212 protein-coding genes, 3 tRNA genes, 1 other RNA gene, 1 pseudogene and 2 other annotated features (2 of these 219 only partly in view) are annotated in these 230,686 nt (G+C 45.0%); of the genes and pseudogenes, 46 read left to right on the top strand and 171 right to left on the bottom strand.

The features are described from left to right. From AC58QC_RS09770 to AC58QC_RS09760, 3 genes are all read right to left on the bottom strand, one after another. Positions 1–334: the 5' portion of a PAS domain S-box protein gene (locus tag AC58QC_RS09770; protein ID WP_497414973.1), read on the bottom strand. 1,772 nt of this gene lie to the left of the window's left edge; only the first 334 of its 2,106 coding nucleotides appear in the window; the start codon lies at positions 332–334; the stop codon falls past the left edge of the window. Positions 335–474: 140 nt separating this feature from the next. After that, entirely contained in the window at positions 475–888 is a 414-nt protein-coding gene (locus AC58QC_RS09765) for a CBS domain-containing protein (protein WP_497415169.1), read from the bottom strand. Between the two features lie 103 nt (positions 889–991). Next, on the bottom strand, positions 992–2,161 hold the full coding sequence (locus AC58QC_RS09760; RefSeq protein ID WP_497414972.1) for a M20 family metallopeptidase: 1,170 nt from the start codon (positions 2,159–2,161) through the stop codon (positions 992–994). Between the two features lie 205 nt (positions 2,162–2,366). On the opposite strand from AC58QC_RS09760, the gene AC58QC_RS09755 reads away from it, so the two are divergent. Together AC58QC_RS09755 and ftsW are read left to right on the top strand one after the other, a co-directional pair. Then, positions 2,367–2,714 (top strand): YugN family protein, encoded by a 348-nt coding sequence (locus AC58QC_RS09755; protein WP_497414971.1) that lies wholly within the window; start codon positions 2,367–2,369, stop codon positions 2,712–2,714. Between the two features lie 13 nt (positions 2,715–2,727). After that, positions 2,728–3,906, top strand: coding sequence for a putative lipid II flippase FtsW (gene ftsW / locus AC58QC_RS09750; protein WP_497414970.1), 1,179 nt, complete (start codon positions 2,728–2,730; stop codon positions 3,904–3,906). A 31-nt stretch (positions 3,907–3,937) separates the two neighbouring features. On the opposite strand, the gene AC58QC_RS09745 is transcribed toward ftsW, so the two are convergent. Next, positions 3,938–4,315: an Asp23/Gls24 family envelope stress response protein gene (locus AC58QC_RS09745; RefSeq protein ID WP_057314793.1), complete on the bottom strand. Its 378-nt coding sequence runs from the start codon at positions 4,313–4,315 to the stop codon at positions 3,938–3,940. Between the two features lie 161 nt (positions 4,316–4,476). On the opposite strand from AC58QC_RS09745, the gene cax reads away from it, so the two are divergent. Further along, entirely contained in the window at positions 4,477–5,523 is a 1,047-nt protein-coding gene (cax, locus tag AC58QC_RS09740; protein ID WP_497414969.1) for a calcium/proton exchanger, read from the top strand. Positions 5,524–5,561: 38 nt separating this feature from the next. Here cax and AC58QC_RS09735 read toward each other — a convergent pair whose 3' ends face one another. From AC58QC_RS09735 to AC58QC_RS09720, 4 genes are all read right to left on the bottom strand, one after another. Continuing rightward, positions 5,562–5,849 carry an Fpa/YlaN family protein gene (locus AC58QC_RS09735; RefSeq protein ID WP_497414968.1) on the bottom strand — a complete coding sequence of 96 codons (288 nt, stop codon included), beginning with the start codon at positions 5,847–5,849 and terminating at the stop codon, positions 5,562–5,564. Between the two features lie 123 nt (positions 5,850–5,972). Further along, complete coding sequence (locus AC58QC_RS09730) at positions 5,973–6,221, bottom strand: HPr family phosphocarrier protein (RefSeq protein WP_497255362.1); 249 nt, start codon at positions 6,219–6,221, stop codon at positions 5,973–5,975. 115 nt (positions 6,222–6,336) lie between these two features. Continuing rightward, positions 6,337–7,020: a TVP38/TMEM64 family protein gene (locus tag AC58QC_RS09725; RefSeq protein WP_497414967.1), complete on the bottom strand. Its 684-nt coding sequence runs from the start codon at positions 7,018–7,020 to the stop codon at positions 6,337–6,339. A gap of 182 nt (positions 7,021–7,202) precedes the next feature. Further along, complete coding sequence (locus AC58QC_RS09720; RefSeq protein ID WP_497414966.1) at positions 7,203–9,188, bottom strand: diguanylate cyclase; 1,986 nt, start codon at positions 9,186–9,188, stop codon at positions 7,203–7,205. Positions 9,189–9,537: 349 nt separating this feature from the next. Between AC58QC_RS09720 and rpsD the strand changes: the two genes are divergently transcribed. After that, complete coding sequence (gene rpsD / locus AC58QC_RS09715; RefSeq protein ID WP_497414965.1) at positions 9,538–10,137, top strand: 30S ribosomal protein S4; 600 nt, start codon at positions 9,538–9,540, stop codon at positions 10,135–10,137. A gap of 53 nt (positions 10,138–10,190) precedes the next feature. Here rpsD and tyrS read toward each other — a convergent pair whose 3' ends face one another. Then, on the bottom strand, positions 10,191–11,450 hold the full coding sequence (tyrS, locus tag AC58QC_RS09710) for a tyrosine--tRNA ligase (protein WP_497414964.1): 1,260 nt from the start codon (positions 11,448–11,450) through the stop codon (positions 10,191–10,193). A gap of 51 nt (positions 11,451–11,501) precedes the next feature. Further along, positions 11,502–11,778: a binding site (T-box leader), on the bottom strand. Positions 11,779–11,905: 127 nt separating this feature from the next. Between tyrS and AC58QC_RS09705 the strand changes: the two genes are divergently transcribed. Continuing rightward, positions 11,906–15,037: a transglycosylase domain-containing protein gene (locus AC58QC_RS09705; RefSeq protein ID WP_497414963.1), complete on the top strand. Its 3,132-nt coding sequence runs from the start codon at positions 11,906–11,908 to the stop codon at positions 15,035–15,037. 118 nt (positions 15,038–15,155) lie between these two features. On the opposite strand, the gene acsA is transcribed toward AC58QC_RS09705, so the two are convergent. Then, positions 15,156–16,880 (bottom strand): acetate--CoA ligase, encoded by a 1,725-nt coding sequence (gene acsA / locus AC58QC_RS09700; protein ID WP_497414962.1) that lies wholly within the window; start codon positions 16,878–16,880, stop codon positions 15,156–15,158. A 221-nt stretch (positions 16,881–17,101) separates the two neighbouring features. On the opposite strand from acsA, the gene AC58QC_RS09695 reads away from it, so the two are divergent. Beyond that, complete coding sequence (locus AC58QC_RS09695) at positions 17,102–17,740, top strand: GNAT family N-acetyltransferase (protein ID WP_497414961.1); 639 nt, start codon at positions 17,102–17,104, stop codon at positions 17,738–17,740. Between the two features lie 68 nt (positions 17,741–17,808). Next, entirely contained in the window at positions 17,809–18,996 is a 1,188-nt protein-coding gene (locus AC58QC_RS09690; RefSeq protein WP_497415168.1) for an acetoin utilization protein AcuC, read from the top strand. A 64-nt stretch (positions 18,997–19,060) separates the two neighbouring features. Here the strand turns inward: AC58QC_RS09690 and AC58QC_RS09685 are convergent, their stop codons facing one another. The 9 genes from AC58QC_RS09685 to aroA form a co-directional block, all read right to left on the bottom strand. Continuing rightward, positions 19,061–19,762, bottom strand: coding sequence for a 5'-methylthioadenosine/adenosylhomocysteine nucleosidase (locus AC58QC_RS09685; protein WP_497414960.1), 702 nt, complete (start codon positions 19,760–19,762; stop codon positions 19,061–19,063). A 97-nt stretch (positions 19,763–19,859) separates the two neighbouring features. Then, positions 19,860–20,861, bottom strand: coding sequence for a catabolite control protein A (ccpA, locus tag AC58QC_RS09680; RefSeq protein WP_497414959.1), 1,002 nt, complete (start codon positions 20,859–20,861; stop codon positions 19,860–19,862). Positions 20,862–21,082: 221 nt separating this feature from the next. After that, entirely contained in the window at positions 21,083–21,490 is a 408-nt protein-coding gene (locus tag AC58QC_RS09675) for a hypothetical protein (RefSeq protein ID WP_056612481.1), read from the bottom strand. Positions 21,491–21,614: 124 nt separating this feature from the next. After that, positions 21,615–22,157 carry a type 1 glutamine amidotransferase domain-containing protein gene (locus AC58QC_RS09670; RefSeq protein WP_497414958.1) on the bottom strand — a complete coding sequence of 181 codons (543 nt, stop codon included), beginning with the start codon at positions 22,155–22,157 and terminating at the stop codon, positions 21,615–21,617. Between the two features lies 1 nt (position 22,158). Next, positions 22,159–23,898, bottom strand: a complete 1,740-nt coding sequence (ptsP, locus tag AC58QC_RS09665) for a phosphoenolpyruvate--protein phosphotransferase (protein ID WP_497414957.1) — start codon at positions 23,896–23,898, stop codon at positions 22,159–22,161. Further along, positions 23,895–25,784: a glucose PTS transporter subunit IIA gene (locus AC58QC_RS09660; RefSeq protein ID WP_497414956.1), complete on the bottom strand. Its 1,890-nt coding sequence runs from the start codon at positions 25,782–25,784 to the stop codon at positions 23,895–23,897. The genes ptsP and AC58QC_RS09660 overlap by 4 nt, the downstream gene beginning before the upstream one ends. A gap of 308 nt (positions 25,785–26,092) precedes the next feature. Further along, positions 26,093–26,518 (bottom strand): CoA-binding protein, encoded by a 426-nt coding sequence (locus tag AC58QC_RS09655; protein ID WP_497414955.1) that lies wholly within the window; start codon positions 26,516–26,518, stop codon positions 26,093–26,095. 13 nt (positions 26,519–26,531) lie between these two features. After that, positions 26,532–27,353 (bottom strand): C39 family peptidase, encoded by an 822-nt coding sequence (locus tag AC58QC_RS09650; RefSeq protein WP_497414954.1) that lies wholly within the window; start codon positions 27,351–27,353, stop codon positions 26,532–26,534. Positions 27,354–27,384: 31 nt separating this feature from the next. Further along, complete coding sequence (gene aroA, locus AC58QC_RS09645; protein ID WP_497414953.1) at positions 27,385–28,683, bottom strand: 3-phosphoshikimate 1-carboxyvinyltransferase; 1,299 nt, start codon at positions 28,681–28,683, stop codon at positions 27,385–27,387. 263 nt (positions 28,684–28,946) lie between these two features. Between aroA and AC58QC_RS09640 the strand changes: the two genes are divergently transcribed. Next, positions 28,947–29,237 carry a rhodanese-like domain-containing protein gene (locus tag AC58QC_RS09640; protein ID WP_497414952.1) on the top strand — a complete coding sequence of 97 codons (291 nt, stop codon included), beginning with the start codon at positions 28,947–28,949 and terminating at the stop codon, positions 29,235–29,237. A gap of 23 nt (positions 29,238–29,260) precedes the next feature. On the opposite strand, the gene AC58QC_RS09635 is transcribed toward AC58QC_RS09640, so the two are convergent. Continuing rightward, positions 29,261–29,770, bottom strand: coding sequence for a shikimate kinase (locus AC58QC_RS09635; protein ID WP_497414951.1), 510 nt, complete (start codon positions 29,768–29,770; stop codon positions 29,261–29,263). Between the two features lie 168 nt (positions 29,771–29,938). Here AC58QC_RS09635 and AC58QC_RS09630 point away from each other — a divergent pair, with 168 nt between their 5' ends. Next, positions 29,939–30,253 carry a hypothetical protein gene (locus AC58QC_RS09630; RefSeq protein WP_497414950.1) on the top strand — a complete coding sequence of 105 codons (315 nt, stop codon included), beginning with the start codon at positions 29,939–29,941 and terminating at the stop codon, positions 30,251–30,253. A gap of 9 nt (positions 30,254–30,262) precedes the next feature. Here AC58QC_RS09630 and gnd read toward each other — a convergent pair whose 3' ends face one another. From gnd to AC58QC_RS09580, 10 genes are all read right to left on the bottom strand, one after another. After that, entirely contained in the window at positions 30,263–31,678 is a 1,416-nt protein-coding gene (gene gnd / locus AC58QC_RS09625) for an NADP-dependent phosphogluconate dehydrogenase (RefSeq protein ID WP_497414949.1), read from the bottom strand. Between the two features lie 32 nt (positions 31,679–31,710). Next, positions 31,711–32,478, bottom strand: a complete 768-nt coding sequence (locus tag AC58QC_RS09620; protein WP_497414948.1) for an SDR family oxidoreductase — start codon at positions 32,476–32,478, stop codon at positions 31,711–31,713. A 42-nt stretch (positions 32,479–32,520) separates the two neighbouring features. Further along, entirely contained in the window at positions 32,521–34,083 is a 1,563-nt protein-coding gene (gntK, locus tag AC58QC_RS09615; RefSeq protein ID WP_497414947.1) for a gluconokinase, read from the bottom strand. Next, on the bottom strand, positions 34,080–35,351 hold the full coding sequence (locus tag AC58QC_RS09610) for a nickel pincer cofactor-dependent isomerase, group 22 (RefSeq protein WP_497414946.1): 1,272 nt from the start codon (positions 35,349–35,351) through the stop codon (positions 34,080–34,082). The genes gntK and AC58QC_RS09610 overlap by 4 nt, the downstream gene beginning before the upstream one ends. Before the next feature lie 19 nt (positions 35,352–35,370). Further along, the gene (locus AC58QC_RS09605; RefSeq protein WP_497414945.1) at positions 35,371–36,375 is read right to left on the bottom strand and encodes a LacI family DNA-binding transcriptional regulator; all 1,005 of its coding nucleotides are present in this window, start codon (positions 36,373–36,375) and stop codon (positions 35,371–35,373) included. Between the two features lie 98 nt (positions 36,376–36,473). Further along, complete coding sequence (locus tag AC58QC_RS09600; protein WP_497415167.1) at positions 36,474–37,778, bottom strand: 6-phospho-beta-glucosidase; 1,305 nt, start codon at positions 37,776–37,778, stop codon at positions 36,474–36,476. An 18-nt stretch (positions 37,779–37,796) separates the two neighbouring features. After that, complete coding sequence (locus AC58QC_RS09595; protein WP_497414944.1) at positions 37,797–38,780, bottom strand: N-acetylglucosamine kinase; 984 nt, start codon at positions 38,778–38,780, stop codon at positions 37,797–37,799. After that, positions 38,777–39,775 carry a LacI family DNA-binding transcriptional regulator gene (locus AC58QC_RS09590; protein ID WP_497414943.1) on the bottom strand — a complete coding sequence of 333 codons (999 nt, stop codon included), beginning with the start codon at positions 39,773–39,775 and terminating at the stop codon, positions 38,777–38,779. The genes AC58QC_RS09595 and AC58QC_RS09590 overlap by 4 nt, the downstream gene beginning before the upstream one ends. Positions 39,776–39,948: 173 nt before the next feature. Then, positions 39,949–40,545 (bottom strand): YkzI domain-containing protein, encoded by a 597-nt coding sequence (locus AC58QC_RS09585; RefSeq protein WP_497414942.1) that lies wholly within the window; start codon positions 40,543–40,545, stop codon positions 39,949–39,951. A 191-nt stretch (positions 40,546–40,736) separates the two neighbouring features. Further along, a complete protein-coding gene (locus tag AC58QC_RS09580; RefSeq protein ID WP_497414941.1) occupies positions 40,737–40,967 on the bottom strand; it encodes a DUF6953 family protein in 231 nt (76 codons plus the stop codon). Between the two features lie 190 nt (positions 40,968–41,157). Here AC58QC_RS09580 and AC58QC_RS09575 point away from each other — a divergent pair, with 190 nt between their 5' ends. After that, positions 41,158–41,277, top strand: a complete 120-nt coding sequence (locus AC58QC_RS09575; RefSeq protein WP_082595333.1) for a YjcZ family sporulation protein — start codon at positions 41,158–41,160, stop codon at positions 41,275–41,277. Between the two features lie 64 nt (positions 41,278–41,341). Here AC58QC_RS09575 and AC58QC_RS09570 read toward each other — a convergent pair whose 3' ends face one another. Beyond that, positions 41,342–42,187 (bottom strand): stalk domain-containing protein, encoded by an 846-nt coding sequence (locus AC58QC_RS09570; protein ID WP_497414940.1) that lies wholly within the window; start codon positions 42,185–42,187, stop codon positions 41,342–41,344. Between the two features lie 197 nt (positions 42,188–42,384). Here AC58QC_RS09570 and AC58QC_RS09565 point away from each other — a divergent pair, with 197 nt between their 5' ends. From AC58QC_RS09565 to AC58QC_RS09545, 5 genes are all read left to right on the top strand, one after another. Beyond that, the gene (locus AC58QC_RS09565; RefSeq protein ID WP_497414939.1) at positions 42,385–43,023 is read left to right on the top strand and encodes a DUF1054 domain-containing protein; all 639 of its coding nucleotides are present in this window, start codon (positions 42,385–42,387) and stop codon (positions 43,021–43,023) included. Between the two features lie 111 nt (positions 43,024–43,134). After that, positions 43,135–43,815 (top strand): hypothetical protein, encoded by a 681-nt coding sequence (locus AC58QC_RS09560; RefSeq protein ID WP_497414938.1) that lies wholly within the window; start codon positions 43,135–43,137, stop codon positions 43,813–43,815. Between the two features lie 171 nt (positions 43,816–43,986). Then, positions 43,987–44,715: an ABC transporter ATP-binding protein gene (locus tag AC58QC_RS09555; protein WP_497414937.1), complete on the top strand. Its 729-nt coding sequence runs from the start codon at positions 43,987–43,989 to the stop codon at positions 44,713–44,715. Next, on the top strand, positions 44,712–45,743 hold the full coding sequence (locus AC58QC_RS09550; protein ID WP_497414936.1) for an ABC transporter permease: 1,032 nt from the start codon (positions 44,712–44,714) through the stop codon (positions 45,741–45,743). The genes AC58QC_RS09555 and AC58QC_RS09550 overlap by 4 nt, the downstream gene beginning before the upstream one ends. Positions 45,744–45,782: 39 nt before the next feature. Beyond that, a complete protein-coding gene (locus AC58QC_RS09545; RefSeq protein ID WP_497414935.1) occupies positions 45,783–46,439 on the top strand; it encodes a TetR/AcrR family transcriptional regulator in 657 nt (218 codons plus the stop codon). A gap of 145 nt (positions 46,440–46,584) precedes the next feature. Here AC58QC_RS09545 and AC58QC_RS09540 read toward each other — a convergent pair whose 3' ends face one another. Continuing rightward, positions 46,585–47,754, bottom strand: a complete 1,170-nt coding sequence (locus AC58QC_RS09540; protein ID WP_497414934.1) for an MFS transporter — start codon at positions 47,752–47,754, stop codon at positions 46,585–46,587. 33 nt (positions 47,755–47,787) lie between these two features. After that, positions 47,788–49,050, bottom strand: a complete 1,263-nt coding sequence (locus AC58QC_RS09535) for an MFS transporter (protein ID WP_497414933.1) — start codon at positions 49,048–49,050, stop codon at positions 47,788–47,790. A gap of 173 nt (positions 49,051–49,223) precedes the next feature. Between AC58QC_RS09535 and AC58QC_RS09530 the strand changes: the two genes are divergently transcribed. Beyond that, the gene (locus tag AC58QC_RS09530) at positions 49,224–50,693 is read left to right on the top strand and encodes an aminotransferase class I/II-fold pyridoxal phosphate-dependent enzyme (RefSeq protein ID WP_497414932.1); all 1,470 of its coding nucleotides are present in this window, start codon (positions 49,224–49,226) and stop codon (positions 50,691–50,693) included. Positions 50,694–50,872: 179 nt separating this feature from the next. Continuing rightward, positions 50,873–51,292, top strand: coding sequence for a DUF1885 family protein (locus tag AC58QC_RS09525; protein ID WP_497414931.1), 420 nt, complete (start codon positions 50,873–50,875; stop codon positions 51,290–51,292). Between the two features lie 61 nt (positions 51,293–51,353). Here the strand turns inward: AC58QC_RS09525 and AC58QC_RS09520 are convergent, their stop codons facing one another. The 3 genes from AC58QC_RS09520 to AC58QC_RS09510 form a co-directional block, all read right to left on the bottom strand. Continuing rightward, positions 51,354–51,668, bottom strand: coding sequence for a DUF1292 domain-containing protein (locus tag AC58QC_RS09520; protein WP_056612546.1), 315 nt, complete (start codon positions 51,666–51,668; stop codon positions 51,354–51,356). Positions 51,669–51,758: 90 nt separating this feature from the next. Beyond that, the gene (locus AC58QC_RS09515) at positions 51,759–52,376 is read right to left on the bottom strand and encodes a stalk domain-containing protein (protein WP_497414930.1); all 618 of its coding nucleotides are present in this window, start codon (positions 52,374–52,376) and stop codon (positions 51,759–51,761) included. A gap of 81 nt (positions 52,377–52,457) precedes the next feature. Beyond that, positions 52,458–53,354, bottom strand: coding sequence for an alpha/beta hydrolase (locus AC58QC_RS09510; RefSeq protein ID WP_497414929.1), 897 nt, complete (start codon positions 53,352–53,354; stop codon positions 52,458–52,460). A 135-nt stretch (positions 53,355–53,489) separates the two neighbouring features. Between AC58QC_RS09510 and AC58QC_RS09505 the strand changes: the two genes are divergently transcribed. Together AC58QC_RS09505 and AC58QC_RS09500 are read left to right on the top strand one after the other, a co-directional pair. Next, positions 53,490–54,242 (top strand): MBL fold metallo-hydrolase, encoded by a 753-nt coding sequence (locus AC58QC_RS09505; RefSeq protein ID WP_497414928.1) that lies wholly within the window; start codon positions 53,490–53,492, stop codon positions 54,240–54,242. 167 nt (positions 54,243–54,409) lie between these two features. After that, positions 54,410–56,023: a sensor histidine kinase gene (locus AC58QC_RS09500; protein WP_497414927.1), complete on the top strand. Its 1,614-nt coding sequence runs from the start codon at positions 54,410–54,412 to the stop codon at positions 56,021–56,023. Here the strand turns inward: AC58QC_RS09500 and AC58QC_RS09495 are convergent. Then, positions 56,020–56,457, bottom strand: a complete 438-nt coding sequence (locus tag AC58QC_RS09495) for a GNAT family N-acetyltransferase (protein WP_497414926.1) — start codon at positions 56,455–56,457, stop codon at positions 56,020–56,022. The genes AC58QC_RS09500 and AC58QC_RS09495 overlap by 4 nt on opposite strands. Before the next feature lie 80 nt (positions 56,458–56,537). Continuing rightward, entirely contained in the window at positions 56,538–56,996 is a 459-nt protein-coding gene (locus tag AC58QC_RS09490; RefSeq protein WP_497414925.1) for a divergent PAP2 family protein, read from the bottom strand. Between the two features lie 98 nt (positions 56,997–57,094). Between AC58QC_RS09490 and AC58QC_RS09485 the strand changes: the two genes are divergently transcribed. Next, the gene (locus AC58QC_RS09485) at positions 57,095–57,520 is read left to right on the top strand and encodes a CBS domain-containing protein (RefSeq protein ID WP_497414924.1); all 426 of its coding nucleotides are present in this window, start codon (positions 57,095–57,097) and stop codon (positions 57,518–57,520) included. Between the two features lie 77 nt (positions 57,521–57,597). On the opposite strand, the gene AC58QC_RS09480 is transcribed toward AC58QC_RS09485, so the two are convergent. The 3 genes from AC58QC_RS09480 to AC58QC_RS09470 form a co-directional block, all read right to left on the bottom strand. Beyond that, the gene (locus tag AC58QC_RS09480; protein WP_497414923.1) at positions 57,598–58,098 is read right to left on the bottom strand and encodes a hypothetical protein; all 501 of its coding nucleotides are present in this window, start codon (positions 58,096–58,098) and stop codon (positions 57,598–57,600) included. Between the two features lie 22 nt (positions 58,099–58,120). Next, positions 58,121–58,672, bottom strand: a complete 552-nt coding sequence (locus tag AC58QC_RS09475; RefSeq protein ID WP_497414922.1) for a superoxide dismutase family protein — start codon at positions 58,670–58,672, stop codon at positions 58,121–58,123. Positions 58,673–58,848: 176 nt separating this feature from the next. Next, positions 58,849–59,175: a hypothetical protein gene (locus AC58QC_RS09470; protein WP_497263994.1), complete on the bottom strand. Its 327-nt coding sequence runs from the start codon at positions 59,173–59,175 to the stop codon at positions 58,849–58,851. A 288-nt stretch (positions 59,176–59,463) separates the two neighbouring features. Between AC58QC_RS09470 and AC58QC_RS09465 the strand changes: the two genes are divergently transcribed. Beyond that, the gene (locus AC58QC_RS09465) at positions 59,464–59,625 is read left to right on the top strand and encodes a hypothetical protein (RefSeq protein ID WP_497414921.1); all 162 of its coding nucleotides are present in this window, start codon (positions 59,464–59,466) and stop codon (positions 59,623–59,625) included. A 150-nt stretch (positions 59,626–59,775) separates the two neighbouring features. Continuing rightward, entirely contained in the window at positions 59,776–59,985 is a 210-nt protein-coding gene (locus tag AC58QC_RS09460) for an alpha/beta-type small acid-soluble spore protein (RefSeq protein ID WP_497341348.1), read from the top strand. A 537-nt stretch (positions 59,986–60,522) separates the two neighbouring features. Here AC58QC_RS09460 and AC58QC_RS09455 read toward each other — a convergent pair. Further along, positions 60,523–60,717, bottom strand: coding sequence for a hypothetical protein (locus AC58QC_RS09455; protein WP_028558119.1), 195 nt, complete (start codon positions 60,715–60,717; stop codon positions 60,523–60,525). Positions 60,718–61,077: 360 nt separating this feature from the next. Between AC58QC_RS09455 and AC58QC_RS09450 the strand changes: the two genes are divergently transcribed. Further along, positions 61,078–61,150, top strand: a tRNA-Val gene (locus AC58QC_RS09450). A gap of 374 nt (positions 61,151–61,524) precedes the next feature. After that, positions 61,525–62,919: an endo-alpha-N-acetylgalactosaminidase family protein gene (locus tag AC58QC_RS09445; protein ID WP_497414920.1), complete on the top strand. Its 1,395-nt coding sequence runs from the start codon at positions 61,525–61,527 to the stop codon at positions 62,917–62,919. A 587-nt stretch (positions 62,920–63,506) separates the two neighbouring features. On the opposite strand, the gene AC58QC_RS09440 is transcribed toward AC58QC_RS09445, so the two are convergent. The 7 genes from AC58QC_RS09440 to AC58QC_RS09410 all read right to left on the bottom strand — a co-directional run bounded on the left by AC58QC_RS09440 (position 63,507) and on the right by AC58QC_RS09410 (position 71,438). Next, positions 63,507–64,310, bottom strand: a complete 804-nt coding sequence (locus AC58QC_RS09440) for a tyrosine-type recombinase/integrase (protein ID WP_497415166.1) — start codon at positions 64,308–64,310, stop codon at positions 63,507–63,509. Between the two features lie 85 nt (positions 64,311–64,395). After that, entirely contained in the window at positions 64,396–64,626 is a 231-nt protein-coding gene (locus tag AC58QC_RS09435) for an Arm DNA-binding domain-containing protein (RefSeq protein WP_497414919.1), read from the bottom strand. Between the two features lie 497 nt (positions 64,627–65,123). Beyond that, on the bottom strand, positions 65,124–65,264 hold the full coding sequence (locus AC58QC_RS09430) for a hypothetical protein (protein WP_497414918.1): 141 nt from the start codon (positions 65,262–65,264) through the stop codon (positions 65,124–65,126). A 341-nt stretch (positions 65,265–65,605) separates the two neighbouring features. Further along, complete coding sequence (locus tag AC58QC_RS09425; protein ID WP_497414917.1) at positions 65,606–66,829, bottom strand: Ger(x)C family spore germination protein; 1,224 nt, start codon at positions 66,827–66,829, stop codon at positions 65,606–65,608. 12 nt (positions 66,830–66,841) lie between these two features. After that, on the bottom strand, positions 66,842–68,476 hold the full coding sequence (locus AC58QC_RS09420) for a spore germination protein (protein WP_497414916.1): 1,635 nt from the start codon (positions 68,474–68,476) through the stop codon (positions 66,842–66,844). Positions 68,477–68,500: 24 nt separating this feature from the next. Further along, complete coding sequence (locus AC58QC_RS09415; RefSeq protein WP_497414915.1) at positions 68,501–69,598, bottom strand: GerAB/ArcD/ProY family transporter; 1,098 nt, start codon at positions 69,596–69,598, stop codon at positions 68,501–68,503. A 1,006-nt stretch (positions 69,599–70,604) separates the two neighbouring features. Beyond that, positions 70,605–71,438 carry an alpha/beta hydrolase family protein gene (locus tag AC58QC_RS09410; protein WP_497414914.1) on the bottom strand — a complete coding sequence of 278 codons (834 nt, stop codon included), beginning with the start codon at positions 71,436–71,438 and terminating at the stop codon, positions 70,605–70,607. Between the two features lie 185 nt (positions 71,439–71,623). Here AC58QC_RS09410 and AC58QC_RS09405 point away from each other — a divergent pair, with 185 nt between their 5' ends. Then, entirely contained in the window at positions 71,624–72,763 is a 1,140-nt protein-coding gene (locus AC58QC_RS09405; protein ID WP_497414913.1) for a hypothetical protein, read from the top strand. 48 nt (positions 72,764–72,811) lie between these two features. Here the strand turns inward: AC58QC_RS09405 and AC58QC_RS09400 are convergent, their stop codons facing one another. The 3 genes from AC58QC_RS09400 to AC58QC_RS09390 all read right to left on the bottom strand — a co-directional run bounded on the left by AC58QC_RS09400 (position 72,812) and on the right by AC58QC_RS09390 (position 74,803). Beyond that, entirely contained in the window at positions 72,812–73,558 is a 747-nt protein-coding gene (locus AC58QC_RS09400) for a stalk domain-containing protein (RefSeq protein WP_497414912.1), read from the bottom strand. Positions 73,559–73,639: 81 nt separating this feature from the next. Next, positions 73,640–74,383 (bottom strand): DUF1906 domain-containing protein, encoded by a 744-nt coding sequence (locus AC58QC_RS09395; RefSeq protein WP_497414911.1) that lies wholly within the window; start codon positions 74,381–74,383, stop codon positions 73,640–73,642. Positions 74,384–74,524: 141 nt separating this feature from the next. Further along, a complete protein-coding gene (locus tag AC58QC_RS09390) occupies positions 74,525–74,803 on the bottom strand; it encodes a DUF2277 domain-containing protein (RefSeq protein WP_497414910.1) in 279 nt (92 codons plus the stop codon). Positions 74,804–74,986: 183 nt separating this feature from the next. Here AC58QC_RS09390 and AC58QC_RS09385 point away from each other — a divergent pair, with 183 nt between their 5' ends. Further along, complete coding sequence (locus tag AC58QC_RS09385) at positions 74,987–76,618, top strand: ATP-binding protein (protein ID WP_497414909.1); 1,632 nt, start codon at positions 74,987–74,989, stop codon at positions 76,616–76,618. Between the two features lie 73 nt (positions 76,619–76,691). Here the strand turns inward: AC58QC_RS09385 and AC58QC_RS09380 are convergent, their stop codons facing one another. Genes AC58QC_RS09380 through AC58QC_RS09360 form a run of 5 tightly spaced genes read right to left on the bottom strand, consistent with a single transcriptional unit; the run spans position 76,692 to position 81,614 of the window. Beyond that, complete coding sequence (locus AC58QC_RS09380; protein ID WP_497414908.1) at positions 76,692–77,387, bottom strand: response regulator transcription factor; 696 nt, start codon at positions 77,385–77,387, stop codon at positions 76,692–76,694. Positions 77,388–77,404: 17 nt separating this feature from the next. Continuing rightward, the gene (locus tag AC58QC_RS09375; protein WP_497414907.1) at positions 77,405–78,829 is read right to left on the bottom strand and encodes a sensor histidine kinase; all 1,425 of its coding nucleotides are present in this window, start codon (positions 78,827–78,829) and stop codon (positions 77,405–77,407) included. A 12-nt stretch (positions 78,830–78,841) separates the two neighbouring features. Then, positions 78,842–79,594, bottom strand: a complete 753-nt coding sequence (locus AC58QC_RS09370; protein ID WP_497414906.1) for an ABC transporter permease — start codon at positions 79,592–79,594, stop codon at positions 78,842–78,844. After that, positions 79,581–80,306, bottom strand: a complete 726-nt coding sequence (locus tag AC58QC_RS09365) for an ABC transporter ATP-binding protein (protein WP_497414905.1) — start codon at positions 80,304–80,306, stop codon at positions 79,581–79,583. The genes AC58QC_RS09370 and AC58QC_RS09365 overlap by 14 nt, the downstream gene beginning before the upstream one ends. A gap of 60 nt (positions 80,307–80,366) precedes the next feature. Beyond that, a complete protein-coding gene (locus AC58QC_RS09360; RefSeq protein WP_497414904.1) occupies positions 80,367–81,614 on the bottom strand; it encodes a hypothetical protein in 1,248 nt (415 codons plus the stop codon). Positions 81,615–81,772: 158 nt separating this feature from the next. On the opposite strand from AC58QC_RS09360, the gene AC58QC_RS09355 reads away from it, so the two are divergent. Continuing rightward, positions 81,773–82,375 carry a hypothetical protein gene (locus AC58QC_RS09355; RefSeq protein ID WP_497414903.1) on the top strand — a complete coding sequence of 201 codons (603 nt, stop codon included), beginning with the start codon at positions 81,773–81,775 and terminating at the stop codon, positions 82,373–82,375. A gap of 126 nt (positions 82,376–82,501) precedes the next feature. On the opposite strand, the gene AC58QC_RS09350 is transcribed toward AC58QC_RS09355, so the two are convergent. The 3 genes from AC58QC_RS09350 to AC58QC_RS09340 form a co-directional block, all read right to left on the bottom strand. Then, a tRNA-Ile gene (locus AC58QC_RS09350) sits at positions 82,502–82,575 on the bottom strand. Between the two features lie 10 nt (positions 82,576–82,585). Further along, positions 82,586–82,662, bottom strand: a tRNA-Met gene (locus tag AC58QC_RS09345). A gap of 88 nt (positions 82,663–82,750) precedes the next feature. After that, a complete protein-coding gene (locus AC58QC_RS09340) occupies positions 82,751–82,960 on the bottom strand; it encodes a hypothetical protein (protein ID WP_497415175.1) in 210 nt (69 codons plus the stop codon). Between the two features lie 182 nt (positions 82,961–83,142). On the opposite strand from AC58QC_RS09340, the gene AC58QC_RS09335 reads away from it, so the two are divergent. Together AC58QC_RS09335 and AC58QC_RS09330 are read left to right on the top strand one after the other, a co-directional pair. Then, positions 83,143–84,537 (top strand): dipeptidase, encoded by a 1,395-nt coding sequence (locus tag AC58QC_RS09335; protein ID WP_497414902.1) that lies wholly within the window; start codon positions 83,143–83,145, stop codon positions 84,535–84,537. A 24-nt stretch (positions 84,538–84,561) separates the two neighbouring features. Further along, the gene (locus AC58QC_RS09330) at positions 84,562–85,065 is read left to right on the top strand and encodes a GNAT family N-acetyltransferase (protein ID WP_497414901.1); all 504 of its coding nucleotides are present in this window, start codon (positions 84,562–84,564) and stop codon (positions 85,063–85,065) included. A 361-nt stretch (positions 85,066–85,426) separates the two neighbouring features. On the opposite strand, the gene AC58QC_RS09325 is transcribed toward AC58QC_RS09330, so the two are convergent. Beyond that, a complete protein-coding gene (locus AC58QC_RS09325; protein WP_497414900.1) occupies positions 85,427–85,822 on the bottom strand; it encodes a RidA family protein in 396 nt (131 codons plus the stop codon). A 20-nt stretch (positions 85,823–85,842) separates the two neighbouring features. Continuing rightward, on the bottom strand, positions 85,843–86,727 hold the full coding sequence (dapA, locus tag AC58QC_RS09320) for a 4-hydroxy-tetrahydrodipicolinate synthase (protein WP_497414899.1): 885 nt from the start codon (positions 86,725–86,727) through the stop codon (positions 85,843–85,845). A 112-nt stretch (positions 86,728–86,839) separates the two neighbouring features. On the opposite strand from dapA, the gene AC58QC_RS09315 reads away from it, so the two are divergent. Continuing rightward, positions 86,840–87,724, top strand: a complete 885-nt coding sequence (locus tag AC58QC_RS09315; RefSeq protein ID WP_497414898.1) for a LysR family transcriptional regulator — start codon at positions 86,840–86,842, stop codon at positions 87,722–87,724. Positions 87,725–87,959: 235 nt separating this feature from the next. Here the strand turns inward: AC58QC_RS09315 and pyrE are convergent, their stop codons facing one another. From pyrE to pyrR, 7 genes are all read right to left on the bottom strand, one after another. After that, a complete protein-coding gene (pyrE, locus tag AC58QC_RS09310) occupies positions 87,960–88,601 on the bottom strand; it encodes an orotate phosphoribosyltransferase (RefSeq protein ID WP_497414897.1) in 642 nt (213 codons plus the stop codon). Between the two features lie 43 nt (positions 88,602–88,644). Beyond that, positions 88,645–89,373, bottom strand: a complete 729-nt coding sequence (gene pyrF, locus AC58QC_RS09305; RefSeq protein WP_497414896.1) for an orotidine-5'-phosphate decarboxylase — start codon at positions 89,371–89,373, stop codon at positions 88,645–88,647. Between the two features lie 15 nt (positions 89,374–89,388). Next, positions 89,389–92,598 carry a carbamoyl-phosphate synthase large subunit gene (gene carB / locus AC58QC_RS09300; RefSeq protein ID WP_497414895.1) on the bottom strand — a complete coding sequence of 1,070 codons (3,210 nt, stop codon included), beginning with the start codon at positions 92,596–92,598 and terminating at the stop codon, positions 89,389–89,391. Then, positions 92,585–93,757: a glutamine-hydrolyzing carbamoyl-phosphate synthase small subunit gene (gene carA, locus AC58QC_RS09295; protein WP_497414894.1), complete on the bottom strand. Its 1,173-nt coding sequence runs from the start codon at positions 93,755–93,757 to the stop codon at positions 92,585–92,587. Before carA ends, carB begins: the two co-directional genes overlap by 14 nt. Before the next feature lie 184 nt (positions 93,758–93,941). Then, positions 93,942–95,225: a dihydroorotase gene (pyrC, locus tag AC58QC_RS09290; protein ID WP_497414893.1), complete on the bottom strand. Its 1,284-nt coding sequence runs from the start codon at positions 95,223–95,225 to the stop codon at positions 93,942–93,944. A 20-nt stretch (positions 95,226–95,245) separates the two neighbouring features. Beyond that, complete coding sequence (locus tag AC58QC_RS09285) at positions 95,246–96,145, bottom strand: aspartate carbamoyltransferase catalytic subunit (RefSeq protein WP_497414892.1); 900 nt, start codon at positions 96,143–96,145, stop codon at positions 95,246–95,248. A 5-nt stretch (positions 96,146–96,150) separates the two neighbouring features. Next, positions 96,151–96,699 (bottom strand): bifunctional pyr operon transcriptional regulator/uracil phosphoribosyltransferase PyrR, encoded by a 549-nt coding sequence (pyrR, locus tag AC58QC_RS09280; RefSeq protein WP_497359621.1) that lies wholly within the window; start codon positions 96,697–96,699, stop codon positions 96,151–96,153. 397 nt (positions 96,700–97,096) lie between these two features. On the opposite strand from pyrR, the gene AC58QC_RS09275 reads away from it, so the two are divergent. From AC58QC_RS09275 to AC58QC_RS09260, 4 genes are all read left to right on the top strand, one after another. Beyond that, a complete protein-coding gene (locus AC58QC_RS09275; protein WP_497414891.1) occupies positions 97,097–98,821 on the top strand; it encodes an ABC transporter ATP-binding protein in 1,725 nt (574 codons plus the stop codon). Beyond that, positions 98,818–100,701 carry an ABC transporter ATP-binding protein gene (locus AC58QC_RS09270; RefSeq protein ID WP_497414890.1) on the top strand — a complete coding sequence of 628 codons (1,884 nt, stop codon included), beginning with the start codon at positions 98,818–98,820 and terminating at the stop codon, positions 100,699–100,701. The genes AC58QC_RS09275 and AC58QC_RS09270 overlap by 4 nt, the downstream gene beginning before the upstream one ends. A 72-nt stretch (positions 100,702–100,773) precedes the next feature. After that, a complete protein-coding gene (gene dapD, locus AC58QC_RS09265; protein WP_436235911.1) occupies positions 100,774–101,484 on the top strand; it encodes a 2,3,4,5-tetrahydropyridine-2,6-dicarboxylate N-acetyltransferase in 711 nt (236 codons plus the stop codon). 27 nt (positions 101,485–101,511) lie between these two features. Then, entirely contained in the window at positions 101,512–102,633 is a 1,122-nt protein-coding gene (locus AC58QC_RS09260; RefSeq protein ID WP_497414889.1) for an N-acetyldiaminopimelate deacetylase, read from the top strand. A gap of 540 nt (positions 102,634–103,173) precedes the next feature. On the opposite strand, the gene AC58QC_RS09255 is transcribed toward AC58QC_RS09260, so the two are convergent. From AC58QC_RS09255 to lspA, 3 genes are read right to left on the bottom strand one after another with little or no spacing between them, the layout of a single operon-like run. Continuing rightward, positions 103,174–104,328, bottom strand: a complete 1,155-nt coding sequence (locus AC58QC_RS09255; RefSeq protein WP_497415165.1) for an aminotransferase A — start codon at positions 104,326–104,328, stop codon at positions 103,174–103,176. A 34-nt stretch (positions 104,329–104,362) separates the two neighbouring features. Next, complete coding sequence (locus AC58QC_RS09250) at positions 104,363–105,313, bottom strand: RluA family pseudouridine synthase (RefSeq protein ID WP_497414888.1); 951 nt, start codon at positions 105,311–105,313, stop codon at positions 104,363–104,365. After that, the gene (lspA, locus tag AC58QC_RS09245; RefSeq protein ID WP_497415164.1) at positions 105,288–105,806 is read right to left on the bottom strand and encodes a signal peptidase II; all 519 of its coding nucleotides are present in this window, start codon (positions 105,804–105,806) and stop codon (positions 105,288–105,290) included. Before lspA ends, AC58QC_RS09250 begins: the two co-directional genes overlap by 26 nt. Before the next feature lie 138 nt (positions 105,807–105,944). Between lspA and AC58QC_RS09240 the strand changes: the two genes are divergently transcribed. Continuing rightward, the gene (locus tag AC58QC_RS09240; protein WP_497414887.1) at positions 105,945–106,682 is read left to right on the top strand and encodes a TraR/DksA C4-type zinc finger protein; all 738 of its coding nucleotides are present in this window, start codon (positions 105,945–105,947) and stop codon (positions 106,680–106,682) included. 60 nt (positions 106,683–106,742) lie between these two features. On the opposite strand, the gene ileS is transcribed toward AC58QC_RS09240, so the two are convergent. The 38 genes from ileS to AC58QC_RS09050 all read right to left on the bottom strand — a co-directional run bounded on the left by ileS (position 106,743) and on the right by AC58QC_RS09050 (position 150,239). Beyond that, positions 106,743–109,511 carry an isoleucine--tRNA ligase gene (ileS, locus tag AC58QC_RS09235; RefSeq protein WP_497414886.1) on the bottom strand — a complete coding sequence of 923 codons (2,769 nt, stop codon included), beginning with the start codon at positions 109,509–109,511 and terminating at the stop codon, positions 106,743–106,745. A gap of 65 nt (positions 109,512–109,576) precedes the next feature. Beyond that, positions 109,577–109,824, bottom strand: a binding site (T-box leader). Positions 109,825–109,896: 72 nt separating this feature from the next. Further along, positions 109,897–110,373: a DivIVA domain-containing protein gene (locus tag AC58QC_RS09230; RefSeq protein WP_497414885.1), complete on the bottom strand. Its 477-nt coding sequence runs from the start codon at positions 110,371–110,373 to the stop codon at positions 109,897–109,899. A gap of 151 nt (positions 110,374–110,524) precedes the next feature. Next, entirely contained in the window at positions 110,525–111,307 is a 783-nt protein-coding gene (locus AC58QC_RS09225) for a YlmH family RNA-binding protein (protein ID WP_497414884.1), read from the bottom strand. 2 nt (positions 111,308–111,309) lie between these two features. Continuing rightward, the gene (locus AC58QC_RS09220) at positions 111,310–111,582 is read right to left on the bottom strand and encodes a YggT family protein (RefSeq protein ID WP_497414883.1); all 273 of its coding nucleotides are present in this window, start codon (positions 111,580–111,582) and stop codon (positions 111,310–111,312) included. Between the two features lie 40 nt (positions 111,583–111,622). Continuing rightward, positions 111,623–112,045, bottom strand: a complete 423-nt coding sequence (locus tag AC58QC_RS09215; RefSeq protein WP_056612633.1) for a cell division protein SepF — start codon at positions 112,043–112,045, stop codon at positions 111,623–111,625. Between the two features lie 50 nt (positions 112,046–112,095). Continuing rightward, entirely contained in the window at positions 112,096–112,782 is a 687-nt protein-coding gene (locus tag AC58QC_RS09210) for a YggS family pyridoxal phosphate-dependent enzyme (RefSeq protein ID WP_497414882.1), read from the bottom strand. A gap of 39 nt (positions 112,783–112,821) precedes the next feature. Next, on the bottom strand, positions 112,822–113,685 hold the full coding sequence (gene pgeF / locus AC58QC_RS09205; protein ID WP_497414881.1) for a peptidoglycan editing factor PgeF: 864 nt from the start codon (positions 113,683–113,685) through the stop codon (positions 112,822–112,824). 109 nt (positions 113,686–113,794) lie between these two features. Then, complete coding sequence (locus AC58QC_RS09200) at positions 113,795–114,094, bottom strand: YlmC/YmxH family sporulation protein (RefSeq protein ID WP_497263952.1); 300 nt, start codon at positions 114,092–114,094, stop codon at positions 113,795–113,797. A 142-nt stretch (positions 114,095–114,236) separates the two neighbouring features. Beyond that, positions 114,237–115,019, bottom strand: a complete 783-nt coding sequence (sigG, locus tag AC58QC_RS09195; protein WP_056612640.1) for an RNA polymerase sporulation sigma factor SigG — start codon at positions 115,017–115,019, stop codon at positions 114,237–114,239. 160 nt (positions 115,020–115,179) lie between these two features. Further along, complete coding sequence (sigE, locus tag AC58QC_RS09190; protein ID WP_497241794.1) at positions 115,180–115,902, bottom strand: RNA polymerase sporulation sigma factor SigE; 723 nt, start codon at positions 115,900–115,902, stop codon at positions 115,180–115,182. A 99-nt stretch (positions 115,903–116,001) separates the two neighbouring features. Continuing rightward, positions 116,002–116,925, bottom strand: a complete 924-nt coding sequence (gene spoIIGA / locus AC58QC_RS09185) for a sigma-E processing peptidase SpoIIGA (RefSeq protein ID WP_497414880.1) — start codon at positions 116,923–116,925, stop codon at positions 116,002–116,004. A gap of 233 nt (positions 116,926–117,158) precedes the next feature. After that, positions 117,159–118,283, bottom strand: coding sequence for a cell division protein FtsZ (gene ftsZ, locus AC58QC_RS09180; RefSeq protein WP_497414879.1), 1,125 nt, complete (start codon positions 118,281–118,283; stop codon positions 117,159–117,161). Positions 118,284–118,313: 30 nt separating this feature from the next. Then, the gene (ftsA, locus tag AC58QC_RS09175; RefSeq protein WP_497414878.1) at positions 118,314–119,558 is read right to left on the bottom strand and encodes a cell division protein FtsA; all 1,245 of its coding nucleotides are present in this window, start codon (positions 119,556–119,558) and stop codon (positions 118,314–118,316) included. Between the two features lie 299 nt (positions 119,559–119,857). Continuing rightward, entirely contained in the window at positions 119,858–120,673 is an 816-nt protein-coding gene (locus tag AC58QC_RS09170) for a cell division protein FtsQ/DivIB (RefSeq protein WP_497414877.1), read from the bottom strand. A 94-nt stretch (positions 120,674–120,767) separates the two neighbouring features. Next, positions 120,768–122,036: a UDP-N-acetylglucosamine 1-carboxyvinyltransferase gene (gene murA / locus AC58QC_RS09165; protein ID WP_497414876.1), complete on the bottom strand. Its 1,269-nt coding sequence runs from the start codon at positions 122,034–122,036 to the stop codon at positions 120,768–120,770. Positions 122,037–122,051: 15 nt separating this feature from the next. Next, positions 122,052–122,957 (bottom strand): UDP-N-acetylmuramate dehydrogenase, encoded by a 906-nt coding sequence (gene murB, locus AC58QC_RS09160; RefSeq protein WP_497263946.1) that lies wholly within the window; start codon positions 122,955–122,957, stop codon positions 122,052–122,054. A gap of 204 nt (positions 122,958–123,161) precedes the next feature. Next, positions 123,162–124,232: an undecaprenyldiphospho-muramoylpentapeptide beta-N-acetylglucosaminyltransferase gene (gene murG, locus AC58QC_RS09155; RefSeq protein WP_497414875.1), complete on the bottom strand. Its 1,071-nt coding sequence runs from the start codon at positions 124,230–124,232 to the stop codon at positions 123,162–123,164. 7 nt (positions 124,233–124,239) lie between these two features. Beyond that, the gene (spoVE, locus tag AC58QC_RS09150) at positions 124,240–125,337 is read right to left on the bottom strand and encodes a stage V sporulation protein E (protein WP_497414874.1); all 1,098 of its coding nucleotides are present in this window, start codon (positions 125,335–125,337) and stop codon (positions 124,240–124,242) included. Between the two features lie 99 nt (positions 125,338–125,436). Then, positions 125,437–126,831, bottom strand: coding sequence for a UDP-N-acetylmuramoyl-L-alanine--D-glutamate ligase (gene murD / locus AC58QC_RS09145; protein WP_497414873.1), 1,395 nt, complete (start codon positions 126,829–126,831; stop codon positions 125,437–125,439). Between the two features lie 3 nt (positions 126,832–126,834). Next, positions 126,835–127,770: a phospho-N-acetylmuramoyl-pentapeptide-transferase gene (gene mraY / locus AC58QC_RS09140; protein ID WP_497415163.1), complete on the bottom strand. Its 936-nt coding sequence runs from the start codon at positions 127,768–127,770 to the stop codon at positions 126,835–126,837. Positions 127,771–127,854: 84 nt separating this feature from the next. Continuing rightward, on the bottom strand, positions 127,855–129,237 hold the full coding sequence (locus AC58QC_RS09135) for a UDP-N-acetylmuramoyl-tripeptide--D-alanyl-D-alanine ligase (protein ID WP_497414872.1): 1,383 nt from the start codon (positions 129,235–129,237) through the stop codon (positions 127,855–127,857). Next, on the bottom strand, positions 129,234–130,724 hold the full coding sequence (locus tag AC58QC_RS09130; protein ID WP_497414871.1) for a UDP-N-acetylmuramoyl-L-alanyl-D-glutamate--2,6-diaminopimelate ligase: 1,491 nt from the start codon (positions 130,722–130,724) through the stop codon (positions 129,234–129,236). Before AC58QC_RS09130 ends, AC58QC_RS09135 begins: the two co-directional genes overlap by 4 nt. 205 nt (positions 130,725–130,929) lie before the next feature. Further along, a complete protein-coding gene (locus AC58QC_RS09125; protein ID WP_497414870.1) occupies positions 130,930–132,858 on the bottom strand; it encodes a stage V sporulation protein D in 1,929 nt (642 codons plus the stop codon). A gap of 89 nt (positions 132,859–132,947) precedes the next feature. After that, the gene (locus AC58QC_RS09120; protein ID WP_497414869.1) at positions 132,948–135,266 is read right to left on the bottom strand and encodes a penicillin-binding transpeptidase domain-containing protein; all 2,319 of its coding nucleotides are present in this window, start codon (positions 135,264–135,266) and stop codon (positions 132,948–132,950) included. A gap of 15 nt (positions 135,267–135,281) precedes the next feature. Beyond that, entirely contained in the window at positions 135,282–135,743 is a 462-nt protein-coding gene (ftsL2, locus tag AC58QC_RS09115; protein WP_497414868.1) for a cell division protein FtsL, read from the bottom strand. 19 nt (positions 135,744–135,762) lie between these two features. Then, positions 135,763–136,713: a 16S rRNA (cytosine(1402)-N(4))-methyltransferase RsmH gene (gene rsmH / locus AC58QC_RS09110; protein ID WP_497414867.1), complete on the bottom strand. Its 951-nt coding sequence runs from the start codon at positions 136,711–136,713 to the stop codon at positions 135,763–135,765. 27 nt (positions 136,714–136,740) lie between these two features. After that, positions 136,741–137,178 carry a division/cell wall cluster transcriptional repressor MraZ gene (mraZ, locus tag AC58QC_RS09105; RefSeq protein ID WP_497414866.1) on the bottom strand — a complete coding sequence of 146 codons (438 nt, stop codon included), beginning with the start codon at positions 137,176–137,178 and terminating at the stop codon, positions 136,741–136,743. 125 nt (positions 137,179–137,303) lie between these two features. Continuing rightward, positions 137,304–138,386 carry a DUF4349 domain-containing protein gene (locus AC58QC_RS09100; RefSeq protein WP_497414865.1) on the bottom strand — a complete coding sequence of 361 codons (1,083 nt, stop codon included), beginning with the start codon at positions 138,384–138,386 and terminating at the stop codon, positions 137,304–137,306. A 590-nt stretch (positions 138,387–138,976) separates the two neighbouring features. Beyond that, positions 138,977–140,239 carry an adenosylhomocysteinase gene (locus tag AC58QC_RS09095; protein ID WP_497414864.1) on the bottom strand — a complete coding sequence of 421 codons (1,263 nt, stop codon included), beginning with the start codon at positions 140,237–140,239 and terminating at the stop codon, positions 138,977–138,979. An 11-nt stretch (positions 140,240–140,250) separates the two neighbouring features. Then, positions 140,251–141,885, bottom strand: coding sequence for a bacillithiol biosynthesis cysteine-adding enzyme BshC (gene bshC, locus AC58QC_RS09090; protein ID WP_497414863.1), 1,635 nt, complete (start codon positions 141,883–141,885; stop codon positions 140,251–140,253). A 157-nt stretch (positions 141,886–142,042) separates the two neighbouring features. Further along, positions 142,043–143,017: an ABC transporter ATP-binding protein gene (locus AC58QC_RS09085; RefSeq protein ID WP_497414862.1), complete on the bottom strand. Its 975-nt coding sequence runs from the start codon at positions 143,015–143,017 to the stop codon at positions 142,043–142,045. After that, positions 143,010–144,047, bottom strand: a complete 1,038-nt coding sequence (locus AC58QC_RS09080; protein ID WP_497414861.1) for an ABC transporter ATP-binding protein — start codon at positions 144,045–144,047, stop codon at positions 143,010–143,012. Before AC58QC_RS09080 ends, AC58QC_RS09085 begins: the two co-directional genes overlap by 8 nt. A gap of 13 nt (positions 144,048–144,060) precedes the next feature. Further along, complete coding sequence (locus tag AC58QC_RS09075) at positions 144,061–144,993, bottom strand: ABC transporter permease (RefSeq protein WP_497414860.1); 933 nt, start codon at positions 144,991–144,993, stop codon at positions 144,061–144,063. A 3-nt stretch (positions 144,994–144,996) separates the two neighbouring features. Beyond that, a complete protein-coding gene (locus AC58QC_RS09070; RefSeq protein ID WP_497414859.1) occupies positions 144,997–145,929 on the bottom strand; it encodes an ABC transporter permease in 933 nt (310 codons plus the stop codon). Between the two features lie 109 nt (positions 145,930–146,038). Beyond that, positions 146,039–147,724, bottom strand: coding sequence for a peptide ABC transporter substrate-binding protein (locus AC58QC_RS09065; RefSeq protein WP_497414858.1), 1,686 nt, complete (start codon positions 147,722–147,724; stop codon positions 146,039–146,041). Between the two features lie 388 nt (positions 147,725–148,112). Next, entirely contained in the window at positions 148,113–148,514 is a 402-nt protein-coding gene (locus AC58QC_RS09060) for a DUF3397 domain-containing protein (RefSeq protein ID WP_497414857.1), read from the bottom strand. Positions 148,515–148,527: 13 nt separating this feature from the next. Beyond that, positions 148,528–149,481: a ketopantoate reductase family protein gene (locus tag AC58QC_RS09055; protein ID WP_497414856.1), complete on the bottom strand. Its 954-nt coding sequence runs from the start codon at positions 149,479–149,481 to the stop codon at positions 148,528–148,530. A 104-nt stretch (positions 149,482–149,585) separates the two neighbouring features. Continuing rightward, complete coding sequence (locus AC58QC_RS09050) at positions 149,586–150,239, bottom strand: RsfA family transcriptional regulator (RefSeq protein WP_497414855.1); 654 nt, start codon at positions 150,237–150,239, stop codon at positions 149,586–149,588. Positions 150,240–150,627: 388 nt separating this feature from the next. On the opposite strand from AC58QC_RS09050, the gene AC58QC_RS09045 reads away from it, so the two are divergent. Further along, positions 150,628–150,858, top strand: coding sequence for a DUF2626 domain-containing protein (locus AC58QC_RS09045; RefSeq protein WP_029196536.1), 231 nt, complete (start codon positions 150,628–150,630; stop codon positions 150,856–150,858). Between the two features lie 34 nt (positions 150,859–150,892). Here AC58QC_RS09045 and AC58QC_RS09040 read toward each other — a convergent pair whose 3' ends face one another. Continuing rightward, on the bottom strand, positions 150,893–152,023 hold the full coding sequence (locus tag AC58QC_RS09040) for a class I SAM-dependent methyltransferase (protein WP_497414854.1): 1,131 nt from the start codon (positions 152,021–152,023) through the stop codon (positions 150,893–150,895). 90 nt (positions 152,024–152,113) lie between these two features. On the opposite strand from AC58QC_RS09040, the gene AC58QC_RS09035 reads away from it, so the two are divergent. The 3 genes from AC58QC_RS09035 (at position 152,114) to AC58QC_RS09025 (ending at position 154,812) form a co-directional block, all read left to right on the top strand. Next, positions 152,114–153,082: a hypothetical protein gene (locus tag AC58QC_RS09035; RefSeq protein WP_497414853.1), complete on the top strand. Its 969-nt coding sequence runs from the start codon at positions 152,114–152,116 to the stop codon at positions 153,080–153,082. Between the two features lie 100 nt (positions 153,083–153,182). Further along, positions 153,183–154,280 (top strand): coiled-coil domain-containing protein, encoded by a 1,098-nt coding sequence (locus tag AC58QC_RS09030; RefSeq protein WP_497414852.1) that lies wholly within the window; start codon positions 153,183–153,185, stop codon positions 154,278–154,280. 40 nt (positions 154,281–154,320) lie between these two features. Then, positions 154,321–154,812, top strand: a complete 492-nt coding sequence (locus AC58QC_RS09025) for a hypothetical protein (protein WP_497414851.1) — start codon at positions 154,321–154,323, stop codon at positions 154,810–154,812. Positions 154,813–154,856: 44 nt separating this feature from the next. Here AC58QC_RS09025 and AC58QC_RS09020 read toward each other — a convergent pair whose 3' ends face one another. Then, positions 154,857–156,188 carry a PhoH family protein gene (locus tag AC58QC_RS09020; RefSeq protein ID WP_497414850.1) on the bottom strand — a complete coding sequence of 444 codons (1,332 nt, stop codon included), beginning with the start codon at positions 156,186–156,188 and terminating at the stop codon, positions 154,857–154,859. 113 nt (positions 156,189–156,301) lie between these two features. On the opposite strand from AC58QC_RS09020, the gene AC58QC_RS09015 reads away from it, so the two are divergent. Further along, positions 156,302–156,850 (top strand): YhcN/YlaJ family sporulation lipoprotein, encoded by a 549-nt coding sequence (locus AC58QC_RS09015; protein ID WP_497414849.1) that lies wholly within the window; start codon positions 156,302–156,304, stop codon positions 156,848–156,850. A gap of 362 nt (positions 156,851–157,212) precedes the next feature. Here AC58QC_RS09015 and AC58QC_RS09010 read toward each other — a convergent pair whose 3' ends face one another. From AC58QC_RS09010 to AC58QC_RS08990, 5 genes are all read right to left on the bottom strand, one after another. Beyond that, on the bottom strand, positions 157,213–157,494 hold the full coding sequence (locus AC58QC_RS09010) for a hypothetical protein (RefSeq protein WP_497414848.1): 282 nt from the start codon (positions 157,492–157,494) through the stop codon (positions 157,213–157,215). A 1-nt stretch (position 157,495) separates the two neighbouring features. Beyond that, the gene (locus AC58QC_RS09005) at positions 157,496–157,945 is read right to left on the bottom strand and encodes a hypothetical protein (protein ID WP_497414847.1); all 450 of its coding nucleotides are present in this window, start codon (positions 157,943–157,945) and stop codon (positions 157,496–157,498) included. Positions 157,946–157,966: 21 nt separating this feature from the next. Beyond that, positions 157,967–158,242, bottom strand: a complete 276-nt coding sequence (locus tag AC58QC_RS09000) for a YlaH-like family protein (RefSeq protein WP_497415162.1) — start codon at positions 158,240–158,242, stop codon at positions 157,967–157,969. Between the two features lie 146 nt (positions 158,243–158,388). After that, positions 158,389–160,230 (bottom strand): translational GTPase TypA, encoded by a 1,842-nt coding sequence (typA, locus tag AC58QC_RS08995; RefSeq protein WP_497414846.1) that lies wholly within the window; start codon positions 160,228–160,230, stop codon positions 158,389–158,391. Positions 160,231–160,394: 164 nt separating this feature from the next. Then, a complete protein-coding gene (locus AC58QC_RS08990) occupies positions 160,395–160,829 on the bottom strand; it encodes a hypothetical protein (protein WP_497415161.1) in 435 nt (144 codons plus the stop codon). Positions 160,830–161,094: 265 nt separating this feature from the next. Here AC58QC_RS08990 and AC58QC_RS08985 point away from each other — a divergent pair, with 265 nt between their 5' ends. After that, the gene (locus AC58QC_RS08985) at positions 161,095–162,300 is read left to right on the top strand and encodes an MFS transporter (RefSeq protein ID WP_497414845.1); all 1,206 of its coding nucleotides are present in this window, start codon (positions 161,095–161,097) and stop codon (positions 162,298–162,300) included. Positions 162,301–162,324: 24 nt separating this feature from the next. Here the strand turns inward: AC58QC_RS08985 and AC58QC_RS08980 are convergent, their stop codons facing one another. The 9 genes from AC58QC_RS08980 to AC58QC_RS08940 form a co-directional block, all read right to left on the bottom strand. Beyond that, complete coding sequence (locus AC58QC_RS08980) at positions 162,325–163,005, bottom strand: TerC family protein (RefSeq protein WP_497414844.1); 681 nt, start codon at positions 163,003–163,005, stop codon at positions 162,325–162,327. 71 nt (positions 163,006–163,076) lie between these two features. Beyond that, a complete protein-coding gene (gene thiI, locus AC58QC_RS08975; protein ID WP_497414843.1) occupies positions 163,077–164,285 on the bottom strand; it encodes a tRNA uracil 4-sulfurtransferase ThiI in 1,209 nt (402 codons plus the stop codon). Beyond that, complete coding sequence (locus AC58QC_RS08970) at positions 164,282–165,460, bottom strand: cysteine desulfurase family protein (RefSeq protein ID WP_497415160.1); 1,179 nt, start codon at positions 165,458–165,460, stop codon at positions 164,282–164,284. The genes thiI and AC58QC_RS08970 overlap by 4 nt, the downstream gene beginning before the upstream one ends. 161 nt (positions 165,461–165,621) lie before the next feature. Continuing rightward, entirely contained in the window at positions 165,622–166,344 is a 723-nt protein-coding gene (locus AC58QC_RS08965) for a lytic transglycosylase domain-containing protein (protein WP_497414842.1), read from the bottom strand. 120 nt (positions 166,345–166,464) lie between these two features. Beyond that, on the bottom strand, positions 166,465–167,757 hold the full coding sequence (locus AC58QC_RS08960) for a hemolysin family protein (protein ID WP_497415159.1): 1,293 nt from the start codon (positions 167,755–167,757) through the stop codon (positions 166,465–166,467). 331 nt (positions 167,758–168,088) lie between these two features. Then, positions 168,089–168,487 (bottom strand): hypothetical protein, encoded by a 399-nt coding sequence (locus AC58QC_RS08955; protein ID WP_497414841.1) that lies wholly within the window; start codon positions 168,485–168,487, stop codon positions 168,089–168,091. 22 nt (positions 168,488–168,509) lie between these two features. Next, positions 168,510–168,728, bottom strand: coding sequence for a DUF1540 domain-containing protein (locus AC58QC_RS08950; protein ID WP_497263908.1), 219 nt, complete (start codon positions 168,726–168,728; stop codon positions 168,510–168,512). 48 nt (positions 168,729–168,776) lie between these two features. After that, complete coding sequence (locus tag AC58QC_RS08945; RefSeq protein ID WP_497414840.1) at positions 168,777–169,871, bottom strand: glycoside hydrolase family 15 protein; 1,095 nt, start codon at positions 169,869–169,871, stop codon at positions 168,777–168,779. Between the two features lie 77 nt (positions 169,872–169,948). After that, the gene (locus tag AC58QC_RS08940) at positions 169,949–170,449 is read right to left on the bottom strand and encodes a YpuI family protein (RefSeq protein ID WP_090816021.1); all 501 of its coding nucleotides are present in this window, start codon (positions 170,447–170,449) and stop codon (positions 169,949–169,951) included. Between the two features lie 181 nt (positions 170,450–170,630). On the opposite strand from AC58QC_RS08940, the gene AC58QC_RS08935 reads away from it, so the two are divergent. After that, positions 170,631–172,550 carry a S8 family peptidase gene (locus tag AC58QC_RS08935; protein ID WP_497414839.1) on the top strand — a complete coding sequence of 640 codons (1,920 nt, stop codon included), beginning with the start codon at positions 170,631–170,633 and terminating at the stop codon, positions 172,548–172,550. A 178-nt stretch (positions 172,551–172,728) separates the two neighbouring features. On the opposite strand, the gene rnpB is transcribed toward AC58QC_RS08935, so the two are convergent. The 25 genes from rnpB to rsgA all read right to left on the bottom strand — a co-directional run bounded on the left by rnpB (position 172,729) and on the right by rsgA (position 193,749). Continuing rightward, an RNA gene (gene rnpB / locus AC58QC_RS08930) (RNase P RNA component class A) lies at positions 172,729–173,143 on the bottom strand. Between the two features lie 85 nt (positions 173,144–173,228). Next, a complete protein-coding gene (locus AC58QC_RS08925; protein ID WP_497414838.1) occupies positions 173,229–174,338 on the bottom strand; it encodes a Nif3-like dinuclear metal center hexameric protein in 1,110 nt (369 codons plus the stop codon). Beyond that, positions 174,314–175,078: a tRNA (adenine(22)-N(1))-methyltransferase gene (locus tag AC58QC_RS08920; protein ID WP_497414837.1), complete on the bottom strand. Its 765-nt coding sequence runs from the start codon at positions 175,076–175,078 to the stop codon at positions 174,314–174,316. The genes AC58QC_RS08925 and AC58QC_RS08920 overlap by 25 nt, the downstream gene beginning before the upstream one ends. A gap of 3 nt (positions 175,079–175,081) precedes the next feature. Beyond that, the gene (locus AC58QC_RS08915; protein ID WP_497414836.1) at positions 175,082–175,912 is read right to left on the bottom strand and encodes a hypothetical protein; all 831 of its coding nucleotides are present in this window, start codon (positions 175,910–175,912) and stop codon (positions 175,082–175,084) included. 121 nt (positions 175,913–176,033) lie between these two features. Then, positions 176,034–177,149 (bottom strand): RNA polymerase sigma factor RpoD, encoded by a 1,116-nt coding sequence (gene rpoD, locus AC58QC_RS08910; RefSeq protein WP_090816012.1) that lies wholly within the window; start codon positions 177,147–177,149, stop codon positions 176,034–176,036. Positions 177,150–177,186: 37 nt separating this feature from the next. Next, entirely contained in the window at positions 177,187–179,034 is a 1,848-nt protein-coding gene (gene dnaG / locus AC58QC_RS08905; protein WP_497414835.1) for a DNA primase, read from the bottom strand. 48 nt (positions 179,035–179,082) lie between these two features. After that, the gene (locus AC58QC_RS08900; RefSeq protein WP_497414834.1) at positions 179,083–179,547 is read right to left on the bottom strand and encodes a YaiI/YqxD family protein; all 465 of its coding nucleotides are present in this window, start codon (positions 179,545–179,547) and stop codon (positions 179,083–179,085) included. A 91-nt stretch (positions 179,548–179,638) separates the two neighbouring features. Next, on the bottom strand, positions 179,639–180,451 hold the full coding sequence (locus tag AC58QC_RS08895) for a pyruvate, water dikinase regulatory protein (RefSeq protein ID WP_497414833.1): 813 nt from the start codon (positions 180,449–180,451) through the stop codon (positions 179,639–179,641). 178 nt (positions 180,452–180,629) lie between these two features. Continuing rightward, entirely contained in the window at positions 180,630–181,379 is a 750-nt protein-coding gene (gene recO, locus AC58QC_RS08890) for a DNA repair protein RecO (RefSeq protein ID WP_497414832.1), read from the bottom strand. Between the two features lie 46 nt (positions 181,380–181,425). After that, entirely contained in the window at positions 181,426–181,578 is a 153-nt protein-coding gene (locus AC58QC_RS08885) for a YqzL family protein (protein WP_082593664.1), read from the bottom strand. Positions 181,579–181,674: 96 nt separating this feature from the next. Further along, positions 181,675–182,574 carry a GTPase Era gene (era, locus tag AC58QC_RS08880; protein WP_497263897.1) on the bottom strand — a complete coding sequence of 300 codons (900 nt, stop codon included), beginning with the start codon at positions 182,572–182,574 and terminating at the stop codon, positions 181,675–181,677. A 6-nt stretch (positions 182,575–182,580) separates the two neighbouring features. After that, positions 182,581–182,994 (bottom strand): cytidine deaminase, encoded by a 414-nt coding sequence (cdd, locus tag AC58QC_RS08875; RefSeq protein WP_497414831.1) that lies wholly within the window; start codon positions 182,992–182,994, stop codon positions 182,581–182,583. A gap of 32 nt (positions 182,995–183,026) precedes the next feature. Continuing rightward, entirely contained in the window at positions 183,027–183,731 is a 705-nt protein-coding gene (locus AC58QC_RS08870; RefSeq protein ID WP_497414830.1) for a diacylglycerol kinase, read from the bottom strand. Next, complete coding sequence (ybeY, locus tag AC58QC_RS08865) at positions 183,731–184,267, bottom strand: rRNA maturation RNase YbeY (protein WP_497414829.1); 537 nt, start codon at positions 184,265–184,267, stop codon at positions 183,731–183,733. The genes AC58QC_RS08870 and ybeY overlap by 1 nt, the downstream gene beginning before the upstream one ends. 18 nt (positions 184,268–184,285) lie before the next feature. Beyond that, positions 184,286–186,514 carry an HD family phosphohydrolase gene (locus AC58QC_RS08860; protein ID WP_497414828.1) on the bottom strand — a complete coding sequence of 743 codons (2,229 nt, stop codon included), beginning with the start codon at positions 186,512–186,514 and terminating at the stop codon, positions 184,286–184,288. Positions 186,515–186,554: 40 nt separating this feature from the next. Then, the gene (locus AC58QC_RS08855; protein ID WP_497414827.1) at positions 186,555–187,520 is read right to left on the bottom strand and encodes a PhoH family protein; all 966 of its coding nucleotides are present in this window, start codon (positions 187,518–187,520) and stop codon (positions 186,555–186,557) included. A gap of 6 nt (positions 187,521–187,526) precedes the next feature. Beyond that, entirely contained in the window at positions 187,527–188,720 is a 1,194-nt protein-coding gene (yqfD, locus tag AC58QC_RS08850; protein ID WP_497414826.1) for a sporulation protein YqfD, read from the bottom strand. A 34-nt stretch (positions 188,721–188,754) separates the two neighbouring features. After that, complete coding sequence (gene yqfC, locus AC58QC_RS08845) at positions 188,755–189,033, bottom strand: sporulation protein YqfC (RefSeq protein ID WP_497414825.1); 279 nt, start codon at positions 189,031–189,033, stop codon at positions 188,755–188,757. A 152-nt stretch (positions 189,034–189,185) separates the two neighbouring features. Continuing rightward, entirely contained in the window at positions 189,186–189,656 is a 471-nt protein-coding gene (locus tag AC58QC_RS08840; protein ID WP_497414824.1) for a YqfB family membrane protein, read from the bottom strand. Between the two features lie 17 nt (positions 189,657–189,673). After that, positions 189,674–190,663: a flotillin-like protein FloA gene (gene floA, locus AC58QC_RS08835; protein ID WP_497414823.1), complete on the bottom strand. Its 990-nt coding sequence runs from the start codon at positions 190,661–190,663 to the stop codon at positions 189,674–189,676. A 14-nt stretch (positions 190,664–190,677) separates the two neighbouring features. After that, entirely contained in the window at positions 190,678–191,343 is a 666-nt protein-coding gene (locus AC58QC_RS08830; RefSeq protein ID WP_497414822.1) for an NfeD family protein, read from the bottom strand. Positions 191,344–191,502: 159 nt separating this feature from the next. Then, entirely contained in the window at positions 191,503–191,946 is a 444-nt protein-coding gene (locus AC58QC_RS08825) for a GatB/YqeY domain-containing protein (protein ID WP_497414821.1), read from the bottom strand. 8 nt (positions 191,947–191,954) lie between these two features. Then, positions 191,955–192,128: a 30S ribosomal protein S21 gene (rpsU, locus tag AC58QC_RS08820; RefSeq protein ID WP_028558020.1), complete on the bottom strand. Its 174-nt coding sequence runs from the start codon at positions 192,126–192,128 to the stop codon at positions 191,955–191,957. Positions 192,129–192,243: 115 nt separating this feature from the next. Next, a complete protein-coding gene (locus tag AC58QC_RS08815; RefSeq protein ID WP_497414820.1) occupies positions 192,244–192,594 on the bottom strand; it encodes a histidine triad nucleotide-binding protein in 351 nt (116 codons plus the stop codon). Positions 192,595–192,684: 90 nt separating this feature from the next. Continuing rightward, entirely contained in the window at positions 192,685–193,749 is a 1,065-nt protein-coding gene (rsgA, locus tag AC58QC_RS08810; protein WP_497414819.1) for a ribosome small subunit-dependent GTPase A, read from the bottom strand. A 189-nt stretch (positions 193,750–193,938) separates the two neighbouring features. On the opposite strand from rsgA, the gene AC58QC_RS08805 reads away from it, so the two are divergent. Continuing rightward, positions 193,939–195,861, top strand: coding sequence for an FAD-dependent oxidoreductase (locus AC58QC_RS08805; protein ID WP_497414818.1), 1,923 nt, complete (start codon positions 193,939–193,941; stop codon positions 195,859–195,861). 72 nt (positions 195,862–195,933) lie between these two features. On the opposite strand, the gene AC58QC_RS08800 is transcribed toward AC58QC_RS08805, so the two are convergent. After that, positions 195,934–197,871 carry a stalk domain-containing protein gene (locus AC58QC_RS08800; RefSeq protein WP_497415158.1) on the bottom strand — a complete coding sequence of 646 codons (1,938 nt, stop codon included), beginning with the start codon at positions 197,869–197,871 and terminating at the stop codon, positions 195,934–195,936. A 231-nt stretch (positions 197,872–198,102) separates the two neighbouring features. Between AC58QC_RS08800 and AC58QC_RS08795 the strand changes: the two genes are divergently transcribed. After that, on the top strand, positions 198,103–199,350 hold the full coding sequence (locus AC58QC_RS08795) for a CapA family protein (RefSeq protein ID WP_497414817.1): 1,248 nt from the start codon (positions 198,103–198,105) through the stop codon (positions 199,348–199,350). A 230-nt stretch (positions 199,351–199,580) separates the two neighbouring features. On the opposite strand, the gene AC58QC_RS08790 is transcribed toward AC58QC_RS08795, so the two are convergent. The 6 genes from AC58QC_RS08790 to AC58QC_RS08765 form a co-directional block, all read right to left on the bottom strand. Beyond that, positions 199,581–200,684: a chymotrypsin family serine protease gene (locus AC58QC_RS08790; RefSeq protein WP_497414816.1), complete on the bottom strand. Its 1,104-nt coding sequence runs from the start codon at positions 200,682–200,684 to the stop codon at positions 199,581–199,583. A gap of 162 nt (positions 200,685–200,846) precedes the next feature. Beyond that, complete coding sequence (locus tag AC58QC_RS08785; RefSeq protein ID WP_497414815.1) at positions 200,847–204,320, bottom strand: AAA family ATPase; 3,474 nt, start codon at positions 204,318–204,320, stop codon at positions 200,847–200,849. Positions 204,321–204,428: 108 nt separating this feature from the next. Then, positions 204,429–205,610, bottom strand: coding sequence for an exonuclease SbcCD subunit D (locus tag AC58QC_RS08780; RefSeq protein WP_497414814.1), 1,182 nt, complete (start codon positions 205,608–205,610; stop codon positions 204,429–204,431). A gap of 52 nt (positions 205,611–205,662) precedes the next feature. Further along, positions 205,663–209,628: a helicase-exonuclease AddAB subunit AddA gene (gene addA / locus AC58QC_RS08775; protein ID WP_497414813.1), complete on the bottom strand. Its 3,966-nt coding sequence runs from the start codon at positions 209,626–209,628 to the stop codon at positions 205,663–205,665. 21 nt (positions 209,629–209,649) lie between these two features. Then, the gene (addB, locus tag AC58QC_RS08770; protein ID WP_497414812.1) at positions 209,650–213,180 is read right to left on the bottom strand and encodes a helicase-exonuclease AddAB subunit AddB; all 3,531 of its coding nucleotides are present in this window, start codon (positions 213,178–213,180) and stop codon (positions 209,650–209,652) included. Positions 213,181–213,793: 613 nt separating this feature from the next. Then, a complete protein-coding gene (locus tag AC58QC_RS08765) occupies positions 213,794–215,167 on the bottom strand; it encodes a class I SAM-dependent rRNA methyltransferase (RefSeq protein ID WP_497414811.1) in 1,374 nt (457 codons plus the stop codon). 119 nt (positions 215,168–215,286) lie between these two features. Between AC58QC_RS08765 and AC58QC_RS08760 the strand changes: the two genes are divergently transcribed. Continuing rightward, on the top strand, positions 215,287–216,318 hold the full coding sequence (locus AC58QC_RS08760; protein WP_497414810.1) for a Na/Pi cotransporter family protein: 1,032 nt from the start codon (positions 215,287–215,289) through the stop codon (positions 216,316–216,318). Here the strand turns inward: AC58QC_RS08760 and deoC are convergent. From deoC to prmA, 5 genes are all read right to left on the bottom strand, one after another. Next, entirely contained in the window at positions 216,281–216,961 is a 681-nt protein-coding gene (gene deoC, locus AC58QC_RS08755) for a deoxyribose-phosphate aldolase (RefSeq protein ID WP_236287448.1), read from the bottom strand. The two genes, AC58QC_RS08760 and deoC, sit on opposite strands and share 38 nt — an antisense overlap. A gap of 136 nt (positions 216,962–217,097) precedes the next feature. Further along, on the bottom strand, positions 217,098–218,432 hold the full coding sequence (gene mtaB, locus AC58QC_RS08750; protein ID WP_497414809.1) for a tRNA (N(6)-L-threonylcarbamoyladenosine(37)-C(2))-methylthiotransferase MtaB: 1,335 nt from the start codon (positions 218,430–218,432) through the stop codon (positions 217,098–217,100). Between the two features lie 6 nt (positions 218,433–218,438). After that, entirely contained in the window at positions 218,439–219,206 is a 768-nt protein-coding gene (locus AC58QC_RS08745; protein ID WP_497414808.1) for a 16S rRNA (uracil(1498)-N(3))-methyltransferase, read from the bottom strand. Between the two features lie 135 nt (positions 219,207–219,341). Next, entirely contained in the window at positions 219,342–220,013 is a 672-nt protein-coding gene (locus AC58QC_RS08740; protein WP_497414807.1) for a site-2 protease family protein, read from the bottom strand. A 10-nt stretch (positions 220,014–220,023) separates the two neighbouring features. Beyond that, entirely contained in the window at positions 220,024–220,998 is a 975-nt protein-coding gene (prmA, locus tag AC58QC_RS08735) for a 50S ribosomal protein L11 methyltransferase (protein WP_497414806.1), read from the bottom strand. A gap of 208 nt (positions 220,999–221,206) precedes the next feature. Between prmA and AC58QC_RS08730 the strand changes: the two genes are divergently transcribed. Beyond that, a complete protein-coding gene (locus AC58QC_RS08730; protein WP_497414805.1) occupies positions 221,207–222,013 on the top strand; it encodes a glycerophosphodiester phosphodiesterase in 807 nt (268 codons plus the stop codon). Positions 222,014–222,084: 71 nt separating this feature from the next. Here AC58QC_RS08730 and AC58QC_RS08725 read toward each other — a convergent pair whose 3' ends face one another. The 8 genes and pseudogenes from AC58QC_RS08725 to dnaK all read right to left on the bottom strand — a co-directional run. Next, entirely contained in the window at positions 222,085–222,360 is a 276-nt protein-coding gene (locus tag AC58QC_RS08725) for a hypothetical protein (RefSeq protein ID WP_497414804.1), read from the bottom strand. Further along, positions 222,360–222,515 (bottom strand): annotated as a pseudogene (locus AC58QC_RS08720) (YfhD family protein); the annotation flags it as partial. The pseudogene AC58QC_RS08720 and the gene AC58QC_RS08725, both read right to left, overlap by 1 nt. An 88-nt stretch (positions 222,516–222,603) precedes the next feature. Beyond that, positions 222,604–223,392 (bottom strand): hypothetical protein, encoded by a 789-nt coding sequence (locus tag AC58QC_RS08715; protein ID WP_497414803.1) that lies wholly within the window; start codon positions 223,390–223,392, stop codon positions 222,604–222,606. Positions 223,393–223,404: 12 nt separating this feature from the next. Next, complete coding sequence (locus tag AC58QC_RS08710) at positions 223,405–224,607, bottom strand: ABC transporter permease (RefSeq protein ID WP_497414802.1); 1,203 nt, start codon at positions 224,605–224,607, stop codon at positions 223,405–223,407. Then, on the bottom strand, positions 224,604–225,281 hold the full coding sequence (locus tag AC58QC_RS08705) for an ABC transporter ATP-binding protein (protein ID WP_497414801.1): 678 nt from the start codon (positions 225,279–225,281) through the stop codon (positions 224,604–224,606). Before AC58QC_RS08705 ends, AC58QC_RS08710 begins: the two co-directional genes overlap by 4 nt. Positions 225,282–225,364: 83 nt before the next feature. Beyond that, positions 225,365–227,092 (bottom strand): alkaline phosphatase, encoded by a 1,728-nt coding sequence (locus tag AC58QC_RS08700; protein ID WP_497414800.1) that lies wholly within the window; start codon positions 227,090–227,092, stop codon positions 225,365–225,367. Between the two features lie 526 nt (positions 227,093–227,618). Next, positions 227,619–228,749 (bottom strand): molecular chaperone DnaJ, encoded by a 1,131-nt coding sequence (dnaJ, locus tag AC58QC_RS08695; protein ID WP_497414799.1) that lies wholly within the window; start codon positions 228,747–228,749, stop codon positions 227,619–227,621. A 125-nt stretch (positions 228,750–228,874) separates the two neighbouring features. Then, positions 228,875–230,686: the 3' portion of a molecular chaperone DnaK gene (gene dnaK, locus AC58QC_RS08690; RefSeq protein ID WP_497414798.1), read on the bottom strand. Its footprint extends 27 nt past the window's final position; only the last 1,812 of its 1,839 coding nucleotides appear in the window; the start codon falls outside the window, past its right edge; the stop codon is at positions 228,875–228,877.

Here is a 230,686-nt window from a genome sequence, read left to right as displayed (position 1 = left end):
TTTCAATGGCGGAATGATTCGTAATCATCTCTGTTTTACGGATAATAACATGTAAGTTGTCACCAACAGGATAGGCATTTACATGAATCCATTGGTTTGAAGGCTTCACATATTCCTTAAAAGCAATTTCTTTCCCATTTCTCCGAGCTTCATGAAAATGACTATAAGTTGCATGTCTAATCGTAGCGGGAAACTCGGTCCAAGCCATTTTACCAAGAAGTTCTTCAGGTGATCGATTTAATACACTTGCGCCATAATCGTTTGCGTATATAAAATGCCAGTTTGAATCTAGAATGATAAAACCAATGGAAGCGTTGTCTTCAAACTTGTTCATCTTTTCTATACGGACCCCCTTCACCCAATTCGTTTCTTATTATCGCTTACTTGGATACACCTCGTAAAGAGAAATTAGCGAAAAAAAAGCAGCTTCCCTCAGAATTGGGAAAAGCTGCTATAGAACCAAGATAAGCTTGCTTAATGACTACCTACTGGTGTGCGTTCTTGCGAAATTCGGCTTAGCGCTTCGCCAGCCTCGTCTTCAAAACTGCCTCTAACAGCCAAATCACCAATAGCTACAATACCAACAAGCTCACCATTTTCGATAACCGGCAACCGCCTGATTTGATTTTGTGCCATGATTTTTGCGGCTTCTTCAACAGATGTATTGGGATCAACTGTGATCATATTTTTCGTCATAACGGTTTCCACAGCCGTTGACCCTGAATGTTTTTCCGCATAGCCTCGAACAACTAGATCCCGGTCTGTTACTCCGCCTATGAACTTATTCCCATCGAGTACCCCAACAAACCCAATATCGTGCTGCTTCATCTTCAAGGCAATCTCGAACACATTATCCAGCAGGGTAACCGTCACGCAATCTTTACTCATGATTTCCTTTACTTTCTTGTCTGGCAATTTCATCATCCTCCTTGATGTCATGTATTGCAACAAATTACTGCTACATTAGCATTCACCAAAGTTCCGAGGGCATTCATGCCATATAATCCAAGGCCATAGACAGCAGCAAATTCGCCGCGTTTAGCATGGATTTTTCATCAATGTCGAACTTCGGATGATGATGAGGATATATAATGCCAGCTTCAACATTACCAGCACCTACAAACATGAAGCATCCTGGCTTCTCTTGCAAATAATAGGAAAAGTCTTCTCCGGCCATAATAAGTGGAGATTCATGTACGTTCTCTTCACCAAACATGGCTGCACCTACTTGAAAGAAACGAGCTGCTTCATTGGGATCATTGATAACCGTTGGATAACCGAGCTTATAATCCAGCTCATACGTTGCTTGAGACATCTCACAAGTTGCCTGCACAATTCTCTCAATCCGCGATCTCACATCTTGTCTTAACTCAGGATTGAAGGTACGTACGGTACCATTGAGTACACTTGTTTCAGCAATCACATTAAAGCTAGTGCCGCCATGGAAGGAGCCAATGCTAACGACACAAGGTTCTACAGGGTCTACTTGTCGGCTTACAATGGATTGCATGTTAACGACTAATTGTGAAGCAACATATACACTATCGATCGTTTGGTGAGGTAAACCGCCATGGCCACCTTTCCCTTGTACCCGGATGGTAAATTCATCTGGCGCGGCCATGAAAGCCCCTGATCGCGTGTAGACATGTCCAACAGGGAACGGCGTCCATAAATGAACGCCGAACACTGCGTCTACGCCATCCAGGGCTCCAGCTTTAATCATCGAGTCAGCGCCGCCAGGAGAAATCTCTTCTGCATGCTGGAACAGAAAGACCAAATTCCCTTTAAGTTCTGCCCGATGCATGCTAGCTACCTTAGCAATTCCGAGCAAAGTTGATGTATGTGCATCATGTCCACAGGCATGCATAATCCCGTTCTTCGTTGATGTATAGTCACAGTTCTTCTCATCCTGAATCGGAAGTGCGTCCATGTCAGCACGAAGAGCAACTGTCGGTCCCTCGCCGCTGCCGCGAAGCAAACCGACAACACCGTTCCCGCCTACGCCTGTACGCACTTCAATGTCCCAGCTAAGCAGATGTTTAGTTACAAACTCTGCCGTCTGATACTCATGGTAGGAGAGCTCAGGATTCCGATGCAAATAACGTCTCCAGCCCACCATTTCTTCATATATCGCTTGGAGATCTTCGTGAAATTGATTCATAAGATACATCCACCTCCCGTTCTTGATCACTTACTTTTATCTAAAAATGATCTCTTGAAACCTATTCTATCAAATATCAATCCTGGTTTCATCTTTAAAGTGCCATCAAATATTAGAATTTACACACGCCAATCGACTTGCAGAACCCTTAGAAACATACTATCATGAGAAAAGAATGCATACGTACAATATGGAGGCGTTAAAATTGATTATTGAAGCAACTGGCTTAAAAGGCCTAAAAAGCGATTTGGCTCACTTGGACGAAGTAACAACTAAACTTGGTTTCGTTCGCTGGCAATGGGAATACACTCGTGCTACTTACGATTTCAAAATGGAAGATAAAGCAAGCAAAGCTGTCTACTTCTTGCGCGTAAACGCACGTGTAGAAACTGGCAAGCTAGAATCTCCTTATGCCGTATTATATCTAGAAGAAGCTTACATAGGCAAAGAAACGTTCCCTCATGGCTTGGATTACAATTCAGCAATCCCTGAGAACGTGCTCAAAATCTCCAAACAAAAATTAGACCAACTGCAACAATTATTAGCAGACTAGGCGAGGAATCAGCATGAATCCCCCTCGAAGAGGAACACCGGATTTTCTGCTGCTCTTACTAACCTTTGTATTGGTCTGTTTTGGTTTAGTTATGGTGTTCAGCGCAAGCTCAATGACAAGTGCCTATCGATGGGATGACCCTTGGTTCTTCACAAGAAAGCAAATAGTTGCTGTCGGCATCGGTACGATTGGTATGTTATTTTGCATGAATGTCCATTACACGAAATTAAAAAAACTCGTCATCCCTGCTTTTTTCTTCATTGTGATCGGGTTAGTTTTTGTCGTATTCACGAGTAAAGCGAATGGCGCGAGCAGTTGGTACTCACTGGGAAGATACGGGATACAACCAACCGAGTTTGCCAAGTTGATTGTCATTCTTTATCTAGCCTCTTTGATCAGCAATAAAGAAGAGAAATTCAGGAGCTTTAGTAAGGGATTATTCCCTGCCATCGTGATCGTTGGATTTGTGTGCGGCTTGATCCTCTTACAGCCTGATTTCGGTTCCTGTATGATTCTCTTGACGTGTTCAGCCATTGTTATTGTGGTTGGTGGCTCCAACCTCAAACATATTTTTTATCTAGGTACTATTCTGACGGTAGTCCTTGGAATAGCTGTTCTATTGTACTTGGTATTAGGCAATACCGACTCTAACTTTAGGATTGATCGAATAACTTCGTTTATGGATCCTTTCGCTGATCCACAAGGATCAGGCTTGCAAGTTGTGCAATCCTTGTATGCCTTCGGACACGGCGGATTAACAGGCGCCGGATTCGGACAAGGTATTCAGAAGCTTCATTATTTACCGGAAGCACATAACGATTTCATCTTTGCTATTATCGGTGAGGAGCTCGGATTTATTGGCAGCTCTTTATTCCTTCTCGTCTATCTCGTTTTCATTTGGCGCGGTATCCTAATTGCAGTCCGCTGTCCAGACTTGTTTGGGATGTTAGCCGGTGTTGGCATTATGGTTATGTTCGCCATTCAAGCCTTTATTAATATCGGCGGTGTTACAAATACCATACCACTGACAGGTGTAACACTCCCCTTCATCTCAGCGGGTGGCTCCTCTATGATGGTTTCCCTGATCAGTATGGGGGTCATCCTTGGGATTTCTCGGGAACAATCGTTCAAAGAAATTCCAGCTGCGCAAAAATCGCAGAAAACACATAAAAAAAGACCCTTATCGACATGATATCGTCGATCGGGTCTTTTTTTTGTGGCACTCATTTGACACGGAGCTGATCTTCCGTTTCTTCTTCCGTAAATGCGACACCTTCCACTTTCACATTCACTTCAACAACATTTAAACCTGTCATATTTTCAACAGCTTCCCGAACGTTCTCTTGGAGATCCCTGCATACATCTTGGATTCGGGAACCATATTTAACGATCACTCGTAAATCGATCGCAGCTTCAACTTGTCCTACCTCAACAGAGACGCCGCGTTGCACATTTTTACCGCTTAGACGCTTCGCTAAGCCTTCAGAGATACCACCTGACATGCCCGCTATGCCTGCTGTTTCCAAGGCTGCAAGCCCTGCAATTGTCGATACTACGTCATCAGAAATTCGAATTAAGCCAGTTTGATTGTCTTCGGACATACGGATCACTCCCTAAACTTGGTATAAATCTATTGTAATAAGAACAAAAGCTTAAAGCAAGAACTGCCTGCTCGTTTCCATTTTAATTTACTTTGGTAAACAAAGTAGGTATATTATAAGAAGTTAAAAAGTTCCAATATTTTAGATTCGGAGGGTTCCCATTGAAAGGTAAATTGTTCTACATAGGGTTGCTCGTTTCTTTCATAGCAGCCGGTATCGCACATTACATGCACCTTGATACAACGTTGCAATTCGTAATCGCTTGTGTCGCCATCGTTTTCGTGGCTGGGTTCTTAGGAAAAGCTACCGAAAGCGTAGCACATTATGCGGGAGATCGCATGGGTGGCTTCCTCAATGCGACATTTGGTAACGCAGCCGAGCTCATCATTGCTTTCTTCTTAGTCCGAGACGGACTGTTTGAAGTAGTCAAAGCCAGTCTTACTGGTGCGATCATCGGGAATTTGTTACTCGTTCTTGGTCTGAGCCTATTCGCAGGCGGTTTAAAGTTCAAAGAACAATCCTTTAATGTTAAAATGGCATCGCACAATTCTTCGTTAATGATTCTTGGTGTAGTCGCACTATTTATTCCAGCGATCTTTGCAGGTGGTTTGACAACCAAAGAAACATCGTCCATGAGTATGATCGTGGCTATTATCCTGATTGTTGCTTATCTACTTTGGCTGATATTCTCGATGATTACCCACAAAAGTGTACTTTCCGATGAAGCAATAGAACACGGTGAGGCTGCTTGGTCCAAAAGCATTTCGATTCTCTTCCTCATCGTGGCAACGGTTATGGTAGCCTTTACGAGTGAATGGTTAGTGGGAACACTGGAGGAAGTCAAGGACAAATTTGGGTTATCCGATCTATTTGTTGGAGCTTTTCTCATAGCGATTATTGGTAATGCGGCTGAGCATAGTGCCGCGGTCATGATGGCCATGAAAAATAAAATGGGCGCAGCGGTTGAAATTGCAATCGGAAGTTCATTACAAATCGCTCTATTTGTCGCCCCAGTGCTTATCCTGCTAAGTTTCTTCATAAGTGGTACGCCAATGAACATTGTCTTTACCACCTATGAAATCGCGGCAATTGGTGTCGCCGTGTTCATAACGAAGTCCATCACACAGGATGGATCAACGAACTGGTATGAAGGGCTCCTTCTCCTGTTCGTATACATCATCCTCGGTGTCGTATTCTTCCTCGTTTAATTGAATGCACTCAAAACAAAAAAAGTAACCCCTCGGGGTTACTTTTTATTGTTCAACGCTTCATACAGCTGCGCAAGATTACGTTCAAGCTTATTTAGAATTTGTTTGCCTGGCAATTCGGAGATCAGTCCCGCTCGAATGGCAAAATCAATTTCCCGCGATAGTCCGTACATTTGCGTATCTAATACCTCTTCGTATAGTGGACATTGACGTGTCGTCAAATTGCCCATCTGTACTTCGATCAGCTTTTCGATTTTATCTGCATCTTCTTGAAGAAGATTAAGCGCCTTTTGATTCATATCCAGCAATAAATCAGATGAAGACATTCCCAACTTCCCCCTATACGCAAAGTCATCCGTTCTTATATGATCTATATTAAGCGAAATTGCCGTAATATACAAGAGAAGGTACCCTCAGAGATTCTGAGAATACCTTCTCTTGTTACAAATTTAATCTTGTACGACGTTTACGCCCAAATTGTGCTTAGCGAATACTTCAGCCATAGCTGCTTTCGCTTCTTCAGCATCCGGACCATGAACATGCAAATCATAGTTGCTGGAGCTAAGTAGTGTAGTAAACAAACCAAGAATACTTTTTACATCGATATACTTATTGTCGTATTGAAGAACGATAGATGATCTGAATTTATTCGCTGTTTGGGAAATCTCAACAATTGCTGCATTATTAGCACTTGGCATATTTCATTCCTCCATTATAGTCCCATATGAGTTGGTCAACTTACTTCCTCTATGATAACTTGGAACAGGAAGGGAAAGCAACTATAAAATTTCCTACATTCTCCATGTAAGCCCTTTATTTCGTCTTCGGCGCAAGCGCTCTCTTCACACTATTTCCAAGAATCAATAGTAATACTAATATTCCAAGCAATAAGAGCAATCTGCCCTTATATTTCTGAAAATGAAATAGATCATGAGCGATCATCGATTCCAGGAAAACGATTGGAAACTTACCAAGCAACGTGCCCCATAGGAAATGACGAAATTTCATGCGTGTTAGACCCGCAGAGAAGTTGATTCCAGAAGACGGAAGAATAGGTATCAAACGTCCGATTAATACGTAGAAGAAGCCGTGCCTCTCCATCCGCTTACTAAATTGCGTAACCAAAGGAAACCGCTCGAGTTTCTTTTCTACCCAAGCATGTCCATAATAACGTGCAAAATAAAAGGAAGCAATGGCTCCTAAACACGACATTACATAGTTCACAAGAAACCCCATTTTAATCCCAAATATTGCAACGTTAGTACCTGCTACAAGAACGAACGGTATAAACGGAAAGAACGTTTGGAAGAAAATCAAACTCATTCCAATTATTTTACCAGGCCAGCCAATGTCCCTTAAATGTCCAGACAATTGCCGCATGTTACTATGTGCAAGTTTAATACCTACAGGATTATAGAAGAAGAAATAAAGCAAGCCAAGGATCACTATAATAATACAAATGAGCAGTACTGTACGTTTACTTTTAAATGCCGACAAAATTCGACCATCCTCCCTCAGACCAAATCATTGTAACATGTTACAACAGGTTCAGGAAGAGCAAACAGGTGATCGTTATTCTCCCCTATTTCTCATTGATCTATGAAATAAGTTCAACATCCCCCGGCTTCACCCTATTGCATGAAAAAAAGTACTTGTCCGGAGACAAGCACATATATGCGTCAACCGATTTGAATTTGATTACGGCCATTATGTTTGGCCTGGTAAAGGGCCATATCTGCTCGGTAGAAAAGGGATTCTACGCTGATTTTATCCTCTTCCCAATTCCAATCCGATACACCACAGGATACCGTAACTTGTGGATGCGTCTCTTCCATCACACGCCTGCGAATACGCTCAGCAATCCGAATCGCTTGATCCTTGGACACTTGTGGCAAATAGACAGCAAGCTCTTCTCCGCCCCATCTGGCCGCGATATCCATGTCCCTGATGCTGGACTTAATGATCTGGCTCACGTGTATAAGAATCTTATCTCCAATTTGGTGGCCAAACGTGTCATTTACCCTCTTGAAATTATCAATATCTACTACAATTAGAGAACCACAGAAATCTTTCTTCTGCATCAAATTCGCTTGTTCATCCAAATAATGCCGAGCATATAGCCCCGTTAAATTATCCGTAACAACCATTCGCTTCACTTCTGCATGTAAAGAGGCGTTCGTCATCGCCAGTCCAATATGGCTTGAAAGCACTTGTAAAAGCTTGTAATTGTCATAGGAGAAAAAGTTTGGCAATCGGTGGACAATGAGGATGACGCCCTCTACGTTACCATTCACTAGGATAGGTGAACCAATCAATGATCGGGAATTCGTTCTTTGCATCAAACTAGAGCTTACTTTATCATTACTCCAATAATCAGAGATAATGATCGGTTCCTTAGACGAATAGATCAAACCTGAAAATCCTTGGTCTAGTGTACATGTCTCATGAAACATGGCAGGTAAGTTGGTCGCCTGAACAATTAATTGATCACTATCTTTAGAGTTTTGAAGGATGCAGCTATAATCAGCACCAAAAATGCTTAAAATTTCACTAGTAGCTGAATTGAAAATTTCATTTAGACGTAAACTTTGATTAAGCTGCTTTGTAATATCATTAATAAGCCGCAGTTCATTAATCATGAGATTGGATTGTTCGTAAAGTTTCGCATTTTCAAATGCCGTGCCCGCTGAATCAGCCAACAGCGAGATGAATTGCAAATCCGAAGCGTCGATCATTTCATCTGTAAACTCCATGTACAGAACGCCGTACACGCCCTGCTTCCCTGATAAAGGGGCCGCGATGTTTCCTGAACTTGAAACGCTACCACTTGTGGTTGGCTCAAAGATCACTTGACCTTCCATAAAAGCTCGTGTTCGAATATCCGACTCTGTTCGTTGGAAATTCAAAGGCTTCACGGATAGATTCGTAGAATCATTATCTTGAGAAAGCAATAAATCAACTCGCGTGTTGGGGTATACACGCCCCAAACAGTCAATAACTTCTGTCAAAACAGAATGCACATCAATCTTCGCAAGCAGTTTCTTGGAAGCTTCGAATAGAATAACGTGCTTCTTAGATTCTATTTCCTTCAGATGATGAAGGTTATTAAGGCGATCATATTTCCTTTGTTCCTCGACATGGAGAATAGAACTTTGAAAGGAAAGTGCAAGACTATATAGCAATTGTGCTAAATCTTCCATATTTATGCGTGATTGGGTAAAAAGCCCTAGATAAAATTGAATCTTGCCTTGCGTATCCACAACTGGCGAAACCGCAATATGATACGAATTAAACTCTCGTACCTGCCATTCAGCACCATTCATCATCAGTAAATGACCTGCATTTTCACAGCGGGCAAGCGGATTATCTCCACGATCTGCGGCTTTCCAAGAGCTACCTGGTTGCATGAAATTATCAATTGAAGGCGTGTTATTCGAACACGAGTCGATCACGCACAGATGCTCATTTACGCACAACAGGGCGGTTTGTGAAGGCAGCATGTAAGCGCCGAATTGTTGATTCCAGTTCTCAAAGGCATGGTGTAAAATTGGGTTTACCTGCAAACCCTCGTAAGAAAAGTTGCCAGAAAGTATAAAGCCTTGCCGAAGAAACACGTCATAGTGCTCTTTACGACTATGCTTTTGTATACTGCGAAGTTCACTCATAGGCTCTCCTTCACTCACTAACAATAGTCCTTAAGCACCAATTCAAACTACTTTCTTCTATCATACTATTTTTTTTCATCTAATGCACGATATTTTCCTCTCATTGGGGCCGAGAGAGACTTGACACTTTCCCCTGTTTTTAATAAAATTAGAAGTCGAGTAACACCATGATTTCGGTGAATGCCATTTGTGATCACCCTCACTGCTTTTGCTCCTGACAAGACAGCGGCTGAACTACTCTTGACAGGGAATCACTTTATGATTCGCAGCAAAATCGGGCACTTGTCTTCACCCTGACATCTAGATGCTATTTACTAAACTAATTGTCATGAGAAGGAGTTTTCCCTAAATGTCACGTTATACAGGACCTAAATTCAAATTAAGCCGCCGAGTTGGTATTTCCTTGAGTGGTAACGGTAAAGACTTGAAACGCCCATTCCCTCCAGGTCAACATGGCCCAGGACAACGCAAAAAAATGAGCGGTTACGGTGTACAATTGAATGAGAAGCAAAAGCTTCGTCATATGTACGGTTTGAACGAAAAACAATTCCGCAACTTGTTCGACAAAGCTTCCAAGCTTAAAGGTATTGCCGGTGAAAACTTCATGGTATTGCTTGAAAGCCGCCTAGACAACTTGGTATACCGTCTTGGTCTTTCCAACTCCCGTGCAGGTGCACGTCAACTCGTTGCTCATGGTCATGTAACTGTGAACGGCAAAAAAGTTGATATCGCTTCTTACACCGTTTCCACTGGTGATGTGATTTCACTTCGTGAAAGAAGCAAAGGCCTTTCCACTGTGAAAGAAGCTCTTGCTAACCGTAACTACCTTCCAACTTACCTTGAGTTTAACGACGCAAGCGTTGAAGGTAAATACATCCGTTTACCAGAACGTTCCGAGCTTCCACAAGAAATTGACGAGAAACAAATCGTCGAGTTCTACAGCCGTTAATAAAAGCAACCCCCTTAGGGATTTCCCTAAGGGGGTTATTTTTTTACTCATTCTTATTGAAATTTGACAAGGAAGTAATTCTTTTTGCCGCGGCGAATAATGAGGTACGCCTCTCCAAGACGGCCTAATTGATTCGTCGTCGCTTCAAGATCCGTCACCTTAACGCCATTCACTGTCACAGCTCCGCTTTCAATGTCTTGACGCGCCTGACGTTTGGACGGGGCTGCACCTACAGAGATAAGCAGATCAATTAAAGCAACGTCATCTAGCTCCAATGTAGTTGAAGGTACATCTTTGAATGCTTCTTCAATTTCAGTGCGTGACAATGATTGAATATCTCCACTGAATAAGGCAGCAGTTATGTTAAGGGCACTTTCTAACGCTTCTCCTCCATGAACAAGCTTCGTCACTTCCCGAGCTAGAACTTTTTGCGCCTCTCTCTTCTCTGGCTGAGCTTGTACTTCAGCCTCCAGTCGTTCGATTTCCTCATGGGCTTCAAACGTGAAATATTTCAAGAATCGAATAACATCATTGTCAGCTGTTCCTAACCAGAATTGGTAGAACTGGTACGGAGATGTTTTGTTTGCGTCCAGCCAAATAGCTCCGCCTTCTGTTTTACCGAACTTCTGACCATCACTCTTCGTAACAAGCGGCAACGTTACACCAAAAGCGCGTCGGTCCGTTGATTTACCAATCAACTCTAGTCCTGCGGTAATATTTCCCCATTGATCGCTGCCACCAATTTGTACGGAACAGTTCTTCGTTTCATTTAGCTTCAAGAAATCATACGATTGAAGAATCATGTAGCTGAATTCTGTGAACGAAATCCCTTTCGTAATACGAGAATCCACGGAATCTTTAGCCAGCATGTAGTTCACAGTAAAGTTTTTGCCCACATCACGTAAGAACTCAATCACATTCAAGGAGCCTAACCAATCGTAATTGTTCACAAGCTCGGCACTGTTTTCAATTTCTGTGGAGAAATCAAGGAAACGTGAAAGCTGATTTTTTATACTTTGTGACCATGCTTCAACAACCTCTGGTCCGTTCAATGTGCGTTCGTTCGCCTTACCGCTCGGATCGCCAATAAGCCCCGTTCCACCGCCAACTAATGCTAATGGAATATGACCAGCAAGCTGGAATCGTCTCAAGGTTAAAATCGGAAGCAGACTGCCGATATGCAAGCTATCCGCCGTCGGATCAAAGCCACAGTAGAGAACAACGCGTTCTTCGCTCAACTTTTTGTCCAAACCTTCTCTATCCGTAATTTGATGCAGCAATCCACGAAACTCTAAATCCTTCAGAATACTCATGTTAAACCATCCTTTATTATAAAATGAGAAACAAAAAAAGCCTTCTTATCCCAAAGGGACGAGAAGACTTGACTCGCGGTACCACCCTAATTAAAACAGCAGTTACGTACATCTATAACGAAAGTCGTAGGCACGGCGTGCTATTTTCACTCAAGAACCGATAACGGGGTTTAATCGGTAAATACTACTTGTGCAGGCACATTCCTGCAGGTTCCCATTTACTGCTCAAGACCGTAATTCACTAACCTGCAGGTACCGGTTCGCACCCTCCACCGGCTCTCTGAAAGCATCCACAAGCTACCTACTGCTGATCCATCAACGCATTTGTTCTTGTTATAACACAGGATTCCGATGCTTGTCAAACCATAAACTGCACCATTCTCTCATCAGCATTACCGCAAAAGATGCAATTATGGTATACTATTAGGGTTCATGTAAGGAGGATATTGGAACTTATGCGCAATTTTTTCGCGAAATGGAATCGCCCCTGGGTTAGAACTACACTTAAAGTAACTGGGATTACCTTAAAATGGGCCATCATCTGCGTCTTTTTGGCCGGCCTGCTTGGTGGATCCGCCGCTTTCGGATATGTCAGTGCACTTGTTAAGAAAGATCCGATCCGCAGCGAAGAAGCGATTCGCCAGCAAATGCAAGAGAATGCGATCACGGGCTTTGCCTATTTCAATGATGATGCGGTCATTGGACAATTACGTACAGAAGAAGATCGACGTCTTGCACAGCTTGAAGACATCCCGCAGAACCTGTTAGACGCAGTCCTTTCCATTGAGGATAAGGATTTCTACAATCATCGCGGTATCGATTTTCGCGGACTCTACCGTGCGGTTACACAGAAGCTTCTTAATGAAGATGTGCAAACCGGCGGCAGTACAATCACACAGCAGCTAGCTAGGCGCGTTTTCCTAACGCTAGATCGTGATGACGGCCGAAAAGCGAGAGAACTGCTGCTTGCACTTCGAATGGAACGTATCATGTCGAAGGATGAAATTTTGCTTGCCTACTTAAACAAAATCCCTTATGGTAACGGGGCAACTGGCTATAATCTATATGGCATTAAAGCCGCTGCCAAAGGCTTGTTCAACATTGACGACTTGGACAAGTTGAACATCGCGCAAGCTGCTTATTTAGCTGGATTGCCACAATCCCCTTCGCAATACTCGGCATTTACAAGTAAGCCCGCATTCGATGAGGATGGCTACAAAAAAGCGGTAATACGACAGCAATTAGTATTGAAGCGAATGATGGAAGAGAATAAAATCACCAATGATCAATATCAAGATGCTCTGAAATTCGATCTAAAGGCATCGATGCCTGCAGCGGCTCAAAAAGCGTATACAACGTACCCTTATCTGATGATCGAAACCGAACAGGAAGCTGCAGAAATCTTATTGAAGGTCCAGAATCCTACGCTGGATCCGAAAACGAACCCAACCGCTTATAATGATGCACTCAAAAACATACATACACAGTTATTACGCGGCGGGTATCAAATTTACACGACCATTGATAAAACAATCTATGATTCGATGCATGAGATTTCGAGCAACGACAAGAATTTCGCACCAACGGATGAGAAAAAAGGCGGTATTGAGCAAGTAGGCGCCATCATGATTGATTCCAAAACGGGAGCGATCAAGGGCATGATTGAAGGCCGTGACTTCTTCGACGAACAGCTCAATCACGCGACTCAAGCGTACAGACAGCCAGGATCAACGATGAAGCCAATAGCTGCTTACATCCCCGCACTCGAAAAAGGGGTCTTGCAACCTGCCAGTATTGTAGATGATATTCCAATCATTCTCAAAGACGGCGTTAAAGGCTTCCATCTTCCTGAGAACTGGGATCATAAGTTCCATGGCTTGATGACAGCGCGTAGAGCTTTAAATCAGTCCTATAACATCCCTGCTATCGATGTGTTTCTCAATAAAGTCGGCATCACGCAAGCGTGGGATTTTGCAAAGAAACTGGGCATTACGTCACTTACCAAAGAAGATAATGCTGCACAGACAGGTGTTATTGGCGGTTTAAGCCGCGGAACCTCCGTCAAGGAATTAGCAGGCGCTTATGCTTCCATTCCGAATAAAGGCGTATTTAATGCACCGTACTTAATACGTGAGATTAAAGATTCGAATGGCAAAACCATTTATGCCCATGAGCAGAAGCCGCAAACGGTGTACTCACCGCAAAGTGCTTACCTTATTACGGATATGATGAAAACCGTCATTAGTAACGCTAGCCAAGGTACGGCTGCTGATCTCATGAAGAAGTTCAAATCATACGGCAAAATCGAAATCTCTGGAAAAACAGGCTCTACACAAGATGATGCTGATGCTTGGTTCATGGGCTTTACCCCTGATGTAACGGTAGGCGTGTGGATCGGTTACGACCAGCCGATTAATAAATTGTCATCCAAAACTGGCCAAACCAACCATGCCAAAGATATCTGGGCACTCATCATGAACAAAACGATCGAGCAAAAACCGAATCTTTTCCCGAACAAGACATTTGCTAAACCAGACGGTATTGTTTCAGCAACAGTTTCCAGCTTGTCAGGCATGCTGCCGAGTGAATTGACGACAAGCTCGGATCATATGGTAACCGATATTTTCAACAAAAAGTATTTGCCTACTCAAACAGATAATGTCATGGTTAAGATGAAAATCAGCTCACTCAATGGGCTCAATTATGTAGCTCAAGAAAGTACGCCTGCTGACTTCGTGCAAGAGAAGGTCGTTATTAAACGACAAAAATCAATCACCCAATTGTTAAAGGAAATCGATGAAGCGATGCAGAAGCTTCCTGAAAAAAGCAGAAAGCCAATCGATTTCTATAAGCCAGAGGATTACGATGTAGATGCACCAGCCGAGATGGATCCAAGGGCTGATGATGGCAAAGTACCACCAGCGCCAGCAAACGTCGTGACAGTCAAATCTGGTGATACAGCGACAATTACTTTCCAACCGAACACAGATGCGGATATTGTTGGTTATCGCATTTATCGTTCGGACAATCAAGGCAAGTTCCAGCTCATGGGAGGTAAAGTCGTGCTTGCAGGCGCCGAAGCGAAGTTTGTTGATCAACTTCAAACCGCTGCAATAACAGGTTACTTCGTTACCGCAGTTGATGTTGCGGGCAAAGAATCTGTCCCAAGTCGATCCTCTTATACGGACGGAAGCAGCTTAGATTCCTTAATCATTCCAGGTGTCGACAGCCATGGTAACCCACTGCCAGATCTTACACTACCTTCACCAGGAACACCGAATGGTGGAACAACTAGTGGAAAACCGATCTCGAAGGATGCGCCAGCTGCCCCAACCGGCATTAAAGCGAAGGCCGAAGTAGCTTCTCTCGTACTGACCTGGAAACCCAATGATGCCAAAGACAAGGTCAAACAGTATGTGGTGTACTTTAGTGACAAAGAAAAAGGTACGTATACGAAGTTAGGTACCGTTGAGAATGGTACGGAGTTCCACTACTTTGCCGCAGCTTACAATGGTTATTACAAAATTACAGCCATTAATGATGCCGGTGAGTCTAAATTCTCTGCCACAATTGCTTATAATAAATAGTAAAGTTGAGGAAGAACCTGGCCGCTGCCAGGTTCTTTTGTTTTACCACTTATGTATCACACAAAAAAGCTTTCTCTGCACCACGCAGGGTGCGGAGAAAGCTTTATATTGGAGTTAATTAATCTTCAATAGTTGACAAGTCACCGGTCGGCAGGTTTAGCTCCCACGCTTTAAGTACACGGCGCATGATCTTCCCGCTGCGTGTCTTAGGCAGTTTGTCTTTGAATTCAATTTCACGTGGTGCGGCATGGGCAGAAAGCCCTTCCTTCACGAACTTCGAAATTTCTGCTTTCAGTTCGTCCGAAGCCACATAACCTTCACGCAACGCGATAAATGCTTTGATGATTTCTCCACGCATAGGGTCTGGTTTCCCAATCACTCCTGCTTCTGCAACAGCAGGATGCTCAACAAGCTTGCTCTCTACTTCGAATGGGCCAACTCGCTCGCCTGCTGTGTTAATAACGTCATCAACACGACCTTGGAACCAGAAGTAGCCATCCTCGTCTTGATAAGCGGAATCCCCAGAAACGTACCAGCCAGTCAGACGGAAGTACTCTTCATATTTGGACGGGTTGTTCCAAATTTTACGCATCATAGATGGCCAAGGCGTTTTGATCGCAAGGTTCCCCATCCGATTCGGAGGCAGAACGTTTCCAGCATCATCAATAATAGCAGCATCAACACCCGGAATTGGGCGACCCATTGAGCCTGGTTTAATCGTCATGGATGGATAGTTGCAAATCAATTGTCCGCCTGTCTCAGTCATCCACCACGTATCGTGAATACGTTGGTTATATACCTTCATTCCCCATCTAACAACTTCTGGGTTCAACGGCTCTCCCACACTCAATACGTGGCGAAGCGCTGACAAATCGTACCCAGCTGAAACATCGTCGCCAGCACCCATCAACATGCGGAAAGCAGTTGGCGCACTGTACCATACGGTAACTTTATATTTCTGAAGTGTATTGTACCAGTCTTGTGGACTGAAACGACCTCCGCGGATCACATTCGTCGCGCCATTCAACCATGGAGCGAAGATCCCATAGGAAGTTCCTGTTACCCATCCTGGATCGGCAGTACACCAATAGATGTCATCTTCTTTTAGATCAAGTACAATTTGTCCCGTATAATAGTGCTGCAGCATCGCATTCTGAACGTGGAATACACCTTTCGGCTTCCCAGTTGATCCCGATGTGTAATGAATAATTAATCCATCCTCACGATCCAACCATTCGATATCAAGTTCTGTGGAAGCGCTCGCCATTTCTTTATGGTAATCAACTTGTCCTTCACCTAATTCGATATTCTCCCCAACGAGGATCACATGCTTCAAGTGTGGAAGTTCATTGTAAGGTACACGCGATAGCTGACTAGGTGTCGTGATAATCGCAACAGCTTCACTATCCGCCAAACGATCTCTAACCGCTGTTTCCATAAAAGCTTCAAAAAGAGGGCCAACAACCGCGCCTACTTTAAGTGATCCAAGTAAAGAATAATACAGCTCAGGTGTCCGCGGCATGAAAATAAAAACTCTCTCGCCTTTGCCAATGCCTAGACCTCTAAGCACATTCCCGAACTGATTGGATCTTTCTTTCATTTGTCCAAATGTAATCGCTTCATCACGTGTGCTGTCGCTGTAATATAAAGCAATTTTATCCTTCTTTGCGCCTTCCGCATGGCGGTCAATGGCTTCATACGCCATGTTCACTTTGCCTGTTTCGTGCCAGGAAAAGCTTTTCTCGATCTCTGTCCAATCAAATGTCGCATGTGTTTGTTCGTAATTTTCCATGTTAGGATTAAGGGATACTGATTTAATGAGTTCATCTTTGAATTGATCCATAAACGTAAAACCCTCCTCACGAGATAAACCGCTTTCACTTTACTGATGAATTCGAGCAAAATGTGATCGATTTTTGACATGTTCTATTATAACACACTCAGAATATTTCGCCTATGTTTAAGTTTTGCTATGATTTCGCACGAAATTTTGGTATATAAATACTATGAATCTTCGTAAAGGAAATGCCTATCATGCTGTTTTTTAGAAGGAGAGCCAAGGTTATGCAGCATATCAAAATCTATCACTCACAAAGCTTGCGCACTGCTCCCGACCAGCCCGAAATTATTATTGAGGGTCCCGTTTCACCTGAAAAACTGCAAGATCTCACGATGCACACGAAGCTCGACGCCTTTCGTCGACCTAAGGAACAACTCGAAGCACTCATTGAGATTTCGCAATTACCTGAAGGCCGGATCATTCTAGCTCGAGATGGCTCTACGATTGTCGGCTACGTCACTTTTCATTATGCTGATGAAATTGAGCGATGGTCACAGGGCAATATGAAGGATTTGATTGAGCTCGGCGCCATTGAGGTGGCTGATGATTACAGATCGATTGGTTTAGGCAAAAAGATGATCCAGCTCGCCTTTGAAAGCGATCAAATGGAAAATGTGATTTGCTTCACAACAGAATATTATTGGCATTGGGATTTGGAAACCAGTAAATTAACCGTTTGGGAATATCGTCAGATGATGGAGAAGCTTATGAAAAGCGTCGATATGATCTGGTTTGCGACTGACGATCCTGAAATATGCTCACATCCCGCCAACTGTCTCATGGTGAGAATCGGGAAGCAAGTCCCCATCTCGTCGATCGAGCAGTTCGATCGGGTACGTTTTCAACAGCGCTTTATGTATTAGCTCCAGGTGATGAAGATAATCGCAGATCTTCAAACGAAATTGTTAGCCAATTCGGGGGAATTTGGAATATGAACAAGAAGTTAACGCAACCTGTGTTTATATATGATGATCAAGAAATTCAATATAAATTTAATGATAACCATCCCTTCAATCAGGATCGTCTTATCATGACGGTAGATCTGCTGCGCAAGTCTGGCGCACTCCCTGACAGCGCTCTGCTCACTGCTAACTCAGCGACAGAGGCGGATCTGCTCCGCGTGCATACAGCTCCTTATATCGAGGCTGTGAAAGCACTAAGTGCGCCTGTGCCTGATGAACGTTGGGTGCGTGAGGCCAACCGATTCGGGCTAGATACGGACGACACCCCCTACTTCCCTGGAATGCATGACATCACAGCGAAGGTTGTAGGCGGCTCTATCCTTGCCGTAGACCTCGTTATGTCGGGCCAAGCTCCGCACGCCTTGCATTTAGGCGGCGGGCTCCACCACGCCCTTCAGAGCAAGGGTGCGGGCTTCTGCGTCTATAATGACGCATCCGCAGCCATCGCCTATGCTAAAGAAAAGTATAACGCTAAGGTGCTGTACATCGACACAGATGTGCATCACGGCGATGGCGTGCAGTGGAGTTTCTATACTGACCCGCAGGTCGGCACGCTCTCCATTCACGAGACGGGGAAATATTTATTCCCTGGCACTGGCGCTGTGAATGAACGCGGAGAAGGCGACGCGTTCGGTACTTGCGTGAACATTCCGGTGGAGCCATACACCGAGGATGATTCCTGGCTGGAATGCTTCAGCGAGGTGCTTACCGAGCTGATCGCCCGCTTCCAGCCGGACGTCATTATCTCGCAGCATGGGTGCGACGCGCATGCCTTCGACCCGCTCGCGCATGTGCATTGCTCCATGCGCGTGTACAAGGCCATGCCCGAGCTTATCCATCGACTTGCGCACCAATGGTGCGAAGGTCGGTGGGTCGCGCTCGGGGGCGGCGGGTACGACATCTGGCGTGTCGTACCGCGGGCTTGGAGCTTGCTCTGGCTCGTGATGAGCGAGCAGGCGATATTGAGTCAGCTGGAGGCGGAGCCCCAGCTGAGGCTGCCCCAGGCGTGGCTGGACGACTGGCAGAGCAAGAGCCCCGTCCCACTCGTGGAGACATGGCTCGACCCGGTTGAAGCATGGGCGCCGATTCCAAGGCGCCAAGCGATTACCGAGAAGAATCGGCAGACGAAAGAACTCGCCATGATGTATTTGAAGTAATACTCTCGATGAAAAAAAAGCTCAGAACCCGCCAGTTTGGCGATGCTCTGAGCTTTTATCTTTTTTACAGCGATTTAACCATCTCTTCAACCATTTTATACGAATTCTCCGAAGCAATCACCGTAAACTCCGCGAAATTAACATGCGCAGAGCCATCCGCTTTATCGGACATGGAGCGTAGAACCACGTATGGAATTCCGTTCATCGCACAAACCTGTGCAACCGAAGACCCTTCCATCTCAACACATACGCCGTTTAACTCTTGATGGAGGCTAGCCACCACTTCCCTACTTGCAATAAACTGGTCTCCTGACAATACTCTGCCCTTCTTCACTTTACCCGCGAACAATTTCTCACCAGAAGCTACGGCTAAATCAACAAGCTTGCTGTCAGCAACATACACGGAACTATCCGCGTAAGGGATCACGCCACGAGGAAATCCAAGTGCAGTCACATCCATATCATGTTGTACGCACTCTGTAGAAATAACAAGATCGCCAATCTGCAACTCAGGATCCAATGCTCCTGCTACGCCAGTGAAAATAACTGCTTCAACACCGAACTGATCAATTAAAATCTGCGTAGTAACCGCAGCATTCACTTTCCCCACGCCTGTTCGGCAAACTACGACATTTTTTCCAAAGTAAATTCCTTCTCGGAACGTAATCCCCGCTTTCACAGACTCGCGTACATCTGTCATATGAGCTACGAGCAGCTCGATTTCTTCATTCATCGCACCGATAAGGGCTAGTTTATTCCACGTCATCTTTATGTCCTCTCTCTCTCTTCCTACATGAGAAAACCTCCACCGCGCCTCTTCCATAATGGAATGACACGATTAGAGGTTTATTTTTCACTTAAGCTTAAGCTTTAACCGAATTACGGTTAATGATTTCATGCGGTAAAATAACTTGCATATTATCCGTTGATTCTTTATTCATCAGCTTGGTCAGAAGTCGCATCGACACAGCGCCGATATCATACATCGGTTGAGCCACAGTTGTCAAAGTCGGTCTTACCATGGATGCCATGCGGATATTGTCCACACTGATCACGGCAATATCTTCCGGAACGCGAAGACCATTATCTTGAATGGTATGGATAGCGCCAATCGCCATTTCATCTGTTGCTGAGAAAATCGCAGATGGTTTTGGTGAAAGCTCCAAGAAATAATTTACAGCATCCACACTTGATTCGTATCGGTAGTTACCAATTCGCACATACTCATCACGTAATGGAATACCAGCCGTTTCAAGTGCACGTTTGTAACCTTGATATCTTGCAAAACCATTTGCTGGATCCTGAAGCGTTCCCGAGATCATAGCAATGTCACGATGACCTGCTTCGATAAGCACATTCACAGCATCAAAGGCAGCCATCTCATGATCGATATCAACGGAAGCCATCGCTTGGTTCTCATCCTTCGTACCGCACAATACGACTGGAACGGAGGAAGTACGGAAAGCTTGGATATGTTCTTCCGTTACAACACCACCCATGAAGAGCAGCCCGTCCACTTGTTTCTCAAGCAACGTGTTTATTACGCGAATTTCTTTCTCTTTCTTCTTGTCCGCATTACACAAAATAATATTGTAATGATACATATTCGCAATATCTTCAATCCCACGTGCTACTTCAGCAAAAATGGAATTGGATATATCGGGAATGACAACACCAACTGTCGTCGTCTTCTTACTTGCCAAGCCTCTTGCTACCGCATTTGGACGGTAACCCAATCGTTCAATGGCTTCAAAAACCTTCTTACGGGTTTGCGGCTTCACGTTCGGGTTATTGTTGACCACCCGAGATACGGTTGCCATGGATACGCCTGCTTCTCTCGCTACATCATAAATGGTTACGGTCACGGTTACTCTCTCCATTTTCACAAGTATTCTGCGAACCTAGTATATTATCGTTATGATACGACAAATTAATCCATCTTGCAATGCAAAATGAAAATGCTTTGAAAATAATTTTCATTTTATTTTCAAAAGGTTCACAAAACCTCCTATCGAAGCCATTATACTTTCCAATATGGACTCAAAAGAATAAAAGCCAACCTCTTAACGAGATTGGCCGTCCATATTTAAGTTGAGATTGCGCTTTGAGTGATTTGTGATAACCGTTTGCGAATTTCCTCAGCCCAAGGCTCATCCCCTAGCGATTGTGCTAGCAATAAGATGTCCAGCAGCTCATTAATTCGTTCTTCCACAATTTTCTCCATGGAATCATTCATACGCTCTTTTTCTGTTACTTTCAATAGGAGAAAGGCAACCTCGGAAACTTCATGGAAGAAAAATTGCTGTTTCTCTGGTTTACTTCCCAGCCTACCGATCAGACCGGTAAGTTCAGGCTTAACATGAGGAACGACCTCACTTCGTCCACAGGCCTCACATGAATAAATAGGAACATTCTCGATATCTACTTTGCTTTGATAAATAACCGTGCGCAGACGAAGGTTCATCGTGCGTCCGCACTTACAATACTTTTGCATTCTAACACTCCTTCACTGACAGGCGGCATGTACATGAGTTGCTTGTACTATGTTATTCTACGATATCGTCAGATTTCCTTCTGAAATATGCATAGTAGTTTTTGCCACCTTTGGAAGTGAAATGTTACTTTTCCTGTTGTTTGCTAAACAATATGACCTCATCCACAAAACGTTTGGAAAACGCAGGTAGATCTGGCGGTCTACGCCCAGAAATAATGTTGCGATCAACGACCACTTCTTCATCGACCCAAGTTGCCCCAGCATTTTCGATATCATCACGAATACCTGGCGTGGACGTCATCGTGTAGCCATCTACGATTTTAGCTGAAATCAACACCCAGCCTGCGTGACAAATTTGCGCGATCGGCTTAACATCCGCATGAAACTCCTGCGTTAGTCTAAGAACGTCGGCATAGCGGCGAAGCTTGTCAGGTGCCCAACCTCCAGGTACATATAGGCCAATATAGTCCGAAGACTTAACCTCATCGAAAGCATAATCTGTCGTGATTGGAACGCCATATTTCCCGTGGTAAACCGTTTTGGCTTTAGGTCCTACGATATCTACAACAGCACCTGCTTCACGCAAGCGGTAAACCGGGTACCACATTTCTAAATCTTCAAACTCCTCATCAACAAAGGCGAGTACCTTCAATCCCGCTAATTCCATATTAATTACCTCCTACAATGGATTCCGTTTGTTCAGTTTGAGCAAGCAGCTCCAAGATTTCATCACTGGTTCTGCATACTAAAATGCGATCTACTAATGCTTTGCATGTCGCGGCATCACTGGTAAGCAAGCGGTGCTTAACCTGCAAGAGCGTCTGAACGGATATGCTCAGCTCTTCTATGCCTAGTCCTAGCCAGATTGGCAGAGCTCGGATATCTCCCGCCATTTCCCCGCATACGCCGACTGGAATGCCGACACGCTTACCTGCGTCAATCACTAGCTTGAGCAATCGAATAACGGCCGGATGATAGGGATTATATAAGTGCGCGATATTCTCGTTCATTCGATCCACAGCTAATACGTATTGGACGAGATCATTCGTACCAATACTCATGAAATTCACTTCGCTTGCAAGTACATCAGCAATTATGGCCGCAGCTGGAACCTCAATCGTAAGTCCAACCTCAATATTGGCATTAAAAGGGACACCAAGACTGCTTAGCTCCAGCTTCGCTCTTTCTAAATGTGCTTTCGCTTGACGTACCTCATCAACAGACGTCACCATTGGATACATAATCTTTACATTACCATAATGACTAGCTCTTAAGATTGCTCTTAGCTGCGTCATAAATAGATCCGTACGATCCAAAGAAATACGAATCGCCCGATATCCCAGAAATGGATTATCTTCTTTGGCAAGCGGCATGTAATCGAGCTTCTTATCACCGCCAATATCCAATGTGCGGATGACAATGGGGCGCCCTTTAAGCTGCATCGCCGCGTGTCGATAGACCTCGAATTGCTCATCTTCACTAGGTAAGGAATCTCGATCCATGTACAGGTATTCCGTACGGAACAGCCCCACACCTGAGGCACCATTTCGTAGCACTTGATCAATTTCCATGACAGAATTAATATTCGCATGCAGATTCACAAAGCTCTTATCTAATGTCAATGGAGCTACATCAGCAATTTCTTGCAGACTTTCTTTGAACTCCAACCAATTTTTCTTACGTGCCTGGTATCGCTCAATTGTCGTCTTGTCTGGGTTAATATACAAGGTACCTTCTTGTCCATCAATAATCAGGAAATCGCCATTTTGAATAGGACGCAGAAGCTTCCCTTCTAGACCAAGCACATAAGGAACAGACATCGCTCTGGCCATGATCGAAACGTGCGAGTGCGTGCCTCCCAGAATTGTCAAAAGTCCCAGCACATTCGTAGGGTCCAAATGAGCAAGCTGTGATGGAGTAAGCTCCTTAGCAACAAGAATGTAAGGATGGTCAATGGGAGGCACTGTTGTGCTTGTATCCCCTAATAAATGCTTCAAGAGGCGATTACCGACATCTTTAATGTCCAGCGCACGTTCTTTCATGTATTCATCATCAATTAAATTAAACATGCCTACAAATTTATCAATGACTTCTTTTACCGCTACTTCTGCGGCTTTGTATTGCAACTCAATAATACCTTGAATTTCATTCATGAAAATGGGATCTTCCAAAATCGCCAAATGCGCATCGAAAATATAAGCTTGTTCTTGCCCAACCACTTCTTTGATCTCTTGCTTGATTAGCTCTAGCTCATCTTTAGAATGCCGAATGCCATCATATAATCGTTCGAATTCATAAGCTAAATCCGTCACATCAATCATTTTCTCTGGAAAATCCCATTCCCAAGTGGGGATAACAAAAGCCTGCCCCATGGCGATACCCGCTGATGCACCAACACCTCTTATCATCCGTTCGTCCCCCCCTCGGATTTAGTTGGCTTAAGGACTACGGACATAACAGAGCCTTGGCCTTTCTTTACTGGTTTAAACGGAGCAAAGCTCCATGATTTCACAACATCAGGATTCGTAATAATCATTGGTGTTGCTAAGGAAGAAGCGAATTTCTTCACTTTGTTATAATTAAACTTCACTAGCAGCTGGCCTGCTTCCACGCGATCGCCTTCCTTCACCACCGCATTAAAGCACTTCCCTGGTAAGCTGGACGTATCGATTCCGATGTGCAGCAGAACTTCAAGGCCTTCATCCGTCAAAATTCCTAGCGCATGCATAGTTGGGTAAATGTGCATGATTGTACCTGCAACGGGTGAAACCAACTCTCCCTTATCAGGAATAAAAGCAACACCATTACCGACTAGACGCGAAGCAAAGATACGATCGGGCACTTCCTCGATCGGAATCATTCGCCCCTGCATAGGTGAAGTAAACAAAACAACATGAATATCTTTGCGTAAAACTTTCATGATTTCTTCACGTATAAGCTCTGAAAATGTTCCAAACACGACTTGAACATTGCCTCCTCCAAGACGTATGACGCCTGCTGCTCCTAAGTGTCGTAATGCCGTGATGTCCATCAAACGATCATTGACAAGTGTAAGTCGCAATCGGGTAATACAGGCCTCAATCTTCTTAATATTGTCTTTCCCACCAAGTGCCTGCAAAATTAACGGAGAACGATACGGAATGTCTCCAGCCCATTCTTCTAAGGATGAGCCTTCTTCCCTACCAGGTGTAGGAATTCGAAACTTCTGAATTGCCCATCGGAATAAGAAATAATAAAGTAAACCATAGACAAGCCCAATTGGAATCAACAATAAGCCATTGTGTGACAAGTGCAAATTAATAATATAGTCAATTGCCCCAGCTGAATAGGAGAATCCATGGTGGATATTCAACTCATAGGAAATCCACATAGCTACGCCCGATAGGAGCGCATGGATAACAAACAAATAGGGAGCCACAAATAGAAATGCAAATTCAATCGGCTCTGTCACACCAGTTAAAAATGAAGCCAATGCAGCTGTTAAGAATGTAGCCTTGATTTTCGGCTTTAAATCTTCCCTTGCTTCTCCGATGATCGCGAAAGCAATGGCTGGCAAAGCAAACATCATAATTGGGTACAAGCCTGACATATACATGCCTGCTGTAGGATCACCTGCGAAAAATCGGGGTAAATCGCCGTAGGCGTATTGTCCAGATGGTGTCTCGTAAGCCCCAACTTGAAACCAAAAGAAATTATTTAAAATATGATGCAAACCAGAAGGAACCAACAGGCGATGCGCAATGCCATAGATGAATGCACCGAAGCCTCCTAAACCCAGTAAGCCACTTGAAATTTTACCCATTACCGTCTCTAAATAAGGACCAATCGCGATCATGATATACGACACGATGAGCGTTGAAAGTCCCATGACAAGCGGCACCATACGGGGGCCACCGAAAAATTGTATGTACTCCGGGAGCTTAATCTCCTTACACCGGTGATAGATGATCGCGGCTAGTAAGCCAATCAAGATCCCGCCAGATACGCCTAATTGAAATTGCGGGCCTAGCCCATGCTCAATAAGTCGGGTAAACATAAAATACCCTAGCATCGCAGATAAACCAGCTATGCCAGCACTTTCTGTTAAGCCCAATGCCACACCGACAGCGAAGATAATTGGTATGTAATCAAAGATTGTATTTCCAGCCAATGACAGCATATCTCCAAAACTTGAAGCATGTATGCCATCCCAAGGTAAATCCCCTAGACAAAGCAGCACAGCAGCAATAGGAAGCGCAATGGTAGGCAGCATTAAGGAGCGGCCAAGCTGTTGTAAGTTCCCCATCCAGTTCAAACGAATGCTACCTCCTTAGCAAATTCGATGAGTATCTCCCTCTTAATCATTAGATTCTCTTATTAAATCGTAAAGCTTGTTCGTACTTTTGTCAAAAAAAATACGCAAAATGCCTATCCTATTTGGGTATTACTACACAGTAAACGTAAAAGTTGACTAAGTTACAAAGCAACAGTCATACTTTACTTGTACCCCATTTCATAATGATGTGCTGAAAGTTTATATTCCAACTTATGAGAAAACCGCTAATCGATCTCCTGCAAAGGCTATCGACTAGCGGTTTTATTTGATTTATGCGTCATCCAAGATTAGTTGTTTCGAGGATTCAGAATGGCATCTTCCACTTTGATGCAACGGTCCATAATAACCTCTAAGCCTGCTTCACTTGCAATTCGTCCAGCTTCTTCATTCACAATGTCTAATTGCAGCCAGAATACCTTTGCACCAATCTTAACAGCTTCTTCGGCCACAGGCACAACTGTCTCAGCACGACGAAACACGTTTACGATATCAACAGGCTCAGGGATATCAGATAAAGAGGCATAGCATTTCTCGCCTAGAATTTCATCGGCATTCGGATTAACAGGAATTATGCGGTAACCTCTACTTTGCATGGCTGCTGAAACCATATAAGATGTACGATCTGGTTTATCCGATAAGCCGACTACTGCAATATTCCCCGCATTAGCAAGCAGTTCCTTGATGTGTTCTCTGGACGGATTTTCAAATGTCATATGGATCGCTCTCCTATTTATTCAAGTAGGTTAGACCTTGTTTGCCCATAGCTGTCCAACTGTCAACAAACTGGGCTTTGTTGACTTGCACTTGCTTTTTCCCACTCAACGGGTCGTTTAGGTACACATTGGTTTCATCAAAGCCAACAAGTACAACGGCATGCTCTGAATACGTCGTTTTTAGTGGACCGATGGGTGTATCCCAGGTTACCCATTTGTAAGGTTGATTATAATCAATCGTCGTCCAAACAATAACAGGTATACCATACGCGACTTGCTGCTCATACAGTTCAAAAGCTTCGCCTGTAATATCAATCGCTTGCGGGATATAGTTCTTCAGCAGTGGAAACAATCCAGCCGAGTAGATACCGAATCCTCTTTGCTTCCGGAAAACATCCCCCACAAATCCCGTATTCGGATTGCCCCAATACCCGATAGATCCGTCTGCGTTAAGCGATGCAGGTGTACGATCTCTTGGCATTTCTGCGACGAGCTCCATCTTCGTTTTGTTCACCCCGTAGAAATGCAGCAGCATCGTGAGACTTGTAATCTCACAGCCTGCGGGCAATTCAGGCAGCTGTTCGAAGATGGGGACATCCAGAATCGCAGATTTTATTGGTGCATGCGTGGGCGAAGGTGTCGGCTTCACAGTGACCTTCGTCGTTGCGGCGGGTTTATCAACTGCTAAGACTACTGGACTAGACACGAATAAAGCTGGCTCTTTCCCCGTCGCCTTTGCATAAAGCAAGACAGCAAATATGCTGCTAGCAAATGTAAGACCTGCTACGAGAAATAATCCAAACGTCACCTTCAATCCTTGCCAAATAATCCTCATGCTGACTCACCCATTCATTGTAATTGAGATTCTAAGACTCGCTCACAAGCTCAACCTGTGCGCCGATCGAGCGCAAGTGGTCGAAATATTGTGGATAAGACTTGGCCACATGATGGGCATCTCGAATCGTTAAACCTTTCTCAGAGCGTAATCCAACCACAGTCAATGCCATAATAACGCGATGATCGAAGTGCGCATTAATTTCAACGCCGCCTTCAACACCTTGTGGCTTCCCATGAACGATAATTTCACTCTGACGCTCTTCTACATCAGCTCCAGCTTTACGAAGCTCATTCAAATAATCTGTGATACGATCACACTCTTTATACCGCAGGTTTTCAACATTGTAGAAACGTGAAGTCCCTTCCGCAAACACAGCCGCTGCAACCATCGCAAGTACTGCATCTGTAAAATGATCACCATCAAATTCTCCAGCAACAAGACGTTGATTCCCACGAACATGAACAACACCATTGTCATGCGTAAGATGAACACCCATGGCTTTCAGAACATCCACACAAGCCTTCTCACCCTGCTTGCTGTTCTCTTCTAAACGAAGCACACGCACATCCGAGTTTGTAACCGCAGCGGCAGCTAGAATAGCTGCCGAGCCTGGGTAGTCGCCTTGGATCACATATTCCTTGGCTTCGTATGATTGTCTGCCTGGAATACGGTAGTGCATTAAATCTTCACTGGCGTGAACGACGATTCCTGCCTGCGCCAATACTTCCAAGGTTTGACCAACAATAATTTTGGATTTCAAATCATGCAGAACTTCAATTTCACTGTCTTCTTCAAGTAAAGGAGTCATAAACAACAGGGAACTCAAGAACTGGGAGCTCACATTACCCGAAACGGTAATTTTACCGCCACGAGGTTGTCCTCCTTTAATCGTTATCGGCAAACGGCCATTATTATGTTGTACCTCCACACCCATTTGCTGCAAAGTATCGATTAAATCATCATGAGGACGTTTACCCAAGGATTCTGGATACGTATTAACGAATGTCACATCCGGGCAAAAAGCAGCCGTGGACATCAAAAAGCGAAGAACAGCTCCGGCATTGCCAACGTTCAGTTCAGACACATGCTTAGGGTTCTTACCAAAGCCTGTAATCACAATTTTCTCATCATCTTCTTCTATAATGGCGCCAAGATCTCGCACACAGCGTCTCATGGCATCACTATCTTCACTATGAGCTGGATAATAGATTGTGCTTGTCCCATTCGCTAGAGCACCGATTAGCAAGTAGCGAGTTGTGTAATTCTTAGAGGATAACGCATTAATTTCTCCTTGTAGATGGGAGGTTGGTTTTACGATGGCTTTCATGTCGATTGATAACTCCTTCGCAAGTAGTTTATATGTATATCCGGCATGATGAACGTCAGAAAACAAACATCATTAGGATGATAGAGATCCAAAGATTTATTGACAGTGTACCATACGAAATCTAACTTGGAAACCTACTTCCATTGCAGGTTAATCGAGAAAAAGCTAGATAAAGCAACGCTTCGTTTGACATCCATGCGTTATATTTCTATCATACTAAGTAAGGAGACTTCTTCCGATATCACAACCATGGAGGCCTAAGTATGGATACAATTCTACCATCCGAGATCAAAGCAAGACTTGCCCAAGGTGAGAAATTGACGCTTATCGACGTTCGCGAAGATGATGAAGTAGCTGAAGGCATGATTCAAGGCGCAATGCATATTCCATTAGGCCAATTGCCTGACCGTCTAAGTGAGATCCCTCAAGTCGACGAGGTCATTCTGGTTTGTCGCAGTGGAAATCGCAGCGGACGTGCACTAGGCTATTTAGAAGCTAATGGCTATAAAGGGCTCAAAAACATGATCGGCGGCATGCTCGAGTGGGAGGACTAAGCTGCAAAGCTTGTCTTCCCGCCCTAGTGGAGACCAGCTTGCTGAATGATGCGATCTGCAATGTGATCCTCAGATAGTTCCGTCGTATCTATGGTTAGATGCGCGAAATCATAGGCATGCTTCCGTTGTTCCATAAGGGTATGTACGCGTTCTTCCAAATTACCTTGCAGCAAAGGCCGATTGGTATCTGCACTTACACGCTGGATTATCGTCTCTGCTGTTGCACTCAAAGCGACGACAAAGCCATGCTGCAGCATGCACGCTCGATTAAACGCAGCGAGTACTGCACCGCCTCCTGTTGCAACTACTTGTCCTTCACTCTCTAATATACGTGTCAATGTCTCTGTTTCCAGCGCGCGAAAGTGAGCTTCACCATGATTCCGAAATAACTCGGAAATACTTGTCTGTTGAACTTCTTCCAGCACGGCGTCAGAGTCACAAAAATGCCATCCTAAACGCTCTGCAAGCTTCCTGCCTACAGTTGATTTCCCAGTTCCCATGAATCCTACAAGCACTATATTTCTTACTGTCACACAAATCCCCTTTTCTCATATGCTAGTCATACAAACTTTCCCAACATCATACCATAGCACTTCCAACATGAATACAATCCACCGAAAAATCATATAGTAGTGTGAATAAATTCTAGCACAAACAGTTAAGATTTTAGAGAGACCATGCCGACAAGGAGAGATGGAGCTTTGAACCCTACTGTTTTGAACCAAACTGTCGCCTTTACGAATCGCACACAACGCAAATTGGAGCAGATTTTGCACCCAAGCTATACGCTATGCAAAGAGGATGTCGTCTGGATTCTAGAATTTATTAAGAAAAAAGTGGCTGAAGAAGACCCGCTGATGCAAGGTCTCACTCAACCACGATTATTGAGAAACTTCCGTTATTTTGCCGAGGTCTCCCTCATGCTCATCCATAGGCGGAATGGCTTCGATCAAGAGGCTGACCGACTGAAAATGTGGCTTCGAGAAGCCGCCTACGGCTTACAAGAAGAGGCTTAACACCTGTTCCTACTCGTTCCCCATCCAGTTGTAGTGGAAGGATCCTTCTTTGTCCACACGTTTGAACGTATGAGCACCGAAGTAATCACGTTGCGCCTGCAACAGGTTAGCCGGCAATCTTTCTGTGCGGTAGCTGTCATAGTAAGCAAGTGCAGATGCGAAGGAAGGTACCGCGATACCGCGAGTAACTGCTTCTGCGATCACTTGTCTCCATGATTGTTGGTAGTTATCAACTACACCTGTGAAGTAGGAATCAAGCAACAGGTTTTTCAATTCTGGATTGCGATCGTACGCATCCTTGATATTTTGAAGGAAGCGAGCACGGATGATACAGCCGCCGCGGAAAATCATCGCGATGCTGCCGTATTTCAAATCCCAATTATATTCCTCAGAAGCTGCTCTCATTTGAGCAAAGCCTTGTGCATACGAACAAATTTTGCTTGCATAAAGAGCTTGACGAACAGCCTCGATAAATGCTTTGCGATCCCCTGTAAATGCTGGAGCATCAGGTCCTTTGAGTACTTTGCTCGCCGCTACGCGTTCTTCCTTCATCGCAGAGATGAAACGGGAGAATACGGATTCTGTGATGATGGAAAGCGGCACGCCAAGGTCCAGAGCACTTTGACTGGTCCATTTTCCTGTTCCCTTTTGTCCTGCGGAATCCAGAATCACGTCAACCATTGGTTTGCCTGTTTCTGCGTCATATTTCGTGAAGATATCGCGCGTGATTTCGATTAGGTAGCTGTCCAGCTCACCATTATTCCACTCTGTGAAGATCTCATGAAGTTCTTCTGTGCTTACATTCAATACATCCTTCAGCAATTGGTAAGCTTCGCAAATCAACTGCATATCTCCGTACTCAATGCCGTTATGCACCATTTTTACATAGTGGCCCGCACCATCTGGTCCGATATACGTACAACAAGCATCTTCGCCAACTTTGGCAGAAATAGCTGTAAGAATAGGCTCTACCAATTTATAAGCGTCTTCTTGGCCGCCTGGCATGATAGCAGGTCCTTTAAGCGCGCCTTCTTCACCGCCGGAAACACCTGTTCCAACGAAACGAATACCGTGTGCTTCTAACTCTTTGTTTCGGCGTTGTGTGTCAGGGAAGAATGCATTTCCTCCATCGATCAAAATATCACCTTTATCCAAATGCGGAAGCAATTGGTTGATTGTATCGTCAGTAGGTCCGCCTGCTTTGACCATGATCAAAATTTTGCGCGGCACTTCAAGGGATTGAACGAATTCTTCAACAGTGTATGTACCAACAAGTTGTTTACCAGGTGCTTCTTGAAGAAGCTCCTTCGTTTTCTCAGCAGAACGGTTGAATACGGATACCGTAAAGCCTCTGCTTTCAATGTTTAATGCTAAGTTTTTCCCCATTACTGCTAAACCTACAACACCTATTTGTTGCTTAGACATGTCTCTCATACACCCTTCCGATATATAAATAGTTAAATCGTCATCGCGCCAAAACCGCCATCTACTCTCAAAACTGTGCCTGTCACAAAGCTCGAAGCTTTCTCTGAAGCCAGGTACACCGCAGCACCTTGAAGCTCGGCAGCTTCACCAAATCGATTCATTGGCGTATGACGCATAATGGATTCGATTCGTTCAGGCGACAAAATCTTACGATTCTGCTCTGCTGGGAAAAAGCCAGGAATAATTGCGTTCACACGCACGCGACTCGGAGCGAACTCACGAGCTAGGTTCTGTGTGATATTATTCACAGCTGCTTTGGAAGCGGAGTAAGTGAATACACGAGAAAGTGGTGGGTCAGAGGAAACGGATGAAATATTAATAATGCTTCCGCCTTCACCGCGTTCAACCATGTATTTCCCGAACACTTGGCAAGCTAACACGACACTCTTCAAATTTACCTCCATAATAGAATCCCATTCTTCCATGGAAATGTCAAAGAAAGGTGTCGCACTATTTTTACCTGGACAATTCATAAGAATATCCGCACTGCCCGACCAAGCAATAACATCCTGCAAAACTTGCTCTAAATCTTCACGTTTGGTTGCATCCGCTTGGAAGGTCTGTGCTTCGCCGCCGATTGCAGCAATGCTCTCGCGAACCTGATCGCTTTTCTCTTGATTACGTCCAACGATGGCTACTTTAGCGCCATGTCCAGCCAAGGCTAATGCCATGGAACCACCAAGTGTACTATTACCGCCAATAATAACTGCTGTTTTCCCAGTAAGATCGAATAAATTCATTGTCGTCATCCTCTCGATTAATGTTGCTTGGCAAGCATTGAATTATGATTGAGGACTCCGTAGGTGCTGATTTTGAAAAGCAGTGATCGCGTCGAATTGATCTTTTAACTGATGATATACGCTCGTATAAATAGATGTCAATTGTTGATAAACGCGATAATTGTTTTCATTCACCTCGTGAGCCTTGCCTACTTGAATCCATTTATGTGCATGTGATAAGTCTTCGATCTCTCCCATAGCGAGTAAACCAAGCAATGCTGCGCCAATTCCCGAGCTCTCAATGGAGTCTGGAACGGTAACTGCCGTACCGAGCATATCGGTCATCATTTGACGCCAGAACTCGGAACGAGCGAAGCCGCCGGATGCGCGAATGACCGTTGCAGGTCCCATCATCCGTTCCAACGATGTGGCAACGGCTTGAATGGAAAACATGACACCTTCTAAGGCAGCACGAATCATATGCTTTTTCTGATGGCTGAGCGAGAGCCCGAAGTACACACCACGCGCATTAGCATTCCAATACGGAGCTCGTTCACCGGATAGCAAAGGCAGGAAGAGCAATCCATCGGAGCCTGCTCCCACTTCAGCCGCAAGTGCCGTCAGGTGATCATAAGGATCCAAGCCCATGCGGCGTGCTTCCTCAGCTTCTGCAGTCGCAATCTGATCTCGCACCCAACGGAATACGATGCCGCCGTTGTTGATCGGTCCACCAACGACCCAGAAGTTTTCTGTTAACGCGTAACAGAATAATTTCCCTTCGGGGTCCGTTTGCGGCTTGTCCACGACGCTGCGAACAGCACCGCTCGTGCCGATAGTGACCGCGACGACGCCTGGCTCGAAGGCACCTACGCCGAGATTGGCAAGGACACCATCGGAAGCGCCGACAATAAACGGCGTGTCCGAGGACAAGCCCATCGCAGCAGCATAGGCAGAGCTTAGACCTTCTACACGATGCGTTGTTGGTACAAGCGTCGATAACTGCTTCGGTGTTACGCCGGCATAGTCGAGTGCACCTGCGTCCCAATCCAATTGCTCCAGATTGAATAAGCCTGTCGCGCTCGCCAGTGAATGGTCAATCAGATACTGACCAAATAACTTGGCAAATACATATTCTTTTATCCCAATAAATTTATGGGTATTTCGTACAAGCTCTGGTTCGTGTTCCCCGAACCACTTCAGCTTCAGAAGTGGCGACATGGGATGAATCGGCGTGCCTGTTCTCGCATAAATCTGTTGTCCAAGTCCGCTGCGCTTCAAATCCTCCGCATACTGGCTGCTACGATTATCCGCCCATGTAATACATTGCGTTAGCGGCTTATTGTGCTCATCTACGGCAATTAGGCTGTGCATCGCGGAGCTGAAGGACACGCATAGCACTTGTTCAGACGTAATGCCTTGCTTGCGAACGACTGCGCCAATTCCCTGCACGACAGCATCAAATATTTGTTCCGGATCTTGCTCTGCACGATCTGCGGCAGGTGTGAATAACGGATACTCAATGGAATGGGAAGCAAGCACGCGTCCGTCGCGATCAATGACTAGCGTTTTGGTGCTCGTTGTACCAATATCGGCTGCTATGATATATGGCTTCTGACTTTCCGTCATTTGCAAATATTCCCCTCTGCATCGAATGATAACTCAAATGGCTCTGATAAAATCTCAATATCCGGATGCTGACGAGCAGCTTCGAGAAGGTTCACCGAAATTTCAATTTCACCAAGGTGAAGTGTGTCTTGGATGCGCACAAGCTTACAAGTCGTATAATCTAAGATATTACAAGTCTTCACTGCTGCTTTGATCGCATAGAAATCATTCTCTAAGGTCGTAGCAATTTTCGTAGGTGCACACACCGTTGACGTTAATCCGTTGGCATAAGTGAATTCTAGGTTTGTCTTATCAACAAGTCGTTGTGTCGTGAAATCAGCCGTACCCACACCATTAGCGTTACCTTTGGTTTCATGTGTCAAATCGAGGACAACCATCTTCGACACTTCTGGCCCGCCATGTGCATACGGAGTAGGGTAACGTCCCGTTACGTTGGGATCCATGCCGTCACCGCTAATATTTTTACCGATATAATCAATTACAAGCACATCGATTTCATCGAATAAAATTTTCGGCAACCGTGACTTTGCTTCAACGAGTAGAAGCTCCTCACGCGCTTCAATTTCGGCTGCAGGCAGTACCTCGACCTGACAGGTCTCGTCATATGCATTCTCAACAAGTGCTACTCCGAAAACGATTGGCAGCTTCTCAATCATCAAATTCGCCATTGCAGGGACATTCTCTGCCATGTATTTAAAGCCAAGTTGATGACATGCTTCTGCACCTTTTTGCTTGCCAAGACCGATCGCGATCATCTTCATGATGCCGCTCTCTATGCGCCCGCGGAATGCAGTATGCGGCTTAACGCGGTTGATCACGACAATAGCATCCGCTTCCGACGCGATGCGATCCACATAAACTGGCAATCCATTCGGCAGTTGATCAATTTTAACCACGTCCATCGAAGAACGAATCGGTGCTCCCATGGTTTCTTCTGTAATGCCAAAGTGCTGAAGTACCTCAGTTTGTCCTTCCGCTGTTGCCCCGCCATGGCTGCCCATACAAGGTACGATAAAAGGATGTGCACCTCTTGCCTTGATCGCATCTAAGGTTGTCTTCGTGAAGCCTGCGATATTCGCAATCCCTCTGCTTCCTACAGCAACAGCTACTTGCTGTCCTGGAAGGATGCTTGGCATAACGCCGCTGCTTTCGAGCTTATCTGCGAGCTCCTTCAAGGGATTTTCCAAGATCGTACGGTCAAACTTCTGGCGAATTTTGACCATTTGCGGAATCGGAATATCATTTAACAATTCTCTTAGAATACTCATTCGACTTCTCCCACTTTCCTTACGCTTGTAATGGTTGCACAGATTCCCGAACTATGAGCTCTGTTCGCAAGAGCAATTGCTCCGTTGCATTTAATTTGTTTTCTATATTACCTAAGAGACGCAGAGCGCCTTCTTTGCTAATTTGTTCAATCGGCCGTCGTACGGTCGTTAATGCTGGAGTTACATACGCTGCGAAAACGGTATCATCGAAGCCAACGACAGAAATGTCTTTAGGAACTTGTAAACCAGCTTCAAACACAGCTTTAATGGCTCCCAATGCCATCTCATCGTTGCAGCAAAAAACAGCTGTTGGTCTCTCCGAGAGCTTCAGGAAGCTCTGCATCGCCTTATGGCCGCTTTCTAAATCATACAATCCTGGCATGCGATAGGCAGGTGGAACTGTGATTCCATAATGCCCCATGGCTCGTTCGAAGCCATCCTTCCGATTTTGTGCGGATTTGAAGCCTTTGCGACCTTCGATTAGAGCAATTTTCTTATGCCCTTGATTCACCAGGAAGGTGCCTGCATGAAAAGCACCTTGCTCTTCATCAGAAAGCACATTCAGAACACCAGCGGTATCCACAGGTCGATTCAATACGACGAGCGGAATCCCTTTGTTCGCAATGTGCTCAATGATCGGTTGGTCGTCGTCACTTTGGCTGACAATGATAATGCCATCAAAGCTTTTCTTTGTAATGGAATGAAAGCTAGTGTAATCATCAATGCCTTTGACAATCAACTGGTAACGATCTCGAATCACTGAGTTGACTCCACGAATAGCTTCGTAAAAGAAGCCCGCAGAAGTTCCATTGCTTAGTGTGGTAAAGAATAGCCCCAAGTTATACGAACGATCCAGTACTAAACTCTTCGCATTATAATTCGGCGTGTAATCCAATTCTTCAGCGATGATGCGAATGCGCTCCTTGGTCTCCTCTTGGATGAGCGGACTGTTATTCAGCGCTCTGGAAACTGTCGTGTGGGATACACCCGCGAGCTTCGCAATATCCTTAATGGTTGCGCTCATACCTTCACCTCTATCTGAAGCATATCACATCTATGCACACGTTAACAATAGTCTTTTTACAGCACAAAAAACCTCCCTTCTCAGGGAGTCTTCACGTATTATTCTTTGAAAAAAGCAGGTAAATATGGACGATTCTGTTCCAGCATCTCATTCATCAACGTTTTGGCAACGGAAACAGACGGTACTAGCGGATGATGAACAAGTGCCTGAAGAACAAGGTCACGACTCCCCTTGACAGCCGCTTCAATCGTCAAACGCTCGTAGGTTTTGACCGCATGGATAAGCCCCTTCACATGCTCTGGCACCTTGGTTAATCCCATAGGTACAGGACCCTGACCTGTTACGACGCAGTTGACCTCGATGCAAGCATCGTTTGGCAGGAAATCAAGGATCCCATTGTTACTAACATTCAGCGTTTGGATATCGCGGCGATCATTATATAGTGAGATCATCAAATTCACAGCTGCTTCCGAATAATAAGCGCCGCCGCGCTTCTCTAATTGCTTCGGCTTCTCTTGTAAATCTGGGTCCTGATAAAGTTTGAATAGCTCGTCTTCGACGCGTTTAACCACTTCAGCTCGTGTTCCGTTTTCTTTCATCGAAGCTAGCTGTTCCTCGAGCATGACATCCGTCATATAAAAGTACTTTAAATAGTAGGAAGGTAGCGCTTCAAGTGAGCGCAGGAAATCGGCATCCCACTCGCTAGCGGGAACATTTTTACCGCTGTATTCTTCTCTTTTATCCAATAGTTCACTTAATTTATCCTCACCGTCAATCTCAGCTCGAGTAACCCAATGAAGATGATTTAATCCCACGAACTCGGTATAAATCTGTTTCTGATCAACGTTATATTTGTTCATCAACCATTTGTGCAAACCGATTGGTGCATTACATAGTCCGATGCTTTTCACATGCGAATGCTTATGAATCGCCTCAGTTACCATGCCGGCTGGATTCGTAAAATTTAAAAGCCATGCATTTGGACTTAATTCTTCAATGTCCTTGCAAATATCCAATAGCACAGGAATCGTCCTGAGCGCTTTCATCATGCCGCCTGGCCCCGTCGTTTCTTGACCAATCACACCATATTTATTCGGGATATGCTCATCCCATTTGCGAGCCTCTAGTAAGCCCACACGCATTTGTGTACTTACGAAGTCTGCATCTTTAATCGCTTCTCGGCGATCTAAGGTTAAGTATACCTCGATTGGCAAGCCTGATTTTTCGATCATTCTTTTCGCAAGATTACCGACGATTTCCAGTTTATGTTTACCCGCTTCAACGTCAACAAACCAAAGCTCTTTGACAGGAAGCTGCTCGTAACTCTTAATAAAACCTTCCACGATTTCTGGTGTATAGGATGAACCTCCACCAATAATGGCAATTTTCAAGGCACCTTTCATTCCACTCACGTCCTAACTCTAGTTTGTAGGTATGTCCTCATAATTCGAAGCTGTTTTAAGATTATCGTAGGCTTCCTGACTTAGGGCATGTCCCTCCGCTTCCATCGCAAGCCAAACAGCACCTACGACTGGTTCTACACCTAATTTGACAACAGTAGCCTTTGGCGCAATCTGATGGACAGCTTGTTCAATGAATTTGTGTACATAGGAGCCTTCACCTCTAGTAACCACACTCCCCGCAAGGACAACATCAAATTGTTCATCCTGCATGCCAAGTCGGCAAATAACCGCGACAGCAGACTTGCCAAGCTCTTCCCCTTGGACTTGCAGAATACGGCATGCCACTTCATCCTCTTGCTTTGCGGCTTCAAACAGTAGCTTCGTCAAATGAAGCGGAATGGGCATTTCGTGATCCATAAAGTCATTAAACATATCATCTACGCTTGAATAGCCAAGTTCCCTCAGCACCAAATCTGTCAATAACGTGTGACGCTCCCTGCCATCCCATGCTCGAATCACAGAACGGAACGCCTCGACAGCTAATGTTCCACCACCGCCAAAATCACCGAATTGATAAGTAAAACCCCCGCATTGATAAAAGCTTCCTTGTCGATTCTTCCCTGCACTATTCGTTCCGCTTCCGCAAATGAGAACCACACCGAACGGCTGTGAGGTCCCTGCACGAAGCGCGATCATCGTATCGCAATCAATCTCGTACTTACTAAACCCAAGCTCCTTAATAAGCGGACGAAGTATTTCATAATCGATCGGTCGATCCGCGCCGGCTAATCCAAAAAAGGCAAACGTAATATCCTCGCGCGTTAAGTTCGCAGCTTCTAAAGCCATTTCTACAGAGCTTGTAATATTACTCCGTGCAAGATCAACACCTAACTGGTGATTGCCATTCCCACTGTGTCCCTTGCCAATAACACGGCCTGTGGCATCGGTAACAAGGGTATATGTTTTACTGCCGCCGGCGTCTACGCCTAAATAGTACGTCATCTCTGCTGTCTCCTTGCTGTGGATTGTCTAACGACTAGCTCTGGCGTCAACTTTATCGTTTGATGTGTTTCTGTTTCGCCGTCAATCCAACGTAGTAATTCTTCAACGGCGGAACGTCCAAGCTCGGTAGCTGGTTGACGTACCGTTGTTAAATGCGGGCGGAATTCCGAAGCGAAAATTTGATCATCGAATCCCACGATCGATATATCTTTAGGTATTTGGTATCCTACAGTTTTACAAGCATCCATCAAGCCAAGTGCAATGAAATCGTCTGCCGCGAACACAGCAGTGGGCAGCTTCTCTTCACGAATCCAGCTATCTGCAATCTCATAACCCGAGGCTATGCTAAATTCACCTTGTTGAATCCACAATTTGTTTAAGCCCGCTTCCTGCATCGCGTGAATGTATCCACGTTCCCGTTCAGCACTACTTAAAAACGGTTTAGATCCTCGAATATGGGCAATTTCCGTATGTCCAAGTTCAATTAAATGCTTGGTCGCCTCGTAACCTCCCTTGAAATTATCTACAATGACGGAGGATACGGATTCATGAGTTTGTTGATTATCCAGGAGAACAAAAGGGATTTTCTTTTTACGCAACTCAGAAACATAAGCCTCTTCATTCGTTGGAGATACTACAATAAGTCCATCCACACGATCCTCTTGAAACAATGAATTCTCGAAGGATGTGAATACATCTGCCGAGATCGATAAGGCTAAAAAGTAGCCTCGCTCTGCCAAGCGGTCGTTCATTTCCTTGACTACGGCATCAAAGAATGAGTCATTAAGATTTGAGATCGCCACACCGATAATGCCGGTCTTTCCTCTTGCTAAGCTGCGTGCCGCTGCATTGGGCTGATAATCAAGCTCCTTCATAGCTTGCAGCACCTTCTGCCGATTCCCTTCGCGCACCGTACCAGCTTGATTAATAACCCGGGAGACCGTGACCACAGAAAGTCCACTCTTCTTCGCTACATCAAAAATACTGACTTTCATGGCTTCAGCTCCTGTAAAAATTCGAAAGTTTAAGCGCTTTAACTTTTATAAAATAATTATAAACGAAGCGTCATGAATACACAAGCCTCGATTCCTCGCCCCTAAAAACACACAAAAGAGAGTCCCGTATACGTTCATACAGGCTCTCTTTCATCCCAGCACACTATTCATTCTCACATCTCCAATAGAAGCATTTCTTGTCTCAACTCAATCAATTTAACTTTACTTTCCATCACAGCTTTGGTATCCCCGGATGAGAGTGCATCTTGCAGCGTCGCTAGTTCATAATCAAGCTCCATACGCAAAATAGGGATGCGTTCATCCGTCCGTTTCGATCTTAGTGCTTGCATGACTTCTTCTACGGTCACAGCAGGCTCCTTCTGATACAGCACTTTATGCTCGATTCCGCTAATTTCCACCATGCGGATGATTTCCCCGAACATAATATTCTCAATGAGAATTTGCCGATCCTTGAATCTTTTAACCACAGCATGACCGCGTGTATCCCCGATCAGTTTCTCCATCATTTCAGCGAGCTTCTCATCCTTAAATGAATAATTGCCAACGATCTTATACTTCTCGCCAATTCGTTCGAATTTCAGCTTAATCAGCTTGCGTCCAGTCCGAATAGAAATGATAAACTGAAGTTCACTTTCATTCCAGTACAGCGAATAGCCTTCTTGAATGAGTGCTTTAATGAAGTTCCGGATTAGCCGGCGATCAAATCGTAACTCTAGGTTGCAATACTCCACTTCATGACTCTTACTCACGGCAATCCCCTCCATAATTGGCGCATAACCATTTATTTAAATATTCAGACAACTTGTGTTCTTACAGTTATCTTATTATGAATTCTATGTTTTAGCAACTTGGTTTATGGATATTTTTTTAAAAGAAAACGCACAAAAAAGCCGATGCCTGTTTGCCATCAGCTACAGCCCATGTTCAATCAAAACTATGATTAATGCCAGCCCCAGAAAAATCCATCGCGTTCCCATGCGGCTTTACCGCCATGCAATTTCTTGAAGATTTTCTTAACTTCTTTGGAAATAGCTTGATTTCCATTGTCATTGACATAAATAAATGATTCCCCAAAATGCTTAAGAATATAGTCAACGGCATCCTTTTGATACAAAATTCCCGCCGATTTCAATTCAGTAAGCATCCACTCTGCCACATCGTTCGCTGTCATGCTTTAACCATTCTCCCTTCACTGTCCATTCGAGCATTATATCACATATCCTTGCAAAATCCGCACCTGACTAGGGACACCAGCACAATCACTTATGATGTCGTGAATAGCCCATTCCATCCCGTATATTAATCCATATGCTATTTCGAAAGTCATTGAACAGGTCTTAAGAAAGAGAGGGTGAATCAAAATGGGTTATGGTGTAGCAGGTGTTGGCGGTGTTGGCTGTGGCGGCGGTTATGGGTCTTCTGCAGCAATCTTGGTTCTTTTCATCTTGTTAGTTATTATCACTAGCGCTTTTGTCATTTAATCCTCATCAGATATGAAAGGGCAGCCCCTTGTTTCAGGAGCTGCCCTTTTAGTTGATTCAAGCGTTACTTCCCAGCCTCGATATCTTCTTTGGAAGAACTTCCAATTAAATAATTAATTTCATTATTCCACCCCGTTGTTTGAGTCAAGGTAAGTTTAGTTCGATAAAAATGACCATTATCATTTGTCAAATAGCTGTATGTATTTTCTTCCGGTAATTTATCTATGATGATCGGATTAGAAGCAATGACAACGCCATTAATCGGCAAATATTGAAAATCAGTTACATATTCTCTTAATTTTTTTAACTTTAACGGATCTTTCTCTTCGGATATGACGATGGTTTCGTAATTCGTATACGATATTTGTGGGGGCTCGTTACCCCATACATTTTTCAATTCAGTCTCACTTACGTACAGTTGGCCTGTAAACTTATCTTTCGCCTTACGCAAGCCATCTATGCGAATACCCATTCTCTCTACATCGATTACACGGTAATACGCTTGATCCGTATTATTCATTAACACTGGATAGGTAGCCCCACGGTAATCCATATAATGCGCATACGGGAATTGCAGCTTAATTTCCAAGTAATTCGTTGCCGTTCCCTCCGTAGGTTGATTTGGATTCACTCGCGGATTAATAAAGATTGTTTTCGTGCTTTCCTCCCAATTAACAATAGCACCCAAATAACCGCCTAACTCTTTAACTGGCAAATAACTCGAATTATTATAAATTAATGGCGGGTTCGCTAACTGAACGGATTGACCATTCACAACAACCTTATAATCACTTCTCAGATAAGCATCGACACGTTGAATCACATCTTGTGCGTATACACCTGCCCCAAAGCAAGTTCCCATTAAGGTTCCTATAATTGCAACTTTTGACCATTTCGGCATCTTCTTCATTCGTATTCCTCCTGTACCTTTCCATCGCTCGTTATCAGTAAGGTTCGACAAATTCCTGAATTTTCCTGCTTGATTCGACAATATCGATCTAACGGCCTATACGATGGTGTCGACGAAGCTTATGATTCATTGCGAGATGTAGGAAATTGCTTTAGAATAGTTTGAAAAACATGATTGTGAAATGAGGACCATACATAATGAGTTTTACTGGATTTACCCAACACGATTTCGACACCTTCGCCATTGAAGGCTTAGATGGCCGTATGGCTGCCATTCGCGAGCGAATTCAACCTAAATTTAAAGCGCTTGGCGATGTGCTAGCTGCAGAATTATCCGTGCAATCTGGCACAGAAATGTTTCTTCATATAGCGAAGCATTTACGCCGTAAAATCAATCCACCTGTCGATACTTGGATGGCCATATGTCCTAACAAACGTGGCTACAAGCAGGTGCCTCACTTCCAAGTAGGTCTATTTGATGATCGCGTTTTTATCTGGCTGGCACTCATTTATGAACTTCCAAACAAAGGCAATATCGCGAAGACGTACATGGACCATCTTAAACAGATTCAAAAAGAAATTCCTGCCGATTTCCTTCTATCTTTCGATCATATGAAAAAAGATACAACACCTGTGTCCAAGCTTGACACAAAGGGGTGGAACGAAGCCCTAACTCGTTTCCGCGATGTCAAAAAAGCCGAGCTGCTCATCGGTAGAAACATCAGTTTCGATGACCCTGTTTTAGCTAAACCCGCAGAATTAGAGCGCTTGATCGAACAAACCTTTGTGAATCTTCTTCCTTTGTACAAGCTTGCCGTAGATACGCCATCACTCTAAATTCATCAAAAATTTATGTTATATTAAGGTTACATTCAACTAAAACGAGGCTTTCCTGCACAGACTATATCCTGTAATTCCCAAAAAACAGGAAAGGAGGCCTCGCATACATTGGAAAACATAAAAATAAGAAAGCTGCTTATCAGCTCGATCGCACTCACCTGTATCTTGGGTGGGAGCCTTACGGCTGTCGCACAAAACCCTGATTCTGACGAGCAGCCAACCGTGCAATGGCAACAAGCTGACGAGAAAGGACAAGGTGGACATCATAAGCGGAAATGGCCGATTATTGAAGAATCCGCCACAGTTATCGGTGTCGACAAAGAAATCCTCTTCAAATCACTGAAGAGCGGTAAGAGCATTGTTGAAGTCGCTGCCGAAAAAGGAATTTCAGAAGCTGATTTAACTGCCAAGCTCCAACAGATGCGGACGACCAAGATTGATGCAGCCGTGAAAGATGGCAAGCTAACAGCCGATCAAGGCGATCACATGAAGCAAAAGCTAGGCGAGCATCTTAAGTTCATTCTCAACGAGAAGAACCTATTAGCTCACCATCCTGGGCACGGCAAGATCAAGTTCGGGTTAAAGCCTGACACAGAGAAGCTCGCAAAATCGCTTGGCATGACGAAAGACGAACTCCGTTCGCAGCTGCATGCGGGCAGGTCTTTAACAGAGATTGCGCAAGCGAAGGGTATTTCCAAAGACAAGCTAGTGGTATCCATTAAAGATCAATTAACACCCTCCATCGAGAAATGGGTTGATCACAAAATGGAACCAAAGGCGAAAAAGTAACTGTTGATCATATGACATAAGGGGCATTCTACGGAATGCCTCTTTGTTTGCATTTCATTTTAGAAAAATGAGTGATTACTCACTTCTCAACTGCATAAATTTGAAGTATGATTAGTTTAGTTTTATAAGTGAGTGATTACTCACTTTACTATTCCGAAAGAGGTGCAGGCCATGACAGCAGCCACATCGATCCAAGTGCACGGGGTCAGCAAGCAATTTGGTGAGAAATTGGTACTGAAGGACATTACACTTGCTGTACCGGGTGCGCAGATTTTTGGACTCCTAGGCCCTTCTGGATCGGGTAAAACAACACTCGTGCGCATGATCGCAGGCATTGACGCCCCTACATCCGGTCAGGTGCACGTGCTCGGCCAGAAGATGCCACAGCTTGCAATGCTCTCACAGATCGGCTATATGGCACAATCAGATGCCTTATACACCGAATTAACTGCACAGGAGAACCTGGCGTTTTTTGCAGCCTTGTATGGACTCAAAGGAGCCAAATGTAAGCAGCGCATTCAAGCGGTTATGGAGCTCGTTGATTTAAGTGATCATTTGAAGAAGCAAGTCAGCAACTATTCAGGGGGAATGAAGCGACGATTATCACTCGCTATTTCCTTACTTCATGAGCCTAGCATCCTCATTCTCGACGAGCCAACTGTAGGGATTGATCCTGTCTTGCGTAAATCGATTTGGCAGGAGTTGACGAATCTAAGTCTTAATGGAACTACTATTCTTTTGACCACACATGTCATGGATGAAGCAGACAAATGTCATCAGCTTGGCATGATTCGTGACGGCAGTCTCACCGCTATAGGTACACCAGATGAGTTAAAAAGAGCTACCTCCTCCGCCTCGATTGAAGAAGCATTCTTAGTATATGGAGGTGCTCACGCATGAGAATTCGAGCCATTGTCATTCGCATTCTTCGCCAATTTTTCCATGATAAACGAACACTCATGATGATGCTTGTTGCCCCTATGCTGATCTTATTCATGATGTCATTAGTGTTTAATGGCAACACATACGTTCCTAAGTTCGGAGCCGTGAATGTCCCCGCTCCACTCATTCAGAAGCTGCAGGATTTGAATGCGGAGGTCACGGTATTCACCGCTGAGGAAGCCCAAACGGAACTGGATCATGTTAAATTAGATGCTGTAATTGCCATGAATGGCAATACGCCTCAACTGACTCTGGAAGGCAGTGATCCAAGCAAGAATAAAGCAGTACTCTTCCTACTTCAAAAGGCTTTACAAAGCGCTGCTCCCGCTGGCACCGCTGCAGCTCTCGCGCCTACAATAACGTATTTACATGGCGCAGCCGATATGGCCGCTTTTGATAATTTCGGACCAGTACTCATTGGGTTCTTCGTTTTCTTTTTCGTTTTCCTGCTTTCCGGTGTGTCCTTCCTGAGAGAACGTACGGGGGGAACCTTGGAACGATTGCTCGCTACACCATTGCGCAGATGGGAAATTGTCGTCGGGTACATCCTCGGCTTCGGTATCTTCACTACCTTGCAAGCTACACTGATTGCTTGGTTTGCTACCAGTGTACTCGGCCTAATGTTGGTAGGCTCCTTCTGGTATGTCCTGCTCATTACCCTTCTGCTTGCTCTGGCTGCGCTCTCACTGGGAACATTGATTTCTGCATTTGCCAATAATGAATTCCAAATGATTCAGTTCATACCGCTGATCATTGTGCCACAGGTATTTTTCTCCGGCTTGTTCAGCTTGGATACGATGTCGGTTTACCTTCGCTGGATCGGTCATTTGATGCCGTTATACTACGGAGCTGACGCCCTGCGGAATATTATGATTCGCGGCGCCGGCTGGGATCGCATCTGGCTTGATGTGCTCGTGCTAGCATTATTTACTCTCGTATTTATGGTCTTGAACATTGTGGCATTGAAGAAGCATCGTAAGATATAATGAATGGATGTCTAGGAACTGAGAAAAGAGGTGAATGCAATGTCCGATATCGAGCCATGGTTAACTGAACTGCTGCGTCTGAACGACGAAGAAGAGAAAATGACCGAGAAACAGATTAAGATTGTTCAAGCGGCCGTGGAGATTTTCTCTGAGAAAGGTTTTGCAGGCTCCTCGACGAGCGAGATTGCTCAGAAGGCTGGTGTAGCGGAAGGTACGATCTTTCGTCACTACAAAACGAAAAAAGAGCTGCTTCTCTCGATCGTAGCGCCTATGATGACCAAGCTCATTGCACCATTTGCGGTGAAGGATTTCACGAAGGTACTCGAGGCTGACTATCCGAGTGTTGAGCATTTCTTACGCGCGATTATCGTGAATCGGCTAGAATTTGCTCGCAAGCATTTTCCTGTGATCAAAATTTTCATGCATGAAATCCCCTTCCACAATGAGCTTCGTGAACAATTTAAAGTTATGGTGGCCGATCTAGTTCTGGAGAAGGCCTATAAAGCGATACGACATTTCCAGAGGCAGGGTCAAATCATAGAACTTCCCACGCCAACGACGATGCGACTAATCGTTTCCACCATTGTCGGCTTTCTCATTGCCCGTTTTCTTCTTGTTCCCGATGCGGATTGGGATGAAGAAAAAGAAATCGACTATACCATTAAGTTCATTATGTACGGATTGTCACCTCGATAAAATGCTGAAAAGGTCAGTTCGCAAGATCTGTTCAACGCTGTAGCGGTGTTTTTCACGCTTACAGCGCAGAAAATGAGCTTGAAAACAAAAAGCTGCACATCCCTCTCCTTCTGGAGAAATGGATGTGCAGCTTTTCTACGTTATGTTAGACCGCTCGCTGCGCGGTAGTCTGGCGATCAACCAAAATGAAGCGCTGCAGCAGCAAGATTGCAGCTAAGCAGAGCACGCCGCCGATGATGAACGGCAGCGAATGGGCGATCGCGAACACCGCTCCGCCAAGGAGTGGTCCTGCGATGCGGCCCAGGCTGTCCATGGAGGAGCTGAGACCTGTCGCGACGCCTTGTCCAACCTTCGTCCGCTGCGTAATCAGCGACGTCACACACGGTCTGATCAGCGCGTTCCCGGCGCCAAAGACCGATAAGTAAATCGCAGCGGTCACGACGCTGCTGGAGTACAGCAGCAAGAAGAACCCTGCTGCAGAGAGCAGTAAACCGATGCCGATGACGAATTGCTCGGCACCCTGCTTCACTAGGCGGCGTACGACGCCGCCTTGGATCAATGCACCGACGATGCCGCTCGCAAGGAACATCATCCCAATGTCAAACGGCGTTGCGCCGATTTTGTCCATTTGATAATACTGAAGCGTTGCTTCAAGTCCTGCCAGAGTGAACGAAACGAAAAACGATAGCACATACAGATACTTGGAAGCACCATCGAATGCGGTCCAGCGCGAAGGCGCTTTTTCCTTCGACGATCTACGCTTGTCCACCGTCAAGGATTCTTTTAGAATCGCAGCTGCAAATAAGAATGAAGCAAAAGAGAGGACAGCAGCTACGAAGAATGGTGTGTAAGTTCCCCATTTGCTGACAATCCCGCCAACCGCAGGTCCGAAGATAAAGCCTAAGCCGATCGACATCCCCACCATACCCATACCCTTCGTTCGATTCTCTACCGTAGTTATATCCGCTACATAGGCTACAGCACAAGCCGTTGCCGCGCCTGAGAATAAGCCTCCTAGAATACGAGATACATACATGATCCAAAGTTGATCATTGGCAAAGCCGAAAATTAAGAAGCTTAAACTAAAGCCTAGCAATCCGATTAAGATAATAGGTCTACGGCCGATCCGATCCGATAAGCCTCCCCATATAGGAGACATTAAGAATGATGCTGCCGAATACACCGATAAGAGTAATGCGTTATGAAACTTCGCTCCTGCGCCATTCACAACCTCTGGAAGTACAGGAATGATAATTCCGAATCCGATAAAGATCGTCATCAGCAACAACATGATGATTCCAATCTGTTTATTCATGATGCGTTAAGCCTCCAAACCAATTCTTTTCCCTTATCGTACCATACCTTTTTTGGGGATGGAAATGAACATTTGAAGAACAAGCAGCCCGATAAGTACAAATCCACTTGTCAAGAATGGCGCGTGATACCCATAGACGTCCCAGAGCTTCCCAGAAACAATAGGGCCTATGATCATCCCGAGCCCTTCGATCGTGAGGAAAAACCCCCAGACTGCTCCTCTTTTCTCAGGTGGAATTGCGGAAGCAATCAGTGCATTCCAAGATGGAATGATGAAAGCATAGCCCACACCCAGTACAGCAACCAAGACGTACAGCACGCTCATCGATTTCACGTAAGTGAAAAGCAGGAGTGCCGTCGCACTTAGCGTAAACCCGATTAGTAAAAAAGGCCGAATCCCCAATCGATCAACCATTTTGCCCATTGGTATTAGAAAAATGACGGTTACCGCACCTCCAGCAATCAAAAACATACTGTATTGAAAAGAAGAAAGCTGCAGAACTTCTTTGGCGTACAGCGTTAGTATTGGTGTTAGAATCCCTAGAGCGAACGTCTGAGCAAACATGGCGGGAAACATCAGCGGGCTAACTGACATGGATTTTCGAACCTCGCTTAAATAGGAAGACACGTTATGCATCCAGCTATGCCCTTTTTCTTGCAGCGATTTTGTAACGACCTTCTCCTCAACTCGACCATTCAGTGTGCTTACTGTTTGCTTTTGCGGGAGCATGAGAGCGACAAGGACGACCAGCGTCATACAGCCAATTAGCAGCTTAAATGCAAAGGCATAGTTATTTTCTCCGACGAAAAAATTAATCGCCACGGGACCTAACCCTACACCCGACAGCCACGCCATATAAACCACGCTCATGATCGTTGCTTTACCTTCATCTCCTGCAACCTCCGTTGTTCCCGTAATCACACAGGGCCATAAAGGTGCCGTCCCGAACCCAAGCAGCGCACAGCCGATAATCATCCATATATATTGGGTTGTGATTGCCATCAGGATAACCGATAGGAAAGTCAACAAAACTCCTGTTAACATCGTAAACCGGTATCCAAGGCGATCAATGATCCAACCAACGGGCGTACGTAATACATTATCACCAATATACTGGGCGGCAAGCGTCCATCCAATAATAAAAGCAGAAGCACCGAGTGACGTTTTCATATAGACTGGTAATATCGTTAAAAGCAATGCGCCCTTTACAAATTCGACAACAAACATAATAATTAACAGTTCCATCACAAATGGGGAAAACAACCGATTTTTCCGCCATTTTTGCAACCAAATCATCCGATTTCTCCTTTAATTTGCCTATTTATACATCTTGCTGTTAGTTTGACCCCTTTTTGTGCAAACTATTTTGAAAAAATTAACTTGCATCAAATCTCTAGTTTGATATACTCATTTTGTTTGTTGCGTTCTTGAGGACAAGCAATCCACGATAGAAGGGAAGCGATAATCAGGTGGATCATACCCGTACACCCCTGTTCTCTGCATTGCTTGCGCATGCGGAAAGAAATCCTATTCAGTTTCACATTCCTGGCCATAAAAAAGGAGTCGGCATGGACCCGGAGTTTCGTGCTTTCATAGGCGACAACGCCTTGTCCATCGACCTCATCAATATAGCACCGCTAGATGATCTCCACCAACCGATGGGCGTCATTGAAGAAGCTCAGAAGCTGGCTGCGCATGCGTTTGGCGCGGATCACACGTTCTTCTCCGTTCAAGGCACGAGTGGCGCGATCATGACCATGATTATGACCGTTTGTTCGGAAGGCGATAAAATTATCGTGCCGCGGAATGTCCATAAATCCGTACTAGCCGCGATCATTTTCGTTGGAGCTAAGCCCGTCTTTATTCAACCTGCTCGCGATAAAAATCTAGGAATTGATCACGGCATTCCGACCCGCTCCGTACGTCGTGCACTCGAGAAGCATCCGGATGCGAAAGCCGTGCTTGTCATCAATCCAACTTATTATGGCGTATGTACGAACCTCAAAGAGATTGTTGATCTTGTACACAGCTATAACATGCCAGTTCTTGTTGATGAAGCTCATGGTGTACTTATTCATTTCCACGACAAGCTGCCGATGTCCGCAATGGAAGCTGGAGCTGATATGGCTGCTACGAGTGTACATAAGCTTGGCGGCTCCATGACACAAAGTTCGGTACTCAATGTCAAAGGAAATCGCGTGAATCCGAAACGAATTCAAACGATTATCTCGATGTTAACGACGACGTCAACGTCGTATATTTTGCTCGCTTCATTAGACACGTCTCGTCGGCACCTGGCTCTCAATGGGCGCGAAATGGCAGAGCGCACCATTGAGCTTGCTCACTATGCGAGAAAGCAAATCAACGAAATTCCTAACCTCTATTGCTTTGGCGAAGAGATTCTTGGTGAGGAAGCCACGTACGCCTACGATCCTACCAAAATCTGTGTCCACGTTCGAAAGCTTGGTGTCACGGGCTTTGAAGTAGAGAACTGGCTGCGCGAGCACTACAATATCGAGGTTGAGATGAGTGACATGTACAACATCCTCTGTCTCTTCACACCAGGGGATACACAAGAGAATGTCGACATTCTCTTAACGGCTTTGCGTGAGCTATCCCACATCAATGATGATGTAGTTGAGGTCAAAGAAGTTGTGATCAAGGTGCCAGCGATCCCTCAATTGACGTTAACACCGCGAGATGCTTTCTATGGTGAAACCGAAATTCTGCCATTCAAAGATTCGGCTGATCGTATCATCGCTGAGTTCATTTATGTATACCCGCCTGGTATTCCGATATTGCTGCCTGGAGAAGTCATTACGCAAGAGTTGATCGACTATATTGTTGAGCATGTGGAAGTCGGCTTGCCGGTCAAAGGGCCTGAGGATCGCAGTGTGCAACAGGTGAAAGTTATCGTGGAAACGCAAGCCATCTTCTAAAAATGTAAGATATTATATGTTTCACTTGATTTTTCGGCTTAATTTCAAGATAAACGCACTCGTCCTGTACAGGACGGTGCAACCGTTTATTGTGTCTCTCTATCACGAGGGATATATTGTAAAACCGTTTACATGATGCTATGATATGGGTGATGTTTTGCGAATGAGGTGATCAAGGAATGGCTCAAAGCGCTTATATTAAATTCGTAACAGGATCCGCTGTCGCTGCACTTACCTTGGAAGAAATAAAGGACAAGCTGCTGCATTATCGGGATCAACTCAGCCAGACAGCCAAACAGCTCGGTTGGGAGTATGACGAAGCCGGATTCCCTTATACGATTGAGACGAAACCGGAAGGCGAAGGCAAATGGTTTTATCTGAAAGGCATCAATCCCTTATATCATACGATTGTGGTTGGGGTCGGTTCTGAACAAAACCAGGAGCAAGAGCGCCAGTTCGTGCAATTCGTATTACCTGACAATGCCACACATGGTGATAAGAGCAAGGGTAATGAATTCTGCAAATATCTGGGTAAACTTCTGAAAGCTGAACTTCATCTTTTTAACGGTAGAATCATGTATTTCAATCCTAGAAAATGAGTAACTACAAACAGAAACCCCCTAACAGATCACTCTGCTAGGGGGTTCTTATGTATAGCTCTTATTCTTCGCCTTCTTGAGCCACGATTTCATTGTAAATCGTTACTACACGTTCCCACTCTTCTTCATCTTCAATGTTGACGAGGAAAGCATCTTCGTCCTCTTCTTCAACACGGAAAATCACGCCATCTGCTTCAGGATCATTACGATCGAGTAAAACAGCATACGCTTGCTCCTGAGATTGGAAGGTATATACCATGACCATTTCATGTTCTACACCGTTCTCGTCCGTTACGATAAAAACATCTTCCCCTTGCTCGTCGTGATCGTGGTCACAGTCCGGGCCGTGCACATGATCATGCTTCTCATCGCTCACAGGCAGAACCTCATTTCATTAAATAATAAGTTACTTAAATATCCTAACATTTTCATATTAAGAGGTCAAACCAGTTATGAGTGACCTCGCTTACTCGGATTGAATTTGCTTTTCCGAAACGACGGAATAATCACTGCTTCCGCTTTGCTGCATAGCAAATTTAACAACATACGTGCCCGCTTCATCAAATGAAACGCCATATAACGGAACCTTCAACCAAAACGACTCTTTGGAGTCCGAAATTGATTTCTCAACAGGAGTAATCACATTCCTGCCACTAGGAGAAACAATGGATACGCGAACGGAATTAATGCTCGTTTTCAAATTATCAACCTGTGCGAAAACGATAAAGTCCGCTTGTTTACCGCGTTCAACAACGCCGAAAGGGACAATAGCCGAATCTTTACGAACTTCTGTTGTAAAGAACATATGTACATTCGGTTTGAACAAGTAAGCCGTTTTACTTGAATCCTCCCACTTTAACAATGCTTGTAAAGCATCGCTCATTGCGCGTAATGGCAGCACCGTCTTGCCATCCACAATAAGAGGTGGAACTTCAGAATCTGCAAATTCCTGCGTTTGATTGTTTACGACTAATCTAGCGATATTGTATCCTTTATATTCCCCCCATATCGATGAGGCTACCACTGCAGCTGTACTCAAAACAAAGAACACAACCATCAACGTAAAAATGCGCTGAACTTTCATCTCATTTTAACCTCCAACCTCGTTAGTCATCTGTCTGTCTGCATCTTTATACTCCGAAGGTTATGAAGAGTTGCGATGAATTTATAATTTTGCAATAAAATTCAAAACACGCCCAATATACGCTTCTGATTCCAGTTGAAAGGAGCCTACGTGCCCCGCTTTTTCTGTGATCCAGAGCTCAAACTCAGCAGGATGTCGAGTGTACATCTCAACACTATTCGCAAAAGGAATAGCCGGATCGTCCTTGCTATGTATGAACAATATTGGCCTTGGTGCAATACGATCGACGGCAGCTAAGGCATCAACCGCATGTGGGTTTACTCCGATTAGTTTAGGAAGAATAAATAGAATCAGCGGTGTAAATGGATAACGCGGCAGCTTCGACCATACAGGCAGATTCTCCTTCAGATAAGGACTCAATTGACTAAAAGCGCTGTCTGTGATAACACCTGATACGGCTTTCTCGTCCGCTGCAGCCATTATGGACGAGGTACCTCCCATAGAAAAACCGAGTAAAGTGATTTTTGTTGGCTGGCTGGCGTGCGTTTTCACCCAATCGATGGCTCCGAGGATATCTTCCTTTTCTAGCAAGCCTATCGTTGTTGTATTCCCTTCAGAAAGTCCTGAATTTCGAAAATCAAACATGAGAACATGATGGCCAGCACGTACGAGCGCTTGAGCTAACGACAAAGCGGGTAGCCCCTTCTCTAGTCGTGTTCCTGCATAGCCATGAGACATGATGACCGTCATGGGATTAGGAGCAGATGGCGCATTGGGAGACTCCAAGTACCAGCCATCTAACATATCACCTGTTCGACTTGGAAATTTGACATCAATTCGATTCAATCCATAATTTTCGGGAGCATCATCCACCAGCTTCCGCGTTGGATGTGTTAACTGCCAACCAACGTAAGTTGAAAGTCCAACTAAACAAAGCAGGATGAGTACTAAAATAAGGAAAATAAGAGTCCAATTCATTATGAAATCAACACCTTCTATTCGAATACTTTAACCTAACGGTTTCTCAAATCCACATATATAGGTTGAAACTCAGCAACTTCCCATGTTACATTAGAAAAAGATGGATTTTTGTCGAAAAATGGAGGCGGCTGAATGAGTTTGCAAATTCAAATGTTGGGAACCGGCAGTGCCTTTTCCAAAAAGTACTACAATACCAGTGCATTAATCCGATCAATGAATTCCAATATTCTCATAGATTGTGGAGCAACTACACCTAAATCACTTTACGAAATTGGTCTAGAGCTAGACCAATTAGACGGAATTCTTATTTCACATATTCACGCCGATCATATTGGCGGCCTTGAAGAAGTGGCCTTTCGTTTATTCTATCAATATAACCGTAAACGGGTGAAGCTTTACTTAACTGAGGCTTTAGCAGATATACTTTGGGAGAATTCCCTCAAAGGCGGTCTCTATAATCCGGATGAAAGCTTCAACCAACTCCAAGATTATTTCGAACTTGTTTTTCTGCAAGAGAACGTCCCCTTTGAAATCTCGCCTGAGCTAACCATTGAAATCATACCTACGCTTCATATTGCCCAGAAGCTTAATTATTCGATCTTTATCAATCATCGGACTTTCTATAGCGCGGATATGAAATTTAATAAGGATTTGCTTATCAAAGAGGTCATACACACTAGAAATTGTCACACCATTTTTCACGATTGTCAATTAAGGGGAGCAGGAATTGTTCACACAACGTTAGACGAACTTCTTACCCTCCCAGAAGACATACAGAAACTCGTCTATCTAATGCATTATGACGATCACATGCCAGAATTCATCGGCCAAACGGGTCACATGACCTTTATTCATAAACATGAGATCATCAACATCGTCGATTAATCACCACTTTCATCCTATACCCTGAGAATATGTGCTCTCAGGGCTTTTTCGATAAATCCCCCTTTCTTTCTCATTTTTTTTCGAAAATAGCAGGGATTTTATGACAAGTATAGAATTTGTCACAAGAGTGTGTGAACGGTGGAAATTTCCAATCGGGAGATGATACGGTGATTATCAATGGGGTTTATTATGCTTATGTCATTCTATACGGCCTATATTCTATCTATCTGCATTCAGTACTGAACATCCCCTTGTTTATTCTAGCTGTTGTTCTCTATATCTTGTCTGTTCGTTTTCGATCTTCCCATCCTAACATGTCATGGATTCAAATGCTTATCATCGGGTCAATTCATGTGATTGGTCAATCTGATCTCATTTATCCCTTATATTTATTAACGCTGTCACGTCATATCTACAAAGAAGAAAGCCAATCGAAAGCATGGTTTCTCTCTGTAGGTTTTACAATTATTTATTTAACAACCGTTAATTTCATTACGCATACTGCAACTAGAGAATCCATGTTTGGACTTACTAGTATCATAGACTTCTCAGCGATAACTTTACTAACAAGAATCGTTTTTTTACGAAGTGGAAAAATGGATCGTATACGAAATGAGAGCCAATTAATAACGCAAAAAGACTCCTTAACCGGTCTTTATAACTATGAAGAGTGCCACAGGAGACTTGAACAGCAAATTAAACATCATCAACCACTCGTGCTGTTTCTTATCGATTGTACAGATTTGAAAGCAATGAATACCTCTGGAGGCTTTCAAGCAGGCAATTTTGTGCTCAAACAAATGGCTGATCTCCTGCAAATATTATATAAAGATGCACTCTTTATTGCACGATATGGCGGAGATGAGTTCGCAGTCGTCATGCCGCTCCAAAAGGATTTTCTCACTACAGCTTCCTTTCAACAGAAGTTGGATTCAGAGCTTCCTAAGCTTACGGGCATTCAAAATACGTATGGGATTGCCATCTTTCCGCAGGATGCCTTAACGAAAGATGATCTTATTTTGCATGCTGAGCATAATCTATTTATGAAGAAACGTGAATCTTGGTTAAAACGTGAAGAACAAATGCAACGGTCGGAAAAACTGCGTGTCGTCGGAGAACTTGCTTCCGGTATGGCTCACGAGATTCGGAACCCCCTGACTACAGTCAAAGGTTTTTTGCAATTATCAAAAGCAAGCGATTACAATATTGAAAATTGGTACGGATTAATCATGGATGAGATCGATCGGATGAGTGATTTGACAGGTGAGTTCCTGCAATTTTCCAAGCCGCACCAAACCGTCTTTCAAACCCATTCGTTGAATGAATGTGTCCTCAAGGTTATTTCACTCATTGAATCCGAAGCCACCAGTTCTGGACATGAAATACATTTTCAAGAAGCGACCTATTCTGTTCTCATGCTAATGGATCAAGATAAAATGTTACAGCTATTACTAAACATGATGAAGAATGCTTGTGAAGCCATGGAAGCAAATGGCTCAATCCACATGAAATTAAGCCGCGATCATAAGAACGCGACTTTAATTATTGCGGATAATGGTCCTGGAATTCCGAGTGATCAGCTAGAGAAAATTTTCCATCCCTTCTTCACTACCAAAGAAACGGGTACTGGACTTGGATTATCCATTTGCTATAAAATCGTACAGGATCATCATGGCACATTGGAAGTGGAAAGCGAACTGGGGATTGGCACACGATTTATTCTTACCTTTCCACTTGCCGTTAGCATGTCTTCTGGAAATGAAAGTGCAGCTGTAAGTTAAAGTGTTTTCTTCATTCTAACATGTAGTATGCCAGCATCATAAAAAGGCTCTTCGGAAATCACTTTGTAACCCAACTGGCTATAGAAACCTTCTGCTTGGCATTGCGCATCAAGAATCGCGTATTTGCAACCTAGCTCGAGAGCCTGCTGTTCCATATCAAGTATGAGTTGTTTCCCAAGCGATCGGCCTCTATAGTCCTTTAAGACGGCAACACGCTGTAATTTGGCTGTTGCTTCTTGATATTCGTACCATCTGGAAGTGGCTATTGGAACTTCTCCATCTTGAATGAGAAAATGATGACAGGCTTCCGGCGACTCATCCTTCTCATCCATCTCGAGGTGAGCGGGTACTTGTTGTTCATCAACAAATACATTAAAACGAACAGCAAAACAAGCTTTCAGTTGATCCATTGTAGTAACACGAATTGTTTCCATATGGGCTTCTTCCTCTCTCTAAGATCGTTTCTTGATCTTATCCCATTCCGGAAATGTTGTCCATATGCGAACAATCGCTTTTATTTTTTTTCCAATAAATAGCTGCAAGCCCCAATGGCAAACCCAAACAGGGCACCAGCAGCTACCTCCCGCGGTAAATGACCTAATCGTTCCTTCAAGGCTTTGCGTCTTCTGGCATGATACAACCCGGGGTGCTGGCGAGCAATTCGTTCGACCTGCTCATCTAGATCATTCACTTCTACAGCAATCTCACCAGCCGATCTGCGGATGCCCATTGCATCGTACATGACAACTGCTCCGAATACGGAGCACACCGCAAAATCAATGGCAGAGAAGCCTCTTTTCAGCCCAATATATGTGGCCAATGCCGTGACACCTGATGAATGAGAGCTTGGCATTCCACCTGTTTGTACTAATTGTGACCAATCCCATTTTTTACTGAACACATACGTTAAAGGTAATTTGATGGCTTGAGCGGCACCAATACCGATCAGAGCCGTAGTCAATGCTCGATTCATTTCCGTTCACCTCACTACTAGCATCCATCACAGGTTTAGATTCTATGCGCAAAGTTTGTTATACTAGACACATTGATTCTTTGTAAGGAGTGTGACTGATGAATATCGCCTTTTTCCTTTTACCTAAATCCGAAGTCATTACCGCGACTCCACAAGCAACCCTTCGACAAACGTTGGAGCGTATGGAGTATCATCGATATACCGCTGTCCCGATTCTTTCCGATGAGGGTCATTATGTAGGAACCGTTACCGAAGGGGATTTACTTTGGTTTCTCAAAAATTCTGAGCATATCGGCTTTGAGAATGCCCACCGACATGTACTTGAAGAAGTTCCTCTGCGAGTTAAAAATAAACCCGTTCATATTCATGCAGACATGGTGGATCTGATTGATTTGGCTAAAGTACAAAACTTTGTACCTGTCGTCGATGATTCGGATAAATTCATCGGGATCGTTCGACGGAGTGAAATTATTGAGTATTGCGCGAAGCAAATGAACTTTAGAACCAAAGCTGTACAGCCCTAATTTATCGTTTATTAGTTATGAAAAAAAGGAAAAAGGCTGATATATTCAGCCTTTTTCCTTTTTTTCTAACCATATTATTATTGTAACTGGCCATTTGAGGATGCTTTGGAAGATACAAATTCACTTGCCCAGTCTACCATCCCATTCATTAGAGTAAGAATGAGATTAACCGCATCTTTCTCGGTTAGCGATCCATTGGATTGACTACTGACGTACTGTGATGTTTTTTGTTCCAGCTTAACAACTAAATCTTTAATTTTCAAAAGCTCATTGGCTAAATCAGTTACTTGCTGATTATTCGAGTCACCCTGGCTTGATTTCATATTTTGGCTTTGACCTTGGCTTTGATCTTTACTCTGATCTTGGCTTTGGTTTTGACTTTGAGAGGCACTTGTAGTTGCTGCTTCGTCTTGCGCGGTTACACTGTTATCAGTGGAAGCCTTTTGACCTTGGCTGTCTTGAGAGCTTTGAGCGCTTGAGATCAACATCTTTTTGACCTGCTCTAATTCGATCAATACCATATCATTTTGTTTTGTTAATTCATCCATTTGCAACTTGAGATCCTGTGTTTTGATCATGTTGTCGAAACCCTTCCTTCCCTTATTTCACAGCACCGCAAGCAATCCGCTTACCCGAGTTGCCGGATGGATCCGTTTTCAGATCATCTGCCTTCTCATGAATAACCAAACTAGAGCCTCCCGGTTTAAAAAGCGAGTTCGTTTGGTCCTTTTCTAACACGACCGCCTTCGTTACAGCGCTGAACTTCCCATTGCCTTGTGCATCCACAATGAGATTTGGAAGATCTCCCGCATGCGCCCCTTTGGGATTCAAGAAGCCATGTTCCTTTTTATGAGGATTCAAATGCGCTCCAGCCGAATCAAACGTTGGTGCTTCGCATATAGCTTTCTCATGAATGTGCAAGCCATGTACACCAGGAGGTAGCCCGCTAACTTGTACATCCAGCTGTACACCCTCCTTCACGGCCGTTAATTGCGCTGACCCTACCGATTGGTTATTTGCTCCGATAAGTGCAACACTGATTGTTTCTGGAGGCGGAGTTGCCTCTGATACCAAGGTGCTTCTAGCTGCTTGACAACCTGTCAACATAAAGAGACCCAAGCTGGCCGTCACCATAAATTGAACTGATTTCATTGTGTACAATCCTCCTGTAAAACCACACATTGGTATATTCTACCCTTAGGATGCACAACTGCCTCTCACGGTAACCATATTTCAACTAACAAATTTTCTAATTCTTCCGTTGGCACAACAAAAAACCTGCCATCTTTCGATCGCAGGCCCTTCTTATTTGTGTCTCTTGGATATGATTATAAAATGGTCATGAGCTTGGCAATGATTTGAAGATTTTCTAATTTCCTTTTATAGAAGTGGAACTCAACCTTCGTATGTTCAACTGCATCTTCCATTTGTAAAACCTGCTTCTGTAAGTCTTTCGTGTACGGCCATAATTCTGCTTGTCGTTGAAGCTCATTTTTCCCGGTAACGAGACCTTCACCAATCACTTCATACTCTTTGGATAGAAGCATATGCTTCGCCCAATTCAATTCAGATACGGCATCGACATAAATGGCTTCTGCTTGTTTTAATAATTCTGGTACAAGTTGTAGCTCTAAAATAACATCCGACCGGTTCATTCGGATTCCTCCTAAAGAGTTTTCATAGAAACTCAGCATAGTAAATCATGAAAAATTGGTACTTAGCCTCATTTATATTCATAGAAAAACAAAACATGCACAATCGCTGAAAGCCGCGAAAATAGCGGATTTTCTCTTCTTTTTCGACTTGTTCCGCAACAGCTTATCCCTAAAAAGTGACAGAACAATCAAGATTACATTAAATCTATTCAATAGGCTTCCAACCTACTTGTATAACCTAGTAGAACTGATACAATGTTACTATACGTATCAGAGGAGGTGACAAAAATGAGCCAAGAGGAAGAAGTAGTACAACAAAATGAGCAAGAAGAAATCTCTGCTGAATCCACTGAAGAAGTGGTAAGTCAAGAGGCTGAAGTAGAAATCGCTGAAGCGATTGAAGAAGCAGCTGCTGCAGAGGAAGAAAGCGAACAATCCGAAGAAGAATAATGAAACCGCTATCATAATAGTTAAAATATCCCCCTCAACTTAACCGTTGGGGGTTTATTGATTTTATAAAAATTTTTTTTGATTTCCGCGAATAAATATTCTGAACATTCAAATAATACTGGTGTACCAAAAAAAAGGAGATGATTTTGAATGGCTAGATCAAACACTTTGGTCGTACAACAAGCTAAAGCAGCACTGGATCAAATGAAGTATGAAGTCGCTCAGGAAATTGGTGTCCCTCTCTCCCCTTCTGGTTACAACGGTAATTTGGCAACACGTGATGCTGGCTCAATCGGTGGCAACATCACAAAAAGATTAGTGCAAATGGCTGAACAATCTCTCGGCGGCTACAAACGCTAATCCTTTGATGTAGGAGCAAGCTCAAAAAAGACTGAATCACTCGATCCTCCTTAGAGTGACCTTCAGTCTTTTTTCTATTTCCTTCGAATTCCTCCGATTTTCCTTCAATTTCCTCACCAGTTTTCCCAAATGTCTATAATTGATCTCCTAGTTTTAGTATGATTACCTTGCCCCTATACCCGGAAAAGGAGTGTTGAACCGATGACCATGCAATACGAAATCTTTCGTGACCCCTTCCGAATGTTAATTTTATTGGCCACCTTAGTAAGCGAGAAGCAAAACGAACCTGCCCTCCAATTTGACAACGTACCTTTTTTCGAAAATGATACCTTTCTTATTCAGCACGACAAGTTTGTGTACAAAAAAAACCTTACAGAAATCACCTGGTTTCAATTTTTAGGAAGAGACATTGCATGTAGTAAAGACCTGTCCCGCGAAGATTATAATAAAATGTTTGTTGATTGCCTCGCGTCCTTATATCACATTACATAAAAAACGAAGGAGCAGATCACTGAGATCTGCTCCTTCATTTTATTATTACTTCTTCTTTACTTCCTCAACAAAAACATCACTTGCATCACGTGTGCTTCCAAGCTCAAGAATCGTATATTTTTTCTCGCCGATCATGATCACATCTTCCACTTCAGGTAGAGGATCGCCCAGATACACAGTACCTAAATACACATTACTACTCTTCAACCGTAAATTCCAACGATGTTGTTGTTTCGTCATATCCTTTTTCCTCCCAAACTCTAATGATCTCAAGTTACCATAAATTCACGCAAGATGAAAGCTATACTAGGAAACATCGCATGGATATGGTACATTTGATTCACAATCATTACCAGAGAGGCTGACAACTTGCTATGACATCAACAGGCGTTACAGAAGAGGAGCTTTCCCTTTTACTTGCAAAAGACACAGATTCTCCAATTGAAGAAGCTTTACATACCCCCTTTATTCCGCGATCCAAAAAGAAGAGAAAGCCTTATTCTATCCTGCATAAGCTGATCTTTTTCTGGCAAAAGTGAGCCTGCCCATCAATTGACAATCTCTCGAATTCTTGGTATATTACTAAATGTATCCATAAACGACTTGTTAGCTCAGCTGGGAGAGCACTATCTTGACAGGGTAGGGGTCAGTGGTTCGAGCCCACTACAGGTCATACTAGAAAGTCCTTACATTGTAAGGGCTTTTTGTTTTTAAGGCAGTCATAAATACCTCGTAAAACTGAATTTATTCCCATTGGTCACATACTGGTCACCGATGACGCTTATTTAGCTAGAAAACACTGTTCTCGTTGAGGTAATAACTTGTCATCAGGACATGAAAGTGTGGATTGGATTAAACTAATGGGTAGCATAGTTGAATTAGAATTTAAGTATCTTGCATTTTTATGAAATCGTATAAAAGAGTCAAAATAGTATAGGTATTAAAGAAAATCGTGCATTTCTCAAAATTATGCTCTCGATTAAGCTTAGAAGAAATCGCTTCGTTTGGAATGCTTAGCGATTACAGAAGAACGAAGGAGGGGATTGGATGTCTCAGACAACAGCTTTCCAAGAAGCATGGCGCTCCATTTCAGGGGATTACTACGACTGGAGGCTGACGCTGCAGCCGGAAACTCTGTACAATTACGATTACAGCCAGATGCTGACGATGAAGTTGATGTTGGCTACGCCTGACGGAAAAGGCGGTTCGAACGTGCATTGCACATTCGAGCAGGCGCTTCGATATATCAAAGAGACGGACAGGATGACCAGAGGCATTCCGAAAATCATATACCTTATCGGATGGCAGTACAACGGTCATGATGACAAGTATCCTGCCTGGGACGAAGTGAATCCGCACTTAAAAAGACCGCAGGACGAAAGTGCTAGAGACAGTTATCTGTGGCTGGTAAAGGAAGCTCGACGTTACAACACGACGATAAGCGTTCATGTCAACATGACGGACGCTTACGATGACAGCCCGCTTTGGAAGCAGTACCTGGAGCGCGATCTGATCTCGCGCAACGAAGACGGCTCTTTGCTGCAAATCGGCTGCTGGAACGATAGATCAGCCTATCAAATTTGCTACAAGCACGAGTGGGAGAGCGGAACGACGGTGCAGCGCATCGAAAAGCTCATATCGCTGCTGAAGCTGGAAGATGCGCGAACGGTGCATTTGGATGCGTATTTCCCGAGGGCGAATACTTACAGCGGTATATCGCAAGACGAGGAGTCGTCATATATGCGCCGTACGATCCGCTATTTCCGTCAGCGCGGCATCGACGTGACGAGCGAAAACTTTGCCCTTTTGCGCACCGATCCGTTCATCGGCTTGCAGCCATGGTGCTGGTGGTTCGATCAAAATCAAGAGCAGCATTTTCTGGAACGTCCTGCCCGATTGATCAGCGGAGCTTCTTTACGTAATTACAGCATTCCTTTTCCACATATGAGCTCCGACTTGGAATTTCTGTTCGGTACGGGGGTGCAAGGAGAGGATATTTTTCCGCTTGAGAACTGGCACCAGCTATTCCTGGAGCAGTTCTGTCTGAACATGCTTCAATATCAATATTTGAATTCGTTGGATCGGTTGCGTTTGGAAAACAAGGGCGAAAACCGAATCATGCATTATTCCGGGGGACATGTAGTCTCTTTGGCGGATCGTTCGGTCACCTGCAACGGAAGAGTGCTGCGGGAACACAACGACGTGCTTTTCCCTGCGCTATGGCAAGCTAAACCGGAGTTGATCGCCTACAGTAAAGGGGGATATGCGAACAAACTGTGGACTCTTCCGCCGGATTGGAGCTATGTGGGCGAAGTCGATATTTACCGGATTACGCCCGATGGCTTAGCCGCGGAGCAGCTTGCTCAGAAGCTCGTCGAAGGGACGCTCGAGTTGTCTTTAGCACCGGGATCGGCTTTTTCGATTTTCCCGACAAGTAGGTGACAACGTATTGATTACGTGTAAAATGCCATTAAAACAACACGATCAACTGTTCGATAAGCCGATTGATCGCTGGAACCCTGCTCGATCCAGGCGCTATTAACAAACTTGGAACGATAGCTCAAAAACAAACTAATCTAAATTCTCTGGAGGAAAAAATGGGTTACATTTGTCCAGTTTGTGGTTTTGACGAATTAGAAAAGCAACCATATGATGAAAAGGGGAATGAATCATTCGAGATTTGCGTATGTTGCAGTTTTGAGTTTGGCGTTGATGATATGCTTTATACGTTTGAAACTTACCGAGTGGAATGATTATCTAATGGTGCGAAATGGATGTTCCATACTCGACGCAGTGATAACTGGAACGCAAATGAACAACTAAAGAATATTGACAGGTTCAAACCAATGTACATCCCATACCATCGGCCACCAAAGCCCTAAGCTAACGGAGAACGATAGTTCAACCAGGACGAGGCTAACATGCAGGATAGTTGAGCACAGAGGTTTCCTAAATGGTTCAAATATATCAATAGTAATACAAGCATAAAAGCACAAAAACCGCGGCAATTACATGCTGCGGTTTATCTTTTAGGTATTAAAAAGTAATTCACCAAATTTAGTCGCTGATTCTAACTGCATACTAGGGAGCAAATGACTGTAGGTATCCAGTGTAAGTCTTATATCCACGTGCCCTAGTCTGTCTGCAACAATTTTAGGGTTAACCCCCTGCATAAGTAAGAGCGTTGCATGGGTATGTCTAATATCATGAAACAGAATTTTTTTCAGATCAGCAGTTTTAATTAGACGATAAAAGGTACGCATTAAATTCCTTGGGATTACAGGCGTGCCTATTGAGATACATACTATAAGGTCATTGTCGGCGTATAAAGGACTGTTCTGCTTCTTCTCAATCTCGGTAATCCTTTTATGCTTTTCAAGGTACTTAAGCGTCTCTGAGGGCAAATGGATCTTTCTTGTGCCTGCCTTTGTTTTCGATCCGGCTTTAAGTGTTTTTCCATCGTGGCTTAGTGTTTGTTCGATGTAAAGCACTTTTTTGTCCATGTCTATGTCAGACCAACGCAGTCCTAATATCTCGCCCTGTCTCATGCCTGTAGTCAACGCAATTACGATTGCGATTTGGAGATCCTCTTCTTTAGTACACTTCAAGAATGTACGTATCTTGTCAGATTCCCAAATCGTAATAGCATTTTCGTTTGTGCTTGGAGGATCAACATATTTGGCGGGATTCCGGGATATCATCCCCCATTGTTCCGCCTTCTTAAGAGTCTCATTTACAAGCGAGTATATTTTTCGCATATATCCTCCTGAGAGCCCTTTACCCTGTAGATGATTTAGGAATTGTTGTACATCAAACGTGGTGAGTTTACTCAAGTGAATGTCGCCTAGTGAAGGAATTATGTGAGTGACGATCATAGTCTCATAAAAACTCAGCGTCTGCTTCTTTACTTTCAGCTTCTTACCCTCGACCCATTGAATCAATTAAATCCTTGTACAGCATTTTTGTTGGTTGGACAAATGTCCCATTCAATACTTCACTAAGCGCCTTTGTACGTGCTTCCACTGCCTCTTTCTTGGTGCTAAACCCCCGCTTCTTCTGCTGTTTTTGCTTACCGTTCTCATCGTAACCTACAGTGATCACATAGTACCATTTGTTTCCCGTCTTACCCACGCCAATTGCCTTGCTCATATTCGCCACACTACAAGATGAATTTTGTCTTCTGTCCCCATATACGCCTTCTTGTTAACTCAATTCAGATCGTTCAATTGGTAAATCCCGCCGCCGCGTTATCTACTCTGAGAAAAGCTTACTAATTAACTTCCTGAACTGGTCTCGCTTTTCAAGTCTCAAATGCAGTAATTCAATACGCAGGTCGATCTTAATCCTATGTATAGCCATCAGAACGTCCTCAACAGTGTGCGTAGTCAGCTCGACTACTCTTCCGCTGAACGCACATCTAGCTAGTCTGAATGCCCTGCTTGAATCAGTTCCTCTGCGGCTAGTTGTCCGAGACGTTTGTTGGAATGCTCCATTCAATGCCCTCCTTTGGTGTATGTTTTGCGAGCGCTTAAACATTAAAGCACGATCTTAGCAGCAACTTATCCAAAACATTTATCATTCGACAGCTTAAAGTGGTGATTTTATTAGGTTCTTCCTGCTTATTAGGACCCCACTCTGCGATTAATTCAGCATAAGCAGCCCTCGTATAAGTCAACTAGAGCGATGATCATCACCTCACGTACTTTGTCACCGACCTGCTCCGCTGGAATCTCATAAACCAGAAAACCTTCGATCCCATCGGAATTCCCCCCATTCATACGTTTCATGTTCGAGATGCACTTGAATTGGATCACCTTTCCTCAACATGCCTTTGACCATTTCTAATCCCTCCATTTGCACACAAAAAAAGCACCTGAAGACAACGGCCTATTACCGTTATCTCCGGATGCTTTCCGATGCGATTCGTATTAACATCATAATAACATACCGCCCATGAAGTTATGCACCTATTCGGCACCTGTTCGGCACCGAAAAAAGTCGTTTTGAATCACGGCGTTCTCATTGTAAAACTGACGCTTTCTCAAGTGATGCGGCTAAATTTCGACTAAGACTTGGCAAATTAGAGTCGGTATAATACGCTGGCATACAACCCCTCCATCTGAAATTATTAGTCCTTCTTGGACTGCAGCTTGAACGACTTCTCGGTTAGACCCACCCGCTTAATCGTAATCTCGGCTTTAGGCCGGATCTCGGTTTGCAGGAATTCCGTCTGCCATTTGGGCCCGAGCCGCTTCCATTCGGTCGGATACTTGCGATGAATGATATCGGCAAAACCTACGACATCCGTCTTCAGCTTCTTGACCGCCTCCCAGCTGTTCTTTATACTTTCCACGATCTCCTTCTCCAGCTGTTCCTCCAACATACGTATGGTATTAGGATCATAAAGGTCAACGGGGCAATTCGTCTCCAAAAGCTCCCCTTTACCTTTAACCTCGATCTCGATCATGAAATGTTCGCCCTTCTTATGCGGAGTGAGACGGGTTTTGGTCTGATTGATCTGAAATAAGGAGTCAATCTCGCGCGATCTCTCTTCGCATTTGAACGGAAGGACTGCCCGATTCACCTTATTGCGTATGAAGCTTACTCCTAATGCATCCTGTTGAGACACCCAGCCTGCCAGCTTATCTTGATTCAGTACCGCCAATCTCCCTAATTTAAGCTTAGAGCTAATCTTTGTCCTGCTCAGCTCGCCCGGATTCGTCACGCCAGGAGATCCGGAGATGACAATTTCCGGCAGCACCGCACTTTTGGCGGTCCCCAGCAATTCCAAAGCAAGATCGTACATCTTGACATTAGGAAGACTCGACAAAACTTTCGCTTCTTCGCTGATCATTTCCTCAATTCCGTCACCGGGTATAATCTGGATCTGCATGAGTTGATCCAAGATTTGGCGCGCTTCGCCATCCGTCATGAGTACGCTTACTGTCTCCCGGGAATCCGTATTGCGAAGGTAAACGTCGAGGAGCGTCGAAAGCCCTTGCTGCGCTGCCGCTGAGCTGATAATGATCGCCCGATTATGTGAAAAATAGGGACGCCGCGAATTTTCAAACGCGCTTCGCCATGTGGCTTCGCGAATCGTTCTTCCTTGCGTCGAATAGACGGTGACCGGCAGCTTCGAAGCCCCGCTCACGCTGATGGGGGAGATTGCCGAAGGAACGACCACTTGGTAGGAGACATTCCACCGGCCGTCTTTATAATCGATCGCCGTCGCGGCGATAAAAGCCAGTTGATTGAGTTCTCTACGGTCCCAGCAGCCCGTAAGCAGAAGACTTGAGACGGCCATGATCGAGACTAGCCGCGATACGAATAACAGACGTGTGCGAACGCCCACTTCATCTTCCCCCTAGCTATTTAACTCCGGCGTCGGATCCTGCTCGTGACCCGGTTTCGCCGGCGGTTCCGGCTTCTTTCCTCTGCCTTCTCTGGTCTGATTATTCGAAGACATCATGATGGGGCGTTTCTTCATCGCCCATCGCGGCATACGAACAAATACGTCCTTCCAATTCGAGCGCAGGAACGGCGAGAGCGGCGTAAGATAAGCGATTCCGAACGAGCGCAAACTTGCCAGATGAATGAGCATCACCATAACGCCGGCCATGATGCCGAACAGCCCGAGCGTACCGCCTAATAGCATCATGACGAACCGAATAAGTCTTGCGGCAGTCCCCATACTGATCGACGGGATGACGAAGTTCGTAATTGCCGTGAAAGAGACGACAATGACTATTCCCGCGGATACGATGCCCGCTTGAACTGCTGCCTGCCCCAATACAAGCGCACCGACAATCGAGATTGCAGGACCGATGGCCCGCGGCATCCGAACGCCGGCTTCCCGAAGCACCTCGAACGTAATTTCCATTAAGAAAGCTTCGACGAGCGCGGGGAATGGCACGCCTTCGCGCTGCGAAGCCAAACTGATTACAAGAGGTGTAGGCAGCATCTCCTGGTGGAATGTCGTGATGGCAATGTACAGCGCGGGTAGCAGAATAGCGACGAAAAAACCGCCATAACGGATGAATCTTAGGAAGGTTGAGATATCGTAACGCTGATAATAATCTTCGCTCGACTGGAAGAACTGGATGAATGTAACCGGCGCGAGCAGTACGAACGGCGATCCGTCCACGATAATCGCGACCTGCCCTTCAAGAAGACCCGCTGAAGCCGCATCCGGACGCTCCGTGCTCTGAACCGTAGGGAACGGCGTAAAAGCAGCGTCTTGAATAAATTCCTCTATATAACCGCTATCCAGTATACTGTCTGTATCAATTCGATCAAGCCGAGCTATTACTTCTGATACGATGCCGTCTTTCGCGACGCCTTTCAAATAGACGACGGTAATTTTCGTCTTCGTCTGATTGCCGATCTGTCGACTATCGATTCTTAGTTGCGGGGATTTAATTCGGCGGCGAATTAAAGACAGGTTAGTATGAATATCTTCCGTGAAGCCATCTTTGGGTCCGCGAATGACCGTCTGGGAGGACGGCTCCTCCACGGGCCGCTTCTCGCCTCCGGCCGAACTTGCAGACATCGCCGAATGACAGCCCTGCAGTAAAATCAGCGTATGACCTTCCAGAAGCTGCGCGAGCGCTTCGTCCAGCGTTCGCACTTCTTTTAGTTGTCCAACGGATAGAACCTTATACTTCAGCAGCTCCATTTGATCCGAAGGCGATCTTGCGTCCGGATTTTGTCCGATGATTCCCAGAATCGGCTGTACAATCATCTGATTGACAATCTGTTGGTCGACCAGATACTCAATGTAGATAAGTACTCCGTCCATTCCGGTTGCAGCGTCGAGAAACGTGCGCGCTACGATATCGGAACTGTCGCCGAGCTCGTTATAAAGCCACTTCACATTGGACGATAACTCCGCGGAGAGCGGCTGCTTTATTCCGGTTGAAGACGCTGCGGCTCCGGACTGTTTGTTCGAACCGTTACCGGCCTTGTTCGAATTCTTCTTTCGTCCCCACAATAGTCTCACCGCTGTATCCCCCCTAGCATATCGTTAGGAATTCTTTCTCTCTTTCACACGTAAATGGCTTCTAACCAGCATTATCAGCAACAGCAGAGCAGGTAAATATATTTGAAAGATTGGAAAATGGTATTTCAAGTTATACTCGAAGCCGACCCAAATGTGCTGCATGAAGCTACGGAACAAAAGCGAGCCGATCAACAAGACGACGCCGACACCGACGACAATGTAACGCTGATCTCCCTTGACCAGATGTCTGGCGATGAAACACGCGCCTAAGAAGTACGCCGTCAATTTCATAAAGACACCCGTGAAAAGCAAGGCGGCTACGAACGGATCCAGCCGTTCGACGAAAGAAGCGAACTGAATCTGGCTCACAAGCTGAATGAACGGAGCAACGCTTAGTTGCGAGATCGGACCTAAGCTGGCGGCAATAATTAGATTGGTCAGCGTAATGAAACATCCTGTGCCTATATAACAGCCTACCGTATTTAGAAATGTATGCTTCTTCGGATCGGCGAACTTCCAGAACATTAAGAACAATACCATTTCCCCGAATGGGAATGACAACACCTCGGGCAATGCAGCGTCTATCACCTTCATGACCCCATTGTCGAGAACAGGCTCTATCCGGTGCAGGTCGAATAATCTCGTTGCATAGATCGCGATGAAGAATGCAATGTAAGTCGCGCATACAAAGGGGAGGATGATTTGCGCAATTCTGCCGAACACTTCGATGCCATGCCATACCGCGTAACCCGCGACGAGCAGCAGGCAGCAAATCAATACCGGCAGCGGAGTTTTAGGAAGCAAATACATGTTCGTCAGATCCCCGAATTCCCTCAAGTTCCTAACCGATTGGTAGGAGAAATATATGAAATACGCAATACCAAACACATAGCCGATGTACTTACCGAAATAAGTGTTGATAATCTCCATGAGTTCCTTGCCGGGTTCTAGGCGGTGAATACATAACGTCAGCAAAAGCAGCAATAACCCGACCGCCATAGCGATGATTACCGCAATCCATGCATCCGCTCCGGCGTCCTTACCAAGCAGGAACAAGGGTGTACTGCCGATCTGAAACATGATGATAAGCGCTGCAAGCTGCGACTGGCTGATCCGCTCCATTGTTCACCTCCAATGGCAATGAATGACACTTGTTTATTATGGCTGCTTCGTCCGTTTTTATGTGTGATCTCATTCTGAGCCAAATTCAACACAACCGTGCGTTTTGTACTCGACTCGGGCTCCATAAAAAAAAGCCCCCTCACGGGTAGCTTAGAATGGTTAAAATCAACGTATTTCATTTTTGGTATCAAATTTACATCAAGGTTTTTATCTTAATCTTGAATCGAAATAATGTCCTTAGTTTGATATCTGTCTTAGCTGATCTTCACATGCCTGGTTTGAGGAGATCAGTCTTAAAAAATTGTCGGCGGCGGGAACAAACAACTCTGAAATGAAATACTGCCATAACAGTTTCTTTAATAGGAGTACAATAGCACATTAGAGCTATAAACTCACTATCTTGACAGGGTAGGGGTCAGTGGTTCGAGCCCACTACAGGTCATACTGCGAAAGCCTTGTAAATCAAGGCTTTTTTTGTTTTTAGAGATCAAATAATTACCACAAAATAATGGATTTTTCCCACCTGGTCATGTACTGGTCACCGACTTCTTTATTGAAGTCACAAATTGTAGATTATTAAGGCCGGTTTTTTGGAATTTTTTTATTTCTTCCATGACTTATGTCCAAGCAATCACTATGAACAGTGCGTATGATTATACCGTAAAGAAAATTCACTGAGGGGAATGAATAAATATGAGCGGAGTAGGTACTAGCGCAGCAGCTGTTTTGGTTCTTTTTATTCTTTTGGTAATCATCTTATCAGCAGCTTGTGTATTCTAATCGAATACTAATATCGAGAAAAACAAAAACGGTTCCTATCGCGAAATAAACGCGCGAGAACGGATCGTTTTTTCTCGTTGTTGGAAACTAAAAAACACCTTCTCGTAAAGCAACCTAACAAATAGGCTAGATGCTAATTTCAATTACTTTTTACTAGCTAAAAAAAGAAATACTCCCCACAAGTAGGTTCATCTCCTTCTCCTCGTGGGAAGTTTAACGGTTAACCCTATTTCAGCTTCAACATGTCAAGTATCGCTCGTTTCGTTTCAACAATTGCCTCTCGCAAAGGCTGTGTCTCGCCCTGAAAAGGATGAACACTGCCGAAGGTATGGTTCCCGTCTGGAATCCTCACCCATTGAATAGCTGAATTGGTAGCAACCAACTTCTCTGAGCCTCGAATGCCCCGTTCTCCATCATCTGTCCCTTGTATAAGTGTTATCGGAAAAGTAGCCTCACTGACTCGACTGATAATATCAAATCTCTCTTGATTTCGCTCCATGTCTTCTAGAATCTCTAGATCGAGCGGCATCATCTGCTTCGTTCGTCCATTCAAGGTGTAGGAGCGGCCCACGGCCCTCATCTCAGCTTTATTCTCAGGTGTGAGCAAATCCACATTGGCGATACCATTCCAGCTGATAACGCCGGCTATCTCCTCAGGATGATCTAACGCGTAAATCAAGCTCACACCAGCCCCTCTGCTATGCCCTAGCAATAAGATCGGTTTCACGCTTGTACCTTTCGTGTGAACATCAGCAATGACAGCCTGTAAGTCCTCCAGATCCCTTGAATAGGTAGCACGAGCGAACTTTTCAAGTTCCGTAAAATCCATTAAGTTTTCGCCAACACCATTATGGGAAAAATTCAACGCAACGACATCCACAACTTCCGCTAATTCACTAGCCACATGCGGAAACATCCCCCAGTTTTTGAAGCCTTTGTAACCGTGACATAGGAGCAATGTACCTTTACTTGGTTCGGTTTTGGCTTTGTGCATATCGCCTCGCACAACGAGCTGGTCAGAAATATGTAATTCAAAAGGGTTTCCCTTAAATTCTTCCATCTGAAATTCCTCCCTTTCGTTCCCATTTCGATCGTCCCTTCGTATACTTTTGTTATTTTATCACAATCTAACTGAAGCATGGAACACTGCACGATCCACATTCAGCTTTTATAAAATCATGCAAATTAGTAAACACTTAGCTATGGCAATTTACCTAGAAGAATAAGGAGGAAGCCCTCACTCACATGTTTTCAAACCGATCTCAGAACAAGCAGCGACAATTACTTATCACATTCCTTCTTGTCCTCTTTTGGAGTCAATGGATAGGTGCTAGTACTAAGGCCGAGAACATCATTCCATTACATCAGGAAGTATCCACGGATTCCGACACGATCCAATTGCTAGTTAAATCATCTCCTCGAGCTATCTATCAGACCGAGGCGACTTTCGTAGATAAAACGTTACATCGAGCGCTGGAGGCCGGCACAGCTGGAAATCCTTATTTAGAACCTCTCCTGCCGGACACCACACTCCGCTATTTCAAAAATGGTGAATCCGTACTGTTGGGTGTGACGCCAACTGCTGAGATTATCGATTTGGCTGGGAAGCAATTGATCCAGCTATCAAGCAAAGCGCAGGAGACGCTTCAGACACATGTTCAAGCTCTCCGCACTAAGCATTATGGCGAGCTACTCACCTGGGAGGAAGCAAGTCTAGTGCTTCCCAAATTTAGTTCCTTTACCGTCCTCGATGTAGAGAGCGGCCTTAGCTTCGAAGGACAGCGTCGCGCGGGCTCCCATCATGCGGATGTGCAGCCGCTCACCAAGACCGACTCCGCGACGCTCAAAAGCATTTATGGCGGCAAGTGGAGCTGGGACCGCCGAGCGGTCCTAGTGAAGCTCAATGGCCGCACACTCGCCGCCTCCATGCACGGCATGCCGCATGGCGGTGATGGTATACCCGGAAATGACTTCAACGGTCATTTCTGTATTCACTTCCTCGGGAGCGTTACACACGGCTCCCGCTCCATGGATCCGGCGCACCAGGTCATGGTGCACCGAGCGGCAGGCTTGCTGCTGGACTACGTCAGCAAGCTCTCTCCCTGGGCGCTGATCGACGTATGGATCAGCGCCGCACACCAAGGTGACCTGCAGCTGCTGCAGGTCACCACAGGGCAAGAACAGGCGATGCACGTGCGAAGTATGCGCCGCCTGTCCAAATTCAAGGAGCAGGACGTGTCCCAGCTCCTACAGCTCGATACAGCTGTCGACGTGTCGATGACAGCCGCTAGAGCTTCCGCGGTGTCGAGTCGCCGCGTGCTTTTCCATCTTGAACGAGCCTCTCTGCAGGATCGGTGGTACATACGCAGCGCGGATATCCAATAATGAAAGCCCGGCCACTTTGGATTCATCCAGAGCAGCCGGGCTTTATTTTTATTTGACCGTGATTTTACCTTGCATGAAATCCTTATGGGGTTCACAGAAATACGAATACACACCAGGGGTTGTTAGTGTAATACTCTCAGATTCGCCTGTACCGAGCAGCGAAGTTCGGAAGCTGCCATCGTCAGCCACAGCATTATGCTTAACCTTGTCTTTATTCGTAAATACAATCGAGGATCCTGCTTCAACCGTCAAATCACTATCGCTATATGCGAATCCTTCGATATTTATGTAGTAGGTTTTCCCGATTTTTTGTCCGGAATCTCCCGTAATTAAGTTAACAGATCTGGTGGCAGGATCATATTGAACGACAACTCCGAATACTTCAGCCAGAAACCGAGAATGAACGAAAGATGAGCTGTTAATTAACTGTGCTGGACCAACCATCGTAACTTTAGAGCCATCTACATCTGCTTCTGAAGATCCAATCATGAGCTTGACTGTTTTGGTGCCTTTTTTCACTGTAACCATTTGGTTATTCGGATCATAACCGACTTCCCCGCCAATCCCTTCTGCAAAAGCTCGATAAGGAACAAACAATGAATTATCAATCAAATATGATTCATCAAGTGCCATCGTTTTACCATCCAAAGTGATCTTCATATCCGATTTCGTCGGTTGCTCATAGGCCACTTTCCCCATCGGCATGACCATCCCATGATCCTGTGCAGAAGCTGGAACAATTCCGGTTAGGAGCAAACCCAAACTGACCACTGCAGCAACTATACTTTTTTTCATAACCCAAATCCTCCTTCAATCTAGTTCATTACCAATAGAGTATACGTACTGAAGGAGGATTTGGTTTACTTTGATTCACAATTATTGCAAGGATTGACCAGATGCCTTTCGTAATTCATTGGCAAGTCGATGAAATTCGTCTTGCGCAAGCTTGGAGGAAGTCGCCATATAACCAGCTGACAGGAAAGGGATAATCGCATTAGCATCATTTACACTAAGTGAATAGCTTGGCGGTTCTGGCGTCACCAGTGTATTCCACCAGCCTTCATTCCCATACGATTCATCATGGTCAATCGCAATACCATTCACCATCACATCATTTAAATATTGATAAATTTGGATAAACGTTGATTTCTTCCCTGCACTCCAAGCATAGGTTTGCCAGAAATGAGAGCAAGCGCCTGCAGCTTTTACTGCCTCCATCACGGCAAACGAACCATACACACCCGTTGTGAACGCTGGTATAACTTCACTTGCAGCTTTAATATAAGCTATAACCGTTGGCATTTGCGCAGATGAAACATCAAAATCAACAGCAAAATAAATACAGCTGCCTTCCGGCTGACCTACTTTTGATGCAACTTGTAAGGCAGTGGCCCCGTCTGCCAATCCGGCACTTCTTCCCCCAAGCGCACGACTCGCAGTTGTCTCAAAAACAGAAACCAACTGTAACCCAGCTCCACTAACCGCGTCAGCCTCTGATTTCGTTAATGCTTTTGCACCACTTGGCACCAAGTATCTGGCGACAAATGTATAACCTTGTCCGACGAAAGCAGCCGCTCCTTGTGCCGTAAGCGGTGTTGAACAATCAAACCCTTTCGTCACTAGCAATCACCTACTTTCCATTTAGTATATTCATAGCTTATGCAAAAAGAGAATCACCCGACACCACCTGGAAACTAGGGGCTTGTTTCGGGCACGAAAAAAGGCTTCTCTCCGGAGAGAAAAGCCCATTCCTTCTATTTTTCAAATCTCTTTCGTACTAAATCGGATCGCATTTCGTTCTTTGGCGCGCTGCGCTTCGACCTCACGATTACGAGGCTCAGCATGGGTAACCAAGGAATCCAATAGCTTTTGCGCTGCCACTGCAACATCTTGAACAGCCTGCTGGAATGCAGCTTCATTCGCTTTGGAAGGATCCGTAAACCCAGAGATCTTACGCACAAATTGCAGCGACGCCGCTCTAATTTCATCTTCCGTCACTGTCGGTTCATAGTTGAAAAGCGGTTTGATATTTCGGCACATAACGTACTCCCTCTAACAAGCTGATTTCATTTTCAATATAATAGATGTAAGGTGTTTTTACAAGATTGCGCACATTTACAATTTATTCATTTTCCAAAAGCATTAATAGTAAGAATTATATGGAAATCGTGATCTCTCAGGTTTATGATAGAATGGAATAATAATGATAATAACTAGATACGGGTGAGTATATTGTTTCTTTATGACTACATTGTTAATCTCTCCATTTTTTCACTCTTGGTCAGTACGCCCTTAGTAATCCGTTCATACATAAACTATCAGCCACTTAAGCCGTTGCGTCTTTGGGTAGGAATTTACGGGGGGCTTGTTTCTATTATCCTCGTGATTTTATCGGTCAAGCAGCAAGGCTTTTCTTACGACATCCGATATGCCCCTGTCATTCTAGTTTTTGCCTATCTTGGTCCGGTGGCGGGATTGATTACTGGTTTTTTATCCTTACTTGCAAGGCTGTATTCAGGTGGAAATTGGCCACCAGCCATTGTTGGTTGGGCATTAATCATGTTCGCATTCTCAGTCTTACATGCCTATATCTCCTATCTCACACCATTTAAAAAAAGCGCTGCCCTTTTTGGAGCATATATTGCTCTCTACATGTTCACCGTATATTCTTTTCATATTTTAAATGATCAGCCACTCTTTCACCTGCAGTATTTATTGTTTGTCATGTTAGGTGTAATCCTAGGGGCCTTACTCATTGAATCCAATGAGAGACTCCGTAGAATCATCACTGAAAAAAAGCACTTCGAGAAGACACTGGAAGCAAGTGAATCCAAATATCGACTCATTGCTGAGAATACTTCTGACCTGATCATGGTTATGGATAAAGATCATTCAATCAGTTACTTTTCTCCTTCCCATGAGGTCGTTCTGGGGTATCAAGGTTTCATACTGGAAGGCACTGAGTTATGTAAGTTCGTTCATCCAGATGATGTGGGAATGTTTAAGGATACAATAAATAGCATGTTTGAGAATATGGAATCGCACTCCATGGAATTTCGGTTTAAACACAAAGAAGGCCGTTGGATAGAATTTGAATCCCGTTGTATGCCGGTTAAGAGGGATGGAGGTCATATTGCTCATATCGTTATTATCAGCCGAGATATCTCCGAACGTAAAAAAGCAGAAGAGTTCCTTTTACAGTCTGAGAAGCTCTCCATTGTCGGGGAGATGGCAGCAGGAGTGGCACATGAAATTCGAAATCCCCTCACAACCATCAAAGGATTTCTTCAGATTTACAAAAGGGAGGACCCTTCGACAAAGTATAATGATCTGCTCCTTAGTGAGCTGGAGCGTATTGAAAACATTACTAGTGAACTTCTTTCTTTGGCAAAACCCCAAGCTGTTCAACTTATCCGTACGGATATAAAAGAATTGATTGTTTATACGATCGAGTTTCTCTCTCCTCAGGCACTTTTGCGCAATATTGAATTTAAACTGTTTTGCGAGGAACCCACTTTACCAATTACATGCGAAAAGAATCAATTAAAACAGGTCTTTCTCAATATTTTGAAGAACGCCATAGAGTCCATGCCTAACGGCGGGGAGATTCACATCAGCTTGCGAAAAGAAACGGAAGATGAGTGTGTAATTTTTGTGAAAGATCAAGGTTGTGGGATACCTGAGGAGCTGCTTCCTCGTTTGGGTCAGCCTTTTTATAGCTTGAAAGAAAAGGGGACAGGGCTCGGGCTTATGATCAGTCACAAGATTATTAAACAACACCATGGCAGTATTACATATCGAAGTAAAGTAAATGAAGGGACCTTAATTGAAATTAGGATACCGTTGATAAGATGAGGGATTTGGCACACTTGTTCGAATCCAAATGAAGCCCGAGGGATAGCATCCCCGGGCTTTTTCGTTTTACACCTTAAACCATAAACCTGTACCCCGATCCCCAAACCGTTCCTATGTACTGGGGCTTAGATGGGATTTCCTCGATCTTCTCTCTGATTCTGGCAATATGAACCGTTACCGTAGAAGCGTCGCTCATCGCATCCATCCCCCAGATCCGCTCAAATAGTTCTTCCTTGCCAAATACCCGATTGGGATGCTGTAAAAGGAACAGGAGCAAATCATATTCCTTCTGGGCCAGAACAACTTCATTCCCGTTCATAAAAACTCTTCTGGCATCCTTTTGAATCTCAAGGCCCCTAATCTGGATCGTGCTACCCTCATTCCCCTTCCCAAACCGTTCTTTCATCCTCTCGAACTTTTTCAGATGAGCACCAACCCGTGCTACCAGCTCACCCGAGCTGAAAGGCTTGGTAATATAATCGTCCGCACCGAGGCCTAAACCGTTAATTTTATAAATTTCCTCTGCTCTCGCTGATACCAAAAGCACAGGAATATCATCCTGCTCACGTACTATTCTCAACACTTCAAACCCATCCATATCTGGCAGCATGATATCTAAGATAACAAGCTGAAACCCTTCCTCTTTCATAGCTCTCAAACCCTCTGTGCCGCTGTTCACGATCTTAACCGAGTAACCGCTCAACTCAAGATAATCTTTTTGCAGATTGGCAATACTTTGGTCATCTTCAACAATCAAAATTCTACTCATCATAACCTCCAGACATGTTAGAACTTCTTAAGAGATATCATGATCCCTGTTCCCTCACCTACAGCGCTTTTAGCCCATATTTTCCCGTCGTGACCTTCGATAATTTGCTTTGCTATAGCTAGACCCAGTCCGCTTCCGCTTTTTCTTGAAGGATCTACCTGATAAAATCGTTCAAATATGAAAGGAAGCTTGTCCTCGGGTATTCCGTTTCCATTGTCTTTAATTTCAATAATTGCAGATGATCTAGTTTCCCTTAGTATGATGTCAATCTTTCCATTTGCTTTTCCGACATACGTCATCGCATTGTCAATAATGTTTTGCACGACCCTCTTTAATCTTTCGCCATCAATTAACACTTTGACTGGCTCTTTTAATTCATTTATTAATGATATGGATATATTAGCTTTTTCACATTCATATTTATGATCTGCGACGCAATCCTCGAAATAACTCGCCAAATCACTCTTTTCAAAATGGTAAGGAAGCTGGTTCAAATCGAGCTTTGAATATAAAAGAAGATCATCAATCATCGCATTTACCAAAATAGCCTTGGATCGGGCTGTTTCCAGATACTCCTCCATTTTCTCAGGCGTCTTGGCAACCCCATCAATAATGCCTTCGATATATCCTTTAATGGAAGTCACAGGCGTCTTTAAGTCATGAGAAATACTTGAAACAAGAAACTTCCGATTATCATCATATTTCTGCTGTAAATAGACAGACTCCTTCAACTTAATCCGCATTAACTCCAAGGTTTTGCCTAATTCCCGTATTTCACCCTCGCCATCTTCTGAAATTTCGCCGCTGAGATCGCCTTCCCTAATTTTGATCGCAGCATCCTTTAATCTGGAGATTGGTATAATAATATCTCGCGAGAACTTATAGGAAATCCAAAAATTCATCAGCAAAAAAACAACCGTGAAAAAACTGATCGTAAATATGCCCAGCAGCCAATATAAGTTTGTATTTACCTTGATTGGCGCAAGCAACAGCAGAATCCCAGAATCGCCAGACGGGAGTTTGTAATCCGCGCGGTTAAACATATACGTTTTGCCATCAAGCTCGATCTCATCTCGATTAGCCTCGCTGGACAGCATTAAGCTTTTCTCGATATCTATCTTATTAAAATTGTGAGTGGCGAACAAAACCTCTCTATTGACAATAAGGACGGCACTGGCATCCAAAACGTTCACACGGTCAGAGAGCTCTTGTTGATATTTCTTATCCAACAGCTGCTCGAACCCCAAGGTCTGCGCCTCCCTTTTGATCTCACTGATCGCTGCCCTGACCTCGAATGCCTTTTGAAACTCCTTCATACTGGCTTCGCGTCCAAAAACTTTTGTATAAGCAGCAACAAAAATAATAACGGCCAGGATTGTCAAACCAATGGAAAGCAGCACAGCTAGCGTATTCATTGTGAAAAAACGTTTCGTTAAGTGCATGTATATTCCTTTCTATATGTCCTTCCTGTCAAACAAGTAATACCCCGTTGTAAATAACATGATACCACAACCGGCCATGATTAGAATCTGGCGGCCTATTTTGAAGATATTGATCGATTCAGAAATCCAGAGGGTATACCAATCAAACATCGAAGTGATAAAAAAGCTCGAATAAGATGAGAATACAATGCCTAGAAAATTAAATCCAATAAACACAAGAATGGAGAGGAAAAATACGGCTAGTCCTCCCTGAATTAGATTGGATAACAGCACGACAATAAGCGCAAACACAAACACAGGAAAAAAAGTTAAGCCATATGACACGATTACCTTTACGATCCCAACCAAACTAGCGGACGAAGGATTGAATATAAACCCAGCCAGTAGCGAAAGAACCATAATAAACAAAAGGTTACCTGCAATAAATAGAGCTAAATTCAAAACCTTTGCGCTAAAAACACCGAATCTGGAGACCGGTCTTAAAAGAGTTATTTTCATCGTATTCGATGAGGACTCACCGTTGAACATATCGATCGCTACAAAAACTGCAAACAAAGGTAAAAGCGTATAAGCAATAAACGTCAGTACCGCTATTGGAAATTCAACACTACCTACAACTCTTAATCCAAGGCCATGTTTAATCGTCGTTACAGCAATTTGACCGATCATGACGGCAAGAATGGATAATATCGCGGCTGCCATTATTTTTTTCTTTTTAAGCAGCTTCACCGCTTCATTCATAAACGCAGCTTTAAACCCTACCATTCCTGTCCACCTCACTAACAAAATAATTCTCAAGCGACGAATAAAAAGAGAGAATATTTTGGGTATATTCTACGTTAACTAGCTTGCCTCCGTAAATAATCCCGATTCTCGTGCACGTCAATTCCACATCGTGAATCAAGTGGCTGGAAATAAAAAAAGTTGTACCTTCCTGGGAAAGGTGTTTGATCAACTTCCTCATCTCCAGCATCCCTTCTACATCCAGTCCGTTTAAAGGCTCGTCCAAAATCAACAGTTTCGGTCTAGATAGAATCGCCGCCGCTATCCCCAGTCTTTGTTTCATCCCGAGCGAAAATTTTTGTGATTTCTCATTTTTATATTTCAGCATCCCCGTGATTTCAAGACATTCATCAATTCTTCGCTGATCGATTTCAGGATAGAATCTTGCAAACAGTCTCAAGTTTTCATTTGCCGTCAAATACGGATACGATTCCGCTGTTTCAATGATACAGCCCACATGTTTCATTGCATTGACATAGTCTTCTGCAACGCTCGCTCCAAAGATCTTCACATCGCCTCGATCCGGCTTCATAAGTCCTGTTATCATCTTCATAGCTGTCGTCTTCCCTGCACCATTGGGTCCTAGAAAACCGAATATATCACCTTGATTTACTTCTAAGTTCAACTCGCTGATTCCCCGACCATTCGTAAATGACTTGGTTAAGTCCGTTATTTCAATCGCCTTGACTGTCAATTCATCATCTCCCTAAAAATGCTCAGGAAGCAGCTATCCGCCGCCTCCTGAGAATCATTTCTATTCAAATACGCGTCTAAATTCTCCGTCATAATAAGGCTTCATACTAGATTTGTACGAGTTTTTATCTATAACACCTATATTCATTTCAAAATAAATCTTGCCAGCAGAGTTTGGATGAATCATGCCATTTTTCTGCTCACCCTTCACATCTGTGTAAGTAAACGTTGGAGATGTCCCTGGATTGTATTCAAAGTTAAATGCATCCTTGTTTGGATACTCGCTCTCAAAACCAGGATAAACAGTTTCTGAATACTTGCCTGTCACTTTATCTCCGTCTACACTTGTAACTTCAACCGTTCTCTCACCAATCTTCACGAATTTACCGTCTTTGTCCATAATGATATCATTTTTATAGGTACCCACATATTTGCTGCTGAATCCGCCGGAACGATTGATCTTTTCTACCTTTGCAGTAGCTAGATCAGGCATAGTAATCTTCGTGCTGCCGATCTCAGAAAGCTTGACCATGACATTGAGTTTTAAGTCATGCTGAACGCCATTTTTATCTTTTCCTGAAAGTGTTATATCACCTGTCACACTTTCCAGATAACCAGCTTTATTTTCAATCGCCGTACCTACAACCTTTTTCACAAAAACATCGCTCTCTATCGCTGGTAAATCTCTCTCATTATCCAGCATCTGTTTGAAACCGAATGAGGAGACTGCATTCACGATGGCCGGCACTTGTGCCTCGGACAAACTTCCCGAATACACTTTTCCGCCATCCGTGCCTTCCTCTACTTGTACATAATCTTTCAAAGAGCCAACCACAGCGTCAACTATTTTCTCTACCTCGGATGCACCATTTTCTTTAAAAGGGTTTCTGAATTCCGCTGGACCTTTACGGTCACGGATCACATCAGCCGGATATTCCATTATGTAATACGTATTATCCGGACCGTTTTTAGAAATGGATTGCTTCTTGTCGGCATACGTATATCTGGAGGTCGTTTCACCCTTGGCGTTTTTCGTTACCTCGTTATCCTCTTTCACTTGATTTACCGTATCCATTTTCATGAAACTGGACGATTGAAGCAAAATTTGATCATTATCTTTCAGTGTATACATCGTCTCGACCGTATAGTTGTTTAGACCATTTTCCATCACAGACGCCGTATTTTTCACTGAATCCTTCAACCGGTCATACCCGGATCCAAGCAACGCATCAGCGAATGCGGTAGATACAAATAGACAGGCTCCAAGCGTAAATGAAAGTACAGTAACTGATTTTTTGCTAAGTTTCATCTCTCTTCTCCTTTAAAAAATAATTTGCGGGAAACGTTTCCTTACTAGTTATTTTATTATACGCTTATTGAATCCATCTAAATGGATTATTAACAAAGTATTAACTCTTTCCTTGACTGCGTAGATTCAAAATTTAAATGTTAGGAGTCTGATTAAAGATGAGTAATTTTGTGAAACTGCCTAAAGCTGCTGTCCTTGGGGCTGCAAATGGTGTAATGTTCATGACTTTTTTTGGAGCGCTTTGGGCTTCCATTGGTATTATTGGTTCAAATGAGCTTGGAGCTCCATGGCCACTTGTTCTTTCTGCTATTGTGACATTCATACTATTGATCGGAGCCATTTCGCTTTTTGGTAAATCTCGAAACATGAACAATGCTATAACACCGAAAGAAAGGGAACATTGGAAACAAACAAATCGAAAATTTGGCTTGATCTTTGGTCTAGAAGGTCTTGCGATCTTCATTGCAAGTGTGATTTGTAATAAACTCGATCATTTTGAAGTCTTTTTTCCTATCATGGCGATCATTGTTGGTATTCACTTCTTTCCGTTAGCTCAATTGTTTCGAGAAAAATTTTATTATGGTACAGGTATAGTGCTCTGTATGTTAGGCATTATTTCTTTATTTTTACCAATCAACGCCACGATCGGCAATGTATCTCTGGTTGCAATGTCTACTTTTATCGGTTTTGGCTCATCTATAACGCTATGGGTGACAGGTTTGAGAATCTGGATAACCATACTTAAACAATTGAAAAAATAATAAATCATGCACTGTGCACAAACGTACACAAGCCCCTCATTTCCATCACTACCATGATGAGAACGAGGGGCTTGTTGTGTCCCTAAAATAAATAAAAACCCTTATATATAAAGGGTTTACGTACTATGGGCCCAGAGGGACTCGAACCCCCGACCAATCGGTTATGAGCCGACCGCTCTAACCAACTGAGCTATAGGCCCTAATGAAATTTGGTTGCGGGGGCAGGATTTGAACCTGCGGCCTTCGGGTTATGAGCCCGACGAGCTACCGAGCTGCTCCACCCCGCGTCATGAGTGCCGCTTAACAGCGACAAAAATAAATATACACTAACGGCGCAGGCTTAGTCAAGCGTTAATTTATACATATTCAGTTCAATTACGTGTTATACCTGACGCCAAAGCGCCCTTTTTTCGACTTATAAACCTCAACTTCCTGCGGGCACTCATACCCATAGATCCACCAATCTTCTTCCATTCGTTTCGCTAAACAGCCTGCTTGAAACTTCGAATCGTATAATTTCGCCCAATATATCCAGTTCATATTCATCACTCCAATATAGTTGATCGTTACCTCTAGCTTATCCATAATTAGGTTCTCTTATTAGCAACCGTAGTTCCTCCATGTCCGACTTCCCAAAAGGGCAAATCTTTTTTGACCATATGACAAATAAAATGTGACGGTTTGCAGGAATAGCAGGAATTTACCTGCTTTTGGGGAAGTTAAGTGATGTAGACTATTTGGCAGTAGAAAAAAAGGAGAGTACAACCATGATTGAAACAATCAAAAGCTATCTACAAACGCATAGGGATGAACATATAGAGGAACTCTTGGCGTTTTTACGAATTCCAAGCATTAGTGCCGTAGCCCAGCACCAACCGGATATGCTCCGATGCGCCGAGTGGACTGCTCAGTCATTGAAACAGGCAGGTCTTGAAAATATTGAAATCTTGCCAACGAAAGGTCATCCCGTGGTTTACGCGGATTGGTTACATGCCCCAGGCAAGCCGACGGTTCTGATTTATGGCCATTATGATGTGCAACCTGCTGAGCCCTTAGAGCTGTGGGAAACGCCCCCTTTTGAGCCGATCATTCGTGATAATAAGTTGTTCGGACGTGGCAGTACGGATGATAAAGGCCAACTACTGCTGTATGTAAAGGTTGTTGAAGCATTCCTCCAAACACTCGGGACGCTTCCCGTTAATGTGAAATTCTGCATCGAAGGTGAAGAAGAAATTGCGAGTAAGAACCTCCCTGCTTTTGTTGAAGCTCATGCAGCTAAATTGCAGGCCGATTCCATCGTATTATCCGACACGCAAATGCATGGACCTGGTAAGCCAGCACTTATGTATGGGCTGCGTGGCTTAGCTGGATTCGAAATCACCATCGATGGTGCCAATAGCGATCTGCATTCGGGACTTTTCGGGGGTGCGGTACAGAACCCGATACACGCTTTGTCCAAGCTGCTAAGCTCCTTCCATGATGAAGAGGGTCGGGTAGCGGTAAAAGGCTTTTATGACCGTGTCATTGCTCTTTCGGACAAAGAGCGCGAAGCGTTTAAGCAAGTTGAACCTGATGAGAACAAGGTTCGCACGAATTTAAACGTAACGGATCTGTACGGAGAGAAAGGCTTCTCCTTCTATGAGCAAACGACTTCCCGACCTACACTCGAAATCACATCAGTTAGCGGCGGTTTCCAAGGTGAAGGGATCAAACCGATCATTCCGAATCGAGCTACAGCTAAAATCGCCTGTCGCCTAGTCGCTGCGCAGGTGCCTGAGGAGATCATGGATTTGGTCGAAGCCCATATTCATGCACAGTCACTTCCAGGCGTCTCCATTAAGTTGGACCGACAATTGCGAGGTAATCCTTTTATCACGCCGATTGATGAGCCTGTTATGGTTGCGGCAGCGGAAGCTTACGAGGAAACCTTCGGTGAATGGCCGGTATATACGCGCAGCGGTGGGTCAATTCCGATTGTTGAGGTATTAGGTCGTGTATTGGATGCACCTGTGGTGCTGATGGGCTTTGGATTGCCTGGGGAGAACCTGCATGCACCGAATGAGCATTTCCATTTGATGAATTGGGACAATGGAACAGAGACGATCAGCCGATATTGGTTGAAGCTTGCTGCACTTACTGAGAGTTCAACTGAATCTAACTAACCTAGAGCAAAAGGAGTCATTTCTATGGGGAAGCAATTACATATCCGCGATGCGCAATTGGAAGATTTAGCTGAAATCGTACGCATCTACAATTCAACGATCGCAGGACGCATGGTCACTGCAGATACGGAACCTGTCACAACAGAATCACGTGAGCGCTGGTTTCATGAACACTCTTCCGATTTCCGCCCACTATGGGTGCTGGAAAATGAGAGCAGTATCTGTGGCTGGCTGAGCTTCCAGTCCTTCTATGGACGTCCTGCCTATAACGCAACTGCGGAAGTCAGTATTTATGTGGATGAAGCTTATCGCGGCCAAGGCATTGGACGCTACTTGATGGAACATGCACTTGATGTGAGTCCCAAACTTGGACTAAAATCACTGCTAGGCTTTATTTTCGGCCACAACGAGCCGAGTCTGCAGCTTTTCCGCAAATTTGGCTTCACCAATTGGGCGCATCTGCCTGGCGTAGCCGAGTTGGACGGCGTAGAGCGTGATTTGATCATTTTGGGCAAACGCGTAGGCTAATGGTCATTAGCTAAATCAAAATGAAAAAGCGTTACTTCTCTCAAGATTGCGATATCGACATCGCGATGCTTGAGGATGTAGCGCTTTTTTTGTTGATTGCCTAGAGTAACCATAGGTTACTTGTGTGATCCCAACTTAGCTGTAAAAACTAGAGTTATTTCAAGCAATTTCCTTCTCATATTAGAAATAAATGGAATTGGCACAGCTAATTCGGTGCAATAAGCTCTATCTGCTCTAATGAACTAAAATTAACTGTACTATTTCCATTTATTTGTTAAAAACAGATGTAATGGCTGAATTTAGATGGAGAAAATCCATTTAGATATATGTAGCGACTGGATGCTCAACCACCACTTACAACTCACAACTCCCGCTGCGCCACAACAGCCTCCACCTCGATCTCAATCAACAATTGCGGGTCAATCAGCGCCTTCACTTCAACCATCGTCGCCACAGGCTGCACATCTCGGAAATACTCCCCATGTGCCCGACCGAACTCTTCCCACAATGAAATATCAGTCACATACATGCGGGTTCGAATTACATCACTTAACTGTGAACCGAGATCTTGAAGCGCATGCTCAATCGTTTGAAGAATGAACCGCGCTTGCTCGTAGGCATCGCCTACACCAACAACCTCCCCATCCTTCATCGCAGTTGTCCCTGCCACCTCGATCCGATCGCCAACACGAATGGCTCGGCAATAACCGACCACTGGCTCCCAAGGTGAGCCTGTAAACACTCTAGTTCGATTCATTACATGATCGCTCCTTGCTTTTATATATAGGCTGCTAATTTCGCTTGTAAGCCTTCCGTCACTGGTAAAAGTGGCAAACGTAATGCACCTGAGCCAATGACGCCTTGTTGATGAAGCAGCCATTTGATCGGAGCTGGATTCGGCTCTTCAAAAAGCAAACGAACAAGCGGTAGCAGCTCCTCAAATTCTTCTCGGCTTTGCTCATGTGCCCCGCCAACGAAACTCCGCATAAACGATACAAAACGCTCAGTCTCCACATTCGCTGAAGCACTCATCACACCTTTCGCTCCTGCTTGCAGCGCAGCATACAACAACGTGTCTTCGCCGCAGAGAACAGGCTTTGTGCCAAGTCGCGTCAACTCCGTAACTAGCCTCGTGTTAGGTGTACTATCTTTCATGCCGATGACACCGTCGATGTCGAGAATCCTTCGCACGGTATCGAGCTCCAACGTCACCCCTGTACGATGCGGTACATCATACAAAATCACTGGCACCCCCACTCGCGCAACACGTCGGAAATGCTCTATTATCCCTTGCTGGCTAGGCCGGTTGTAATAAGGAACTACAACTAACGCAGCCTCTGCTCCTAGCTCTCCAGCTTGCTCTGTTTTTCTAACCGTCGATAACGTATCATTGGTGCCTGTTCCTACAATCAGCGGTACCTGTACATGTGCTGCGTCTCGAGCGGCTTGTGCGGTAGCGAACAAGACCCCAAGCTCGTCTTTCGTAATGGTTGGCGATTCCCCAGTTGTCCCATTAACAACCAACCCGTCTATTTCATCTTGAAACAAGTTATATGCCTGATTATAAAAGGATGCAGCATCCACTTCAAATTCCTCATCAAAAGGGGTGATGATCGGTACATAAATCCCCTGTAGGTCTTGTTCTTTTAGCAAAATAACCATCTCCCTGCCTCGTTTGTTTGTACATTTACTTTAGCATGGAACTATCCATCACAGTTAGCTATAATAAATGATAGGACTCATCAAAAATATTGATATTAAAGCGAGGCTATACATGGATCTGACGTATTTCCGTACCTTTCGAGAGGTTGCCCGCAGGAAAAGCTTCACACGTGCAGCAGAGGAATTGGGCTATGCCCAATCCAGCATTACGATGCAAATTCAAAAGCTGGAACGTGAGTACGGTGTTCCCCTATTTGAACGGTATGGACGACAGTTACGTCTTACGCCACCTGGAGAAAGCTTGCTCGTGCTAACGCAGCAAATGCTGGAGCTCTATGATCAATCCAAGGAAATGATAGCCCATCAAGTTAGCGGAACTTTGACAATCGGTACAATTAACTCCCTGGCAGCCTACTTTTTACCTCCTTTTCTCCATGAATTAAAGCAACTTTATCCTGGGCTTAATATCCAGCTTTTCCCTGACAGTGAGGCCTCCATCCTTACCAAGGTTAAAGAAGGCGATTATGATATTGGACTTCTGTTAGATCAATATCCAGCAGATCCCACACTCGCATGTACAAGTGTTAGAGAAGAACAGCTTGTCTTCATTGCTCCACTGGAGCACCCATTAGCTCAGCAAAGCCATATTCAGCTTGCCGACCTAGGGAACACGGAATTCATCGTCACGGAGGAAGGCTGTATCTATCGAGGGAAGTTCGAAAGGCTTCTGAAAGAGAATGCTGTCGCCCTACAAATCGGTTTCGAATTGGGCAATGTAGAAACGATTAAACATTGTGTTATGAGCGGGTTAGGGGTAGCCCTGTTGCCACGGATCACGGTAGCTAGTGAACTCGCACAAGGCAAGCTCGTACAGCTCCCATTTACGCATACACAGCTGTCTATGGACTTACAGCTGGTACTTCACCCGAAAAAGTGGATGTCACAACCCCTGCAAGCGTTCATTCAATTGCTCACTAAGCAACAACCGATGAATTGAACAAAAAAAAAAGCTCACCTTTGTGAAAAGGTAGAGCTTCTTCTTATTTTAGACGCGAATATCAAGATTAGCACCCAAATGCGGCGCCGCTGGAGCGGTAACCTGCGCTTGGTTCTTCGCGAAATCTTGTATCAATGTGGTAGCTAAGCTTGCCTGCTTGCAGGATTAACCAAGCACTCTTTTAGTAAAGAAGAATCCTTCGCATTTCGTCAATTCTCGTCACTGTGGTAACAAGTTATACGCCGTACGCAGCAGGATTTACTCTCCATGAACGCAGAAGTTCCATATCAGCCTGCTGGATCTTTCCTTTTTCCAACGCAACCTCAAGCAAGGTCGAGTAGTTAGACAGGGTGTGAAGTGGCATTTCTGCCGCCGCGAATGCATCGGTTGCTTTATCCAGCTGATAGGAGAAAATCGCTAGTACGCCAAGTGCTTCAGCTCCCGCATCTTTCACGGCAACCGCCGCTTTCAGCGAGCTTCCACCTGTGGAAATCAAGTCTTCGATGACGATGACTTTTTGACCTGGTTTCACAGAACCTTCAATCAGGTTCTCTTTGCCATGCCCCTTTGCTTTATCGCGAATGTAGATCATTGGAAGACCTAGCTTTTGAGCTACCCAAGCTGCATGAGGAATCCCAGCAGTAGCTGTTCCTGCAACAACCTCAGCTTCAGGGAATTTCTCCTTGATCAATTCGACGAAGCCATCGGCAATCGCTTCACGAATTGCGGGGTGTGACATGGTCAAACGATTATCACAATAAATGGGAGACTTGAGTCCCGATGTCCATGTAAAAGGCTGTTGCGGACGAAGTGCCACCGCTTCAATATCTAATAATGACGCTGCAATATGCTGCGCGATTGTTTCGAGCTTACTCATACCTCACCGTTCCTTTCAAAGTTAGATCGAACAGCCCATAAATCTACACGATTGATTCGATAATCGTTTCAATCGCTGCTCTTGGGTCCGCTGCGCCCGTGATCGGTCGCCCGATCACGACGTAGTCCGTCCCCTGAGCGAACGCCTCAGCCGGCGTCATGATGCGCGACTGGTCGCCCACGTCAGCCCCCGCCGGGCGGATGCCTGGCGTCACCGTGACGAAGCCGTCACCGCACGCCGCCTTTATCGCCGTCACCTCAAGCGGTGACGCGACAACCCCTTGAAGCCCCGCGGCTTGCGCCAAGCGGGCATACCGAATGACGGCCTGCTCGGTCGTACCGGCAAGGCCGATCTCGTCATTCAGCACCTGCTGTGAGGTGCTGGTTAATTGCGTTACGCCGATCACGATCGGGCGTGCTGCTCCTAAGGCTAGCCCCTTGTCGACACCCTCCAAGGCGGCTTCCATCATGATCTTGCCTCCAGCTGCATGCACATTGAACACATCAACCCCTAGTCGCGTCACGCTCTCCGCGCCGCCCTTCACCGTGTTCGGAATGTCATGCATCTTCACGTCGAGGAACACCTTATAGCCGCGATCCTTCAGACTCGCGACAAAGGTAGGACCTGCAGCATAAAACAGCTGCATTCCTACCTTTACATAACAGGGAATGCCTTCGAGCTGCTTAAGCAGCCCTTCAGCACTTTCTGCATTCGCGTAGTCCAAGGCGACCATGATGCGTCCGGTAACATCGTTTCGAGTTAACGTACTCATGTGTGGCACCATCCTTTAGACATGTATTGGCATTGCACGTGAGGAGAAGTTAATTGCTTCAAGCATATTCACAAGCGCTCTTACTGTATCGAGGGATGTCATACAAACAACACCGTTCTCTACAGCTTCACGACGAATACGGAATCCGTCACGCTCAGGCGTTTTGCCCTTAGTCAGTGTGTTCACAACAAACTGAGCATCACCGCTGCGGATGAGGTCAAGAATGTTCGGTGAACCTTCGCTTAGCTTGTTCACAGTCGTTACTGGAAGACCTGCTTGTGCAATCGCGTCGGCAGTTCCACCTGTTGCAATGATTTTGTAGCCTAGACGATAGAAGCCTTTCAAGATTTCAATCGCTTCTTCTTTATCTTTATCCGCTACGGTTACCACGACGGAACCAGCAGCAGGAATCTTCATACCAGCACCGATAAGACCTTTGTAAAGGGCTTTTGCAAAATTAACATCACGACCCATTACCTCACCTGTGGACTTCATTTCAGGTCCGAGTGTAGTATCTACACGGCGCAGCTTCGCGAAGGAGAAGACCGGAACTTTAACCGAAACGTATTTATCTTCTGGCCATAGTCCGCCTTGGTAGCCCATATCGGCAAGTGATTGCCCCATGATCACGCGTGTTGCCACATTCGCCATTGGAATGTTCGTCACTTTGCTTAAGAAAGGAACCGTTCTGGAGGAACGTGGGTTAACCTCGATGACATACACTTGATCATTTGAGATAACGAACTGGATGTTCACAAGACCAACAACATTGAGTTCTAGACCAATTTTCGTCGTGATATCGATAATTTGTTGCTTGATCTCATCTGAGATCGATTGTGGCGGATAGACTGCGATCGAGTCACCGGAGTGAACCCCTGCGCGTTCCACGTGTTCCATAATCCCTGGGATCAGAACCGTTTCTCTATCGCAAATTGCGTCAACCTCTACCTCTTTACCCAGCATGTAACGGTCGATAAGGACTGGATGCTCTGGGTTAATTTTCACGGCATATTCCATGTAGCTCAAGAGCTCTTCATCGGAGTATACAATTTCCATAGCGCGTCCACCTAGAACATAGGAAGGGCGAACGATAACCGGATATCCGAACTTCGCTGCTGTACCAACCGCTTGATCGACAGATGTTACGGTGCCGCCTGGAGGTTGTGCAACCGAAATTTTGCTTAGTAGAGCTTCGAATTTCTTACGATCTTCTGCTGTATCAATACTTTCTAGGTCTGAACCTAGAATGCGTACGCCAGCTTTATGCAAAGGTGCAGCCAAGTTAATCGCTGTTTGTCCACCGAATTGAACGATAACGCCGATCGGATTCTCACGCTCAATTACATTCATAACATCTTCGAAGAACAAAGGCTCGAAGTACAAGCGATCCGACGTATTGAAATCTGTTGAAACTGTTTCTGGATTGTTATTGATGATTACTGCTTCATAGCCAGCAGCTTGAATCGCCCATACCGCATGAACCGTAGAGTAATCGAACTCGATTCCTTGACCGATACGAATTGGACCCGATCCTAGAACAACAACTTTCTCTTTCGTTGTTTCCGTTACTTCATCTTCTTGCTCATAAGTAGAGTAGTAGTAAGGCGTAGAAGCTTCGAACTCCGCTGCACACGTATCTACCATTTTGTAAACTGGCTTGATGTTTTGTTGCAAACGGAATGTTCTTACGTCCGCTTCTTTCGTGAAGGTCGAGCAGCCTGCCAATGTACGAATTTCCGCAACAGCACGGTCTGTGAAGCCTTTACGCTTGATTTCGAAGATAAGCTCAGCCGTTAAATCATTCGCTGCAATTTCCTTTTCATACGTGATCAATGCACTTAATTTATTCAGGAACCACCAGTCAATTTTCGTCAAATTTTGCAGTTGCTCCACGGTATATCCTCTGCGGAACGCTTCTGCTAATAAGAACAGTCGCTCATCATCTGGTTTTACTAAACGTAGTTCTAATGTTTCTTTATCTAGTAAATCCGTTTCTTTCAAGAAAAAGCGGTGAACACCGATTTCAAGTGAACGAATCGCTTTGTGAATGGACTCTTCGAACGTACGGCCAATCGCCATAACTTCGCCAGTCGCTTTCATTTGTGTTCCTAGCTTACGGTTAGCTGCTGTAAATTTATCGAACGGCCAGCGTGGAATTTTGGAAACGATGTAATCCAGTGCCGGCTCGAAGCATGCATAGGTCTGACCCGTAACTGGGTTAACTAGCTCATCAAGCGTGTAGCCAATCGCAATTTTCGCTGCCATTTTCGCAATTGGATAGCCAGTTGCTTTGGAAGCAAGCGCAGAAGAGCGACTTACACGCGGGTTAACTTCGATGACGTAATATTGGAAGCTATGTGGATCTAGTGCGTATTGAACGTTACATCCGCCTTCGATGTTCAGGGCACGAATGATTTTCAGAGATGCGGAACGCAGCATTTGATACTCACGGTCCGACAATGTTTGGCTAGGTGCTACAACGATACTGTCGCCAGTATGTACGCCTACTGGATCAAAGTTCTCCATGTTACATACCACAATACAGTTGTCGTTCGCATCACGCATTACTTCGTACTCGACTTCTTTCATACCCGCGATACTGCGCTCTACGAGACACTGACCGATTGGGCTGTAACGAATTCCCGAAGCTACGATTTCTGTTAGCTCTTCCATCGTGTTACAAATACCGCCGCCTGTTCCACCTAGTGTGTAGGCAGGACGGATGATAATTGGGAAGCCGATTTCATTTGCAAAATCAACTGCTTGAGCTACTGTCGTTACGATAACGCTATCTGGAACTGGTTGTTCTAGTTCTCTCATCAAGTCTCTGAAAAGGTCACGATCTTCCGCTTTCTCAATCGCAGTAAGCTGTGTTCCTAGAAGCTTAACGTTCTCACTCTCTAGAACGCCTGCACGTGCAAGTTCAACAGCCATGTTAAGACCCGTTTGTCCACCTAGGGTTGGAAGCAAACCATCTGGACGTTCTTGACGAATGATTTGCGTAACGAACTCAAGCGTGATCGGCTCGATGTATACTTTATCAGCCATGTTTGTATCTGTCATGATCGTAGCTGGGTTGCTGTTGATCAGGATTACTTCCATGCCTTCTTCTTTCAATGCTTGACAAGCTTGTGTACCGGCATAATCGAACTCCGCCGCTTGACCAATTACGATCGGACCGGAACCGATAACGAGAATCTTTTTGAGTGTATTATTTTTTGGCATATTGCAGTTCCTCCTTCACAGATGTCGATGCCGTGGAAGCATTCCACTGAGCAAGCATTTGCGCTTGGCGCGGCTGCTGTGGGTTATCTAGCTTGTGCTGACGAATCAGCGAGATGAAATCATCGAACAGGTAGCTGGAGTCAAAAGGTCCAGGTGCTGCCTCTGGGTGGTATTGCACTGAGAATGCTGGGTATTGCTTATGGCGTAAGCCTTCGATCGTGCGATCGTTATTGTTAATGTGCGTCACTTCAAGGTTTGTTCCTTGGATGGATTCTTCCTTAACTGTGTAGCCATGGTTTTGCGATGTAATGTAGCAGCGTCCGGAGATCAGATCCTTAACCGGGTGGTTACCGCCGCGATGACCGAACTTCAATTTATCTGTATCCGCGCCGCAAGCAAGTGCGAACAATTGGTGACCCAAGCAAATTCCGAACAATGGAATGTCGCCAAGCAGGCCTTTGATCATTTCAACCGCGTAAGGAACATCCTTCGGATCCCCAGGGCCATTGGAAAGCAATACGCCATCTGGTGCAAGGCGGCGAATTTGTTCAGCAGTTGCATTATGAGGAACTACAACTACATCACAATCACGCTTGCTAAGATCGCGGATAATTCCGCTTTTAGCTCCGAAATCGACTAGAACGACACGCTCTTTGTGTCCAGGAGCACCGAACACACTTTTCGTAGAAACGCGGGAAACTTGATCTGTCATGAGCGGCGTGTTTTTAAGAGTTGCCATCAATTCTTCAACGGATTTATTGGAAGTTGTAAGGATACTTTTCATTACGCCATAATGACGAAGTTTACGAGTCAACATGCGTGTATCAATACCGCTGATGCCCACGATGCCGTATTCTTTCAGAAGGCTGCCAAGTGTGTATTGCGCTCTCCAGTTACTTGGAATTTCTTCATGCTCACGCACAACAAAGCCATGGATAAAAGGACGTACGGACTCGAAATCATCACGAATCACGCCGTAATTCCCTATCAATGGATAGGTCATCGTTACGATTTGTCCACAGTAGGAAGGATCCGATAGCACCTCTTGATAACCTGTAATCCCTGTATTGAATACAACCTCGCCGACGGATTCACCTTCACTACCGAACGATTTTCCTGTAAAAAGAGTGCCGTCTTCCAGCAACAATCTTGCCTGCATGTTCTTTCAACTCCTTCGCTATTGTCAGGCGGCTCTCACGAACCGCAGATGTCATGCTTACGATGTAACGCTTCACGGACTTGCATAAAAATAAATCTTCTTGTATAAATATACACGATTTTTCATTCATCGTATAGATGCTTCTCGTGATTTAGGCTTTAAATCGTAGCCTTTTCCGAACATTTTATGACCAAACGACTCTTCCTGAAGCGATCGTTACAACCGGCCAGCCTTGCAGCTCCCAACCGATGAACGGTGTGTTCTTGCTGCGTGATACGATCTCTTCTTTCGCAACTGCTTTCGTTGTGTCTAGATCAACGATCGTAATGTCTGCCGCGCTTCCTACTTCCAACGTTCCGTATGGAAGACCGAATATGTCGGCTGGCTTTTTGGTCATGCGATCTACTAGGAAGCCAAGTGTCCATTTCCCTGTAAGTACAAATTTCGTATACAGCAAGGAGAATGCTGTTTCGAAGCCGAGGATTCCGAATGGCGCGAGCATCATGCCCTTTGCTTTCTCTTCTTCCGTATGCGGTGCATGGTCAGTTACGATGATGTCGATTGTGCCATCTTCAAGTCCTTCGATGACAGCCTGTACATCACGTGGCGTACGAAGTGGCGGGTTCATCTTCCAGTTCGCGTCCATTCCTGGAATATCTTCTTCGGATAGCACCAGATGATGCGGGCAAACCTCTGCAGTAACTTTGATGCCGAACTGCTTCGCATGACGAATCAAGCGAACCGATTGCTCCGTGCTGACGTGGCATACGTGGTAGTGAACACCCGTCGCTTCAGCTAGCAGCACATCGCGGCCCACATGAATCGCTTCGGATTCGTTCGGGATCCCCTTCAAGCCGTGCTTTTTCGCAAAAGTCCCTTCACTCACCGGCGCTCCAACAACCAACGTGTCGTCCTCACAATGAGCGATGATTGGCATGCCTAGCGATGCTGCAAGTGCCATTGCATCCTTCATCATTTGCGCGCTTTGTACGCCAACACCATCGTCTGTATACCCGATAACGCCAGCTTCTTTCAATGCTGCGAAATCTGTTAACTCACGGCCTAGCTCATTCTTCGTAATCGTTCCGTAAGGAATGACACGTACAACACCTTCTGTTGCTGCTTTATCTAATATGTAATTTACCGTATCAACGGTATCAATAACCGGTCTTGTGTTTGGCATACAAGCAATCGTTGTAAATCCGCCTCTTGCTGCGGAACGAGTTCCAGTTGCGATGTTCTCTTTATGTTCAAAGCCTGGCTCTCTCAAATGCACGTGCATATCAATGAAGCCAGGTGATACAAGCTTGCCAGCAGCGTCAATGACTTCATGACCTGCTGTTTGCGGTGTCTCACCGTTCTCAGCATTTACAACCTGTGCGATCTTATCATTCTCTACCAAAATGTGTTTCTTCGTTTGAACATTATTTACATCAACGGTTAGTCCGTTTAGAATCCAAATTCCCATGCTGTGAAATCCTCCTCAATTTATGATAAAGCTCGTTCGATGACCGCCATACGAATCGGCACGCCGTGAGCGATTTGCGTGAAAATCTTAGATTTCTCATGTTCGACCAGTTCGTCATCGAGCTCAACGTTGCGATTGACTGGAGCTGGATGCATGATGATTGCATGAGGCGCCATGCGGCTTGCGCGCTCTACTGTTAATCCGTATTGCTCGCGGTAGTCTTCAGCAGATTTGATAAGCCCTGTGTCGTGGCGCTCCAACTGTACGCGCAGCATCATAACCACATCGGCCTTCAAAGCTTCCTCGAAGGACACATAGGGTGCGAACTGTGCTAACTCCGGTGCCTGCATGCTAGGGGGAGCACAGAACTGCACTTTCGCTCCTAGGGCGATCAGGCCCCAGAGGTTGGAGCGCGCAACGCGGCTGTGCAGAATGTCTCCGATGATGGAGACGGTCAAACCTTTGATAGCGCCGAACTGCTTGCGCATTGTATAGAAATCAAGCAGAGCTTGCGTTGGATGCTCGTTATTGCCGTCTCCTGCGTTGATGAGCGGGATTTTGATTTTCTCAGCCAGCTCTTGCAGCACACCATTGGGCTTCAGTCGAATCACACCTGCATCAATCCCCATGGATTCAAGCGTGCGAACCGTATCGTAGATGGACTCCCCTTTTTGAACGCTGGACTCCGCTGACGAGAAATTCAGCACATCTGCTCCAAGACGCTTTTGCGCTAGTTCAAAAGAGAACCGAGTTCTTGTACTATTTTCAAAAAATAAGTTCGATACGAATTTTCCTTGGAATTGGTTATTTACTTTGGTAGGGCTCTGTTCCCAATAGGCTGCACGATCAAGAATGCTTGTGATCTCTTCTGCACTAACGCCTTTCAGTCCCAAGAAATGTCTAGTTGTACATGTACTCACGCTACTCACTCCTGTTTCCCCCTCAAAATAATGACTTCATCTTTATCATCAATTTCCGTTAACATCACTTTAATACTTTCACTCTTGGAAGTTGGAACATTTTTCCCCACATAATCAGGCCGAATGGGCAGTTCACGATGCCCTCGATCCACAAGTACAGCCAACTGAATCATTTGCGGTCTCCCCAAATCAATCAGCGCATCCATCGCGGCCCTCACGGTTCTTCCCGTATAGAGCACATCATCGAAGAGGATGATCTTGCGATCCTGGATTTGCAGCTTGCCGCCTTCTTGTACATCCTCAACCGATTTTACTTTTACGCGATCATCGCGATAAGACGTGATGTCAATCTCTCCAACTGGAATCGGTACGCCTTCGATTTCTAGAATCCGTTCTGCTACTCGCTTCGCTAAGTAAATGCCTCGGGTCCGAATACCAATCAAGGTACAATTCTCTACCCCTTTATTCTTTTCCAGTATCTCGTGTGCAATCCGCGTAAGTGCTCTACGAATTCCCATTTCATCAATAATGGTGTGTTCGGCGGTCTCATTCATTGTTTTCGCCTCCTGGCAAAACTATCTTAGTCAGCATTCACATACGCTTTCTGGCAGAAAAACCAAAAAACTCCTTGCCCAATTCATGGCAAGGAGTTACGAGTGCATAAAGAGATAGAGCGGGGCTGCAGGATGCGCACATCCTTAAGCTTACTGAATGCTCGATTCAGTATTACCCGACTTTTCTTATCGTTTTACCTTGCCAGCCTCTCTGGACTGTTTTTAAAGGCACATATGTAATTAAAAGAATTATGCCACTTTCGACATGATAAGTCAATATTTTTTCGTTTCTTTTTTTGAGCAAGTTCGAGACCATGTGTTATAATTTACATATAAACTCTCTTTCTCTACCTATTTATTCCCAATTCTATGCAGGCAAAATGTTAAGGAGGAAACTATGTTCAAATTGTTTCGATTTTTGAAGCCTTACCGAGTTTCAGTGGTTGTCATCATTACGTTAATGCTTCTGCAATCACTAGCTCAACTTTATCTGCCAACTCTTCTTTCTGACATTGTCGATGTCGGTGTTGTGAAAGGGGACGTAAGTTACATTCTCCGATTTGGCGCTTATATGCTCTTAGTCGCTATGGGAGGCATGGCTTGTGTCATGGTAGCGAGTTACTTGCTCGCTAAGACTGCAACCGGTTTCGGGCGAGATTTACGCCGAAAGCTATTCTCGCATGTCGAGAGCTTTTCCTTGAATGAATTTGATAAGCTCGGAACGTCTTCCCTCATCACTAGAACAACGAATGATATCGCACAGGTACAACAATTAGTTGTGATGACACGTATGTTCATCGGCGCTCCAACGATGCTGATCGGCGGAGTCATTATGGCTTCTTATAAGGATGCACATTTGGCAATCGTACTCATCGCGGTTATCCCTATTCTCATTCTCGTTATTGCAGTCATTATGCGTAAAGGACTCCCTTTATTCAAAACCTTGCAAATTAAAATCGATGGTATCAATCTTGTCCTGCGGGAACATTTAACCGGTATTCGTGTCATCCGTGCTTTTAACCGTTCTGGTCATGAGAAGACGAAATTCGAACGTGCGAATCAAGAATTCACGCAAACAGCGATCAAAGTCAATACGATGATGGCTACAATGATGCCCGTCATGATGCTCGTATTCAACCTTGGGATTGTCGTCATTCTTTGGTATGGCGGAATTCGAATTGACGGCAACCAAATGCAAATCGGAGATTTGATGGCTTTCATCCAATATGCCATGCAAATTATGTTTAGCATGTTTATGATGACCATGATTTTCATGATGATTCCACGAGCATCTGCTTCTGCTGTACGTATTAATGAGGTCCTTGCCATTCAATCCAACATACATAGTGCAGACAACGCACAAACACTTCAAGACGACGAAACCGTCGTTGAATTTAATCACGTGACCTTCAGTTATCCAGGTGCAGAGCAGCCAGCTATTCAAGATATTTCTTTCCGTGCTAAACCCGGAGAGGTTACAGCCATTATAGGAGGAACGGGTTCAGGCAAAACGACACTTATAAATTTGTTGCTTCGCTTTTATGATGTTGAGTCCGGCTCCATCACGTTGAATGGTCAGCCTCTACCTTCTCTCTCCCTAGAAAGTGTGCGGAATCAAATCGGGTATGTGCCACAGAAAGCCGTACTTTTCTCAGGTACGGTAGCGGATAATCTTCGATTCGGCAATGATCTAGCGACAGATGCGGAGCTTGCTTCTGCTGCATCTACAGCCCAGGCAGCTGACTTCATCGACGGTATGAAAGATAACTTCCAAGCTACACTCGCCCAAGGCGGAACCAATCTATCTGGTGGTCAGAAGCAACGTCTTGCGATTGGACGGGCACTCGCTCGCAAACCAAGCATTTATGTTTTCGACGACAGCTTCTCCGCTCTTGATTTCAAAACAGATGCCAAGCTTCGCGCTGCACTTAAATCAGAAACATCGCGTACCACCATGATAATCGTCGCACAGCGTGTCAGCACCATTATGGATGCGAACCAAATTATCGTTTTAGATGAAGGACGAATCGCAGGGATCGGTACCCATAGTGAGCTGATGACAACCTGTGAGGTCTATCAAGAAATTGTTGCTTCTCAGCTATCAGAGGAGGAAAGTGCATGAGTGAGAAACCAAAAGAACCGCAACGTCCGTCATCAGTTGGCATAAATCCAGGTCATTTTGGTCGAGGTGGAATGGCCGGCATGGGTATGCCTGTTCAGAAGGCCAAAGACTTCAAAGGCACACTCAAACGTCTGCTAGCGTATATGCAGCCATTTCGCGTATCCATCTTCATCGTCCTGCTAGCCTCCGTCTTGAGCACACTATTCAGCATTGTTAGTCCAAAGCTAATGGGGAATGCCACAACGAAGCTTTATGAAGGCTCCATAGCTAAAATAAAGGGCATCGCAGGTGCCAAAATTGATTTTGATGCCATTTTTCAAATTATTCTTATATTGGCCTTGTTATATATTTTTAGTTCCGTCTTAATGTACATCCAGCAATGGATTATGGTCGGTGTTACACAGCGCATTGTCTTCAATTTACGCCGAGATATCAGTGAGAAGCTTACGCGTGTCCCGCTCTCCTTCTTTGATGCAAGAAGCCATGGCGATACCATGAGCCGTGCAACGAATGATGTGGATACGATCAGTTCGACGTTGCAGCAAAGTTTAACGCAGCTCATAACATCGGTTGTTACTTTAATCGGAATCGTCATCATGATGCTGACCATCTCGCCATTATTAACACTTGCTACCATCGTCACCTTGCCTCTCAGTATTTTAGGAACGAAAATGATCGCTTCCCGCTCCCAGAAATATTTTAAAGGGCAACAACGAACCTTGGGGGAGCTCAACGGACATGTAGAAGAAATGTATACAGGTCATACGATCGTGAAAGCATTTGGCCGGGAACGACAATCTGTCGATAAATTCAATGAGATTAATGATCGTTTGTACCACTCTGGCTGGAAAGCACAATTTATCTCTGGTCTCATCTTTCCATTGATGTCTTTTATCGGGAATATCGGCTATGTGCTTGTCAGTGTCATCGGCGGTATCATGGTTACCCATAATGCGATTAAAATAGGTGACATCCTCGCCTTCATTCAGTACTCAGGTCAATTTGGCATGCCGATCACGCAAGTAGCCAATATTGCGAATGTGATACAGTCAACGATAGCAGCTGCTGAGCGCATTTTCGAATTATTGGATGAGCCTGAAGAGGTTTTGGAAAAGAGCGTGACCGATTCCGTTCCTCAGGTTAAGGGGCATGTTCAGTTTGAAGATGTTTCCTTCGCTTACAAAACAGATACACCTCTTATCGACAATATGAACATCGATGTTAAGCCAGGACAGACCGTAGCGATTGTTGGGCCAACGGGTGCAGGCAAAACAACCATCGTCAATCTGCTCATGCGCTTCTATGAATTACAGCGCGGCCGAATTTCCATCGATGGGGTAGATTCACGCGATATGTCGCGAAGTCATCTTCGTGGACTCTTCGGCATGGTATTGCAGGATACATGGCTTTTCAATGGCACGATCCGCGACAATATTGCTTACGGACGTCAAGGTGCCACAGAGGAAGATATTGTTGAAGCCGCGCGCGCGGCTTACGCAGATCATTTCATACGAACGCTGCCGGATGGGTATGATACGATTTTGAATGAAGAAGCGTCCAATCTATCCCATGGTCAAAAGCAACTGCTAACCATTGCACGTGCGATTCTAGCCGATCCGGCTATCTTAATTCTCGATGAAGCAACGAGCAGTGTAGATACGCGAACGGAAGTTTCAATCCAGCGCGCAATGAATAATTTGATGACGAATCGCACAAGTTTCGTAATTGCTCATCGTTTATCCACGATCCGAGAAGCGGATTTAATTCTTGTGATGAATCAAGGAACCGTCATTGAACAAGGTACGCATGGAGAGTTGCTCGAGCAAGGTGGATTCTATGCGGAATTGTATAATAGTCAATTTGCACAAAAAGCTGTGTGAAACAGGTTGGCTCAAACGCCCCCTTTCTGCTAATATAGGAGAGTCAATCATAAATTTGAAGGAGATGTCACCATGACCGAAATGAATACCCTAGAAATTATCCAGTTTATTAAAGAAAGCAAAAAGAAAACTCCGGTGAAAGTATATGTAAAAGGAAACCTTGAAGGCCTTGAGTTCGGCGAAGGCAGCCAAGCCTTCATCACTGGCGGCAGCGGTGTCGTTTTCGGTGAGTGGAGCGTGCTTCAACCGATTCTAGAAGCTAACAAAGATAAAGTTGTTGATTTCGTAGTTGAAAATGATCGTCGTAACTCCGCTATTCCTATGCTGGATTTGAAACACATCAACGCTCGTATCGAGCCAGGTGCGGTAATTCGCGATAAAGTACATATTGGCGATAACGCGATTATCATGATGGGCGCACTAATCAACATCGGAGCTTCCGTTGGCGATGGTACGATGATCGACATGAACGCTGTTCTTGGCGGACGTGCACAAGTAGGCAAAATGTGTCACATCGGCGCAGGCGCAGTTGTCGCTGGCGTTATCGAGCCACCTTCCGCACAACCTTGTGTGATCGAAGATGACGTTCTTGTTGGGGCTAACGCAGTTATCCTAGAAGGCGTACGCATCGGTAAAGGTTCCGTTGTTGCAGCTGGAGCTATCGTAACGCAAGATGTTGAAGAGTACACAGTTGTAGCAGGTGCACCTGCACGCGTAATCAAAAAAGTAGACGATAAAACAAAGTCCAAAACCGAAATTCTAGCAGACCTACGTACCCTATAAGGTGATCTAGATCTGGAGGATATCGTTATGCTTAGCCCTTTCGTTGAGCTGCGACGTCAGCTTCATCAAATCCCGGAACCGGGGTTCCAAGAGTTCAAAACGCAGCAGCTTCTGCTTGACCAGTTGGCCAAGCTGCCGCAGGATCGTCTCACGATCCGCACATGGCGTACGGGCATTCTGGTCTATATCAAAGGCTTAAACCCAAGCAAGCGCTTCGGCTATCGCGCAGATATGGACGGGCTTCCGATCTCGGAAGAGACCACTCTCCCTTTCCCTTCTCAGCATCCAGGCTATATGCATGCATGCGGGCATGATTTTCACATGTCCATCGGGATCGGGGTTGTGACGCACTTCACAGAAAATCCTATGCAGGATGATCTCGTCGTGCTATTCCAACCGGCTGAAGAAGGTCCTGGAGGCGCATTACCGATGCTAGCTGCAGAGGAATTACAGGATTGGATGCCTGACCAGATGGTCGCGCTCCATATAGCGCCGGAGTATCCGGTCGGTACAATCGCCGTCAGACCTGAAATCTTGTTCGCCAACACATCCGAGCTGTTCATTGATCTGCTTGGTAAAGGCGGTCATGCGGCCTACCCGCATCAAGCCAACGATATGATCATCGCCGCAACGCAGATGGTTGGGCAGCTTCAAACCATCGTATCTCGAAACGTGAATCCGCTGGATTCCGCCGTGATTACGATTGGCAAAATGGAAGCTGGAACGAAGCAGAATATCATCGCGGAGAAGGCCCGCTTAGAAGGCACGATCCGCACGCTTTCTGCTGCTTCTATGGACAAGATCAAAGGACGTATTGAAGCAGTTGCCGCGGGCATTGAAGCTTCCTTCGAATGCCAAGTCACGATTGACTGGGGCTCGAATTATCGCCAAGTGTATAATGATCCAGCATTAACCGTGGAATTCATGGACTGGCTTCGTGGACGTGATAACGTTACGTTGTTCGAGTGCACGGAAGCCATGACTGGCGAAGACTTTGGTTACTTCTTAGAGAAAATCCCCGGTTTTATGTTCTGGTTAGGTGTGGATACACCTCACGGCCTGCATAATGCCAAGCTTGATCCGGATGAGCGTGCCATCGATTTAGCCATCGATACGATTACGGCTTATCTGCGATATAAGTCTAGCTAGATTGAGTAAACCTCCCGATCAACCCCATTTAATGGTGGTTGATCGGGAGGTTTTTGTTTGTTGGATATATGATTATACTCATGTTAATTTCACGCCGCTACACCTCGAAACGATTCAACGATTCAAGTAAACCATTACCTCACCATTCCAACTTTCCTCCATCGATAGTAGCTAGGGTAAATAACTGGATTTTATGTAGCTAATTACGGCAAGATACCATCCAAAACACAAATAACTGGATTTAGTGTAGCTAAATTTGTTCATTTTGTTTGAAACCAGCATTTTCTTTGAAATTAACTGTAGGTTTTCCATCTAGTCTTTAAACTCGGTCTAATTCAAGGAAATTAACTGTATTTTTTCCATTTATTGCTGATACGATTGGCGGTGTAACGGCAAATTCAGAGGTGGAACAGTTGTTTCTGGTTGGGGTTGGGGTTGGGGTTGGCAATAGCTGTTGACGGTTGACTAGTTCATTGTCCTCAAATATCCAAAAAAAAGGAACCAACGCTGATCCAGCAATGGTTCCTTTTGCTTCTGCTTTTATAATTTCCCTACAAACCGCTGAAGTCGATCCAGCGATTGCTCTAGTACATCCTGAGCATAAGCGTATGAAATGCGGATGTACCCTTCTCCATAGGAAGTAAAGGCATCACCTGGCACGACCGCGACATGCTCTTCATGCAGCAGTCTCATCGCAAACTCTTGCGAGGATAAGCCGAACTTCGCAATGGAAGGGAACAAATAGAATGCGCCATCTGGCTTTTCAAGCTCGATGCCCATCGCGATCAATCGATCGTAGACGTAGTCCCTGCGTGCTGAATAAGCCTCACGCATAGGAAGCGCATCGTCAATACCAACCGTTAGCGCTTCTAAGGCGGCATATTGGCTTACCGAGCTAGCGCAGGTCACATTATACTGGTGAACCTTCACCATGTGCTCTGTGAGATACGCAGGAGCCATTGTAAAGCCAACACGCCAGCCTGTCATTGCATGGGATTTGGACAAACCGTTAATCACGATTGTTTTTTCCCGCAGCTTGCCGACTGTTGCAATAGAATGGTGACGAACCCCATAAACCAGCTCGCTGTAAATTTCATCGGATAAAATAAATAGCTCCCGATCCGCCAATAATTCAGCCAAATCAGCAATTTCCTTCTCCGTGAGCACTTGACCAGTCGGATTAGACGGGTAACAGAGTATTACACAACGTGTCTTCTCGGTTAGGTATGGCTCCAAAAGCTCAGCTGTTAATTTCAAGCCATTTTCTCTCGTATCCACATAGACAGGCACACCACCAGCTAACCGAATTAACGGTTCATATCCAGGATAAATCGGAGCTGGAATGATAACCTCAGCCCCTGGCGTCAGAATCGTTCGCAGCGTGATATCCACAGCCTGGCTAGCGCCTGCCGTTACGATAATTTCATCCGCCGCGCGATAAGTCTGTCTATACTTGACCTTTACGAAGTTAGACACAGCTTCACGCAGCTCTAAGAGTCCAGGGTTCTGGGTGTAGACTGTTTTGTTCTGATCCAAAGCCCGTTGACCCGCCTCGATAATATGCCGCGGCGTCGGAAAATCAGGCTGGCCAATAGTTAATGTCAAAGCACCAGGAATCGCGCTGACTAGATTTGAAATTTTGCGAATACCGGAAATTTGAATATCTTTCACTTGCGGGTTAATCAGATGCTCCAACACATGTAGCTCTCCTCTCTCCATTGAACAAGAACTATGTTGTCCGTATCGTTGATATCAGGTTCTCCATATCAGGTGGAATCGGCGCTTCAAACTGCAGCCATTCTCCAGTCCTCGGATGTTTAAATCCTAGAATCGCAGCATGCAGCGCTTGACCGTCCATCAACATGCCTTTGCTCTTACCATACATCGGATCTCCTACTAATGGATGGCCGATGAACTTCATGTGTACGCGAATTTGATGCGTTCTGCCGGTTTCCAGCTTCAACTCGACCAATGTGAAGTCACCGAAACGTTCCATGACAACAAAGTGTGTCACTGCGGTTTTACTGTTTTTCTCCGTAACGGTATACATCTTGCGATCATGAGAATCGCGTCCGATCGGCGCATCGATGGTACCTTGATCATGCTGAATATGTCCGTGTACCAAGGCAATATACTTACGGTTTACGGTATGCGCCTTCAATTGCTCCGCTAGGCTCGCATGAGCCTTATCATTTTTGGCTGACATAATTAAGCCTGACGTATCCTTGTCAATCCGATGCACAATACCTGGGCGCAGTTCGCCATTAATGCCGGATAAGTCTTGGCAGTGGTACATTAACGCATTCACTAAGGTGCCCGAATAATGCCCTGGCGCCGGATGAACAACGAGACCTCTCTGCTTATTAATCACGATGACATCGCTATCCTCATATACCACATTCAATGGAATGTTCTCTGCCGCAAGCTCTACACCTTGTGGTTCGGGGATTTGCAAAGCGATCACATCTTGCACGGATAATTTATAATTGGGCTTTACCGCTTTCCCATTCACCTTAACGTGGCCATCCTTAACCCATTGTTGGACAAGTGTTCGAGAAATATCTTCTTCCAACGCTTCTGTAATAAATTTATCGATCCGTTCGTCCTCAAATTGATTTTCAACTGTCCATTCAATAGGTTCTTGGGACATGGACTCAGGTGAGGTCTGGTTTGTGTTCATGTGTTGCTCCTTTTTTCTCTTTTCGTGACGCTAGCAGCGAATCGATAAATATCAGGATAACCCCGACCACAATGCAAGAATCAGCTACATTGAAAATCGGAAAAATATAATCGACCTCTTTGCCGAAAAAGTTAAAATCGAATGTAAACTGAAAGAAATCTACAACTTCTGCGAATAAGGCGCGGTCTACGAAATTGCCGAGTGCTCCTCCAAAAAGTAAACACAATGCAAAGGGTAACAACACCTTGCCTTCACGAATGGTTCGCTGCATGTACCAAATAATTCCGCACAGAACGACAATGGTTACGATGATGAAAAACCAACGTTGATTTTGTAAAATGCCGAAAGCCGCGCCACGGTTACGATGGGATGTGATCATGAAAAAATCCCCAATGACAGGGCGTTCCTCGCCGAGCGGAACCTTTTTCACAATGATCCATTTCGTAACTTGATCTAGAATGAATGCAAGAAGTGCATACAAGTAATATTTCAAATATTTCATCTAAGTGTACCTCCTACAATGTAAAAGCTTGTACATTCCTATTTTTCAAGGAATTACCTCACTAAAAAAAGCGGTCTATCGGCATCATAAACGGTATGAATGAGCTGTTAGAAGGGAGCTGTATGACCTATGAGCCATTTAACCGATGAGCAATTAAAAACGTTATATGTACAACTGTTGGAGGAAAAGGTTGCACTTGAGAAGCATTTTGCCAGTAATGATCACTTTGGACTCGCTAATTCTTTCTCTGATTCCATAGGCGAGCTCTCCATGTATGATAATCATCCCGGCGATGTCGGGTCCGAAGTTTTTGAACGAGCCAAAGATATATCGCTCAATGAACACGCGGAGATGCATTTACAGCAAGTTAATGAGGCTTTAGCTCGTATGGAAAGTGGCCAATACGGTGTTTGTGTATTTAGCCACCAACCTATACCATATGAACGCCTACAAGCCATTCCCACAACGTTATACAGCATAGAACATGTACCAGATCCCGACCAATCCTTCCGGCGTCCAGTTGAAGAGCAGGTTCTTTACCCGCCTTTCGGTCGAACAAGCTTCGATGAACGAAACGATGAAACAGAATTTGATGGTGAAGATGCATGGCAAATTGTAGAAAGCTGGGGAACCTCAAACTCACCTGCTTTCGCTGAAAGCAATCAAGTCGAAAGCTACAACGACATGTACATCGAAGCCGATGAGCTGGAAGGCTATGTAGAATCTTTCGAAAGCTTTGTAGCCACAGATCTATATGGTGAGCATGTTACAATCGTACGTAGTAAAGCCTATAACGAGTATATGCATAGCGATGAAGGCGATCCATTCCTTGAACCCGAAAGATCTGCCGATTTGGATGACGAGTAAATAGCCTTATTAAAAACAGGACAAACGAGCTTCGCAATTGCGCAAGCTCGTTTGGTTCCTCTACTCGTGATAATGAGCAGTCACAACATCGTTACATCTGACACAGAGTGTTGGATGCTCTTTACTGTGCCCAACCTCAGGCGTCACTATCCAGCAACGTTCACATTTTTCACCGTCTGCAACAGCGATTGCAATGGCTACATCTTTGGACTGAAGAGCACCTTCTGGTACGGTAATACCTAATGGGTGTAGGTTAACAGCGGACACGATGAACAACTGATCCAATTGCTCGAATTGCGTCAACAAAGCAAACATCGCTTCATTTGGATACAAATTCACTGCTGCCCCTAAGGAATTACCAATGACTTTCTCCTTACGCGCTTCTTCTAACGCCTTAAGAACGTCATCCCGCACTTCCAAGAACGAATTCCATTTATTTTCCAATTCCTCGTTATATACATTTGTATCTACTTCTGGCAGCTCCGCAAGCTGAACACTACTCAGTTCAACTCCAGGAATGTACTTCCAAACCTCGTCCGCAGTATGTGGAAGAATCGGTGCGATCAGTTTCGTAATTGCGGTTAACGCCGCATATAATACGGTTTGTGAAGCTTTACGTGCTTGATCCTCAGCCGCATTCGCATAGAGACGATCCTTGATGATATCCAAATAGAAGGAGCTCATTTCAACAGCACAGAAATGGTGGATCGTTTGATACACAACATGGAACTCATAAGCTTCATAAGCTTTGATAACTTTCTCAACCATACGGTTCAGACGAATCAATGCATAGCGATCAAGCTCGGATAAACTTGTATAAGCAACACGATCAGTCGCTGGATTGAATTGACTTAAATTCCCTAATAGGAATCGCATGGTGTTACGAATTTTACGATAAACCTCAGTCGTTTGGTTCAAAATATTGTCCGAAATCCGGTGATCGGATTGATAATCCACGGATGAAACCCATAGACGAAGAATATCAGCGCCTAATTTGCCGCAAACCACATTCGGATCAATCGTGTTGCCAATGGATTTGGACATTTTTCTGCCTTCGCCATCCAGGGTAAAGCCATGACTCAGAATGCCTTTATACGGTGATTTCTCTCTCGTTGCCACACCTGTAATCAGAGATGAGTTGAACCAACCGCGGTACTGGTCAGAACCTTCCAGGTACAAATCCGCAGGCCATTGAAGCTCTGGACGGGACTCAAGAACAGCCACATGACTGGAGCCTGAGTCAAACCATACGTCCATGATGTCTGTTTCTTTACGGAACTCACCATGACCACATTTGGTACAAGTTGTACCATGAGGCAGAAGATCCTTCTCTTCCTTGATAAACCAGGCATTGGAGCCTTCTTGCTCAAATAACTGGGCAACATGCTCAATCGTATGCTCATTTACAAGCGGCTCATTACAGCTGCGGCAATAGAAAATCGGGATCGGAACACCCCATGCCCGCTGTCTGGAAATACACCAGTCTCCACGATCAGCGATCATGTTGTGTAGACGAACTTCGCCCCACTCTGGTGTCCATTTCACTTGCTTGATTTCATCCAACATCTCCTGTCTGAACTTATCGATCGAAGCAAACCATTGCTCCGTTGCACGATAAATTACAGGCTTCTTCGTACGCCAATCGTGCGCGTATTGATGCTGGATATCAGCAGCTTTAAGCAAAAGACCGGACTCTTGCAACTTCTCAATGATCAGCTTGCCGCCTTTTTCATAGAACAAGCCTTCGTAGCCAGGCGCTTCAGCTGTAAAATGACCTTGGTCGTCCACAGGACAAAGTACGCCGATGTTATATCGCTGACCAATCGCAAAGTCATCTTCCCCATGTCCTGGTGCTGTATGAACGCAGCCAGTACCCGCTTCTAGCGTCACGTGCTCGCCAACCATCACGAGGGATTCACGATCATAGAAAGGATGTTGGCATGTTACAAACTCCAACTCACTGCCTTTTACTGTCGATAGTACTTCGTATTCGCTCCAGCCGATTTCTTTGGCAGCCGTTGCGAGAAGTCCTTGTGCCAGCACATATTTCTTCCCATTCGCTTGAACAACTGCATACTCGAACTCAGGGTGAAGTGAAATTCCTAAGTTCGCAGGTAATGTCCATGCTGTCGTTGTCCAAATGACGATGGCTGCATCTTGTGGAAGCTTGCCTTTGCCATCTTTCACAGGGAACGCCACGTAGATGGACGTTGATGTTTTCTCTTTGTACTCAATTTCCGCTTCAGCTAATGCGCTCTCTGAAGAAGGAGACCAGTAAACAGGCTTCAACCCTTTGTACACGAAGCCCTTTTGCACCATCGTACCGAATACACGAATTTGCTGTGCTTCATAGCCCGGCTGCAGCGTGATGTACGGGTTCTTCCAATCACCGCGAATACCTAGACGTTGGAATTGACTCTTCTGCTTCTCAACAGATTGCAACGCGTACTCTTTGCAATATTCACGGAACTCTGGAACCGTCATTTTCTTGCGGTCGACTTTACCACTGTTCGTGATCACCTGCTCGATCGGTAAGCCGTGCGTATCCCAGCCTGGTACGTAAGGCGCGTCGAAGCCTTGAAGTGTTTTGAATCGAACGATAATATCCTTCAGCACTTTATTTAATGCGTGACCGATATGAATATCTCCATTCGCGTAAGGAGGCCCATCGTGTAAAATGAACTTCGTTCTTCCCTTACGACTTTCTTGTACTTTGGCATAAATGTCTTCAGCTTCCCAATGCTCCTGCATTTTGGGTTCGGCTTGAGGCAAATTACCTCTCATCGGAAATTCGGTTTGTAATAGATTTAATGTTTTGCCATAATCCATGTTTACCACTCCATCCCTGCTTCAATCTATAATTGCCTAGAAAAACAAAAAAAGCCTCTCATCCCAAAAGGGACGAGAAACTTAACTCGCGGTACCACCCTCGTTAAAAAGCATCATGAACACACGCCTTATGGCGAATCGAACAGAGCTTCTTCACTCGATCATGTGTAACGGCATGACCCGTTTCTCCCTACTCATTTCAAGAGACGCTCCTGGGGGATATTCGGTACGCTGCAGAGATTAGGCTCACACCAAAACCCTAATTCGCTGACACTGCTCATAACGTCCTACTCGTTCCAGTCATAGCTTTATTGCGATACATTTAACAGGAGTATAACCAATCTGGCAGGCATAGTCAATATGAGAACTGCCTATTGTCCTATACCTACTCTTCCTTATGTTCAAACTGCATACTTTGCCAGCCTTCTGTGTTCAATAATTCAAGTTGAGCTTCAAGCAACGTCCGGAAGCGTGTGCGATAAATGGAAGCTTGTTTCTTGAGTTCTTCAATCTCAAGTGCCACTTTACGAGAGCGCGTCAATGATTCGTTAATAATGCGATCCGCATTTTTCTCCGCTTCCTTCAGGATTAACTGAGCTTCCTTCTTCGAATTGCTTCGGACTTCATCCGCAGCTTCTTGAGCGACGATGATCGTCTTACTCAGCGATTCCTCAATGTGCGTGAAATGATCCAAACGCTCTTGCAAGGCCAAAGTTTGATTCTGCAAATCCTTATTTTCACGAATGAGTGCTTCATAATCCTTGATGACTTGATCTAGGAATTCATTCACTTGATCTTCATCATAACCACGAAACGAACGTGAAAACTCCTTATTATGTATATCTAGCGGTGTTAATGGCATCAGTGCCCCTCCTTAGCGTTTTGCGTAGCAAAACTGACTTCGTAAGCATAAGCTGAACTTGTCTGAAAGCTAGCCTACACCCATGTCTATACAGTTCAGTTCGACAGAAAAATAGCAATTCCTGCAAAGTTCGTGGATAAATTATCCACGATCATGCAAACTTGCCAATCCTCACACGAATTCGACCTTTTTTCGATACGCCTTCCACTTCAAGCACTTTAAATCTACCAAAGCCCTGCAAGGAGATCATATCTCCTTCTTTCAAAGGCTTACTCGGATCTTCTTCCAGCTTCCAGTTCACGCGGCAACGGCCTGCTTGGATGGGTTGCAGCACCTTGGCTCGGCTAAGCCGGAATACATCGCTTACAATACCGTCCATCCGCATGGAGGCAACGGATAAATGCAGCTCATCCAACTGAACTTGCGCTAGCTCAAGCTTATCTAAAGAGAGCAATTCCGTTTGAACATGCACTCTATGTACTTGGGACAAATTCAAATGCAAATAATCGGCCGCATCCTGGGTCACCAGACAATGGCAGCCACCCTCTATAACATGAATATCGCCAATCTTGTCTCGCTTCATGCCGAGTCCAAGAATGGCGCCCATGTAATCTCCGTGTTCTAAGGTTAGAAATTTGCCATCCCCTGAAGAAACCGCTAACACAGCCATCGCCATGTCTTCACCTTCCAAAGTCCGATAATCAGGGGCAATCAAGGCTCGTCTACGCTCTGCTGCCTCATAACCGCCATCGAAACGGCAATGCACATCCGGGTGTCGGTTAACGAGTGAGTTCAAGATAAACGCTTGTCTGGGATCGAGGAAATCGGTTAATTTCACAGCATGCTGTTCAGCAGCTCTCTGGGCCCAATCCCAGGCCTTGTCGACAAAATGATGCTCGTCCGGGTGAAAATGTCCATAGATATCCTTCGTCAAGACTAGAAAATCCCCACGATGAAATCAAGGACCGCGAAGATTCCCATGACTACGAATTTCAATGCGATCAATGCCACGATTGGCGAAAGGTCTATGAAACCGATGCTTGGGATGATTTTGCGGAATGGAGCCAAATACGGTTCAACCAACTTAGAGAGCAGTCCACCGACAAAACTGCCACGTGCATTTGGAAACCAGGATAAGATCAAATAACCAATAATCATGAAATAATAAATTTCTGTTACAACGCTTAAAAAAGAGTAAACGTTATCCACGTAGTTTTCCACCTCTGTCTATGTGTTTGGGGATATGCGTCTATTCCTCGCCCATCATCTCGGAGATGTGGCCATGAATATCTACTGAATCTGGTGTACAGAGAAAGATATTCGGTCCGAGCTTAGAAATAGACCCATTCAATGCGTAAACCGTACCACTCAAGAAATCTACGATTCGGATGGCTTGATCGCCACGAACTCGCTGTAAATTAACCACAACGGCTCTACGAGCACGTAGATGGTCCGCAATGTCCTGTGTTTCCTCATAGGTGCGAGGTTCGCTGAGGACAACGCGAGAATTTTTCTGGGAATGTATACTAACGACATTCGCCTTATTTTTATTACGTAATTCGTAAGGATTGGTTTCAGGTTCTTCCGTTGCTTCTACAATCCGTTCACGCTCCACAATTTCTTCCTCTTCCTGGAGACCCAGAAAATTCATAAATCGGTTATATACACCCATCGTGGTTCCCTCCTGACAACATCATAACTCGGAATAAAGTTTCTAACGCCCTAGCCCTCTTTGCCTACCAAAACTGTACCTAGTCGCACCCAAGTTGCACCTTCTTCGATCGCCACATCAAAGTCGCCTGACATGCCCATCGATAATTCTTTCACTTCATAAGGAAACAAATTTCGCTCATTCAATTGATCTCGCAGCGCACGTAACCCGCGAAAAACAGGTCTCGTTTCTTCGGACTCCAGCTCATAGGGAGCCATGGTCATCAATCCACAAACACGAATATGTACTAGCTTACTTACTTCTTCAGCAAATTGGAAGAACTCTTGGGGCGCTACACCATACTTCGTGGCTTCACCGGATATATTCACTTGCAAGAAACAATTGACCTCTATTCCTAATGCGGCAGCATGCTTGTCCAACTCCCTCGCAAGCGACATCCGATCTAGGGAATGAATGTAGGCAAATTTCCCAATGACATCCTTCACCTTGTTCGTCTGCAGATGACCTAGAAAGTGCCATGTTCCACGCTCGTGCAAGGCTTCCCACTTCGGCTTCACATCTTGCCAACGATTTTCACCAATATGTAGTAGACCCGTGTTTAATACTTGTTCAGTCGTTTCTAAAGATACATATTTGGTAACGGCAATGATCTTAATTTCATTTTCTTCTCGGCCTGACTGCCGACATACAGCTGCAATCCGAGCTTCAACCTCTTGTTTGCGTTCCAATACGCTCATTTTACCCTACACCTCAATTCAACACACCTTACCGGTTCCTTACGGGCGCAGACCGATCCAAGCAATCATCCGACCTGTGGAACCCCCTTCTTTTCGATGTGAAAAGAAGAGATCTGTTCGGCAACTCGTACATAACTGAGTTACTTCGATATGGGACGACAAAATTCCTGCTTGCTCGATCAAATTTCGATTCAATTGTTGCAAATTCAACAAATACTTATCATTGCCTTTATCGGTAATTACAGGTTTGTGTTCATCATGTGACATCTGTGATTCATCAATTACTTGCCTAACGCGCGATGCTACCGTCTCATCAACCTCATAGCAACAGGCTCCGATCGAGGGACCGATAGCTGCACGGATATCAGAGGGCTGACTACCAAAAGTATGTGTCATTAAGGATATTGTAGCCATGGAAATGTTTAACACAGTACCTTTCCAACCCGCATGCGCAAGCCCAACCACTTGCTGAACTGGATCATAGAAATACAGCGGAACACAATCCGCAAATTGCGCGCAGAGTACGATACCCTTCTCTTTTGTAATAAAACCATCCTTCGATTGAAGAGCTGATTCCCTGCTATCTCGCCCCATACCTTGCTCCTTTAGACTGACGATAGCGATGTCATTCCCATGTACCTGCTCTGCATACGTAAAAGACGTAAATGGCTGCCCTAAGGCATCAGCAATGCGCTCACGATTGCGTATAACATCTGCTCGGTTATCGTTCACATGAAGACCGCAATTTAGAGAACCAAACGGGGCCTGGCTTACGCCTCCTAAACGAGAGGTGAAGCCCGCCGTTAATTCAGGGAATGAAGCTAGCCATGGAGCTATGTTTAAAAGGACCGGCTGATCCTCGGTAGATTCTTGTGATTGTACGACAAATGGTTCCAATGCCATTCTCCTCCATTCTGTCTTGTATATCTCTACTTTAGCACAAAATAAAAAAACACACGACGGCTGATAAGCTGCTCGTGCTGCTGAGCTGCTTCACCACGTGTGTCGACCGTCAATTTCGAAACTGACGATTAAACTCATATACTCCTTCGGTGTCATCCGTTTGACGATACGGCCGAACGTCTTCCAGCTTCACGAGCACAACATCAGCACCAATTTTCACGATATGCTTCCAAGGAATAATAACATCGGTCCCTGTTCCGAACAATCCGAAGAATCGGGTTTGATTCGGCACAACTATAGACTCGATTCGTCCTTGGCGCAGGTCAAGCTCCAAATCACTGATTTGTCCAAGCTTTTTACCGTCCACAATATTAATTACATCCTTCGTCTGGAAATCAGATATTTTCATGAGGCCTATCACCACATATCTCATTAGAATTTGTACCGATTTTTTATTAGTATATGTGTGTACTGGGCAAAATGTCCTGATACACGAAAAAAGACCTTCACGGCTTGTCTACCAAGGCCGTTCCAGTCTTTGTTAATTACACTTAGGATTTCACATGCTTCTGCATCTGACAAATTGCTGATTTCTCTAACCTCGAGACCTGTGCTTGAGAGATGCCGATTTCATCTGCCACTTCCATCTGGGTTTTCCCTTCAAAGAAACGCATGGAAAGGATCATTTTCTCTCTGGCGTTCAGCTTATGCATGGCTTCGCGCAAGGCGATACCCTCGATCCATGACATGTCCTTATTGCGCTCATCGCTTATTTGATCCATCACATAGATGGGATCTCCCCCATCATGATAAATGGGCTCAAATAAGGATACCGGATCTTGAATAGCATCAAGTGCGAACACGACATCTTCTTTGGGTACATTCAGAGCTTCAGAGATTTCGTAAATGGAAGGCTCGCGTGAGTTTTGATTCGTCAGACTGTCTCTAACTTGTAAAGCTTTGTAAGCAATATCTCTCAAGGAACGAGAAACGCGAATCGGGTTATTATCTCGTAAGTAGCGGCGTATCTCACCTATAATCATCGGTACAGCATAGGTCGAGAATTTGACATTTTGACTTAAATCAAAGTTATCAATGGCTTTCATCAAACCAATACAGCCAACTTGGAAGAGATCGTCCACATACTCTCCACGATTGTTGAACCGTTGAATCACACTCAGTACCAACCTTAAGTTGCCATTGACCAATTTCTCTCTTGCAGTTCGTTCCTGTTTAGTTTGCAGGTCAGTGAACAACTCACGCATCTCTGCATTGGTCAGCACAGGCAGTTTGGCGGTGTCAACTCCACATATCTCAACTTTATTTCGGGTCACCGTGATTACCTCCCAAGGAGAAACATTACTGTTAATTATCCCCGTGAGCGGTCGATTTATTCCTGCACTATCCCCTATCCAGCCACTTGACAAAAGGGTACTGATTCGCTCCCTCCCGTGACTGCTGAACAATTTCGACATTTCCCGCCAAAAAAAATTTTTAGACCATCTTGTTAAATTCTTTTCGCAGCCTCTTTATGATCCGTTTTTCCAATCTAGAGATATAGGATTGCGAAATACCCAACAGGTCTGCAACGTCTTTTTGCGTCTTTTCTTCCCCATCTTGCAGCCCAAAACGGAGCTCCATAATAATACGCTCACGTTCACTCAGCTTATCCAGCGCTTTATGTAAAAGCTTCCGGTCAACTTGCTCCTCGATATTCCGATAAATCGTATCATTCTCAGTTCCTAATACATCGGATAAGAGTAGCTCATTGCCGTCCCAGTCAATATTCAACGGCTCATCGAATGAAACTTCCGTTCGAATTTTACTATTTCTACGCAAGTACATTAGAATTTCGTTCTCAATACAACGAGAAGCGTAGGTAGCCAGCTTAATCTTCTTCTCAGGATCGAATGTATTAACAGCTTTGATCAGACCGATGGCTCCAATCGAAACCAAATCCTCTATGTTAATGCCCGTATTCTCGAATTTCCTCGCTATATAGACAACCAATCTTAGGTTTCGTTCAATTAGCATAGCTCGAATAGCCGCATCCCCAGATGGTAACTTTTCCAATAAGTATTCTTCTTCTTCACGAGTAAGCGGTGGTGGCAAAGCTTCACTACCACCTATGTAATAGATTTCCTCACCTTTGAGACCAAGTAACATCAAAATACGATAATACGCTAGTTGAAAAAGCAGTTTCCACTTCAAGAACATGTTAGTTTCCTCCTAAGAGTTTTGCTGTGGCAAAACTTTCTTCGTAAGCGTAAACTGAGTTTTGCCTTGGCAAAACTTTCATCGTAAGCATAAGCTGCGTTATCCAGCTGATATCAATGCTGGATGGATAATTGCTTGATAGGAACCATCGCTGCACAGCTTTCCTCCGTCAAGTCCGATAAGTACCTTCGTTGCCTCCATTTGCGAATCATTATGCGTGATCACCACCTTATCGGGTTTAATAGCCAGCATGAATTGGGTATTTCGATTAACACCACGATAGGGAACTAGACGCAAACGATCTTGCCAAATAAACTCCTCTACACCAATGCCACTAATGATTTGATCCACATCGGCTGATCGTATCCTTTGCAGCCACTGTGCAGGAAGTACATCTCCCCACTCGGCAACCTCCATAACCATAACCGGGGTACGCGTTAATGGGTCATACAATTGATTTCCAGTATCAATAAGACCCTTGCAGGTGGCAATGTAGTCCCCCACATAAATTGTGACTTCTGCCAAATAGGTTGTCATAACCTCGCGCTGCTTTGTACTTTGGAACACCGTTCGAAACCACCAAGTGAGGGGAAGGAGCAGGAGGAGCACAAACAAGATACTTCCAATTTGAAATTGAAAGACGGCCACGCCAGATTGGGTGAATACAATTCCCTTCATCACTTCCGAGGAAGACGCGAGCACATAATGAATACCAAACAGCCCACCGGCAACAGCGAAATTGATGAGTAGAAACGTCCCCATATTCCGCAATAAATTTTGTAAGGAGCCGTAACCAAAAGCGGTCATAATCATACCTGTACAAAACATACATTTCACAGAAAATGTAAAAAATAAAGTTGGAACTGGTAAAAACATCATGACAACATATGAAGCTCCTAAAGCTGCTGAAAGCGTGATTCTCCACCATTTGAACGCTATTTTTCGCGTTTTTGCCGTGACAATAAGTAAGGCTGCATCCACCAGAAAGTTGAGCAGGAAAATGAGATCCGCATAGACGACCATACCATGCCTCACCTCCAAGACGGACACTATCTAGCAAATTCATGACGAAACTTTAAGGTTCTAAATCAGTATATTGGATTCCAAGTTCAAAGTCTGTCTAAACTTGCTAGTAGGAACCTACTTTTTTTGTCAGTTGGCGCGGGCTCTTCCACCTGAGAAAAGCTTATAGAACAACAAAAAACCGAAGCTTCTACATCATGTAGGGCTTCGGTCTCTAGACAGATATTGTGTAATTATTTGTCAGTATTCCGTCCGCGGTTACGCAGAAACGTCGGAATATCTAATTGATCATTGGATGGCTGTGCACCAAATGGTTTGAGGTTGTTCAGTCGATTGTCAGGCGCTGCCGTTTCTGGCTGGCTTGATGTAACTGGACGTTTGATAGACTGATGAATGGGAGCCGCTTTATGTTCGAAACCCGTTGCAATAACAGTAACTAGGATCTCATCTTTCAGCTTATCGTCGATAACAGCACCGAAAATCATATTAACCTCGATGTCCGAAGCAGATGCCACAATATCAGCGGCCTCATTCACTTCGTACAAGCTTAGGTTCATACCGCCTGTGATGTTCATCAGAACACCGCGTGCGCCTTCGATTGAAGTCTCCAGCAATGGACTCGATATCGCTTTTTTCGCTGCTTCCGCCGCACGATTCTCACCCGTAGCTACGCCGATCCCCATAAGGGCCGAACCACGTTCTGTCATAATCGTTTTGACATCTGCAAAGTCCAAATTGATAAGTCCTGGTACTGCGATCAAATCTGAAATCCCTTGTACACCTTGGCGAAGAACATTATCCGCTTCGCGGAACGCTTCTAGCATCGGAGTCTTTTTATCGACGATCTCAAGAAGACGGTCGTTCGGGATAATAATAAGCGTATCTACTTTCTCTTTCAATGCCGCAATGCCTTGCTCTGCTTGCAATGAACGCTTGCGTCCTTCGAAAGTAAACGGACGAGTCACAACACCAACGGTAAGTGCGCCAACCTCTTTCGCGATTTCTGCAATGACCGGAGCAGCGCCTGTACCTGTACCGCCGCCCATTCCCGCCGTTACGAAAACCATATCAGCGCCGCGAAGCGTATTCAGAATCGTCTCCCTTGACTCTTCTGCTGCTTTCTTCCCGACTTCAGGATTCGCTCCTGCGCCTAGACCGCGGGTCAATTTATCGCCAATTTGCAATTTATGTACGGACTTGGCCAAATGAAGCGCCTGTGCATCCGTATTCACGGTAATAAATTCTACACCTTTAACACCGTTTTCAATCATGCGATTAACTGCATTACTACCGCCGCCACCAACACCAATGACTTTAATCTGAGCCAATTGGTCTAAATCCATATCAAATTCAAACATATGAGCCATATCCCCCTAACTTAACGTTCACTAAATGAATTCACTGAAGAAATTTTTAACTCGTTCAACCCAACCTGGCTTTTGACTATCGGAGGATTTTTTGGTAGTCTTGGTTGCCAGTTTCTTGGCGAAACCTGAATTACGATTCTTCATGTATTTGGAGACGAATTGAATAATACCAACACCACTCGTGTAGGATGGATCACGTACCCCGATGAAATCAGGCACTGCTATACGAACGGATGTTGCCAGTTCGGATTGTGCAATCGCCAGAATACCTGGCATACAAACGGTACCGCCTGTGAGTACATAGCCACCTGCAAGATTACCATATCCTAAACGATGAACTTCGGCACGAATTAATTGGAAAATCTCTTCGACACGAGGCTCAACGATATTCGCAAGATCCACTTGAGAGAACTCTTTTTCAACATTGCTGCCCATTCTCGTCACTTTAAACACTTGATCAGGTGCAGAATCTTCTACAGAAGCACAGCCATATTTCAGCTTGATTTTCTCCGCAATTTCCAGCTGTGTATGCAGTCCAATAGAGATATCATTGCTGATAAATTCTCCACCGATTTGAATCGTGGATGTAGCTACTAAATTACCTTCATCAAACACGGCAATTGTCGTTGCACCGGCACCGATATCAACCAACACGGTTCCTACAGCCTTCTCATCTTTGGACAGAGCCAAATTACCAGATGCTAGGGACATTAAAATTAGTCCCGAAACCTTCAGTTCGGATTTTTCCACAACACGGATTAAATTATGTATGCCCGTTTTGGCTCCAGTAATAATCGTCGCTTCTACTTCCAGACGAACACCGATCATACCGCGTGGATCATTAATACCTTCTTGTCCATCAACCAAATATTGCTTAGGTACAACTCCAACAATTTCACGTTCGGGAGGTAATGCGATGACTCTTGCCGCTTGAATGACGCGATCAATATCTTCTTCTCCGATTTCCCGGTCTTCATTAGATACAGCAACAACACCGTGACTCGATTGAAGAGAAATATGATTTCCTGAAATTCCAACGTAAACCTCGGAAATTTGTATACCGACCATTCGTTCTGCATGATCAATGGCACTGCGAATAGAATGCACAGTTTGATCAATATCTACGATTGCGCCTTTACGAATACCCTCTGACTCGGCAGATCCCACTCCTATTATATTAATGGTTCCGTTAACAACTTCCCCAATAATAGCTCGAACTTTGGATGTACCGATGTCTAAACTAACAATGATATCATTGTTGCTCAAGCCCCTGGCACCTCCTGTAACTTAGGTAAAATTGCAAAATCTTCACAAATACTTTTATACGTATTCCACACAACCGCCATATTCCCTCTTTTTTCTACATTTTTTTTGCATTTAAAACCCAGTTTCAATTTCTCATCTTATTGTTGTGAAATGCAAACGTTCTCGTCTAGTAAATACAAGAAAAAATAGAGTAAGCAGATAGAGCCTATTTAACCATAAAACTAATTTTAACATTTTTTTCAGAGATTGAGTAGTCTCATCTGTGTTTTTTTGTTAGCAACCCCAATCTCGTACAGTTGTTACGGTTTTGGCGTTGATTTTGGCGTATTCTTGGGATCTGATTTGGAATCGGCTGCTTTGGTCTCTCCACTAGTTGTAAATGGTGTGTGATATTCAGCTTCCAGCATAGTGATGACCCCATTCGTAATGTGGTCCTCTACTAAACCAGCAATATAACCAGGCAAATTATCAATCTTATCTGGCAGGTAGGCAATCGTTGTGTGGATCTCGAATTGTGACCGCGTGTAGATTTTAATCTTGTCAGGGTAAGATTCGGAAGGATCCGGCTTAATCTCAGAAACATCGGACAACGCACTTTGCGGGATTTGGCCAAGCACTTTGCATAGAGCCGCTTTGTTAGGATCCTTATCGTCCCACCCCGTTAGAATCGGCATATCTAGCGGAATACCGCTTCCAGCCGGCAATTGAATCACACCGCCATCTGCGAGCACCGCTTGCTTTTTCCCGTCAGGCGCGATTTGGAAAGCCACTTTAGGGAATTCTTCTACCTGGATGTGAATCACACCTGGAAAAATCTTCTTCACCGTGGCACTCTTGATCATAGGAACCTTAGATATACGCTGCTCAATCGTCTTGGAGCTGACCGCAAAAAAACGGTCCCCCACTGCAACTTGACTAGCTTGTCCAATAATATCCGAGGCTAATAACACATTCCCCTCTACCTCAACACGACTAATGCGACTTAGTGATGATTGGAAAAACAAAATAATGAGTACGGTTATGAAAAAAATGATCAAAAATGAGAGCAGCTTCCGATTCGTACGCGTTCGCGGCTTAGGTACAGGCAGCGTTGGTACTTTGTTATCTTCGGACAAGAGGGGCACCACCTATTTAAAAGTTACTGTAAGAGTGAAAACCGTGAATCCCCTCCTGCTCGCAGGAAGGGATACGCGATTGCCACGCAAGATATTACTCACTTGGAACCGGAGCTTGACGAAGTACAGAGGCCCCGAGTCTGACTAGCATATGTTCTATCCTATCATAGCCTCTATCAATATGATGAATTTGTTCAACGATCGTTGTGCCATGCGCAGCTAGACCGGCGATAACAAGAGCAGCACCAGCCCGCAAATCAGTTGCTTCAACCGTAGCCCCATATAACCTTGGCACCCCACGGATAAAGGCTGAATTCAAATCTACGCGAATATCCGCACCCATCCGTGACAGTTCATCCACGTGCTTAAATCTACCTTCAAATATCGTTTCTTTCATAACACTAAGTCCATCTGCTAGAGATAAAAGCACCATGACTTGTGATTGTAAATCCGTCGGGAAAGATGGATGAGGCGAAGTCACGATACGTTCAACTGCCTTAGGCCTTGCCTTGCAGCTTACATGTATTATATCACCGTCTGCGATGATTTGAACACCTGCACGCTTAAGCACATGGATGACCGAGGTTAAATGAGCAGGGTTCACTTTTTCCAACGTAATATTCCCTCTTGTTGCCGCAGCAGCGACTAGAAATGTGCCCGCTACAATGCGATCGGGAATAATTCGATACGTGCAAGGAGTAAGTGTTGTTACGCCGCGAATGGTAATAGTGTCCGTTCCTGCCCCAATAATGTCCGCGCCCATTGCATTCAAGAAATTTTGCAAATCCTGTATCTCAGGTTCACGAGCAGCATTGTAAATCGTTGTGATACCCTCCGCTTTCACGGCAGCCATCATAATATTCTCGGTCGCCCCTACACTAGGAAAGTCCAGGAAGATTTCATTACCCTGCAGTGTTTCTGCGGTACAAACGATTTTATTGGCGAATTCTTCAATATCGGCTCCAAGAGCCTGTAAGCCTTTGAGGTGCAAATCGATTTTTCGTTCGCCGATCGCACAGCCACCCGGTTGGTACACGGTGACACTGCCGAATCTAGCGATTAGCGGACCCATGAGAAAGATGGAAGAGCGCATCTGACCCATCAATTCTTCGGGGATGTGGGAGGAATGAACTGTGGATGTTGTGACGGTTACCGTATCTCCTTGCTGCTCGGCACGACAACCCAGTGCACGAAGAATGCTCAGCATGGTGTCGATATCGAGCAGATTAGGAACATTGTGTAAAGTATGCGTGCCACTAGCAAGTAGGCAGGCAGCTAATATTGGTAATGCGGCGTTTTTCGCGCCGTGTATCTGGATGGCTCCCGTAAGAGGTCTTCCACCTTCGATAACGAGCTTCTCCAAAATTCCACCTCCGATTTACCTCTCACCCATTACCAGAACCTCAGGTACTAGCTTGATTCCGTAGGTTTGCTCTACGATCAGCTGTACTTCGTTGATAAGAGTGAGAACGTCCTCGGCTGTAGCTTCTCCGGTGTTAACAATGAAATTGGCGTGAAGCATTGAGATTTCTGCTCCACCGACACGTTTGCCTTTCAGGCCTGCTTCTTCGATGAGCTTCGCTGCGAATCCCCCTTCGGGGTTGCGGAATACACTTCCTGCGCAAGCTAATTGGAGCGGTTGCGTGCGGAGTCGCCGATCTCGGTAAGCGGCCATGGCCCCTGCGATTTCGTTGCGGTCTCCAGCCTGTAATTCAAAGACAGCCTCTGTTACAATGCCAGGCAATGTGTGCAAAATAGAATGTCGATAAGCATATTTTAAATCATCTGCCTGCATGACGACCAATTCCCCTGTATCCAGGATGACTTCAGCCTGCTTGAGTATGCGTGACACATCGGACCCGTGAGCCCCTGCATTCATGTAGACGGCGCCTCCCACAGAACCGGGAATCCCTGAAGCAAACTCCAGTCCGGTTAAACCTTCTCTGGCTGCGAGTACGGACAATTTAATGAACGAATAGGAGCCACCAGCGTAGACCATCGCACCCTCAAAGCGAAGTGTATCTAGCGCCTGACCTAGCTTAATAACGACGCCTCGAATTCCTTTATCTCGAATAAGCAAGTTAGAGCCCCGGCCAATAATGGTCCAAGGTTCGCCACGCTCATGGAGAAACTTGATGGCAGCAGCAACCTGCTCTTTGGAGTGAGGAATAATCAAGCAATCAGCCGGACCGCCGATTTTCCACGTTGTGTAGGGAGCCAGTCGTTCATTCGTTCTTATCTCGCCAATATTTGATGCCTGTAAGTCGGCTATTAACTTCTGCATGGGAAAACCTCCTTCACAGAACGTAGGGCGAAATGCATGGAACTAACAGCAAAGAGTTCCATCATTTCATTCATATGGAGCTGGACGAAGTTGGCCGGTCTTCGTCCTTGCTCATTTATGAAGCCTTAGGTGTCTGTCACGGTTATAGTGTAGTTTATGTAAAATCGGAAAGAGTGTGACAATCGCCTATATGCTTTAACAAAATCAAAACGATTTGCTATGCGCTTCAATCAATTTCACGATGGCCGCAACAGCATCGCTTTCATTCCGTGATTTCATCGCTGCCTTATACGTTTCACGGTTCGCATATAGCGCTTCTACATGTTCGGCAAGTCCATTGGCGGTTAAATCCTCTTCTTGAATCACATCCGCATAGCCAGCCTTCTGGAAGGAAGCTGCGTTCAGAATCTGGTCGCCTCGACTTGCTTGACGGGAAAGCGGGATTAACAGCATTGGCTTTTCCAAGCCTAGAAATTCAAAAATAGACGTTGCACCAGCACGGGAAATGACGAGATCCGTCATCGCCAACACATCTGGCAGCTCCTCGTTCAAGTACTCAAATTGCTTATAGCCACGGGTTTGAAGATGCTCCGTAGACACATTTCCCTTGCCGCAAAGGTGCACAATCTGAAATTGCTGGAGCAATCGAACAAGGTTAGTACGCACGGCCTGATTAAGCACTTGCGACCCCAAGCTCCCCCCCATGACTAGTATCACTGGCTTCTGCGAATGAAAATCACATAGCTGCAGGGCGCGTGATGCTTTCCCACTGCCCATATGTTCACGGATCGGCAAGCCAGTTAGAACGGACTTGCCACCTTTAATATGCGAAAGTGATTCTGGAAACGTAACACAGACCTTTGTCGCAAATGGGATGGAAATTTTATTCGCCAATCCTGGCGTCATATCGGATTCATGAATAATAACTGGAATGTTATTCATCCGACTCCCGAGAACGACTGGAACGGAAACGAACCCGCCTTTCGAAAAGACAATGGCGGGTTTCAAACGTTTAAGTAACCGATACGATTCATAAACACCTTTCATCACTTTGAATGGATCTTTTATATTTTTAAGGTCAAAATAGCGTCGCAATTTCCCTGATGAGATCGGATAAAAGGGAACCCCTTCTCGATCAATAATGTCTTTTTCAATTCCTGTAGCCGAGCCTATGTATGTGATCTCCCAACCTTGCTGCTTGAGCTTATGCATAAGCGCTAAATTAGGGGTAACATGGCCTGCGGAGCCACCTCCGGTAAAAACAATTGTCTTCATTCCCCTGTCACCTCGAATAGCGGGATATATTAAGCAGGATGCCGACAGATGTCAGCATAAGCGTCAATGAAGACCCTCCTGCACTTATGAATGGCAGCGTAATGCCGGTTACTGGAAACATCCCAATAACGACGCCAATATTAATAATGACTTGCACGGCGATCATACCGATAATACCTACAGCAATTAAGCTGGCAAATGTATCAGGTGCTGTGATGGCTGCGCGCATTCCCCGCCATACTAAGATGGTGAAGAGCAGCAGTACCAACGTGCCACCAATAAAACCAAGTTCTTCTGCAATGATCGAAAAAATAAAATCAGTTTGCGGTTCTGGTAAGTAACTATACTTCTGGCGACTCATCCCTAATCCAAGGCCCACAAGACCACCAGGCCCGATTGCATATAAGGATTGAATAGATTGATAGCCTGCGCCAAGCGGATCCTGCCACGGGTCTAGAAAGGCTGTAATCCGTTTAAGGCGATAGGGCGCGGCGATAACAAGCCCTATAAAACCAGCAACCCCTATCATACCTAGATAAGAGAGATGAAGCAATCTCGCACCTGCCGTATAAATGATCAAAAGGGCAGCTCCCACGAGAACAACCCCAGTTCCCAGGTCAGGCTGCAGCATAATAAAGCCGAACGCCAATCCCATAATGCCTAAAGGCGGCATTAACCCTTTAGTCAGGAGTGTGATCTTGGATTGATTTTCAGATAGCATCTTGGAAAGAAAGAGAATCATCCCGATTTTCATAAATTCAGAAGGTTGAATCCCGAAAGCCCCGATACCTAGCCAGCTTCTGGCACCGCCTCGAATGACCCCGATACCAGGAATCAATACAATAATCAGCATGCCAAAGCAAATTAACAGCGCTAGTTTAGCAAATCGCTTCCACACCAAATAATCTACATTCATTGTGAAGAACATCGCAAGAATTCCCAGAACAGCGAAAATCAGTTGCCTTTTTAAATAATAAAAGGAATCGCCAAATTCACGAAACGCAAGTACACTACTAGCGCTGTAGACCATAATAACGCCGATTGTCAAAAGCATCAAGGTCGGAATAATAATCCAAATGTCAGGAGCGGAGCGTGCTTTACCCATTACAGACACCTCTTTGTCAGTTGTGGGCCCCCTTCTACTGACTAGTTAACAGACAGTTGTCAGTTAAACTACTAGTCCTTTGGAGTGGATAAGCCCTACTTAAAGGTTATGCACGGACTCCTTAAACATGCGTCCCCTGTCCTCAAAGGATGGAAACATATCCCAACTTGCACAAGCAGGTGATAGAAGAACGATGTCCCCTTGCTCACTCATTTGCCAGGCAAGCTGCACGGCTTGTGAAACCGCGTCCGCTGCATCCTTAGCAGTATCGACGGTTTGAACCCTGCTAATCCCTGCCAATTCGGCAATATGCATGATTTTTTCTCTTGTTTGCCCTAAAGTTACAATTCCTTTGATTCGCTCACGGAAAGTTGGCAATAGTTCCATGTAATCCGAACCGCGATCCAAGCCGCCAGCAATTAAGACAACAGGTTGATCGAAAGCCTCAATTGACTTCACAGAAGCAGCTGAATTCGTTGCTTTAGAGTTATTATAGAAGGTTACGCCATCCAGTACTCTCACAAGCTCCAGTCGGTGCTCTACGCCATGGAAGCTTCTCAACACATCAGCAATCGTAGTCAGAGCTACGCCAGCTGTAATGGCCGCTGCAGCGGCTGCTAACGCATTCTCCACGTTAAAGCTGCCGGGTATGCCCACTTCCGTCGCAGGAAGAATCGTTTGAATCATTCCTTGACCGTTTGCATAGACAAGGCAGTCCGTTTCCGCATCCAAATAAACACCAAGTGCCAGCTTTTCCTTCCTCGAAAAAGGGAACTGCTTTGCCTTCAGACTTGGCATGAGACCTCGGCATACTTCATCATCCCAATTCAAAATCGCTGTGTCGGCTTCCGTTTGATTCTCGAATAGTTTGGCTTTAGAGGCGATATAATCCGCCATGGAGCCATGATAATCCAAATGCGTTTCGTATAAATTTAACAGCATGCCGATTGTAGGTCGGAACGATGTGGTCCCTTTTAGTTGAAAAGAACTTAATTCCACAACCATCCAATTCTCGGCTGTCACTTCTGGTGTGGCTTCCGTTAACGCACGACCTATATTACCCGCTACAACAGGCTGCAAGCCAGCCGCATCCAGCATTAAGCCGATTAGCGTAGTAGTTGTCGTTTTCCCATTGGAGCCTGTTATCCCGATGATTGGCGCTTCACAAAATTGATACGCTACCTCAACCTCTGTCACAACCTCAATGCCCAGCTCTTCTGCTTTACGAATAGGCTCGACAGAGTAAGGAATCCCTGGATTCTTGACAACCAGCGCTACCCCTTCATGAACGAGGGACTCCGGATGAAACCCGCATACAACAGAAATACCCAGAGCCTCCAATTCGTCGGCTTCAGGGCACGCACTTCGTTCCTTTTTGTCATTGACAGTGACGAGAGCTCCTTTTTGATGAAAAAGCTTAGCTGCAGCGACACCGCTGCGAGCCAAGCCGAGTACGATCACTTCAAGTCCACGATAATCCCGCGGATGCTTCATGTTCTACAACACCTCATTCATATATAATCCGAGCACGGCAAGCACGAGACCTACGACCCAGAAAGTAATGACAACTCGCCATTCGGACCATCCAACCAACTCAAAGTGATGATGAATCGGACTCATTTTGAATACGCGCTTCTTTCTTGTTTTGAAGGAAACTACTTGGATGACAACAGAAAGGATTTCGATTAAGAAAACACCGCCAATAATGGCAAGCAACAGTTCTGCTTTAGTCAAAATAGCTACGGCAACAAGTCCACCACCAATTCCGAGTGAACCTGTGTCTCCCATGAAGACTTTGGCAGGGTGAGCATTGAAGACAAGGAAACCGAGTACCGCGCCAACCATAGCCGCTGAGAATATCGCCGCTTCCGGCTGCGTATTATTCATCGCAATGATCGTGTAAGCACCAAAAGCAATTGCACTTGTCCCCGCTAACAAGCCGTCCAAGCCGTCTGTAAAGTTAACCGCATTCGAAGCACCTAACATCAGGATTGCCATAAGTGGGAAATACAACCATCCTGCATTAATGTGATAAGATACGAACGGTACATAAATATCTGTGCTGTGACCTTGCATAATAAGTAAATAACAGACAATGGCTGAAATCAATAATTGACCAAAAAGCTTTTGCTTTGCTGTAAGTCCCAAAGAGCGTTTAAAAATGATTTTAATATAATCATCTAAAAATCCGACAAGTCCGTAGCCCAAGGAGGCTAGTAAAAGAATAAGCAAATCTATATTTCTGTCCGCAAAACGAAGCGCAGCCAAGGAGAGCGCAAGTAAGATAATGACGCCGCCCATCGTTGGTGTGCCCTGTTTTTTGAGATGTCCCTGGGGGCCATCCTCGCGAATTTGCTGCCCAAATTTCATACGTCGTAAAATAGGTATACATAACGGCCCCATGATTAGCGCAAGCACAAATGCCACACCCATTGTTAATAAAACTGCGTTTTCCACGTTGGTTCCCCCTGCTCGTTTCCTTCACTCTATTTCATATATTTAATTCTATCACGCTTATTAGGTTAATAAGCTTTGCACAACCTGCTCAAGCCGCATACCGCGCGAACCCTTCACGAGCACGAGATCCTCGGCGCGTGCGAGCGCAGCCAGCTCCTCCGCGAGCTGCGCCTTGTCGTCGTAGGCGCGCACCTGCGCCTGCGGGAAGTTCTGAGTCGCTTCATCCGCGATGAAGCGGCCAAGGCGGCCGAACGTGAAGACGAAGTCTACACGTTCCGGAGACAGCATCGCGCCAATGCCGCGATGGAACTGCTCTTCGTGCTCGCCAAGCTCCAGCATGTCGCCGAGCACGAGGAACTTCCGACCGAAGCCGCTCAGCTGCTCGGTCAAGGCGATCGCCGCCCGCATCGAGGCGGGGCTGGCGTTATACGCATCGTTAAGCACGGTCAGCCCAGAGGCTGCCGTGAGCTTCTCGATGCGCATGCTTGTCATCTGCAGCGCGCGAAGCCCCGCTGCAACGGCACTTGGCGAGGCGCCGAAGGCCTCGCCGACGGCAATGGCCGCCAATGCATTCACGACGTTATGCGTGCCAAGCAAGGGAATAAACAATTCCGGATATTCCGGTGAATTGATGGTGAAGTAAGCCCCTTCCGCATCCATACGGATATCCGTTGGGTAACGATCATTGTCTAGACCATGACCGAAACGAATACGACGCAAGCCCGCGGGCAGGTCCAGCTCTCCAAGTGCTTGTTCAATTAACGGCTCATCCCCGTTATAGATGATCAAACTGCCACTCGGCATCCCTGTTACAATCTCCGCTTTTGCCCGGGCAATCTCATCCCGTGAACCCAACTGAAGCATATGCGACTCACCAATCATGGTGATAATGGCAGCTTCTGGCTCAGCAAGCTCGGACAATAACGCAATTTCGCCTCGTCCACTCATACCCATTTCCACTACGGCAAATTGCGTCGTTTCTTCAAGCAGCAGTAACGTAAGCGGTAATCCGATATGATTATTCAGGTTTCCCTTTGTTTTATGAACCTCATAAGTGCTTCCGAGCACAGCTGCAACCAAATCTTTGGTTGTTGTCTTTCCATTACTTCCTGTAATGCCAATGATACGTACAGGAAGCTCTTTACGATAGGCCTTTGCCAAGCCCTGAAGCGCCGTGAGCGTATCCTCGACTAGGATGTAGGGAATGCCGCTTGGCACCGCACCGTGATCCTCTTGCCAGAGAACGGCCACAGCCCCCTTCTGATACGCATCTTCCACATACTGGTGACCATCGAAATTTTCACCGATAAGCGGGATAAACAGACTACCAGCCTGAATCGATCGTGTATCCGTAGAAACCCCTTTAATCGAAATATCGCCATGAACACCCGACACCTCGCTGCGGAGCATCGCTGCTATTTGACCTAATGTACGCTGAATCACTGTGTTCTCCCCCTAATCGCAGCCTTAGCCACCAAACGATCATCGAAATCATGCTTAACCCCCATGATATCCTGATACGTTTCGTGGCCTTTTCCCGCTATCAATATTACATCTTTAGGGCCTGCCCCTTCAATAGCCTTTTGTATCGCTTTTTTACGATCAGCCATTAAAATGTACTGATTTTCTGGGTAATTAACCTCATTTAGTCCCGGTTCAATATCCGCAAGAATGGCTTCGGGATCTTCTGTACGTGGATTATCAGAAGTCACATAAACAAAGTCGCTGTAATGCGCAGCCACTTTCCCCATAATAGGACGCTTCGTTTTGTCCCGATCACCGCCGCAGCCAAACACGGTTATGATCTTACCCTCGGCAAATTCACTAACCGTGGAGAGGGCATTCTCTAAACCATCAGGCGTATGCGCGTAGTCAACCAAAACCAAATAATTCTGCCCCTCGTTGACAACTTCCATTCTGCCTTCTACGAGTGCAATACGCTCCAGACTATCCCGAATAGCTTCCAGTTCGAAGCCTTCTGCCAAAGCAGCCGCAATGGCTCCGAGTGCATTATAAACATTAAATTTACCAACTAACTGCATTCGAAAGAACGCTTCTCCAGCAAAGGATTTCAAATGAAATTCCGTTCCTTTTGCCGACATTCGAATGTCTGTAGCCCTTACATCGCATTCACTTTCAATGCCGTAGGTAATGACTTGTGCAGCAGTTAACTTATTCAACATGCGTGATGCCTCATCATCCACATTGAGAATCGCATATTGCTTGCTAGCCGGGTCAGCAGAAAAACCATTTCCAAGTCTGGAAAATAACAATCCTTTCGCTGCAGCATAGGCTTCCATTGTTTTATGTTCATTCAAATGATCTTGCGTAAGATTCGTGAAAATACTTGAACGGAAATGAATTCCCTTCACCCGTCCCATATCTAAGCCACTTGAAGTAACCTCCATGACGCAATAATCCACACCACGATCCGCCATTTTTCGGAGTATCCGTTGAAGCTCTATTGATTCCTGCGTATTCGTCGCTTTATTTTCTATATATTCATCACCAATTTTGATATGGATATTGCCCATTAAACCCGTCACATAGCCTTGATCCGCGATGATTTTTTCCAGTAAGTACGTGGAAGTCGTTTTACCGTTTGTCCCTGTAATCCCGATGATTTTCATCTCTTTGCTAGGATACCCGAAGAAATGGGCGGAAAGCGCCGCCATCGCATATCTCGCATCTTTCACAACGATTTGTGGGACTGGTACATCCAGCACTCTTTCCGTGACAAGCGCAGAAGCCCCGAGCGCAATCGCTTTGGGGGCATAGTCGTGACCATCAAGTGTCAGTCCAGGGATACAAAAAAACAAATCACCCTGGTTTACTTTACGAGAGTCTGCCTCAATTCCCGTGATCTCCGTGTCTTTATCGCCATGTATATGGGTAATGAGCAGTGCGGAAGCAAGCTCATGCAGTTTCATAAGCAACCCTCTCTTCCTTGAAATATAAGAAAATATATGTTTCACTTGATAGTTCGGCTTAATTTTTAGATAAACGCTCTAGTCCCTTTCAGGACGGCGTAGTCGTTTATTTCAAATTCCCTAACTATTATGGACAATTTTATGCCAGTAGAAAAGCTAAACATGTCTTATTCGTAAATCTTTTTTTTAATTGTGTAAATGGCAGCTACTTCTCAGGATCAACATCCGATAAGAAAATACGAATTGTTGAGCCTTGATCCACGCGCGATCCCGCTTTTGGCGCTTGTGAAATGACATACTTCCCATTCCCTGACTTTGCTAGCCTAAAATTCATGTTCAGGTCTTCTAATATATCATCAACTGACGCTCCAACCAAGTCTGGAACTTCTACAACGGGAATTTCACCGTACCGGTACTCTTTATCAAGTTGATTTTTGTCAGGCTCTACCTTCATGTAACGCAGGGCATCAGCCATGATATCTCTTACTAACGGTGCTGCAATTAGACCCCCGAATTGAATCCCTTTCGGATCATCGACTGCGGCATAGACAACAATTTTGGGATTATCCGCTGGCGCGAAGCCAATGAATGAAACGATATGCTCATCCGGCGAATAGCGGCCATTTATGACCTTCTGTGCAGTCCCTGTTTTCCCGCCAACACGGTAGCCATCAATAAACGCATTGCGACCCGTTCCTTTGGCTACGACGCTCTCCAGCGCTTCACGAACTTGTCGCGAGGTATCTTCTGAGATCACATTCCGCACCAGTTCAGGCTCGACAACATCGACAACTTCACCTGTGTCCGGATTAGAAAATGATTTTGCCACATAAGGCTTAAACAGCTTGCCCCCATTGATCGCAGCGGAAACAGCGGTAATTTGTTGAATCGGAGTAACCGAGACCCCTTGACCAAAAGCAGTTGTTGCAAGTTCTACAGGACCTACTTGTGATGGTTTGAACATAATCCCGTTCTCTTCCCCGCCAAGATCAATACCTGTCTTCTTACCAAAACCAAATCTGGAGATATAGTCAAATAATTTCTCTTTGCCTAATCGTTGTCCCATGACGACAAAGCCCGGGTTACACGAGTTTTGAACAACCTGGAGCATCGTTTCGCTGCCATGCCCGCCGCGTTTCCAACAACGCAGCCTAGCGCCGCCAACCTCGATGGAGCCTGGATCATAGAACTGCTCATTCTTTAGATCTACTTTCTTTTCTTCCAGCGCTGCGGCTAATGTAATAATCTTAAACGTAGACCCTGGCTCATACGTTTTCCAAATCGGTAAATTCCGGTTATAGATTTCGGCAGGTGACTCCAAATATTTAGCAGGATCATAGGTCGGACGACTACCCATTGACAAGATCTCACCGGTATTCGGATCCATCATGATAGCAATGACGTTCTGTGCTTGATATTGCACCATTGCCTGATCTAACGCACGTTCCATCACCGATTGTAAATGGCTGTCAATAGTCAACTTCACATTCAGCCCATCTTTTGGCGGTGTATAGGTATCCGTTGTGCCAGCTAATTTCCGGCCAGCTGCATCTGTCATATAGGCAATATTCCCTGCGATGCCTGTTAGTTGTGAGTTATATTTCGACTCAATCCCCGTTAGCCCTTTATCAATCCCTGCGAAGCCAAGAATATGCGCAGCAAGCGAACCATAAGGATAGTAGCGCTTATTATCCTCGGCTACCACGATGCCAGGCAGTTGCAGCTCACGCACTTCCTGCGCCTTTTCTATCGTAATTTTACGACCCGAAGGCTTTATATAGTTTTGCATTGCTTTCTTCGTAATTTGTTTGTAAATGTCATCTTCATTCCCATCCAACACTTCTGCCAGCTTAGCAGCTGTGGCGTGGGCATCTTTAATTTGTACAGGAATCGCCACAAGTGTGGGGGTACTCATACTATACGTAAGTGTCATGCCATTACGGTCTTGAATTTCGCCTCGCTTGGGTGCAAAACCAATCTCTCTTCGCCAACTGTTCTCAGCCAACTTAGCAAGGTCTTGTCCAATCCAAAGCTGGACATAAGCTAAGCGGATGATAAGTGCTGCAAAGATGACAGTTCCAATGATTAACGCAGTAAACAATCTGCGACGAACGGTAACGTTAGAAGCCCGCATGAACGTTCAGTCTCCCTTCCCACTATGGACATGTTCATTCCTAACATGACTATTCGGGACAAACAGGGGTTAGAACAAGCTGTTCACTATCACTGTTTATTTGAAGCTGTTCGTTGTGTCTCCGTTTTGGAATTTGGTGTAGGCGTCGCTTTCGGCGTTGACTTTGGTGTCGGTGATGGCGAACCCAATGGCGTCGTAATAGGCGTTGATCCGGCTGACACTGATGACGTCTTATCACCTAACGGTTTAAGTTGCAGGGTAACCTCTCGGCCTTCACCAGCAGCAGATTGTTCTGACACATAGCCTTCGCCGGTGGTTTGACATTCGACCTTGAAGAAGGAGCACGTCTCAACCGCATCTCGAAGCGATCTGCCAACTAGATTCGGTAATGGCATTTCTTCGACAGGCTGCATGGCAACATAGATGCGCTGCGTTGATAATATTTGAGTGCCTGCCTTTGGGAATTGATCAACCACTTTATCGCCTTTGCCAAATACTTCGAGAGACAATCCGATATCTTTGGCCGTCCCTTTGGCGTTGGTTGCAGAAACATCGGCAAAATTCGGTACATTAAGCCTATTCGCTTCCTTGGTTACCGTTTTGGGCTTCTTACTGGAAGCCACACCCATGTACTGCAAAGACTCGCCTACAATTTCTTTGAAAGCAGGTGCCAGGACTTGTCCACCTAGATGATAGTTTCCGCCCAGATCTGGCTGATCTGCAATCAGCGTAATTAGGATTCGCGGATCTTCCACAGGCGCATAGCCAATAAACGAAATTACCCACGTATCGGATGAATATGTTTTTTCTCCAGGAAGTACGATATTTGCCGTTCCCGTTTTCCCAGCAATACGATAATCCTCCATAAAGGCAAGCTTACCTGTCCCAACTTCTTGGTCGGACACGACTTGCTCTAAATAGCTGCTCACTTGCGCTGCCGTTTGCGGGCTGACAACTTGTCTAATCACTTGGGGTTCAACAGCGGAAATGACTTTACCTGTTTTGGGATCGACAATATCCTTCACAATGTGCGGCCACATCAATTTACCGCCATTGGCGATCGCTGCATAAGCTGCCGTTTGCTGAATTGCCGTAACAACGACCTTCCCTTGTCCATAGGTTGCTGTTGCGAACTCAGAAGGATATTTCATATCAATAAGGCCCGAAACTTCACCTGGCATATCAATGTTTGTTTTCTGTTCAAAGCCAAATTTCTCAATATACTCGCTAAGTTTAGGTGGTGTAAGTTTCTCAATACCTAGCTTCACAAAGGCAACGTTACTAGACCGTTTAAGTCCTTCTAAGAACGTTATTTTCCCCCACCCGACAAGATTATGGTCATGAAGTATGCGGTCAGAGACTTTAATTGCACCTGATTGATAGGTTTCCGTCGGATTAAATAAACCCTCTTCTACAGCTCCTGCAAGGGTAACTAACTTAAAGGTAGAACCCGGCTCATATCGAGAGGAAACAGCGCCATTCTTGAAATCACTTTGATCCTTGATCGTCCAATACGAGTTAGGGTTGAAAGTCGGCGTATTTGCCATACCTAAAATTTCCATCGTTTTGGGATCAACCGCGATGGCAGTTAAGCTTTTCGGGTGCCATTTATCATTCACCTTTGCTAAAGCGCTCTCTAAATAAAATTGAATATTTTTGTCGATGGTGAGTCTGACATTATTTCCGTCTTCTGCAGGCTTAAAATTGACTTTGGCATCAGGAAGCTCAACCCCCTTGCCATCTTTCTCATAACTTAGCATACCGGGAACACCCTTCAGCGTATCGTTTAATTTGAGCTCAAGCCCTAGTGCTGCTTCGCCTTCTTTATTCGTATACCCCAAAATATGGGATGCCAAGGTTTCACCAGGATAGTATCTTTTCTTATCTTCAAGAATCGAAATGCCTACATTTGCTTTGGCGCTTAACTTCAGCTTCGTCTGCAGATTGGTTATGAGTGTACGGACCTGATCCGCCTTCTCCTTCTCAATCTTCCAACCTTCGTTCCTCACTTCTACGTTCGCAGCGAAGTCAGTGCCATCTAGATTCTTCTTTGTTGCTCTTTCCCGAATCTTATTCACTAGCTCCGCACGGGACGCCTCGGATTCCTTCAAAATATCCGCCAACCCTTGGGTCACATCCTCGGCAATGTGCAAAGCATCGATTACTTTTGGATTTAAAGCTATCGTATACGCGGTAGCCTCTACAGCAAGCACCTTATCGTTCCGATCTAAAATTGAGCCACGCACAGGGTTTAAGACCTTATCTGTTTCCCATCTTTTCTCGGCCTTTTCTAGCAACCAGGAAGCTTCTACGACTTGGATCCAATAGACTTTAACCATGAGGACAACAAAAAGAAGGGTGAAAAACCCTCCGATTAGCAAAGAACGCAGCTTAATTTTTTTAGTCATATGAGTACCTGCCTATTACGGTTTAGAAGCTGATTTCGTACTTTTGCCACTCGTAGTAGCAGTTGTTGTACTAGTTTTCGATTTCGTAGTTGTCGTCGTTTGAGCTACGACACTACCTTGCTTCTCATCTTCTAAATTAAACCCGAGGCGCACGGCTTCCTCTTTTAAACGATCAGGACTTTGCAACTTCTCTACTTCTTGCTTGAGCGCGCTGTTCTGTGCCTGAACTTCACGAATCTCACCTTGCATTTTCAAAATATTCGCATTCATCTGATAAATGGCAGCAAACCGCCAAATGATAACTCCGGCAACAATGACACAAAGAACGACCGTAAATAAGTAAAGCATTTTTTCTTGGGCAGGTAAAGAGGAATTACGATATACCACTTTGGTTGTTTCTTTTATCTTTACACGTTGCTGTGGATTCGGTTTACGCTTCGGATCAAGTGCCAAATTGCCTTGAATATATGATGACATCGCTTATTCCTCCCTTGGTTCAAAGCTTCTCTGCTATTCGCAGCTTCGCGGATCTGGCTCGTTGATTCACTTCCAGCTCATGTTCACTTGGCAAAATAGGTTTGCGAGTAACCAGCTTCAAATCTCCTGATTTGGTGCAAACGCACATTGGAAAAGCCGGCGGGCAGGTACATTTCTCCACATTTTTCACGAAAAATTGCTTACAGATGCGATCTTCCAAAGAGTGGAACGTGATGACTGCAATACGTCCTTGAGGTGCTAGACTGTTAAGTGACTGCTGAAGCGCTTCTTCAAACGCGCCTAGCTCGTCATTCACAGCGATCCGTAATGCTTGGAAGCTGCGCTTAGCCGGGTGACCACCTGTCCGCCTAGCGGCTGCAGGAATCCCCTCTTTGATCAACTCAACGAGTTCACCTGTAGTTTCAATCTGTTTCTTGGCTCGCGCCTCAACAATGACACCTGCAATACGTCTTGAAAACTTTTCTTCGCCATATTCAAACAATATTCGCGCAATTTGGTCAGCAGGCCACTCGTTTACGATTGTTTTGGCGGTTAATGTCGTATCCCGATCCATTCTCATATCGAGCTCTGCATCATGATTGTAGCTAAAACCACGATCACCATCATCCAACTGAGGTGAAGATACTCCGAGATCGAACAAAATGCCATCGACCTGAGGTTTACCCTCTCTCATAGCTCTGGGTACGCCCCGTAGAACAAGCTCTATATCTCTGAAGTTGCTCTTGATAATCGCTACACGATCTAGATAGGGTGCAAGTACGGTTTGAGCATTTGCTAAAGCCACATCATCTTGGTCTAAAGCGATAAGTAAGCCTTCTGGACCTAACTTAGAAGCGATAAGCGCGCTATGACCCGCACCTCCCATCGTACAATCCACGTAAACGCCATCTGGTTTTATATGTAAACCTTCTACAGATTCTTCCTTAAGTACTGTCACATGATGAAACACTTGTTGTCCTCCTAAAAACGCTAATTTCTATAAATCAAAATTAAAATCGACCAGCTTCTCTGCTATTTCATTGAATGACTGTTCAGACTCATTGGCATAGCTTTCCCAAACTTGCTTGCTCCAAATCTCCACACGATTAGAAACACCGATAACGACACAATCTTTCTCCAATTTGGCATGATCGACGAGATTGCTGGGAATGTTAGCTCTCCCTTGCTTATCAAGCTCACACTCTGTTGCACCTGAGAAGAAAAACCGGGTAAAGGCACGTGCATCTGACTTCATTAATGGCAATGCCTTCAGCTTCTGTTCGAGAATTAACCATTCTGATTGCGGGTATACGAATAAACACTGATCCAATCCACGGGTGATGACAAATGCTTCGCCAAGGGCTTCACGAAATTTAGCCGGAATAATCATTCGGCCTTTATCGTCGATGCTATGTTGATATTCGCCCATAAACATAGCATCTTGCCCCCTTTCCCTCCACTTTGTACCACTTTCCACCACATTTGAATCAATATTCGCTAAAAATAAAAGAAATCCTGCTTAGTTAGCAGGATTAATTAAATTTATTTCATTTTGTAGGTCTATTTTGTGCCTTCCATGCCTTGTTCGGACTCTTCAAGTGCATTTTCAGACGCATTTTGCTCTTTCAACTGTAATCGTAATTCCTTCAGCTGCGAGTTTCGCTTGCGTCTGTATACCCAGAATGGGACGGCTATGACGAGTAAAAGCACCAAAACCGGTACCGCGGCTGCCAGAAAAACAAGAACTCCTTGCAGAACTGCAGCCAATACATTCAGGCTTGAGCCCCATGCTTTTTCAACACGCTCCGCTAAAGTTAGTTCATTCGGGTCAGAAAGCAGTGGCTTTTTACCCGTTTGCTGGTACAGGCGCAGCTCGATTGTGGAAAACGAGACATTTTGATCCAAGTATCGCATTCTGCCTTTTATTTGTTCAATGGCCTCTTGCACCTTAGCCAGCTCGTTCGAAAATGCAAGGAGATCGTCGGTCTTGGACGCCTTCTCCATAAAGCTAAGCAGTCTGGTTTCAACGAGTTGTTTGGCAGTTAATCGTGAGCTTAAATCTACATACTCTTCAGTCACATCCTGCCCCTGTACATTGCGTTGTAAGGAAGGACTGATCTTCTCTAAGCCGTCTAACATCGAAACAAAGCCGTTTGCAGCTACTTTAATTGTATAGGTTCCGCCCTTTTCACCCGTACTGGCATTCTCGGAGAACTGTAAAATGTATGCGCCGCTTAGTGCAACCAGATCCCGCAGCGCGGTTTGGGCTTTCGTGTAGTCTTCGACAGGCATAACCAGATTAGCTCGATAAATGAGCTTGCGGTTAAAGCCGGCCTCCTGATCGTTCCCGCTTGCAGTGATTGCGACGTTAGGCAAGGTTTTACCAACGGAAGTGGCAGGAGATATAGCCGCAACTTCATTTTTTGCCGCGGGAGCAGCATTACTCGAATTCATATCTTTGGCAGTTGCAAATTGATCCGAAGTCGCGCCCGACGACTGCACTTGCAGCATTTCGCCTTTCGAGGCTGATGTGGATGAGTCTTGTTTGCTCTCCGAGGACGAACCACACCCCGCAAGAACACCGAACACCAAAAGACACAACACAATCAACATTGTTAAGCTAACTTTTGTCTTACCCCCCATTTTTACCATGCCTCCAATTTCCATTTTTAGGTTATACACCCTCCAAACGGAATGAAGATCATGAAAGTTGCATGGGCACAGCGAAGAACTTAAATAAGGTAAATAACTGGTTCTCACTAGTTGTAATACTGAGGGGCTGAGCGGGCGGCTAAAGGTTCCCAGATAGCTGGGGTTACTGATGGCGCTGAGGGGGGCTGGAGTGCATGGCTTGTTGGGGCCGTTGGGGCTGTTGGAGGCGAAGGTTCAGAGGCCGCTAAAGCACTCCCAGGGATTAACGGGAAAAAGTACAGTTATTTCAGTGCAATCTCTCCGAATAATCGATTTAGATGGAAATTATGATGTTAATTCTCGCCAGAAGGTTTAAATTAACGAAAATATCTGAAATTAACTGTAGGAAATCCAGTTACATCAGAATACGTGTCTTTTTCAGCTGAATTAGCTGTACAAAATCCATCTATTCAATTCAGAAACAAGACTAGACACAAACTACCTCCCCTAATGAACAAAGAGCAAGCTTCGCTCTCCCAAAAAACTCAAATAAAAAAACACCCTCCTGTCCTCATTACGGACCGAAGGGCATCATTTATTTTCTAGTGCTCATCCCAGCTATCGAGGTAAGCCTTTTGCTCGTCTGACAAAGCATCAACACTCGTACCTAGTGACTCAAGCTTAAAGCGAGCAACTTGCTCATCAAGAACATAAGGAACATTCACAACTGTTTTGCCTAAGGATTGATAGGAGTCATTCACATGCTTCAACGACATTGCTTGAAGCGCAAACGTCATGTCCATGATTTCAGCCGGGTGACCATCACCAGCAGCTAGGTTAACCAAGCGGCCTTCAGCAAGGATGTACACTTTGCGACCATCGTTCAATTGGTATTCTTCGATATTACGTCGTACCGTACGCTTGGAGGAAGACAAAGCTTCAAGCTCAGGTTTATTCACTTCAACGTCAAAGTGACCTGCGTTAGAAAGAATGGCGCCATCTTTCATGACTTTGTAGTGTTCACCGCGGATAACATCACGGTTACCTGTAACTGTTACGAAGAAATCACCCAATTTCGCCGCTTCGATCATCGGCATAACTGCGAATCCGTCCATATACGCCTCTACGCCTTTAATCGCATCGATTTCAGTAACAATGACGTTGGCACCTAAGCCTTTAGCACGCATCGCCACACCTTTACCACACCAGCCGTAACCTACAACAACAACTGTTTTACCTGCAACAACTAGGTTAGTCGTACGATTAATGCCATCCCACACGGATTGACCTGTTCCGTAACGGTTGTCAAACAAGTATTTACAGAAAGCATCATTAACGGCAACCATTGGGAATGCGAGCTTGCCTTCTTTTTCCATCGCTTTCAAACGAAGAATACCTGTTGTCGTTTCTTCCGCGCCACCGCGTACATTGACAGCCAAATCTTTACGTTCCGAATGAAGCAGTGAGACCAAGTCTCCACCGTCATCAATGATTAGGTCTGGTTTGGACTCCAAGGATTTGATAAGTAGCTCTTTGTACTCTTCAGGACTTGGGTTGTATTTCGCAAATACGGTAATACCATCTTCAACAAGCGCAGCACATACATCATCTTGTGTAGAAAGCGGGTTGCTTCCTGTGATTGTAACTTCCGCGCCACCAGCTTTAACAACTTTAGCTAGGTATGCCGTTTTCGCTTCCAAATGCAAGGAAATCGTTACTTTCAAACCTTTGAAAGGTTGCTCTTTCTCAAATTGCTCACGAATACGATTCAAAACAGGCATATGCGCCTGAACCCAATCAATTTTCAAATGACCATCCGGCGCTAGCGCCATATCAGTTACAATACTGTTTGATGCAGTTGTCATTATCGTTCCTCCTACAAATAATAGATACGGTGCAAGCCATCTACGGGTATCGGCGTCTCAATTAACGTATGTAGCCAAGCATTCCCATATCGATTCAGATAAGCACACCCATTATACACTCTTTCTTGTGGCTTGGCTAACGGAAATATCGTGAGTCGAACACGGTCCAACTGGCGGATCGCCGCATCGAATTGCGTATGGGACGCTTCACTTGCCTTATGATGCAAATAATCGATCTGTTCAACTATTTTAGCTAGATTCGTATCTCCTAGCTTTTTGACGCCAGGATTAATCATATGAAGAGATTCGACAAGCGGTGCATAGCTGCTGAGGAATAATTCCTTCACAGCCTCAAATCGTTCATTAAGTTGTAAAGTATCTTGCGCATCCAACCATGCTTGCTTCTTCTCATCAAAATGCTCCAGTACGTCGGTGAAGGTAAGCTCGTATTTATCCATTTGCTTCTTGATCGTGCCTTCAATTAAGGTAAACTCCATCCGAGGCACCACGATCGGCATACGCATATGGAAATGTTCAAAGGCTTGCTTCGTTAACGCCCAGTAAGCAATTTCTCCAGGGCCTAACACGGTCGCTAGGACCGGAAACAGGAATTCCTGCATGAGCGGCCGAGACATTACGTTGTTACTCAGCTGGTCTGGTGACGTCATCGCTTTATCTCGAAGCTCTGCCTTCGTAAAGCTAATCGTATTTTTCTTATCTGTAAAATGTTCACCTTCACGGTGCAGCAGCAATCGCTGCCCTTCCGCAAATACAAACAGATTAGCAGCGTCTTCATGCACCTCTGCTTGTATTCCGTAGCCAGCTTCGCTGACTTCAACTTGACTTCGCATTAGAGCTGCTGCAAAAGAAGCATTCTGCTCAATGATCCCCTCGAACATGGAGGATTCCAAAGCTCGCAGATCAGGCTCATCAGCATCCACAAGCACGAGACCATACTCGCCGAACAGCATCGCCATCCAACGTGCAAAAGCTTCCGAAAGTGTCGCACCATGATTCGTAGCTGACCTCATTTTATCAAGTAAAGAAGCTTTAAATTCTGTGTCCATCAACGATTGGTCCAGTTTGTTCAAGGCCTCTTCCCACGCTTCAGGAGACAAAGGGAGTCTGCTTACTGATGTGCGTTGACCTGTAGGATGATCCACCTTCAGCTTCTCAATCTGTTGCGCATTGGTGAGGACATGCATGTGATTAACTTCATCGAAATCATGATCCTCGCCCGCAATCCAGAAAATAGGGACGACTTCACGCTGCAATTTCGCACGCCATTCACGCGCCAATTGAATAATTGTTATTGCTTTATAGAGAATCATCAATTGACCACCAAACAACCCTGCTTGTTGACCACCTACGACTGCAAGTGTTTGTTTACTGCCTAAAGCAGCAATATACTCCAAAGCAGCCCCAGTATTCCCTATACGCTTATTATAGGCCTCCAACACTCCTACTAGGCTCTCACGTTGGACATGAGGAGCGCTACTCGCTTCATCCAACCAACGGACTCGAGATTGCCAATCTGACTCGTATCCAAAATGGGTTGGAAATAACGATTTCGCATTACCTGATCTTGCTATGTAATCTTCCGCCAGTTTCTGATTTTTCTTCCAATGAAAAGTTTCCATTTGCATATGCGACTAGTGTCTCCTCTTCATAACAAATAAAACAACTATCCTTTGATTGTACACGTAAGGTCTGAAATCGTCAAAACTGTATTTTTTCTAATTACAATTATGTAAAGAATCGCATAATGAGGAAAAGCCGCCCCTCTCGGGGCGGCTAAGCTAATTAGTATAGATGACAAGCAACAAAGTGGTTAGGTTCCACTTCTATGCTAGGCGGCATGGAATCAGCACACTTCGCCATTGCTTGCGGACAACGCGTACGGAACGGGCAACCGCTAGGCGGGTTGAGCGGACTTGGTACATCGCCTTGAAGAATGATACGTTCACGAGTACGTTCGATCTCTGGATCCGGAATTGGAATCGCAGAAAGAAGTGATTGTGTGTATGGGTGCAACGGCTTCGCGTAAAGTGCGTCGGATGTCGTTACTTCTACGAGGTTCCCCAAATACATAACCCCGATACGATCGGAGATGTGCTTAACCATCGCCAAATCATGTGCGATAAACAAGTAAGTTAAGCCCATTTCTTTTTGTAATCTTTTGAAAAGGTTAACGACTTGAGCTTGTACGGAAACGTCCAATGCAGAGATTGGCTCATCGGCGATGATGAATTTCGGTTCAATCGCAAGCGCACGAGCAATCCCGATACGTTGACGTTGACCACCGGAGAATTCATGCGGGAAACGGCTAGCATGCTCATCGTTCAAGCCAACAGCACGAAGCAGCTCCATGATACGCTCTTTCCGTTTAGCCCCTTTGTATAGACCGTGAATATCAATACCTTCACCAATGATATTCCCAACTGTCATACGCGGATTAAGGGATGCGTAAGGATCTTGGAATACCATTTGCATATTCCGGTTAAATTCCTTCAGCTTTTTCCCAGTTAGCTTATGAACATCTTCACCGTCGAAAATAACTTCGCCTTCTGTTGCGTCATAAAGCTTAATAATGGTTCTACCTGCTGTGGATTTCCCACATCCAGATTCCCCAACGAGACCAAACGTTTCACCACGTTTAATTTCTATAGAAAAATTGTCTACGGCCTTCAAGATCTTGCCGTTTCCAAGATTAAAATGTTTCTTCATATTACGAATTTGCAAAATTGGTTGATCAGACTTAGCTAATGTCTTAGACATGCCCTTTACCTCCCACTCCTACAGGACGTTCAACCTTCGGTGCATCTGGGTGAAGCAACCAGCATGCTGCTGAATGTGTTTCAGACAGCACATAATGCGCTGGATCTTCTTCCAGACAGTGATTCATCGCATACGGACATCTAGCTGCGAAGGCACACCCTTTCGGTGGAGCGAACAAATCTGGCGGCGTACCTGGAATCGGTACAAGCTCTTCATTGCTGTTCGTATCCAACCGCGGCACTGAACGAAGCAAGCCCCATGTATATGGATGCTGTGGCTCATAGAAAATTTCATCTACTGTGCCTTGTTCAATAATTTTCCCTGCGTACATAACGACAACACGATTAGCCATATCAGCTACAACACCAAGATCATGTGTAATTAAGATAATGGATGAGTCCGTTTTTACTGAGATTGTCTTCATCAAATCAATAATTTGTGCTTGGATCGTTACGTCTAGCGCTGTAGTCGGCTCATCAGCAATAAGGAGCTTTGGCGAACAGGCTAGCGCGATTGCGATCATAACACGTTGACGCATACCACCAGAAAGCTCGTGTGGATATTGATGAATACGTCCCTCAGGTGAGTTGATGCCAACAAGCTTGAGAATTTCGATAGCTTTTGCCGTTGCTGCTTTCTTGCTTAAACCTTCGTGTTTGATCAAACCTTCCGTAATTTGATCGCCGACTTTCATCGTAGGATTCAATGATGTCATTGGATCCTGGAAAATCATCCCCATTTCGGAGCCACGAATTTTCTCCATCTGTCTGTTGGAAAGTTTCGTAATGTCCACTTTTCCGTCAAACATGATAGAACCGCTTTTTATATAACTAGGCGGAGTAGGAATTAAACGCATGAGCGTTTGTGCCGTTACGGATTTACCGCAGCCGGATTCACCTACAATCGCCAACACTTCACCTTTTTTCAAAGAAAAAGATACGCCGCGAACAGCTTGAACTTCACCCGCATACGTTTGGAATGAAACTCGCAGATCTTTCACTTCAAGTAAATTGTTATTGGTGCTCATCATTATTCACCCCTTCTTACTTGCGCATTTTTGGATCTAGCGCATCACGAAGCCCATCGCCGAGAAGATTGAAGCTCAACAAGATCAAGCTGAAAATAATCGTCGGGAAAATTAAGCGATGCGGATATAACCGGATATAGTTAGCTCCGTCTGACAGCAAGTTACCTAACGAGGCCAGAGGAGGCTTTACACCAAGACCAATAAAGCTCAAAAATGCTTCAGTAAAGATCGCAGATGGTACAACAAATGTAATCTGCACAATTATTATACCAAGCGCATTCGGGATCAAGCTACGCATAATTATTCTCATGGGAGAAGCTCCCAATGTACGTGAAGCCAGAACGAATTCTTGCTCTTTGAGCGTAAGCATTTGCCCACGAACAAGCCGCGCCATCGGCACCCATCCTGTTATACTATAGGCGATAATAATCGATGATATCCCTGAGCCGATTACCATGATCAAAAGAATGGCAATCAACAAGAAAGGAATAGCATACACGATCTCGATGGAACGTTGCATGACTTCATCTACTCTTCCGCCGTAATAAGCAGAGATACCACCATAGATAACACCGATGACCAAATCAATTAAAGCTGCGGTAATACCGATAAACAGGGAAATTCGCGTTCCCATCCATACCCGTGTCCATACGTCACGACCGAAGTCATCTGTACCGAAAAAGTGATCGGCACTCGGAACAGCATTTTTAAGCTTTAAATTTTGTGTCTGATAATCGTAGCTTGAAACAAATGGTACGATAATCGATAGTACGATTAAAGTAACCAATATAATTAAGCCAGCCATAGCCAGTCTATTTTTCTTAAGTCGTCTCCATGCGTCCTGCCAATAATTGAGCGAAGGTCTAACAATGACTTCACCAGTTAGAGATTTATTTGAAACGGGAGCAAACTTGAAGTTAGTCTCAGTTGATTCATTTGGAGTTTGCATGAATTATTTGCCGCCTTTCCCAAGACGAATTCTAGGATCTACAAAGCCATAAACAACGTCAGTAATAAAGATAACGACAATCAATATACTTGAGTAAAAAATGGTTAATCCAGATATCATTGTATAGTCATTTGAATATACCGATGATACGAAATGTTTACCCAAACCTGGCACACTAAAAATTTGTTCAACTACTAACGTACCCGTGATGACGTTTACAAATATTGGACCGATAACGGTGATAACCGGTAATATCGCATTACGAATTGTATGCTTTACGACAACTGTCAAATTAGACAAACCTTTAGATTTCGCTGTTTTAATATAATCTTGATTGAGTACATCCAGCATGGAAGTACGCATTAAACGGGCCAAAATAGCAATCGTCCCAAAGGATAAAGCAATCGCTGGCAATACTTTGTATTCTGGACCTTTCCATAAACCAGCAGGAAGAATTCCCCACTTAACACCAACATAATAAGAAAGCATTGGACCGAGAACGAAGGATGGGATGGAAACACCAACAATCGCAATGAACATAGCTGTATAGTCACCAGCTTTATTATGTTTCAAGGCTGCAACAATCCCTAAGATCAAACCAACTACAATCGCAATCGCAATTGAAATTAATCCTAATTCTAAGGATGAAGGGAAAGCTTGTTTAATAATATCAGTTACTTTGTGAGCAGGGAATTGAAAGGAAGCTCCTAGATCGCCATGGATGATATTGTTCATGAATGTCAAGTACTGTTGCCACAACGGCTTATCCAGACCGTATTGCTTCATTAACATATCTCTCGTAGCTTTCGGAATCTTCTCAGCGCCTTCTCCTAGTGGATTACCTGGCAAGTTTTTCATCAAGACGAAAGTAAATGTTGCAATTAGCCATAACGTAATAAGCGCATATAGGAACCGGCGAAGAATGAACTTAACCATATTGCTCCTCCTTTATTAAAATATACAGACAAGAAAGTTAGAAGAGGCCGCTCCCACGAGGTGCGAACGGCCCCTTCTGCTAATACACTACTTTAAAGAAATACTTGAATTACTTAACTGTAACCCATTTCAATTCCCACTCTTGACCAAACGACGGAAGAATCAAACCGTTGATTGTTGGTTTTTTCAAGTATGCACGAGTACGGAAGTACAATGGAGCAACACCTTGATCATCCATAAGGATTTTCTCAGCTTCAACCAATGATTTCGCACGTTTCGTAACATCTGTTTCTGTTTGAGCGGACTTCACAAGCTTATCGTATTCCGGATTGCTGTAGTCGCCTTCGTCAAACTCGCCGCCAGTTACCCACATATCCAAGAACGTCATTGGATCGTTGTAATCTGCGCCCCATAGGGAAAGTACGATTTCGAAATCTTTTTTGGAGGATAACTCGATACGCAATGCATGCGGAACTGGGTTCGCTTCAGCTACGTAGCCAAGATTCGTTTTCCATTGTGCAAGGATAAACTCAAGTGATTTTTTAGCAGTTTCAGTATCATCTGCATTCACTTTCATTTTTGGAAGAGCTGTTAGTCCTAGCTCTTTCAAACCTTCTGCAAGCAATGTTTTAGCTTTAGCAGCATCGAATTTCGGTTGTGTTTCGCCAGCTGTTTTACGGAATTCGCCGCCTGCACCATCAGAAGTACCACCCGGTACTAGACCTGTGGAAGCTACGGAACCGTTAGCAAGAACTGTATCTACATAAGCTTGACGGTCGATTGCCATACCAAGTGCTTGACGGATTTTCTTGTTAGCCAAGGCAGGAACTTTTTTCGTTTGGTACATCAGGTATGAATTCGTCAACTCTGGTTTAGGCAGGTTGTCCGGCTTACCTTTGTACAATGTCAATTGATCACGGTTGATCTCAGTTAAATCAGAAGCATTAGTTTCATATAGGTTAAGTCCAGTATTTGTGTCTTTAACGATATTGATTGTTGCTTTTGTCAATTTCACATTAGCAGCATCCCAATATTTTTCGTTTTTAACAAGTTCAAGTGTTTGACCGTGATCCCATTTGCTCAATACGAATGGACCAGCACCGATAACTTTGTCAGCTTCTGCGCCGTATTTGTCGCCAGCTTTAGTTACGAAATCTTCACGTTGTGGCAAGAAAGTTCCGAAAGCAAGCATTTGTGTAAAGAACGCAATTGGTTTTTCAAGTGTAATTTGAAGTTGCTTGTCGCTAAGAACTTTAACACCTAGAGCGTCTTGAGCTTTTTTCACATCTTCAGGAGTTTTAGCTTTAGTTACAGCTTCTCCACCTTTAATCCATGCTACTACGAAGCTATATTGACCTTTTGTAGCTGGATCCAAAGTACGTTTGAAGGAATAAGCAAAGTCTTGAGCTTTAACTGGTGTACCATCTGACCAGTTCGCGTTGTCACGAATATCAATTGTGTACGTTAGACCATCAGCGGAAATTTTAGGGAAATCTTTTGCAAGACCAGGAGTTGCTTTGCCATCTTTATCTGTACGATATAGACCTTCGTTAAATGCGCTAATAAAAGTAAAAGCAGCATTTGCTGTTGCTTTGGAGCTATCCATAACAGGTGGCTCTGCTGAGAAATTGATTTTAATTTCTTGCGGTTTGTTGGAAGCTGGAGCTGCAGTACCTGTTGCTCCACCAGTTGGTGATGTTGTCGGTGTTGTTTCCTCTTTCTTACCACAACCAACTGCTACGCTACCCATGAGCGTTAGTGCTACTGCTGTAGAAACCCATTTTGTCGTTTTCATAAAACTCCTCCTTTAAAATATGTATGTCTAGACATCTATGGCTAGGTGTTTTGTCAGCTTTATTTACATAAACCTTACACCTTTAACCCGGAGATCAATGAAACCGCTTCTTTAATGTCATTTTACATTACTTAGATCTCTAGTAAAAAAAATTACTATAGTCTACGCAAGGAATTATAACATATACAATGAGTTTGTCCACAAATAATTTACCTACGCCTAATTCACTGGTAAAAAAATTTACTCTCACGGTTTTTAATTATACAACCAACGGTCAATAAAATCTAGACGATTTTGTTTGTTATTTTCTACAAATCTCAAATAAATATTACAAACAATCACTAAATTATTGACCAAATCACCCAAAATTAGGTAATGCCATTTATGTTTATGTTGAAAAAAGGTAGTTTTTCCCGATATGAATGAAAAATAATAGTATATATAGAGCAGATAAGCCCACAAAGCTAAGACGCCATACAAGCCTGCCTACTTTAATTAAATTAGTTTGCCCTTTCAAATGGTTTTGATAACCCCCAATAATACCAAATGCGATTAATAACATCAGTACAATCAGCCAGAAACCAAATTGGGTATGAAATAGTTTGTTCCACATCAAAGATACAGATCCTAATAGAAACAATGTTGTGACATCCATAGTAAACCTTGTAGTCATCTTCTTATCCTTCATAAACAGATAGATGAGGAACCATAATACAACAAACGTAATAAATGGCGCAACGGCCAGCATGGCATATAAAGTAGATAATAGACTAACTAAACCACTCAGCAAGAAGAGTCACCTCTTATTTTTCTATCGCTTTAATCATTCTATACACCATACCATGCGCGGGAAGATCTAGACCAATTTCACTACCCATTTCAACCAAGCGGCCATTCAAATAATCAACTTCTGTTTGTCGCGATGCTTCTACATCCTGCAGCATGGAGGAATGATTCGTTCTCGTCGCCTGACACACTTCAATAATGGTAGACCACAATTCATCCGAAAGCTTGATCCCTTTGGCCACAGCCAGGCTGAGCACTTCTCGATAGAGATCTTGCATGATTGAACGTGTCCACTCTGAACGAAGCAATTCACCATTTTGCACACGTAAAATCGCTGTTAGCGGGTTAATGACCGCATTGATCACTAACTTACTCCAGATTCTGACCTCCATATTTTTCGACAAAACCGCTTGAAATCCTGCTAATTCCAACAACTGCACGAAAAAAATATGTTGGTTATCTTCCGTAAGCTTCTTATTAGTTTCGATAACCCCAAAATATGTGATTCCATGCCCTGTATGGCTGACTGATGTAGGACTGTTTCGCTTCGCCCCCTCCGTCGTAACCGCGAATAAAAGCTTAGCACTTCCAATAGCTTGGCTTAATTTCAATTCATGACCTACCCCGTTTTGGAAGCAGACTAGATAGGTACGATCCGTCATTTGACTTTTAAGATAATCGATAAGCTCTGGGGAAATCGCTGTCTGCTTCACCATCAGGAGAATATAGTCAACTTGGTGCGCTCGCGCAACGACGTCCTCCCTAGTTTCCTCGGCATAGCTATAGAAAACGATTGGCTTCCCATGCTTAGTCTCTTGCGAGGTCATCCCATCTAGCATTATTCCTTGCCGAGCTAATGCCTTAGCTTGTTCTTCCAACCTTGTAACTACTGTTAATTGCGTACAAAAAGGAGCAAGCTTCGAGGCAAAAAGCAGCCCTAAAGAGCCTGCTCCAATGATCATGATATGCATGCCATACAACCCCTTATTTCATTTAACCACTATTATACAGCAAAAAAGTCACAGACCAAGGTTCCCCCTTGATCTGTGACTCCTGCTTGCATCCTGACTCTCGCTTAATCTACTCTTTCCAAATTACCGTTGGCATCCATTTTGAAACGAGGTTTCTCTTCTTCCTCTTCTTCAACTAGGAACGCCATCTTCCTAGCACGATCCATAATTTGAATGAGCGCTTTATAATCATCATTTACAACGCGATAATCGGTTTCAACTTCATTCACTTGCTTATTCAGCTTGTTATTTTCTCTGCCAAGTCTATCGAGTTCGTCCTCTTTATCCTGCAGTTCTTTTTCCAACGTTTTGATATGACGATTCATATCCTGATAGGTGCTGCGCCATTGCCTTAAGAAACGAATAACAGCATCTATCGAAAGCGTCTCTTCTGTAAACACTTCATTTTTGCCTGCAGGCACCTCTGGACTATCAAGTAAACCAATCGATGATGAGCCAGAAATCGAAACTGGTGCATGCTTTTTCAATTGCGTCCGTTTCTGACGCTGTGCTTTGGCAATTTGAATCGCCGCCTCATATTTCTTCCGAACAAAACTGTTCCAACGAAACCCACACGCGGCCGCTGTACGTCCAATGCGCTCTCCAACTTCTTCAAACGCTGATAATTGTGTGCTTCCTTCTCGGATATGACGCAATGTCAACTCCGCTAAAATTAAGTCGTCTTCATCGCTCCAAGCATCTTGTCTAATTGCTGACATAAGGCCAAACCTCCTAACAAATTATAGGGATCTTTGGTCGGAGAGCAAAGTCTCTCCTTTTCGGGAGCTTCGATTCCTGATCAAATTCTCTCCTATTGCGGATGCATCATAAAGAAGAATCAATTAGTCAGACAGGTATCAATTGATTCGGTGCCATTATTACTATTTCTATGCCCGTACTAGAGTTCATAGAATCTATTTGATACTAAATGGTATTGCCAAATTTTTTGACACTCATACATGGGATTCGTATAAAAAGACATACTACGTCTATATGATGAAATGTTTTCAATTTCGTCACCGTTTGACGGTTTACACCACTTGGATCAAACGGTATAATGTGTTGTAGTTAAAGTGCAACGTGGTACGAGAGGGGGATGTAACGAGAATGGATCGCATGTTTCGGGTTCTAGGTTTTTGGACACTTGTTATCGCACTGATGAGCTTAGCTGGCGATATGATACCTATGTCTCTGATTTTCTTTTTTCAAACTGCCGTATTCGTCATTCTAGGCTATATGCGCTTGTCAGAACGTACTTACATATTGTTGTTCTGGGGATATATGATTATCTCCTTCAGCGGATTTACGTATTGGTCATTTTTCAAAATGTCCGTCTAACGCAGATGACAAACACAAAAAGGTGAATCGGCAATTATGCCGGTTCACTTTTTTTCATGGCAACGAACACCTTAAACAATTCACTCATCCCGTCACTTAGCAGTAATTGCCGGATGGAACGATTCCTTTTGGATACTTCACTAAAGGGATTCGGATCGAAATGGTTTTGTAGTTTCTCCAAAATGCCCTGCTCCACTAAGAACTGACGCTGCGTTTGCAGCTGACAAGCCTCAAAGCCACTGGCTGCCGCGGCCAGCTGACACAGACTAAAATTGACGTGCGCGGTTATGTCTTGATCTCCTTGATCGATAAAGGGATTATCATGCGCTTCATGCCTACGGTAGCACATTAATGTCCCTTGCTGTCGATGCGATGCAAAAATCTCAGCTTCTACATCACCATAATCAATAGCGATAACACATCCGCTAAGGATCCGCTGTGAAAGTCGTTCATACCAAGCGCTTGCCTCTAAATTAATTTCCATCATCTGACCATCCAACCATTGAACTTCAATTGAGGTTAGATAGTCTTCTATACGTTGAGATTGCAGGGGTAACCAGATCTCTTGGAAATGAGGATCCCGTTCCTGCCAAATTACAAAAGACTCTTGGAACGCTCGATCCTGATAGCGAATGCGATGAATCGGGAAAGCATCCAACAGTTCATTCGCTAGTACATATACATGTTCTCGAGGAGCCTCATTCAACCAAGCTGTTTCATCCAAGAAACGAGTATGTGCCTCATGTTCAACAAGCAAAGCTTTTTGGAGCTGACGATGATAGGGACTAGATTCAATAAGCGTATACGTCAAACGAATATAGATGTCAGGAGCAGCCCGCTTCATTTCATCAAGCAGCTGAAGGGCCAATCGCCCGTTCCCTCCCCCCCATTCAACCAGTTCAATGTATGTCGGCAGGTTGGATTGACTTTGAAGTTGTTTACAAATGAATACAGCCACCATCTCACCCATAACGGTCCCAATGGAAGAGCTCGTGTAGAAATCCCCTTGCTTACCTATCTTGATTTGATCCTTGCGATAATAACCACCTGGATCGTGATACAAGCACATTTCCATATAATCACGAAAAGAAATCCTTTGCTTTTCAGCAGAAAGAATTCTATCTTTCAAAGCTTGTATAACACTATTGTTTCCTAGTTGATTCACGATTGTAAAACCCCCAGTTCTTTACTTACAGACAAATGAATATGAAACCCTTATAATGATAAAGGATTATGGAAGGAGAGACAGCCCAGCATGACAAAGAAGTGGATTACCCTATCAGCGATAACGGCGATTAGCCTAGTCTCGCTGACAGCTTGTACAGACAATACCAAAGTAAAAGAAGCATTTCAACAATCCGTAAACAAACAATCAGAAATGAAGTCGTACACCTTCGATGGTAGCACGACTCTCGCGATCAGTGATGGTTTAATGAAATCAGCTAACCCTCTTACGAATGGGTTGTTATCTTTGATCAGAGAAAGCACGATTACCTGGAAGGGTGTTAGCAATATGGAACCCCTTCAGTTCCAAACAGACTTGCGAATAACGCCTAAGGGATCTACATCCCCCATCGATTTACCAATTCTCATTAAAGATAGCAAATTGTATTTTAATATGCCAGCCTTAAATAAGACCGCAGATGAGTATTACGCGATTGATTTACAAAAAATGAGCGGGACAACTACAAGTCTTTTAACCGCTGACACCTTGAAGAATACCCCTCAAGTTTCTACGGCGCTTAGTAAAGTGATTTTTGAAGGTATCGATGCCAAATGGTTCAAGGAAGCCAAGGATCCGGTTAAGCTGACTGACGGAACAACAGCGAAATCGATTCAGGTTGATCTGACTACTAAAAACGTGAAAGAAATCAATTCACAATTCCAGGCTAAATTGCCAGAGTTCATTGGATCCTTACAAACGAACGGCTTGTTGACAGCTGACAAAGCTGAAGCATTTAAGAAAAACGACCTTTCTTCCCTTACGCTGAAAGCACCTGGTAATATGAAAATTGCCATTGACGACAAAGGCTTTATTAGAGACCAATCACTTGAAATCACGTTCACTGTGACGATGGATGGCAAAGCCTTTGACAATCATATCGTACTGCATCAGAGCTACGATGCTATTAATCAAGGCACCCCTTTGACGAAGGAAGTTCCTGCGAAGGTGAAGAGTTTTGATGACATTCTTAAGCTGTTAACACCAGCGGTAAAAAAATAGGATCAAGTTCAAATACTTACCTTTCCCCAAAGGTAAGTATTTTTTTGTGCTTCATTTAATAGAAATATGATAATCTATTCATAGGGGGAGAATACCATCAATGAATTCTAAAAAACTCACAGCGCTGCTGTTATCCATTGTTTTGTTAACGCAACTCACATTGCCTTACGGAGGCGTTTGGGCCGAAGAAACGAAGACAGCGCAAGACGAAGCCAAAGAGCTGGTCCAAAAAGGGCTTACTATTTTCGAAATCGATAAAGAGGTTGCTCGTTTAAACGAACAGGATGCCAAAATCGGTGAACAAATCAAACAGAATGAACAAGATATTGAGAAGCAAAATGGCAATGTTGAAGCAACTCGCAAGCATGCTGGTAAAGTATTGAGAGCCTATTATACAGGAGATCGCGATTCGATCTGGATGCTGCTATTTGCGGCTAACTCCTTCACTGATGTCTTGCGAATGTTTGAATACTTACAGATGATCATCACCAATGACCATCGATCACTAGCTGCTTTCACCGACTCTTATCAAAAGCTTAAAAACTTACAAATCGAGTTAGCCAATTCTCGGAATGAGCTGCAGAAAACCAAAACTAATTTCCTTGAGCAGCGTGAGCGACTTGTTAAGCTTCAAGAAGAGCTGGACAAACAGCTGGCAATCAGCGCCCAAGCGCAGGTCATTGCAGCCCAAATCAAAAGCTTAAATGATCAATGGAAGCAAGAAGGCTTACCCTTGGCGAGGGAATACTTAGATAATTTATCCATGGCTTTCCGGGAGCTGCCTCAATTCCTTATGTCGGACAGTAAGTATATTAGCATCACATCCACAACACCAGTTGTGAATCTTACGGACACAGATTTCAATACGTATCTTCACTCAAAGAGCGAGCTTCTGAAAACGTTGAATTTTGAATTTAAAGATGGAGCTATGGTCGCCACAGGCAAAAAAGGCGAGTTGCAAATAGCCATTCAAGGGAACTTCGTCCTTCTTACGAACGCAGATAAATTGAATGAAGTCCGCTTTGTTGTTGATAATCTTGAATTTAACAGCTTCAAACTGCCAGATACGACCATCGCAGATTTTACGAAGGAATTTTCATTAGGTTTTGTACCGAAAAAAGTAGTGAGTTACCTCGATGTGATCAGTGTCGAGACGAAAAAAGGCGTCGCAGTTGTGAAACTCAAATTATCTCTGTAAACTAGTAGGGATAATGAATGAAAAGTGAGGACGAACTACGATGGAATTCAAAATTGGTCTAATGATGGATCTGCCCGACGGGAAAATACCTGGCTTCTATGCCCAAATCGTTAAAGCACTCGCCGGCAAAGTCGAGTTATTCGATCGCGATAAAGAAATGCTGATTGTCAGTAATGAAGTGCAGCAACGCGCAGCTCTTGAGATCATGGCACACTTTAACATTGAGACTACGATCATGGATCTTCGTTTGCTGCGCAATGAGGCTGAGTTGACGGATTTGTTCACTGATTACGGATTCACAAGCCGCGCCGAGCATAACTATTTGTATGATAAAATCGTCATCCCATTCCGTTTCACAGCGAGCAGTCCAGCAGTCGAGGTCGATCAAGCGGCCCTCCAGGTCGAAGAGCACCTCATTGCACAATACAAGGACGATGAGAATCATGACGTGTATGTCGTCGATCGGCAGCTCGAGGAGCTCATGCACGGGATTGCCAAAGCGTATCGCTGCAGCATCGAAATATTACACTAAATACAGCAAAAAGCCCACATCGGCTGATGTGGGCTTTTCTCTTTTTAGAGCAAATCTGCTGCCAATTGAGCCAGATGTGAGCGTTCGCCGCGCTCTAATGTGATATGTCCGCTAATGCCTTCCTGTTTAAAGCGCTCTACCACATACGTAAGCCCATTACTAGATGCATCCAGGTATGGATGGTCGATTTGATCCGGATCACCCAGGAGAACGATTTTACTACCCTCTCCAACGCGAGATACAATCGTTTTCACTTCGTGCTTCGATAGGTTTTGTGCTTCATCAATAATAATAAATTGACCAGGAATGGACCGTCCACGGATATACGTTAACGCCTCTACTTGAATACTACCTAGTCCGGCAAGTATTTTTTCAATATCACCTGGTTTTTTGGTATCGAATAAATATTCCAAATTATCATAGATCGGCTGCATCCAGGGACGCAGCTTTTCATCTTTTTCACCAGGCAGGTAACCAATATCCTTGCCCATCGGGACGACCGGACGAGCAATTAGCAGTTTCTTGTACTTACGATCATCCTCAATTTTCATGAGCCCCGCAGCTAACGTAAGCAGCGTTTTACCTGTACCCGCTTTCCCAGTCAGGGTGACGAGCGGGATTTCGTCATTGAGCAGAAGCTCAAGAGCCATTCGCTGCTGCGCATTGCGCGCGGCAATTCCCCAGATGGGATCGTTACTCATATAAAGCGGCTCAAGCTTTTTGGCATCCGGTGTAACTTTGAGCAGTGCGGATTTGGAAGAGCCGAGCTCATCGCGCAAGATCACGAATTCGTGAGGATGCAGCATGTAGCTCAAATTCAGTGACGTAACGGTCAAGAAGCGATAAGAGTAAAACTCATCAATGATGGATGGATGAACGAAAAGCGTGAGATAGCCGGTATACATATCGGTTTGAGCTACGATTCGATCGGTTAAATAATCCTGTGCTGGAATCCCCAATACATCCGCTTTGATTCGGACCAATGTATCTTTACTGACGATTATAACAGGCCTAGCCACATCATTTTCTTGCTCTTCTAGGTGGTAATTTAGAGCAACCGCGAGAATGCGATTGTCATTCGTTAATTCAGCAAAGGTATCTTGCAGCTTCGCAAAGCTGCGGTGGTTAAGCTCCACTTTAATGCTGCCACCATGCCCAAGGGTAATCCCATCGGATAAATTGCCTTTGGCTCTTAAACCGTCTAGCAATCTTGAGACATGTCTGGCATTGCGACCGATTTCATCCGCATTTCGTTTCTTAGAATCGATTTCCTCCAACACCACGGCGGGTATGACCACTTCATTATCTTCAAATGCAAATAAAGCATTAGGATCCTGAAGCAGTACATTGGTATCTAACACGTAAATTTTTTTCATTGGTGTGTCCCCTCCCAGATTTGGCGTTAGATCATTGGTTATATTCATACATACAACCTAACCGTGCAGGACAAACTAAACGCGAGATTCAAGGAAAGAAGGGAACGATTCTGGTGAGACTAATATACGTATGCGGACTGATTCTGATCCTCGCGGTAGGCTGCAGTCAAGCGCCGAAAAGTGGTGCCCCCTCTCAAGATACGAATAATAAACAAGTAAAAGTTCAACAAATCGCTCCGCAAAAGCTTGAAATTAAAGATTCTAAGGCGGTTGCAGCGCATTTGGAAAACCTAGCATTGAGTATCCCTCAAGTTGAGAGCGCACATTGCGTTGTCTTCGGCAATACAGCTGTGGTCGGCATTAACATTAAGAAGGAGCTTGATCGTGCCAGAGTAGGTACCGTGAAGTATTCGGTAGCTGAGGCACTCAAGAAGGATCCTTACGGCGTTAATGCGATCGTGACGGCTGATATGGATCTTGATCAACGCTTACGCAACATTCGGGATAACATACAAGCTGGAAGACCTATCACAGGCTTTGCTGAACAAATGGCTGATATCGTAGGTCGTGTTATGCCACAATTGCCCCGTGATATTCGCAATGACCCTGATATCGATAACGCAGGCCCTGATGGGACGAGCCCACAGGTTCCAGCCCGATAAATCGCTGAAGATGACAAAAAGCCTGACTGCATACGCAGATCTAGGCTTTTTTATCGCATCAAAAACTTGGCCGAGTGAAATAATCGCGTCTCGGCTCTCACAAGCTTTCGCATATTCAGCTTTAATGATCATGTGGGCGCTATCTATCCATTGCATCGGTGCAGCTGTTAGGTGTTCAGCCATATCGTTTGCGCCTCCTACTAGGTGGTTGAAAACGCTCCTTACACTTACAGTATAGCATAGCGGGTGTCAAGCGTTCCACCATTATGTATCTATTTTCAAATCAACTCAGCACTCCTTTTTTGGGGGATATACTTTAGTGTACGTTGATTTGGTAAAGTTATGTCCACAGCGTTAAACCGCTATTGATTGTTGTATATGGGGTTTGAGTTAATATCATCCAGCAGCTTCTCTGCACTCTCACGATCGAAACAATGCTTATGATACTCTCCTTCATGATCATAGCCGATCCAAATTTTCATTGGATCCTCTACTGGTAGAACTTCAAGGTTACTGACTTTGTGATCTTCAACTAAAATAAGTGCGAAAAAGTCCAACGTCTCTTTAGCCGCTTCATCCTCTGGTCGAGCCTGTGATACAATATGCATCTGCAGCCAATTGAAAAAGGCATCACCTAACTTCATTTCAGCGTCCATCCTCTCTTAGTAGAACAATGTCATAACCAGCCGCTAACCATCGCAACCATTGTTTCATCCAAAGGTCTAACTTCCCATCTCTTGCTCCCCTTCGTTCCTCCAACGCTAACGCCAATGCCATTACCATATCCTTTGCGTCCTGACGATTCAGTAAACGGTCCAGAAAGGCTTCTGCGCAATGCGAAAGATGAAAAGGGCTGCCATCGAACACGATATCTCCTTCAACCGTTAAATTTAATTCTACGAGGTCTGATCCACACACATCTTCCTCATCACTCAGCAGCAGACTCGATTTAAACATCGAAAGCAAACGAGGATGCTGATTAGCAGCCAGTTGGCGGAAAGCTTCAAAATCGGCATCAGGCAGGCAGCTCATACGCTCTGCACCAAGCACGAGGGGGGAATAACCAAGGATCGGCGTCAACCAGTATCGGGTCATAAGGCATGGGCTCCTTACTAATTAAGTCGGCCTTTTGCCGCTTCTTTTTTCAATAAAATAGCGAATTCTCACCATAAACATGAGGGAGATCGCAACAGCCAAGCAAAGTACAATAGGCAAGCCTACAATTTGAAATACGAGCAGCATCACGGAACCGATTCCGAGCAGCACATAGATTATCGCTGTTTTGAGCACAGGCAATTTGCGCGTACGAAAAACTTTATTGTACACATAAGACATGAAAACGAAGATTAATAGATACGTGATGAAGAGGTGATTGGCAAACCATTCATTCAAGGCAGTCAACAAACATACACTCCATTTCATTAATAAGTTAAGTCTTAACGGTGAGTCATTCCTCATTATCCCTTAAATCTACAAATAAATAAAGGGAAATGCGGCTGGATAGCCGACATTCCCCTAAATTCGTACATAATTGTGAATTAAGCGTTAGCTTCCGCCATTTTGCGGTTTTTCTCAGCACGCTCGCGCTCGCTCTTGTTCAAAATCTTTTTACGGATACGAACCGATTTCGGTGTAATTTCACAATACTCATCATCGTTCAAATACTCAAGTGCTTGCTCCAAAGAGTACATACGAGGAGTTTTCATTTTAACAGTTTCTTCTTTGTTCGCGGAACGAATGTTGTTTACCGCTTTTTCTTTACAGATGTTAACGATGATATCATTGTCACGTGTATGCTCACCAACAACCATACCTTCGTAAACTTCTGTTTGAGGATGAACGAACAAGATACCGCGATCTTCTACAGAAAGAATTCCGTAAAGCGTGGATACGCCGGATTCACTGGAAACCAGTACGCCTTCGTGACGACCACCAACGCCTGCGCCTTGGTATGGACCATAGCTGTCAAACGCATGGTTCATAATTCCGTAACCGCGAGTTAATGTCAAGAAGTTCGTTCTGTAACCGATCAATCCACGTGCTGGGATCAAGAACTCAAGACGAACGTTACCGCTGCCGTTGTTGATCATGTTAACCATCTCAGCTTTACGTGAACCAAGGCTCTCCATAACGGAACCCATGCTATCTTCTGGAACGTCGATGATCAAACGCTCAATCGGCTCCATTTTTTGTCCGTCGATTTGACGAATGATAACTTCTGGTTTGGAAACTTGTAATTCAAAGCCTTCACGACGCATGTTCTCGATCAAAATACCTAAGTGAAGCTCACCGCGGCCAGATACGATGAATGCATCCGGGCTATCTGTATCTTCTACGCGCAAGCTAACGTCTGTTTCAAGCTCTTTGTATAGACGCTCACGGATTTTACGGGAAGTAACCCATTTACCTTCACGACCAGCGAATGGCGAGTTGTTTACGATAAATGTCATTTGAAGCGTTGGCTCATCGATTTTCAATACTGGCAATGCTTCTGGATTCGCTGGATCAGCAACCGTTTCACCAATGTTGATATCTTTGATACCTGCAATGGCAATGATGTCCCCTGCAGCTGCTTCTTCAATCTCAATACGTTTCAAGCCTGTAAAACCGAAAAGCTTCTCGATTCTAGCTTGCTTTTGTCCGCCTTCACGTGTCATAACCGTAACGGTTTGACCTTGACGGATTTTACCACGGTTCACACGGCCTACACCGATACGACCCAAGTACTCATTGTAATCCATCAATGTAACAAGGAATTGCAGTGGTTGTTCAACATCTTCAGTAGGAGCTGGAATGTGTTGAACGACTGTTTCATAAATTGCTTCCATGTTATCATCTTGTTTCTCTGGATCAAGACTTGAAGTTCCTTGCAATGCGGATGCATATACAACGTGGAAATCAAGCTGCTCGTCAGTCGCACCAAGTTCAATGAACAAGTCAAGAACTTCGTCTACAACTTCTTGTGGACGAGCGTTCGGACGGTCAATTTTGTTAACAACAACTACCGGAGATAGGTTGCTCTCAAGTGCTTTACGTAGTACGAATTTCGTTTGTGGCATTGTACCTTCGAAAGCATCAACAACCAACAATACGCCGTCTACCATCTTCATGATCCGTTCAACTTCTCCGCCGAAGTCAGCATGTCCAGGTGTATCTACAATGTTAATCAAGTAGTCTTTATAGTTAATCGCCGTATTTTTGGCAAGGATGGTAATACCGCGCTCTCTCTCTAGATCATTGGAGTCCATCGCTCTTTCTTGAATAGCCTCGTTATCGCGGAATGTTCCGGATTGTTGAAGCAATTTATCTACGAGTGTTGTTTTACCGTGGTCAACGTGTGCGATAATGGCAATATTGCGAATCTTGTCTCTTGCATGCATGAATGTCAAACCCTCTCTACCCTATAATTTTCGTCTCTGTTCATAAAACAAGCGTCGGACATAAGCGCCGACGCTTGACATTTACCCTTAGTATACGCAGTTTCTCGACATTATGCAAGACAAAAGGCACACTTAACAAAACTTTTAACTGGAAAGAAGCAAGTTCACCACAATCTTCGCTTTCGGAAAATCATGGAAAGTCCAACTACCACAAGGATCAAAGCGATTACATAAATCCCTAATTTGAAGAGTATCGTTAAGCCAAAAAGAGCCGCTGAAATGATTCCCAACACGATGGCTGCGATCCAAATGCCGCGATCACTCCCACGTTCAAACAAATGAAGCTCATATAAACCAATCGCTATACCTAAAATGAAACCCGGCCAAATATAGCTCATTGAACCCCAGCCGAATAAATTGCAAAAGAAAAACATGAGGGCATAAGTGGTCAAAATACCACCAGGAACGAGTACGCCAGCTGGTAATCTGCGGTTGAAATAAAGGAAGTGCAGAAGCAGTCCAGGCACTAGTAAAAGAAGCGGCCAAAAAAAGGAAAGAAGCAGCTGGAAAACCCCTAATTTGCCTAGCAACAATACCACAGCCAAGCCAATAAATAAAATTCCAATGGAGTAGCTATTTCTAGCGATATGAATCCCTCCTAAAATGTGCAAATGTTGAACGGGCGTAACACGTTATAAAATCGACACCCTTCTACAAATATTTTATCTCACATGACAGGAAATTGCTAGGTGTTTATCGCGGTTCTGCTTTGCGTTCAATTCCATTTGTCTGGGTATACTAAGGCACACGCAGAACCCTTTTGCCTTGGCTAAAGGTCGCCTGCTGTTCAAATGGGGAGGTAGCATGGAACAATCAATAAGAAGTAACAAGCAACAACGAAAACCACTATGGACCAAAGCCTTTTTAATTACAGCACTGGCAAATTTACTGCTTTTTTTCAGCTTTCAAATGCTCATTCCAACGATTCCTACTCATCTATCTCAATTAGGCGGAGACAACATGCAAGTCGGACTAGTCATTGGGATATTCACTATTTCCTCACTTTTTACGCGACCATTCGCCGGCAGAGCACTAGACTCGCTAGGTAGAAAACATGTCCTTCTAGTTGGATTAGCGATATGCGCATTTACGATTGCCGGCTATTCGTATATCGCTGCAGTTACTCTTATTTTAGCAGCTCGCTTTGTTCATGGCATTGGCTGGGGGTTGTCAACGACCTCCCTAGGTACGGTGATCGCCGATATTATCCCACCAGAACGCCGCGGAGAGGGGATGGGCTACTACGGATTATCGAACACCTTCGCTATGGCAGTCGGTCCACTCACAGGACTTTGGGTCATGCAAACATTCGGATTTTCGTACGTCCTTTTGATATCAACCATTCTTGCGATATTGTCTTTGTTTAGCTCCCTATTCATTACCTATCCAAAGCCGATTCTACCCACTAAACCAGCACAACAACTTCGATTTGCGGATCGTTTATGGGAACGAACAGCACTACTTCCCTCTGCTCTTCTGCTATGCAGCGCCATCTGTTACGGAGGGATCGTGACCTTTATCACTTTATTCGGCATCGAAGCCGGTATTGCAAATGTCGGCCTATTCTTCCTATGCAACGCCAGCATGGTTCTACTAGTACGGCCCATTACTGGAGTTCTCTTTGATCGCAAAGGTCCCGAGTGGGTGCTCCTTCCTGGTGCGATCTTCACGATTGCAGGGCTTTGGCTGCTGTCCTATGCTCATTCCAATATTAGCTTGGCGATTGCAGCCCTATGTTACGGCGTAGGCTTCGGCTCCATTCAACCTGCCCTTCAGGCATGGACGATAGCCCGTTCTTCTCCTGAGCGGCGCGGTGCGGCCAATGGAACTTTCTTCTCAGCCAATGACCTCGGCATTGGATTAGGCGCAATGGTATTAGGGGCTCTAGCCAACTGGAGCGGCAGCTACGCCATGATGTACCGGTACTCAACCACACTCATCTTCGTATTTCTTCTGATCTATGGATGGTCTTTCTGGGCATTAACTTTGCATAAAAAAATAGCACACTGACCTAAGCGTCAGCGTGCTTATTTCTTATTCATTTCTTGTTTTGAATTGAAACAAACGCACCCATTTGGCAATTCCACCTGTCGCAATGACGATAGCCATGGTCATAACAGGAATCCAAACATGCAAAAATTCATAATCATGCAACAGCCAATCGATCATCTTCTCATCTTTAACAAACATTTCACCAGCCGTGTATCCGAGTATTCCCGCGCCTATATAGACTAGAATCGGATACTTCTGCAATAAATTCATCACCAGTGTGCTTCCCCAAATAATTATCGGAATACTCAGCCCGATACCTAGAATAATGACCGTATTATTTCCATTTCCTTTGGCCGCAATAGCTAAGACATTGTCCAAGCTCATGACGAAATCTGCGACAATGATCGTCCATATCGCTTTGCCAAGTGTGGCAGCTTCCTTAATATTCGAATGTCCGTCTTCATCCGTAAGCAGCTTAATAGCAATCCATAATAGCAAAATCGAGCCGCCTGCTTGAATAAAAGGGATCGTAAGCAGACTGACTGCAACGAGAGTTAAAATCAATCGCAAAGCAATAGCTCCAAAGGCTCCCCACCAGATAGCAAGCTTTCTCTGCTCTAAGGGGAGATTTTTGCTAGCTAATGCAATTACAACCGCATTATCACCGCTGAGCACAATATTAATCAACATAATTTGTAAGAATAAAAAGAGCGCATCAACCATGCTTCACGACCTCCTGGCGAACATGGAGAGCAAGTGATTGGAAAGGTTACGATCACAGCTGCAGCGAGTAGTTAGAATAGATGGGCGTTAGATTCCTTTTTCAATTGTCCATGCACGATTTCAATGGTTTCTGTTTCTAAGACCGCTTTTTCAATGAGCTCATTTAGAAATGCCATACTATCTTCCAGCTTCTCCACCAAGCGTAAGTTAGGATTCGTACTTGGGGATGGCGGAAGAAATAAGGAACAGCAGTCCTCATAGGGTAAAATCGAGATAGGAAATGTTCCTATCGATTCGGCAAGGCCAATAATCTCTTGCTTGTCCATCATCATCAACGGTTGTAAAAGCGGCAACGTGACAACACGCCCAATGGCATGTAGACTTGGCAGGGTTTGACTGGCAACTTGACCCAAGCTCTCGCCTGTTACTAAGGCTCCAAGACCTTCACGCTCTGCAATCCTTTCTGCAATTCGGTACATCGCCCTTCGTATGAGGGTGACGAGCAGATTGTCTTGATAAGCACGGTGAATGGAGGTTTGAATCTCCGTGAAGGACACCATATGAAGCTTTAAGGAGTCTGTGTAGCCAGCCAATTGATGAGCAAGCTCAATGACTTTATCCTTCGCACGTTCACTGGTGTAAGGGTAACTATGGAAATGAATAGCCTCCATCGTCAATCCTTTTCGCATCGCCAACCAGCCTGCAACCGGACTATCAATGCCTCCTGAGAGCATTAGCAGCGCTTTACCGCTCGTTCCTGAGGGGAATCCGCCAGCACCTTCAATAACTTCGACATACAAGAGTACCTGATCCTCGCGAATTTCTACACGCAGCTCAACCTCAGGCTTGCGAACATCTACTTGTAACCCTGGGATCGCTTGAAGTACATAGCCCCCAACCAAATAATTCATCTGCTGAGAGTCATGAGGAAATGATTTATTGACCCTGCGAACAGTAACCTTAAAGGTCGCTGGTTGTGTCGGAAGTGCCTTCATCATCCGCAGCGCCGTTTCTTGAATCGACTCAAGCTCTAGCGGAGCATGATAAGCCGGACTGAAAGATGCAAGTCCAAATACACGCTGCAAAGCGGCAGAAGCCTGTTCATAAGCGGCACCCCCTAGCTCCACATATACGCGTCCAAACTCCGGAATATACCTAACGTCAGGAAAAGAACTTAAAACTTTACGAATTTGTATCATGACACTTCGCTCAAAACGCTTGCGATTTTTACCTTTCAGCATCATTTCGCCAAATCGCAATATTAAACAATCCGGTTTCATCTTCGCTTCCCCCTTTGAATGACAGATGGGTTTCTCATGGGAGCAAGCTCCTTGACCACCTCTTGTAATGAGCTTAGCAACTGCTCGATATCCTGCTCTTGGTGTTCATCAGCAAAGCTCACTCTTAAGCCGCTAACGGCCAGATCTCGATGACAGCCCAAAGCCAGCATGACCTCACTAGGCTCTGACTCCCCAGATGTACAAGCGGATCTTGTTGAGATGTACACCCCCTTCTGTTCCAGGGCATGCACGACGACCTCAGCTTTCATCCCCGCAAAAGCAAAGTGAACGATATGCGGAGCCATTTGCTGCTCCTCCTCAGCGCCAGTAATCACTAGTTCTGGTATTGCAGTGATGCCTGCCAACAATTGCCTTCTAAGCAGATATTTATGAGCCATTTTCACAGCTTGATTGTCCATACTTATGCGCAATGCTTTTGCCATTCCCACGATTAAGGGGACGTTTTCGGTTCCTGATCGGACGCCAAATTCTTGGCCTCCCCCAGCAAGCAAAGGTTTGAGCTGTATGCCTGCTCTTCGATAGAGAAAGCCAACCCCTTTCGGCCCTCGAAATTTATGCGCTGAAGCACTGCAGAGATCGATTCCCCATGACTTGGGCAGTAAAGGCAGCTTAACAATTCCTTGAACGGCGTCCACATGAAAAATAATTTTAGGATACCCAGCGAGATATTTGCCTATTTCTTCAATGGGCTGAATCGTACCAATTTCATTATTTACATACATGACGCTAACCAGGATCGTATCCTCACAAATGGCAGCTTGAAGATCCTCAAGCCTTACGCTACCCGCATGAGTAACAGGTAAATAAGTGACTCGAAAGCCTTCCTGCTCCAATTGAGCGAATACTTCTTTGACGGAAGCATGCTCGATTTGCGTGGTAATGAGATGCTTCCCACGCTGTTGATAGCTGTAGGCTGCGCCTTTAATCGCTAAGTTATTACTTTCAGTACCGCCAGATGTGCAAATGATGTCACTCGGCGATACATCAATTGCAGAAGCAATGACTCCCTTCGCACTTTGCAAAAGCTTCTCAGCTTCTACACCCAATCGATGGATGGAGGATGGATTCCCATAGTGAGATTTCATCACCTCTGCGATTGTTTCAATGACTTCCTCATAAAGCGGCGACGTAGCCGCGTAATCCATATAAAGCATGATCAGTTTCTTCCCTTTCATAACCAATAACTCTTCCCTGACTCTTTGGATACCTTCCACTATTAAAGCCTATTACCATCGAGAACTCAAGTAAGCTGACCACAATGCGAAAAGCCGATCTCCGCATAGCACATGCGAAAATCAGCCCATTGTTTAACGATTTATTGAGCAAAATTCTGACGATGATCGAGCACTTTCGAAACGTAGGCTTGTGTCTCTTTCGGCAAAAATTGAAGCCTATTCGCCAGATCCTGATCTGTCTTAATACCTAAGCGATCGACACGTCCAGGACCAGCATTATAAGCTGCTAGAGCGACACCTTCGTTCCCCTTATATTTCTTTAGCAAGCCGCCTAGGAACTGTGTACCTGCATCAATATTCTGCTTTGGATCAAAAGGGTTCGTTACCCCATAACCGCTGCTCGTCCCGTCCATGAGCTGCATCAACCCTTTGGCACCGGCTGAGGATACGGCCTGATGGTTAAAAGATGATTCTTGTTGGATAACTGCTTTAACCAAAGAAGAGTCCACGCCGTATTTCTGACTAGCTTGCCCAATCAGTCCTTCAAACTGTGCTTCGGAGGTTACGTGAGAGATAGACTGCACAGGCGTATATGATTTATTCAAAGCGCCTAATGCGCTTGGTAGATTGCCTAACGATTGTTGAAGTGTTGACGTGTCCAGAATGTCAGTCCCAGTCCCCATACCTACACCTTGTCCCATTAGCGCATTCAAAAGCTCATTAAAATCACTCGAGTTATCTGAAGTTGATGCTGAGGCGTCATTCGAGAACAGACTTAATTTACTCATCGTCTGAAGCTGCAGCAGCTCCTTTAACACTCTAGGATCAATACTATTAGTATTTGTATTCGTGATACTGCTCATCGCCCAGACCTCGCTTTATCATGTTCAATGTACTTATTGTACACGGTTTGAGCCCTAACGACTATACTTTTATTCCAAAAGAAACAAAAAAGACAGTCGTTAGACTGTCCCTCTTGCCTTTCAAGAAATATTCTGTTGAAGCATTTCATTGTCATTCAATGATCTTCTCACCGTGACACGTGATATCCGTAAATGATCGGTTTCCTCAACGATGAACAAAAATTCATCATTGTAGCTTACTTGTTGATTACGGCTAGGCGGAATTTCGGTCTGGGAATAAATCCAACCTCCGATTGTATCGTAGTCATCCGATTCGATCTCAAGTCCGAAGTACTCGTTTACTTCGTCAATTAATAGCAGTCCATCAATCGAGAATGTATTCTCATCCTTCATTTCAATTGTTGGGCGTTCCTCGTCGAACTCATCTTGGATTTCACCAACAATCTCTTCCATAATGTCTTCCAACGTTACTAAGCCTGAAGTACCGCCGTATTCATCAATCAGCAAAGCCATTTGGCTCTTGCGTTTCTGCATCATTTTCAACAGATCACTGATATGAATGGAATCTGGCACCGTTGTGATTGGACGAATGATTTTCTTAATGCCTTTCAGGTTGGCATCTGGCTTCAGTAAATCCTTGATGTGAACGAAACCAATGATGTTATCCTTATCTGGATCACATACTGGGTATCTCGTTCTCATCTCTTTGATGGCGATAGCTAAATTCTCGGCGTAAGAAAGTCCTGCATATAAGCATTCCATTTCCGTACGTGGAATCATAATTTCTCGTGCTGTCGTCTCTGCGAATCCGAATATATTATCAACAAGCGTGAGCTCTGTATTATCAATTAGTCCGTTTTTGTGACTTTCCTGCATCAGGACTCGAATTTCATCCTGGGTGTGAGACGATTCGTGCTCCGTTGTTGGCTCAATCCCTGCGCGGCGAAGCATCCAATTGGAGATCCCATTAAGTGTCCAAATGAATGGATACATAAGTTTATAGAATAATACCATTGGGCCTGCAGAAAGCAACGTAACCTGCTCTGCTTTACGAATTGCATACGTCTTAGGAAACTGTTCACCTAATGTAATATGAAGAGTAGTCATTAATGAGAAAGCAATAATAAATGTTATCGTGTGAAAAACACTGTCCGGCAATCCTAGTGGAGCGAATAAAGGCTCTAGAATTTTGGCAAACGTCGGTTCACCCACATAACCTAGTCCTAATGAGGTGAGCGTAATCCCTAATTGACAAGCTCCCAAATAAGCATCGAGATTATTCATAATCCCTTGAGCAAACTTCGCATTTCGGCGACCTTCACCGACAAGCGATTCAATTCGACTTCCGCGTACTTTCACCATAGCAAATTCTGCTGCGACAAAAAAACCGTTTAACAACACTAGTCCAAACATTAACAGAAAACTGATTAACGTTTCGGGCAAAGGATCTTCCAATACCTTACCTATCCCCTAACAAGTGCAAAAGCCGCACCCAGGAGAGTAGGTACACCTCCCTTAATTTTCGATTTTAATTTTTTTAAATATCACTACTCATTATATAATAATACTGTAATCATTCAAAGGTGCGAATATGACACTTGAAGCCAAATAGTACGAGCAAATGGGCGTAAACACATTATAATGAGCCTTTCTTGCGTTATTACACATGAATAATGGCTTTCTTACGCTCTTTTTCACGTTTTTTTATAAAAAAATAAAAGCAAGCCGATTGCTCGGCTTGCTTTTAAAAGTAAGGAACCAATAAAAAATAGGCGGCTACGGCAATAAAACCAAGTGCAACGGACCAAGAGCCAATGCTCTTATTTCCCATTACAAAAGCAATAACACCGAGAATAATGCCCGAAATCCCAAGTAATACTGGCCAAACAAATAAAGAGGCCAGTGCAACGAACAGCGCTACATAACCCACTGCTTTATTGCGAGTTACAGCTTCTACTAGCTCAGCGACATCCTCATCTGAAACGTTCGAGGTAGACTCATAGCCTCGATTCATTCTTGACTGAGGTACAGCAATCTCAGCTGCATATTCTTCTTGGGCATGGAGTCCGCTTTCGATTCTAAGCTGACTCTTCTGGAATCGCTCCTTGGTGGCATTGTCTAAAGAACTGTCCTCTTTATTCATGCTACCTCCGCGTTACACATACCTAATGTTTGGTCGCGGCCTTAAACGTGTGGCAACACGTATTAGCCGCTTTGGTTGCAGTATCATGATGAGTGGTATCAAAAGATTCCTCTGAAGCAAATTCTTCATTGTAGCTAGCATTTGCGTGCTGATCAATTTCAATCATAATCGTGTCTGCATGACAGTTGTTACCTTGTGTCCAATATTCACAATTGGAAACTGCGCATTTGACTGCTGGCATCATCATCACCCCCAGTAACAATTTGCCCGCCTCAGGAGTGATCTATCCTTATTGGAGTCTGTCAGATAAGACCAAGAACATGGCATGTGACCAAAGAAGCGGGAGTGCAGGATCCCCGTGTCTCGCTATCCACTCTGCATATACAGCGGGCTCGCGAAGGTCATCATCTACTTGCTCTGGGAACCGTCCGAGCTCATCCGCCTTACTCGCAATCCATGCTAAACAACGCTTCGCCTCATCCCTATTCCCGAGTTCTAGCTGCGTCCAACCATACCATGCAGTCAATAATAACCACTCACCACCGCCATAATAGCGATCTTCAATGTACCGTTGAATCCCTCCATGTTTAAGATCAGCCTCGATCGCTTGCACGGTTTGGAGCATGAGAGGATCACCAGGCTCACATACACCAAATGGTAAGGCCAGCCAAAGTAAGCTTGCATCCACGCCGCTCAGAGCAGGTTGCCAGACTTCATTCACGCAATGTATGGACTTCACGAATCGTCCATCATGAACAGCATTTGTATGTATAAAATGTTGGATCAGTTCAGCTTTCTCTATCAGGTCTGAGCGTGATTCTAGCTCACCTAGCGCCTTAAGTCCCCCATATAAGCAAGCCAATGTAGCTGGATGGACATAATCTGGATATTCTTCCCAACAATCAAAATTCGGATAATGCCAGAACGTCATCACATAGTCTATCGTCATTTCAATACTCTCTCTGAACTCTTCCAAGAGTGATGTGTGACCCGTTATCCGAATATGCTCCACAAGCCCCCATAACCATGCACCGTAGCCATCCAGCTGGAAATGGCCCCATTCCGAATGGTCATCACGACCATCCAAATGATATCGTGTGCCAAGAAACTCTGAACGATCAATCCACTCCCTATTCTCGTGCTTTCGAAGCAGCTCAGTCAGCCGCGGACGCTTGTCTTTCAGAACCCGATGTACCCAGCGGTAAAATTGTTCGCTACTTGCCGTTTCTCCTACTCGATCCATGGCATTTGCAATAAAAGTACCGTCACGTAACCAGCTATAGCTATAAGGCGGGAAAAGAGGAGAAGCCACATAGCCTCCGCTAGGATGTTGATTCAGCTTAATAATTGCCTTACTAGTGCTGACTAATTGTTCTATCTCCATCAATATTCTCCCCTTGTAATAATAAAATGTTATAAGAAAAGGGATGCGCTGGTCGCATCCCTTTTTTTCGATTGATATTAAACTTTTTCGCCTTGCATACGGCGTTGTGTAATGTAGTCTGTTTCATAATAAGCAAGGTCTTCTCTAAGCTCTTCAAATACTTTGGACAATTCGATCGTTAAGTCACGTACTTCACGTGAAGGTTTCTTGCGGAAACGAATCGCATCTTGTCCTGTATAAGCGTAACGGCCGTCCTCGGAATAGCACTCATTCTTAGGATAGAAAAAGGTATTAACACATGTATGATATACCTCATAGAGCACTTTTTCCGAAAAATCAACATTAAAAGTAGGACGTCTCAAGCTAACGCCCAATTTCTCATAAGCCACTTCACAAAAAACTAGAAGATGACGAGTGTCCTGTAGATACCCGCGATAAAATTCATCCATTGCCGGATCATTTTCCACATTTAACAGTGAGAGCGAATGTTGATTAAGAAACAGTTCCATTTTGGCCGTCGTTTCTTTGAGCTTAGTACGCGTGGAATCACAAATATTTTTCACATTAAAAACAGCCATGTAAGAAGACCTCCTATAATTGCGCTACTTCTATCCTACCATAAATGTTCCCGAAGTGGTATATGTAAAACACCACATAACATGCATAAAACGTTCCCGCTCTCCTAACCCTATATCCTAGTTGATTTGTTTTCCATTGACGAGTTGACCTTTTTCAATCGTAGAAAAGGAGTGCTTGCTTATGTGGCGTTATCTTACAACCCTTGCTTTAGCATTAGGATTAGGACTCCTACTCTTCACTAATTCACCAAGCCAACACAATAAGCCTGGCCCCGAGGTCTATAGTGCCAAGTATGAAACTACGTCCAAATTAGCCCTTTTGGAACAAGATGTCAAACTTACGGATGAACTCTGTAGAGATCAATGTGCCCTTGATTACAAAACAATGCTCAATCAAATCGAAGGCGGCGAGCCTGTTACGAAAGTTCTGACTGACATGCGAAATCATCATGAGAAAATGGAAATGCTCGTCTGGTCCAAGCGAGGTCAAACATGGGAGCAAGGTATCAAATCAGGTGATTTGCCCTCCTCGTACAAAGACCAAGCTGCCACCTACTTGAAAGAAGCCAAATCTGCCGTCGATGGGGGCAAGCATTACCAATCACCTAAATTCGGTGCAGGACATCAGGTGTTTTTCATCCAGGGCACCCCTTCAACTCATGGAGAAGATTCACTAATTGGCGTTGTCCATCAAGATGTGCTTGCGCAAGTGACTGATCATCAAATGAAAAATTTGAGACTTGAACCTTATCCAAACGAAAATCGTTGGAAAGTAAAAGCCGTCGAGACCAATACGTTAAAAGAAAAAATCGTGGATCATCCAGAGGATAATCAAGGGACTAGCCATTATCAACAGAATGAAGTCGTCGTGCGCTTCAAAACGGATCCTACAGAATCTCAACTTAATCAGATAAAGGCTGAGATCAAAGCTATTTCAGCACAAAAGCTAGGTTATACCTACGTTTTCCGTACGGAAGGCATGGACGCTAAAGCATTAATAGCTTATTTTAGCAAGTGGAATGTCGCTTACGTTGAACCGCATTTCCTTTATATGACTAATGATTACTATGATCATCAAGATCAAGAGGATTCAAACACATCTAGCACCAATTCAGATACCAACCAAACACCAGTCACATCGAATTTCATGCCAAATGACAATTTATATCAGAAATATCAATGGAACCTGCCGCTTATTGAGACTGTACAAGGCTGGCAGTTGAACCGCGGAGCCAACGATATTATTGTTGCCGTTGTTGATACGGGTGTAGATATGAAACATCCCGATTTAAAAGGACAATTATTGCCTGGCTACAACGTCATTAGCGGGAATGATAATCCTCAAGATGATGTTGGACATGGTACTCATGTAACAGGTGTGATCTCAGCCCTTGTAAACAATAATTTAGGCGTAGCGGGAATGACTTGGTTTAATAAAGTATTGCCTGTTAAAGTTCTAGATCAAACGGGTGCAGGAAGCACGTATTCCGTTGCTCAGGGGATCATTTGGGCTACAGACCACGGGGCAAAAGTCATGAATTTAAGTCTTGGTAATTACGCCGATTCTGGCTTTCTCCATGATGCCATTCAATATGCCTATGATAAGGACGTTGCACTCATCGCGGCAAGCGGGAACGATAATACAGAGCAACCTGGATTTCCTGCCGCTTACCCTGAGGTATTTGCTGTAGCTGCCAGTGATTCGCAAAATGAGAAAGCGCCATTCTCGAATTACGGTGATTATATTGATGTCACTGCACCTGGTGTCACCATCGCAAGTACGTATCCGAATAACCAGTATGCCGCATTATCCGGCACTTCAATGGCAAGCCCGCATGTGACAGCACTTGCCGCATTGATTCGATCTGCTAATCCTAATCTGAAAAATACAGACGTCTACGAGATCATGCGCAAATCTGCTCAGGATCTAGGGGACAAAGGCCATGATAAATACTTTGGCTATGGTTTAATTGATGTTGTCAAAGCCATCGAGCTGGCGAAGCAAGAGACGTCCCCACTATCCTATTGGCCGCAAGATTTGGCGCGTCAATTGCATTTGGTACCGAAGAAATATGCGGGTAGTTTGGGGCTCGAGAAATAGACTGGACGTAGAGAATTGCAAAATGAATCATTCAAAACAAAAACCTTCAATCCCGCGTTTGTTTGGGGTTGAAGGTTTTTATTGATTTTCCTATTAATATGGAACCATGTATACATTCATGTTTTTCAAACAAAAATGAAATACCCGCACAGCCGAAGCCATGCGGGTAACCGACAGTATGGAAAGTTTGCCGTAAGCCGGGTTCTGTACTTCCAGTGGTCATAACGGGCGTCTGCTCCCCTGCCACTATTGAAGCGACAATCATCTATCTAGGCCATGCATTGCTACATGGCTCAAGCGACCAACCCGAACGCGTCTCAGGCGAAGACTGCTGCCTCGAAAGCAACTAGCGTTCCATTAGGTCTTGCTCCAAGTGGGGTTTACCAGGATCTATGTCACCATAGAACCTCGTGGTCTCTTACACCACGGTTCCACCCTTGCCTGTGCTATATTTCAAGCCATCGGCGGTCCATTTCTGTGGCCCTATCCTTCAACTCGCGTTGACTGGACGTTATCCAGCACCCTGCCTTGTGGAGCCCGGACTTTCCTCTCGCTATGGCTTACCCATAGCCAGCGATTGTCTGTCAAACTTCCCTTTGCATAGGCTAGTATACTAGGAATGCCTTAGAATTACAACACATGATCGTTTCCTCGATTACCAGACTTCCACTAAGCATCCTAGACAAATTGGAACGGCTCTGTGTTAATCGCGGATGCGATGACCCGCGTATCCGTCTTCGCGAGCTGCGCGGCAAGGTAATCCGCGACGCCGCGCTTCATGATCTTCTCGACGTTGTGCCCAACGTCGAGAAGAGCTAACCCCGCCGCAAGCGCATCGTGCGCGGTGTGGTAGTCAATGTCGCCGGTGACCAACACATCGGCGCCAGCAAACATGGCGTGCCGCATGTAGCGGCCGCCGGAGCCACCCAGCACGGCCACCTTGCGGATGGGCCGTGCCAGATCGCCGACGACGCGCACCGTCGGCACGTCGAATACTGCCTTCGCGTGCTCCGTGAGCTCGCGAAGCGTCATGACCGCGGGCAGCTTGCCCACGCGTCCCAAACCGAACACTCTACCCTTAAGATCCATCGGGTAGAGGTCATAGGCCACCTCATCGTAGGGGTGGGCCTTCAACATCGCTGTAACCGCTTTGCGCTGTACGCTAGCGGGTACAATCGTCTCTACGCGAACCTCTTGTACGCGTTCTAGCTTGCCCACTTCCCCGATAAACGGAGTCGCACCTTCCTGCGGCAGGAACGTCCCCGTCCCGGGGATATTGAAACTGCAGGAGCTGTACTGCCCTATGCCGCCTGCTCCGGCTTTGAACAGGGCATCCAGCACTACTTGATGATGCGTCTCAGGTACGAAGACTACGAGCTTCTGGAGCTTCTCCGTATGCACATCTTCCAAGTGAGTCATATCCGTTAAGCCAAGCTGCTCCGACAGCAAATCATTAACGCCGCCTTCTGCCACATCCAGGTTCGTATGGGCAATATACACAGCTATATCATTTTTGATTAATTTTTCATATAAACGCCCCGCTGGTGATTCTGTCTGAAGATGAGCCAGCGGTCTGAAAATAATCGCATGATGGGCAATAATTAGGTTCGCACCAGCTTCGATAGCTTCGTTAACAACGGCATCCGTCACATCAAGAGCAACAAGCACTTTAGTAATGTCTTTCTGAAGTGTGCCGAGTTGAAGGCCTATCTTATCATCTGCCATCGCGTAATGCTTAGGGGCCAGCTGTTCGAAAAGCTGGATTACGGTTTGACCTTTTGCAAGCACGCGAGTACCTCCTTTATTTCACGCATTTCTTGGCTAACCTGCTCCGCTTTCGCAATGGATGCTTCAGCTGTTGATAGCTTCAATTGATCAACGATCATCGCCAGCTTTTTCAGTTCGCTTTCCCACTTCACAAACCACACTTCAGGAGCTTCGTTTATCAGATAAGGTCCCATTTGTTGCAGGCGTTCCCTCGAAACAGTAACACCGCCGGGAAGCAGACGCTCCTCATAAAGCGCTTCTAAAGCTCCGCGCTCCTCTGTATCCGTGGTCACCGCCGTTAAGATCTCATAGATCTTGCCATCTTCTTCGAGAATGGCTTCTGATTCCAGTTTCCAACCATTGTCCAGCAACCAACGCCGCACATGATCTTCACCAACATTCGGCTGCAAAATCAAATGCTGAACACCAGGAAGCTTCGACTTTCCAGCCTCTAAAATGCTCGCCATCAAGCTGCCACCCATACCAGCGATTGTAATGACATTGACTTCTCCGGCCTCGATAACGGCAAGCCCATCTCCGGATCTTACTTGAATGATTTTAGATAAACCACTTTCGAGTACCTGTCTTTGCGCTGCCTCAAATGGCCCAGGATTTACTTCTCCTGCCACTGCAGCAACAATGATTCCCTGCTGTGCCAAATACGTTGGTAATAAGGCATGATCGGATCCAATATCTGCGACCTTGGAACCCATAGGTACGCGATCAGCAATCATTTGAAGTCTTTTCGATAATTTAACCATATGCTACATTACCCACTCTACCCATTTTTTTCGCAGCAGATATAACGCCACGCCTACTGAAACTAATTTTGCTGTAAACGAAATTTGAATGATTCGCGAGCTTATTTCAATATCCACAAGAAAGGTCATGGCTTCAGGAATAAACCAAACCAGGCCTCCTACTAGCATGAGCACGCTAGCCGCTTGTTTATTCGTATGATGTGCAAGCCAAGCCATCCATATGAGGACAACACTCACAGGAATCCAGCTTAATTCAAGTGAAAACCATGATGGATGATCAAATTTTTGCATTAATAACCAGCTATAGGTACCTACCAGACCAAGCCATCCGCATATTTGGAAAATAGCCATTCGACCAATCAAACCATTTAATAACCAAACACAGCTGCAAAACGCTAAATAACCAATATACGTGGTTGAGGCGTGAATGCCCGATAAATCCATAATGTGCATGCCTAAAAGCAACATCGCTACAGAAGCTAAGCCGCACAAGGCATATGAAATGAGAGGCGTCCGACTAAATTGTCTATATGCGACCGCATAACAAAAGATGACAAAAAGTGTGGAAATACCAATTTGCATTGGTAATCCAAAAGAGTTAAAATTAATAGCAGATAAGGCAAGAGCGGCAATAACCGCTATTGCGGCCAACCATATTTTCCAGTTACTGTTTGTTACAGCCGTTGCCGAAACACCTAAAAGTGAAGCTGGCTTAGGCGTCATATCATCCACATACAAATTCATTAGAAAATCGCAATAATGCTCAGGAAGCAATTTATTCCGGCGCCAATGATCTATTTCTCTTACTATCACTTTTCTTCTCTCAGCATCCATCTATTCGCTCACCTTCCTAGCTACTTTATCGGTGATTCAATGCTCAGATTTTAGTTTTTCTTATGAAAAAACTACAAAAAAAAAACCCCGCCGAATCTGGCAGGGCCCACTCATAGCGATTTTATTCCAAAAAGTCCTTCAAACGTTTACTACGGCTTGGATGTCTTAGCTTGCGCAAAGCTTTTGCTTCAATTTGACGAATCCGTTCCCGCGTAACACCGAATACTTTTCCTACTTCTTCTAATGTTCTTGTACGTCCATCATCAAGTCCAAAACGCAACCGAAGTACATTTTCTTCTCTTTCTGTTAACGTATCAAGCACGTCTTCAAGCTGTTCCTTCAGAAGCTCGTATGCAGCAGCATCTGCAGGTGCCAGTGCCTCTTGATCCTCGATAAAATCCCCTAAATGCGAATCATCCTCTTCACCGATCGGCGTTTCTAAGGAAACAGGCTCTTGTGCGATTTTCATGATTTCACGAACTTTATCCGTGCTTAAATCCATCTCTTTGGCAATTTCTTCTGGCGTAGGTTCGCGCCCCAATTCTTGCAGCAATTGACGAGAAACACGAATCAATTTGTTAATGGTTTCAACCATATGTACCGGAATACGAATCGTTCTTGCTTGGTCGGCAATCGCACGAGTAATCGCTTGACGAATCCACCAAGTCGCATAGGTACTGAATTTATAGCCTTTGGTATGGTCAAACTTCTCAACAGCCTTAATAAGACCCATATTACCCTCTTGAATCAAATCAAGGAAAAGCATGCCGCGACCTACATAGCGTTTGGCAATACTTACAACGAGTCGAAGGTTAGCTTCAGCAAGACGACGCTTCGCTTCCTCATCCCCATTTTCAATCCGTTTGGCAAGCCCCACTTCGTCTTCCGCAGAAAGAAGCGGTACACGACCAATTTCTTTCAAATACATCCGAACTGGATCATTAATTTTAATCCCCGGCGGTAAAGCCAGATCATCATCGAAGTTAAATTCATCGCGCTCATTTTCTTCAGGATTCAACGAATCTTCATCCGATTCATTCCCCACATCAATACCTTGCTCGGAAAGCTGTTCAAAGAACTCATCGATTTGCTCAGGATCCTGATCGAAGGGAGCTAATTTCTCCATGATATCCTTGTAAGTTAGTGAGGACCGTTTTTTCCCCTGCTCTATAAGTTGGTCTTTCACCTGGTCCAGGGTCAATTCTGTCTCTAATTCTGTACGCTGATCATTCGCCATGGTACGGACTCCCTCCTCCCTAGTCATGTCAGTCTAGCTAAGATGACTTCAACCGTTTTTCTAGGGCAATAATTTCAATTGCAATTTGCGCAGCTCTAAGATGGTCGCCCTCGCGTACTGCGCGAGCTTGTTCTTCTTTCTTACGTTCAACTTCTTCTTGCATTGGAACTTTGCGAATTTGGCGAATATAGTCGTCAATCACTTGTTCGTTCATTCCATGACCTGCTCCCATCATAACGATGGAGCTAGCCAAGCTCTCCAGCTGTTCGTCTTGCAGCATGGCAATGTATCGGCTTGCATCGGGCTCTAAATACTGAGCGTAGTAAGCATATAAATAAGCAGCTAAGACTGCGTGAGCTTCAACATTAAACTGGTCACCCAATTGCGCTTCAACATGTTCGCATACGTCTCGATCATGCATCATAACTGCTAAAATCAAACGTTCCGCATTATGATACGCAGGTAGTAACGAAGGTGATTTTTTCTTTGTTCGTTCCGCTGGTCTCCCATTATTCATAACATTATTCCACAGAATTGGTTTATTATCCCCATCTGGTCGGTTTTTTTCCGATTGCAATAAGATTTCATGGAGATCTAACTTCATGGCTTCGTAGGACGAATCCGGAAACTCTGAAGCTAACTGTTTGAGATAATGTTCGCGTTCCATAGGAGATTGCAGTTGACTTATTAATTTCACAGCAGATTGCAGATAACGTAGTCGGTCACCGTCTTCATGCAATTTAAAATTTTTGCGAATAAATAAAAGCTTATATTTCATCGATGGCACGGCAGCTCCAATGATCTCCCGGGCGAATCGGTCAAACCCATATTGACGAATATAATCGTCAGGATCCTTACCATCTGGCAGCATCGCAACCGTAACGCGGCTTCCTGTGTCTTCCAACAACGGAATGCTCTTGAATGCAGCAGATTGTCCTGCATTGTCACCATCATAACAAATGACGATTTCATCCGCATTGCGGTTCAGTAAGGCAGCATGCTCTTTCGTTAAGGCCGTCCCCATCGTCGCTACACCATTCGTGATGCCAGCTTCCCAAGCTTTGATCAAATCCACATAGCCTTCAAAAATAACGGCTTGCTGCAACTTACGCATATTCGGCCGAGCTAGATGAAGATTATACAAAGTCCTGCTTTTATTAAAAAGAATGGATTCGGGACTATTTAAATATTTGGGTTGTGCATCTCCCATGGCTCTTCCAGCGAATGCAATGACTTTGCCAGTAGAGTCGCAAATAGGGAACATGATACGTTCACGGAATTTGTCCACGTAGCCATGACCTTCATGTTTAGCGGAAATTAGTCCGCCTTTCTCCATTAGAGCTAAATCAAACCCTCGTTTTTCCAATTGCTGAACGAGCGTGTCCCACATTAACGGAGCATAACCAATTTGAAAAGTGTCAATCAGCTTATCGGAGATTCCTCTAGAAGTCAGATATCCTTTGGCTGCTTTGCCTTGATCAGTATTACCTACAATATAATGATAGAACTTCGCGGCAAATTCATACGCCTTTAATAACGTGGCTTTTTCTTGTTGCTGTTCATTCTGCTCCTCTGATACTTCCTCCCACGTTATGGGGATGTCTGCATCTTCAGCAAGCTTCGTGATGGCTTCCGCAAAGCTCAAGCCTTCGATCTCCATGATAAAACGAATTAAGTTCCCACCTGCCTGGCAACCAAAGCAACGATAAATCTGTTTCTCCGGTGTAACAGTAAACGATGGACTTTTCTCCGAATGAAATGGACATAGGCCCTTCATATAATGCCCTTGTTTGCTCAAATGTACGTGCCTGCCGATGACATCGACGATATCATGGCGCTTCAGTACAGCCTCAATTACCTCTTCAGGTATGCGTCCGTACCTCATTTCAATCCACCTACAATTCAGGTCGCTTTTCCGACTAATTACTATTCGCTACTTATTTTCGATTTCCTGCAATTTTTCTAAAAGATTTGTCAAACCATGTAGAAAATTTTTACGATCAGTCTCTGTAAAGGGTTTTGGCCCTTTGGTATGCTTACCATTTCTTCGCATTTTTGCGGAGGCATGGCGGCGTTCCAACAGATAATCAATCGAACTATCGGTATATTCCTGCCCCCGATTCGTCAAACAGATCGAACCCTTCGCAAGACCTAATGCGGCGAGTCCAAAGTCTTGTGTTACCAAAATATCACCTGACCGAATCTGATTGGCAATATATAAATCGACAGATTGATCGGAACGATCTACTTGAACAACCTTCACACCAGGATTTTCCTTCATCTTATGATCGAAAGAAGCAACTAGAACAACTTGTACGCCAAACTGTCTACCTGCCTGCTCGATTTCCGACTTTACAGGACAAGCATCGGCATCAACAATAATACTTCGTGCACTCAAGTGTCAGCCCCTGCCTTTTATTGAAATCTCACCGTACTATTATATACGATGGACTTACAAAAAATCCTGCAAGCCCGAACATAAAAGCTTACTAGATATGTTCAATATGATCCATGATTAAACTGGCAGTTTCTTCTACAGCTCGATTGGATACATCAAAGATAACGCATCCGATCTTACTCATAATTTTATCTGCAAAATCCAGTTCTATTTTAATACGTTCAACATTCGCATAGGTTGCATTTTCTGCAAGTCCGAGTGTACGAAGTCGTTCTTGACGTATCACGTTTAACTTAGCCGGGTCAATGCGCAAGCCAATAATCTTATCCTTAGGAACGGTATAAATGGCAGCAGGAGGCTGCATTTCCGGCACTAACGGAACATTAGCCACTTTCAATCTTTTGTGTGCCAAATACATCGATAATGGTGTTTTGGACGTGCGAGATACACCCAATAGGATAATATCAGCTTTTTGAATACCGCTAAAATCACGACCATCATCATATTTGACAGCAAATTCGACTGCTTCGACCTTTTTAAAATAATCCTCATCCAGCGGATGAATCATCCCCGGTTGTCTGCGCGGCTCTTGGCGGAGTGCGTTCCCTAATGTCGTCACAACAGGCCCTAGTAAATCAATATAGGGAATATCATATTGTTTCGCCTTGGCAATCAGGTCATCCCGCAATTCCGGAATAACTAGGGTGAATACCACAATTCCTCCATGCGTACGAATCCCATTGATCACTTTATCTATACCCTCGAAATCATGAATAAACGGAGCTCGTAATATTTCAACAGGCACAGGATGAAACTGCATCGCGGCTGCCCGAACAACAGATTCTCCTGTTTCCCCGACAGAATCCGAAACAACATAAACACGAGTAGGTTGTGGATGTTCCATTTTCCTAACCCCTTTCAGCAGGGACAAGACCCTACACTAGCATTTGTATGTAATTAACTTCAGAACAGAACGATAGCATGAGAAAAACCTCACCGATATGCGGAGAGCACAAGGGCGAGGTGATTTCAACCACATCATATCAAAGGGAGAAACACATGTCAAATGAGGCCGATAGAGTTTAAATATTGTATTTTTCCATCTGTTCAATGAACCCTCTTGATTTCCATTGCACACCAATATGTACGTCCATATATGCACGCATACATTGCTTCAGCTGCTCTTTCGTTTCCTCTTTCACTTGAATGGAGCCCAACCTGCGTATATCCATTCTCGGGAAAAGTCTAAGCAGTTTATAAGCACCTTCACCAATCGCAATTGCAGAAGTGTCCTTAAAGCGACAGCGCCCACATAACGTTCCGCCCATGTTTGGACTGAAAGTTGTGATTCCAGATGTTTCACCACATGCAACACAGGCATCCGTAACCGGTAAATAGCCGGCTAAATCAAACATTTTCATTTCATAAAGGTGAGTGACAATTTGCATATCTTTGTTCTCTTCGATCGCCATTAAGCCGGCCTTGAGCTGTTCGAATATGTAGTTATTGCCTTCTTCATCACCCAGCATGCGATCCGTCATCTCCGCTAAATAAGAGGCATAAGCCGACTTATGCAAGTCTTCGCGCAGTGCGTGATGGGCTTCAATAATTTCCGCACCATTTAGAGATCCCATTTGACCTCTTTGTTTGTAAAAAACAAAATCGCCGTACGTAAACAGCTGCGTAACGGCGCCATGCTTGCTCTTAAGTTTCTTTGCACCGCGAGCCATTACACCGACTTTCCCCAGCTCGGGGGTGAATAATCGAATGATTTTGTTGCCTTCTCCGTAGTCCATGCTACGAATGACAATACCTTGAACGCTATGCAGCAAATAGCTTCCCCCATGAAGGCCGCTCTGAACACATGATTCCTTGCTGTCACATATTCAGACCATCGAGCGGCTCTTCGTTACTTTGATCTTCTTCTTGCACTTCCGAATCCATGCCAGGTTCTCCCGTTACTTGTTTGTACAGTAGATAGGCGTCCACATCACCGGTCTTTGAAAAATACGTCCACGAAAAATCTTTCATGTTCAGCATCCTCCCCATCGAACGTGATGTTCATAGGATGTGCAGTAGACGCTTCACTATACGATGTAAAAACTGGTACTCTCAGGGAATTATGATTTATTCGTGACGAAATCCAAGATCACGAAGGACTCTGTCTTGATTTCTCCAGTCTTTCTTGACCTTCACCCATAATTCTAAGAAGGTTTTGGAGCCTAAAAGTGTTTCAATATCTCGACGTGCTTGTCTGCCAATTTCTTTGAGCAGCGCACCTTGTTTACCAATCACAATCCCTTTTTGCGATTCACGCTCGACGAAAATGACAGCCGAAATATGAACGACCCCATTCGGTTCGACACGCATATCTTCAATTTGTACCGCAATCGAGTGAGGAATTTCTTCCCGCGTCATATGCAAAATTTTCTCGCGTACGAGCTCCGCGCATACGAATTGCTCGGGGTGATCCGTAATTTGATCCGCGGGGTAATATTGAGGACCTTCTGGCAAATAGCGAATAATTTGCTCCAGAAGCGTCGTTACGTTATTCCCTTTCAACGCGGACACCGGTACGATTTCAGCAAAATTATACAAATCTTTATAATTCGTAATAATCGCTAGCAGCGCTTCTGGTTGGACGAGGTCAATTTTGTTTAAAACCAAAATTACGGGCGTCTCAATATGCTTCAGCTGCTCGATAATATAGCGGTCTCCTCCGCCAATACCATCTGCTACATCGACCAAGAATAACACAGCGTCTACCTCGCCAAGTGTGCCATGAGCAACTTTACTCATGTAATCACCTAGCTTTGACGTCGGTTTATGGATACCTGGTGTATCGAGAAAAACAATCTGCCCATTATCGGACGTATATACGCCATGGATCTTATTTCTAGTCGTTTGCGGCTTATCGGACATGATCGCAATCTTTTGTCCAATAATTTGGTTCATTAGCGTTGATTTACCGACATTCGGTCGTCCGATAATCGCGACAAACCCTGATTTAAATTCTTTTTTGGCCACTTCTACTTATCCTCCATTTATGTGCAAATCTTTCGTTGTAAAAGCGCCTGGCAATAAAGCAGCCACCGTTGTTTGAACGAAAGCTCCTTTGATATTACTCAAATATACAGGCATTTCCGGATCGCACAATTCTATTAATACTTGTCGACATACACCGCATGGCGAAATCGGCCCTTCCGTATCTCCAGTTACCGCGATTGCTTGGAAAGATCCGCGCGAATGTCCATCTGCAATTGCACGGAATAACGCAGTTCTCTCGGCACAGTTTGTCGGTCCATAGGCAGCATTTTCGACATTGCATCCTAAATGTACTTGTCCATTAGCGTCCAACAGCGCGGCACCGACTTGAAAGTGGGAATAAGGCGTATAGGCTCGTTTCATCGCTTCCTTTGCGAATTCAATGAGTTCTTGCGGATTCATAGCCATCCACCCTTTTATAAGTAATAGTTAAGTTATAGCATGTTTAAGCAGGAAAAAGCGAGGAGCGTCACGACAATGCCAATCATTGCTCCCAAAAAGAGTGCTGGGAACGGTCTTGTTTTTTTGTCATATAAGACAATTAGGATAATAATAGAGAGCGTGTACGCGAGCAATGCGGCAATCGTATCAGTGACAATTACCAAAATAACGGTAGCGATAGCAAAAGCGATCGCTGTTAATAAACTCGGTCGTACTAACTTTCCTTTGTCCGAGAACCGTGTTTCAATCACAATCACTGTTAGCATGACAAGTGCAATTAAAATCCATATCGTACCTGCAGACAATGGTGCTTCTTGCAGTCTAGCGTGCCTTAACAGTTGATCGATCGGTTCGTAGAAAACCACCAACCCAACTATGACAGCAAACATAGCAGACACCAATACGGACGCCGCGGCGACGTCCTTCGCAATTTTGGCTAACGGATGACGGTCTGGCATAGCCAAATCCACCGTTTTCTCGACAGCCGTATTAATTAACTCCGTCACAATCATAAGTGTTACCGCTAACAAGATAAACAAAATATCTGTTTTGGATAAATGAATGAAAAGTGCTGCTAATAACACAAGAAACGCAACGAAAAAATGAAATTTCATATTACGCTGCGTATCTAGTGCATATTTGATTCCTTCATAGGCGTACCGAAAACTACTGCGCCATTTACGGAAGCCGCCCGACATTATCGCGTCAAGCCTGCTTTCTGTAGAATGTCCTCCTGTTTAGCGAACATCACTTTCTCTTCCTCTTCACTCTGGTGGTCATAACCAATCAAGTGAAGAAAACCATGGACAAATAAGAAGCCAAGCTCACGTTCTACGGAATGACCATACTCTTCGGCTTGCGCAATCGCCCGCGGCACCGAAATGATAATATCGCCAAGCGGTTCAATGAACGCTTCAGAAACGGTTTCCCCTTCTTCAGGATCTCCCTCTGAATCGTCGCCATCATCCTCGTAATTGATCTGTATCTCGTCATCACCAAATTCGCTCATCGCAAAGGAAAGAACATCAGTTGGTTTGTCTAAATTGCGATAATGCTTATTTAAGTCCTGGATTGTCTCATCGTCTACGAATGTGAGTGCAACCTCACCTTCCGTAACGCCTTCAAGCTCACCTGCAAGCTTTAAAAGCTCTTCAAGTTTTTCAATAAAGGCAGGTGAGATTTCTTTCTCTTCCTGCTCACTGCTCCATGCTAACGTCAAATCTACACTTGCCATATTCAATAGTCCTCCTTCTTATGCTCCTGGCTTCTTAGCCGTTAATTCACTTGGATATTCAATACGAGAATGGAAGATACCTAACAAGGTTTCATTCAGTGTCTTAGCTATCTTATCCAGTTCCTTGAGGGTGAGGTCACATTCGTTGAATTGACCATCATCCAAGCGTGATTTGATAATTTTGGTCACCATGGAGTCGATTTGTTCGAGAGTTGGGTTACGCAATGAGCGTACCGCTGCCTCTACACTATCTGCAATCCCCACAATAGCCGCTTCCTTGGATTGCGCTTTAGGGCCTGGATAACGGAAGTCTTCTTCACGTATCCCTTTGTCACTGTTCTCATCTTCAGCTTGCTTCTTCGCTTTATGATAGAAAAAGTGCAGTAGCGTTGTCCCGTGATGCTGTTCAGCGATATCTCGAATCGGCTTAGGCATTTTATAATCCTTTAACATATCAACACCATCACGCGTGTGCGCGATAATGATCGACTTGCTTAAGTTCGGATCGATGCGATCATGCGGATTCTCAATATTGGTTTGATTTTCGATAAAGTAGCTAGGTCGCTTGGTTTTGCCAATATCATGATAATACGAACCTACGCGGCACAAGAGCCCGTCTGCGCCAATGGATTCTGCAGCTGCTTCAGAAAGGTTACCTACCATCACGCTATGATGATACGTACCTGGTGTTTCCGTAAGCAGCTTACGCAGCAATGGATGATTCGGATTGGATAACTCCACAAGCTTAAGGGGTGACAGGATCCCGAAGGAAGCTTCAAAAAATGGGAGTAATCCGATGACAAAGACAACCGTTACTAAACCACCTGCCGTCGCAAAAGACAACGACATCAGGGCTTCTCTTTGTTGAAAATGATCTTCCATCAATAGCATCGCCGTTATCGTCAACATAGAGAAAAAGGCGATCATAAGACCCGCTTTCAAAATGGTTGCACGTTGACTCGCTCGTTGAATTGTAAAGACGCCGCTAAAACAAATAACTAAGCTAACTAATCCAAACCGGAAATCGAATAGCGCATCGTGCTCTGTATTAAAAATAATACTTGCCATAATGGAGAACAAAACCGATGAAATAAAGGCAAGTGGTGCGTCCAGCAAGATCGCGATCAGGATACTCCCAAGAGCTGTAGGAGCCAGATAGCCGATAAAGGGATAATCGAAATTCTGGAGTAGTGAAATAATTTTCATTCCAGCAATATTCATCAAGAAGATCAAAACAAACATGACGAGCTGTGAATTATTGTACTTGACCTGTATGTTGCTCTGTCTAACAAACATAAAAATCACGAATGACAGCAGCGCACAAAGAATACCAAGACCCAGCTGGGGCAAATGATTCGCTTTATCCTTTAATAGCTTCAGCTTTTCCAACCGCGTATATATTTCTTCTGTAATGACATCGCCAGCCTTCACTAGGACATCATTCTTGTTAATATAAACCGTCTTCATGTTGCTCCTAGCTTGTCCTTTTGCATCATCTGTACCCTTCTGATCAAAAAATTTATTCGGGGTAATTAATGCTCTGGCAATTTCAGTAACCATCTCACGAGAAGTATTCTTTGCTAAGTTAGACGTATTCACAACTTCTGCTACCTTAGCTCGCGCAGTCTGTGCATCTAGGATTTGGTCATTCATCAATTTTGTGACGATTTCTTTTGTCACAGGACGCATTTCTGCAAGGTCTTCCTTGGTCAGACGAGGCAGTTTAAAATAAACTTCCTCTGGGAGCGGATATTTCTGATCCGATAGACCGAGTTGAATTTGTTCTAGTAACAAATCGTTATATTGCCCACTATTCCGCAGTGTTTTGATGGCATCATTCGTCAGGTCACTAATGAGCTGTGGGATGACGCGACGATATATGCTAACCTTATCATCGAATTTGACTTCTTCATCGGCATTGATCTGAGATAATTTATCAAAAATAGCATCACTGATGACTTCATTCTTGAGATTAACGATCCGGTAAACAGGCGGGACACGCTTCGCGGCATCTTCCTTGGCTTGCTCTGTCGCGACAGCGTTCTCAATCTGCTCTGGCGCATATATCGTCTTCTCACTCTTCATTCCTAGCGTAATATCAAAAACTTGTGGAACTAACTTAGAATACAAAGTGGCGTAGAATATCAATCCCAATATGAGAAACAAGAGTATTCTTAAGCCTGTATTGTATTTCCATCCGCTCAGCCGGTAATGAAATTTGCCTTTCATTTGCACTTCATTTTTCATTACGGAGGTCATTCCTCTCTATCTATCCAACCTAGCTTCTTTACTTATTCATTTCAGCGTTGTAAGCAACAATTATTTTCTGTACGAGTGAATGACGTACAACGTCACCTTCATCAAAGTAAATAAAGCCGAGTTCTTCAATACCACTCAGAATGCGTGAAGCTTCAACCAGACCAGAGGACTTTCCTCGTGGTAAATCTATCTGAGTCACATCGCCTGTAATAACCATTTTAGAGCCAAAACCTAATCTCGTTAGAAACATCTTCATTTGTTCAGGAGTCGTGTTCTGTGCTTCATCCAAGATGATAAATGAATCGTCCAAGGTACGCCCTCTCATATAGGCTAATGGAGCAATTTCGATGAGTCCGCGTTCCAGTGACTTAGCAACTTGTTCAGGCCCAAGGACATCATTAAGAGCATCATACAATGGGCGTAAATAAGGGTCAACTTTTTCCTGCAAGTCCCCTGGAAGGAACCCTAAGCTTTCACCAGCTTCTACGGCAGGACGTGTCAATACGATACGTTTTACTGCCCCTTCTTTCAATCGAGTTACAGCAAGAACGACAGCTAAATACGTCTTCCCAGTCCCTGCAGGACCAATTCCAAAGACAATATCCTTCTTCTTGATCGTCTCGACATATTTCTTCTGACCAATGGTTTTGACACGTATAGGCTTACCTTTGTGTGTAGATGTGATTTCACCTTTGAACAGATCCAGCAATTGCTCGGCCTTCATCTGTTTCGCCAGCTCAACCGCATACAGCACATCCCGCTCAGTTACCGTGTAGTTATTGCGGATAAGCTGTAAAAGAACTTCAAAGAGCTGCTGAAGTGAGTTCACTTCCGCAGCTCTGCCTTGTATCGTTATTTCGGCTTCGCGCGTAAAGATTTGAGCATCAATTTCCCGTTCAATGATATGTAAGAATTTATCCTGCGGCCCAAATAAAGCAAGTCCTTCAGCCGGGTTTTTCAACGTAATTTTTACAGATTGCGCATTTTCAATCAACAGGCCTCATTCTCCTTGTGTCACAATTGGTTGTTCTTCTGCAATATTTTCTTCGACCTCAAAATGAACGTCTATATAAATTTTACCATTCTCTGTTTTTTCATGCAAAATTTTTTCTCCGACTATCCTCGCATCCTCGCCTGCAGCAGCTAATAATTTGGCTTTTGCCTGCTCAATACCCACCTTTTTCGCATTCGCTGCTTCAACCGGCTCCTCCACAAGATGAACCTCCATCACTTTCTCATGAAGCCACCCAAGCCCAAGTGAAAACGAACGCCAAGCAAGTGTTTTACGATCAGGAATTGTTTCAAAATGTTCGAATTCAGTCTTACCGTAGCCGGTAAGCTGCAGAGCTCTTGTCCCAAATACGAGGTAGCTTCGATGTACAGTTTCACCTGTATATACTTTATACTGTTTCGTAAGCGGCGCTTCAATTCGAGAGGTATACCAGACAACTCCTCTTATCTTACCATCTGCAACGACCACCTGACTATTTTGCTCATCACCAATAGTACCTGAGATCAAAACTGTCCCTTTGCGAACATACGTATTCGGTTTGACCATCGGCTTTCCTTTTATCGATTGAATTTCGGTCACGAGCGCACTTTTGGAAGCCACAATATTTCGAGGATTTTTCAATGGATCTTTTTTGGGAATGGTCGCCTCTACAACCTTAATTGTGATGTGAGTCCCGCGAATTTCTACACCAACCCACGCCGCATTCGGCAGTTCTTGCTGAATGGCACGAGAAAGCTCCTCCGTCTTGTCCAGCTTAAATTTCCACTGAAACTTATGTATGCCTTGTTTGGAGGCTGCTTGCAGAATTTCCGATGCTTCTATGCGGTCATTGCCATCCACCGAAACTTGCCAAACCAGTGAGGTCAGCACGTATAGACTGATGATGAAAGCCGCCAAGCCGCCAAACAACACTTTTCTTCGCCCAATTTTATCCATAAAAAAAGGAAGACCGAATCGCTCTATCACGTGCATTCTACAGCCTGTCCGTTTCAAGAGCGGACGAAGTCGAAAGAAATCCTTGATGAGGATATACAACTCCAACTTCCCATCTTTGCCAGCTTGAATATCCCATATGGAGAAGCCGCCCTCCACCATGGGATGAATCAACCTTTCGCAGTCCTTGCCTCTAATTTGTATGCGTACATAGCCACGCAAACGGGCTATGAATAGGGATTGTTTCATGAATCAGCCTCCAGTTCTCATTACACTACCCAAATTAAGGCATATATTTTACATGATCAATGATGCCTTCAATGAACACTTCTTCGGAAAGGATAGCTCGAATGACCAAGTTTTGGCCGCAAACCTCAAGCGTTCCTTTCGCTAACTCCAGTTTCAGAATTTCACTGGAAAAATACAGTACGCCCCGGTGATTCTCTACATATAGCTGTACGTTGCCGATCATCGTGATTCGCGGCAAATCCTGTACAACATCTTGGGGAAGATCAAGGATCTTGGCCGTGAACTGGTTCCATTTGCGGGTCAAGCGACGCATAGCTGGGCAGTACCCCCTCTAACTAGAAGATCAAGGATGCAGAAAAGGCGCATAGACTTTCTTCCAAATTATGCGACTGAAGCCGCTTTTATGAAAAAGAAGCAAAAAAAACGCCCCCTCGCATAGGCAAGAGGGCGTTCCTGAAATGATCGTCATCGGCGGTAAGGTTTCTTGGCGCGCGGTGGGCCTAATATCTCTGCCCAAACAACACCTTGCAGTACTTGATCACGATTCGGTTGATCTGGAAATAGACTTGAAGATGTAATCTCTTCTGAATAAATGGGTGAACTCACCGTTGTTCCACTTTTCGTCGTCTGTGAGGTGAAAGGTGATGTCTTCTGCTTCGGAGCAGTTGGCGTTGATCTGCCAAGACCAGACTGATTAAACTCGTCACGTACGCGTTCTGGGCGACCCGAGGCACCAGGATGGCCTGGCTGAACTCTCTTCGCTTCCACAGGCCTTCTAGCTTCTCCTGAACCATTCCCAAAGGTCGGCATCCCCGATCTGGGTGTGCCTGTGTCTCGCTCAGCTCGTTGTCGCCTGCCTTGCAATTTATAAAAGAAGGCCAACGCTATTATGACCAGATACCAGTTCTTAAATAAGAATACGATAAGCTGTTCCATCCGATCACCTCGTACCCTTATTCTTTCTCATTTTTTCCGTCGTTTACTTTACCTAAGGAAGAACGCATTTGCGTATCAGATTCGATATTTTTGAGATTCATATAATCCATTACACCTAACTGACCATTTCGGAGTGCCTCAGCCATGGCAAGCGGCACCTGCGACTCGGACTCAACAACCTTGGCCCTCATCTCAACAACTCGCGCCTTCATCTCCTGTTCAGCTGCAACAGCCATCGCGCGGCGTTCTTCTGCTTTCGCTTGTGCAATTCGTTTGTCTGCTTCGGCTTGCTCCGTTTGCAAATGTGCGCCAATATTTTTACCTACATCGACATCCGCAATATCAATAGACAGAATTTCAAATGCTGTCCCCGCATCCAAGCCTTTACCTAGAACTGTCCGAGAGATCATATCCGGATTCTCTAAGACGTCCTTATGAGATTCGCTGGAACCTACGGTTGTAACGATTCCTTCTCCGACGCGGGCAATAATCGTTTCTTCACCCGCTCCACCTACGAGTCGATCTATGTTCGCACGAACCGTTACCCTCGCGATGACCTTTACCTCAATGCCGTTCTTTGCTACAGCAGATACATTAGGCGTTTCGATCACACGTGGATTTACACTCATTTGAACGGCTAACAACACATCACGACCCGCCAAATCAATGGCCGCCGCGCGCTCGAACTCCAAATGAATTTTAGCACGATGTGCCGCAATTAACGCGTTCACAACGCGGTCAACATTGCCTCCTGCTAGGTAGTGACTTTCCAATTGATTGACACTAAGATCAATACCGGCTTTCGTTGCTTTAATCATCGGATTCACAATCCGACTAGGTGTAACCCGACGGAGTCTCATTGCAATCAAGGTAATAATACTAATTCTTACACCGGAAGCCAGCGCAGATATCCATAGCATAACAGGAACAACACTTAGTAAAACCGATAACACGATAATAATGATGGCTGCAAGCAGCACCAAGTATAAGCCTGGTTCAATCGTCATTTTTTTGTTTCCTCCTAAATGTTATGTTGATTATCCACTTCTTTTACAACGACACGAACTCCTTCAACATCCACGACGACTATTGATTGATTTACGGAAATAAAACTGCCATGCGTTACAACATCGACACGTTCTCCTTGAATCATCGCCGTACCTGCAGGACGCAGAGGTGTGATGGCTTCACCAATCTTGCCAACTAAATAGGATCGGTCTGGATTCGATGTAAAGCCCTTACTTGTCGTTAGCTGTTCCTTCAGAATAAAACGATTCCATACACCTCGATGTTTAAACGTTCTAATCGCTGCAATGACAGCCACAATCGCGACTAACAGAGCAATAATCAACATAAACGCAGCTTCTTTGGGATCGGAAGACGCCATCAGCACGCCGCCAAAAAGGCAAATGGCTCCTAGAACACTGAGAATACCAAAGCTAGGCACAACCAATTCTAAAATAAGTAGAACAACGCCTAGTCCCAAGACAGCTAAGTCACCGAAGCTTGCAAAGCCTGCCAAAAAGAAACCCAGAAAATATAAACCAAAGCCAGCAACCCCTGCCAAGGCCAATAGTCCACTACTGAAAAAAAGCAGTTCAAGCGCAATGCCTATGATGCCAACCATTAATAAAACCGTAGCTGTTACTGGGTGAGTCAGAAACGCGGATAAGTTATCAAGAAACATCGTCGTTCACTCCTTCCCCTTAAACTTCTTGTCATTAGGTATGTACGTATTAATGTATGAACTGTTTCGGAATTTATTAGAAAAAAAGAGAAAGCTCCCTGAAATGGAAAAAAGACCAAGTGGAACGATCCACTCAGTCTTAACAAAACATATTTGGTATTAACCTAATAATTGTTGAACTAACTGATTGATAAGCTTACCATCAGCGCGTCCTTTAACCTGAGGCATCAATGCCGTCATCACTTTGCCCATATCCGCTTTGGAAGAAGCACCAATTTGCTGGATGGTCTGCTGTACAATGGCTTTCACTTCTTCCTCAGAAAGCTGTTGCGGCATGTACTCAGCTAGAATAACAAGTTCTGCCTTCAGGCTATCGGCTAGATCGTCACGACCTGCCTTGGTAAATTCTTGGAGGGAATCCTTACGCTGTTTGATCTCACGAGTTAGAACATCAAGCACTTCATTGTCGTCTAAGGGTCTTTTCAGATCAATCTCAGAATTCTTAATCGTAGAACGCACCATTCGAATTACAGAGAGCTTAAACTTGTCCTGACTCTTCATCGCTTGTTTCATATCTTCGTTCAATCTATTGCTTAAGCTCATGTTGCCTCCTAGAACTTTCTTTTACGAGCAGCCTCTGATTTAAGCTTACGCTTAACGCTAGGCTTGTCATAATGCTTACGTTTCTTAACTTCTGCAAGAACGCCATCCTTAGCGATGGAACGCTTAAAGCGACGAAGTGCAGCATCTATAGTTTCGTTCTTACGAACTCGAGTTTCTGACAACAGTTTTCCCTCCCTCCGAACAGACCATCTAAGACAAAACGGTTCATCAAATCTCATTATAGGTGATAGTAATTAGGGTGTCAATCGCTAAACTGATGTTTCCTGCTAGGAAAGATTAGTTATGGACCCCAAGTGGTGCCAATCTAGCACCTGCCATCAGATGATAATGCAGATGATGAACAATTTGACCCGCGTTTGCACCAATGTTCGTAATCACACGATAACCGGATTCTTCTACCTCTAGCTCTCTAGCAATTTGTGCAGCTACACGCTGCATTTGCCCCACGACGGCCCAATCTTCCGTCTCTCCAGCAGCTAAAGAGGCAAAGTGTTTCTTCGGAATGATAAGGACATGAATCGGCGCAGCTGGCTGAATATCATGAAAAGCTAGAATCTGATCATCTTCATAGACTTTCTTAGAGGGAAGCTCCCCTGCAATGATTTTACAAAAAATACAATCACTCATTGATCCATTCGTCCTCCCGACATTGTTATCCTACTTAGATATAAGTTTATCGGAAAGCCTTCAAAAAATCCAATCCAAATAATATCGGAATTAGCGATGAGGTTGGCTTTTGAGTGATTGATGGATCTTCTTCCATTTCGCTTTTTCCGCTGCTTGAAGACCTTTGTCCTCTTTGCGAGCTAAATAGGCAAGCTCCTTTTGCAATTTCACATAACTTTGGAAGCGATCCCCGGCTAAGGCTCCCGAATTTAACGCCGCTTTAACTGCACACTTCGGTTCATTATCGTGCTTGCAATCTTGGAAGAAGCATTGCTCTGCTAATTCCTCAACATCCTGAAACGACGTACTTAGCCCCTCTGAGGCGCTCCAAAGCTGAAGCTCTCTCATACCCGGCGTATCGATTAAAATGCCGCCATCAGGCAGCAGAATCATTTCACGATGCGTGGTTGTATGCTTCCCTTTATCATCACCAGATCGGATATCTCCAGTGCTCAAAATATCTCGCCCGTAAATGCGATTTACTAAGGTTGATTTACCAACACCTGACGATCCTAGCAACGCAACGGTTTGTCCGTGAGACATGTAGGCAGCAAGATCTTCTAATCCACGATTTTCTGCTGAGCTAATAATGTGAATGGGAACCCCTATAGCAATAGCCGCGACTTCGTCGGCAAGCTCCTCTGGATTTTCGCACAGATCAGACTTGCTCAATACAATGACGGGATTCGCTCCACTCTCCCATGCTAAGACCAAATATCTCTCGATTCGGCGAACATTGAAATCTTGATTCAAGGCATTTACCAGAAAAACGGTATCTACATTAGTTGCAACAATTTGCTCTTCCGTGACTTGACCAGCCACTTTACGGGAAAACTTACTTCGACGAGGAAGCACCGCATGGATTACAGCACGCTGCTCCCCTTCCCGAAGGGATAAGACTACCCAATCCCCTACGGCAGGGTAATCTTCGCGACGAAGAGCTTGGTGACGCATTTTGCCAGAAACCTCAGCCAGCATTTCGCCAGCTTCCGTCTGAACGCGATACATATGCTTATGTTCTAAGGAGACGCGGCCTGCGACAAATCCTTCTTCGTTTAGAAACGGTTCAAATGCTTTTTCAAAAAATACATGCCATCCTAAATCTGCTTTATTCAAGTCAATGACTCATCCTCTCAAGGTGTTCTAATGTGAAGTATATACCTTACTTATGAGACTCACACGGGAAAGAATGATTTAGATTGTTTAATCCTAAGCCCGTATTTGACACCGGTCAATTCACTTGTAGACTATGAGTCTACTTTTGCATATAATAAGGGTAAACTGATCGCCTGAAGGAGTGAGCGGATGAGTCAATTCATGAGAGCCTCGACCCGCAAAAAGCGCGATGTGATGATGGAAGTCGCCTTAACGATGTTCATGGAGAAAGGCTACGAGAATGTCTCTGTCGATGATATTATCGCAGCTACCAGCACATCCAAAGGAACCTTTTATCATTATTTCAAAAGTAAGGATGCTATCATTTCAGCGTTATACAGCAAACAAATTCAATTGATTCAAGACTGGGTCAAACAACCTCCTTCAAAGGTGCAATCGTTAGAGGGACATATCAACCGCCTATTTTTAGACTTAGCGTCCAATATTCAGTTTTCACCTAGACTGATTCGCAGCTTGCAGGCACTTTCTTTGCAAAATGATACAGTTAAATTGGAAGAAAACCAGCAATTGAACGTTTTAACAGAAAGCTTGCTGCACTGGCTCCCGGAGCCAAAAAAGATTGAACTGCTTGTGTGCATGTATGCAGGCACAATCCGAACATGGTGCAATCAAGATGATGCCGACCTGCTCTCCATGATGAAAAACAACTTAGCCTGGCTTTGGGTAGGTCTTCGTTCCGTAGAACCTAACGCATCCCTGCAGGTAGAACCAGTCCCCAAGGAGGAAAAACGAATGAAAGTAGCCATTATCGGCGGAGGTCTTGCTGGATTAACAGCGGCCGCATATTTATCTGAAAACCCACATGTGGAAGGGATTCTATTTGAGCGTAGTCCACAGCTCGGAGGCCGAGCGTTTACGTATGAGAAAGCCGGTTTCACGCTCAACTATGGCGCACACGCGATCTATGGGATCGATCGTCATACTTTGACTACGATGGAACGTGAGCTTGGACTATCTTTCTCCTCTAAGCAAGTAGATAAGCGCAAAGTCGTCTACGCGAAGCATAATCAGCTTACAACTGCACCACTCGATGCCATTAACCTGTTGAAAACGGATCTTCTGAACACGATTCAAAAAGTTCGCTTTGTTGGCGAAATTGCAGCTATTATTGCTAATATTCACAATATTAAAAACTACGCGACTTTAGCCGACTATCTCGCTGAGTCAAACGCCGATGAAGATGTGAAAGAGTTATGGGAGCATTTGGTTTGCTCTAACTTCTTCATTACACCAGAGGATGCTCGAAATGTATCCGGCGCTGTTATTAGCGAGTATTACCATAACTTGTTCCTTTCTAGTAAACCTGTCAATTATGTCTTGGGCAGCTGGGCGGTTATTACGAATCAATTGAAACAGAAAATGTCCGCCTCCGGCAGATGGGATCTCGCCCTTCAGGAAGGCGTTGACGGACTTCGTTATGAGGATCGTAAATTTATTTTAAAAACGAAAACACGTGAAATGGCGTTTGATAAAGTGATCTTCGCTATGCCAGTGCAACAAGTCGTCAAGCTTTTGAAAGGTACGGCATGGGAGCCATTCCTCGCACCGTATGAGTCCAATACTGCAACTGAGGTTATGGTTTACGACATTGGTTTAAGCCGCGTCGTCGCTAGACCGTTTAGTTACATCAGCGATATGGACAATAAGCTCTTCATTAGCGATGTTTCCGCAACAGACCATACGCTAGTGCCAGAAGGCGGGCAATTGCTTCAAGGTATCGCGTACTTAAGCGACAACTTCGAAAGCGATGAGGAACGAAAAGCCTATTTGGACAATAAAACCTCACAAATGGAAGCCCTTTTCGATAGACATTATCCAGGCTGGCGCGATGTCACTGCAGTTAAACGCGTTTCTAAGAAAGCTATGGTTTCTAGCGTGAAGAACATTGCGACTAACCGACTTTTACCAACTCGCGTGGAAAATATTCCGTTCTACTTCTGCGGAGACGGCTGTACAGGTAAAGGTGAGCTTGCTGAACGTGCATTTTCTAGTGCACGCAGCGCGGCCTTATCTATTGTGCAAGAGGTTCAACAAGCACTGCAAAATGTATAATGGGTTAATAATAAAAGCTGCTCAATATCTGACTTTTCGTCAGAAATTGAGCAGCTTTTGTTGTTTGGAGCTTTATTTCGTTGAAATGGTTACAGTGCGGCTAGCTCCATCCCAGTTGACGATGCCGCCAAAGGTTTCTCCTACGAATCTAGCAGGTGCAAGTGTATACCCATTTACGAGTCTGGCTGGCTCTTCCAGTTGAATAGCCTTTCCATTTACATATACCGTACTCTGGTCAAGTGTCAGCTTTACGGTTGTGCTTCCTTTCGATGCCGTGACAGATCTAGTAGCGGCTTCATAATCTACTTTAGCTCCCATAGCTTCGAAAATGGCACGAAGCGGTGTAAATGTCGAGCCATTTACGATGACAGGGGCTTGTTCAAATTTCTGTTCGATCCCGTTGATATTCACAGAAACTTGTGATGAAATACCGAAGGTTCGTAATGCAACTTGTTGTCCGGTTTTGTTCAGTATACGAAGTTGTAATACAGAGCCTTCTGGCACATCTCCAGCTTTGAGATCCAATCCGTAAGGTAAACTCGTTTGGGAGGCTATTACTCGTCCATTCAACAAATATTCAACCTTGCCAATGTAAACTTCAGGTATTTTGATAAAAGGAATGACCCGGGTTTGCTTGGTGAAGGCTTGATGATCCGCATTAATGGGTACATAACCAACTCGGTCAGCAGGTTTAGCTGCGTCCTTAACTTCGGAAAGCAGATATGGATTTGCAATCAACTTGCTGTAGTAGCTTTGGATTTCAGAAGAAGTCGAAAGTGAATAATCGTTCTTCGCGTTACTCATTTGCTGATCCACATTAAAATACGTGATCGCTTTCAGTCTTGGATATTTGTATGGCATAATTTCATACAACCGCTGTAGATTAAGTTTAGCCCACTCCGTGTAATCTTCGCTTGCAGAGTGTGAGTAATGCGGAACACCTGTCTCACTAAGCATCAAGGGCTTGCGATCTGCATAGGTGTTGTACAATCTTGTCAATCTTTCTACGTTGCTTGTCGCAAGCATAGAAGGAAGTGACGGGTCCCCATTTTCATAAGGCTCAATATACAAACTTACGCCAACCCAGTCTACATACGCATCACCTGGATAGTAAGGATCGATATCATTCGCAGGTACATCCCCTGGACTCCAAACCATGGCCACGTTCTGCGCTTCAGCAGCAAATACATCATGGAGCATTCTAAACTTTGCAATATACTGCGCAGGATTCCCGTGCCACTTTACCCAAGCGCCATTCATTTCGCCTGCAAAACGTAAGAAAATTGGAACTCCTGAGGCTTTCGCTTCCTTTGCCCAACTCCGCAAATAAGCGCCATCCGTGACAGGATCTAGTCCATTGTCCGGTTCCCAAGCAATTTGCAAGGCACCACCAGCCTCTTTGGCTCGCTTCGCATAGGATGACGGAAAGCCCTGTCCCCAATGTGCATATGCTAAATAAATCGCATGCTTTTTGCCATAAACGGATTGCATTTTCGTGAAAACATTACCGACTTTCGGGTCTTGCTCGGAATAAATCCCTAAATATGCACCATAAGCAGGTTCAAACTTAGCAAGTTGTGAGCCGTTAGGTTTCGAAAGTTGCTGGACAATATCCTCATTATTTTCTTTCCGATACAATTCAACGGTGGTCCGAATTTGATCAGCACGCTGCAATTTCACAGCTCCCCAATCCTTGCCCGCATTCACCCAGTACTGATTTTCTTGCTCATAATAATGAATCGCTTGGTCATAATCACCAATCTCGTCAAAATACGCATCTAATTTTCCACTGAAAAGTGCCGCATTCTCCCAATCCCCACTACTTGCGTAATGATCAGTGAGATATTGCCAATGAGGAACGGCAGCTTTGGAATTTCCAGACGCTTGCAACGACTCCGCTTGTGTCCAATGATCCCAGACGACGTCAGCACGTGCAGGTGCTGGTGATTGTGCGATTCCCGCCGCAAGAATAACAACTGCCAGTGATAAAATACCTATTCGTTTATTCATTTTCAATACAAACAGACTCCCTTTCATGGTGTGTTTTCAAATATTCGCCTGTACTAGATACGTTATGAGTCGCGGAAAAGTAGCACAAAATTCAAAGAATCTACAAAATACCCCAACTACGTTGACAAAATCGAGCAAAATTTCATGATTTCAACCCGACATTTCGATGCCTTCTGCAAATTACAATTGTTAAAATATAGAAAAATGTGTTTGCGGAAGGGTTTGCTCCATATGAAAAATACAGGCTCCGTTTTCCTCGTTGCAGCTTGTCTGAGTTTATTAATCGTCGGTTGCGAGACAAAACTTGATCCATCATCCATTGATAAATTGAATATTTCCGTAGAAACAAGCACGACACAATCGAATCAACAGATAAGCAATACGCAAGGTTTAGCCCCCCTTCCATCGATGACGGTTACAGAATCAAATGAAGATCATCAAAAACCTGTGATAAGTACAATAGCAGAAGATAAGTCTCCCGGTGTCGTATATGTACAACCATCTCCTGCCAAGCAAGACTTGCAAGAGCCCCTACATATACTTTATGCCGGTGACGCCATGTTCGATTGGTCAGTTAAAGAGGCGATCAGCCGGTATGGACCTGATTATCCATTTAAACATATTCAATCCGAAATCGAACGGGCTGATTTCTCTTTCGTCAATCTCGAAACTGCTGTTACCCTCGAAAACGAAAAGGATACCAATCAGATTTACAATTTCAAATCCAATCCCGAGTCTCTTATTGGCCTTAAACATGCCGGTTTCGATATGGTATCCATCGCAAATAATCATTCTATGGATTTCTTACAGAAAGGGTTTCTCGACACACTTACCCATTTAGATAAGTCGGGCCTACTTTATGTAGGTGGTGGTCTGAATGCGCAAGAAGCCTATCGAGCGAAGAGCGTTACCTTAAAGGGGAAAAAGGTGAAATTCCTCGCCTTCTCTCGGTTTATCCCTACAGGCGACTGGTTTGCAGGACCGAACAAACCCGGCATAGCACAGGCTTATGACCGCAAGCCCGTACTCGATGCCATTGCTCGGGAACGTGTGGATGCAGACTATGTCCTCGTTTACTTACACTGGGGAGTTGAGATGAACAATCGCCCTGAACCCTGGCAGCGAGAATTTGCAAAGCAAATGATAGATGCAGGCGCAGATGCCATCATTGGCAGCCACGTGCATGTACTTCAAGGCTTTGAGTATTACAAGGGGAAGCCCATCGCCTACTCGATCGGTAATTTTCTCTTTCCTGACTATGTAACGGGTCCAAAAGCTGATACAGGTCTACTCCATTTAAACCTTTCAGAGGACCAGATCGAGATGTCTTTCCAACCTTTTTATATAGAAAAAAATCAAATCATCTCCAAAGGTGAAGCGTATGTAGATAAGCAATTGGCTTATTTGCAATCTATTTCTTATGGCGTGGCACTCGACGGTCAGGTCATTCGGTCAAATGTTGAAATTGCTAGTCGATGAGGGAGATAGGAGGAAACATGAAGGGAAATGATAGAAGGGGAAGTGATGAGGAGAACAGAAAGAAAATGTCGAGGAAATCAGGAAGAAATGAAACGATCTCAGTATGTAAGGGAATTACGTGTGCCCCTAAAAACAAGTCAATTATCTCATTTTTTAGTGTAGCCCCCATGTAATTCCGCATTTCTAACATTATTAGCTGTAAAAGGTATTAGGATGTTATTTCCACATGTTTACTTATGCGGTTTCACTAAAATCGCTCTCGTGCGTTTCCTTTGCTGCTCTGTCAATGGCTGCACATAAGAAGCATCGCCACGTGGTGCCGTACCTTTTATCTTGCCCGCCGTAAATGTACCGCCTGCTGCTGGAATTGCCGTACGCACACCATAGGTAGTCATAACCACACCGATCGGGTTACATATGGAGCGAGATCCGTCCGCTGGACCTGCAAAATTGAGTGCCACTGCATAGCGGTCACTTGAACGGAGCCAAACCGAACCAGAATCACCTGGGAGTGAAACAGGGCCGGAATTCCCAACGATCACCGTCTGATTTCGGAATAGTAATGTCCCAAGGCTTCCCCCATACGATACACGCACATCTACATTATTAGACTCCACGGTTCCTCTAACAAAACCCGAGGTACGTCCAGATTTAAACACTTGAAGACCGACAGGATAGCTTAATAGATGTCCTGGGACTGTAATTAGTTGGCCTGATGCACTGCGCAAATACCGTGGATTTAATAGGCTGTTAGAGGTCGGAAGGGCTATTGACGAATCTTGGAAATTAACTTCACCCGGACGTAATGGTACAAATTGATAAGCTCTTCCTACACGATCCGTCCCTGGCACCCCGCCATCAGCGGGCCCTGGTTGTACCGTTTCCGAGAATGCAGATGAGTTATTTCTGATCAGCACATGGTTATTACTGAGGATGTAAAGTTGATTATTTTTGATCACAACCAAACCGCCTGTCCCCGTAGAGAAGGGATTGGTTTTGCCAATACTTACGCCGCCAGGAACTGGACGCTGTCTGCTTTGAAAAGTGACTGCCTTATAAGCTTTGGGTTTGGCAGCAGTCAGCACATGCGCTTTGAAGGAATTAGATGAGAGAAAGCGCACCGGCACGGATGAACCTAATTTTGCGGCAACACTTTTGAGATTATTCAATCCGGAAGGCACTATTTTTTGATGGGTGTAAACGATGACACTTGCCCCCGAAGTTGGCTTAAGGGGATCTGCATATCCTACCCCGACCGCCATAACCTCCGCCCTTTTCAATAATACAGGCGAGAGTCGATTCTTATGTTTCAGTGCTTCATGAAATGTTGCCATGCACATTCCCCTTTTCTTCATGTTGGTGCAGTGTATGCCAACTTGTACGAAACGGCTTGATACCTTTACCTAGAGGGCATATAGGAAATAAAAAAAGGCTAATGACGAACAGTGCGTCATTAGCCTTACTTATTGGAGAAAAAGCTTACCTACGAAGCTTACTCATAGTTCTTCAACTGAAATACGACTCCCACGACCTGAAGGCTCTGCGGGATGTACAATTAATTTGCGAACGAGTCGAGCGCGCAGCTCGGGTACGTGAGAGATGACGCCTACAGCTAGACGATCTGTATGAAGCTTCTCTAACGCACCTATTACCATGTCCAGCAACTCTTGGTCAAGTGTACCGAAGCCCTCATCAAGGAAGAAAAACTCTAACGGATATTCGCCTTTCAACTGAATCTGAGCGGACAATGCTAAAGCCAGTGCTAACGAGGTAAGGAAGGTTTCCCCACCGGATAGCGTTCCAACTGGACGCTTCACCCCGCCATTCGCGTCGTCACGAATGACGAAGCCACCGCCAGAGTCGACTTCAATGCCGTAACGACGGCGCGTCAACTCACCAAGTCGCTCGGATGCCGCGCGACTTACCTGCATTAACTGCTCTTCGGCCAGGTATTCGACGAAGGCATTCGCTTTGAGCACGGCTTGCAGCTTGCCAAGCCGCTCCAGCTGCGTCGCCTGCTCCACACGCTGCGCCTCGAGCTCGCACCAGCGCAAGTGCCGCGCAGCGAGCTCGCTTGCACCCTGCGCCGCCTTGGCCCGCGCCTCCAGCGCGGCCTCGGCGCCGGCCTTCGCGTCGCTCAGCTGCACCTGCGACTGCGCCCACTCAGCCGCGCTCAGCACGCGGCCCTGCAGCTTCGCTGCCAGCTGCGCCAGCTGGGCGCGCAGCGCCTGCTCCCGCTCGCGGTGCTCCGCCGCGAGCTGCGCCCAACCGCGGCGCTGCTCAGGCGCCAGCGCCGCTGCCTCTGCGGCTTCGCGCGACGCGAAGCCGTTGCTCTCGAGCGCGCTTTGCAGCGCGCGCTCGGTCTGCGCCTGCTGCCGCGCGGCAGCGGCAGCGGCTTCGGCGGCGGCGCTGTAGCGCTGCGCCGCCAGGGACTGCTCGCGCTGCGCCGCTGCGTGCGCGAGCTTGGTCGTCTGCGCGAGCTGCCGCAGCTGCGCTAGCGCGGAGGTCGCCTCCGCGATGAGCTGCGGCACCGCCGCGCCAGGCGCGCGCAGAGCGAGCTGCCGCGACTTGTCGGCGGCGAGCTGCGCAAGCCCTTGCAGCCGCTCATGCAGCTGCAAGGCTGTGCGATCTTGCTCTTGCGCAGCGAGCTGCAGGCTCTCGAGATTGACGAGAAGCTCCTCGAGAAACGGAATGCTTTTCTCAATGCGTCCGCGCAGTTCATCGGCTAAACGCTCATGCTCAAGGAGCTGATGGAGTTGATCATCCACCAGATCCCAAGTCAGCGTTTCAAAATCCGCATGCCACTGACGAATCTGATCTTCAACAGATTTGCTTAGGCTTGTTAATTTGCTTTCTGCTTCCACAAGCAAACTAGCAGCAGTCTGTAATTGTGCATGTAAGACAAGACCTTGTTGTGTTAGCTGGGCATGTTCTTTGTAGAAATCTTGAAAAAATCTCTCACACTCTTCTACTTGAGAAATACGAGATTGGAAGTCTGACTCCAATAGCTGCCATTGCTTCTGCCAATCCTCCAGACTCATTTCTGACTGAAAACTTCTCAGCTCTACATGCGTTCCCTCTTCTTGAGCTACAGCAGCTTCCTGTAGGGCATGTTCTATGCCCCCATCACCCTCCTGCTGTTTCCCCTTAACTTCAGCTGGGAAATCCAATTCAGCAGCCTGCTTATGCAGATCCGCCATTCTTCGAACGACTTGCGAGCCTTGAAACTGACGTTCTTTCACTTGCTGCAACAATGGCTCGACTTGCTGCAACATACCTTCGGATGTGCTTGTCTCACCTGCATCTATCGAGGTCTCTTGAGGAGCCGGATGCTCCGTCGCACCGCAGACAGGACACGGTTCTCCCATCTCCAGTTCTGCAGCTAATAAAGCAGCCAATGCATGTCGCTCCTGATGCTTTAACTGCTTACGTCGCTCATCCATCCACCCTTGCAAGCCTGCAAAGAATTTTGTAAAAAAACCATCATGTCTCTGTAAGTGCCCTTTACACGCAGCATAAGCTGTAAACCAACCGCTAAGCTTAGCCTGCAGAACTCCCTGTTTCTCTACAATCAAGCTTTGCGAATGTTCAACTGCAGCATAAGCACTTGCTTTGTCAGCTTTACTATTCATCGCTTCCTGCTCTTGAGACTGAAGAAGGAGAATCCCTTTTTTCGCTTGCACGGCGTTTTGAAGCAATTGTCTCTGTGTGGCATCCGTTTCAACCAGCTTTAATTGCGATTTCAGTTCTGTTTGTTTGGCCACTGCCTTTTGCTTCGTTTCATTCGATTTAGAAATGTCCGCTTGCAGACGCAATAACGCTGATTTCACTTCAACTTCTTGCGTTTGTGTCGTTTGAATTTGAGAATGTACCTGTTCAAGCTCCTGCCCAATGACAAGCGCTTGCTCCAACTGATCCAAGCGCAGCAGTAACGGTCCTTCCTGCAAGACCAGTTCCTGTTGCGCCTTGTCAAACGCTAGTGTTGCTTGCTGATGAGCAGTTTCCGCGATCGCTTGCGCAGTTACAGCTGCATCAAGTTGAGATTTGCTAGATACCACATCACTAGCAGCCAACTTATGCTGCTCCAAGTAAGGAATAACTCGCTCCGCTTGTTCCCCAAGCTTCAGCAGCTGTTCTTTTTCAGCAATACGTCCATCTTGCTCTTGATGCTTTTGCTGCTCTTGTTCAAGTCCCTCTGATTCCTTAATCCAATGGAAAACTTGTTTATGCTCTTCATAGAGCTTCTCCTGCCGTTCCAAATGGTCTCGGCTACGAACCGCTTCTTGTTCCGCCTCATGAAGCTTTTTATTCGCTTCTTCCAAAGCCGTTGAGGACGCATCCCCTAATCCTTGCTGCTCGGCAGCAAGCTGTTTAACAGAGCTGTCCGTTTCCTTTACTTTAGAGCTGACCTTTGCACTTAAATGGTCCCCGTAGGTTTCAAGATGGAAAAGCCGCTGCAGCATTTGTCTACGGTCCTTACCTGTCAAGGTCAGAAACTCAGCAAACTTCCCTTGCGGCAGAACGACCGCTCTCGTAAAGTCCTGCATCGATAGCCCCAGAATGCTCTGAACTTGTTGATTGACTTCTCCTGCCTTATCCGCCAGAACAATCGTTTCGTTATCACGAATATGTAAGAACCGAGAAATGGTTCCATTGATGGACATCTCAGCACCACGCTTGAATTGCCGCTCTACCCGGTATCGTTCTGTACTTGTTGCATTGGTCAGTTCAAATGTAAAAGAAACGAACAGCGTCTGCTCTGCATGATTCATAATCGCTTGCGTACCGCCGCTTGCTCGTTCTACTTTGCCATACAAAGAGAGGGTGATCGCATCTAAAATCGATGATTTCCCACTTCCCGTTGGCCCAAATATACCAAACACACCCGCATCTATGAGCTGGCTGAAATCAATTGTCTGCAGCTCCCGATAGCTTTGCAAGCCCGACATTTGTAACTGTATTGGACGCATCTTACTTTCCTCCTTTCATTCACATAACAAAGTTATCCACAAGCACTAGTTGGGGAAAACAAACAATCCTTATCCCACACTCACGCATCTCAATTCTTTCAATTGCGCTTATTCGCCGCCAGAGGTATCGCCAAGCTCTTTCTCTTGCAGCAACTCCAAAAATAACTGAACTAACGCAGGCTCTGGTTGTGCGCCTCCCGTTTGACGCGCATAGAAGCGTGTAAAATGCTCCTCCATCGAAAAAGCTGCTCTCGGCATCGATGTACGAACAGCTTCCATTTCTGGATAGATTGGACGAATATGAATGAAGCCTTCGTAGGCTTTACGCAGCGATTGTATTTGTTCAATGGACATGGCGGAAGTCATCGTGATCTCCAAATCAATCCATGCCGTGCTATCCCTTTGTTCATCTAACCATTGGTGCACCTGTCCAATACCTTCCTTCGCCTTCCAGCTTACCAGCGGGCGTCCTGAGGACAAGAAAATTTCCTGAGGCTCAGCCACCTGCCCTGGCGCAAGATCAAGAATTGTCACGGATTTGGCTTGACCCGCTTCCGAGAAGCTATACGCTATTGGTGAACCGCTATATCGAATAGGGGATGCAGCCTTCACATTTTGTGGGCGGTGCAAGTGACCAAGCGCTACATATTGCGCTCCAGCGGTCAAGGCTGTTGTGTCAACGGTATACGCACCCCCGACTTGAATTGGTCGTTCCGATTCCGTTTCATGTCCGCCTAGTACATATAAGTGACTCATGATCAAATTCACTGTACTTGGTTCGAAAGATGTAGCCTGTTTACGAATCAAAGCTCCAACCCGCTCCGAATATTTGCTGCGCAGCACTTCTTCCTCTGCAACTTCGGAAAGCAATTCCTTTAAGCGAGATTCCGAAGGATACGGCAAAGCGATTAAACGAGCAAGTTCTCCTGTTCGTGCGATTCCGATAGATTGAATTTCCTGAATCGGCAATCCAATTAGGGTTATGCCTTGTGTCGCTGCCAGCGGCCCCGAAGCCGCAAGCCGATCCGGATGATCATGGTTACCCGAAATAATCGCCACTTGCCTTTTACCGCCATCAGCAAGCCTGGATATGCCTTCATAAAATAACTGCTCCGCTGCAGCAGGAGGGTTCACGCTGTCATAAATATCTCCAGCAATCAACACCAGATCGATCGCTTGATCCTCCACAATGCGCACGAGCTCATCCATGAAAGCTATCTGCTCCTCCATCCGGCTGCGCCCCTCCAAGGCTCGTCCAAAATGCCAATCGGCTGTGTGTAAAATTCGCATGTCTCATCTCCTTTCTGACCACTGCATGTCGTCGCTCGTTTCTATTGTCTCCCTACATTTCTACTAGTTTGGCACCATCAAAGAAATAGAGGAACTTGCCGTGTACCGGGCGTTTCCAAATGTGTTCCACAGCGCGAGCATATAAGCTTATTTGCTTCTCATAGCGAAGCTGAAGCTCTGCATCCGTGCTTCCTCTAACTGCATCTGTCTTATAATCTACGAGAACGAGTCCCAGCTCATCTTCAAATAGACAATCAATAACCCCTTGAATGAGCACAGTCTCACCAAGTGTGGATGGATCCGCCTCGGAATAAACCTCACCTGCAGTCAGTCCATAACTAAATGGAACCTCTCGCTGCACATTACGCGATTGGATCATTCGTTTCCCAACCTGTGTTTCGAAAAATTTCAAAATAACAGGGATATCTACCACATCACGCTGATCTTGCGTCATCGTTTGCTTGTCCAACATCTCTTGGAGTGTTGACTGAATACTTGCTTCCGTGGGTATTTCTGCTAGAGACATATTTTGCATAACGGCATGTACAACTGTCCCTTTCTCAGCTGCCGTTAGCTTTTGCTCTTCCATAAATCTCGGTCTTCGCCAAATCGTAGCCGCTGGTTTACTTGCCGTTGGCATAGTTCCCTCACCGGACGAGATTTCCACAGCGATTGGCGACTCGAACTCATCCACGATTCGGTTGAGCTCAGATAACCGTTTCATTTCCGAAACCGTCGTTTTAGCAAAATGCTTCGGCGCATCGGGGAATGTGTATGTCCAGGATAGTCGCTCCTCTAAAGCTTCTTTCCACTTTCCAGACGTAGTGACAGCCTCACGCTGCTGAATCGCTATGAATCGATCACTTTCTGGCTCGACAACCGCATCTTCTAAGACATCCAGCACCTGCAAGCTTTCTGGCGTAATCACGGAGAGCTTCCATTGCGATGAATCACGCAGCAAACGAATATCTGAAGAAATATCACTAATTCCAAGCCGTTCACGCCACAGAGCAGCATCGGGATGACGAAGCAAAGCAGGTCCTACCCAGTCTAGATAGCTCTTCGCTTTAGCTAACTCAAAATCAGGCAAATACCATGCCTCTCTTGATAAATGACGAGCCCAGCCACGCAGCAGCTTATCGAGCGATTTCACAGTGCCGAGTAAGTACAATTTCTCGCGTGCTCTCGTGAGTGCCACATAGAGGACGCGCATTTCCTCAGCAAGAAGCTCGAGCTTCAGCCTCTTTTTAATCGCAAGAGAAGGTAACGTCGGGTAACTGACACGCAGCGTTGTATCTACAAATCGCGGTCCAAAGCCAAGCTCTTTATGCAGTAAGAACGCATCATTCAAATCTCGTTGATTAAACATCTTCGCCATTCCAGCCACAAATACAACCGGAAATTCTAAGCCCTTGCTCTTATGAATGGACATAATACGAACGACATCTTCCTGTTCACCCAGTGCACGTGCGGTTCCAAGATCGCCTCCGCTTTCTTTCATACGTTCAATAAACCGTAAGAAGCGGAATAATCCACGCAGTGAAGTACTCTCGTACTGTCTTGCTCTATCATATAAAGCTCTTAAATTGGCTTGTCTTTGCATGCCTCCAGGCAAACCGCCAGCGAAATCATAATAGCCGGTTTGTCTAAAAATGCTCCAAATCAAGTCGGCTAGCGAGCCTTGTCTAGCGTCATTACGCCATTGCTCCAATTGTTCAAGAAATAGCGTCAATTTGATTGACAGCTTTTCATCCGCATTCTGTGCTGCACTTTGCCCAGCAGTGCGCAATACAGACTCATAGAAAGGTATGGATTTATCCGCAGCTCGAATTTGAGCTAAATGCTCGGCTGTCAGCCCAACCATAGGAGATCGCAATACAGCCGCCAAAGGTACGTCTTGATACGGATTGTCGATGACCTTCAACAAGGAAAGCATCGTCTCAACTTCTGTTGCCGAGAAATAACCTGTACTTAGCTCAGCATAAGCTGGAATGCCTTGTTTCTTAAGCTCATCAATCAGAATCGGGGACCACGCTTGGGTTGCACGCAACAAAATCACGATATCCCTGTAGGTTGCCGGGCGATCGCCGCCTGTTCGTTTATCAAAAACTTGAAATGGCTCTTGACCAGCTGCACCTAACAACCCTCTGATTTGACGAGCAATTGTACGTGCTTCCAACTGCGCGGTTTCCAGTTCCTCCGCTTCTAAGATGGGATCAATCGCACTTTCATCACCCTCAGCGTTGATGTCGTCACTACTATCATCGGATTCTTCTGTGAACGCTTCGCTTTTGTCTGCTCCGTCTTTCCCACGGTCAATCAATAGCATCTCCACAGAACAATCAGACGCGGATGGGGGATAACCCGCTCCATACACCAATTCCGCTCGCTCATCGTAGGCAATTTCACCGACAGTTTCATTCATCATTTGTTTGAAAATAAAGTTAACCGCATCGACGACTTGAAGACGACTGCGGAAATTTCTCGCTAAGTCAATTCTTCCGCCGTTCATTTCTCCATCAGAGGCTGCTTCTTTGTTGGAACGATACGCTTTGTATTTTTCTAAGAATAGACCTGGTTCTGCCAGACGAAACCGATAAATACTTTGTTTCACGTCGCCAACCATAAACCGATTACCAGGCTTTGATGTTGAAATCAACTCCACAATCGCTTCTTGGACACGATTCGTATCCTGATATTCATCCAGCAGCACTTCTGCAAACTGCTTCCGATACGCTTGCGCCGCTTCTGAAGGATACAACTCACCAGGCATGGAACCAGGCGCACTTAGAATTTGTAAGCAATAGTGCTCCAAATCAGCAAAGTCAATCAGTCCCTTCGCTGCTTTAGCCGTTTGATACCGCTGACCGAAATCAACGATAAGATCAACGAGGACGTGCAGTAACGGAGCCATGTCTGCAATTTCTTGATGAAACTGCTCTGGCGTTCGTCCGAACAATTCTTCTTTTAATTTGTTAATTTGTTCCTTCGCCTTGTTTCGAAGCTCTTTGACTTCTTCTTGCAGCCCTTTATCATAATCATCGCCCTTGCAGGCTTTGAGCTTACCAAACTCGACTGTTTGAAAACCAAGATACAAGACGGACCAAGGATACGTTGTTGTTTCCAGTAAATTCTGAACAAGCAATATATCATCACGTAAATTATCGATATAAGGCGCAGGCCCTCCCGGGGATTCCGCAATGTTGAGGGCTTGCCCTAGCAAATCCGCTGCCCCTTCGAGTTCGAGGGAAAGATCACGAACCAAACTTTGCTCCCATAGTGAATAATCCACAGCTGCAGATGCCGCGGCAACATAAGGCAGAGCTTCTTCGACTACCGCTGTTAACTCATCCGTAATCACTGGGTCGGCTTGCTTTGCAGGCGGGCCGAACATCGAGGCTGTCCCTCTTAGCCAGTGCTCCGGCCAAGGATGACTGCGAGATACATCATACAACTTCTGGATGAGCAGCATAATTGCGTTATCGTTGCGTTCACCACTAAACGAATCCACCAAACGCCAGAAGGCGCTGTCCTCATCACTCGCAGCATAATATTCTTCAAGCATCTCGCCTAGCAAGTCCTGTCGGAGTAAATCAGCTTCCGTTTCATTCGCAATTCGAAAGCCAGGATCTAATTTGATGAGACTGAAATAACGCTGTACAACCTCTAAACAAAAGGAGTGAAGAGTTGTAATCGATGCCTTCCCCATTAGCGCCAGCTGCTTACGCAAATGCTGTGAATGCGGCTGTTTCATCAGTTCTTTCTCAAGTGCCTCTCGAATCCGATGCTTCATTTCGGAAGCCGCTGCTTTCGTAAACGTTGCAACGAGTAATCGGTCTACATCGATCGGTTCCCATTCATTGGAGATCCGACGAATGATACGTTCTACGAGTACGGCAGTTTTGCCAGAGCCAGCAGCAGCGGCAACCAACATGTTTTGCCCCTTGAGGGTGATTGCATCCCATTGATCATCCGTCCATGTACTACCGAGGGGTTTAGGTTCTTGTTGTTGTGTCACCTTGTACGCTCCTTTCTACCTTCACGGCCCGCTTACGTGCGCAGCCAGCTCCGTCCAAACTTGATCCTTCGCACGCGGTCGAAAAACTTGAATCTCATTCCCTTCAAATAAGGGATCTATTTGACAAATCGCCGTATACGAACAATGCTGGCAGGCTGACTTTTTCCCTAAACGATAAGGAGCAATATCAACATGACCATCCGTAATGTTCGTTCCAATTTGTTTGACTTGTTTACGTACATAGGTGCGGAGCGTATCCCACTGCTCGTCCGTTGCTACCGATGAAGTCGAGTAAAAGCTTCCATCTTTCTTTAAAGCGACTGGAATAAGCTGTGAATGCCCAGAGCTATGGATAAGCTCATCATCCATCATACCGGCTACCTCAGCATCAGCAGTAATCAAACCCTTCATTTTAAATCGTTTTCGAAGCTCTTTCTCGACGGAGGCAGGATCAAGCGCATTTTTCTGCTGCAGCATTGGGTTATGCACGTGGAAATAAAGCACGCCTGCCGGCTTTGCTTCAACACCGAGCCATGTCTCCGCATGCGTAAGAATAACGTCCAAGTAAGTCAGCATCTGTAGGGATAATCCGTAGTACACTTCTGAGAGCTGCAAGGCCGTTTGACTGGATTTGTAGTCAATCACTCGTAAAAGCACACCCTGCTCACCATCCGCGCGATCCACACGGTCGATTCGTCCGATAATCTCCATCGTACAGCCGTTTTCCAATTCAAATATCAGTGAAGGCAAATCCTTGCCTGGTCCAAAATCAATTTCCAGCCCCAGGGGTTGAAATTGACCATGCTTGGCATGCTCGCCGAGAATAACTGCTGCCCTGCCAACCACTTGCTTTAGTTTTCTAGCAATATACGCATAGCGACTTGAGCTCAGCAGAATTTCACCTTGAAGTCTCGGCGCAAGCTCGTCCACCACTTGTGCAGACCTCTCCATACATTGCTCGGCGGAAAGTGAACCCCAATCTAGCTGATCCTGCTGAAGTTTCTGAACGAATTGATTCAATGCCGCGTGGAACAATTGTCCGATATCAGGTGCATCCAAGCGATACACACGACGCTCTTGTAGTCGTAAGCCATGAGAAACGAAGTGAGAGAACGGACATGCCACATACTTCTCCATGCGTGAAACACTTGCGCGCAAATGCTCACCATATAACAGCTTGCTCGTTTTGGAGGAAAGCCCTTTCTCTTTGTTCGTATACTGCAAAGCCTGTACGAGTGATTGCAGTTTCATTTGCCAGGCGGGTTGCTTCGCATACCAATTGTACGCATCCCACCAAAGCTCTGACATACGTCCACCTAGCATCCAATGCTTCATGCGAACAGCCAAATAGGAGATCGCCTGTGTCGGATGGGCTAAATAGGCTGCTTGCTCAATTTCTGGCGATTCCACTGACGGTTCTGCCAAAAGTAGAGACTCTTCCGTACCTGGAAAAAGCTGCCGCATTTGCCTGATCAGCTCCGAGGGCAATAATGATTTCCCTTCTTCATCCGCTAAAGGATAACTCATCCAAAGCCGCTTGCCTGGTACAGTCAACGATGTGTAGACGATAAACTGCTCGTCCAACAGCTTCCGTCGGCTCCCATCTGCCATAGGCAATCCGGAGTCCATCAGAACACTTCGCTCCGCTTCTGTCAGCACACCTTTTTCAGCTATCTGCGCTGGAATAACTCCATCATTCACACCTAAAATATAGGCGTATCTAATCCCGCTTGAGCGAGTTCGATCCATACTTCCGATCAGTAATTGATCCATCGAAGGCGGAACGAGGCCAAGCTTCATGCTTTCCATCCCTGTTTCTATAAGACCGTTAAACAGCTCCAAGGAAAGTTCATCATCGCCCATGGTTTCCACCAATTGATCAAGCATATCCATCACACTGTTCCACATTTGACCATGTTCGCGAGCTTTTTCTGGCTTTCCATCAAGTGTTGCTTGCTGCGTCCATGCTGCAAGCTTCTCTGGTGCTTGCACTGTAACCAATAGCTCATAAACCGCTTCAACCTGAGCCTTAACCGTACGCGCTTGTCCAAGACGATTAGCTAGTGCAAGTAATGGACGCACGACCCACGATTTGCTCGTATTTAGTGCTTGAAGCTCGGCTGTTTGTTCATTAACCTGATCCTCCGCTTGCTCCAAGTTGGCACGGAATTGATAGGTCCATGGCTTCCCATCCGTCCATCTATAGCCTTGAATCCCGAAAGCAAGCACATAATTCTCTAATTTATCAAGCTCAGTCCTTTGAGATGTTGCACCCGGAGGCAGCAATAAATCAGTCTTGATACAACGGAATACGGCATCGTAATGCCAATTATGTTGAATAACCTCTAGCGCAGACCGAATGAATTCCACGAGTGGATGATGAAGCACCGACCGTTTCTGATCAAAAAAGTGAGGGATTTCATAATCCGTAAGTACCATGTTTAACAGATCCTGATAGCCTTCCATATTCCGCACCATGATGGCCATTTCACGCCACCGCACACCCTGCTCTCTAACTAGCTGCAGCATGTCACGCACGGCGCCTTCAACCTCCGCACGTCGATGTACAGCTTCCCTAATAACGAGCTGATCGGCTATTTTCTCTCCTGGTGAAGTCTGATACTTAGGTGCTCCCCCGCCAATTCGACGATCAAAATTCTGTTCCAAATAGGCAAGCGCAGGACTATCTTCGTATCGCGGTGAACGATCTGGTGTAAGCTGAAGAACTTCAGCAGCACCTAGACCAAGCTGCCAAATCATCTCCTGCAAGCGTACCATCGTCGAAGCTGTAGGATGGAATAAATCCAACTCATCCGGCATATCTCCCGCATGAAGTTCACGATCTAGACATAACGTAATCGTCACTTGCTTGCATGCTGCAAATAAAGCACCAAGCACCTTAAATTCTTGCGGTGTAAAGCCATGAAATCCATCTATCCATACCGAAGCTGAACGCAAATAGCCGGAACTTGATACTTGCTCAGCAAGCAGCGTCAAATAATCCTCGCCATCCAAATACTGCTTGGCAAGCTCCGACTCAAACTGCTTGTAGACGAGTTGAATATCGTGCATTTTATCTCGCAGCAAGCCGTGTTCTCCAAGGTTGGTCACTCGCTTATTCTCATGTGTCTCTAGCTGTTCAGCCGTCACACAATAGCGTTTCATCTCCGTAAAAAGCTGGTTCAAACGGTCAACAAAGCCCATCTGCTCAGCCGAGTGACCGAAGAGGCGAAGTTTATCTTTGTATTTATGTAAAATGCTCGTTAACAGCAGTTTCTTTCCTGTATCATCAATAGGCAGCCTCGCCGTGCCGCCTTCTTCTTGCATCACACGCCAAGCTAAACGGTGAAAGCTTAATACTTGTGCGCGAATCATTCCCCGAATACTAGGATCCGAAACTAGCGCGTGCTCAGCTTGGAATGTGGCTTGTTCAGGGACAAGCAATATTAACGGATCTCCTTCAGGCGCTAATGCCAATTGCTCCTTCATTTCCGTCAGACAGCGTTCACTCTTGCCGCTTCCGGCTCTACCAATTACGAATCGAATGGACATTCAGGGCCTCCTAACACTTTCCGTCGGAAAGCTTACTTCGTAAGCAATTCTCGTATTCTATCTATCTATTCTAGCATATTTTTGGTGCTGAGTCGGCGTGGTAGATGATGGAGGGGGATCTGGGGGATTTATTTAACGCAGGAATACGAACATATATTCTAATATTATAGCATATAAAAGATAAACGTCTACACCATCCTCGTAGAATGGATTCAAGGTATGCCTGTTGAATTTGCGCGAGTAGTCGTTTTTTCGACTAAAGTGACTTGTCGGGACACTCTTGCTCAGGAGTAAATCGAATTCTTCGACTAACTTCCCTGTAGAGCAACTATTTCTACCGAGTTAATCGAATTTTTCGATTAACTCCACCCATAAACCCACTCTTCCTCTCGAATTAATCGAATTTTTCGATTAACTTCACCAGAAACCTACTCTTCCTCTCGAGTTAATCGAATTTTTCGATTAACTTTACCCAGAAACCCACTCTTCCTCTCGAGTTAATCGATTTCATCGACTAACTGCTCACGAAACCCCACTATCACAACACAAAAAAGCAAAGCTAGAATACTTCCAGCTTTGCTTACACATCAGAAAATCAATTAGAAACCCTTGTTTATTTGCTTCGCACTTCAAAAATCGCAAATTTCAAATAATGCCCCTCATCTACGCCGAGAATACGCGGGTGGTCCATCCCTGCCCCTCGGAATTCAATTAAGCGCAGTAGTTTACCCGCATCTGTTGCTGCTGCATGGATCGTTTCAAGGAACAGCTCCGGATGCATGTGATAGGAACAGCTTGCTGTGACAAGATAGCCACCCTCATTCACAAGCTTCATGCCATGCAAATTGATATCCTTATAGCCTCGGCAAGCGCCTTCAACGGCACTTTTCGTCTTGGCGAAGGCAGGCGGATCTAGAATAACGACGTCCCAAGTCCGACCACCTGTGCCTACAGGCTTTGAGGTGTCTACCTTAGTTTGTCCTGCCACACCTGCTGAAGAGCGAAGCTTACGCTCATCCAAGCCTTTTACTTGCGTACGCAAGTACTCGAACGCATCAGCGACGACGAATTCGACGCGATCCTCGAATCCATTCAGAGCAACATTCGTACGTGCGCTTTCAATGGCATGCTCGGAAATATCAAGACATGTCACTTTTTTCGCCCCGAATTGACAAGCGTTTAACGTGAAGCTCCCTGTATGCGAGAAGCACTCCAGCACCGAGGCTCCGTCCCACAGAGGGAACGTCACTACTTTGCCATTGGCATTCACAGGCAGCATTTGCGTTACGCCATTCTCTTCGATTTCCGTCAAATGAATGCCACTGCGGTGACCCCAGCCCGTCATCAATGGCGCAATCGCTGCGCGATTCTCTCGTTGGTCGAAGAAGTACCCCGTCTTCTGACCTTCCTCAATATCCACGCGAATGCGAAGGCCATTCTCTAAGATATCAACATGCTTTGCGCAATCTCCGTACAAGAGTCCCTTCGTCTGCTTCAGACCTTCTAACTCACGAATGGAAACGTCACTACGCTCATAAATCCCTGCTGGCTTCATGACTTGAACCAATGCTTCCACGATATTGTCTCTACAGAGGTCCATCCCTAAGGTTAAAAGTTGAACAACAAGCGTGTTCTCGAATTTATCCACAATGAGTCCTGGCAGGAAATCAGCTTCCCCATACACCAGACGATAGGACTGAGCGCCTTTCACAAAGCGCTGACGATGAAGGAAACAACGCGTGAAACGCTCTACGAAAAAATCCGTATTCATCGCTTCATTCGGGCTATACGATACAATACGTACCGTTAGCTGTGACGCCTCGTTGTAATAGCCAGTGGCTAGATACTTCCCAAGATGATTTTGAACAGACACAAGCTGTCCAGGCTCAATGTCCCCATCCGTGCGCTCAATTTCACTCTTATACACCCACGGATGTCCTTGCTCCAAACGGGGTTTGCGTTTCTTATGTAAAAATACTACTGCCATGTTATTAGCCATCCTTTGCGTGAAACCGTTCACTTACACCATCTGGCTTGTCATGCTTGTCTGTACGGTCACATATATTGGTTGAAAACGTCTTTCGCTCACGAAAAGGAGATCTTCTCATGATTCATGCTATTATTCTGCCTGTTGTCACAGGCTTTATCTTATTTCTGCTTGGGATGAAGCTGATGGAAACCTCGCTTCAAACCTGGGCTGGCCCCCGCCTCCAGCTGTGGCTGGAGCGGTTTACCCGCACACCGGTGCGCGGACTACTCACCGGCACCGTACTGACAGCGGCGCTGCAGAGCAGCACCGCAATCACGGTCATCGCCATCGGCCTCGTCGGCGCCGGCGTCCTGTCATTCCCGAGAACACTCGGCGTGATTCTCGGAACGAACATCGGCACGTGCCTCACCACTGAGCTGATCGGGCTCAGCTTGGGTGGCATCGGCGTGCCGATCCTGCTCGCCAGCGCCAGCGTCTGGCTGGCGAGCTGGCTGGCCGGGCCGCTGCCACAGGCAAGCGGCCCACGCTCACTTGCCGCGCAAGCAGCCGCGGCACAACCACAGACCGCCGTACAACACGGCGGTCGCCAATGGGTGCGCAGCGTCCGCTACTGCTCGCTCGCGGTGGTTGGCTTCTCTCTCGTGCTGCTCGGCATCGAGATCATGCAAACCATCGGGCCTGAGCTGCAGTCCCGCGGTCTGTTCACCTGGTTCGTGCACCAGGCGCAAGAAAGCCTGCTCTGGGGCATCCTCGCAGGCGCAGCCGTGACCGCGCTCGTGCATAGCAGCGCGGCCGTCATTGCGATGGCGATGAGCCTCGCCGCCACAGGAGCCATCCCCGTCGAGCTCGGGGTTGCGATCACGATAGGTGCCAATGTCGGCACCTGCGTCACCGCTCTAATCGCAGGTATGAGCAGCTCACCCGCAGGGCGATACGTCGCCTGGTCACATGTGCTGCTGAATGTCGGAGGCGCGATCCTCTTTTACCCTATTATCCATGTGCTCGTTTATTTTTCAGCACTACTTGCTGATGACGCCGCTTCACAGATTGCCCGTTCTCAAACCATATTCAATATCGTAGGCTCCCTAGTCGCTTTGCCTCTCTGCTATCTTAGTATGTGGAAGCGCCTTGAGTTCCGTTCACAATAGCTACACCTGAGCTGGTACCTAATCTTGTCGCACCTGCTTCAATCATGGCAATCGCCGTCTCTACATCACGTACGCCGCCAGATGCTTTCACACCGATCGTGCTGGATACATTTTGGCGCATCAAGCGAACATCTTCCACGGTAGCTCCACCAGGACCAAAACCAGTCGAGGTTTTCACGAAATGAGCTCCCGCTTCTTCCGAAAGACGGCAAGCCGTTGCTTTCTGCTCATCATTCAGGAAACCTGTTTCCATGATTACTTTGACGATGGCTTTCCCTTTTACAGCATCCACTACTTGCTTAATATCGGAACGAACCGCGTCCAGTTGTCCTTCCAAAAGCAACCCAATTGGCAAAACCGTATCAATTTCAGCTGCACCATTTTCAACAGCTTTAGCTGCTTCGAAGGCTTTCACTTCACTCAAGCTCGCACCAAGAGGAAAACCAACTACTGCAGCAACCTTAACGCCTGTTCCTTCCAAAGCTTTAGCCGCCGTGGCAACAAACTGAGAATTCACACACACACTGAAAAATTGATGCTGCGCAGCTTCTTCACACAACTTGTGAATCGCAGCTGTACTCGCGTCTGCTTTCAATAAAGTATGGTCGATATAGCTTGCAATTTCTTTCGCGTTTAATGTCATTTTCAAAGCACCTCATCTGATTTAGTAGTTACACACTTCGATCTCGTACAAGCTCCCGTCTAATCGAGAAAACCTCTAACGCAGTCATTCAAAAGGAACGACCACGAGTAGAGGTGGGGAATTAACTAAACTTAACTTACAAATTCACTACGCCTTCAAGCACGCGAACGAGTTGTCCCTTGCTTTCATTCACACCGGCTTCCGTTACCTTCACACGGCACACTTGACCGATCATATCTTCAGAACCTTCAAACACTAACTGCACATAGTTATCGGAATATCCGCTGTACAAGCCGCTATCAGGTGCGCCTTTGTAGGCACGCTCTGGAATGACTTCCAGCACTTGCCCAACAAACTTCTGAGCATACGCCAACTGCATTTTCTCGGAAAGATCAATGAGTTCATGTACACGCGCATTTTTGATTTCTTCATCCACCTGATCCTCCATCCGTGCCGCAGGGGTTCCTGTCCGCTTCGAATAAGGGAAAACGTGCATTTCGGAGAACTTCATTTGCTCCATGAACTTGTAGCCATCGCGGAACATCTCTTCTGTCTCTCCAGGGAAACCAACGATGACATCCGTTGTTATCGCAACATCCGGCATAATTTCGTGTAGACGCTCGATTTTACGAGCAAACTCAGCCGTTGTATATTTCCGGCGCATCCGCGCAAGCACCTGATCATCGCCCGCTTGTAATGGGATGTGAAGGTGACGGCACATTTTGTCCGAAGATTTCAGAACTTCAATCACTTCATCTGTAATTTGGCTCGCTTCGATAGACGAAATACGAATACGCTTCAAGCCTTCGACTTTATCCAGATCTTTAAGCAGCTTCGCCAAGCTGTAGTCCTCAATATCTTCGCCATAGCCACCAGTATGAATACCTGTAAGGACGATTTCCTGATAGCCTGCTGCTACGAGCTGTTCCGCTTGCGCAATTACGCTTTGCGGCTCACGACTACGCATCAATCCACGTGACCACGGAATAATGCAGAAGGTACAGAAGTTGTTGCATCCTTCTTGAATTTTCAAAAATGCCCGCGTACGATCAGCAAAATCAGGCACATCCAGTTCCTCGAACGAACGGGTTTTCATGATGTTTCGCACCGCGTTAATCGGTTGACGATCCGACTCAAACTGCTTCACAAGCGGAATGATTTTCTCGCGATCCTGCGTCCCGATGACCATGTCCACACCTGGAATCGCCATAATTTCCGCTGGCGATGTTTGCGCGTAACAGCCTGTTACAGCAACAATCGCTTCCGGATTACGACGAATCGCACGACGTATCATCTGGCGACTCTTCTTATCCCCTGTATTTGTTACTGTACATGTGTTAATCACATAGACATCTGCCGTATTTTCGAAATCAACTTGTTCATAGCCCTCATTTTTGAAAAGCTGCCAAATCGCTTCTGTATCATAAAAGTTTACTTTACATCCCAGTGTATGAAACGCTACCGTTGCCATCTTCGCTTATCCTCCCATTTCTCCGGTTTCATAAAACAGACATGTAAGACCCACCATCGCAGCCGTCTCTGTCCGTAAAATGCGATTCCCCAGCGAAACCGAGCGAAAGCCAGCCTCTTCAGCTTGCTTAATTTCTTGCTCTGTGAATCCACCTTCGGGGCCAACCGCAATCAATACTTGCTTGCCTGGTCCTACTTGGCCTTCCGCTAGCGCTGCTTGTATGGCAGGCTTCAGCTGCTGACCATCTTCCTTCTCATAGCAAATCCAAGCAACATCTGCTTCCTTTGCGCGCTGCAGCAATTGCTTCCATGTATAGACGGATTCAATCTGCGGTACACGGTTACGATGAGCTTGCTCTGCTGCTTCCTTCGCGATTTTCTGCCAGCGCTCTGTGCGCTTAGCTTCTTTCTTCGCATCGTACTGCACAATGGTTCGTTCCGATAAAAAAGGAAGAAACCGGGCTGCCCCGATCTCGGTCCCTTTTTGAATAATAAGCTCCATCTTATCGCCTTTGGGCAAGCTCTGTGCAATCCACACGTTAACAGCCGCTTCCGCGTCCATAGCGAGCTCCTCCACGATTTCCGCGGTCACAGCTCCCTTATCTAAGTGAGTGATACGGACGAGCACCTCACGGTTCACACCATTGCTGCAGATAACCTGATCTCCTACCTCTGCTCGCATGACGCGACCAAGATGATGGGCGTCGTCCCCCTCAATGGTGACTGTTTGTGTAGAAGCATGGAACTGCTGGGGCGGGAGAAAATAACGCTGCATAGTCAAAGCCTCTCTATCTTCGTTCATTTGAACTTCATTTGAACTTTATTCGAACACCGATGTCACCGTGAAACTCCACACACCATCATACCTCGTTTGAACCGGAAAATCCATATGGAACTCTCTGGAGAGAGGTTACATGCCCAATATGCTAGTAATCACAATGGCAAATTGATTGATAATGTCGTCGCCTAAACGTAGGTAAGGATCAAGCGTTACTTGACGTAGAGGTCTGATAAAGACAACTAGCAAGAAGATCACAGATGCCCACTGTTCAAACTTTTGAAGTGTCTCCGTGTACCTCAGGTTTACCAAATCCTGAATAATCCGATATCCATCCAGCGGTGGAATTGGAATCAAGTTAAACAGAAATAATGTAATATTAATATTTAACATCAGCTTCAAGAACAGGACAATCGCATCTGCGCTGCCCTTGGACATCCCATCTAGCCAACCATATTTCTGAAAAAGCGCGAAAATAAATAACGTGATAAAGGCCAAAATCAAGTTACTAATCGGTCCTGCCGCGGTCACAATAATCCCAAACAAGCGAGGACGTTTGAAATTACCACGGTTAACTGGCACAGGTTTCGCCCAACCAAAACCAGCGATCAACAACATAATCGTCCCGAAAAGGTCCAAATGGACCATCGGGTTCAAGGAAACGCGGCCAAACTGATACGCCGTAGAATCTCCTAATTTATAGGCGCTATACGCATGCGCCCATTCATGAATCGTAAACGAAAGCACGAGCACCAAAATTACAAACGGCAGCGTATTCCAATCGTAAAATAATAAGCCTCCCATGAGCCAACACCTACAGCTTTCTAGCTACGATTACAACCCAATTCGAATCATAGTTTTTCTCTACGATCGTGAATTTAGCTGCAACCAGTGCTTTTTCTACATCCGCTTCTTTGTTCGTAATGATACCTGAAGTTATGTAATAACCGCCCTGCTGCAACACCTCGTACACGTCATCTACAAACATCACAATAACTTCTGCCAAGATGTTTGCTACAACGAGTTGAACCGGGATCGAAACACCTAGCTGAGCATCCCCTTCGGACTCGCTTTCTTTTAGTACGCCAAGAAGATCGCTAAGTTTCACTGTAATTTTATCTTCGAGTTGGTTCTGCTTCGTATTATCCAATGCACTCGTAACAGCTACGGGATCTAGATCCACAGCAAGTACATGTTTCGCGCCTAGCTTTGCTGCTGCAATGGAAAGAATTCCTGAACCGGTTCCTACGTCAATGACGTCGTCTCCAGGCTTCATTACTTTTTCCAACGTTTTCAAACAAAGCGATGTCGTTGCATGCGTCCCCGTTCCGAATGCCATGCCTGGGTCTAGCTCCAGTATGATTTCACCCTCGGATGCCGTGTAGTCTTCCCATGTCGGTTTAATCGTCAAGCGATCGGATACACGAATCGGTTTGAAATACGTTTTCCACGCATGTGCCCAGTCTTCATCATCGACTTCCACAACTTCAAACGTTGGATTCCCCGTATCAATATCAAATTCTGCCAGTTGTTCAACGGATGCCTTCAAGTTAGCCAGAACAGGCTCCATGTCTGTGCCATGGTAGAAGTAACCTTTAATCACAGCTCTTCCTTCAGGGATATCGTTAAATGGCTCTTCGTATAATTGACCAAACGACGTATCTCTCTCTTTATTTAAGGTGCCGGATTCCTCGATGGAAACACCTCCAGCTCCCAATTCATGAACAAAGTTGGTTATCATTTCTATCGCTTCTTCTGTTGTATGTACCGTTAATTCCTGCCAAAGCATCGGTGTTGCTCCTCCTGTCGGTTATTCCTATGTAAAATAAACCAATTAGGTCTATTTTCACAAAGAGTATTGTACTACACTTCGCTTCTGGGGTAAAATGGAGCCATCAATGTAAGCGCTTTTTTATTTTTCTTAACACTGTTCTAACACTATGGTGCTACATTGAATAAGTCATCATTATTATCTATCGTAAGAACGGAGACATCTTATGCGCAAAACACTCATGGTTCTTCCTGTTTTCCTTGCAATGGCGCTTATCGCCCCCCTGACAACCAAAACCATGATGGCTGACAATTACAGTCAAGTTACCGCTCATCGTGGAAGCTCAGGGCATACGCCTGAGAATACGCTAGCTGCGATGCAACAAGCTATTACCGATCACGCTGGATATGCAGAGTTAGATGTGCAAGAAACGGCTGATGGCGTCGTCATGCTAATGCATGATAATAGTGTATATAGAACAACGGGTATTAACAAAAATATGTGGGAACTCACCTCATCTGAGCTCAAACAAGCAAGTGCAGGAAGTTGGTATCATAAGGATTTTACAGATGAGCATGTCCCTACCTTAGATGAAGTAATTACACTGGCCAAAGGTCATATGAAGCTGAATATCGAGTTAAAAAATAATGGTCATGCAGTTGAACTTGCCAAAAAAACAGTTGATATCATCCAATCCCATGATTTTGTGAAGGAATGTACCGTGACGTCATTCGATGCGGAGCTTTTGCATAAAGTGAAATCTCTGAACTCCTCCATTAAAACAGGCCTCATTATAGGACAAAACACGGAAGATCTCGATGAGCTCATGAAAAGCTCTGATTATGAAGTTATTTCTTCGGCCTATCCGCTTGTGAATGAATCTTTCATGAGGCTGGCCGAGAATCACCATAAAGAAGTCTATGTTTGGACAGTGAATGACACAAGGATGATGAGACGTATGCTCGCTCTCGGTGTATCGAGCATTATTACGAATTATCCAGATAAGCTTGTCAAAATGATGAGCGTTGAATAAGTGTTGTCATTTGAAAAAGCACCTGCTCCAGCGACCTGATACTTGAGGTCCGCTGGAACAGGTGCTCTTGTTTATACCGAGCCACCCGCTGTTTCAATTACACGAATGGCCTGTTCATAACACTGCTCATCTATCACAGCAGCCAACACAATATCAAGTCCAACTGAATCGACCTCATGATCTTGACTTATCAGACTATCAGCCATCGCTGACTCTAATCCACTGCCGATATCGTTATTGAACCGGTCAACCTGCACATCCACAGCTCGTAAGGCTTTCAGCTTAGACGCGGCTCCTTCAGCTTGTTCTGGGGAATGAAAATAGGCAAGAATCCCTTTCTCCGCCATTACTGATCTTCCTGTCGGTCATCCGCTGCTTGCGCGCGTTCCGCAGCCTCAAAGTCATCCTTATCCGCTACTTCAGCTGAAAATTCAACATCTTCCTGCTTTGCAACTGGCAAGTTGCTCTGAGCCTGATTATTCTGCTTTTGATTCATGTGCCAATGCCTCCTATTAACCGTGAATTCTTAATTGTACGACTAGTTTATCGTTTGCGAACAGACACTTTTTTATGCAAAATCAAGCTCCTGTTCATTCCTTTATTTTTTCAAAAGAAGCATCGTATAGACGAAACATCGTTTTGTAGCCCGATTCATCTAGCTTAATCCCTACATCGAGCTTACCTGTGATCAGTAGAGGACCATTGGTGTACCTCAACTTCATTGAATCAGGAACGTAAACTATCATGATTTTATTCCAGTAAGTCTCATCGCCATTATCGAATGGACACTCTGCACCTGGCTGTGGAATCAGTAGAAACCAGTGTTTGTCAAAGGAGAGAACCTCCCCCATAAAGCCTCTGATCTGGACAGTCTTCCCGTTCGTATCCCAGAATTTATTGGAGGGTGTATCTTGTTTATCGTTATCGAAAAACTCAGCCCACGTAATTTCATTGGACAGTTGGGTTTGTTTCGATTTGGGCGGCGTTGTCACAGGCTCCGTCGGTTTGGCTGCAACCTTTGCATCTGCACGTTGAACTGGCTCGGAAGGTTTGGGCGACGTCGATATGGTTTGTGGCTTACTGGTATCCGCTTGTACCTGTGGGGATGACGTTGGTGGAAGCGACGACGGTCCAGAAGTTGACGTTGGAGCAATCTCTTGAACAGCTGGTCTAGCGCTTGGCACCACAATCGGCGTTTCGATAGGTGTCTCCTTAGGGGAGACACTACTGCTCGGAGTTTGAGATGCAACAGCTTCCATATTCGTGATGATACTTCCGAAGGACTGTCCTGATTTCTCGGACCCCTTTTGTCCGCAGCCCGAAATGATAACAAACATGACAAATAAGCTTATACCTGTGATTCTATGACTGTTTTTCATCCTAACATCACCTCAAGACCGGAATAATTGCAAGGGATCGACTCGGTAAGCTTGTATCGCAGGTCCGATGGACGCTGCAACAGCGATTAGCAAAGTTACCACGACTAGTAAAGACTCTCCTGGCAACAAAGAGCCCGCCTGTATGTGTAGACCTGTATTCGCAAAAACCACATCACGGCTAAGGTAACCACCTGTATGACCGAGGGCTATCCCCAAAATTAAGCCAATTAAGGTAAGAATGACGCCTTCGCCCATCAATGAAAACCAAATAAATGACCTCGATTTCCCGATAAGACGAAGAAGCGCGACATCTCGTTTGCGTTCATGTACCGCTGCGATTAATGATAATAGAATGGATCCCGCCGCAAGCAAGATACAGATCACAGTAACGAACTTCACAGCTTGTGTACCTTGATCAACGACATTTACAACATCAGCTACTGCTTTGCTCGTATAGATTGCTTGCACATTAGTGTATTGTGCGAAAGTCGTTTTGATCGACTGTGCGCCCATGAGTGAATTCGGTTTAACGAGAATTGCAGTGATATCATGCTCGCCTGCTTGCTCACTTTCGTGAACAGCCCACGCATAATCTAAAGTCGTAAATACCGCTCTGTCATCTGACGTGTGTAATGGCGGCAATATACCCACTACCGTGTAGGCGAAAGAATGATGATGTTCCTCCTCATCCTCCTCTTCTTCCTCCAAACCCTTAATAAGACCGTGCGCACCACGAAAAGTGTCGCCCACATGCAGCCCAAGTGAGCTTGCCACATAGGAGCCAACGATGGTCTCCCCTAGCTTTCCGTACAGATTACCTTGAGCCATTTGTTTAGCAGAGCCATAGCGTGTTAAGAAATATCCAGGGTCCATGCCAACAATCGGAAACCCATTATAATTATCCCCTGTGGTCATGGCGTAGGCCGACTCTACGAATTCATTTTTACGTACATCAGCTAATATCGAAATAGGTATATTCCCCGTAGGTGCACTGATATGGTAGTAGGTATTCAGTGCAAGCTGCGAAGCACTGCCCTTAGCGCCAATGGTAACTTCGAAGGGACCGTAGCCTTTCTCAGCCCCTTTTTCAACACCTTGACTACATAGCAGAAGGAAAACAACGAGAGCTGCTGTAACGGCCACTGAGCAGATGGTCACAAGTGACAAGGTTTTACGATGCCATATTTGGCTCCAAAGCAGGGAGATAACTTTCATATCGGAACACTCCTAAGCAAATCATTCAACTCTTGCATGTAGACACGTTTTGGAAACATCTCAGCGATGTGCCGATCATGCGTCACCGTCAGCAACGTCAATTGCTCAGCCTTGCAAATCTCTAGGAGCAGTGACATCATCTCGCTCGCCGTCTCCCAATCCAAGCTGCCTGTCGGTTCATCCGCTAATAGGAGTGGGGGCTTGGTTATTAATGCCCGAATGATAGCTGCTCTCTGCTGTTGACCTCGAGATAATTGAGCCGGAAGATGCTGCCCGCGATCCTGCAAGCCTACACGTTCTAACCAAACATCGAGCTTCTCAGCTCGCTCCCGCTTCGTCCAGACGCGCGGCATGACTAATTCGACGTTCTGCCTCACGGATAGCGAAGATATTAGATGAAAATCCTGAAATATATAACCGATATTGTCCGCCCGGAAGCGATCTCGTTTACTTTCAGCGAGAAGATGAACGGGTTGACCAGCCACCCATATCTCTCCCTGATCTGCCGTTAGAACACCGCTAAGCAGATGTAACAGCGTACTCTTCCCACAACCGCTAGCACCCATTAGCGCAATTCTTTCACCTTTGTGTATCTGCCACTCCGCTACCTGCAGGATAGGCAAGCTTTGTCCATGCAGTTGGAATGCTTTCGATATTCCCTGCAGTCTGATCATACGAAACACCCCTCACTTCCAGTCGATTCCAAAAGAAAAGAGGACACAGGGAAGGAGCTCCCCATGTCCGTCTGCTCCTAAACTTAATTTTTTACGATACGCTCGTTAAAGGAATCCCATGTGAGGCTTTTTCCAGTCAACTGGTTAAAGGCTTCTAGCGGCAAGTACAGCTTACCGTTGTCAACGTTGCCAACCCATGTGCTTGCTGCACCATTCACTGTTATGGCTCCCGTAGAGACAAGAACGGAAATTTTCTGACTATCTTTCGTAAAAGTAACTGTTCGAGCTGCTTCATCCCAAGCTACTTGAATATCTAAAGATTCGGCTAAGGATCTCGCTGTAAATAACGTTTTGTTATCTCGTGTCACTTTAAAGAGGGGATAACTATATTTGTCTTGAAGCTCTTTGGTCGCTGCTGTCAAATCAGCACCAATCACTTTCGCACCATTTTTAGCAATATCCGTATTATCCACATCGCCTTTTACAAGATCAGCAATTGGACCGTATGCCCACACACCGACATCAACACCCGTATGACCATGCCCCGTCCAACCCACTGCAAGCCGTTTCGACACAACTGCGTTATAACCGCCGCCACGACCGTAGGAGGAACCATCGCCATTCAAAATCAATTGAACTTCTTCATCAGACAGATCCGTGAAGCCAATATTATCAGCTACAATTTTACGAATATCATCCGCCGTTTGAGCTTTTTTCAAGATGCCATCAATATACTCATAGGAATGCTTTTCTTTACTAAACAAATCAACATTCAATTCATAGACATTGTCTCTTGCAAGTGACAACCCGCCTGTCTCATGATCTGCAGTTACGACAACAGAGGTATTTCCATCTTTTTTAGCAAAATCAACTAAAGTCTTGAACGTAGCATCTAGCTCCAGCATTTCTTGAATGTTGGCAGGAAGATCGTTGGCGTGACCAGCGTGGTCAATACGGCCTTGCTCAACCAATAAAACGAAGCCATTTTTATTTTGGGCTAAGATATCCAGTGCTTTTTGAGATAATTGAGGTAAGCTCGGAACCGAATCCGTACGGTCAAGTACGTATGGAATTTCTGCGTCTGCAAAAAGTCCAAGCGCTTTTCCTGCCGTTGCAGGGATTGCATCTAAGCCTTTTTTATCAAAAGCTGTTTGGTACCCTTTGGCTTGAAAATCAGGAATGATATTTTTGTCGGTACGTTTCCCTTTGTCTTCTTTTGTCGTGAAGTTGATCTTTCCACCACCGAAGATTACATCGACACCACTGTTCAAATATTGCGAAGCAATCGCGTTCTGGTTGCTGCGTTGGCGAACGTGGGATGCCCAAACTGCAGGAGTTGCACCCGTAATGTTGTCTGTTGATACTAGACCTGTTGCCTTACCTTGCTTCATCGCAGCTTCAATAATGGAAGCGAAGGGCTTAGCTACATCGCCGTTGGAAACACTGATCGCGTTGTTATACGTCTTGTTCCCTGTTGAGAAAGCTGTAGCAGCTGCGGCAGAATCCGTTACTGCGCCTGACTCCGTTGTATAAGGGCTTGGTTGGGAATATGTACTTGCTTTACCTACATAGTAGCCGCCATCTAATTCCAGATGATCTTTATTGAGAAACTTCTTCGCGTAATAACGAGCAGCTGTCACTTCAGCTGGACCCATCCCATCACCAATAAGAACAATCAAGTTTTTAGAAGGAACTGATGACGGTACTGCTGGCGTTACTGAATCAGCTGCGGATACTGTACCTGCTAGACTTAGTGCTACGAAGGAGATTGCCATACCTGAACCCATGATTTGTTTTAACCGTTTTTTCAAATGTTTTCCCTCCAAAAATAGTATTTCACCTTACTAGCATAAGGCTCATAGATTAGGAGAGATTCAATTCCATTTAAAGATTTTGTAAAAATAGAAGGATTTGTAAAGGGATGATCAATGGGATGTGAGAAATTGAGACTTCGATGAGACTTCGTTTGTCGAATGGGGTTTGTTGGAAATTGGGGTTGGGTTTGGAGTTGGAGTTGGGGAGAATGCGCGAATTAATGTCCATTGGATAAATCCACTGGAACGCTCGATAATTACCCGGAAAATTGATTTCGATTGGATAAATCCCGTGTAATTTCAATTTCCCCTCAATTTCAGCCCTTTTAGGGTATCTGGATTGGAAAAATCCAATAGAATACAATTATTCCACTTAAATTCTACGGTTTAAATGGATTTGTCCAATCAGCGAAAACTATTAGCTTGTTCACCTAAGTTTTTTCAAAACAAAAAACACCTCAAAGGAGAAGGATGGCAGATCTGATCTGTCATCCTTCTCCTTTGAAGTGCCGGTGGCAACTATCTAGTCACCTAAGAAGGCTCTTTTCATACGTTCAAAAATAGACTGGCTCTGCTCATGCGTATGCTCGCCGCTTTGCTTGCCGAATTGACGCAGCAAATCCTTCTGGTCTTCAGACAGGTTAGTCGGTGTCATTACGATGACCTTGACGTGCTGATCACCTTGACCAAATCCGCGAAGATGCGGAACGCCTTTGCCTTTAAGACGGAAATACGTGTCGGTTTGTGTACCCGCTGGGATCTTCAACTTCACTTTCTCGGTAAGCGTTGGGATTTCAATCTCATCACCTAGCGCTGCCTGCATGAAAGTCAAAGGAACTTCACAGTAGACATCGTTGCCTTCACGTTGGAAGAACTCATGAGACTTCACGCGAATAACGACGTAAAGGTCTCCAGATGGGCCTCCACGTGTTCCACCTTCACCCTCACCAGAAACGCGAAGCTGAGCGCCATCATCCACACCTGCTGGAATCTTAATGTGAATGGTGCGCGTTTTCTTCACTTTACCAGCGCCATGACAGGTTCCGCATTTTTCTTTGATGATTTTACCGGAACCATTACAAGATGTACAAACGCGGCGGTTCACAATACGGCCAAACGCTGTATTCTGTACCACTTCCTGTTGTCCGCTGCCGTGACAGCCGCCACATGTCTCTGGTTTCGTTCCTGCCTTAGCACCTGAACCATGACACGTATCACAATTTTCAGTACGCGGGATGTTGATATCCGTTTCTTTACCGAAAATGGCTTCTTTGAATTCCACCTGCATCGTGTATTGCAAATCGTTACCGCGTTGCGGCGCATTCGGATTACGACGATTACCACCGCCGCCGCCGCCAAAGAACATATCAAAGATATCCCCGAAGCCACCGCTGAAGTCTTGGCCGCCCATGCCTTGATTAGGATCTACGTGTCCGAATTGATCATACTGACTACGTTTCTGATCATCGCTCAGAACATCATACGCGTCCTTCGCTTCTTTGAACTTATCTTCTGCGTCTGCTGCTTTATTCACGTCAGGGTGATATTGACGTGCCAATTTACGGTAAGCTTTCTTGATCTCTTCCTGTGAAGCATTCTTCCCGAGACCTAACACCTCGTAATAATCACGTTTACTCACTTGTTCCACTCCCATGTTCAAGACTACAAACGGAAAGTCAAAGCCACGGAGAAACCTCCTCTTGGCTTTGACTCTTACGTTAATTAATAACAAACAGTGTTTAAAAGACTTCTTTAAACTTCTATTTAGTTAGAATATGTTTATTTTTTAGGTTCGTCAACCACTTCGTAGTCAGCGTCCACAACATTTTCTCTGCCTTTTGGAGCTTCGCCTGCGCCAGCATTAGCATCAGGACCTTGAGCTTGTGAAGCTTGCTCATATAATTTAACAGAAAGCTGTTGGATCACTTCTGTCAATTCTTCAGTTGCTTTTTTGATCGTTTCAAGATCGTTGCCAGCAAGAGCTGCCGTTACTTTCTCTTTCGCTGCATTTGCTTTGTCGATCTCGCCTTGGTCAACTTTGTCGCCAAGATCTTTGATTGTTTTGTCAACGGAGTATACCAATTGATCAGCTTCGTTACGAGCTTCTACAAGCTCTTTACGTGCGCGATCTTCCTCAGCATGCGCTTCCGCATCCTTCACCATTTGTTCAACTTCCGCATCGCTCAAGCCGCTGGAGGATGTGATTGTGATTTTTTGGCTTTTGCCTGTACCTTTATCCAAAGCAGACACGTTAACGATACCGTTCGCATCGATATCGAAGCTAACTTCGATTTGCGGTACGCCGCGTGGAGCTGGAGGAATGTCACCTAGCATGAAACGGCCAAGTGTTTTGTTACCGCTAGCCATGGAGCGCTCACCTTGAAGCACGTGAATCTCAACGCTAGTTTGGTTATCTGCATAAGTGGAGTACACTTGGGATTTCGTTGTTGGAATTGTTGTGTTGCGGTCGATCATTTTCGTGAATACGCCGCCTGCTGTTTCGATACCAAGGGAAAGTGGTGTTACGTCAAGAAGAACAACGTCTTTCACTTCACCTGTCAAAACACCAGCTTGAACAGCTGCACCAAGGGCAACAACTTCATCCGGGTTTACACCTTTGTGAGGCTCTTTACCAATCAATTTCTTGATCGCTTCTACAACCGCTGGAATACGTGTGGATCCACCAACTAGAACAACTTTGTCGATTTGGCTTGTGGACAAACCTGAATCCTGTAGTGCTTGGCGAGTTGGTCCAAGTGTTCTTTCAACAAGTCCTGAAGTAAGTTCATCGAACTTCGCACGAGTCATGTTCAACTCCAAATGCTGAGGCACGCCGTCTGCTACCGTGATGAACGGAAGGGAAACTGTCGTTGTCAAAACACCGGAAAGTTCTTTTTTCGCTTTTTCAGCAGCATCTTTCAAACGTTGTACTGCAGCTTTATCTTTGGAAAGGTCAATGCCTTGCTCTTTTTTGAATTCAGCTACGAGATAATCCATAACAACTTGGTCAAAGTCGTCGCCACCCAATTTGTTGTCGCCGCTTGTTGCTTTAACTTCGAAGAAACCATCGCCTAGCTCAAGGATGGATACGTCAAACGTACCGCCACCAAGGTCATAAACGAGAATTGTTTGATCTTCTGTTTTCTCCAAACCGTAAGCAAGTGCAGCAGCCGTAGGCTCGTTAACGATACGAAGAACTTCAAGACCGGCAATTTTACCAGCATCCTTCGTTGCTTGACGTTGGCTATCATTGAAGTAAGCAGGAACTGTGATTACCGCTTGAGTAACCGTTTGGCCTAGGTAAGCTTCCGCATCAGCTTTAAGCTTTTGCAGGATAATTGCAGAGATCTCTTGTGGCGTGTAGTCTTTGCCATCAATGTGCTCTTTGTGGTTCGTACCGATATGACGCTTGATGGAGCTGATTGTTTTATCAGGGTTTGTGATCGCTTGACGCTTTGCTGTTTCACCAACAACACGCTCGCCATCCTTTTTGAAACCTACAACGGATGGGGTTGTACGATTACCTTCTGGATTTGGAATTACGACGGCTTCTCCGCCTTCCATAACGGCAACGCAAGAATTTGTAGTACC

The organism is Paenibacillus sp. J22P51, from assembly GCF_059692215.1.
Note: the sequence above shows the minus strand (reverse complement) of the source record. Positions and strands in the feature narration are given on the sequence as shown.

What these genes read in the sequence shown, in the direction of transcription:
- AC58QC_RS09765 (WP_497415169.1), bottom strand. Translation starts at nt 888, where the DNA reads ATGAGTAAAGATTGCGTGACGGTTACCCTGCTGGATAATGTGTTCGAG.
- AC58QC_RS09760 (WP_497414972.1), bottom strand. Translation starts at nt 2,161, where the DNA reads ATGAATCAATTTCACGAAGATCTCCAAGCGATATATGAAGAAATGGTG.
- ftsW (WP_497414970.1), top strand. Translation starts at nt 2,728, where the DNA reads ATGAATCCCCCTCGAAGAGGAACACCGGATTTTCTGCTGCTCTTACTA.
- AC58QC_RS09745 (WP_057314793.1), bottom strand. Translation starts at nt 4,315, where the DNA reads ATGTCCGAAGACAATCAAACTGGCTTAATTCGAATTTCTGATGACGTA.
- AC58QC_RS09735 (WP_497414968.1), bottom strand. Translation starts at nt 5,849, where the DNA reads ATGTCTTCATCTGATTTATTGCTGGATATGAATCAAAAGGCGCTTAAT.
- AC58QC_RS09730 (WP_497255362.1), bottom strand. Translation starts at nt 6,221, where the DNA reads ATGCCAAGTGCTAATAATGCAGCAATTGTTGAGATTTCCCAAACAGCG.
- AC58QC_RS09720 (WP_497414966.1), bottom strand. Translation starts at nt 9,188, where the DNA reads ATGAGTGAACTTCGCAGTATACAAAAGCATAGTCGTAAAGAGCACTAT.
- rpsD (WP_497414965.1), top strand. Translation starts at nt 9,538, where the DNA reads ATGTCACGTTATACAGGACCTAAATTCAAATTAAGCCGCCGAGTTGGT.
- tyrS (WP_497414964.1), bottom strand. Translation starts at nt 11,450, where the DNA reads ATGAGTATTCTGAAGGATTTAGAGTTTCGTGGATTGCTGCATCAAATT.
- AC58QC_RS09705 (WP_497414963.1), top strand. Translation starts at nt 11,906, where the DNA reads ATGCGCAATTTTTTCGCGAAATGGAATCGCCCCTGGGTTAGAACTACA.
- acsA (WP_497414962.1), bottom strand. Translation starts at nt 16,880, where the DNA reads ATGGATCAATTCAAAGATGAACTCATTAAATCAGTATCCCTTAATCCT.
- AC58QC_RS09695 (WP_497414961.1), top strand. Translation starts at nt 17,102, where the DNA reads ATGCAGCATATCAAAATCTATCACTCACAAAGCTTGCGCACTGCTCCC.
- AC58QC_RS09690 (WP_497415168.1), top strand. Translation starts at nt 17,809, where the DNA reads ATGAACAAGAAGTTAACGCAACCTGTGTTTATATATGATGATCAAGAA.
- AC58QC_RS09685 (WP_497414960.1), bottom strand. Translation starts at nt 19,762, where the DNA reads ATGACGTGGAATAAACTAGCCCTTATCGGTGCGATGAATGAAGAAATC.
- AC58QC_RS09675 (WP_056612481.1), bottom strand. Translation starts at nt 21,490, where the DNA reads ATGCAAAAGTATTGTAAGTGCGGACGCACGATGAACCTTCGTCTGCGC.
- AC58QC_RS09670 (WP_497414958.1), bottom strand. Translation starts at nt 22,157, where the DNA reads ATGGAATTAGCGGGATTGAAGGTACTCGCCTTTGTTGATGAGGAGTTT.
- ptsP (WP_497414957.1), bottom strand. Translation starts at nt 23,898, where the DNA reads ATGATAAGAGGTGTTGGTGCATCAGCGGGTATCGCCATGGGGCAGGCT.
- AC58QC_RS09655 (WP_497414955.1), bottom strand. Translation starts at nt 26,518, where the DNA reads ATGACATTTGAAAATCCGTCCAGAGAACACATCAAGGAACTGCTTGCT.
- AC58QC_RS09650 (WP_497414954.1), bottom strand. Translation starts at nt 27,353, where the DNA reads ATGAGGATTATTTGGCAAGGATTGAAGGTGACGTTTGGATTATTTCTC.
- aroA (WP_497414953.1), bottom strand. Translation starts at nt 28,683, where the DNA reads ATGAAAGCCATCGTAAAACCAACCTCCCATCTACAAGGAGAAATTAAT.
- AC58QC_RS09640 (WP_497414952.1), top strand. Translation starts at nt 28,947, where the DNA reads ATGGATACAATTCTACCATCCGAGATCAAAGCAAGACTTGCCCAAGGT.
- gnd (WP_497414949.1), bottom strand. Translation starts at nt 31,678, where the DNA reads ATGTCTAAGCAACAAATAGGTGTTGTAGGTTTAGCAGTAATGGGGAAA.
- AC58QC_RS09620 (WP_497414948.1), bottom strand. Translation starts at nt 32,478, where the DNA reads ATGAATTTATTCGATCTTACTGGGAAAACAGCAGTTATTATTGGCGGT.
- gntK (WP_497414947.1), bottom strand. Translation starts at nt 34,083, where the DNA reads ATGACGGAAAGTCAGAAGCCATATATCATAGCAGCCGATATTGGTACA.
- AC58QC_RS09610 (WP_497414946.1), bottom strand. Translation starts at nt 35,351, where the DNA reads ATGAGTATTCTAAGAGAATTGTTAAATGATATTCCGATTCCGCAAATG.
- AC58QC_RS09605 (WP_497414945.1), bottom strand. Translation starts at nt 36,375, where the DNA reads ATGAGCGCAACCATTAAGGATATTGCGAAGCTCGCGGGTGTATCCCAC.
- AC58QC_RS09600 (WP_497415167.1), bottom strand. Translation starts at nt 37,778, where the DNA reads ATGAAAGGTGCCTTGAAAATTGCCATTATTGGTGGAGGTTCATCCTAT.
- AC58QC_RS09595 (WP_497414944.1), bottom strand. Translation starts at nt 38,780, where the DNA reads ATGACGTACTATTTAGGCGTAGACGCCGGCGGCAGTAAAACATATACC.
- AC58QC_RS09590 (WP_497414943.1), bottom strand. Translation starts at nt 39,775, where the DNA reads ATGAAAGTCAGTATTTTTGATGTAGCGAAGAAGAGTGGACTTTCTGTG.
- AC58QC_RS09580 (WP_497414941.1), bottom strand. Translation starts at nt 40,967, where the DNA reads ATGACAGCGAACGATGTGGCAGAGTGGATGCTTACTGAATTGAAATCG.
- AC58QC_RS09575 (WP_082595333.1), top strand. Translation starts at nt 41,158, where the DNA reads ATGGGTTATGGTGTAGCAGGTGTTGGCGGTGTTGGCTGTGGCGGCGGT.
- AC58QC_RS09570 (WP_497414940.1), bottom strand. Translation starts at nt 42,187, where the DNA reads ATGAAGAAGATGCCGAAATGGTCAAAAGTTGCAATTATAGGAACCTTA.
- AC58QC_RS09565 (WP_497414939.1), top strand. Translation starts at nt 42,385, where the DNA reads ATGAGTTTTACTGGATTTACCCAACACGATTTCGACACCTTCGCCATT.
- AC58QC_RS09555 (WP_497414937.1), top strand. Translation starts at nt 43,987, where the DNA reads ATGACAGCAGCCACATCGATCCAAGTGCACGGGGTCAGCAAGCAATTT.
- AC58QC_RS09550 (WP_497414936.1), top strand. Translation starts at nt 44,712, where the DNA reads ATGAGAATTCGAGCCATTGTCATTCGCATTCTTCGCCAATTTTTCCAT.
- AC58QC_RS09545 (WP_497414935.1), top strand. Translation starts at nt 45,783, where the DNA reads ATGTCCGATATCGAGCCATGGTTAACTGAACTGCTGCGTCTGAACGAC.
- AC58QC_RS09540 (WP_497414934.1), bottom strand. Translation starts at nt 47,754, where the DNA reads ATGAATAAACAGATTGGAATCATCATGTTGTTGCTGATGACGATCTTT.
- AC58QC_RS09535 (WP_497414933.1), bottom strand. Translation starts at nt 49,050, where the DNA reads ATGATTTGGTTGCAAAAATGGCGGAAAAATCGGTTGTTTTCCCCATTT.
- AC58QC_RS09525 (WP_497414931.1), top strand. Translation starts at nt 50,873, where the DNA reads ATGGCTCAAAGCGCTTATATTAAATTCGTAACAGGATCCGCTGTCGCT.
- AC58QC_RS09515 (WP_497414930.1), bottom strand. Translation starts at nt 52,376, where the DNA reads ATGAAAGTTCAGCGCATTTTTACGTTGATGGTTGTGTTCTTTGTTTTG.
- AC58QC_RS09510 (WP_497414929.1), bottom strand. Translation starts at nt 53,354, where the DNA reads ATGAATTGGACTCTTATTTTCCTTATTTTAGTACTCATCCTGCTTTGT.
- AC58QC_RS09505 (WP_497414928.1), top strand. Translation starts at nt 53,490, where the DNA reads ATGAGTTTGCAAATTCAAATGTTGGGAACCGGCAGTGCCTTTTCCAAA.
- AC58QC_RS09495 (WP_497414926.1), bottom strand. Translation starts at nt 56,457, where the DNA reads ATGGAAACAATTCGTGTTACTACAATGGATCAACTGAAAGCTTGTTTT.
- AC58QC_RS09490 (WP_497414925.1), bottom strand. Translation starts at nt 56,996, where the DNA reads ATGAATCGAGCATTGACTACGGCTCTGATCGGTATTGGTGCCGCTCAA.
- AC58QC_RS09485 (WP_497414924.1), top strand. Translation starts at nt 57,095, where the DNA reads ATGAATATCGCCTTTTTCCTTTTACCTAAATCCGAAGTCATTACCGCG.
- AC58QC_RS09480 (WP_497414923.1), bottom strand. Translation starts at nt 58,098, where the DNA reads ATGATCAAAACACAGGATCTCAAGTTGCAAATGGATGAATTAACAAAA.
- AC58QC_RS09475 (WP_497414922.1), bottom strand. Translation starts at nt 58,672, where the DNA reads ATGAAATCAGTTCAATTTATGGTGACGGCCAGCTTGGGTCTCTTTATG.
- AC58QC_RS09470 (WP_497263994.1), bottom strand. Translation starts at nt 59,175, where the DNA reads ATGAACCGGTCGGATGTTATTTTAGAGCTACAACTTGTACCAGAATTA.
- AC58QC_RS09465 (WP_497414921.1), top strand. Translation starts at nt 59,464, where the DNA reads ATGAGCCAAGAGGAAGAAGTAGTACAACAAAATGAGCAAGAAGAAATC.
- AC58QC_RS09460 (WP_497341348.1), top strand. Translation starts at nt 59,776, where the DNA reads ATGGCTAGATCAAACACTTTGGTCGTACAACAAGCTAAAGCAGCACTG.
- AC58QC_RS09455 (WP_028558119.1), bottom strand. Translation starts at nt 60,717, where the DNA reads ATGACGAAACAACAACATCGTTGGAATTTACGGTTGAAGAGTAGTAAT.
- AC58QC_RS09445 (WP_497414920.1), top strand. Translation starts at nt 61,525, where the DNA reads ATGTCTCAGACAACAGCTTTCCAAGAAGCATGGCGCTCCATTTCAGGG.
- AC58QC_RS09435 (WP_497414919.1), bottom strand. Translation starts at nt 64,626, where the DNA reads ATGAGCAAGGCAATTGGCGTGGGTAAGACGGGAAACAAATGGTACTAT.
- AC58QC_RS09430 (WP_497414918.1), bottom strand. Translation starts at nt 65,264, where the DNA reads ATGAAACGTATGAATGGGGGGAATTCCGATGGGATCGAAGGTTTTCTG.
- AC58QC_RS09415 (WP_497414915.1), bottom strand. Translation starts at nt 69,598, where the DNA reads ATGGAGCGGATCAGCCAGTCGCAGCTTGCAGCGCTTATCATCATGTTT.
- AC58QC_RS09410 (WP_497414914.1), bottom strand. Translation starts at nt 71,438, where the DNA reads ATGGAAGAATTTAAGGGAAACCCTTTTGAATTACATATTTCTGACCAG.
- AC58QC_RS09405 (WP_497414913.1), top strand. Translation starts at nt 71,624, where the DNA reads ATGTTTTCAAACCGATCTCAGAACAAGCAGCGACAATTACTTATCACA.
- AC58QC_RS09400 (WP_497414912.1), bottom strand. Translation starts at nt 73,558, where the DNA reads ATGAAAAAAAGTATAGTTGCTGCAGTGGTCAGTTTGGGTTTGCTCCTA.
- AC58QC_RS09390 (WP_497414910.1), bottom strand. Translation starts at nt 74,803, where the DNA reads ATGTGCCGAAATATCAAACCGCTTTTCAACTATGAACCGACAGTGACG.
- AC58QC_RS09380 (WP_497414908.1), bottom strand. Translation starts at nt 77,387, where the DNA reads ATGAGTAGAATTTTGATTGTTGAAGATGACCAAAGTATTGCCAATCTG.
- AC58QC_RS09375 (WP_497414907.1), bottom strand. Translation starts at nt 78,829, where the DNA reads ATGCACTTAACGAAACGTTTTTTCACAATGAATACGCTAGCTGTGCTG.
- AC58QC_RS09370 (WP_497414906.1), bottom strand. Translation starts at nt 79,594, where the DNA reads ATGGTAGGGTTTAAAGCTGCGTTTATGAATGAAGCGGTGAAGCTGCTT.
- AC58QC_RS09360 (WP_497414904.1), bottom strand. Translation starts at nt 81,614, where the DNA reads ATGAAACTTAGCAAAAAATCAGTTACTGTACTTTCATTTACGCTTGGA.
- AC58QC_RS09355 (WP_497414903.1), top strand. Translation starts at nt 81,773, where the DNA reads ATGAGTAATTTTGTGAAACTGCCTAAAGCTGCTGTCCTTGGGGCTGCA.
- AC58QC_RS09340 (WP_497415175.1), bottom strand. Translation starts at nt 82,960, where the DNA reads ATGGATAAGCTAGAGGTAACGATCAACTATATTGGAGTGATGAATATG.
- AC58QC_RS09335 (WP_497414902.1), top strand. Translation starts at nt 83,143, where the DNA reads ATGATTGAAACAATCAAAAGCTATCTACAAACGCATAGGGATGAACAT.
- AC58QC_RS09330 (WP_497414901.1), top strand. Translation starts at nt 84,562, where the DNA reads ATGGGGAAGCAATTACATATCCGCGATGCGCAATTGGAAGATTTAGCT.
- AC58QC_RS09325 (WP_497414900.1), bottom strand. Translation starts at nt 85,822, where the DNA reads ATGAATCGAACTAGAGTGTTTACAGGCTCACCTTGGGAGCCAGTGGTC.
- dapA (WP_497414899.1), bottom strand. Translation starts at nt 86,727, where the DNA reads ATGGTTATTTTGCTAAAAGAACAAGACCTACAGGGGATTTATGTACCG.
- AC58QC_RS09315 (WP_497414898.1), top strand. Translation starts at nt 86,840, where the DNA reads ATGGATCTGACGTATTTCCGTACCTTTCGAGAGGTTGCCCGCAGGAAA.
- pyrE (WP_497414897.1), bottom strand. Translation starts at nt 88,601, where the DNA reads ATGAGTAAGCTCGAAACAATCGCGCAGCATATTGCAGCGTCATTATTA.
- pyrF (WP_497414896.1), bottom strand. Translation starts at nt 89,373, where the DNA reads ATGAGTACGTTAACTCGAAACGATGTTACCGGACGCATCATGGTCGCC.
- carB (WP_497414895.1), bottom strand. Translation starts at nt 92,598, where the DNA reads ATGCCAAAAAATAATACACTCAAAAAGATTCTCGTTATCGGTTCCGGT.
- carA (WP_497414894.1), bottom strand. Translation starts at nt 93,757, where the DNA reads ATGCAGGCAAGATTGTTGCTGGAAGACGGCACTCTTTTTACAGGAAAA.
- pyrC (WP_497414893.1), bottom strand. Translation starts at nt 95,225, where the DNA reads ATGGGAATTTGGATTCTAAACGGACTAACCGTTGATGTAAATAATGTT.
- pyrR (WP_497359621.1), bottom strand. Translation starts at nt 96,699, where the DNA reads ATGAATGAGACCGCCGAACACACCATTATTGATGAAATGGGAATTCGT.
- AC58QC_RS09275 (WP_497414891.1), top strand. Translation starts at nt 97,097, where the DNA reads ATGTTCAAATTGTTTCGATTTTTGAAGCCTTACCGAGTTTCAGTGGTT.
- AC58QC_RS09270 (WP_497414890.1), top strand. Translation starts at nt 98,818, where the DNA reads ATGAGTGAGAAACCAAAAGAACCGCAACGTCCGTCATCAGTTGGCATA.
- dapD (WP_436235911.1), top strand. Translation starts at nt 100,774, where the DNA reads ATGACCGAAATGAATACCCTAGAAATTATCCAGTTTATTAAAGAAAGC.
- AC58QC_RS09260 (WP_497414889.1), top strand. Translation starts at nt 101,512, where the DNA reads ATGCTTAGCCCTTTCGTTGAGCTGCGACGTCAGCTTCATCAAATCCCG.
- AC58QC_RS09250 (WP_497414888.1), bottom strand. Translation starts at nt 105,313, where the DNA reads ATGAACACAAACCAGACCTCACCTGAGTCCATGTCCCAAGAACCTATT.
- AC58QC_RS09240 (WP_497414887.1), top strand. Translation starts at nt 105,945, where the DNA reads ATGAGCCATTTAACCGATGAGCAATTAAAAACGTTATATGTACAACTG.
- ileS (WP_497414886.1), bottom strand. Translation starts at nt 109,511, where the DNA reads ATGGATTATGGCAAAACATTAAATCTATTACAAACCGAATTTCCGATG.
- AC58QC_RS09230 (WP_497414885.1), bottom strand. Translation starts at nt 110,373, where the DNA reads ATGCCATTAACACCGCTAGATATACATAATAAGGAGTTTTCACGTTCG.
- AC58QC_RS09215 (WP_056612633.1), bottom strand. Translation starts at nt 112,045, where the DNA reads ATGGGTGTATATAACCGATTTATGAATTTTCTGGGTCTCCAGGAAGAG.
- AC58QC_RS09210 (WP_497414882.1), bottom strand. Translation starts at nt 112,782, where the DNA reads ATGAGCGTATTGGAACGCAAACAAGAGGTTGAAGCTCGGATTGCAGCT.
- pgeF (WP_497414881.1), bottom strand. Translation starts at nt 113,685, where the DNA reads ATGGCATTGGAACCATTTGTCGTACAATCACAAGAATCTACCGAGGAT.
- AC58QC_RS09200 (WP_497263952.1), bottom strand. Translation starts at nt 114,094, where the DNA reads ATGAAAATATCTGATTTCCAGACGAAGGATGTAATTAATATTGTGGAC.
- sigE (WP_497241794.1), bottom strand. Translation starts at nt 115,902, where the DNA reads ATGTTCTTGAAGTGGAAACTGCTTTTTCAACTAGCGTATTATCGTATT.
- spoIIGA (WP_497414880.1), bottom strand. Translation starts at nt 116,925, where the DNA reads ATGGTCGTCTATGCGGATCTCATTTTCCTGCTCAACTTTCTGGTGGAT.
- ftsZ (WP_497414879.1), bottom strand. Translation starts at nt 118,283, where the DNA reads ATGTTTGAATTTGATATGGATTTAGACCAATTGGCTCAGATTAAAGTC.
- murB (WP_497263946.1), bottom strand. Translation starts at nt 122,957, where the DNA reads ATGCAGAAGTTAATAGCCGACTTACAGGCATCAAATATTGGCGAGATA.
- murG (WP_497414875.1), bottom strand. Translation starts at nt 124,232, where the DNA reads ATGAAGACAATTGTTTTTACCGGAGGTGGCTCCGCAGGCCATGTTACC.
- spoVE (WP_497414874.1), bottom strand. Translation starts at nt 125,337, where the DNA reads ATGGGTAAAGCACGCTCCGCTCCTGACATTTGGATTATTATTCCGACC.
- murD (WP_497414873.1), bottom strand. Translation starts at nt 126,831, where the DNA reads ATGAAGCATCCGCGGGATTATCGTGGACTTGAAGTGATCGTACTCGGC.
- mraY (WP_497415163.1), bottom strand. Translation starts at nt 127,770, where the DNA reads ATGGGTGTGGCATTTGTGCTTGCGCTAATCATGGGGCCGTTATGTATA.
- AC58QC_RS09130 (WP_497414871.1), bottom strand. Translation starts at nt 130,724, where the DNA reads ATGAAACTGCATGAGCTTGCTTCCGCACTGCTCATTACCCATATACAT.
- AC58QC_RS09125 (WP_497414870.1), bottom strand. Translation starts at nt 132,858, where the DNA reads ATGCGGGCTTCTAACGTTACCGTTCGTCGCAGATTGTTTACTGCGTTA.
- AC58QC_RS09120 (WP_497414869.1), bottom strand. Translation starts at nt 135,266, where the DNA reads ATGACTAAAAAAATTAAGCTGCGTTCTTTGCTAATCGGAGGGTTTTTC.
- ftsL2 (WP_497414868.1), bottom strand. Translation starts at nt 135,743, where the DNA reads ATGTCATCATATATTCAAGGCAATTTGGCACTTGATCCGAAGCGTAAA.
- mraZ (WP_497414866.1), bottom strand. Translation starts at nt 137,178, where the DNA reads ATGTTTATGGGCGAATATCAACATAGCATCGACGATAAAGGCCGAATG.
- AC58QC_RS09100 (WP_497414865.1), bottom strand. Translation starts at nt 138,386, where the DNA reads ATGGGGGGTAAGACAAAAGTTAGCTTAACAATGTTGATTGTGTTGTGT.
- AC58QC_RS09095 (WP_497414864.1), bottom strand. Translation starts at nt 140,239, where the DNA reads ATGACAACTGCATCAAACAGTATTGTAACTGATATGGCGCTAGCGCCG.
- bshC (WP_497414863.1), bottom strand. Translation starts at nt 141,885, where the DNA reads ATGCAAATGGAAACTTTTCATTGGAAGAAAAATCAGAAACTGGCGGAA.
- AC58QC_RS09085 (WP_497414862.1), bottom strand. Translation starts at nt 143,017, where the DNA reads ATGTCTAAGACATTAGCTAAGTCTGATCAACCAATTTTGCAAATTCGT.
- AC58QC_RS09080 (WP_497414861.1), bottom strand. Translation starts at nt 144,047, where the DNA reads ATGATGAGCACCAATAACAATTTACTTGAAGTGAAAGATCTGCGAGTT.
- AC58QC_RS09075 (WP_497414860.1), bottom strand. Translation starts at nt 144,993, where the DNA reads ATGCAAACTCCAAATGAATCAACTGAGACTAACTTCAAGTTTGCTCCC.
- AC58QC_RS09070 (WP_497414859.1), bottom strand. Translation starts at nt 145,929, where the DNA reads ATGGTTAAGTTCATTCTTCGCCGGTTCCTATATGCGCTTATTACGTTA.
- AC58QC_RS09065 (WP_497414858.1), bottom strand. Translation starts at nt 147,724, where the DNA reads ATGAAAACGACAAAATGGGTTTCTACAGCAGTAGCACTAACGCTCATG.
- AC58QC_RS09055 (WP_497414856.1), bottom strand. Translation starts at nt 149,481, where the DNA reads ATGCATATCATGATCATTGGAGCAGGCTCTTTAGGGCTGCTTTTTGCC.
- AC58QC_RS09050 (WP_497414855.1), bottom strand. Translation starts at nt 150,239, where the DNA reads ATGTCAGCAATTAGACAAGATGCTTGGAGCGATGAAGACGACTTAATT.
- AC58QC_RS09045 (WP_029196536.1), top strand. Translation starts at nt 150,628, where the DNA reads ATGGATCGCATGTTTCGGGTTCTAGGTTTTTGGACACTTGTTATCGCA.
- AC58QC_RS09035 (WP_497414853.1), top strand. Translation starts at nt 152,114, where the DNA reads ATGACAAAGAAGTGGATTACCCTATCAGCGATAACGGCGATTAGCCTA.
- AC58QC_RS09030 (WP_497414852.1), top strand. Translation starts at nt 153,183, where the DNA reads ATGAATTCTAAAAAACTCACAGCGCTGCTGTTATCCATTGTTTTGTTA.
- AC58QC_RS09025 (WP_497414851.1), top strand. Translation starts at nt 154,321, where the DNA reads ATGGAATTCAAAATTGGTCTAATGATGGATCTGCCCGACGGGAAAATA.
- AC58QC_RS09020 (WP_497414850.1), bottom strand. Translation starts at nt 156,188, where the DNA reads ATGAAAAAAATTTACGTGTTAGATACCAATGTACTGCTTCAGGATCCT.
- AC58QC_RS09010 (WP_497414848.1), bottom strand. Translation starts at nt 157,494, where the DNA reads ATGAAGTTAGGTGATGCCTTTTTCAATTGGCTGCAGATGCATATTGTA.
- AC58QC_RS09005 (WP_497414847.1), bottom strand. Translation starts at nt 157,945, where the DNA reads ATGACCCGATACTGGTTGACGCCGATCCTTGGTTATTCCCCCCTCGTG.
- typA (WP_497414846.1), bottom strand. Translation starts at nt 160,230, where the DNA reads ATGCATGCAAGAGACAAGATTCGCAATATTGCCATTATCGCACACGTT.
- AC58QC_RS08985 (WP_497414845.1), top strand. Translation starts at nt 161,095, where the DNA reads ATGGAACAATCAATAAGAAGTAACAAGCAACAACGAAAACCACTATGG.
- AC58QC_RS08980 (WP_497414844.1), bottom strand. Translation starts at nt 163,005, where the DNA reads ATGGTTGATGCGCTCTTTTTATTCTTACAAATTATGTTGATTAATATT.
- thiI (WP_497414843.1), bottom strand. Translation starts at nt 164,285, where the DNA reads ATGAAACCGGATTGTTTAATATTGCGATTTGGCGAAATGATGCTGAAA.
- AC58QC_RS08970 (WP_497415160.1), bottom strand. Translation starts at nt 165,460, where the DNA reads ATGCTTTATATGGATTACGCGGCTACGTCGCCGCTTTATGAGGAAGTC.
- AC58QC_RS08965 (WP_497414842.1), bottom strand. Translation starts at nt 166,344, where the DNA reads ATGAGCAGTATCACGAATACAAATACTAATAGTATTGATCCTAGAGTG.
- AC58QC_RS08960 (WP_497415159.1), bottom strand. Translation starts at nt 167,757, where the DNA reads ATGTTTGGACTAGTGTTGTTAAACGGTTTTTTTGTCGCAGCAGAATTT.
- AC58QC_RS08955 (WP_497414841.1), bottom strand. Translation starts at nt 168,487, where the DNA reads ATGAATAAAGAGGACAGTTCTTTAGACAATGCCACCAAGGAGCGATTC.
- AC58QC_RS08950 (WP_497263908.1), bottom strand. Translation starts at nt 168,728, where the DNA reads ATGCCAGCAGTCAAATGCGCAGTTTCCAATTGTGAATATTGGACACAA.
- AC58QC_RS08945 (WP_497414840.1), bottom strand. Translation starts at nt 169,871, where the DNA reads ATGGAGATAGAACAATTAGTCAGCACTAGTAAGGCAATTATTAAGCTG.
- AC58QC_RS08940 (WP_090816021.1), bottom strand. Translation starts at nt 170,449, where the DNA reads ATGGCTGTTTTTAATGTGAAAAATATTTGTGATTCCACGCGTACTAAG.
- AC58QC_RS08935 (WP_497414839.1), top strand. Translation starts at nt 170,631, where the DNA reads ATGTGGCGTTATCTTACAACCCTTGCTTTAGCATTAGGATTAGGACTC.
- AC58QC_RS08920 (WP_497414837.1), bottom strand. Translation starts at nt 175,078, where the DNA reads ATGGTTAAATTATCGAAAAGACTTCAAATGATTGCTGATCGCGTACCT.
- AC58QC_RS08915 (WP_497414836.1), bottom strand. Translation starts at nt 175,912, where the DNA reads ATGGATGCTGAGAGAAGAAAAGTGATAGTAAGAGAAATAGATCATTGG.
- rpoD (WP_090816012.1), bottom strand. Translation starts at nt 177,149, where the DNA reads ATGGCGAATGATCAGCGTACAGAATTAGAGACAGAATTGACCCTGGAC.
- dnaG (WP_497414835.1), bottom strand. Translation starts at nt 179,034, where the DNA reads ATGAGGTACGGACGCATACCTGAAGAGGTAATTGAGGCTGTACTGAAG.
- AC58QC_RS08895 (WP_497414833.1), bottom strand. Translation starts at nt 180,451, where the DNA reads ATGGAACATCCACAACCTACTCGTGTTTATGTTGTTTCGGATTCTGTC.
- AC58QC_RS08885 (WP_082593664.1), bottom strand. Translation starts at nt 181,578, where the DNA reads ATGAAAGATTTTTCGTGGACGTATTTTTCAAAGACCGGTGATGTGGAC.
- cdd (WP_497414831.1), bottom strand. Translation starts at nt 182,994, where the DNA reads ATGAATCCGCAAGAACTCATTGAATTCGCAAAGGAAGCGATGAAACGA.
- AC58QC_RS08870 (WP_497414830.1), bottom strand. Translation starts at nt 183,731, where the DNA reads ATGTCGGGCGGCTTCCGTAAATGGCGCAGTAGTTTTCGGTACGCCTAT.
- ybeY (WP_497414829.1), bottom strand. Translation starts at nt 184,267, where the DNA reads ATGGCAAGTGTAGATTTGACGTTAGCATGGAGCAGTGAGCAGGAAGAG.
- AC58QC_RS08860 (WP_497414828.1), bottom strand. Translation starts at nt 186,514, where the DNA reads ATGAAAAATGAAGTGCAAATGAAAGGCAAATTTCATTACCGGCTGAGC.
- yqfD (WP_497414826.1), bottom strand. Translation starts at nt 188,720, where the DNA reads ATGAAACAATCCCTATTCATAGCCCGTTTGCGTGGCTATGTACGCATA.
- yqfC (WP_497414825.1), bottom strand. Translation starts at nt 189,033, where the DNA reads ATGCGTCGCTTGACCCGCAAATGGAACCAGTTCACGGCCAAGATCCTT.
- AC58QC_RS08840 (WP_497414824.1), bottom strand. Translation starts at nt 189,656, where the DNA reads ATGGAACAGCTTATCGTATTCTTATTTAAGAACTGGTATCTGGTCATA.
- floA (WP_497414823.1), bottom strand. Translation starts at nt 190,663, where the DNA reads ATGACGATTGAACCAGGCTTATACTTGGTGCTGCTTGCAGCCATCATT.
- AC58QC_RS08830 (WP_497414822.1), bottom strand. Translation starts at nt 191,343, where the DNA reads ATGTTTCTTGATAACTTATCCGCGTTTCTGACTCACCCAGTAACAGCT.
- AC58QC_RS08825 (WP_497414821.1), bottom strand. Translation starts at nt 191,946, where the DNA reads ATGAGCTTAAGCAATAGATTGAACGAAGATATGAAACAAGCGATGAAG.
- AC58QC_RS08815 (WP_497414820.1), bottom strand. Translation starts at nt 192,594, where the DNA reads ATGAGTGATTGTATTTTTTGTAAAATCATTGCAGGGGAGCTTCCCTCT.
- AC58QC_RS08805 (WP_497414818.1), top strand. Translation starts at nt 193,939, where the DNA reads ATGAGTCAATTCATGAGAGCCTCGACCCGCAAAAAGCGCGATGTGATG.
- AC58QC_RS08800 (WP_497415158.1), bottom strand. Translation starts at nt 197,871, where the DNA reads ATGAATAAACGAATAGGTATTTTATCACTGGCAGTTGTTATTCTTGCG.
- AC58QC_RS08795 (WP_497414817.1), top strand. Translation starts at nt 198,103, where the DNA reads ATGAAAAATACAGGCTCCGTTTTCCTCGTTGCAGCTTGTCTGAGTTTA.
- AC58QC_RS08790 (WP_497414816.1), bottom strand. Translation starts at nt 200,684, where the DNA reads ATGGCAACATTTCATGAAGCACTGAAACATAAGAATCGACTCTCGCCT.
- AC58QC_RS08785 (WP_497414815.1), bottom strand. Translation starts at nt 204,320, where the DNA reads ATGCGTCCAATACAGTTACAAATGTCGGGCTTGCAAAGCTATCGGGAG.
- AC58QC_RS08780 (WP_497414814.1), bottom strand. Translation starts at nt 205,610, where the DNA reads ATGCGAATTTTACACACAGCCGATTGGCATTTTGGACGAGCCTTGGAG.
- addB (WP_497414812.1), bottom strand. Translation starts at nt 213,180, where the DNA reads ATGTCCATTCGATTCGTAATTGGTAGAGCCGGAAGCGGCAAGAGTGAA.
- AC58QC_RS08765 (WP_497414811.1), bottom strand. Translation starts at nt 215,167, where the DNA reads ATGGCAGTAGTATTTTTACATAAGAAACGCAAACCCCGTTTGGAGCAA.
- AC58QC_RS08760 (WP_497414810.1), top strand. Translation starts at nt 215,287, where the DNA reads ATGATTCATGCTATTATTCTGCCTGTTGTCACAGGCTTTATCTTATTT.
- deoC (WP_236287448.1), bottom strand. Translation starts at nt 216,961, where the DNA reads ATGACATTAAACGCGAAAGAAATTGCAAGCTATATCGACCATACTTTA.
- mtaB (WP_497414809.1), bottom strand. Translation starts at nt 218,432, where the DNA reads ATGGCAACGGTAGCGTTTCATACACTGGGATGTAAAGTAAACTTTTAT.
- AC58QC_RS08745 (WP_497414808.1), bottom strand. Translation starts at nt 219,206, where the DNA reads ATGCAGCGTTATTTTCTCCCGCCCCAGCAGTTCCATGCTTCTACACAA.
- AC58QC_RS08740 (WP_497414807.1), bottom strand. Translation starts at nt 220,013, where the DNA reads ATGGGAGGCTTATTATTTTACGATTGGAATACGCTGCCGTTTGTAATT.
- prmA (WP_497414806.1), bottom strand. Translation starts at nt 220,998, where the DNA reads ATGCTTTGGCAGGAATTAACGGTACATACAACAGAAGAAGCGATAGAA.
- AC58QC_RS08730 (WP_497414805.1), top strand. Translation starts at nt 221,207, where the DNA reads ATGCGCAAAACACTCATGGTTCTTCCTGTTTTCCTTGCAATGGCGCTT.
- AC58QC_RS08725 (WP_497414804.1), bottom strand. Translation starts at nt 222,360, where the DNA reads ATGGCGGAGAAAGGGATTCTTGCCTATTTTCATTCCCCAGAACAAGCT.
- AC58QC_RS08715 (WP_497414803.1), bottom strand. Translation starts at nt 223,392, where the DNA reads ATGAAAAACAGTCATAGAATCACAGGTATAAGCTTATTTGTCATGTTT.
- AC58QC_RS08710 (WP_497414802.1), bottom strand. Translation starts at nt 224,607, where the DNA reads ATGAAAGTTATCTCCCTGCTTTGGAGCCAAATATGGCATCGTAAAACC.
- AC58QC_RS08705 (WP_497414801.1), bottom strand. Translation starts at nt 225,281, where the DNA reads ATGATCAGACTGCAGGGAATATCGAAAGCATTCCAACTGCATGGACAA.
- dnaJ (WP_497414799.1), bottom strand. Translation starts at nt 228,749, where the DNA reads ATGGGAGTGGAACAAGTGAGTAAACGTGATTATTACGAGGTGTTAGGT.